We start from the raw sequence: 229074 nt of genomic DNA on the forward strand, positions 1-229074 counted from the left end.
CCAGCGCGGGCACGGGGTTGGTGGGGCCCCAGACGGGGAGTTCCCAGGTGGGTGTGACGCCGGGTGTGACGCCGGGTGTGACGCCGGGTGTGACGCGGGTCGTCACGCTGGTCAGCGCCCTGCCGGTGTCCTTCCCGGACCGGGTGCTCTCCAGCGTCGACCAAGCCCGGGCGAGGGTGGTGGCGGTCTGTGCCTGGACGCGTGCGACGCGCGCCCCCGCCTGCGTCACAGCCGCCAGCCGCGTCTCCTCCGTCCCCGCCTCGGCCCGCAGCCGAGCGCGGGCTACGGCGGCTTCGTCGCGGGCTTCCTGCTGAATGCCCTGGATCGCCTCCAGCGCGGACCCGGTCAACGCGGTCCGCTCCCACAACCCGTGCACCAACCACAAGGCCTTCGCCGCCAGGGGCAGCCAGGCGACCGCGAGCCACGCGCCGGCGCTCGCGTCGGCAGTGGCGGCGTGGGCGATCAGGACGCCGGTGGCGACCAAGCCGAAGAACCAGCCCACGGCGGTGACGGGGGTGGAGTGGTCGCCCTGGGCGGCGAGGCGGCGTTCGTAGGCGAGGGTGGCGAGCCACCCTCCGTCGATCCCCAGCCCGACCACCAGCGCGATCAGCCACGGCATCGCGGTGCCGAGCCACATCACGACCACGGCCAGCGTGAGGACCATGGACACCGCCGTCATCGCGACGGCCGGCAAAACCGTCTTCGCGGTCGTGGCACTCATGCCGCACCGCCGTTCCCGTACAGGAAGCGGAACAATGTCAGCTTGAGTTCCACCCAGTCCGGGCCGGAAGCGGGCCGGGGGTAGCCGTGCCGGGTGAGTACGTCGGCCACGTCCAGGGCCAGACCTGCGGTGAACCGGGCGTCGTCCTCGGGCCGGGAGGTGATCGGGTAGGCCCGTTCGGCGGGGGCCGGACTGCTGTCCGGCGTCATCGGCTCACTCACGCCGCACCGCCAGGGGCGGCCACGGCGGCGGCGCGGTTGGCGAGGTCCCGGCGGGCGGCCAGCATCCGGCGCCGTGCCCGGCGGATGCGCTGCTGGTCCACCTCGGTCGGGATGCGGTCGATGGTCATGATCTGCGCGTCCAGCAGGACGACGTCCGCCAGAATCAGCGGCATCTCCGTCTCGATCGCGTCCAGCTCGGCGTTCGACGGCTCACCGTCGAACGGGGTGGCCGTAACAACGGCCTGAAGTGCTGCGATGCTCTTCATGAGTCGTGTTCTCCCTAGCAGGTGGTGCGGCTCGAACAGCGGCCCCGGTGTTCCTGCACCGGGGCCGCGCTGTGTCGTGAAAGGGGTGGAGCGTCAGGCGGTGGCGGCGGCGCGGACGAGGTCGTCGGCGGCCTCGATCGCGGACCGGCGGTAGAAGTCGAGAAGCTCCCGGTTCTCCGCACCCCGCAGCGCGTACGTCGCATCCGCCGCAGCATGGGCAGCCACGGCGAGGTCGGGGGCCAGGATCGCCAGCGTGGTCAGCGGGGCGGTCAGGGCGGAACGGGTGTTGTGACTGGCCGCACGGGCGGCCTGGTAGTCGACGTCCGAAGCACCGGACAGCCGTAAGTCCTCGCGGACCCACATCGCCCGGCGGTGATCGGCCAGCGCCGCCGTCGCAGCGGTGACGGCCGCGATCCGGTCCCGCCGCTCCTCACGCCGGCGGACATCCGCACGGTCCGTACGGGCGGTGCGCTGCTGGAGCAGGTAAGCGGTCACCGACCCCAGCAGGGTTCCCAGTACCGCGATCACGCTTCCCCACATCGTGGGCCCCTCTCGTTGGATGAAACCGGTGATCCGGCTCCCCTCGGCCCCGCCCGTACAGCGCCGCGTGAAGCGGACTGGACGGGCGGTGGAGGCAACCGGCCGCAGCGTGAGCTGCGGAGTAGTTGAGCGCGCGAGACGGTGTCCCGTGCTGCCGCCTGCTTGTGGCACAGGAGAGGCGACAAATCCTTGGCACGCTGTTCAGTTCTCAAGGAACGACCAGCTCAGGGCCCGCAGCGCGCGGCCGAAGCCGCCTTCAGGCGAGCAATCCCGAACCAGCTAGAGCAGCCCAATGAAGGGCCTCGCCCCTCCGAGCCGACCAACTTGGCTAGCCCGGTTGAGCTGCCCTCAACGTAGCCATCATGGCTAGCCATGTCAACATCTGGCTAGCCTGGCTGCCCTGATCGCTGTTCCGGGGCGTAGCATCGAGGCATGACTTTCACGCCTGAACCGCTGGACCCGGACGACAGCCGTCCGCCCTACGAGCAGGTCGCGAGCAGCCTTGCCGCAGCCATTCGGACGAGGAGGCTCGCCCCCGGCGACAAGCTGCCGTCGCACAAGAACCTCACCGACCTCTATGGGTTCGCCCGGGCGACGATTCAGCGCGCTCTGCGGGACCTGGAGGATGAGGGGCTGGTCGTCTCACGCAAGGGAAGTGGCGTGTACGTCCGGAACCGGACCGAACGGCCAGCCGGTCTCCGGCCCTACGTCGAGCAGGCTTTCGCCAGCCCGACCGTCTCAATCGACTTCGCTGGCTTCTCCAGTGAGACGCTGCATGGGGCTCTACAAGAGCCGATCGACAAGATCCGGGTCGGCCGGCTGACACCGACCAGCATCAGCATCCGCATCCTGGTGCCGGACATGGCCGTCCCGCAGGCCGCCCCGGTGCGTCGGAGTGACGGCGCCGACGATCCCCGCCTCCGAGCCCGGATGCACGACATGATGGTCGGCTTCACTCGAAGCATCACCAACGCCGTGGGGGAGCTCCAGCACCTCGGCTTGGTCCAAGAGGCCACAGTCAACGTGCGGGTTCACAGCGGGACGCAGTTCTTCAAGCTCTACGTCATCAACGAGGGAGACGTGTTCTTCGGGTACTACCCCATCCGTCCGAACAAGGTGTCCGCAGGAGGGGAAGCACTCGACATCTACGACCTGGTGGGCGCGGACGCCGCTCTGTTCCACTACTCCACCAATGAAGGAGACGCGACCAGCGGCGCGCAGCAGGTCGAACAGGCCCGTCTGTGGTTCGAGAGCGTCTGGACCACCATTGGAAGGGACTTCGACCCCTATGGCGCATGAGAATCTGACTGCGATCGTCGCTGCTACCGGCGGAGTCCTCTTCGACTTCGACGGGCCTGTCTGCGACGTGTTCGCCGGGCACCCCGCCCCTGCCGTCGCGAGCAAGTTGGCTGCCATCCTCGCTCAGATCGACGCGCCGACTGGCAATCAGGCCCTCGAAACGGACGATCCGATGGAAGTGCTGCGCTTGGCGCCGCGCGCCGGCGAGGATGCCATGTGCCGAATCGAAGAAGCGCTCACGGCGGCAGAAGTCTTGGCCGTCAAGGCTGCGGGCGTCCCTGTTCCGGGGGCTATGGGGTCCCTTCGTGCTGCCCATGAGTCCGGCCGAAGAGTCGCGATCGTCAGCAACAACTCGGCAGCGTGCGTGCGGGAGTTTCTGGTGCTCCACGACCTTGCTCGATTCGTTGACCAAGTGGTCGGGCGCTACCCGAACCGCCCCGACCTCATGAAGCCCTCGCCCTACTCTCTTGAAATAGCCGCCAAAGAGCTTGGGGTCAGAGTGAGCACGTGCACTCTGATTGGCGATTCAACTACGGACATCGAGGCCGCCGCGCGAGCTGGCTCCATGGCGATCGGCTTTGCCAACAAGCCAGGCAAAGAGGCAAGTCTCGCTGAGGCTGGGGCTAGGGCAATCATTACGACCATGGTCTCCGTAGCTGAGGCTCTCCTGATGCCGCCCGTTGTTCGTTGACCCTCTCCCTCCGGGGCCAAACGGGGGGCACCGCACCGCACCCAGCCGCAGGTGAACGAGCTCGGACATCCTGACAGCAGGGCCGCCCGCTCGGCGGTCACCAGGATGCCGAGCGCGTCAGCCACGACCTTCTCTGGGCCACAGCCGCAGGCCAAGCCGGGTCGCTTGCCTCGCCCGTTCCGCCTGGCCGCCGAGTTGAATGTGAGCCCCGATCCGTCGCCCTTCGTCTCCTCAAAGATGAGGTGGCTGGCAGTGATGGGGCCCCTCCACTAGTGGGGCCCCATAAACGTGCTAGACGGCACGAAGCCGGTTCGATTTCGACCGAGCAACCAATTCTGCAAGCTCGTTAATGCGTTTCTGTGCCGCCGAGATACTCTCACGCAGATCGTCATCAGCCACCGCGACCAGGTCGTCCGGATCGATCGACTCAATGCTTTTCACGGTACTACTGAGTGCCTTATGGAACTTGCTTCGCTGTTCGCGTGTTTGGATCTCAGGATCTGCCACAACCGCTTCCGCGATCATGGCTTGCACAGCTTCATAGGCGTTCTCGACCGCGTCCGGATCTGACGCTGGATCGATTACGACGGCCAAGTGTTCCGATGCCTTCTCTCTGGACAGCTCGGACAGTTCGATGAGCTGACCAGCTTGTGTCCTCACCTTGCCCTGCTCTGCTGCATGGCGAACGTAGCCCACTCGCTCCGCTCTGCGCGTCTCGCTGGCGAGCGCCTTCTTCAAATCTGGCTCTTGGGCCAACGTCTTGGCCATAGTGAGCTGAAGCTCTGGGTCATCCTGCATCCGGTCGACAAGTGCGACCCGAGCTGCTTCTGCCGTCTTGGCATCACCAAGGATTGCTGTCCGCAAGGCCCCGGGCCGTTCCGCAACCTTGAGCGCTTCCGCATAGCTGCTGCCAGTAATTTCCGCCTGCTGCGCGATGCCTTCTCGCCGGTCGCCATTCCGCTCGTAGGTAATGAAGTACTCGGCCCAGAGTTCCGGATCTGGCAGATCTATGGGCATCCCAGGAGTCAAGCTCTCGAATCCAGGTACGACACCAGCCTGCGCCGCCCTCTCCCATGCCTTGTAGAAGCGCATGACACGAGGAACTCCCGTTCCTGCCATCATCGCGAACTTCGCCGCAGTGACTTTCCGAGGCCCGTCCGTTTCAGTACGGGGCTCGTTGGCCGACGCTCGGACATTCCCTGGCTTCACACTCCGCGCAACCATGAGCCCAAAGATCCAATTACCGGCGCGCGCATGTGCACCGAATTTTTCGGCATCGTGAGCTACAGCGTCGAGTGCGTCCGGGGAATTTCCAGGTGAATAAAGATCTTTAACCCGAACATCAAGCGCTTCAGCGAGTAGACGCAGCACGTCAGCCTCGCCGCTGATGATGCGCACGATTTCGTCTATTGTCTTACCGATCCCACGAGTGGGCGCCTCGGTCACGAACGACTCGAAACTTTCGTGCTCAACATGCTCGCCGCGCGGAGTTGTGAAACTACGCCAGGACCCTTCTTCCAGCACTCGCCGAATCAGTGCGGGAGCCGTTTCCATGCCGTTCAGAGTGGAACGAACGGAAGAGCTAAGGGCGTTAACCAAGACGGCGTTGCCATCAGACGTACTCATCTATACCTCCTTGAGCCAGCGATCCAACAGCTCAATGCGCTTAAGCAACGAATCCAAGGTAGCGGTCTTGGAATTGTCGCCGAAGTGCCGATTCATCTCGCCGTGAATAAACTGATGGGGCTTGTCCGTAGCGATGGAGTATCGCCCGACCTTACGCTTTAGCAGCTTTTTCACTTCATACTTCTGGTCTGCCAACGGCGGCGCCTCAGCCGGAGCCGGCCTCTGAGTCGGAACGGCTGATGTCACGCCTGCAGTTCGCAAGATGAGTGCAACGTACTCGGTCGACATGCCACGCGGCGCCGAACCCGCCCTGCTCATCACGGTCTTGGCGTAGGTCATCTCCTCTGGGGTGATGGACTCGCCACTCGCGATCGTCGTGTGATGGACCGCTGCCGAGGAGCCGACGGTCTCGAAGGCTGCCAGCAGGGACGGCGGCTCGTCGGGATCGTTGCCGTCACCTTCTTGGATCTCCCGAACCCGCTTCTCCTCATCCGCAAGCACCGCGTCTACCGTCTTTTCGATGGCCTGCGCGTAGCTCAGGAGTGGCTGGATGGACGGGATGAACAGCCGAGCCGTGGTCTCGTCCTCCTCACCACGCATGCGGACAAACCGTCCAACTACCTGGATAAAGAACATCTGGGTACGAACACGAGTGGCGTACACACCGACTGCAAGACGGGGAATGTCAACGCCTTCAGCCACCATCTGAACAGCCACAATCCAGCGGCTGTCGTCGTCCTTGAACTTCTCGATGATCTTCGACGAGTCCGGCTCATCGGACACCGCGATGGCTGGACGCTCTCCTGTGATGCGTTCCAGGATCGATGCGTACGCTCGGGCAGCGTTCTGGTCGAACGCGACAACCAGACCGCCAGCGTCAGGGGTGTCGATCCGTGCCTGAGTCAAGGCGGCATCAGCCTCTTGGAGTACAGACGGGATCCACTCCCCGTTCGGGTCGAGGGCGGCCTTGAGGGCTGGCGGCACCGTCTTCTCGTCCGTATCGGCTAGCGCGACGGTCGTGACGGGCATCCTTCCCGCGCGTCGCCACTTCGCTTCGCCGTCCATCGCCGGGAACACTGCGGGACGGACTACACCACCGTCCGCCAGGGCCATACCGTAGTCGTAGTTGTAGCCGGGCACCGCTCGCTTGTCCTCGTACTCCACGAAGGGGATGGGCGTCCCATCGGTGCGGAAAGGAGTTCCAGAGAGCAGGAGCCTGCGTGTCGCAACATCGAACGCTGATTTAAGTGCCAGGCCCCACCGCTGATCATCGCCCTCGCCGGCATGGTGAATCTCATCGAAGATCACCAATGTTCGCCGAACAGAGCACAACTTCCGCCAGAGCTGAGGCTCCGACGTCACGGTCTGATACGTGACCACGGCACCGTCGAAGTCACGACCGATGACACCGTTGGCGTTGACGAATCGGTGATCAAGCTGCACACCGTTCCTGCTGGCGGCGCCTGACCACTGGCGTCGCAGGTGTGCCGTCGGGACGATGACCACGATCTTGTCGATCACACCCTGATCAATCAAGTCCCGGGCGATTGTTAGGGCGAAAGTGGTTTTTCCAGCCCCCGGAGTGGCCACCACCAGGAAGCTGCCGCCGGTGCCGCCGTCTCGACCGTGGTACCGCTCGCGAGCTTCCTGCTGCCACTCACGCAGCCCGAACACATCCGCCATGGACCCTTGCCCCTTCTTCAGGTTGCACTCGGGGCAGAGCGCCTGCCCATTGGTTACCTCCGTTGGCCCGCCGGCGGACCACGGTTGCATGTGATCTCCGTGCCAGCCCGGGTCCAGCTCTTGTCGACAAGCGGTGCACCGCCCGTCAGCGGCGAGGAACAGCGCGACGCGCTCCGCGCTGTTGAAGGCGCGGCGCCGGTCGCGAGACGCTTCAGAGGCTTCTGCCATAACCCCGAAGCGTATAGAGGGGGACTGACAACGGCACCCGCTTCAGGCTTGTATGACTAACGATCAGCTCTGCGCAGGGGGTCTGGCACCCCCGGTGAAGCTGTATAGCCAGACGGCCCGGGGGCCAAACAGGGGGCCAAACAAGGCAGCCTCACCGAGACTGTCCCGGACGGTAGTGGACGGTCTCGGTGCCGAACGAGCGGCGCCGACGGCTTAGTTGCAACGTCACGAGGGCCCCTAACCGCGTTCGGGGCGAAGCGGTCTCAGTCCCGGTCTCGATGGGTGCTACGTCCGCAGTCGTCCACCCTCGTCTGCGCAGGTCTGCGCGGCTGCCTGGCCAGGCGGTTCGTCATTCTGGCGGATGCCGACGGACGTCCCTGGAGCAAGATCGGACAACTCGTAATGCGTAGGTCTCGGGTTCGAATCCCGAAGGCGGCTCAGTAAAGGCCCAGGACAGATAGCCTCTGACCTGGGCCTTTGTGCTTTTCATGATCGATCCGGAGGGGTGACGCGGCCCGCTCGGGGCGCCATGATCGTCGCCGGTGGCTGACCGGTGGCCGAACGTGCACATGGCCCCCGTCAGTCCACTTCCAGGGTGTCCAGGGCCAGCGTGTGGGCGATGGCGAGGCGGCGGTCGATGTCGGGTGCGAGGATCTCCAGTACGTACCGGGTGTGCAGCCCCAGCTTCTTGGTGACGGTCATCAGCGGCTTGCCGCTCTCGGTGTACTGGAAGCGGTACGGCCAGATGAACGGCACGTACTCGAGATACGGCACGAACTCCCAGACGAACCGGACGAAGGCCACCACCCGGCTGCGCTCGCGGCCGGTCAGCTTGATCGTCCCCGGCTGCCGCACCTGCCATGTCCTGCGGAGGAAGGACGCGCCCGCGTCCTCGTAGAACGACCCGAAGGGCTGGCCCGAGGCGTCCCGTACGTCGTACATGTAGCCCACTTCGTGGTCGCGGCCCTTGAAGGCGGCGAGCACGGACTTCCTGGACGCGTCCGTGTAGACGGTCACCTGCCCCCTCAGCGACAGCCGCTTCTCGCGTGCGTATGCGACGGGCTCGCCCTCGGAGCCGTCCGGCCGGGCCACGCTCACCACGTACTCGCCGGCCGTGAGGCTCAGCTTCTTCTTGATGACGAAGGTGTCGTGGGACTGGATGTCCGGTGCTGCCGCGGCGGTGGGGGCCGGGGGTGCGGCGGGGGTGGCCTTGGTGAGGCCGGCGGCGGCCTTGTCCTTCTCCGCGCCCGTTCCCGTACTCGACTTCGTGCCCGTGCTGTCCATGTGGCATCTCCCGTAGTCCCCGTGTCCCCGTTCCGGTCCGCTCATCGTCGGCCGCACGACCGGCCCGGCGCAGTCCCCGGAAGTCGCGATCCCGGGCGACGAAAGGTGTCGACTTTCGTCGTACGGTGGCACGACGCTCGGCCGATGCGCGCGTTCTTCCGGGGGTCCTACCGTCGGTCCGGTGTATGCGGACAGGGGAGTGGATGTGGATGTGAGGGCGGGAACGCGTGGGGGAGATCGACGGGTACGTTCCGCCGGGCTCGCCGTTCGGGGCCTCCGGCGGCGGTTGGCCGGCGGTGTGGTCTGGAGCCCCGCCCGTATCGTCGGGGAGGCGGTGCTCGCCGTCACCCTTGCCGGGCTCGCCATGGGCATCGGCGCGTGGGTGGACACGTTCGGGGCGTGGACCGTCCTCCTCGCCGGGGCCATGGCCCTGCTGGCGCCCGCGCGCCATGCGCTGCCCGCGACCGTCCTGATCCTCTCCGCCCCACTGGCCGGGGGGTGGAACGTGATGGCCTCCGTGCTGCTGGTCTGCGCCGCCTGGTCGGCGGGGCGGCGGATCACGGAACCCTGGCGGGTGGCCGCCGCGTTCGGGGCCGCGTGTGTGCTCCACATCGTTCCGGACCTGTACCGGGACATCGCCTCGGGGGCCGCGCCTGTGCTGCCCGTCACCCTTGGGTTGAACGTTGTGGCATTCCTCAGCCTGGCCGTGGTGCCGGCCCTCATCGGCCGCTATCGGGACCAACGGCGGCGGCTGCTCGACGCGTTGTGGCAGAACAACCAGCAACTCAAGCGCGAGCAGGTGATGGTGGCCCGTGAGGCGCGGTTGCTGGAGCGCAACCGCATCGCCCACGACATGCACGACAGCCTCGGCCATCAGCTCGCCCTGATCTCCGTGCACGCGGGCGCCCTCCAGGTCGACCCGGCACTGACCGGGAACCAGCGGGAGGCCGTGGGGATCCTCCGCGGTGCCTCCGTCACCGCGATGGCCGAGCTGCGGGCGGCGGTGGGGGTGCTCCACGACGAGACGGAGTATCGGGGGCAACAGAACGAGCATCAGTACCAGGGGTATCAGCGGCAGTCGGTGGGCGACGGTGTCCCGGTGTCTTACGCGCCCCGTACCACCGCCGCCATCGACGGCCTGGTCGAGTCCTCCCGGGGCGCGGGCACGGCGGTGTCGCTGGACCGGAGCGGTGTCCGGCGGTCGTTGGCGCCCGCCGCCGACCACGAGGCGTACCGCATCGTCCAGGAGGGGCTGACCAACGCCCACAAGCACGCGCCGGGCGCCCCGATACGCCTTGCCCTGCGGTACGAACCGGACAGCCTGGTCGTGGAGGTCACCAACGGGCCAGTGCCGGACGGAGCGCCCGAGGTGCCGCCGGAGATCAGCGGCGGCCAGGGGTTGAAGGGGCTGCGCGAGCGGGTCGGCCGGGTCGGCGGCATGGTGCACACCGGGCCCACCGAGGACGGCGGCTTCCGGATCGCGGGGATGCTGCCGTACGGGGAGGAGAGCGCGGCGGGAAGCGGGGCGGAGGGCCGGTCGGGGAACCTCGGGGGACACGGGGCGGGGAACGGTGTCCGGGGCGCGGGCCCGTACGGCGCGACCTCCGTCGTACCGGCTCGCGACGTTCGGGGGCAGTGGCGTCCGGGGGCGGTGGGCGACGGTGGAACGGTCATCGACGGGGCCGATCCACAGAGGGAGTTCACCACCACCATGAGTACCAGGAAGAACGTCGCCATCGGCTGCGCCGTCACCGCCGTCGTCCTCGTCGCGGGCGTCATCGGCCTGGGCGTCTGGGGGATCGGCGTCCTGACGGAAGAGGTGAAGAAGGCGGACATCTCCCCGAGCGTCTACGAGGAGGCGAAGGTCGGGGACGCCGAGGCGGACATCCGGGCCAGGCTCCCCAAGGAGGACTCGTGGCTCACCTCGGACCTCGCGGACCAGGGGCCCAGGCTGCCCGAGGGAGCGACGTGCCGACACTTCACCTCCAAGGACGACCAGGGGGTCGACGAACTCACCGTCTTCCGGTTCTGCTTCCAGGACGGGAAGTTGGTCTCCAAGGTGACGTACAAGGCGAAGTGATGCCGGGCTCCGCTCGGCGGGCCTGCCGGTACAGGGCATGATGGCGGGGCCACTCCGTCCGTTCTCCTTGACAACGTCATGATCGACACCGCGCAGGAGGCTGTGTGATCCGGGTCCTCGTCGCCGACGACGAGCCGCTCATCAGGGCCGGCATCAGAGCGATCCTCACCTCGGCCGACGACATCGACGTGGTCGCCGAGGCCGGGGACGGCCGAGAGGCGGTGGAGAAGGCCCGGGGCGGCGGGGTCGACGTGGCGCTGCTGGACATCCAGATGCCCGTGATGGACGGGCTGACGGCGCTGGTCGAGCTCGGCCGCGCCGCGCCGAAGGTAAGGGTCCTGATCCTCACCACCTTCGGAGAGCGGGACAACGTACTGCGGACGCTCGGCCACGGCGGTGCGGGGTTCCTGCTGAAGGACTCCGCGCCCGGCGAGCTGATCCAGGCGGTGCGGGCCGCGGCGGCGGGCAACGCGTATCTCTCACCCGCGGCCACCCGGCATGTGGCGGACGCGCTCTCCGCCACCGGGGCCACCACGCGCGGGGAGGCCGCGCGGCGCCGGCTCGACGGGCTCACCACCCGGGAGGGCGAGGTGCTGGCGCTGCTCGGGGAGGGGCTCTCCAACGCGGACGCGGGGCGGCGGCTGCATATGAGCGAGGCCACGGTGAAAACGTACGTCAGCCGCATCCTCACCAAGCTCGACTGCGACAACCGGGTCCAGGCCGCCCTCCTCGCTCGCGACGCAGGGCTCCAGCCGGGGGGACTCCAGCCGGGGGGACTTCAGCCGGGCGGGCACTGACCGGACCGAGCTGCCCAGCCCGTCGACCAGCAGTGGACGCCGTACGGTTCTGGGCCGAAGGGGGAGCCTCCTGCTGCTTCTCGGCTTCGGAGAACAGGAGGGTGGGCTCGGCGAGGATGTCGCGGCTGGACTCGCTCCTGTCGATCTCGTCGACGTCGAAGGTGCGGTGGATGCTGGGCGGATGCCTCCGCACCCGCACCCGGACCCGTGCACGCACCCGGCCCGTACGCGTGAAGTATCTGTGAATACCCTGTGGAAATGGGGTCCCCGAGCCCCCTTATGCTGCACCCGAAGATCACGCGGGACCAGGGGAGGGCGCGGCATGCTCGGTAAGTTGTTCGGCAGGGGTGGGGAGAGACCGGCGGAGGATCCGTACGTTCTGCCCGCCGCGCGTCAGCGGAAGAACGGGACCCACACGCTCCGGGCGCTGGGGGACCGGCGGGTGCTCGCGCTGGTGGAGGCGGCTGACGCCGGGGAGTGGGAGGGCGTCAAGGCCGCGCTCGGGTCCTTCGACATCGGGCGGGACCATCGCGTGCTCGCCGAGCTGGCCGAGGTGGACGGGGTGGAGGAGTGGATCGGGCGGGCCGTGGAGGAGGAGGGCGGCGGCGGGCATCGGGCTGCCGCTCTGCTGATATCCGGGGCGCGGTATGTCAGCTGGGGGTGGGAGGCGCGTACTTCCGCCCGGGCCGTCGATGTCACCCAGGAGCAGTGGCGGGTCTTCAAGGAACGGCTCGCGCTGGCGGAGGAACAGCTGCTGGCGGCGGCGGAGTTGGAGCCATCGTGGGTCACCCCGTGGCGCCGGCTCCTCACCTCCGGGCGGGGGCTGTCCTTGGGGGAGGACGTCAACCGGGCCCGGTTCGACGCCGCTCTGCGCCGTGATCCGCTGGACCTGGAGGTCCACATCGACTGGGTGTCGCAGTTGCAGCCCCGGTGGGGCGGCGAGCCGGGGGAGGCGCTGGCCTTCGCCCGGGAGGCGCTCGGGCGGGCTCCGCAGGGACATCCGCTCGGCTGCGTGATCGCCATGGCCGCCATCGAGGAGTGGGTGGAGTCTGACGACCCGGACATCCTCGGAACCGACGAGATCCGGGCGGAGTTGCGCGACGCGGCCGACCACAGCGTCCTCCACCCCGCCTACGTACGGCGTCCGGGGTGGCAGCACGACTTCAGCATGTTCGCCATGGCCCTGTCGATCGCCGACGAGCGCCACACGATCCGGCGTGTCTTCCGCGCGCTCGACGGCGCCTACACCGGCTGGCCCTGGACCTATTTCGATGATCCGGAGGGGCAGTTCGCCCATCGGCATCGCCACAACCTCGCCTGAGCGGGGAGTTTCGGCCCCTCTCCGTAGCCCGTACCTCCCGTACCTCCCCCTCCCGTACCTTCGTGCGTCCCTGCCTCCGTACGCCGCTTGCGGCTCTCTTTCTTGGATCGTCCGATGACTCTCCCCCTTCCCGCGTCCCCGGACGGCGCCGACCGCGCCTTCCAGGTGGATCTGCGCGGCCTCGTCGATCTTCTCTCCCACCACCTCTACTCCAGCCCCCGCGTCTATCTGCGCGAGCTCCTCCAGAACGCGGTCGACGCCCTGACCGCCCGGCGCGGCCTCGAACCGGACGCGCCCGACGGAGCCTTCGGCATCCGGCTGTTCGCCGACGGGTCCGTGGTCCGCGTCGAGGACGACGGCGTCGGGCTCAGCGAGGCGGACGTCCACACCTTCCTTGCCACGATCGGGCGCAGCAGCAAGCGTGCCGACGGGATCGCCGAGCAACGCGGCGACTTCATCGGGCAGTTCGGGATCGGGCTGCTGTCGTGTTTCCTCGTCGCGGATGAGATCCATGTGCTCAGCCGCTCCGCCCGGACCCCCGACGCACCCGCCGTGGAGTGGCGTGGACACGGGGACGGCAGCTACAGCGTCCGGACCCTGCCCGCCTCCGCCCGGCCTCGGCCCGGGACCACCGTCACACTCACGCCGCGCAGGGATACGGGGGAGTGGACCCGGCCCGATCAAGTGCACGCGCTGGGGCGGCACTTCGGGTCCCTGCTGCGGCATCCGGTTTCCTTCAGCGACGGTTCGGCGGGGGCGCCGACGGTCTCCGTCAACCCTGAGCCCGCGCCCTGGGCACGTACGTACCCGACCCCGGGCTCCCGGTCCCGTGCGCTGGCCGCGTACGGCGAAGACGTCTTCGGGTTCGCCCCGCTGGACACCATCGAGCTGGACCTGCCGGCCGTCGGGCTGAAGGGCATCGCCTGCGTGCTGCCCGAAGCGGTGCCCGCCGGGCGGCGTCACGGCCACCGGGTGCACGTCAAGGGGATGCTGCTCTCCGAGCAGGCCGACGAGATCCTGCCGGAGTGGGCCTTCTTCGTCCGCTGCGTCATCGACGCCGAGAGCCTGCGCCCGACCGCGTCGCGCGAGTCCCTGTACGAGGACGACACGCTCGCCGCCGTACGCGACGCCCTCGCCGAGCGGCTGCGGGAGTGGATCGCGCGGGCCGCCGCCAGTGATCCGGAGCTGCTCGGGCGGTTCCTCCAGGCCCACCACCTGGCCGTGAAGTCGCTTGCCGTGCACGACGACGAGATCCTGCGGCTGCTGCTGCCCTGGCTGCCGTTCGAGACGACCGACGGGCACACCACCCTCGACGAGTTCGCGCGCACCCACCGCACGGTGCTCGTCACGTCGAGCGTGGAGGAGTTCCGGCAGGTCGCGGCGATCGCCTCGGCCGCCGGGCTCGGCGTCGTCAACGGCGGCTACACCTACGACCGCGAACTGGTCCACCGGCTGCCCGAGATCAGGCCCGAGGCGAGCGTCGCCGACCTCGATCCGGCCACCCTCACCGCCCACCTCGACCCCGTCGACCGCGAGACCGAACTGGCCGCCTCGGCCTACCTCGCGCTGGCCCGCGACGCCCTCGCCGTCTTCGACTGCGATGTCGCGCTGCGTACGTTCCACCCCGCGTCCGCGCCCGCCCTGCTCGTCGACAGCCGCGAGGCCCGGCACGAGCGCACCCGCTCCCAGCTCGCCCGGGAGCAGGAGGGCGGGCTGTGGGGCGACATCCTCGGCGCGCTGCGCCAGGAGGCCCCGCGCGCCCAGCTGATCCTCAACCAGCTCAACCCGCTGGTGCGCACCGCCGTGGCCATCGACGAGCCCGAGCTGGCCCGTACGAGTGCCGAAGCCCTCTACGGGCAGGCCGCGCTGCTCTCCCGGCGCCCGCTCCGGCCCGCCGAGTCGAGCCTGATCAACCGCTCCTTCCTCGACCTTCTCGCCCACGCCCTCCGCAAGGACAGCTGACGATGGCTACCGCACCTCACCCCCAGAGCACCGACGAGCTGTTCCACGCGCTCCGGGAGAACCACCAGCTCCCCTACGGCCGCACGCGGACCGTCACCGCCGAGGAACTCGTCGACGCCGCCGAGCGGTTCGCCGAACCCGTACCCCTCATCCACGCCCTCCTCGAACTCCAGGAGGCGTACACCTACGGCTCCGACCCCCGGAAGTCGCCCGTCGTCTTCGCCCGCCTGCTCACCCTCTTCGACGAGCAGCCCGACGCCTTCGACGAGCGCCTGCGGGCTCAGCTGTTCTGGCGGTTCAAGTGGGTGGCCAACGCCCTGCGCGCGCTGCCCGAGATACCGCTGGCCAGCCTGCGCCAGTGGCTGACCGAGATGCGCGACCGGTACGAGAAGGAGGGCCTGGGCCTCCAGCCCTACTACGGGCAGGCCTACCAGCTCGCCGTCCACGTCGGTGAGGACACCACCCTCGCGTACGAGCTGTGGGCGGGGCGCCGCCGGACCCCGCACAGCGACTGCGAGGCCTGCGAGATCTGCGAGCGCGCCCTGTACCGCGTCGCCGCGGGCGACGACGAGCGCGCGCTGGAGGTCTGGGCTCCGGTCCTGGCCGGGAAGGAGTCCTGCCAGGAGGAGCCGGCCCGCTCCGTCTCGCACGCGCTGCTGCCCCTGCTGCGCACCGGCCACGCCGACCGGGCCCGGGAGCTGCACCTCGCCGGGTACCGTGCCTGCCGCCGCAATCCGTCGATGGCCGGGGAGGTCGGCCGGCACCTGGAGTTCTGTGCGCTGACCGGCAACGAGGCGCGCGGGCTCGAACTGCTCGCGGAGAACCGGAACCTCTTCGACGAGGTGGATTCGCCGCTGGACCAGCTCGATTTCCTGACCGGTGTGGAGGTGCTGCTGCGCCGGGTGGAGGGCCTCGGCCACGGCGAACTGCCGGTGGCCGGGTACGCGGGCCGGGCCTGGACCGTGACCGGCCTGTGTGCCGAGGTACGGGGCCGGGGCGACGGCCTCGCCGCCCGGTTCGACACCCGTAACGGAACGAGCGCCCAGTCCGGCCGCCGCACGGTCCGGCTCGACCGGGCCCCGCTCGTGGACGCGCTGGAACTGGCCCTGCGCACGCGGGGCTTGGATGAGCTGGTGCCGGGCGATGCTGCGGGTGCTGCGGGCGCTCGGGGTGCCGGTGTTGCCGTGTCCGTCTCGCGTGCCGTCTCGGCCTTGCCCGAGGAGCTGCCCGAACTCATCCGCCGGGCACGGAAGATGGATGAGGAGGGGCATCCGGACGCGCGGGCCTGCTGGGCGCGGTTGCGTGGCCTGGTCGCCGCCCGCGGCTACAGCCACCCCGAGGACCCGGCCGTCGGCCCGTACGGCCGGCTCTGCGCGGACCTGCTGTCCGACGAGGCGTACCGGGCGGCCGAGCGCGGCGATTACGCCTCCGCCGTCGATCTCCACGAGGAGGCTGCCGGGCTGTACGAGGACGCCGGAGCGCCGGATGACGTGGTGCTGGCCCGGGCCTGCGCCCTGCTCGCCGCCGCCGAGGCCGCCGGGGAGGACGGGGAGGGCGGCGAGGACGAGGCCGAGGTGAAGGCCGCCGGTCTGGCCGACGCCCATGCTGCCGTGGTCCGGCTGCACGAGGAGGCGACCGGCCTCGCCCCGTACGTCGAGGGGCGCCTGCTGAGGCTGCGGGCCTCCGCGCTCGGCGTGCGCCTCCAGACGTCGGGGGACCCGGCGCACGCCGCCGTCGTCTTCGCCGAGGCGGATCTGCTCCAGGAGTTCGCCACCCGGCACGGCCTCACCACGCAGGTCTCGGGTGCGATGCTGCTGCGGGCCGGTACGTACGCGCTCTCCGGCGATCTGCCGGCGGCGGTCGCCGAGATCGACGCCCTCCGCGACCGGCTGGCGTCGGACGGTCCCGCCTGGCAGCTGCCGCGCGCGCTCGGCCTGCGCGGCCGGCTCCAGCTCGGCCTCCGGGACGCGGCCGCCGCGCACGCGGACCTGGCGGAGGGGCTGCGGCTGGCCGCCGCGTGGCCGGCCGACGCGGTCGACACCTCCCGTCTGCACGCCGATCTGGCCCAGACGTACCTGCACCTCGGCCGCCCCGACGAGGCGCTGACCCATCTCACCCGGTCGGCGGGGGTGGATCTGCGGGACGGCAAGCGGGTGGACGCGTTCTGCACGTACAGCAACGCCGCCCAGCTCTGTCTCGACCTCGGCCGGATCGAGGACTCCATCGCGCTGCTCGACTCGCTGCTCGGCGAACCGGACGTGACCGGGGGTGAGTTGGACGACCGGCTGGTCGCCCAGCTGCGACTTCTGCGTGCCCGGTCCCTGCACGCGGGCGATGATCTCAAGGCCGCCACGGCGGAGTTCGTCGCCCTCGCGGCCGAGTCGGCCGGCTGGGACGACGACCCGGGGAGCCACGCCATGATCGCCGCGGAGACGGCGATGATCCTCGCCGAGGCGGGCGAGTTCGACCGGGCCGGCGAGGTCGCGGACCGGGCGCTCGCCGCCCATGCGCTGTCTCCGCGCTACGAGTTGATCAGCAACTGCCTGCGGGAGCTCGCCCGCCTCCGGGCCCAGCGGCAGGGCCCCGACGGCCTGGCCGCCGCCCTCGCCCACCTGGACGAGGCCGGGCGGGTCGCGGAGGCGGCCCGCGCCGCCGGGTTCCAGCCGGTGGGGCGCTCCCTGGAGACCGCCCTCGCCTATGAGCACGGGCGGGTCCATGCCTACGTCGGCGCGTACGAGGACGCCCTCGCCGCCCTGGAGAAGGCGCTGGCCCTGCTCGGTGAGCCGGGGGCGGAGGAGGGCGGTGCGGGCGAGTGGGCGGAGTGCGTCCGTCTGGCGGGCGCGGTGGAGGGGATCTACCTGGAGCGCCCAGCGCCCGCGCTCGTCCGGCTCGACGCGGCGGTCGCCCGGCTGACGGCGCTCGGCCACCTGGAGGAGTGCGAGCCGCTGGCCTCCCTGGCGGCCCAGTTGCGCGACGAGGGGTGAGGGGGAGGGAGGGGAGCGAGGGTTGAGGGGTGAGGGGGCGGCGGTGTTGGGCGCGGCGCCGCGCTGTGTCCTCCCGCCGCGTGGCCGGCGCGGTGTCCCGCTGTGCCCTTCCCGCCGCCCGCCTCCCCTGGTCCCGGGGCGCCCGTCCGGTGCCCGTGTCCGCGAGGTGGGGGTCCTCTTGCCTGACCCATTGGTCTAGTCCAAACTGATCCGCGACGAAGCCTCCGGAGAGTCGGCCGCGCACGGCCCGCAAAGCCGCCGCAGGCCGTGATCGGCAAGGGGCGGTCATCGGACGAGGGGGATGCCATGTCAGAGAGGACGTCGGCCGCGGAGCTGTCCCGGGGAGGTCCGGCGGGCGAGCACGGTGCCTTCGGCCTCCGGCTCCAGGCGTTCCGCAGACGGGCCGGACTGAGCCAGGAGGCGGCCGCGTTACGGGCCGGGATCAGCACCCGGGCCCTCCGTGACATCGAGCGCGGCCGGGTCCAGCGGCCGCAGGCGCGCACCCTCCAACACCTGGCGGAAGTACTGGAGTTGACCGGCAGCGAGCTGGCGGACCTGCTGGCCGTCACCCGTACCGGACCACCGCGCGGCGCCGCCCGCCCGCGCCTGCTGATCCTCGGCCCGCTCGCCCTCCAGCGCGGCCGGGCGCCCGTCCCCGTCACCAGCCCCATGCTGCGCCGGCTCCTCGGCCTGCTCGCGCTCAAGCACCCCGAGCCCTCCACCCAGCGCGAGATCACCGACACCCTCTGGCCGTCCGGGCCGCCCAGCTCCCACCAGAGCCTGATCCACACCTACGTCAGCCAGGTCCGCCGCCTCCTCGACCCCGGCGGCCCCCGCACCGCCCCCGCCCCCACCGTCGTCCGCACGCCCACCGGCTACCTGCTCCAGGCGTCCCGGAGCCAGACCGACCTCGGCCACTTCGACGAGCTGCTGGCCCAGGCGGAGCGTCTGCACCGCGCGCCCGACCCGGGGGCCGCGTACGAGTCGCTGACGCAGGCGCTGCGGTGGTGGCGGGGCCCCGTACTCGCGGACGCCGACCCGGTGTTGCGCCAGCATCCGGCCGCCGTCGTCGTCAACGAGCGGCGGGTCAAGGCGGTCCTGCTGTACGCCGACACCGCCCTGCTGCTCCGCCGGCCCGAGGAGGCCGTCCCGGTCCTCTGGTCCATGGTCAACACCGAGCCCCTCCACGAGGGCCTGCACGCCCGGCTGATCCTCACCCTCGGCAGCTGCGGGGAGCAGGCCGCCGCGCTCAACGTCTTCAGCCGGCTGCGCGACCGGCTCGACAAGGAGCTGGGCATCGCGCCCAGCGCCGAGGTCCGCGACGCCCACCTGCGGGTGCTGCGCCAGCAACTACCCCGCGCCCAGCACCCGGCCCGCCCCGCGTCCACCGGCCGCGCCGCCCCCGCCGGGCCGCTCCCGGCCCAGTTGCCCGCCATGGCCGGCTCGTACGTCGGACGGCTGGGGCAGATGCGGGACCTGGACGCCCTCGTCTCGCCCGACCCGGCCCGCCGCTCCCATGTGATGGCGGTGGTCGGCGCGCCCGGCGTCGGCAAGACCGCCCTCGCCAAGCACTGGGCGCACGCCCGGCGCGAACACTTCGCGGACGGGCAGCTCTTCGTCGACCTGCGCGGCCACTCCCCGCTGCCGGCACTGCGGCCCGGCGACGTCCTGGCGCAGTTCCTCCGGGCCCTGGGCGCGACGCCCGGCCGGCTGCCCGCCGACGAGGACGAGGCCGCGGCGCTGTACCGCACCCTGCTCGCCGACCGGCAGATGCTGATCGTGCTCGACAACGCGCGCGACGCCGAGCAGGTCAGGCCACTCATCCCGGGCGCCCGGGGCTGCGCGGTGGTGATCACCAGCCGCAGCCGGCTCGCGGGACTCGTCGCGAGCGACGGCGCCCGCCAGCTCGCCCTTGACGTCCTCGACCCCGACGAGGCCCGCCGGCTGCTGGGCAGCATCGTCGGCGAGTGCGTCGCCTCCGCCGAGGAGGAGGCGGCCCGCCGGCTCGTACGCCTCTGCGGCGGGCTGCCGCTCGCCATCCGGATCGCCGGCGCCAATCTGGTGGCCCGCGACACGGGCATCGCCGGCTACTGCGCCGAGCTGGCGGGCGGCGACCTGCTCAGCCGGCTGCGCGTCGAAGGGGACCGGCGCTCGACCGTGCGCGCCGCCTTCGACCTCTCCTACCTCGCGCTCCCGGCGGGGGCCCGGCGGATGTTCCGGCTCCTGGGCCTCATGCCGGGCCCGGACGTCTCGGTGAACGGCGCGGCGGCCCTGGCGGACACCACATCGGCCGCCGCCGCCGAGCTGCTGGTGACGCTGACGGACGCCCATCTGGTACGGGAACGGGCCGCCGGCCGCTTCGGGCTGCACGACCTCGTACGCTCGTACGCCCGTGAGCTGGCCGGCCCCGAGGAGGCGCACGCCGCACGGCAACGGCTCTTCGAGTGGTACCTCTACCACGCCGACGCGGCGGCCCGGCTGCTCTACCCGGTGGAGCCCGCGCCGGGCCCGTGCGCCGGGGCGGCGCCCTCGGCCGCGCTGGTCTTCTCGGACCACGGTGAGGCCTCGGAGTGGCTCGACGGCGAGCGGGAGAACCTGTCGGGGGCCGTCCCGCAGGCGGCCGGTGCGGGCTTCACCACCCTCGCCTGGCGGCTGGCGGAGAGCCTGCACGGCTTCCTCTCGGTGGGGATGTACACGGGCGAGTGCCTCAAGGTCGCGACCGTCGGCCTGTTCGCCGCCGTCGCGGACGGGGAGCCGCGCGCCCAGGCCGCCGCCCAGTTGCGGCGCGCCGAATGCCACTGGCAGCTGGCGGACCGGGCGCAGGCCCTGGAGCTGCTCGGCAGCGCGCTGGAGCTCGCGCGGCAGGCCGGCTGGGCCGACGGCCAGGCGCTGGCGCTGCGCCGCATCGGGGCGGCCCACCGGGAGCCTGATCTGCTGAAGGCCGCGCCCGTATCCGGGCGCTGAGCCGCGCCCCTCTCCGGGCGACGAGCCGCGCCCGTATCCGGGCGACTGGCTCTGCCCCTCTACGGGCGACGAGCCCTGCCCGTCCCCGGCGGCAGGACAACTACTCCGGCAGTTGGACCGGTTCTGCCGGTTGACGTGAACCCGTCGGCGGCGACCGGCAGAACGCCAGCTCAGCGCCCCCGTGCCGGGCCGGAACCGGACCTCCGGGCGTTCCCCGGTCTCTGGTCCGGCTGTAGGAGACCGACCAGCCCAGGACCGTACTGTGGCGGCACCGAACCGCACCGCACCCGTACTGAACCGCACCGCCGAACCGCACCGCACCCGTACTGAACCGCACCGCAAGGCCAGTCCCCGTGCCGACTCATGAGGTGACGCGTTGCCACAGCTCACGGTGGCCTCGCCACCGCCCGTGCGAGGCGCGTTCCGGGCCCCTCTCCTTCGGCCAGGCCACCATCATCCGCGCGCTGAGAATGAGGTAACGATGCACTCCGTGGCACAGGCCCCGCAGCAAGGAGCTCAATGGGCGGCAGAGCTCGACGAGTTCGCCGTCGCGTTCTACGAACGTGCCATCGTCAGAGGTGAGTTCGACCCGCAACGGATCGCCGAGGAGCTGGGCGCCCCGCCGCGGTACGCCGAGCACGCGGTCGGCGTGCTGCGCGAACTGCGGCTGGTCAAGCCGGCGGAGAGCAGGGCGGACCGGCTGGTGGCCGTCAGCCCGGAGGCGGCCCAGATGGAGCTGCTGGTCCCCCTGGAGCGGGAGATCCTCGACAGTCGTCACCGGCTCGCCGGATTCAAGGGGCAGTTGAGCGCCTTCGCGGCGGCGTTCGAGAGACAGTCCCGAACCCGCGCCGAACCGGTGGTGATCACCGGCGACCAGGACGAGATCGAGCTACGGCTGCTGGAGGCCGCCCAGAGCTGCACCACCGAGGTGTTGGTCATGCAGCCCTGCGTGGCCCGCGAGACCCGCGAACTGCGGCTGGCCCGCCCGCTGGTGCTGGAGGCGCTGCGGCGCGGCGCGCACGGGCGGATCCTCTACCCCCACACCGCCCGCGGCGACTCCGGCACCCGCGCCCACCTCGGCGAACTCCTGCCCGCGGGCGGTCTGGTGCGCACCACCAAGGAGGTGAGCGACCGCTTCCTCGTCTTCGACCGGAAGACCGCCTTCATCCCGTCCGGGGCCGACGGCGAGGACGGTGAGATCGCCGTCGTCTACGACAGTACGGTCGCGGCCTTCCTGGCCGGGCTGCACGCCCGTATCTGGGAGTCCGCCGTCGACTTCGACTCCGGTGCGGCCGGTTACGCCGGGACCATGGAGGAGCTGAAGGCCACCCTGCTCTCCCTGCTGGCCTCCGGCGCCAAGGACGAGGTCATCGCGCGCCGGGTCGGCATGTCCGAGCGGACGCTGCGCCGCCATGTCGCCACGATCATGCAGGACCTGTCCGCCAGCAGCCGCTTCCAGGCCGGCGTGCTGGCCGCCCGTACCGGCCTGGTCGACCTGGCCCTGAGGAGTGCCGTATGAGCCGCTTCAACCAACTCGCGCAGACCACGACGGTCCGTCAGGTGCAGCAGGAGATGGGCAGTGCCACGGCGGCCGGGCGGCGGCTGCGGGAGCAGGTGGAGGAGCCCGATCCGCTGGACGCGCGGTCGGCCGACTTCATCCGGAGCCTCGACGGCTTCCTGTTCGCCAGCGTGGGCGAGACCGGCTGGCCGTACATCCAGTTCAAGGGCGGGCCGCAGGGGTTCGTCCATGTGCTGGACCCGTACACGCTCGCCTTCCTGGACGTCCGGGGCAACCGGCAGTACGTCACCACCGGCAATGTGCGCGGCGACGACCGGGTCGCGCTCTTCTTCATCGACCATGCCCGGCAGGCCCGCCTCAAGGTGTTCGGCCACGCCACCGCCGTACCGGTCGACGAGAACCTCGCGCTCGCCGAGCGGCTGGAGTCGCCGCGTACCGAGGGCCGGGTCGAACAGATCATGACCGTCCGGGTCGAGGCGTACGCCTGGAACTGCCCCAACCACATCACGCCGCGCTTCAGCCAGCAGGAGGTCTCCGAGGCGCTGGCCCCGCTCCACGAGCGCCTCGCGCGGCTGGAGGAGGAGAACGCCGCCCTGCGCGCGGAACTCGCCGGCCGGCCGTAGCCGCCGCCTTTCGTCGGCTGTCCGGAAACGGCAGCCGGATCCGGCCATCCAGCACCTCCGCGAGGGAAATCCCTGACCAGAACCGAACGGCCCACTGGCCGAAATCGGCAGCCGGTTCCGGGCATTGAGGAACTCCTGCCGGGATTCCTAATCTGGATTCAGCAACGAGCCCTCGAAGCGAACGGAGGAATCACTCGATGGTCAGCGAAGTGATCGACCGGAACGACCGGTTTCGGGGAATCCTGGACCGGCTCGCCACCAAGTCGATCGATGACTACTACAACCCCTACCGGCTCTTCGAGTGGCCGGAACAGCTCCCCGAGGACATGTGGTGGATGAGCCCCGAGCTCACCACCACCTACGGGACGGAATGGGCCGAGAAGCTCACTCCCGAGCAGCTCCACACGCTTTCCAAGCACGAGAGCATCAATTTCTACAGCCTCAATGTCCACGGTATCCGGGAACTGCTCGTCGAGGTGGTCAACCGGATCCACACCGCCGGTTTCGAAACGCCGTCGGAGTTCTTCCACCATTTCATCGGTGAGGAGAACGAGCACATGTGGTTCTTCGCCGAATTCTGCCTCCGCTACGGCAAGAAGATCTACCGGCAGCCCGCCGGCGGCGCGGAGACGGCCGCACCCTCGGACAAGGTCCAGAGTCTGCTGGTCTTCGCTCGCATCCTGATCTTCGAGGAGCTCGTCGACCACTTCAACTCGGCGATGGCCGAGGACGAGCGGCTGCACGAGACGATCCGCGGCATCAACCGGATCCACCACCAGGACGAGTCCCGGCACATCGCCTTCGGCCGCGAACTGGTCAACCTGCTGCACCAGGACCTGAAGCGGACCGCCACCGAGCAGGAGCTGGACGAGGTCTCCACGTACCTCCGCCGCTACATGCGGCACAGCTTCGAATCCCTCTACCACCCCCAGGTCTACCGCGACGCCGGCATCGAGCGCCCGCACGAGCTGCGCCGGGCCCTGCTGGAATCGCCCGCCCGCGCCGAGGCCGAGCAGCGCACCTTCCGTAAGACCGCCAAGTTCCTGGAGAAGACGGGGCTCATCCGATGACGGTGACCGGAGCGACGCGACCGGCGATACCGGACCGACCGACGCGACCGACGCGGCTGACCGGCAGTGACGGTGAGCAGGCCCTCGCCATCCTGGGGCCGCAGGCCACCGCGCTCGTCAAGGAGCTCGACCGGATCTTCACCGGCTGGGGCCTGGCGGACGGCGCCGAGGAGATCAGCGCCCCGCCGCTCTTCCCGGTGACCGACCTGGAGAAGTTCGACGTCTACACCAACTTCCCCCACCTCGCCTGGGTGGCCGGTTCGCTGGAGCTGACGAATGATCAGTTCAAGCCGGTGGAGGGGAAGTTCGGCCCTGGGGCCGTCACCGAGGCGCGGTACGGGCTGCCGCACGCCACCTGCTACGGCGCGTACCTCTTCCACGAGGGCGGCCAGGTCGCCGACGACTCCCTGGTGACCCTGGTCAACCGCTGCTTCCGCAACGAGGACCACTACAGCGGGCTGCGCCGCCTCGCCAGCTTCCAGATGCGCGAGATCGTCGCGCTCGGCAGCTTCGACCACACCCAGGAGGTGCTGGCCCGCTTCACTGGACGCATCCAGGCCTTCGCCACCGCGCTCGGCATCGAGCTGGGCCGGGAGGCGGCCGGCGACCCGTTCTTCCAGAACGACAGCGGACGGGCCCTGATGCAGAAGCTCAGCCCGGTGAAGTACGAGTTCCAGTACGGCGACCTGGCGATCGCCTCGGTCAACACCCACCGCAACTTCTTCGGTGAGCGGTGCTCGATCCGGCTGGACTCCGGCGAGCACGCCTACACCTCCTGTGTCGCCTTCGGCCTGGAGCGCTGGCTCGCCGTGCTGACCGAGCACTTCGACGCGGACCTCGACGCCGCGCTCGACGCCGTACGCACGGCTGCACAGGGCACGCAGGCACCCGCCGCCGCAGAACCGTCGTGAGCCAGCCCCTGATCGGCGTCGACCTGGTACCGCTCGCCCGGGTCGGCGAGCTGCTGGACCCCGGCGCCGGGCCGGTGCTCGGACGGTTCCTCTCCGCCGGTGAACTGGCCGCCTCCCGGACCCCCGACGGGGAGCCGGACCGGGCCGGGATCGCCGGACGGCTGGCCGCCAAGGAGGCCGTCTTCAAGCTCCTCGGGGCCGTCGGGCGGCCGGTTCCCTGGCAGGGCATCGAGGTCCTGCGCGGGCCCGGCGGCCGCCCGGGGGTTCGGCTGTCGGGTACGGCGGCCGAGTTGGCGCAGCACGCCGGACTCGGCCCGATCGACATCAGCATCAGCCACGACGGCGGCTTCGCGATCGCCGTCGCGGCGGCCACCACCTCGCGAACACCCGGCGACCACCTCGCGAACACCACCGCTCGACCATCTCATCCCGCTGGATCAGTGACTTCGAAGGGAATGCCATGAGTTCCGCAGGTATCGACAAGGTCCGGGACTGGATCCTCGGCCGTCACCCCGAGCGCACCGAACTCGCCGCCGACGTCGACCTCATCGAGAGCCGGCTGGTCGACTCGCTCGCCTTCGTCGAGCTCGTCTACACCATCGAGGACGCGGCGGGCGTCGAGATCGACTTCGACACCATCGACATCGAGGACTTCCAGACCCTCGCCACCATCGAGAAGGCGTTCTTCGCCTGATCCCCAGGGTTCTTCCGATCCCGAGGAGGGGTCTTCACCATGGATGCAGTCTCGTACACCGCCCAGTGGATGGCCGCGGCCCGTGCACAGGAGTCCGAGCGGGAGGACCCGCTCTTCGTCGACCCGCTCGCCCGTGACCTGGCCGCACCCCGGGGCTTCGAACTGATCGAGCGGTACGTCGGTGGCGGCGTGCTCCCCTTCATCTCCATCCGGACCCGGTTCCTGGACGACGCCATCAAGGAGATCGTCGCGGGGAGCGGGATCCAGCAGGTGGTGCTGATCGCGGCGGGCATGGACACCCGCGCGTTCCGGCTCGACTGGCCGGACGGCACCGAGCTCTACGAGGTCGACCACGCCCCGCTGATCGCCGAGAAGCGCCGCCGCCTCGACGCCCTGGGCGCCGAGCCGCGCACCGACCGGCGCGAGGTCTCCGCCGACCTGACGAAGGAGTGGCTGCCCGCTCTGGAGGCCGCCGGGTTCGACCGCGGCCGGCCGACCCTGTGGGTCGCCGAGGGGCTCACCTTCTTCCTCACCGAGGAGCAGGCCGGCGGACTGCTGGAGCTGCTCGCCTCGGCCTCCGCACCCGGCAGCCACCTGGCCTTCGACATCCTCGGGCGCGCCATGCTGCGCAGCCCGTTCTCCAAGCGCTTCCTGGACGCCCTCGCCGCCGACGGCACCCCGTGGGTCTTCGGCACCGACGAGCCCGAGGAGTTCCTGACCGCGCACGGCTGGAAGACCACCGACCTGCGCGAGCCGGGGCAGCCCGGAGCGGGCGAGGGCCGCTGGCCGTACGAGGTCCAGCCGCGGGGGCGTCGCGGCGCCAACCGGCTGTGGCTGATCCGCGCCGAGGTCGTGACGGGCTGATGGGGCACGCGACCATCGACGGGCGGTCGAGCGACGGCCGCCGGATCACGTTGGAGCGGATCGAGTCGTACGTGCCCGAGCGCAGCGTACGGATCGAGGAGCTGGGCGAGCGGCTGGGCCTGCACCGGGCCCAGCTCGGGGTGTTCCGCAAGTTCTACGGCCTGGACACCCTCCGCTTCGACCCCGAGCTCCCGCTGCTCGACCTGCTGCGGCCCGCCGCCCGCTCCGCCCTGGCCGCCCTGCCCGAGGGCGGCCGGGTCGGCTACCTGGCGTACGCGCACACCACCCAGGCGGTGGCCCCGCCCGACGTGGACATCGCCCAGGTGGTCGGGGAGGACCTCGGTCTCCCCGACGCCGAGGCCTTCGGCTTCAGCCACCAGGCGTGCGTCAGCAGTCTGGGCGCCATCGAGGTGCTCGGTGAACTGCTGCGCGCGGAGGGGGAGGAGGGCGCGTACGCCCTGATGGTCACCGGCGAACAGGCGTACTCGCCGATGGTCCAGCACATCCCCAACACCTCGATCATGGCGGATGCCGCGGCCTCCTGCCTGATCACCCTGGACGGCGAGGGCGACGAGGTGCGGTCCTTCGCCATCCGGACGCTCGGCGAGTACGCGCAGTGGCTGGAGCTCACCCCCGAGCAGAACACCGAGTTCGGGGAGCAGTACGGCCGGCGGATCGCCGACGTCATCCACGAGGCCCTGAAGGAAGCCGGGTTGAGCCTCGACGAGGTCGACCTGGTGATCCCGCACAACGTCAACAAGCTGGCCTGGCGGCAGACCATCAAGGAGCTGGAGGTGGAGCCGGAGAAGGTCTTCCTGGACAACGTCCCGCGCTTCAGCCACACCTACGCCTCCGACGTCTTCGTCAACTACACCACCCTGCGGGACGCGGGCCGCCTGGTCGACGGCGCCCACTATCTGCTGGTCTCCGTCGGCCTGGGCGCCACCTTCGGCGCGATGGTGATCACCCACCGTGCGGGAGGCGGTGCCTGATGGAACGTCAGGAACTTGTGCTGACCATCGAGAAGGCGCTCAGCGAGGTGCTGGAGCGGCCGGTCAGCGGGCTCACGGAGGAGACCGCGCTCTTCGACGAGCTCCAGCTCACCTCCCTCGCCGTGTTGGGGATGCTGATGAGCGTCGAGGAGGCGACCGGGATCTCGGTCGACCCGGAGGGGCTCGACATCGACGACCTGCGGACGCTGGGGTCCTTCGCCGACTACGTCGAGGCCGCGATCCGCAAGGAAGAGACTCGCGAAGAAGAGGGGGCGTCATGAGCGGGCTCGCCGTCCGCGCCGCCGCATCGGTGCGCTCACCGCAGGGCCGGGCACCGGAAGGGATCCCGGCCGCGCTCGACTACTTCCGCGATCTGCTCACCCCCTTCGGCGAGAAGCCGGACGAGGAGCTGCTGAGCCGGGGACCGCAGGTCCACCACCGCGACCTCGTGGACCTGCTCGTCGCCGACGAGGGCGTCGGCGGCAGCAGGCCGGAGCTGGCGATCGTCGCCCACGCCCTCCCGGACGTGGTGCCGTTCACCGCCGTCGCCCCGCACCTGACGGAGCAACTCGGCGGCCGGGCGGTCAACTTCGCGATCGGCCAGCAAGGTCTGGCCGCGCCCTTCACCGCGCTGCGGATCGCCTCGGCGTACCACCGCTCGGGGCGGGCGGCGGAGGTGGTGATCGCGGTGCTGGAGCAGACGACCCTGCCCACCGCCTTCCCGCTGGTCCAGGAGAACCCGCTGATCGATTCGGCCGCGGCCGTCGTCCTCGGCACCTCCGCCGGGGACGGGCTGCGGTTCGTCCGGGCGCACTCGGCCGGTTCCGCGGCCACGGCCCTGGACCGGGAGCTCGGGGAGGACGGGACGCTGCTGGTCCTCGGCCCCTGGGTCACCCAGGACGTCCCGGACCACGGGGCGGTGCACCGGGTGGCCCCGGGCAGCTACTGCACCAGCCTCTGGCTGGAGCTGGCCGACCACTGGCAGGAGTGGCAGCGGGACTTCCGGCGGATCGTGCTCTGCGACACGGACCCGCGCTCCGGCCGCAGCCATGTGGCGCTCTTCGCCGCCACAGACACGCCCTAGCCGGACACGCCCTAAGCCGGACACGGCCTAGGGCGCCCGAAGACCGCAGAGAGCACTGCGGAAAGAACCACACACATCGGACCGAGCAAGGGAAGGGAAGGCGGGAACACGATGACGACGGCCGAGGACCGGACCATCAGGCTGGACTCCGCGAGAGCCGGGAGCGGTCCGGCGACCTGGGGGCAGCGGGCGATCTGGGGGGTCGTCTCCCGGCTCGGCGACGACGCCCCCCGGTACAACCTGCCGGTCGCGCTCCCGGTCTCCCCGCCCCGCCCGGTCCCTCGCGTGCTCGCTGACCTGAAGGAGCTGCTCCTGCTCCACGACAGCCTGCACACCCGTTTCCTTCCCCAGGGGGAGGACGGTCTGGAGCAGGTGGTGGACGGCAGCGGTGAGCTGCCCGTCGATCTCCGTACGAGCGCGCCCGAGCAGGTCCAGGAGGTGGGCGCCGCCCTGCTCGCGGAGCTGGGCGGGCGCGCCTTCGACCACACGCGGGAGTGGCCCCTGCGGGTCGGCCTGGTGGAGAGCGGGGGCCTGGTCCACCGGCTGGTGCTGGTCGGCGCGCACACCGGGATGGACTACTGGGGCCTGGGCCGGCTGCTCCGCGACCTGGAGTCGGTCCAGGCCGGGGCGACCGCCGCGTCCCTCCGTGACTCCCGCTCCGCCCTCCAGCCCCTGGAGGCCGCGGAGGTCCAGGCGTCCCCGCTCGGCCGCCGCCGGGACGAGGCGGCCCGCCGCTACTGGACCGAGCAGCTGACGGCCGGCCCCCGGCAGATCTTCCTCAACCCCGCCGCTCCCGAGCTCGCGGACGACCCCACCCGCCGCTTCCCGGGCGCCCTGCTGCGCTCGCCCGCGCTGGCCGTGGCCGTCGGGCGGGTGGCCGAGGAGCTGGGGGTGAGCGATGCCGCCGTGCTGCTGGGCGCGGTCTCCCACCAGCTGGCCCTGTCGTCGGGGAGTAGCGATGTGCTCTTCCAGGTGGTGGTGGGCAACCGGTTCCAGCCGGCCGCCGCCGCGGTGGTCTCCACGGTGGCGCAGGAGGCCCTGTTCCGGCTCACCGACGCGGGCCGGGACTTCGAGGACGCGGTGCGGCGGACGCGGTCGGTCGCGTTCAGCGCCTTCCGCCACGCCGCGTACGACAAGTGGGCGCTGGACCGTGAGGTGGCGGGGCTGGTCGAGAAGGAGGCGGCCGCCGACCACTCGTACTGGTGGAACGACACCCGCGACCCGGCCGCCACCCCGTTCGACACCGTGGAGCGGCCGGACGTCCCGCTGAGCGAGCTGGCCGGCCGGACCGAGCTGAGCTGGCCGACCGAGTTCCTGCCCCGCAGGAACGTCTCGATCGCGGTGGACGCGCTGACCGCCCCGGGCGCCCTGGACCTGGCGATGACCGCCGACCCGGCCGTCATCAGCCGTGCGGGGATGGAGCAGTTCCTCCGGGGGGCCGAGCGGCACATCGTCGACAGGGCGATCGCGTTGGAGGGCCGATGAGCAAGCGGTACGCGGGGATCGCCTGGACGGCGGCGGGCTACCGGGTCGAGGTCCTGGACGACGCGGGGCACCGGGTGGCCGAGCCGAGCAGCTGGAGCGGCGACCGGGTCGCCGAACTCATCGGCTGGCTGGAGGACTTCGGCGACGGTGAGGTTCCGGCCGTCGTCCTGGACAGCACCAACGGGCTGCTCGACGGCCCGATGACGGCGGCGGGCCTGGAGGTGTACCGGGCGGACCCCTGGCTGCTGCCGCCGCGCCCGGACTTCGGCTCCGTCACCGCCGTACAGCTCGCGGAGCAGGCCCGGACCGCGCCCGGTGCGCTGGCCCGGCTGACCGCGGAGACCGGCACGCTGGCCGGCCGCGCCGACGAGTACTTCGAGGGTGTCGAGCGCGGCGAGCCGGCCCGGGCGGCGCTGACGGCGGCCGGACGCTGCTTCGACCACGGCCGGCGGGACGACCCGCGGGTGGCGCTCACCTTCGACGACGGGCCCGACCCGGTGTTCACCCGCCAGGTGGTGGAGATCCTGGGGCGGTACGGGGCCCGCGCGACGTTCTTCTGTGTCGGCCACCATGTCGCGGCGCTGCCCGACGAGGTGCGCCGGATCGCCGCGGCCGGGCACGAGCTGGGCAACCACTCGTGGTCGCACCCGTTCCTGCCCGACCTGACGCCGGAGCAGTTGCGCGAGCAGCTCGACCGTACGGGGGAGGAGCTGGCCCGGGTGACGGGCGCGGCCCCGGTGTGGTTCCGGCCGCCGTACGGGTCCCTGACCCCCGAGGTGCTGGCCGCCCTGGACGGCTATCCGACCACCCTGACCATGTGGGACGTGGATGCCCGCGACTGGTCGAGGCCGGGGCCCGAGCAGATCGCCGCGACCGTCCTGGAGGGCGCCGGGCCGGGCTCGGTGGTGCTGATGCACGAGGGCGCCGGCGACCGAGCCCAGACCGTACAGGCCCTCCCGTCGATCATCGAGGGCCTGCTGGAGCGCGGCCTGGAGCTGGTCCCGGTGGGGGAGTTGGCGGCGACGCCCGACGCAACGTGAACAGCCCCCATGAAGTCACCGATCAACGACCGAAGGATCTGAACGGCTATGGAAGAGCGCTTGGCAGAGCACGCCGCGGCGGAATCACCCCCGCCCTCGTCGCCGCCACCACCGCCGAAGGACGGCCCGAGCGGTTCCGGCGGCGGCCCCTCGGCGGGGGAACCGGCGATCTGGTCCCGTAACTTCAAGTTCTACTTCGTCGGCCGCAGTGCGGGCCTCCTCAGCTGGGCCATGCTGCCGGTCGCCGTCGCCGCCGGTCTGCTCATCGACGGGTACGGCCTGGAGACCGCGGGCTACTCGATGGCCTTCCTGGTCGCCCCGTTCGCCGGCCTGGTGCTGTTCGGCGGGGTGCTGGCCGACCGGTTCACCGCCCGCCGGATGATGATCCTCGCCGACCTGGCCAACCTGGTCGCCCACGTCCTGCTCGCCCTCCTGTTCATCCATGGCATCGACCACCTCTGGCAGCTGTACTCGCTGCTGGTGGTCGCCGGTACCGCCAACGCGCTCTTCCAGCCCGGTGCCGCCTCCACCGTCCCGCTGGTCTCGCGGGACGTACAGGGCGCCAACGGCATCCTGCGCACCTCGGAGGCGATCACCGGTCTCGGCGGCCCGGCGCTGGCCGGAACCCTGGTCGGGTTCGGGTCCACCGGCTGGGTGATGGTGATCTCCGCCGTCGCCTACGGGACCAGCGCGCTGTGCCTCTTCGTGCTCAAGCTCGGCGTGGTACCCGCCCCGCCGGCCGGTGAGTCGATGTGGCACAACCTGGCGGTCGGCTGGCGGGAGTTCTGGTCCCGCAGCTGGCTCTGGGGCGTCATCGTGATCTGGATGTTCTACGCGGTGCTCGCCTGGGGCCCCCAACTCTCCCTGGCCGCAGGGGTCATCGTCCCCGAGCACGGCGCGCGCGCCTTCGGCCTGGTCAACGCCGCGCTGGGCGCCGGAACCATCATCGGCGGCCTGCTGGCCATCCGCTACAAGCCCGAACGGCCGCTCGCCGCAGGGGCCGTGGCGATGATGGCGTACCCGCTGTACCCGCTCGGCATCGTGCTCGGCTGGCCGGTCTGGATGCTCATCGCCGCCCAGGTCGCGGTCGGGACCGGCATCGGCATCTGGGGCGTCATGTGGTCGACCAGCGTGCAGACCCAGGTGCCCGGCGAGATGCTCAACCGCATCCACGCGTACGAGGTCGCGGGCTCCGTCGGCATGTACCCCATCGGCAGCGCGCTGGCCGGCCCGGCGGTCGGCCTGTTCTCCACGAAGACGGTGCTCATGGTGGGCGTCGTCGTCTCCTTCCTCACCGCCTCCGCGCTCCTCGTCGCCCGCCCGATCCGCGAGCTGCGCCGGGTGCCGGACCGGCTCTGAACACCGTCGGACCCGCGCCACTCCGCCGGCGTACGGCTGCTGAAGGCGTCCACTACATGGTCGGCCGGAGCGAGGAGGTGCTGGCCGCGCTGCCCGTCGCGGAGAGGGACCGGGCGGCGGCATCGCGGCTGCCGCCGTGGCGTGCGCAGGAGTACGCCGCCGCGCGGACGCTGCTGCGCGCCCTGTTGCGGGAGATCGGCGAGGACGTGGCGGGCGGGCCGGTCGCCGCCGACCCGAGCGGCCGGCCGTACCTGCCTGGCCGGCCGGATCTGGGCGTGAGCCTCTCGCACTCCTCCGGCCGGGTCGCGGCGGCGGTCGGCCGGGGCTGTGCGGTCGGCGTCGACGTGCAGACCCCTTCTTACGTGTCCGACCGGCTGCTGGGACTGTGCTGTTCGCCGGCCGACGCGGAGGCGCTCGCGGGCATGCCGGAGGCCCGGCGCAGAGCTGAGTTCGCCTGGATCTTCACGGTCCAGGAGGCGTGTGTGAAGGCCGTCGGGCGGGGACTCTCCGGCCGCCCGTGGAACGTGCCGGTGAACCTCGGCCAACAGGCGGGTGACTGGGGGCGGGTGAGCTGGTGCGCCCCGCGCGACGGGGAGCCGGTCCCGGTCGGCTGCGCCTGGAACGCGAGTCTGCCGACGACCAGTTGAGCCGTGCTGCCACCTGCCCCGGCCGCGCTGCCCGGCAGACAGGGCTTCTATCCTGAGCCGAGCGCGGGCGACCGCAGAGGTACGGGCCAGCGGGGGATCGGGTCAGCAATGAGCGGCGGCAGGGAACAGCACGACGGCGAGCGCTACACGGCCATGGAAGGCATACGCCCCCTCGTGGCCGGTGATCCGGAACGGATCGGGCCCTATCCGCTGCTCGGCCGGCTGGGGGCGGGCGGCATGGGCCGGGTCTATCTGGCCCGGTCGGCGGGGGGCCGTACGGTCGCGGTGAAGGTCGTCCACGAGGAGCACATCTCCAACGGGGAGTTCCGGGCCCGCTTCCGCCGCGAGATCGAGGCGGCCCGCCGCGTCGGCGGCCGCTACACCGCCCCCGTGCTGGACGCCGACGCCGATGCCGACCACCCGTGGGTGGCCACCGGCTATGTGCCCGGACCCTCCCTGGAACAGGCCGTACGGGAACACGGCCCGCTCCCCGCCGAGTCCGTACACGCCCTGGCCGAGGGGCTGTTGCGGGCGCTGCGCGGCATCCACGCCGCCGGAATCGTGCACCGCGACCTGAAGCCGTCCAACGTCCTGCTCACCGTCGACGGCCCCCGCGTCATCGACTTCGGCATCGCCCGCGCGCTCCAGGTCTCGGTCGAGTCGCTGCTCACCAGCACCGGGATGGTCATCGGCTCGCCCGGTTTCATGGCGCCCGAGCAGATCCTCGGTGAGGAGACCGGTACGGGGGCGGACGTCTTCGCGCTCGGCTGCGTCCTGATGTACGCGGCCACGGGGCAGCTGCCGTTCGGGAACGGGGCGAGCAACCAGCACGCCGTGATGTACCGCATCGTCGAGTCCGCGCCCGACCTCAGCCAGGTGGGGGACGCGGCATTGCGGGAGCTGATCGGGCGCTGCCTCACCAAGAAGCCCGCCGAACGGCCGGGCGTGGAAGCGCTGTTGGCGGGCGCCGGTACGTCGGAGAGCCCGGGCGCCGCCCTGCGCGGCGGGGCGTGGCTGCCGCCGCAGCTCCTGGCCCGGTTGGCGCGGCAGGCGGCGGTGCTGCTGGACGCGGATGTGCCGAGGGCGGCTGAGGCTGTGCCGGTACCGGGGGCTGAAGCGGGGCCCGTACGCGTACCCGTGACGGAGGCGGATGCGGAGGCGGAACCGGCACCCGAAGCGACTCCCGCACCCGCACCGGACCCCGCGCCCGCACCGGACCCCCTTCCCGCTCCCACTCCCGCACCGGAACCGACACCCGCGCCGGGAGCCACGCCCCCGCCCGCCCTCGTCGTCTCGGCAGGCGAGCCCGGCGGAAGGGCCCCGCGCCGGCGTCGGCGTACCTGGGTCGTGGCGGCGGCGGTCCTCGCCGTGCTGGCCACCGGCTCCACCGTCGCCTTCCTCCAGCACGGCCCGGGCGCCCCCACGGACGCCCGCGACAGCGACGCGGCCGCGCCCTCCAGGACCGGCGACGGCCCTTCCACCGCGCCCTCCGCAGGCCCCACCGGCAAGGACGGGAACGAGGCGAAGCCGAAGGACAAGGGCAAGGACGGCAAGGACGGCAAGGGCCAGGAGGAGGAGAAGGGCAAGGGCGGCGACGCAGGCGCAGGCGAGGCAGCTGGCTCCGGCTCCGGCGGAGCCGCCGTCCCCGGGGGCAGCGTCTCCGGATCGGGGTCCTCCTCGTCCAGCGGCGGCGGCGATGGCGGCACCCAGCCCGGCTCCGGCTCCTCCGACAACGGCGGCTCCGGTACGGGCTCCAACTCCGGATCCAGCTCGGGCTCCAGCTCCGGCTCCGGGACCGACCCGAAGCCGCCCGCCCCGGACCCCGACCCCCCGGCCGCGGACAACCGCGTACCGCAGCACTTCGTCGGGACCTGGTCCATCGCGTCGCAGTACGCTCTCCAGCCCCACACCGTGGTCATCCGCAGGGTCTCCCCGGGACAGGTCGCGGTGACCCTCGTCGCCGACGTACAGGGCACGGGGCACTGCGAGTACGCGGCGACGCTCTCCTCCGTGTCCAACGGCGGGCAGCGGATCAACGTGGGTACCGCCACGGTGGACAAGGCACGTTCCACCGGGATGTGCCGCGACACCGACCCCTCGTTCTTCGCCGTCGACGGGTCCGGCATCCTGCACGACGTCGGCCCCGCCCACGGCAGCGGCTACCGCTACAACCGGGCCTGACACCGACCAGGCCGAAGGGCGCCTCAGCCCGCCGCCTCGCCCGGGTACGCGGTCTCGAAGGCCGAGTGGAACAGGGCCGTCACGTCCTGGCCCGTGAGCCCTTCCGTGCGGGCCTGGTCCATCCACGCGGCCAGGGACGCGCGGAGCGGCGAGTCGGGGCCGGACTGGGGCTGGGCGAGGGAACGGGTGATGAACGTGCCCGCCCCCTGCCGCACCTCGGCCAGACCCGCCCGCTCCAGCTCGCGGTAGGCCTTGAGCGTGGTGTTCGGGTTGACCTTGGTCGTGGCGGCGACCTGGGCCGCGGTGGGCAGCCGGTCACCCTCCTCCAGGGCTCCCATGCGCAGCGCCTGCTCGACCTGGCGCACGATCTGGAGGTACGTCGCCACCCCGCTGCGCCGGTCGATGCGGAACACGACCACGGACTTCACCTTCCGCTCGATTGCCGACACTTTACGTAGGGGATGCGTACGGCCCCTACAGCGGGCGGCGCGAGACCCGCCACAGGACGAACCCCGTGAGGAGCGCCGTCCCGGTGAGCAGAAGGCCTGCCGCGGTCCACTGCATCGTCGCCATCTGGTCGTAGTCGAGGTACTCGATGACGTCGTTGATGATGCCGTGCTTCTCGATGCACGCGTTCTGCGCCTTGTCGGTGGCCTCGGCGCAGGTGCCCCAGCCGAAGAGCTCGCCCTGCGCGTTGCCGACCCAGCGGTCGACCTCGTACGCCTCGTCGAAGCGGGCCGGGAGGTCGGTGTCCTTCGGGTACGTGAACATCTGGGTGGAGCCGAGCCGGATCCGGATCTCGTCCCAGACGTACGAGGAGACGGCGGTGAAGCCGAGCGCCACCGCCATGGCGGGCACCAGGCGGCGCAGCAGGACGCCGATGGTGATGCCCGCGGCGGTCATGAAGAGCAGCAGCGCGGGCAGGACCGGCCCCGTGTTGTCGAAGATCGGACCCTCGACCCACTTGGTGAAGAAGAGGGAACGGTGCGGCTGCCACCACCAGGTGAACGCGGCCGAGAGCATCAGGCCGCAGACCAGGGCGAGGGTGTAGGCGAAGCCCAGCTTGGAGATCAGCCACTGGCGGCGGGTCACGGACTGGGTGGTGACCAGCTGCGCGGTGCCGTTCTCCCGGTCGCCCGCGATCAGCGGGGCGCCGACGAAGACGGCGAGGATCAGCGGGAGGCCCGAGAGGAGGGAGGAGATGTAGCCGTAGCCCCGGCTGTCGTCGACCGCGTACCGGACCTCCTTCTCCGGCCAGCCGCGCGCGTCGAGGAGCTGGACCATCTCGTACCGCTGGTACACGATCCAGAGCGTGCCGAGCACGGCGATGCCGAGGACACAGGCCAGCGCGGTGCGGTGCTGGCGCACGACGAGCCAGGGCAGGCCGCGCAGCAGGCGGCGCCGGGGCCGGCGTCCGGTGGGGGTCTCGGTGAGGGTGGTGGTGCTCATGCGGCCTGGGTCCCTTCGGCGTCGACGCGGGCGCCCTGGGTGTAGAGCGAGGGTGCGTCCGGGGAGCGGAGATGGGCGAGCAGGACTTCCTCCAGGGAGGGCTCGACGCTCTCCCAGTCGGCGGACAGCGGCCCCTTCGGCCGGATCATCGCCTGGAACTGCCGTCCCTGGAGGCGGGATTCGACCACGGTGTGCCGGTCCAGCTCGGCCGGCAGGGCGCCGTCCCGGGTCACGCCCGTCACCAGGGTGTGGGCGGGTACGAGCGCGTCGGCGTCCCCGGCCATCCGGATCCGGCCCTCCGCGACGACCAGGAGGTAGTCGCACATGTCCTCCAGCTCGGTCAGCATGTGGGAGGACATCACCACCGTGGTGCCGCGCTCGACGGCCTCCGCCATCAGCAGCGTGCTCATCTCGTCCCGGGCCAGCGGGTCGAGGTCCGACATCGGCTCGTCGAGGAGCAGCAGGTCGGGGCGCTTGCCGAAGGCGAGCGCGAAGGCGACGCGAGTGCGCTGGCCGCCGGAGAGCGTGCCGATCCGGGCGTGCATCGGCACGTTGCCCGAGCGCACGATCCGCTCGGCCGCCGCCGCGTCCCAGCCGGGGTTGAGCTCGGCGCCCATGCGCAGGGTGTCGGCCACGGTGAACCGCTTGAACAGCGGCTTCTCCTGGCCGAGGAAGGCGAACCTCGGCATCACGGCGGGGTCGTCGACGGGGATGCCGAAGATCCGCAACTCGCCGTTGGTCGGCTGCACCTGACGGGTCGCCAGCCCGAGGAGAGTGCTCTTTCCGGCGCCGTTCGGTCCGACCAGCCCGCAGATGCGTCCGGCCGGGATGCGGAAGGAGCAGTCGCGCAGCGCCCAGCCGCGGAAGTAGCGCTTGCCCAGTCCGCGGGCCTCCAGGGCCCAGCTGCCCGCAGTTCCGTTCGGAGTGCTCGTGTCTGCCACGCGCCTCGCCTCGATTCCATTAGTCAATTAATGGAATCATGGTGTTCTGAGGGAATGCCTGTCAAGCGCACGCCGCTGCGCGTGCGCACGGGGAAGGGGTTTCTCAGCCGCCGAGGGTGGAGGGGGCTCAGCCGCGCAGGTACGCCAGGACAGCCAGCACCCGGCGGTTGGTGTCGTCGGAGACGGAGAGGTCGAGCTTGGTGAGGATCGAGCCGAAGTGCTTGCTGACCGTGCCCTCGCCCACGGACAGGGCGGCGGCGACGGCCGCGTTGGACCGGCCCTCCGCCATCAGGGCCAGCACCTCCTGCTCGCGGGCCGTCAGCCGGGCCAGGGGGTCGCGGCGGTGCCGGATCAGCTGCCGTACGACCTCGGGGTCCACCACCGTGTCCCCGCGCGCGACCCGGTCCAGCGCGCCGACGAACTCCTCGACATGGCCGATGCGCTCCTTGAGCAGGTAGCCCACCCCCGTACCGTCGCAGGAGTCGAGCAGGTCCTCGGCGTAGGCGCGCTGGACGTACTGGCTGAGCACCAGGACCGGCAGCCCGGGCAGCCGTTCGCGCAGCTCGACCGCGGCCCGCAGGCCCTCGTCGGAGAAGCCCGGGGGCATCCGGACGTCGGTCACCACGATGTCCGGGCGGTGCTCCAGGACCGCCGCCGTCAGCTCGCCCGCAGTGCCCACCCCGGCGACGACGTGGTGGCCGAACCGCTCCAGGAGGCCGATGAGGCCCTCGCGCAGAAGCACGCTGTCCTCGGCCAGTACGACGCGCAGCATCAGGTCCTCGATCGGGCGGGCGGGCAGGGGACCTCCAGCCGGAACACCGTCGGCCCTCCGGGCGGACTGGACAGTAGCAGGGAGCCGCCGAGCACCGAGAGACGGTCGGCCACCCCTTGAAGGCCTGTACCGACGCGGGCCCCGCCGACTGTGCCTGTACCGCTACCGGTCCTGCCGTCCGCCGCCCCGGCCTCCCCGCCGTCCGCCGCCAGCCGCGCGCCCCCCTGCCCGTCGTCCTCGACCTCCACCACCAGCCGCCCCGAGACGACGCCGCCCCGCACGCTCGCCCGGGTCGCACCACTGTGCTTCGCTACGTTCGCCAAGGCCTCGCTGACCGCGAAGTAGACCCCGCTCTCGACCGCTTCGAGCAGCCGCCCCGGCACGTCGAGCCGGACGTCCACGGGTATGGGGGAGCGGTCCGCGATGTCCTCGACCGCCGCCGGGAGCCCCCGGTCGGTGAGGACCTGGGGGTGGATGCCCCGGATCAGCTCCCGTATCTCCACCAGCGCGACATCCGCCTCCCCCTGCGCTTTGGCCAGCAGCCCGCCCAATGGCTCGGCGGGGCCCTCCAGCCGGGCCAGGCCCAGCGTCATGGAGAGCGCGACCAACCGCTGCTGCGCCCCGTCGTGCAGGTCCCGCTCGATCCGCCGCCGCTCCGCCTCGAACGCGTCCACCAGCCGCATCCGGGACCGGTCCAGCTCCTGGAGACGGGAGTCGGCCCCGGACTCCGGTACGGAGAGGAGCTGCCGGGTCAGCACGGCGCGCCCCGCGGCCAGCGCGCCCAGCGGGTACGCCAGCACCGGCAGCAGCAGCACCCCGGCCGCCAGCACGGCGAACGCCTCCGGGTAGGAGTCGGCGATCCAGAGCTTGAGGACCTTCGCCTCCCCGTCGCCGCCCGCCGCCATCACGGCCGGCGTCGCCATCAGTCCGCCGCAGACCAGGAGCATCGCCCCGACGGCCAGGGCCTCCAGCGGCCACAGGACCGTCGCGAAGAGGAGCGCGTACCCCAACTCCCGCCAGGTGGAACGCTCCTGGAGACGGGTGCGCAGCCAGGCGGTGAGCCCCGTGCCCGGCGGTTCGCGGTGCGGGTCCGTGAGCGGGGTGCTGTCGACCAGCCGCAGCCTGCGCCGCTCCAGCGAGGCCAGCGGTATACCGGAGAGGACCAGGACGAGCAGCAGCGGCAGCCCGACCAGGACCACCGCGAGCGCGCTGCCCGCGACGGCCAGCAGCACCAGCGTGAGCAGCGTGGCGGCACCGAGCGGCACACTGGTCAGCAGATACAGCGCGGCGCGCCACGGGCGGGCGCTGATCACGTAGTCACGCCGCCGGAGCGGTTGCCAGAGGCCGGATGAGTGCATGCCCGATGGGTGCGTGCCCGATGGGTGCATGCCGGATGAGTACATGCCGGAAACGCTACGAGACGCCACCGCCCGCCGACCATCCCCTCCACCCCCCTTCTGACCTGCCGGTATCCGTAGGCCGGGGGTGGAGGTAGCTCCACCATCAAGACTCCAGCCCGCTGCGATGTGCCGTGCGCCCGGCCCGAGTTGACTGGACGGCATGAACGAATCAGCCGTCCGGCTCCGCTCCGTCACCCGCTCCTACGGCCGCGCAGGCGGCGAGGTGAAAGCCCTCGACCAGGTCGATCTGGACATTCCCCGGTCCACCTTCACCGCCGTCATGGGGCCCTCCGGCTCCGGTAAGTCGACCCTCCTCCACTGCACGGCGGGGCTCGACCGGCCCACCGCCGGCCAGGTGTTCCTGGGCGACACCGAGCTGACCGGGCTGAGCGAGAAGCGGCTGACCCGGCTGCGCAGGGGGCGGATCGGCTTCGTCTTCCAGGCCTTCAACCTGCTGCCCTCCCTGACCGCCGCACAGAACGTGGCCCTGCCGCTGCGACTGGCGGGCCGCAGACCGGACCGGGCCCAGGTGCTGGAGGCGCTGGAGCAGGTGGGGCTGCGGGAGAGGGCCCGGCACCGGCCCGGCGAACTCTCCGGCGGCCAGCAGCAACGGGTGGCCCTGGCCCGCGCCCTGGTGACCCGGCCCGAGGTGCTCTTCGGCGACGAGCCGACCGGCGCCCTGGACTCCACGACCGGGCGCGGGGTGCTCGGGCTGCTCCGCTCGATGGTGGACGACGGCCGGACCGTGATCATGGTGACGCACGACCCGGTCGCCGCTTCCTTCGCCGACCGGGTGCTGGTCCTGGCGGACGGCCGGATCGTCGACGAGCTGTACGCGCCGTCGGCGGAGCAGGTGGCCGCCCGGATGGCGCGCGCCGACCGGACCGTACAGGCATCGCCCGCTCCGGCGCGTGCGGAGGCTGCGGCGGGTACGGAGGCTCCGCTGCGTGCGGAGGTGGCCCCGTGCTGATGCTCGCCCTGCACGGCGTACGGACCCGGTGGGTCACCTTCGTCGGCTCCTTCGTGGCCCTCGCCCTGGGCGTCGGCCTGATCGCCGCCACCGGACTGGCCCTCGCGGCCACCTTCAGCGCCCCGGACAAGGGCCCCGAACGGTTCGCCGCCGCCCCCGTCGTGGTCCGGGCCGACGACCAGCTGCGCGTCCGCACGGCGAACGGTGTCCGCACCCGGCCGCTCGCCCGGACCGCCCCGGTGCCGCCCGCGCTCGTCACCGAACTGGCCGCCCTCGGCAGGACGGTGGAGGACCGGACCTTCCCGGTGGACCTGGCCGCCACCGGCCGGGACGGCGATCCGAGGGCTCAGGGCAGTGATCTGCGGACTCAGGGCAGCGCGTCGAGGGCTCAGAGCAGCGGGCCGAGAGCCCAGGGCAGCGATCCGAGAGCCCAGGGCATCGAGCCGAGGACCGGCCACCCGTGGTCGGTCGCCGCGGCCGCCCCGTACCGGCTGACGAGCGGTCGCTCCCCGGCCGCCCCGGGCGAGGCCGTCGTCACCGCGGGGCCGGGCAGCCACCTCCGTACCGGCGACCGGGTCCGGGCCACCACGCCCGCGGGCGCCACCACCCTGACCGTGGTCGGCACCGTGGCGGACCGGGGCTTCGAGAGCGCCGTGTTCCTCGGCGACGAGGAGGCGGCCAGGATCTCCCCGGCCGTCGACGCCCTGGTGGTGCACGCCGACGCCACCGCCGTACGGGACGTGGTGGTCCGTGCGGGCGGCGGCATGGACGTCCTCACCGGCGACGGGAGACGCCGCGCCGACCCGGGCCCGGACCGCGACGCGGAGGCCCTCGTCTCGGTCAACGCCCTGCTGGGGACCGCGGCGGGCATCACGCTGTTCGTCTCGGTCTCCGTGGTGGCCTCGACGTTCGCGTTCGCCGTCGCCCAGCGCAGGCGCGAGTTCGGGCTGCTGCGCACGGCGGGCGCCACGCCCGGCCAGATCCGGCGGACCGTCGTCGCCGAAGCGGCGGTCGTCGGCGTTCTCGCCTCGGCCGCGGGGTGGTGGCTGGGGGCCACCGGGGCTCCCATGCTGGCCGCCCGGCTGGTCGAAGCGGGCCTGGCACCGGCGTGGTTCGCGATCGGAGAGCAGACCTGGCCGCTGCACACCGCGTTCTGGACCGGGGTGGGCGTCGCGACGGCCGGGGCGCTCGCCGCCTCCTTCCGGGCCGGGCGGACCGCCCCGACGGAGGTGCTGCGCGAGGCGGCCGTCGACAGCCGGACCATGCCGGTGAGCCGCTGGATCCTGGCCGCCCTCGTGCTGCTGACCGGCGCGGGGCTGCTGGTCACGGCGTTGGCCCTCGACCCCGGCGACGTCCTGGGGCGCAAGGCCTACATCACCCGGCCGCTGCTGCTCATCGTCGGTGTCGCCCTCCTCGCGCCGGTGCTCGCCGGGCCGTTGGTCCGGGCGCTGACCTGGCTGCCCGCCCGGCTGCCCGGCGCCACCGGCGTACTCGCCCGGGAGAACGCCTCCGCCGGGGTGCGCCGGACCGCCGCCGTCGCCGCCCCCGTCGTCATCACCGTCGCCCTCACCGTCTCGCTGCTGGGCACGGTGGCCACCCTCGCCGAGGCGAAGGCCACCGAGGTGCGCACCGCCACGACCGCCGACCTTGTGGTCGTCCCGGGAGCCGAGGGCCGCACGCTCCCGCCGTCCTTCGTCGAGCGGGTCCGGGCCGTCGAGGGCGCGGTGGCCAGCGTCTCGCGGTCCACCGCCGTCACCGTGCTCGAAGAGGGCACCGCTCTGGTCACCTCCGAGGCCCGCGCGGTGGACCCCGCCCGCCTCACCGCCGTCTCCGCGCCGCCCGTGGTGGCCGGACGCCTCACCGACCTCGACGACGACAGCATCGTCGTCAACGAGGAGTGGCTGACCACCACGGTCGGCGAACGGGTCACCGTCTGGCTCGGCGACGGCCGCCAGGTCTCCCTGCGCATCGCCGCCGTCCTCGCCACCGGCACCGGCAGCAACGGCGTCTACGTCACCGCCCGCAACGCCGGAGGGGCCGGGGCCGACCGTGTCGACGTGGCGGTCGCGGAGGCCGCCGACCCCGGCGCGGTCGCCGCCGCGCTGCGTACGGCCGCCGAGGCGGAGGGCACCGGCATACGGGTGCTGACCGGGGCGGAGTGGGCCGCGGCTGCCGCCCCCGGGATGAGCGACAGCACCCGCGCCGGACTGTGGCTCATCCTCTCCATGGCCCTCCTCTGTACGGGGATCGCCCTGGCCAACACGCTGGTGACGGCCACCACCGACCGGGTCCGCGACCTCGCGGTGCTCCGCCTCACCGGGGCCTCCGTCCCTCAGGTGCTGCGGCTCGTCGCGGTGGAGGCCGTGGCCGTGGTGACCGTCGGGGCGGTGATCGGCGCGGGGGTCGCCGCAGTGAACCTGGCGGGGGTGTGGAGCGCGCTGGCGCTGCTGGGCGACCGGTCGGGGGTCGTCGTGCCGTGGGGGACGACCGGAGCCGTCATCGCGGCCGCGGCCGTCGTGGCAGCCGTGTCCGCCGTGGTGCCCGCCGCGTTCGCACTGCGCACCCGGCCGGTCGAACTGGCGGGTATGCGCGAGTAGTTCCCCGTACGGGAACCGGCCCCTCCTACGGCGAAGGCGCGCGGCCCAACAGGGTCTACCGCGAAGGCGCGCAGCCCAGCACCATCTTCACCGCCGCGTCCAGGCAGCCGCGTTCGGGTGCCGTCAGGAACGGGTTCTCCCGCTGGCGGGCCCGGGCGCGGGCCAGGTCGGCGGCGTCGGTGCCGCCCTCGCCGGCCAGCTCCGCCAGCAGGGAAGTCAGCAGCGTACGGGCCCCGGCCTCCGGCGCCGGGAACTCCGGGTCGAGCGCCACCCGGGCCAGGGTCAGCGCCGACATCGCCCGGTCGAGGCCGGGCGGGCCCTCCGTGGCGGTGGACCAGTCGATCACCACAGGGCCCCGGTCCGTCATCATCACGTTCTCCGGGTGCAGGTCGAGGTGGAGGATGCAGTCCTGCGGATCGGCCGAGACGCGGGGCGGGATCGCGTGCAGTTCGCGCAGCAGCCGGGCCAGCAGCACGCCCCCCTCGGCGGCGCTCAGAGTCCCCGCCAGCAGGGCCTCGGACATGGTCGGGCCGGTCAGCCGCTGGAGCACCAGATCCGTGGGGCGGGCCGCGTCGGCGGGCGGGCCGATGCGCGGCACCGGGTACCCGAAGGCGCGGACGTACGACATCACGGCCAGCTCCTCCGTGGTGTCGGAGCGGTCGCGGTAGCGGCGAAGGACCCAGGAGCCGTCGAGTTCGTACACGTCGGCGGTGCGTCCCGAGCCCAGAAGTTGCCCTGTGTGCATGGGGCCGAACCTACCCGGGCGTACCGGTGAAGGGGAGACGCCGGGCGGCTTCGGGAGCCTTCGGGCGAGCAAGGAGGCGCCTTTGTTCCCGCGGCCCCCATAACGCGGGAGGAGGGGGTGAACGGGATCTCCTGTGCCCGGTCCGCGCGCGGCTACGGTGTCGGCAATTCCTTGGTCCGGACCAACCCCCCACCGGGCCGGGACACCCCCTGAAGCAAGGAGAGTTACGTGGAGAACACCAAGCTCCGCAGACGCGTGCTCGCCACCGCAACCGCCACGGTGGCCGTGGGCGCGCTCGCCCTCGCGGGACTGACCGGAGTGGCGTCCGCAGGCCCGCCGGGAACCACCGCCCCGGCCGTCTCCGCCGACAGCCTCTCGCCCGGCCTGCTGGCCGCCCTGGAACGCGACCTCGGGCTCGACGCGGACGCCGCCAGAACCCGGATAGCGGGCGAGTACCGCGCTGCCGCCATCGCCGCCGGCCTGGAGAAGTCCCTTGGCACGAGCTTCGCCGGGGCCCGGGTCAGCGGGGACAAGGCGGACCTCACCGTCTCCACGACCGACGCGTCCGAGGCCGCCCTCATCACGAAGGCGGGCGCCAGGGCCGAGGTCGTCGGCCACAGCCTGGACCGCCTCGAAGCGGTCAAGGACGCCCTCGACAAGGCGGCGCTGAGCAAGGCCCCGAAGAACGTGCCCGTCTGGTACGTCGACGTCGCGGCCAACCGGGTCGTCGTGAACGCCGCGAGCACCTCGGCCGGCGAGGCGTTCGTCAAGGCCGCCGGGGTCGGCGACCAGCTCGTCACCGTCGCCCGCTCCACCGAACAGCCCCGCGCCCTCGCGGACATCCGCGGCGGCGACGCGTACTACATGGGCGGCGGCGGCCGCTGTTCCGTCGGCTTCTCCGTGACGCGCGGCGGTACCCAGAACGGCTTCGTCACCGCCGGCCACTGCGGCCGGGTGGGCACCACCACCAACGGCGTCAACCAGCAGGCCCAGGGCAGCTTCCAGGGCTCGACCTTCCCCGGCCGTGACTACGCCTGGGTCGCCACCAACGCCAACTGGGTGCCGAAGCCCCTGGTCAACGGCTACGGCCGCGGCGATGTGACCGTCACCGGCTCCACCCCGTCCGTCGTCGGCGCCTCGGTCTGCCGCTCCGGCTCCACCACCGGCTGGCACTGCGGCACGATCCAGCAGCTCAACACCAGCGTCACCTACCCGGAGGGCACCATCTCCGGCGTGACCCGCACCAGCGTCTGCGCCGAACCGGGTGACTCCGGCGGCGCGTACATCTCCGGCAGCCAGGCGCAGGGTGTCACCTCCGGCGGCTCCGGCAACTGCTCCTCCGGCGGTACGACGTACTTCCAGCCGCTGCTCCCGGCCCTGCAGGCGTACGGGCTGACGCTCGTCACCAGCGGCTCCACCCCGCCGACCACCCCGCCCACCACCCCGCCGCCCACCGACCAGCCGGGCGGCACCTGGGCGGCGGGCACGACCTACGCCGTCGGCGCCACCGTGACGTACGGCGGAGCGACCTACCGCTGCCTCCAGGGACACACGGCCCAGGCCGGCTGGACCCCGGCGGCCGTCCCGGCCCTCTGGCAGCGCATCTGACCGCCGTTCCGGCGGCCTTCACCCCACCTGCCCGGCGTCACCGAACCTCCTGAACCTCTCCGCCTCCCCGCACCGAGGACTCCGAGGAATCTGTCATGACCCCACAAATGGACAACGCAACCCCCCACGAGCCGAACGCTTCCGACGAGGCGAACACCTCTGACGCGGCGTCGGCCGACCCGCGGCGCATCAGCCGCAAAGGTCTCCTGAAGGCCGCGATCGTCGCGAGCGCGGCTCCTCTGCTCGCCGGAGGAGGCGTCGCGCTCGCCCGGGACGCCGCATCGTCGGGCGGGGGCGCTCTCCTGGCCCCCACCCCGCAGTGCGACGACGGCGACGACACGACACCGCCGCAGATGGAGGGCCCGTACTTCAAGCCCAACTCCCCGCGGCGCACCAGTCTGGTGACGTCCGGCACCCCGGGCGTACCGCTCACCGTGAGCGGCTACGTCTTCGGCCGGGCCTGCCGGCCCATCTCCGGCGCCCTGCTCGACTTCTGGCAGGCCGACACCAACGGGTCGTACGACATGGCCCAGTACGCCTTCCGGGGGCACCAGTTCACCGGTGCCGACGGGGCGTTCAGCCTCACCACGATCGTGCCGGGCCTCTACCCGGGGCGCACCCGCCACATCCATGTGAAGGCGCAGGCACCCGGGGGCCGCATCCTCACCACGCAGCTCTACTTCCCGAACGAGCCGCGCAACAACACCGACGCCCTGTTCGACCCGGAGCTGCTGATGAACGTCCGCAGCGTCGGCAACGGTCGCCAGGGCACCTTCGACTTCGTGCTGGACGTCGCCCAGACGCCCGGCCCGAGCGATCCGCCGACCCAGCCGCCCACCGATCCGCCGGGTGGCACCTGGGCACCCGGAACCTCCTACCGCGCGGGAGACCGCGTCACCTACGGCGGGGTCGCCTACCGCTGCCGGCAGGCACACCAATCCATGACGGGCTGGGAGCCGCCGAACGTCCCCGCGCTGTGGGAACGCGGGTAGACGCGACAGCAGCGCAGGCGCACCACCGCCCCGCGCCCCGTTCACGCCGTCCGGCGCGTGAACGGGGCGCTTCCGCGTGCGGTCCCCGCCCCGGGGTCCGGCGGAATTCTCGTGGGGCCTGAAACATTTGCCGGGCACTGGCGCGTCGATCAGGTGAAGGGGCGGAACGGAGGACGTACGAAGATGGACGGGGGAAGGCATGAGGACATCGCGTGCCGAGGAGTTCAAGGAGTTCGCCGCCATGCGGGCGAGCCATCTGTATCGCTCGGCCTGCCTGCTGACCAGCGGTGACGTTCACCTCGCCGAGGACCTGGTGCAGGAGACGCTGGGCCGGATGTACGTCCACTGGGGCCGGGCCCGGCGGATCGACAACCCGGCGGGGGCGACCAGCCCGGAGTGGCTGAAGCTCCAGCAGAAGTAGGGAGCTCCCGGCGGGAGTGCAGTGTGCGGGGCCCGACGTGACCGCACCGCACACCGACGACGGTCCCGCTCACTTCGCGTCGGAGTACCGCTCGACGACCGCCGTGGTGAACGGGAACCGCACCGGGGTCTCCCCGAAGGCGATCCGTCCGGCCAGCTCGCCGGCCGCCCGGATCGCCTCGGTCACGGCGTCGGTCTCCTCGGCCGGGCAGTGCACGATCACCTCGTCGTGCTGGAAGAAGACCAGCTCGGCGCGGAGCCTCTGTTCGTGGAGGGTGCGGCGCAGCCCGGCCAGGAGGAGCAGGGCCCAGTCGGCGGCGCTGCCCTGGACCACGAAATTCCGGGTGAAGCGGCCTCTGGCCCGGGCCAGACCGCCGTCGGAGACGGCCTCGCCGCCCTCCTGCGGGATGCCCGCCTCCTCGTCCTGGCCGGCCAGTGCGACCGGCGGGCTGGTGCGGCCCAGCCAGGTCCGCACCGTCCGCCCCTCCTCGCCCGCCCGCGCCGCGTCGTCGACGTAGGCGACGGCGAGCGGGAAGCGGCGGCGCAGGGCGGCCAGGTTCTTCAGCCCGTCCCCGGAGGTCTGGCCGTAGACCGCGCCGAGCAGCGCCAGCTTGGCGTGCTCGCGGTCGCCGTGGAACGCCCGGTCGGACAGGGCCTTGTAGAGGTCGCCGTCATGACCGGCCACATCCATCAGGCCCCGGTCGCGGGAGATCGCGGCCAGCACCCGCGGCTCCATCTGGTCGGCGTCCGCGACGACCAGCCGCCAGCCCTCGTCGGCGACTACGGCCTGCCGGATGACCTTGGGGATCTGGAGGGCCCCGCCGCCGTTGGTGGTCCAGCGCCCGCTGACCGTGCCGCCCGGCTGGTATTCAGGGCGGAAACGGCCCTCGCGCACCCAGTCCTGGAGCCAGCTCCACCCGTGGGCCGTCCAGATCCGGTAGAGCTTCTTGTACGCGATCAGCGGCTCGACCGCCGGGTGGTCCAGCTCCGCCAGCTCCCACCGCCGGGTCGACTTCACGGAGATCCCGGCCTGCGAGAACGCCTTCACCACATCGGCGGGCAGGTCGGGGCGGACCCGTCTGCCGAAGGCCGCCGACACCTCGTCCGCCAGCTCGGCGAGCCGGCGGGGCTCGCCACCGCCCGCGTACCGCTCGCCCAGCAGCCCGTGCAGCACGTCCCGGTGCACATCGGCCCGCCAGGGCAGCCCCGCCCGGTGCATCTCGGCGGCGACGAGCATCCCCGCCGACTCCGAGGCGGTCAGCAGCCGCATCCGGTCCGGGTGCTCGGCCGTGTCGTGGCGGCGCACCTGGTCCGCGTAGACCCGCAGCAGCCCCTCGAAGGGGACCTCGGGGCCGGAGGGCGGCTCGAAGAGGGAGGACTGGGAGCCGGGTTCGGCGGACCGGGCGGGCGGGTCCGGCGGCACGGGCGCGTTCTCCAGCCGGGCCAGCGCGGCGGCCGCGGACCGGGGCTCACCGAGCCGCCCCGCGTGCCCGAGCAGCAGGAGCTCGGCGCACTCGATGTCGTAACACCGCTCGACCCGGACCCCGGCGGCGAGCAGCCGGGGGTAGAGCTCGGCGGTGGACCGCCACACCCAGCGGGCCACCTCGGGCCGGGAGCGTACGGCCGCGACGAGATCGGGCTCGGCCAGGACCGGCCCGGCGGGCGCGCCGTCCCCCGCGAGCGGCACGAGCAGCGCCCCGCCCCCGTCCGCAGCAGCCACCGCCCACCGTTCCCGTCCGGTCATGGTGCGAGTCTGGCACCCACCACTGACACCACCCCGGAACGCCGGCCCGCCCCGGAACGGCAACCCGCGCCGGAGCGGGTGCCCGCGCCGGAACGGCCGACCACCCCGGAACCGGCGCCCGTCGGCCACCCCGGCGCCCCGCCTACCCTGGTCGGATGGAAGCGGTGATCGACCAGGCATGCGCGGCGGCGCTGTACGCGGAGGGCGACGCGGCCCTGGACACCGGGGCCTCCCTGCTCGCCGCCGCCCCCGACGCGGACGATGACCTGCACCGGCGCGGCGAGGAGTTCGTGACCCGGGCCTGGGGGAGGGGCTGGCACCCCGCCGACCTGGTCCGGTTCGTCCGGCTGGAGCTCGACGAGCGGCGGGCGGTGCTGGCGGCCACGCTGATCGCCGCCGAGACCGCCCGGTACGGGGAGCTGCCGCCCCGCTGGCGCGCCCAGCTCGCCGAACTGCCCGGACCCGTACCCGTACCGCGCAACAAGCCCGACCGGTTCAGCTACGCCTCCGACCTCCTGGAGCTGTACCGGCTGCTGCTCCGGCTCCCCGCGATCGAGCCCGTCGGCCCGGCGCCCGGCACCGCCGCCGACCACCTCCACCGGCCGCCCGCCCCCGACGAGCCCCGCATGCTCACCCGGATCCGGGCCCTGCTGGCCAAGGCGGAGGCGACGGGCTTCCCGGAGGAGGCCGAGGCGCTGACGGCCAAGGCGCAGGAGCTGATGGCCCGGCACAGCATCGACGAGGCCCTCATCGCCGCCCGCAGCCACAGCGCCGAGACCCCCGGCGCCTGCCGGATCGGGGTGGAGCCGCCGTACGAGAGCGCGAAGGCGATCCTGCTCGACGCCGTCGCCTCCGCCAACCGCTGCCAGGCCGTGTGGAACGGCGACCTCGGCTTCAGCACGGTCGTCGGCTTCGAGCCGGACCTGGAGGCCGTCGAGCTGCTCTTCACCTCCCTCCTCGTCCAGGGCACGGCCGCGATGACCCGGGCGGAGGCCGGGCAGCGGGCCTCCGGCCGTAAGCGGACCAAGACATTCCGGCAGTCGTTCCTGATGGCGTACGCGCAGCGCCTCGGCTCCCGGCTCGCCGACACCACCGAACGGGCCACGGCGGCTGCTGATACGGAGACGGGCGGGGGCACGTCTGAAGGCCCCGCCGACCTGCTCCCCGTCCTCGCCGCCCGGGACGTCGCCGTCACCGAGACCGCCGAGCGGATGTTCCCCCGGACCACCACCACCCGCGTCCGCGGGGCCACCGACCTCGACGGCTGGAACCACGGCACCGAGGCCGCCGACCGGGCCCGCGTAGGAGGCTCCCGCAGCGATCGCACGTCCCCTGGACGCGACGGCGAAATCATGGCGTAAGTCCGACTTGCCCACGATCCGGGCTAGGCTCGGCCCATGAGCTGGCTCCGGGCGCTGAAGGAGACCGCCCGCTCGGGGCTGGAGATCGAGCGGCAGAGACTCGAACCGCTCATCGCCTTCCGCGGGGCGGCCGGGCTGGCCCTCGTGGTCGGGACGAGCCTGGTGCTCTTCGGGCCCGAGATCGCGGCGAGTTCGGCGTTCGGCGCCTTCCAGGCGGCCATCGCCACCTTCCAGCGCAGCTGGCGCCCGCGCCCCGTGCTGGCCCTCGTCTCCGGTGCCAGCCTCGCCGTGTCCACGTTCCTCGGCTATGTCACCGCCTCACATCCCGTGCTCTTCCTCTGCCTGCTCGGCGCCTGGACGTTCCTCGCCGGTCTGGCCTGGGCGGCGGGCCCGACGGGCGGGATCATCGCCTCGTCCAACGTCGCGATCATGCTGGTGACGATCACCCTGCCGACCTCCGTCGTGGACGCCGCAGCCCACGCCGGGATGATCCTGGTCGGCGGGGTGGTGCAGGCGGCGCTGATCGTCCTGTTCCCGGTACGGAGATGGGGCGCCCAGCGCGACGCGCTCGCCGACGCGCTGGCCGCCGAGGCCGACTACGCCCGCCGCCTGCGCCACGACCCGGTCGCCCCCTTCGACCCGCTGCCCCTGATGACCGCCCGCAGCGCCGCCGCCGTCACCCCGCGCCAGGCCCGCCGCCGCCCCGCCGAGCTCCACGGCGCCCGGGGCATCGCGGAACGGCTGCGCCCCGTCCTCGCCTCGCTGGCCGACCCGGCGATGGGCGTGCCCGGCGACGGCCTGGAGCGGGCCTGGGTGAACGAGCTGCTCGGCGCCGCCGGGTCGGTGCTCGACGCCGCCGCGCGGGCCGTGCGGTACGGGGAGCCCGTCCACCTCTCCGCCACCGACCTGGGCGTCCTGAAGACCCCCGACAACGACGTGATCCTCGTCGGCCCCGCCCTCCGCGCCGCCGACCGCCTCGCCGCCCTGCTGGACGACGTCCTGGAGATCGCGGAGGGTACGGGCACCGACAGCGGGGTCCCCGAACACCTCGCCCCCGACACCCGCCACCGCCCCACCCTGCTGCGGCTGGTCCCGGTCGTCCTGAAGGCGGTGCGCCGGGAGCTGCACCCGGGCTCGCCGATCCTGCGCCACGCGATCCGGGTCGCCGTGGTCGCCGTGGTGGGCTACTTCGTCGGCGCCGCCCTCCCGCTCGGGCACGGCTACTGGGCGCCGATGACCGCCGTCATGGTGATGCGCCCGGAGTTCTCGCAGACGTACGGCCGCTCCGTGGCCCGCTTCGGCGGCACCCTGATCGGCGTCGGGCTCGCCACCGCCATCGTGCAGACCGCGAGCCCCGACGCCCGGCTCTCCGCGCTCCTGGCGGTGGTCTGCGCCGGGCTGATGTACCTGCTGATGCGGACCGGGTACGCGGTCAGCCAGGTCTGCGTCTCCGCCTATGTGGTCTTCCTGCTCGGCATGGCCGGCGACGACTGGTCCCAGACCGTCACCGAACGCATCGTGCTCACGCTGGTCGGCGGTCTCCTCGCGATGGTCGCCTACGCGCTCTACCCGGCCTGGGAGACGCCGCGGCTGCGCAACCGGCTGGCGGAGTGGCTGGTGGCGGACGGGCGGTACGCGGCGACGGTGGTCGACCGGTACGCGGATCCGGCCCACCGCGACCTGGAGGAGGTACGGGACGCCCTGATCGCGACCCGCGAGGCCAGGGTCGCCTGGCAGGAGGCGCTGGCGACCGCCCAGCACGAACCCGTACGCCACCGGGGCATCTCCCGCGCCGCCGCCACCGACGCCCAGCACGCCCTGGCCCAGCTCGGCCGGTCCGCGATGGTGCTGGAGGCCCACCTTCCGGCCCGCTCGGCCGACCCGGTGCCGGGCGCCGCCCAGCTGGCGGAGGCGTTGCGCAGGGCCACCGAGAAGGGAGCGAAGGCGGTACGGGAGCGGCGGCTGCCGGACTGGCAGCCGGTGGTGGACGCGGTGGCCCACTGGGATGTGCCGACGCCGACGGAGGACGGGACGACCCCGGTCGGCGACCCGGTGGTGCGCCGGGGCGCCGCGCTGCTTCTGGACGCGCTGGAGGAGTTCACCCGGGCCCTGGACGAGCGCGGCGGCTCGACCCGGGTGAGCAGCACCCTCGCGGAGAGTTGAGCGAGAAGCCGAGAAGCCGAGAAGCCGAGAAACAGAGAGGCCGGGGCCTCAGGACGCCGACGGCACCTCGGGCATCGACGCCGACGGCACCTCGGGCATCTACGGCAGCGACGGCAGGTCCGACGGCAGACCCGAAGGCAGGTCCGACGGAAGGTCCGAGGGCAGCGACGGCAGATCCGTCGGCAGCTTGCCCGGGGCGGCCTTCGTCAGGGTGTCCTTCACCCCGCCGTCCCAGGAGAGGACCAGCTGTTTGCCGTCGTTGGACTCGATCGCGCCCATGGTGCGGTCATCGGCTTCGCCGGTGCACTTCAGCGCGAGCATCACCTCGCCCATGTCCTTCACATCGCCCTGGCAGACGGCCTGGTCGGCGACGAGGGCGACCTTGCCCGCGGTGATGGAGACGGTGACGTTCTTGCCGCCGGTCAGCCCCACCCAGGTGCCCTCCAGCGCCGCGGCGTCCGTACCGGCGCCGCCGCCCGACCCCTGGCCGTCGCCGGGCGTCGCGCTCGAACCGGCATCGGGGCCGGAACCCTTGCCCGCGTCGTCGTCGCTGCCGCATGCGGTCAGCGCCCATGAGGCGGCCAGAGCGGCGACCACGACACCTCCGGTGCGTACGAACCTGGTCACGTGGAGTTCCCCCTTGCTGATTTCCGGTCGAAAGACCGCGCCACGTTACCAAGGTTCTTCCGGCCAACTCCGTTAAGTGGGAGCCAAATAGGCGTGCCGTTCGTCTCTCCTCCGGGGTCTCCTTCAGGATCTCTCCAAGGTCTTCTCCGGGAAGGGAAAACCTGTAATCGCAGCAACACCCCGCGTGCACGTGCATCTGCTCATGCATCGGCATATGAACAGAGCTATGATCCGATCTAGTTGACACTTGCACTTTGCAACTCGGGGAGCGTCCTGTGCACCACGTGTACAACGGCATGGCGGCCACAGAGCTTCGCGGAGTCGTCTGGCAGAAGAGCAGACACAGCAACTCCCAGGGATCCTGCGTGGAGTTCGCGAAACTGCCCGGAGGTGATGTGGCGATGCGGAACTCGCGCCACCCCGACGGGCCCGCGCTCGTCTATACACCGGCCGAGATCGAGGCGCTGCTGCTCGGCGTCAAGGACGGCGAGTTCGACCACCTGGCCATCTGAGGCCTACGACCGAAGCGCACCGGACGACCGAAGGCCGGCAGACGGCCGGAGGCTGAAACCGGCGGCCGGGCGGCCCTGGGTGACGCGGTGCGGATCCAGCGGCGCGAATCCGGTGGATCTATTCGTTCTTCGCGCAGTCCGAGAGCCGGAACAGCGCCCAGACCACCTTGCCGTACACGGGTACTGACGGCAGCTCACCGGCAGGCGCGGGCGACGGGTGCCACCCCCAGCTGTCGCTGACGCACTCCACCAGGAACAGACCGCGCCCCGACTCCGCGGAATCCGCCGCCTCGCCCGCCACCGGGCTCTCCCGGCTGGGATCGCGCACCGCGCAGACCAGCCGCGAGCTCCACCGCATCAGATGCAGCCGCACCGGCGGGTCCTGGAACTCCCGGGGCGGGTCGCTCGGCAGCGCGTGGCGCAGGGCGTTGGTGACGAGCTCGGACACCACCAGGGCGACATCGTCGAAACGGTCGCTCAGCTCCCACCGCTCCAGGGTGGACCTGGTGAACTGCCGTGCTCCGCCGACCGCTTCGTAACGTGCGGGCAGAGCGCAGGAGGCCGAGCCGGCGACCCCTGAGGGGTCGGTCGGGGGAAGCCCCTGCCGTAACGGCTCGAGCATCGTCGATCCATTCGTCCCCATACGAGGCACTCCCGGGATTCGCGGCTGTAGCGGCACTGCCTGTCAGCGGTACTGCGGGGGGTACAGCGGCACAACACGAGCACGCAGGTGCGCAGGGGTCATGCTTCCCAATGCGCACAGCAGATGCAAGGGCAGATGCACGTGCACGCGCCGGACCTGCCCGGTACCGTGGTGATTCCGGGGCATTTCTTCCGTCGGGCAGTTTCGGAGCTTTCCGGACGTCTTCCCATTTCCGTAACCGAATGAGTACGGGCTGAAGCGTTTTGGTGGCAGAATCCGTGGCTTCGGGGTCGAGGGGTTCTGGGGGCGCCCCGAGTGCCCGGTAGGCGATGGGGAGGGTCGGACCAGTGTCGGCAGGCGAGTCGAGTGGATCGGTGGTGCGACGCATCCTGCTGGGCTCTCAGCTCAGAAGGCTGCGGGAGTCGCGCGGTATCACCCGTGAGGCGGCCGGCTACTCCATCCGGGCCTCCGAATCGAAGATCAGCCGCATGGAGTTGGGACGGGTGAGCTTCAAGGCCAGGGACGTCGAGGATCTGCTCACGCTCTACGGTGTCGCGGATGTCGCGGAGCGCGAAGCGCTCCTCGGTCTGGCGCGCGAGGCCAATGTGGCGGGCTGGTGGCACAGTTACGGCAATGCGCTGCCCGGCTGGTTCCAGACCTATGTGGGCCTGGAGGGAGCGGCCTCCCTCATCCGTATCTATGAAGTCCAGTTCGTGCACGGCCTGTTGCAGACCGAGGCCTATGCCCACGCCGTCGTCGCCCGCGGAATGCGCGGCGCCCCGGCCGCCGACATCGAGCGCCGTGTCGCCCTGCGCCTGGAGCGCCAGAAGGTGCTCGTCTCCGAACGGGCCCCGGTCTTCCACGCCGTCCTGGACGAAGCCGCGCTCCGCCGCCCGTACGGTGAACGCGACGTGATGCGTGCCCAATTGCGCCACCTGATCGACATGTCGGAGCAGCCGAACATCACCCTCCAGGTGATGCCCTTCAGTTACGGAGGGCATGCGGGTGAGAGCGGTTCGTTCACGATGCTGCGATTCCCGGAATCCGATCTGTCGGACATTGTCTATTTGGAGCAGCTGACAAGTGCGCTCTATCTGGACAAGGCCGAGGAAGTCGCGCAGTACGAAAAGGCCATGGGGTGCCTGCGGAAGGACAGTCCCGGTCCCGAGGAGAGCCGTGATCTCCTGCGAGGACTCCTCCAACTGACGTGATTTGTCGTTACGATGACGTCACATCAGGAGTCTGCGAACGCCTGCAGTAAGGGATTGCATGTCCTTCTTCCATGAACTGGCCCACCAGTACATCGATGGCGAGTGGCGCACGGGCAGCGGCTCATGGGACATCATCGATTTCAATCCCTACAACGGTGAGAAACTCGCCGCCGTCACCGTGGCGACCGCGCTGGAGGTCGACCAGGCCTACCGGGCGGCCGAGCGGGCGCAGCAGGAGTGGGCCGCCACCAACCCGTACGAGCGGCGGGTCGTCCTGGAGCGCGCCCTGCGCATCACCGGGGAGCGCGCCGACGAGATCGCCGAGGCGATCATCGACGAACTGGGCGGCACCCGGCTGCGCGCCGCGTACGAGGTGCGCGGCGCGAGCGAGGTCCTGCGCGAGGCGGTCCGCCAGTCGCTGCGGCCCACCGGCCGTCTGCTGCCCGCGGTCTCCGACGGCCGGGAGAACCGCCTGTACCGGCTCCCCGTCGGCGTCATAGGCGTGATCAGCGCCTTCAACTTCCCTTTCCTGGTGGGGATGAAGTCGATCGCACCCGCCCTGGCGCTCGGCAACGCGGTCGTCGTGAAGCCCCACCAGAGCGCCCCCGTCGTCGGCGGCGGACTGATCGCGAAGATATTCGAGGACGCCGGGCTGCCGGCCGGGCTGCTCAACGTCCTGATCACCGACAGCGCCGAGATCGGCGACGCGTTCATCGAGCACCCCGTGCCCAAGGTGATCTCGTTCAGCGGCTCCGACCGGGTCGGCCGCCACATAGCCGGTACCGCCGCCGGGCACCTCAAGCGGACCATCCTCGAACTCAGCGGCAACAGCGCCTTGGTGGTGCTGGAGGACGCCGACATCGACTACGCGGTCCGGGCGGCGGTCTTCAGCCGCTTCCTCTACCAGGGCCAGGTCAGCATGGCGGCCAACCGCATCCTGGTGGACCGTTCGGTGGCCGCCGAGTTCACCGAGCGCTTCACCGCCGAGGTGGCCGCGCTGAAGTCCGGCGACCCGAGGGAACCGGAGACCCGGATCGGCCCGGTCTTCAACGCCTTCCAGGCCGACGCGCTGACCGCACTGGTCGACCGCGCGGTCGCGGACGGGGCGACGGCGCTCGTACGGGGCCGGACCCGCGGCAACGTCGTGGAGCCGACCGTCCTGACCGACCTCCCCGACGGCTCCCCGCTGCTGACGCAGGAGATCCTCGGCCCGGTGGCCCTGCTGATGACGTTCGACGGCGAGGACGAGGCCGTGACGATCGTGAACGACAGCCCCTACGGGCTCAGCGGCGCCGTGCACACGGGCGACGTGGAGCGCGGGGTGCGGTTCGCGCAGCGGATCGTCAGCGGGATGTTCCACGTCAACGACTCCACCGTCCAGGACGACCCGCTGGTGGCGTTCGGCGGCGAGAAGACGTCCGGCGTGGGGCGGCTGAACGGCGAGGCGGTCGTGGAGGCGTTCACGACGCAGAAGTGGATGTCGATCCAGCACGGACGCTCGGTCTTCCCGTTCTGACGGCACGCCTCTTGACAGCGCGCCTCCTCACCGGGCCGCCTCACCGGGCCTCCTCACTGGGCCGCCTCACCGGGCCGGTGGCCCGCGGAACGTCGTACGGTAGGCGCTCGGCGAGACGCCCAGCGCCTCCTGGAAGTGGCGCCGCAGATTGGCCGCCGACCCGAGCCCGGTCCGCTCGGCCACCTGCTCTACGGCCAGGTCGGACTCCTCCAGCAACTCCCGGGCCAGCTCGACGCGTTGCTGGTTCAGCCAGGTCATCGGCGTGGTGCCGACCTCCTCACGGAAGCGCCGGTTGAAGTTCCGTACGCTCATGGCCTCCCGGGCCGCCAACTGCCCGAGTGTGATCGGGTCCTGGAGCCGCCGCAGGGCCCATGCGCGGGCGGCAGAGGTGCCGGACGCAGCAGGTGCGGGGACGGGCCGCCGGATGTACTGGACCTGCCCGCCCTCGCGATGAGGCGGTACGACGGTCCGCCGCGCCACATCGTTGGCGACGGCCGTCCCGTGGTCGCGCCGGATCATGTGCAGGCAGAGATCGATGCCGGCCGCGCACCCCGCCGAGGTCAGGACGCTGCCCCCGTCCGTGTAGAGCACGTCCGGATCCAGCTCGATCCGCGGGAACAGCCGGGCGAAGAGGTCCGTGTACCGCCAGTGCGTGGTCGCGGTGTGCCCGTCGAGCAGTCCGGCGGAGGCCAGGACGAAGGCTCCGGTGCAGATGGAGGCGGTCCGGGTGCCGGGCCGGATGAGGGCGAAGGCCTCGGCGAGGGGAGCCGTGAGCGCCGGGGTGTCCTGCGCATAGTCCTCGTACGACGACAGCACGACCACCGTGTCGGCCTCGGCCAGCGCCTCGGGCCCGTGCCGGACCGCCACCGTGAAGTCCCCGTCCGTGCCCACGTCCCCCGCCGCCAGGGAGCAGGTGGCGACCTCGTACAGCGGCTCCCCGTCCACCGCGCCACCCGCTCTGGCCTGGCCGAACAGCTGATGCACGATCCCCAGCTCGATGGGGAGCAGGACAGCGCGCGCGAGGACGGCGACGCGGTGCCGCCCGGGGTGGGTGAAGACCGTGGGCATGGCCATATTCTTGCGCACCTGGTCCATCTGGACACTCGCAGCGGCGGGCCACCGGTCGCCAGGCTGGCTCCATGGCCTTTTCGACCACGGAACAGAGCAAGGACGGGACCACAGACCACCCCACCGCACCGGCCCCCCGACTCCGCCTCCACCGACTCCGCCGACCCCGCTTCCACCGCGCCTGGCTGATCGCCGCCGTCGCGGGCGCGGCCATCGTCACCGCCGGGGCGTTCACGACCGTGCCCGGGCTGCTGGTGACGCCCCTGGGTGAGGAGTTCGCCTGGAACCGGGGCCAGGTCGCGCTGGCCGCCTCCGTCAACATGGTCCTGTTCGGCCTCACCGCCCCCTTCGCGGCCGCCCTGATGGACCGGGTGGGTGCCCGCCGGGTGGTCGGCGGCGCGCTGCTGCTGGTCTCGGCGGGCGCCGTGCTCACCGCCTTCATGACCCGCCCCTGGCAACTGGTCGCGTACTGGGGCGTGTTGATCGGCCTCGGTAGCGGCTGCCTGACCATGACGTTCGCGGCGGGCATCACCGCCCGCTGGTTCGACCGGCGCCGTGGTCTGGTGACCGGGGCGCTCAGCTCCTCCAGCCACCTGGGCCAGTTGCTCTTCCTGCCGCTGCTCGCGGGGTCTGTGGAGCGCCACGGCTGGCGGCCCCCGGTGGTGACCCTGGCGCTGGTGGCGCTCGCCGTCGCCGCCCTGGTGTTCCTGGCGCTGCGCGACCACCCGGCCGATATCGGAGTAAAGCCTTATGGGGCAAGGGATTTCACCCCCGCGCCGCCCCCGTCTCCCGGTGCTGCGACCCGTACGCTGAAGGTGCTGGCCGGCGCCCTGCGCACCCGCCCGTTCTGGCTGCTGGCCGGGATGTTCGTGCTCTGCGGAGCGTCCACCAACGGCATCATGTGGTCCAACTGGGCCCCGGCGGCGCACGATCACGGTATGCGGGTGACGGCGGCGGCCTCGCTGCTCTCCCTGATCGGCGTCTTCTCCGCCCTCGGCGCGCTCCTCTCCGGCTGGCTGACCGACCGCTTCGACCCGCGTCGTCTGCTGACCGTCTGCTTCGCGCTCCGGGCGCTCACCCTGCTGGCTCTGCCCGCGCTGTTCTCCTCCGCGGTGACGGCCCCGATGCTCCTCTTCGTGTTCGTCTACGGCCTGGTCGACGTGGCGACCGTGCCGCCGGTCATCGAACTCTGCCGCCGCGTGTACGGGACCGACGGCCCCATCGTCTTCGGCTGGGCCAACGCCGCCCACCAACTGGGTGCGGGGGCCTCGGCCTTCCTCGGCGCGACGGCACGGGACGTGTTCGGTACGTACGACGTGGTGTGGGCGGCGCTGAGCGCGGGGTGCCTGGTGGCGGCGCTGCTGGCCACGGCCGTACGGGCTACCCTAGTCAAAGTTGAATAGGAGCCCCGGGAGCGGTCGGCCCCCGGGGCGGGATGGATGGGTGCCATGTCCGCGATCCGGCTGCTGGTCCTCGGCGCTGTGCGCATGCACGGCCGCGCGCACGGCTATCAGGTCCGCAACGACCTGGAGTACTGGGGCGCCCACGAGTGGTCCAACGCCAAGCCCGGGTCGATCTACCACGCCCTGAAGCAGATGGCGAAGCAGGGGCTGCTCCTCGCCCATGAGACGGCCCCCTCCACCGCCGGCGGTCCGCCGCGTACCGAGTACGAGGTCACGGAGGAGGGGCTCGCGGAGTACCGCACCCTGTTGCGCGACGCCATCCGCTCCTACGACCAGAACCTCGACGTCCTCTCGGCGGCGATCGGGTTCATCGTCGACCTGCCCCGGGAGGAGGCGGTGGCGCTGCTCAAGGAGCGGGTGGAGGGGATGAAGGAGTGGCGGGCCTCGGTCACCGAGTACTACACGCCCGAGGAGGGCCCCGAGTCCCTCGGCCACATCGGCGAGATCATGAACCTGTGGGTGCACTCCGCCGACGCGGGCGCGGAGTGGACCCGGGGGCTGATCGAGCGCATCGAGCGTGGCGCGTACACCTTCGCGGGCGAGGGTGACCCGTTCGTCGGCGTACTCGCCGAGGGCGAGGAGAACCCGTACGCGACGGGCGTCCCCGACCCCGGGGACAACGACTAATCAAGTTTGACGAATGGCGGAACCGGGTTTACCTTCGAACTGCTAGTCAAGTTTGACTACAAGGCGGCAACCGAAGGATGGCGGGGAACGTGACCGAAGCGATCGTCCTGGACGGCGTGCACAAGAGGTACGGGGAGAAACGCGCCCTCGACGGGCTGGACCTCACGGTCGGAGCCGGCACCGTCCACGCGGTGCTCGGCCCCAACGGGGCGGGCAAGACCACCGCCGTACGGATCATGTCGACGCTGCTGCGCCCCGACGCGGGCCGGGTCATCGTGGCCGGGCTCGACGTCCGCGAGCGGGCCTCCGGCGTACGGCGGCGGATCGGGCTGCTCGGGCAGCACGCGGCGGTGGACGAGCAGCTCGGCGGCCGGCAGAACCTGGAGATGTTCGGGCGGCTGTACCACCTGGGCGCACGCCGGGCGGGCACCCGGGCCGACGAACTCCTGGAGCGGTTCGGCCTCGCGGACACCGGGCGCAAGGCGGTCAAGCAGTACAGCGGCGGGATGCGCAGGCGGCTCGACCTGGCCGCCTCGCTGATCACCGAACCGGCCGTGCTCTTCCTGGACGAGCCCACGACCGGCCTGGACCCGCGCGGCCGGGCCGAGGTCTGGGACGCCGTACGGTCCCTGGTCGGCGGCGGCACCACCGTCCTGCTGACCACGCAGTATCTGGAGGAGGCGGACCAGCTGGCCGACCGGATCTCCCTCATCGACGAGGGCAGGGTCGCCGCCGAAGGCACGTCCGACCAGCTCAAGGCGCTTGTCGGCGGCGACCGGATCGACGTCGTCCTGCGCGACGCGGCCCGCCTGGCGGAGGCGGCCGCGCTGCTGGGCTCCCCGGACGCCCTCCGCGACCCGGACCGCCGCCTCATCAGCGCCCCCGCCCCGGACCGGATGGCGGCCCTGACGAGTGCGGTCCGGGCGCTTCAGGAGGCGGGCATCGAGGCGGAGGACATCGCGGTGCGCCGCCCGACGCTGGACGAGGTGTTCCTGTCGCTGACGGGGCGGCCCGCCGGGGCCGCAGGGCCCGTGGGCGAACAGGCGGTACGCGAGACGGAGGCGGCGGCATGACCACGACCACACTCACGGAACACGGCACCGGCACCGGCACCGAAGACGGCACCGGCCCCTCCCGCCTCACCTGGGCCCTGACCGACTCCTGGACGATGACCCGCCGCGAACTCGCCCACTGGGCCCGGCAGCCCGTCGCGGTGGTCGTGGGCCTGGCCTTCCCGGTGATGCTGCTCCTGATGTTCACGTACCTGGTCGGCGGCGGCCGGGGCGTGGCGGGCGACCCCACCGAGTACCTGGTCCCCGGGATGCTCGCGCTGACCATGGCCTTCGGCCTGGAGAGCACGATGCTCGCGGTCACCCAGGACCTCGGCAAGGGCGTCATCGACCGGTTCCGCTCGCTGCCGATGGTCCCGGGCGCGGTCCTGGTCGGCCGCAGCGCCGCCGACATGCTCCAGTCCGTGGCGGCTCTCGCCGTGATGGCCGGGGTCGGCTACGCGGTCGGCTGGCGCTGGCACAACGGGGCGGCGGCCGCGCTCGGTGCGGTGGGGCTGCTGCTCCTGCTCCGGTTCGCGATGCTCTGGGTCGGCATCCACCTGGCCATGGTGGCGGGGCGGCCCGAGCTGGTGCAGGCGGTCCAGATCCTGGTCTGGCCGGTCGGCTTCCTCTCCAACGTGTTCGCCTCCCCGGCGTCGATGCCGGGCTGGCTGGGCACGGTGGTCGAGTGGAACCCGATGTCCGCCACCGCCACCGCCGTACGGGAGCTGTTCGGCAACCCGGGCGGCGCCACCGGCTCCTGGGCCGCCGAGCACGCCCAACTCCTCGCGATCCTCTGGCCGGTGGCGATCATCGCGGTGTTCTTCCCGCTGGCGGTGGGGAAGTTCGCGCGGCTGAGCCGCTAGAAGTCCCTAGTGGTGGAACGCCGTCGCGGCTCCCCGGTCGTGACTCAACGGATGCTTCTGTGCCCGCAGTTCGGGGAGCAGCAGCTTCAGGTCCTCGATCAGCAGCGCGGCGAGGTCGGAGGAGAAGCCGTTGCGGCACACCACCCGCAGCACCGACAGGTCCTGCCGGTTGGCGGGGAAGGTGTAGGCCGGGACCAGCCAGCCGTGCTCCCGCAGCCGGCGGGAGACGTCGAACACGTCGTACGCGTGGACGTCCGGGTTGGTCGTGAAGGCGAAGACCGGCAACTCGTCGCCCCGGGTGAGGAGTCGGAAGTCGCCCAGCTCCTCCACCTCCCGGGCCAGTCCGCAGGCCACGTCCCGGGAGGCCTGCTGGACCGCCCGGTAGCCGTCGTGCCCGAGGCGCAGGAACGTGTAGTACTGCGCGACCACCTGCGCCCCGGGCCGGGAGAAGTTCAGCGCGAAGGTCGGCATGTCGCCGCCCAGGTAGTTGACCCGGAAGACCAGCTCCTCCGGCAGGTCGTCCGCCGTACGCCACAGCGCCCACCCGACCCCGGGGTAGACCAGTCCGTACTTGTGGCCCGAGGTGTTGATCGAGGACACCCTCGGCAGCCGGAAGTCCCACACCAGGTCCGGGTCGAGGAAGGGCGCCACCATCGCGCCGGACGCGCCGTCGACATGGACGGGGATATCGAGGCCGGTGCGCTCCTGGAGGGCGTCCAGGGCCGCGCAGAGGTCGGCGATGGGCTCGTAGGACCCGTCAAAGGTGGAGCCGAGGATGCCGACGACCCCGATCGTGTTCTCGTCGCAGAGTTCGGCGGCGGCCTGCGGGTCGAGGTGGAAGCGCTCGCCGTCCATCGGAACCTGCCGGGCCTCCACCTCCCAGAAATTGCAGAACTTCTCCCAGCAGACCTGCACGTTGACGCCCATCACCAGATTGGGCCGGGCGGTCGCCGGATAGCGGTCCGCGTTCCGCTGGGACCAGCGCCGCTTCAGGGCGAGCCCGGCCAGCATGCACGCCTCGCTCGACCCGGTGGTCGAACACCCCACGGTGGTCGAGGGATCGGGAGCGTTCCACAGGTCGGCGAGCATCGCCACACAGCGCCGCTCCAGCTCGGCGGTGCGCGGGTACTCGTCCTTGTCGATCATGTTCTTGTCCTGGCACTCGCCCATCAGCACCCCGGCCTGCGGCTCCATCCAGGTGGTGACGAAGGTGGCCAGGTTGAGCCGGGAGTTGCCGTCGAGCATCAGCTCGTCATGGACCAGCCGGTACGCCGTCAGCGGCGGCAGCGGCCCGTCGGGGAGCTTGTGCCGGGGCGGCGCGGTGTTCATCGCCGCCGTCGGATCGGCCTCGCCGTAGAAGGGGTTGAGGGCGAGCCTGAGCCGCTCCTCGGAGTGGTCGTCCCGCTGCGGGTGGGCGCCTCGGTGGAGCGGCATGGGGGAGTCCTCTTCCTCAGCTCTCGGCTTCTGGGGCTGTCGGTCTCTCAGCTCTCGGCCTCTGCGGCTCGTGGGTCTCTCAGCTCTCGGCGGCGAGACCGGCCTTCAGCGCCCGGGTGAACTTCACGACCCGCTCGGCCTGCACCCGGGCGGCGGTCAGCGTGACCTCGCCGATCGGCAGGTCGCCCTGCCCGGACACGTGCGAGGTGCCGTACGGGTTGCCGTCGACGAACTTCGACGGGTCGGTGTACCCGGGGGTGACGAGGATGCCGCCGAAGTGGTGGATCGTGTTGTAGAGCGCGAGCAGCGTGGACTCCTGGCCGCCGTGGGCGGTGGCGCTGGCGGTGAAGCCGCTGTAGACCTTGTCGGCCAGCTGCCCGGACTGCCAGAGCCCGCCCAGGGTGTCGATGAACTGCTTGAGCTGCGCGGTGATGTTCCCGTACCGGGTCGGCGAACCGAAGATCACCGCGTCCGCCCACACCATGTCGTCCGGCGAGACCTCGGGGATGTCGGCCGTCGCCTCGATGTTGGCGGCCCACGCCGGGTTGGAGTCGATGGCGGACTGCGGGGCGAGTTCGGCCGCCCGGCGCAGCCGCACCTGCGCGCCGGCCCGCTCCGCGTCCTCGGCGATGGCCCGGGCGAGGGTGGTGATCGTGCCGGTGGACGAGTAGTAGATGACGGCGACGTTGACGGGCGTGGACATGCGGGGACCTCCGTCGGGACAGCATCAGGACGAACCGGTGCATAGACTTACCAAGCTGACGATACGGATATCCGACGCACCCGGCGCGCCGGACGCCTCCGCCCCCCGCCCCTGGGCTTCCCCCTCACCGCAGCGCCTTGCCCTCCCCGTCCAGCTGCATCTGCGCCCGCCCGGTCACCAGCAGCCAGGCGGGCAGGGTGGCGGCGCAGAGCAGCGGCAGTACGGACGCGTCGCTGACCAGCACCGCCGCCGTGAACAGGCTCACCCACCCCTGCCGGGTGACGGCGAGCAGCACGCCCAGCACCGCGCAGGAGACCGCGAGCGCCGGCGGCACGGCGCCGACCAGGGCATGGGCGCAGAGGCCGAGCGACACCCCCGCGAAGACCGCCGGGAAGATCCGCCCGCCCCGGAAGCCGCACGTCGCCGCGATCACCAGGGCGGCCATCTTCACCACCGCCATCACCGCGAACTCCCCGGCCGACCACCCGTCCGGGTCCGCGGCGATCTCCTTCACCTCGTCCAGCCCCTTGAAGAGGGTCAGATGGCCGCCCAGCGCCCCGAGCAGCCCCAGCACCAGCCCACCGGCGGTCAGGGCGAGCACCGGGTACCGCAACGCGTGGAAGGCCCGGTGCGCCACCGGGAACGCGTACACCGCCACCATGCCGAGGAGCGCGCCCGCCGAGGCGATGAGGAGGGCGGAGAGCAGGTCGCCCCAGTGCGGTCCGGCGTACGCGGGGAGCGAGAGGTCGAAGCTGGGCTCCGCGATCAGCGACATGGTCAGCGCCCCCGCCGTACCGGCCGCGAGCGGCGCGAACAGCCGGTCCCAGAACGCCCCGGGCCCCGGCTGCGAGGCCAGCGACTCGGAGAGGATCAGCGCGGCGGCGATCGGGGTGCCGAAGAGGGCGCCGATCGTCCCGGCGGCGGCGAGCGCCACCCAGAGCTCGGCCGGCGCACCCGGCGCGGCGCGGCGGCCCAGCCAGTAGGCGAGGGCGATGTTGGCCGCGGTGATCGGGTTCTCCGGCCCGAGGCTCACCCCGCCCGCCAGCGCCAGCACGGTCACCAGGAGCAGCCCGGGGACGACGCCCGGCCGCATCGGGGCGTCGACCAGCCCGGTGGTGGCCGGGTCGGGCCCGCCGTGACCGGGCACGGTCCGCAGGACCACGCCCACCGCGAGGCCGGTCGCGGTGAGCATGACGATCATCCAGAGCGAGGAGAACCGCCCCACGCCGAGCGCGTCGGGCAGGGTCTCCCAGAGCACGTCCTGGAGCTGTTCCGCCAGGAGGCTGACCCCGAGCAGGATCAGCGCGCAGACGATGCCGACGGCGATCGCGGGCAGCACGAGCGGCAGGAGCCGCCGGGCGGGGGCGGCCGGGGGGTGGGGATGCGGAGGCGCGGGGGATTCGGGGGCCACCGGCACACCCTAGGGCGAATAGCCACCTAAAGCGCCCCAATTCGGGCAACGGTGGAATCGCGCCTCACCGCTCCGACGGAACCAACGCCCCACCGCTCCCGCCGGCACCGCGCCTCACCGCTCCGGCAGAACTGCACCGCCCCTCATGTCACACCTTGCTGATCACCGCCGCCGTCCCGTACGCGCAGACCTCCGTCCCCACATCCGCCGCCTCCGACACGTCGAACCGCATCATCAGGACCGCGTTGGCGCCCCGCGCCCGGGCCTGCTCCACCAGCCGCTCCATCGCCTGGTTGCGCGTCTCGACCAGGGTCTTGGTCAGCCCCTTCAGCTCGCCGCCGATCATCGACTTCAGCCCCGCGCCGATCTGGCTGCCGAGGTGGCGCGACCTTACGGTCAGCCCGAAAACCTCGCCGATGACCTGCGTCACCTGATACCCCGGCACGTCATTGGTGGTGACGACCAGCACATCCGCCTGGGCGGTCTGACCGCCGCCGAAATCCTCAATGCCCATGTCTGTGGCACCTCCTGTGTCCAGCCTCACCCTGCTCCGTAAGATGCGCATTCCCGCCGTCCGCCACTGGAACCAAGGGCGTTCACCGGGCGTTGATAGCTTGGGGCGGCCTACAGAGCCCCCATCGCACACATCCTGGAGCCCGGACCCTTGAATACGCTTGCGCTCGGCCCGAGCTGGCTGGACCCGGACTATCTGCTCAATACGTTCGGCCTCCCCGGCCTTCTTCTCATCGTCTTCGCCGAGTCCGGACTCCTGATCGGCTTCTTCCTGCCCGGCGACTCCCTGCTGTTCACCACAGGGCTGCTGGTGACCACGGGACAGTTGAAGTACCCGCTCTGGCTCGTCTGCACGCTGGTCGCCGTCGCCGCGATCGTCGGCGACCAGGTGGGCTATCTCTTCGGCCGCAAGGTCGGCCCGGCCCTCTTCAAGCGCCCGGACTCCCGCCTCTTCAAGCAGGAGAACGTCGAGAAGGCCCACGAATTCTTCGAGAAGCACGGCCCGAAGTCGCTGGTCCTGGCCCGGTTCGTGCCCATCGTGCGGACGTTCACGCCGATCATCGCGGGCGTCAGCCGGATGAACTACCGCCTGTTCGTCATCTACAACGTCGTCGGCGCGCTCCTGTGGGGCGTGGGCGTCACCGTGCTCGGCGCGCTGCTCGGCAAGATCGACTTCGTGCACGAGCACATCGAGATGATCCTCATCCTGATCGTGCTCTGCTCCGTGGTGCCGATCGTGATCGAGGTCCTGCGCGCCCGCAGCCAGGGCAAGAAGGCCGCCGCAGCCGAGGCGCTCGGCACCCCCGACGGCCCGCCGGCCCGCCCGGCCACCGGCCGCGGCCGCCACGCCAAGCGCTGACCCTTTCCCGTACGTCCGCCCCTGTCCCGTACGTACGCGTACGAAAGCGCCCCTCCCCCGAACCCGCGGGGAGGGGCGCTTTCCGTGTGCGCACGCCAGGGCTAGAACCCCCTGGTCCGCTTCGCCGCCCGGCGGCTCGCCCCGCCGACCGCGCCCGGCACCCCCATGAACAGCCGCGAGATCTCGCTCCCCAGGTTCACCCCGATCGCGATGGCCAGCGCCGTCGCGACCGCCGTGGACAGCGAGGCGAGCCCGGTGTCCAGCTCGTTCTGCGCCACGCCCAGCAGACCGAAGTACGTCGCCGAACCGGGCAGCAGCGGCCCGATCGCCGCCGTGATGTACGGCAGCGAGGAGGTGAACCGGTAGCGCGAGAACAGCTGGCCGAACAACCCCACCAGACCGGCCGCCACCGCCGTCGCGGCGACCGGCGAGATGCCCCCGGTCCGGGCCATCGCCGCGAAGATGATCCAGGCGACACCACCGTTCAGGGTGACCGCCAGCACGGTCGACCGCTCCTGCTGGAGCAGCACCGCGAAGGCCAGGCTCAACGCCATCGAGGCCAGGATCTGCACCACCGGCTCGTCGTACGCCACGAACCGGGCCTCGGGATTGAGCTGCGCCCCCAACTGGAGCCCCAGGTACAGCACGATCAGGACGCCCGCGACGATCCCGATGAAGAAGTACATGACTTCGAGCAGCCGGGCCGAGGCGGTGATGTAGTAACCGGTCAGCCCGTCCTGCACGCCCGCCACCAGCGCCCGCCCCGGCAGCAGCGCGAACAGCCCACCGGTGATCACCGCGGACGGCCGGATGTCCGTCGAATGGGTCAGGGTCAGCGCCACCCCCATCGCGGCGGGCGGCATCGCGGCCACCGTGAACTGGTAGAACTCCGGCAGCCCGCGCCCGGCGCACAGCCACGCCAGCCGGTCGCCGAGCATCGCGCCCGCAGCCGCCACCAGGAACACCAGCACCCCACCGCCGACCAGCACGGAGGCCGACCCGGCCAGCAGCCCGGCGGCCGCCGTCAGCACCCAGCCCGGGTACGGGTGCCGGTTACGCCGGATCTCCGCGAGCCGCCGGTAGGCCTCCTCCAGGGAGACGTCGGCGTCCTCGCTGGTGATGTCGTCGACCAGCCGGAAGACCGCCGCCAGCCGGGTGTAGTCGGTACCTCGGCGGCGTACGGTACGGCTCGCCGTCACCGGGTCGTCGACCAGCGACGGCTGGTGCGAGATGGACAGCAGCGTGAACGTCACCGTTGGCTCGCTGCGGTCCAGGCCGTAGGACCGGGTCACCGCGAACATCGCCGCCTCGACGTCCTCGGCGCCCTCGCCGCCCGCCAGCAGCAGCTCCCCGATACGCAGCGTCAGGTCGAGCACACGCGGTACGGCGGGCCCCGTGTCGTCGTCGGTGCGCTGGATGGACTCCGGGGCCGGACGCTCGGTCACCGGCATCCGGAGCATCGTGCGCATCCGGTCCTGCCAGGGCGCCTCCTTGGTCAGCCGGACCATCGGAATGCCCGTCGCCGGGGTGAACGCGGGGGGCGCCTGCTGGGCGTTGTACGTGCTCGGCGGGGTGAAAGCGGAACTCAGCGTGTCCGAGTTCGGGCCACCGGTGAAGCCGCCGCCGGAACCGCCCGAGCCGCTCGCCTCGGGGTGCACCCCGGTCGGGATCGCGAACTCCGACGTCGGATGGTCGTCCTCGGGCGGCGACACCGGCTGCATCGTCCCGGCAGGCGGCACGAAAGCGCTCCGTGCCTCGTCGGACTGGGGCTTCTGGTCCTCAGGACCGCCCGATTCCGCCACCACTCGACCTCGCTCCTCCTCGGCTGATCTTCCGGGCGCACGTGTGCCCAGTATGGCCACGGACATGACCCCCGCATGACGAGGCGGTGCGCACAGCGGAACGGGCGGCACACCCGTGAAGGTGTACCGCCCGTTCGCGTACGGCCGTCCGGCTCACAAACGGAACCGGAAGAGGTACGTCAGTGCTTGCCGCCCTGCGCCTCAAGGCGCTTGTACGAGGCCTCGATCTCGGCCTCCGCCTCGGTACGGCCGACCCAGTCGGCGCCCTCGACGGACTTGCCCGGCTCCAGGTCCTTGTAGACCTCGAAGAAGTGCTGGATCTCCAGGCGGTCGAACTCCGACACGTGGTGGATGTCGCGCAGGTGCTCCACCCGCGGGTCCGAGGCCGGGACACACAGCAGCTTGTCGTCGCCGCCGGCCTCGTCCGTCATCCGGAACATGCCGATGGCACGGCACTTGATGAGGCAGCCGGGGAAGGTCGGCTCGTCCAGGATGACCAGCGCGTCCAGCGGGTCGCCGTCCTCGCCGAGGGTGTTCTCGACGAAGCCGTAGTCGGCCGGGTAGCTGGTCGAGGTGAAGAGTCGACGGTCCAGGCGGATCCGACCGGTCTCGTGGTCCACCTCGTACTTGTTCCGCGAACCCTTCGGGATCTCGATGGTGACGTCGAACTCCACGGGTGGCTCCTCCATGATCAACACATACGACTGGTGGTTAAGTGTCCCCCACGCAGAAGAGTGCTCGCGAAAGGGGCTGGTCAACGGTGGCCGAGCCGGTGGAAGAACCGTCGAACCGCCCGTCGGACCCGTGGGGCCGGATCAAGAACCTGAAGAGCAAGCGCAACGGGTCCAACACCTGGCAGGTCGTCGCAGGCTCCGCCGTGCTCGGCCTGGTCGTGGCCACCGGCGCCGTCCTCGCCGCCGGTCCCTGGGACAACGGTCAGCGTAAGGCCGAGCGGCAGCTCGCAGCCGCCGCGGCCCCCACAGGTGGCGCACATCACGGCCGCAGGCTCCCCGGCGCCCCCGAACCCGCCCCCAGCGCCCCCGCCGTCCTCGGCGCCCTCGACACCGTCACCCGTTCCGCCCCTCAGGACCCCGCGAGTCTGCGTACCGCCCTCGCCCCGCTCATCGCCGCACCCGAACTCGGCACCCAGGTCGCCGCCTCCGTCGTCGACACCGCCACCGGCAAGCAGCTGTACGGGCGCGGCGCGGCCACTCCGATGACCCCGGCCTCCACCGTCAAGATCGCCACCGCCGCCGCCGCGCTCTCCGCCCTCGGCCCCGACCACCGCATCGCCACCACCGTCCGGCTCTCCGAGGACCACCGCACCCTCACCCTCGTCGGCGGCGGAGACCCCACCCTGACCCCGGCGGCCCTGAAGTCCCTGGCCACCTCCGCGGCGCGCGGGGTCGAGAAGGCCGACGCCACCGGCGTACGGCTCACCTACGACACCTCCCGCTACACCGGCCCGGAGCGCCACCCCATCGGCAAGAACCCCAACCTCGCGCCCGTCACCGCCCTGATGGTCGACGAGGGCCGGCTCGACGACACCGACCGCGGCCCCGCCACCCGCAGCGATGACCCGGCCGGCGACGCCGCCCGCGACTTCGCGACCCAGCTGAAGAAGGCGGGCGTCCAGGTCACCGGCGCGCCCCGCGAGGCCCGCGCGCCCGGCAAGGCCCGTACCGTCGCCACCCACCGCTCCGCCCCGCTCGCCGCCCTCGTCGAGCGCACCCTGACCAACAGCGACAACGACATCGCCGAGGCCCTCGCCCGGCAGACCGCCATCACCAAGGGCGAGAGCGCCGACTTCGCGGGCGCCCGCCGCGCCGTCACCACCGAACTGAAGAAGCTCCAGGTGCCCACCGCCGGAGCCCGCCTCGCGGACGGCAGCGGACTCGACCGCGAGGGCCGGGTCACCCCGGCCCTCCTCACCACGCTCCTCGCCCGCGCCGCCGACCCCGAGCGGCCCGGACTGCGCCCCGTCCTCACCGGCCTCCCCGTCGCCGGTTTCACCGGCACCCTCAGCACCCGCTACCAGGACGGCACCGACACCACCGGTGCCACCGGCCTGATCCGCGCCAAGACCGGCACCCTCAGCGGCGTCAACGCCCTCTCCGGAACCGTCGTCGACCCCCAGGGCCGGCTCCTCGCCTTCGCCTTCCTCGCCGCCGGCTCCACCGCGCCCGGCGACGCCGAAGCCGCCCTCGACACCCTGGCCGCCGCCCTCACGGGACCGGCCGGCTGAGCCCCGACCGGCCCTGAACCCCACCACCGGGCGAAGGCCTCACGTACGGTTGACGCATGACGAGCATCGGTGGTGCAGAGATGGTCGACTGGAACCTCGCGGTCGCGACCGCGACCCGACTGGTGCGGCCCGGGCCGGAGATCAGCCGCGAGGAGGCCCGCGCCGTCGTCGCGGAGCTCCGGCGGCACGCCAAGGCCTCCGAGGAGCACGTCCGGGCCTTCACCCGGATGATCCCGGAAGGGACCGAACCGGAGGACACCCCCGTCCTGGTCGTCGACCGGGCCGGCTGGATCAGGGCCAACGTCGCGGGCTTCCGCGAACTGCTGCGCCCGCTGCTCGCCAAGATGGAGAGCCGCCGCTCCGGCGGACCCGGCGGCGCCGTGCTCGGCGCGGTCGGCGGCAAGGTCACCGGCGTCGAGCTGGGCATGCTGCTGTCGTTCCTGGCCTCCCGGATCCTCGGCCAGTACGAGACGTTCGCCCCCGCCACCCGCGAGCTCCCCGGCTCCGCCGACGGCGGCGGACGGCTGCTCCTGGTCGCGCCCAACATCGTCCACGTCGAGCGGGAACTCGAGGTCGACCCGCACGACTTCCGGCTCTGGGTCGCCCTCCACGAGGAGACCCACCGCACCCAGTTCACCGGCGTCCCCTGGCTCCGCGACCACCTCCAGGGCGAGATCCAGACATTCCTGGACGAGACCGACGTCGACCCGATGACCTTCCTGGAGCGGCTCCGCGAGGCCGCCCAGTCCCTCTCCGGCGCCGGCCGCCCCGAGGGCGAACGCGGCGACGACAGCGGACGCAGCCTCGTCGACGTCGTCCAGACCCCCGCCCAGCGCGAGGTCCTCGGCCGCCTCACCGCCGTGATGTCCCTCCTCGAAGGCCACGCGGACTACGTGATGGACGGCGTCGGCCCCGAGGTCGTCGGCTCCGTCGCCGAGATCCGCGAGAAGTTCCAGAAGCGCCGCGCCCAGGGCGCCGGCCGGCTCGACCAGGCGCTGCGCAAACTGCTCGGCCTGGACGCCAAGCTGCGGCAGTACAAGGACGGCGAGAAGTTCGTACGATCGGTCGTCGAAGAGGTCGGCATGGACGGCTTCAACCGCGTCTGGACCTCGCCCAACACCCTCCCGACCAAGGCGGAGATCGCCAAACCCGCGGAGTGGGTCGCGCGGGTGCACCGCACGGCGGAATCGTGACCCTTCCCGGCCCAGGGCCGGGAAACTGCCCTTCTATCACCCATCCGAGGGACCATGAGGGCATGGGAAGGCGTGCAATGCTCGATGAACAGCTTGCCTCTGTCACCATCGACGCACTCTGAGTGACGGGACTCACGCGTTCCGGCGCTCGACGCTCCTCCCGAACCTCCATGAAGGGCACCGGACATGGGTCCCCATCCTGCGGTCGCGGCGATACGCCTGGCGGTCCGCCGCGTACTCCACGACGTCCTCACCGAATTCCACCGTCACGGCGGCCCCGGCGGCCTCGACCGCCCCGCCCACGAGGCCGGGCGCCCGACGCCCGCCGCCTCCCGCTACGCCGAGGCCGGCCCGGCGGGAAGCACGCTGCTCCCCGAACGCCCCGCCCTCCCCGACCGGCCCGCCGCCCCCCTCGTCCTCGTCGCCTGCTCCGGCGGCGCCGACTCCATGGCGCTCGCCTCGGCCCTCGCCTTCGAGGCCCGCAAGCTCGACGTCCGGGCCGGCGGCATCACCGTCGACCACAACCTCCAGCCGGGATCCGGCCTCCGCGCCGCCGAGGTCGTCACCCGGCTCGCCGCCATGGACCTCGACCCCGTCGAGGCCGTCGCCGTGCACGTCGGACGCGAGGGCGGCCCCGAGGCCGCCGCCCGCGACGCCCGCTACGCCGCGCTGGACGCCGCCGCCGAACGCCACGGCGCCGCCGCCGTGCTCCTCGGCCACACCCGCGACGACCAGGCCGAGACCGTCCTCCTCGGCCTCGCCCGCGGCTCCGGCATCCGCTCGCTCTCCGGCATGGCCGCCGCCTCCGGACCGGCCGGCCGCTACCGCCGCCCCTTCCTCCAGCTCGACCGGCAGACCGCCCGCAAGGCCTGCCTGGTCCAGTCGATCCCCGTCTGGGACGACCCGCACAACATCGACCCCGCCTACACCCGCTCCCGGCTCCGCCACGAGGGCCTGCCCGCGCTGGAGAAGGCCCTCGGCAAGGGCGTCGTCGAAGCCCTCGCCCGGACGGCCCAGCTCTCCCGCGACGACGCCGACGCCCTGGACACCTGGGCCGCCGAGGCCGAGCTCGCCGTACGCGACGAGACCGGCGGCCTGGAGTGCGCCAAGCTCTACGTCCTGCCCCCCGCCGTACGCCGCCGGGTGCTGCGCCGGGCCGTCATCGAGGCCGGGGCGCCGGCCGGCTCCCTCTTCGCTCGCCACCTCGAAGAAGTCGACCGCCTGATCACCGGCTGGCGCGGCCAGCGGGCCATCAACCTGCCCGGCCGCGTCGAGGCCCGACGGCAGGGTGGCAGACTGGTCATTCGGCAGAGCTGACGCGCGAGCGGCCAGCCGCAGGCGAACAGCCGGGCCGGGCCCGGGGCACACCCCCGGGCCCTGCAGGCGAGAAAGAGACGCGGGTGAACGAGAAGGACATGGGCAGCGACCTCCAGTCGGTGCTCCTCACCAAGGAAGAGATCGACGCGAAGCTCGTCGAGCTGGCCGCGAAGATCGACGCGGAGTACGCGGGCAAGGACCTGCTCATCGTCGGCGTCCTCAAGGGCGCGGTGATGGTCATGGCGGACCTGGCGCGCGCGCTGTCCACCCCCGTCACGATGGACTGGATGGCGGTCTCCTCGTACGGGGCGGGCACCCAGTCCTCCGGTGTCGTGCGGATCCTCAAGGACCTGGACACCGACATCAAGGGCAAGCACGTCCTGATCGTCGAGGACATCATCGACTCCGGTCTGACGCTGTCCTGGCTGCTGTCCAACCTGGGCTCCCGGGAGCCGGCATCGCTGGAGGTCTGCACCCTGCTGCGCAAGCCGGACGCCGCGAAGGTCGCGATCGACGTGAAGTGGATCGGCTTCGACATCCCCAACGAGTTCGTCGTCGGCTACGGGCTGGACTACGCGGAGAAGTACCGCAACCTCCCGTTCGTCGGCACGCTCGCCCCGCACGTCTACGGCGGCTGACCCCCGGGGAACCCTGGCCGCCCGCGGGCCGTTGAAGCTTCGAAAGCGGGTTTCTCCGCCGCACGCAGCGGTCGCGGGCCTCCTTGCTGGGGTACCGTCCGAAGAGCACTCTTTTCCAACAGAGCTTTCAAACACAGCAGCATTTACCTACGGGCAGGAGGGACGGGGCGTCTTCGCTCCGTATGGATGGACGTGAAGCGATACTTCCGTGGGCCGGTCATGTGGATCGTGCTGGCCGTCCTCGCCGTGGTCGTGTTGATGCAGGTCGTCGGCTCGTCGGGCGGCTACAAGACGGTGGACACCGCCAAGGTGATCCAGGCGATCAGCAAGGACCAGGTGGAGCAGGCCAAGCTGACCACCGGTGACGAGCAAATTCTCAAGATCGAACTTAAGGACGGCCAGAAGCTTGCCGGCGAGTCCGGCACCAAGTTCCAGGCGAGCTACATCGGCAACCAGGGCGTCGAGCTCGCCGACACGCTCCAGCAGAAGTTCGAAGCGGGTGACATCGAGAAGGGTTACACCGTCTCGCCGTCGAAGCAGTCCCCGTTCGTCTCGATCCTTCTCTCGCTGCTGCCCTTCGTCCTGATCGTCGTCGTCTTCCTGTTTCTGATGAACCAGATGCAGGGCGGCGGCTCCAAGGTCATGCAGTTCGGCAAGTCCAAGGCCAAGCTGATCACCAAGGACACCCCGAAGACGACCTTCGCCGATGTGGCGGGGTCCGACGAGGCGGTCGAGGAGCTCCACGAGATCAAGGAGTTCCTCCAGGAGCCGGCCAAGTTCCAGGCCGTCGGCGCCAAGATCCCCAAGGGCGTCCTGCTCTACGGGCCGCCCGGTACGGGCAAGACGCTGCTCGCTCGCGCCGTCGCCGGCGAAGCGGGCGTGCCGTTCTACTCGATCTCCGGCTCCGACTTCGTCGAGATGTTCGTCGGTGTCGGTGCCTCCCGGGTGCGTGACCTCTTCGAGCAGGCCAAGGCGAACGCCCCGGCGATCGTCTTCGTCGACGAGATCGACGCCGTCGGCCGGCACCGCGGTGCGGGCATGGGCGGCGGGCACGACGAGCGCGAGCAGACGCTCAACCAGCTGCTCGTCGAGATGGACGGGTTCGACGTGAAGGGCGGGGTCATCCTGATCGCCGCCACGAACCGCCCGGACATCCTCGACCCGGCCCTCCTGCGCCCGGGACGCTTCGACCGGCAGATCGCGGTCGACCGCCCCGACATGCTGGGCCGGCTGGAGATCCTCAAGGTCCACCAGAAGGGCAAGCCGGTCGCGAAGGACGTCGATCTCGGCGCTGTCGCCCGCCGGACGCCCGGCTTCACCGGTGCCGACCTGTCGAACGTGCTGAACGAGGCCGCGCTCCTGACGGCGCGCAGCGACAAGAAGCTCATCGACAACGAGAGTCTCGACGAGGCCATCGACCGCGTCGTGGCGGGCCCGCAGAAGCGGACCCGGATCATGTCCGAGAAGGAAAAGAAGATCACCGCGTACCACGAGGGCGGACACGCCCTGGTCGCGGCGGCCTCCCCCCAGTCGGACCCGGTCCACAAGATCACGATCCTCTCCCGCGGCCGCGCCCTCGGTTACACGATGGTGCTCCCGGAGGAGGACAAGTACTCCACGACGCGCAACGAGATGCTCGACCAGCTGGCGTACATGCTGGGCGGGCGCGCGGCCGAGGAGCTGGTCTTCCACGACCCGACCACCGGCGCGGCGAACGACATCGAGAAGGCCACGGCGACGGCCCGCGCGATGGTCACGCAGTACGGCATGACGGAGCGGCTCGGCGCCATCAAGTTCGGCGGCGACAACTCGGAGCCCTTCCTGGGCCGCGAGATGGGCCACCAGCGCGACTACTCGGAAGAGGTCGCGGCGCTGGTCGACGAAGAGGTCAAGAAGCTCATCGAGACCGCCCACAACGACGCGTGGGAGATTCTCGTCGAGAACCGCGACATCCTCGACGCCCTCGTGCTCGAACTCCTGGAGAAGGAGACGCTCGGCAAGGACGAGATCGCGGAGATCTTCGCCCCGATCGTCAAGCGTCCCGCCCGCCCGGCGTGGACCGGCTCCGCCCGGCGCACCCCGTCGACGCGGCCTCCGGTGCTTTCCCCGAAGGAGCTGGCCCTCACCAACGGCGCCTCCACCGCCAACGGCTCGGCCACTCCGCCGGAGATCGCCCCGGCGACGGACCTCTCCAAGGACATCGCCCCCTCCACGGAGGCGATCCCCGAGGACCGTCCCGAGAGCTAGACCCGCACCGCATCCCGGTGAGACCTCCGTCACGGGGGTCTCACCAGGTCCGGAATGGATGCCGCGCCCCCCAGGTTTTAGCCTGTGGGGGCGCGGCTTTTCCGTATGCCTGCGATGTCCACGTGCGATCCGCGCACGGGGCAGCCATGAGGAACGAGGCACAGATGACCGACCCGGTGACGCTGGACGGCCAGGGATCGATCGGCGAATTCGACGAGAAGCGGGCCGAGGCGGCCGTACGCGAACTGCTCATCGCCGTCGGAGAGGACCCGGACCGCGAGGGCCTCAGGGAGACGCCGGGGCGGGTGGCGCGGGCGTACAAGGAGATCTTCGCGGGCCTGTACCAGCAGCCCGAGGACGTCCTGACGACCACGTTCGACCTGGGTCACGACGAGATGGTGCTGGTCAAGGACATCGAGGTGTTCAGCACCTGTGAGCATCATCTGGTGCCGTTCAGGGGCGTTGCGCACGTCGGCTACATCCCGGCGGCCACCGGAAAGATCACCGGTCTCTCCAAGCTGGCCCGGCTGGTGGACGTCTACGCCCGCCGCCCGCAGGTCCAGGAGCGGCTGACGACCCAGATCGCCGAGTCCCTCATGGCGATCCTGGAGCCGCGCGGAGTCATCGTCGTCGTCGAGTGCGAGCACATGTGCATGTCCATGCGGGGGATCCGCAAGCCCGGCGCGAAGACCCTCACCTCCGCGGTGCGCGGCCAGCTCCGCGACCCCGCGACGCGCGCCGAGGCGATGAGCCTCATCATGGCGCGCTGACACGGCCTGACGGCCGACTCCGCGAACCCGACGGCACGGGCCCGGCGCCGCTCTAGGCGGTTGCCGTGCCTGTGCCGTCGTGGTTGTTCTCGCCGTCCTCGGGGAGGCGGCAGACGCGTTCCAGGAAGAAGGCGGCCGCGATGACGCCGATGCCCGCCACCACCGCCGCGCCGGCGTAGATGGCCTGGTCGCGGCGGGGTGGGACGTCGAGGAAGCTGAGCAGGAAGACGCCCGTGCCGCCGTACATCCCGGCGACCAGGGCGGTGACCAGGGCGCTCGCCTGGCCGAAGACGACCGCCCGGGCCGCCATCAGGGGTTCGACGCCCTTGGCGCCGGGGCGGCGCTCCCGCTGGGCGCGGAGGCGGGTGCGGATGGAGAGGGCGGTGGCCAGGAGGATCACCGCGATCACGGCGAGCACGATCGAGGCGGCCAGCGGGACGCTCGGGAGGGTGCCGAGGGAGTCCCAGAGGCGGGCGCCGCCCCAGGAGAGGACGCCGGCGGCGGCGAAGAGGCCCGCCAGTACCCCGAGCCGTAGTTGCTTCACCGCGTGAGCCGCCCTTCGTCGCCTGTGTCCCGAGCCCGCCTGCTGTTCCTGAGCTCGTGCCCGTCGAGCCTAACGATTACTCCGGCAGGCGCAGTTCCAGGTCGGCGCGGGGCAGGACGCCTTCGCGGCCGACCCCGGCGAGCAACTCGGCGACCGGGCCGGCGCCGGGGAGCTGGGCCTCGGGGTCCACGTCGTGCCAGGGGGCGAGGACGAAGGCCCGCTCGTGGGCGCGGGGGTGGGGGAGGGTGAGCACCGGGTCGTCGGAGAGGACGTCGGCGTACGCCACGATGTCGACGTCGATGGTGCGCGGGCCCCACCGCTCCTCGCGGACCCGGTCGAAGGCCTCCTCGACGGCCTGGCCGCGCTCCAGCAGGGAGGCAGGCGGCAGCGTCGTCTTCACGAGGATGACCGCGTTGAAGTAGGAGGGCTGGCTGTCGGCCGCGACGCCCCAGGGCTCCGTCTCGTAGACCGGGGAGACGGCTTTGACCCGCAGGCCCGGGGTGTCCTCCAGCGCGTCGACGGCGCCCTGGAGGGTCTCCAGCCGGTTGCCCAGGTTGGAGCCCAGGGCGATCACGGCCATCTTGGGGTTGGAGAGGGTGACGTCGGCGGCGTCCACCTGCTTGACGACGGCGGCGGGCACCGGCTGTACGGTCGGGTCGCTCTGCCCCTCGGTGGAAAACGCAGTCATGCTCGGCTCCGAATGATGGTGATGGTCACGTCGTCGAAGGGGACGGTGATCGGTGCGTCCGGCTTGTGCACCACGACCTCGACCTCCTGGACACCTTCGTGCTTCAGGCACTGCTGGGCGATGCGCTCGGCGAGCGTCTCGATCAGGTCGACCGGCTCGCCCGTCACCACCTCGACGACCTCCTCGGCCACCACGCCGTAGTGCACGGTGCGGGCCAGGTCGTCGGTGGCTGCCGCGGGGCGGGTGTCGAGGCCGAGCACCAGGTCGACGATGAAGGTCTGGCCCTCTTCCCGTTCCTTGGGGAAGACGCCGTGGTGCCCACGGGCCTTGAGGCCGCGCAGCGCGACACGATCCACGCGAATCACTCCTGCTGTCGTTGGTCCAAGAGGCACCCGGCCGCGTGCGGGCGGCAAGGTGCCTTCTTTCGAATCTACCTGCGAGCACCGACCGTGCTCGCCCGTGGGGGCCATGGGCAGCGCCTCACGGGGCTGGTAGCCGCCCATACCCCGCGGTCGTGGACTCCAACCCCTGCCGGACCCCTGCCCACTCGGGAGAGTGGCGAGTGGCTGCCCGTCGCGTCAGGAGGGCGGTTCCTCGTCGTCGTCCTCGTCGGTCTCCGCCAGGACGGGCGAGCCGTGGTGGGACCAGAGCTTCCAGCCCTCGGGCGTGCGCCGGAACACGTTCGTGGCGACGACCAGCTGGCCCACTAGGGGTCCCAGGGCGTTGCCCTCCTCGGCCGGGCCGCCGCTGAGGATGTTCTCGGTGCAGGTGACCAGGGCGGTGTCGCCGGTCATCGCGACGTTGACGTCGGTGAGGAAGAACTGGATGTACTCGGTGTTCGCCATGATCAGCGCGTAGCTGCGGAGCACGTCGCCCCGCCCCGTGAGCACCGGCCACCCCGGGTGGACGCAGGAGACGGTGAGGTCCTCGCCCGGCAGCCAGAGGCCGGCGAGGACCTCGTGGTCGCCGCGTTCCAGGGCTTCGTAGAAGGCGGTGTTGGCCGTCTCGACCTCCGCGATGTCGGCGGCGGCCGACGCGTGGTCCTCGTTCACGCGGCTCCCTCGACGGCGCGGGCGACCCGTACGGCGTCGGCGGTGGCCCCCACCTCGTGGACGCGGACCGCCCAGGCCCCGGCCCGGGCGGCGAGGGCGGAGACCGCCGCGGTCGCCGCGTCACGTTCGCGGGCGGGCGGCAGGGTGGCGCCGGGGCCGGCCAGCACATGGCCGAGGAAGCGTTTGCGGGAGGCGGCCACCAGCAGCGGGCGGCCCAGTGCGTGGAGCTCGTCGAGGTGCGCGACGAGGGCCAGGTCGTGGGGGGCGTTCTTCGCGAAGCCGAGGCCGGGGTCGATCACGACGCGTTCCGGGGCCACGCCGCCCGCCACCACCGCGTCCATCCGCTGCCGCAGCTCGTGGAGGACTTCGGCGACCACGTCCTCGTACGCCGCGCGGCTGTTCATCGACTCGCTGAAGCCGCGCCAGTGCATCACGACGAACGGGACCCCGGCGGCGGCGACGGCCGGGATCATCTCCGGGTCCGCGAGGCCGCCGCTCACGTCGTTGACCAGGACGGCCCCGGCGGCGACGGCCTTCTCGGCGACGCGCGCGCGCATGGTGTCCACGGAGACGGTGACGCCCTCGGAGGCCAGCCCCTTCACGACGGGGATCACCCGCCGCAGCTCCTCCGACTCGTCCACCCGGCTGGCACCGGGGCGGGTCGACTCGCCGCCGACGTCGACCAGGTCGGCGCCCTCGGACACCAGGTCGAGGCCGTGCTTGACCGCGGCCGTGGTGTCGAACCAGCGGCCGCCGTCGGAGAAGGAGTCGGGCGTCACGTTGACGACCCCCATGACCGCACAGCGGTCCCACTGAGGCAGTCCCTGTACCGTGCCGCGCTCGCGCAACGTACTCATACGACCAGCCTAGGCCCCGCAGGGCCGCCCCCTACGCCGCACGTACCTCGTGCTCCTGGGCCGTACGCAGTGTGTGGCCGCAGGGGCGCCGGCCGCGGGAGCGGAACGGGCGGGGCAGCGAGACGTTCACGAACCCCTCCGCCTGCATCGCCGCGATCCCGATGCGCGGCAGCTCGCGGCTGGTGCGGAAGACCACGAAGCGGGGCTCCCAGCGGGGCTTGAACTTGGCGTTGAACTTGTACAGCGACTCGATCTGGAACCAGCGGGAGAGGAAGATCAGCAGCCCCCGCCAGCAGCGCAGCACCGGCCCGGCGCCGAGCCGCTCACCTCGGGCCAGCGCCGAGCGGAACATCGCGAAGTTCAGCGAGACCCGGGCGACGCCCAGCTTCCCGGCGGCCTGGAGCGAGGCGACGATCAGCAGCTCGTTCATGCCGGGGTCGGCCGAGCGGTCGCGGCGCATCAACTCCAGGGACATCCCGTCGCGCCCCCACGGGACGAAGTGGAGGACGGCCTTCAGGTCGCCGTGCGGTCCGTCATCGGTGCCGGGCAGGTGCGCGGTGGCGATCACGCAGTCACCGTCGGCGGGGTCGCCGATCCGGCCCAGCGCCATGGAGAAGCCGCGCTCGGTGTCCGTGCCGCGCCAGTCGGCGGCGGCCCGGCGGATGCGCTCCAGCTCGGTGGGGCCGATGTCACGTGCTCGCCGGACCCGGGTCTCGTAGCCGTTGCGTTCGATACGCCCCACCATCTGGCGTACGTTCCGCATGGCCCGCCCGGCGAGGGAGAAATCCGCGACATCGACCACCGCCTCGTCGCCCAGCTCCAGGGCGGTGAGTCCGGTCTCGCGGGTCCAGACCTCGCCGCCGCGCTCGCTGCACCCCATCACGGCCGGGGTCCAGGAGTGCGCCTTCGCCTCGTCCATGAAGCGTTCGATGGCGCCGGGCCAGGCCTCCACGTCGCCGATGGGGTCGCCGCCGGCCAGCATCACCCCGGAGACGACCCGGTAGCAGACGGCGGCCTTGCCGCTGGGGGAGAAGACGACGGCCTTGTCGCGGCGGAGCGCGAAGTGGCCGAGCGAGTCGCGGCCGCCGTGCGTCGCCAGCAGCGCCCGCAGCCGGCTCTCGTCGTCCTCGGTGAGCCGGGCGGCCGGGTGTTCGGGGCGGAAGGCGAGGTAGATGGTGGTGACGGCGGTCAGCAGGCCGAGCGCGCCGAGCGAGTACGCCACGGTCCAGCTGGTCCGCCCGGCGTAGTCGACCGGGCCCTCGACGCCGAACAGGCCGTACAGCACGTGCTGGAGCCGGTCCGCGATGGACGGGTCGCCGACGACGCGGCCGGGGTGGACGGAGACGATGACCAGCCCGAGCGCCAGCGAAGAGGCCCCGAGCAGTACGAAGTTGGCCAGCGCCCGCCAGCGGCTGCGCGGGTCGGGCAGGGCGCGGAACTGGTTCCGGTGCCGGACGAGCAGGTAGCAGAGCGTCAGGGAGACCAGCACACCGACGATCGAGTGCCGGTACGCGAACTGCGCCACGGCCCCCGCCGGAAGCAGCACCACCGCAGCCCGCCAGGCCCGCCGCTTGTGCCGCTTCAGCCCGTGCGCGAGCAGGAGCAGCAGCACGCCGGCGCTCAGCGAGAGCGCGGCGGCGAACGGGCCGAGCGCCCCGGGGAGCACCTCGGCGAGGGTGTGCATCCGGCTGTGCCGGAAGCGGGGGAAGACACCGGCCGCGACGTCGATCAGTCCGACGACGGTGCAGGCGGTGCCGACGACGACCGGGACGGATTCGGGGCGGGGGCCGCGCAGAAGCCGCCTCATACGCTGCGGAACCGACACCGATTTATCCCCATCTACCGTGACAGACATCGCTTCCGTGGCTCCAGATGAGATTGCGGATTCCGTGAGTCCGTCGGCGGTGGCCGTTCCGGACGATGTGCTCCCTCTAGGACGGGGGCCGGGTGGAGAGGGTTCATCCACATTCCGGAAATTTCCGCTCGGAAGCGTGGCGGATAAGTAGCGAAAACGCAGAGAAAGCTCACTCATGGGTCTCACCAGCAAGGTAGTTCTGGCGGTCGTGGCCGCCTCGGCCGTGGCGTTGTTCGCCGCCACGGTCTGGCTCTGGCCACGCCTGGCCCGGCGGAGCGCCGCCGCCGTGACGGGCCGGGTCGGGCTGCTGCTGGCGACCCAGCTGACGCTGTTCGCCTCGGTCGGCCTGGCGGCGAACAACGCGTTCCTCTTCTACGGCTCCTGGGCCGATCTCTTCGGCCAGAAGCAGGAGCTGGGCGTGGTCAGCGACCACACGGACGGAGGGCCCGGCTCACGGAACATGACGCGGATCGGCACCCAGCGCCCGGACGTGCCGGGCGGCGGGGTGCCGTCGGCGGGCGGGCGGATCGACAAGGTGGTGGTCTCGGGGCGGCTGTCGGGGATCGAGTCACCGGCGTACGTCTATCTGCCGCCGGAGTACTTCCGCAGCGAGTACGCGAAGAGGACGTTCCCGGCGGTGGTGGTGCTGACCGGATACCCGGGGACGGCGGAGAACCTTCTCAAGGGCCTGCGTTATCCCCGGACGGCGCACGAACGCGTGAAGGCGGGCAAGGCGCAGCCGATGATCCTGGTGATGCTGCGGCCGACGGTGGCGCCGCCCCGGGACACCGAGTGCGTGGACGTTCCTAAGGGGCCGCAGACGGAGACGTTCTTCGCGAAGGACCTCCCGGAGGCGATCAGCCAGTCGTACCGGGTCGGGAAGCAGGCCCGTAACTGGGGCATCATCGGCAACTCGACCGGCGGCTACTGCGCGTTGAAGATCGGGCTGCACCACCCGGACCGGTACGCGGCGAGCGCCGGGCTCTCCGCGTACTACAAGGCGGCCGAGGACCCGACGACCGGGGACCTGTTCCACGGGAAGCAGGAGCTGCGCGACCGTGCGGACCTGATGTGGACGCTGGAGAACCGGCCGCCGTCGGGCGGTTCGTTCCTGGTGACGACGTCACGGCAGGGCGAGGGGAACCTGCGGAGCACGATGAGGTTCATCGACAAGGTGAAGGCGCCCGCCCAGGTGTCCTCGATCGTGCTGGACAGCGGCGGGCACAACTTCACGACCTGGCGGCGGGAGATCCCGCCGGCGCTGGATTGGCTGAGCGGGCGCCTCAGCGCGCAGTGAGGGGCCGGGTCATGCGCTGGCGACCGTCTCCACCGCCACCTCCGCGCGCGGTACGGCCTGCGCGTCGGCGTCGATCGAGCGGCGCAGCGCCTCGTGCAGCCGGGCGGGGGTCAGCACGCCGAGGAAGCGGCCCTCGCTCTCCTTGTCGATGACCGCGATCCAGCCCGCGTCGTGCTGGAGCATGGTGGCGAACGCCTGCTTGAGCGGGGCGCCGAGCGGGAGCCAGGCCTCCATCCGGCGGGCGTGCTCGCGGACGGTGCCCTTCGCCGCGGTGGCCGCCTCGGCGGGGATCCAGCCGTGCAGGTTGTCCCGGCCGTCCAGGACGACCGCCCACCGCGCGCCTTCGGAGCGGAGGCGTGCGGTGGCCTCGGCGAGGGAGTCGTCGAGGTGGACGACCGGGGGCTGGTCGAGGTCGCTCTCCTCGATCGGGGTCACCGAGAGTCGCTTGAGCCCGCGGTCGGCGCCGACGAAGTCGGCCACATACGGGGTGGCGGGGGCGCCGAGGACGGTGGCGGGGGAGTCGAACTGCTCGATGCGGCCACTCCCGTAGACGGCGATCCGGTCGCCGAGGCGGACGGCCTCCTCGATGTCGTGGGTGACGAAGAGGACGGTTTTGCGGACCTGGGCCTGGAGTTTCAGGAATTCGTTCTGGAGCCGTTCGCGGACCACCGGGTCGACCGCGCCGAACGGCTCGTCCATCAGCAGGACGGGCGGGTCGGCGGCCAGGGCGCGGGCCACCCCGACGCGCTGGCGCTGTCCGCCGGAGAGCTGTTCCGGATAGCGGTCGCCGTAGACGGAAGGGTCGAGTCCGACGAGGTCGAGGAGTTCGGCGGCGCGTTCGCGTCCCTTTCCGCGCTTCCAGCCCAGGAGGTGGGGGACGGTCGCGGTGTTCTCCAGCACCGTCTTGTGCGGGAAGAGGCCCACCTGCTGGATCACATAGCCGATGCGGCGGCGGAGTTCGACGGGGTCGACGGCGGATATGTCCTCCCCGTCGAGGAATATCGTGCCCTCGGTCGGTTCGATCAGCCGGTTCACCATCTTCATGGTGGTCGTCTTGCCGCAGCCGGAAGGTCCGACGAGCGTGACCAGTTCACCCTCGGCGACCTCGAACGAAAGGTCGTCGACGGCGGTGGTGCCGTCCGCGTACCGCTTGGTGACGTGCTCGAAACGGATCATGATTCCCCATTGTGGAGGGCGTTCTGTGAAGGGCGTGTTGCCGGAATGCGACAGCCCTCCGCGATTGTCAGTGGTCGAGGATAGGCTCGCCAGTCATCAGTTCGATCCGGGGAGATCCGGGCAGACGAGGGAAAGCAGGAGGTGGGGGCCGGATGGCCGCAGGAAACTGCCTGGCGACGAACGACTGGATCTGCGGCGAGTATCTGCGCTCCCGCAGCCAGGAGTTGACCGACGCCACCGTGCAGCACATCGGGATCACGGTCGTCTCGGTGCTCATCGGGCTCGCGGTCGCCTTTCCGCTGGCGCTGCTCGCCCGCCGGGGCCGCGGCTTCGCCGGACCGGTGCTCGGGCTGACGACGATTCTCTACACCGTGCCCTCGCTGGCGATGTTCTCGCTGCTGCTGCCCCTGTTCGGGCTCTCCGCCGCGCTCGTCGTCACGGGCCTGGTGCTCTATTCGCTCACCATCCTCGTACGGAACATCCTCGCCGGCCTCGAAGCCGTCCCCGAGGAGGCCAAGGAGGCCGCCCGGGGCATGGGGTACGGGCCGGGCCGGCTGCTGTGGGAGGTGGAGCTCCCGCTCGCGCTGCCCGCGCTGATGGCGGGGCTGCGCATAGCCACCGTGTCGACGGTCGCGCTGACCACGGTCGGCTCGCTCGTCGGCAAGGGCGGCCTCGGCAACCTCATCGAGGACGCGCTGCCGAGCTTCTTCAAGGCCCAGGTGCTCGCCGCCTCCGTGCTGTGCGTGCTGCTCGCGGTCACCGCCGATCTGCTGCTGCTGGGCCTCCAGCGGCTGCTGACGCCCTGGACGCGTATCCGGGCGGCGACGGGGGATACGGGTACGGGTGCGGGCGGCGCGGACGGTTCCGGCGGCCCGGGCGGTGCCACGGAAGGATCCGGCGGCTCCGGCGGTCCGGCGGGCATACCCGCCCCGGCGAAGGTGGAGGCGGGCTGACCCGTGGGAGTCATCGGCGAAGCCTGGACCTGGCTCACCACCGGGGCCAACTGGTCGGGCGACGGCGGAGCCGCGCACCGGCTCGGCGAGCATCTGTACGTCAGCGGGGTCGCCCTCGCGATGGCCTGCGCCATCGCCCTGCCGCTCGCCCTCTACCTGGGCCACATCGGCAGGGGCGGCGCGCTCGCGGTCAACATCTCCAACGTGGGGCGGGCCATCCCGGTCTTCGCGGTGCTGGCCCTCTTCATGCTCACGCCCCTGCGCAACTCCGGCTACTGGCCCACGATCATCGCGCTGGTGCTGTTCGCCATGCCGCCGCTGCTGACCAACGCCTATGTAGGGATGCGGGAGGTGGACCGGTCCGTGGTGGAGGCCGCCCGGGGCATGGGGATGTCCGGCGGGCAGCTCTTCGTCCGGGTCGAGCTGCCGCTCGCCTACCCGATGATCATGACCGGGCTGCGCTCCGCCGCCGTCCAGGTCGTGGCCACCGCCTCGATCGCCGCCATGGTCGGTCTCGGCGGTCTCGGCCGGATCATCACCGCCGGGTTCAACACCTACGACACCGCTCAGGTCTTCGCGGGCGCGATCCTGGTCGCCGCCCTGGCCCTGCTGGTGGAAGGGGTCCTGGTGGCGCTGGACCGGGTGCTGTCACCGCTGCGCCACCGCCGGACCGCGTGAGCCACCCGGCGCCCCCCTCACCCCCCCTTTTTCGGTCACCTTTTTCAGTTCGGACGGAGAACAGACATGAGCAGGACCTCGCGGATAGCCGGAGCGGTCATCGGCATCGTGGCGCTGACAGGGTCGCTCGCGGCCTGCGGCGGCGACAGCCTGGAAAAGGAGAAGGGCGGCGGCTCCGGCTCCTCCGGCGGCGACAGCAAGAAGGGCTCGCTCGTCGTCGGCTCGGCCGCCTTCACCGAGTCCAAGGTGCTCGCCGAGCTGTACGCGCAGATCCTGGGCGACGCCGGGTACAGCACCTCGATCACCACGGTGAAGAACCGTGAGCTGTACGAGCCCTCGCTGGAGAAGGGCGAGATCGACGTCGTACCCGAATACGCCGCCACGATCACCGAATTCCTCAACGCCAAGGTGAACGGGGCGGAGAAGGCCCAGAACGCCCCCCTCGCCTCCGGGGACGCCGCCGCCACGGTCGCCGCCCTGGAGAAGCTCGCGGAACCGCTGGGCCTCAAGGTGCTCCCGGCCGGGAAGGCCGTCGACCAGAACGCCTTCGCGGTCTCCAAGGAATTCGCCGAGAAGAACAAGCTCAAGACCCTTTCCGATCTCGGAAAGTCGAAGCTCAAGGTCAAGATCGCGGCGGGCGACGAGTGCGAGGTGCGGCCCTTCTGCGCACCGGGTCTGAAGAAGACGTACGGCATCGACGTCACGGGGATCGACCCCAAGGGCGTCGGCACCCCGCAGTCCAAGCAGGCCGTGCGTGACGGCAAGGTCGAGCTGGTCCTGACGACGACCACGGACGCGGTGCTGGACGGGCTGGTGTTCCTGGAGGACGACAAGAAGCTCCAGAACGCCGACAACGTCCTGCCGGTCCTCAATGCCAAGGACGCGGGCGCCCCGGAGATCGCCGCCGCGCTCGGAAAGCTCACCGACACCCTCACCACGGAAGACCTCGCCGAGCTGAACCGCAAGGTCGACGCCGAGCGGGCGAAGCCCACCGACGTGGCGAAGGAGTATCTGGAGTCGAAGGGCCTCCTCAAGAAGTAGGCGCCGTCAAGAAGTAGGCACCCTCGGGAAGTAGGCACCCTCGGGAAGTGGGCGCCTCAGGAATCAGCGCCTGATCGAGGGGTGTTCTTGATCAAAAAGCAGGGTGCTTCGGGGGCCGTCAGGTAACCGGCGGGGAAAGATTGCCGGGCGGCCCCCCAAGTAGCGCGCACACACGGTAAATTTCAGGCCATGCCACGTGGACGCCACCGCCATTCGCCACCCCTTCACAGAATCCTGCCGCCCTCCGTGGTGGCGGGAGTGTCGGTCGTCGGTGCTTCCGGCGCCTGGTTCCTCGCCGAACCCCTCGCCCTGCGCGGCCTGGTGGCCGCCGTGGCCGCCGCCGCCCTGACCGGCGCGTATCTGATGCGCAGCTGGGACCGGGCCGCGGGGTTGCAGGTCGCCGAGCTGACGCGGGCCCGCACCCGTGACGAGTGGCGGGCCGAGGAGCGGATAGCCGAGCTGGAGCAGGATCTGGAGGAGTCGCGCGAGCTGCGCACCCGTCTGGAGACCAAGCTCCGCCGCAAGCGTGTGGAGCTCGCCGGACTGCGCGGCGAGCACGCGGGCCTGCTGCGCCGGTACGCCAACGCCGAGACCGAGCGGGCCAGTGCGCTGGAGGGCCGTCGGCAGCTCGCCATCGAGGCCGCCGCCACCCCCGCCGAGCTGCCCGCCGGACGGTCCACGCCGACCCCGGAGGCGTACCGCCGTGCGGACGAGGCCCTGCTGAACCTCACCCGCAACGCCGCACTCCAGGAAGCGCGCCGCGCGGAAGCGACCGCCCGTGCCATCGCCGGTGACCAGGGCGTGGACGGGGAAGGCCCGCAGGGGAAGGACGCGGCGGCCCCCGGGGCGGGCGAGCACCACCAGCACCGCCGCCCGTCGACCACCCCGCCCGCCCCGGCCGCGCAGTCCCCGGCCGACGCGGAGTCAACGGCCGACACGGAGTCCCCGGACGCGCCGGCTTCGAGCTCCCCGGCTCCGGACGCCCCGGCGGCCGGTCCCGAGGCCATCGGCGTACCGGCGATGAAGGCCCCGGCCCCCGCAGCCCCGGCCCCTCTCACGCCGGCCTCCCAGGCCGCCAAGCCCCAGGCCCTCGGCGCCCGGCCCCAGCCCCCGGCTCTCGCCGCCCGCCCCCCGGCCTCCACCGCGCCCGTGCACGTACCGCGTACGGTCCCCGCCGCCTCGGCCGTCGTGCCGTATGCCGCGGCCCGCCGCCATCTGGTCCCCCAGGGCAGCTTCGACTTCTTCGGCACCCAGAACGCCCAGAAGGCGAACGCCGCGATCGAGTCCGTGCAGAACGAGGACCTCGCGGACGTCGTCGGCGAGGAGGCGCTCGCCGTCCACCGCACGGGAGCCGTGCAGAACCGGGCCGTGGGCAAGGTCATCGACCTCACCGCGCACGACGAGACCGAGCAGATCGACGTGGCGGAGCTGCGCGGCGCGGTCTCCTAGGAGCTCGCGCGTTCCTATAGCCGCTCGCGCGTTCCTGTAGGAGCCCGCGCGTTCCTACAGGTGCGCGCGCTCTCCTACTTGTCGATGTCCCCGACCACGAAGAAGAGCGACCCCAGGATCGCCACCATGTCGGAGACCAGCGTCCCCGGCAGCAGCTCGGTGAGCGCCTGGATGTTGTTGAAGGAGGCGGAGCGCAGCTTCAGCCGGTACGGGGTCTTCTCGCCCTTGGAGACCAGGTAGTAGCCGTTGAGGCCGAGCGGGTTCTCCGTCCAGGCGTACGTGTGCCCCTCGGGCGCCTTCAGCACCTTGGGCAGCCGCTGGTTGACCGGCCCCGGCGCCAGGCCGGCCATCCGGTCCAGGCACGCGTCCGCCAGGTCCAGGGAGTTGAGGGTCTGCTCCAGCAGGCACTCGAAGCGGGCCAGGCAGTCGCCCTCGGTCCGGGTGACCACCTTCAGGGTGTCCTGGAGCTCCCCGTACGCGAGGTACGGCTCGTCGCGCCGCAGGTCGAAGTCGACGCCCGAGGCGCGCGCGATCGGCCCCGACACCCCGTACGCGTGCACGGCTTCGGCGGAGAGCACGCCGACATCGCGCGTACGGGCCCGGAAGATCTCGTTGCCGAGGACCAGGTTCTCGTAGATGTCCATGCGGGAGCGGACCGAGGCGACGGCGTCCCGCACCCGCCCCGACCAGCCCGCCGGGACGTCCTCCTTGAGGCCGCCGACCCGGTTGAACATGTAGTGCATCCGGCCGCCGGAGACCTCCTCCATCACCGCCTGGAGCTCCTCGCGCTCCCGGAAGGCGTGGAAGACCGGGGTGATGCCGCCGAGTTCGAGCGGGTAGGAGCCGAGGAACATCAGGTGGTTGAGGACCCGGTTCAGCTCGGCGAGCAGTGTCCGCGTCCAGACGGCACGCTCGGGGACCTCCATGCCGAGCATGCGCTCGACGGCCATCACGACGCCCAGCTCGTTCGAGAACGCGGAGAGCCAGTCGTGGCGGTTGGCGAGCATGATGATCTGCCGGTAGTCGCGCGCCTCGAAGAGCTTCTCCGCGCCCCGGTGCATGTAGCCGATGACCGGTTCGGCGTGCTGGATGCGTTCTCCGTCCAGGACGATCCGCAGCCGGAGCACCCCGTGGGTGGAGGGGTGTTGCGGGCCGATGTTCAGCACCATGTCGGTGCTCTCGGCCGCGCCGCCGATGCCGATGGTCGTCTCCGTCATGGGCGCCAGTATCCCCCGACCGGGCCCCGCCGCACCGGCGGTCAGCTCAGCTCCGCCCCCACCCGGTGCAGCAGCCACCCGAAGTCGCCGAGCCCGCCGCGCGCGGTCAGCTCCGCCGCCTCGCCCGCCGCCGCCAGCGCGGTGACGTACGCCGCCGGATCGGTGGCGGCCAGGCTCAGCGGAGGGCGCTCCCCGGAGACCCCCAGCCGCCCGAGCGCCGCCCGCTGGCCGGTGAGTTCGGCGGCCCCCCGGTCCACGGCCGCCGCACATGCGTCCAGCGCCACATGCGCGGTCAGGTCGCAGGACCCGTCCGGCACCGGGAGCACCTCCCGCCCGCCCCGGAACCCGGTCAGCGTCCCGAAGGGCGGCCGGGCGCCCCGTACATGCGCGTAGTCCACCGCCACCGCGAGCCCGGCCTCCAGCGACCCCACCGCCCGCGCCCAGGCGAGGTCCCGGGGCAGCCCGATCTCGGCCCGCTCACCCGGTACGGACAGCGGCCACCACCGCTCCAGCCACGCCGCGTCCGCCCCGGTCACCGGCGGCCCGAGGCGCTCGCCGCCGTCCGGGATCCGCACCTGGACGTACCGGGCGACGCCCTCCCCGTCCACCTCCGCCACGTCCACCGGCACGTTGTCCAGCCACTCGTTGGCGAACAGCAGCCCGCGCACACCCCGAGGCGGCTCGGCGCACCAGACGATCCGGGGATCCAGCCCCGGCGGGCGGGCGGCGACCTCCACCCCGTACGGGACCACCTCCAGCCACTCGGGGGCGGCGGCGAGCACCCCGGTCAGCAGCTCACCGCGCCCGGCCCCCACATCGACCAGGGCCACCGTGCCGATCCCCAGCTCCTGTGCGGTCCGGGCCAGCAGCCCGGCCACGGCCCGCGCGAACAGGGGCGATGCGTGGACCGACGTACGGAAGTGGCCGGCCGGCCCGTCCGGGCTCCGGTAGAAGCCCCCGTCCCCGTACAAAGCGGTCTCAGCCGCCTCCCGCCACCCCTGCCACTCCTCCGTCATATGGGCCAGTCTCCACCTTGGGGAGTACGGTCCCAGGATCTGGATCGACCCTCCGGTTGACCCGGGCACCTATCCGCTGTCCTTACGCTGGGCTACGTGCAGCGCCTTTACGATTTTCTCCGCAGGCACCCGCTGGGCGTCGACGTCTTCTGGGCGGTCTTCCTCCTCGGGCTCTCCGGCATGTCGCTGGTGTCGGGGATGTTCGACGCCGGGCGGGAGGAGATCCTCGCGGTTCCGGTTGCGCTCGGCCTCTCCACGGTCGTGGCGCTGCGCCGGCGCCTCCCCGAGAAGATGCTGCTGCTCGCCATCGCGGTGGGGTTGCTCCAGCTGGTCGGCGACGTCCGGCCGAACATCGGCAACTTCGCGATGCTGGTGATCACCTTCACGGTGGCCACGATCGGGGAGCGCTGGGCCTCCCGCCTCGCCCTGATCTGCAGCCTGAGCGCGGCCACCCTCTCGCAGGTGCGCTGGGAGGCCGAGCCGGGCGGCTCCTGGCCCCAGCAGATCTTCGTGACGGTGATCATGACGGTGCCGTTCGTGCTGGCCTGGGTGATGGGCGACTCGCTGCGGACCCGGCGGGCCTACTTCAGCCAGCTGGAGGAGCGCGCCGCCCGGCTGGAGCGGGAGCGCGAGGCCCAGTCCAAGGTGGCGGTCGCCGCCGAGCGGGCCCGGATCGCCCGGGAACTGCACGATGTCGTCGCGCACAACGTGTCCGTGATGGTGGTCCAGGCCGACGGCGCCGCGTATGTGATGGACGCGGCGCCCGACCAGGCCCGGCAGGCGCTGGAGACGATCTCCTCCACCGGCCGGCAGGCGCTGGCCGAGATGCGGCGGCTGCTCGGGGTGCTGCGGACAGGTGACGCGCCGGAGAGCGGGGAGTACGTCCCGCAGCCCGACGTGGAGCAGATCGAGGACCTGGTCGACCAGGTGCGCCGGACCGGCCTGGCGGTGGACTTCAAGGTGGAGGGCACCGCCCGCCCGCTGCCGAGCGGCGTGGAGCTGACCGCGTACCGCATCGTGCAGGAGGCGCTCACCAACACCCGCAAGCACGGCGGCCCCGACGCCGGGGCCAGCGTCCGGCTGGTCTACTTCGACGACGGCCTCGGGCTGCTGGTCGAGGACGACGGCCGGGGCGCGGCGCACGAGCTGTACGAGGACGGCGGCGCGGACGGCGCCGGGCACGGGATGATCGGGATGCGGGAGCGGGTCGGCATGGTCGGCGGCACGCTGGACGCGGGGCCGCGGCCCGGCGGCGGCTTCCGGATCAGCGCGCTGCTGCCGCTGAAGCCCGCCGACTGACGCCGACGCCCTCGGAGCAACCCCCTACCACCCATACAGGACAGGACAGACCCCATGGCCATCCGCGTGATGCTCGTCGACGACCAGGTGCTGCTGCGCACGGGCTTCCGGATGGTCCTGGCCGCCCAGCCCGACATGGAGGTGGTGGCGGAGGCCGGGGACGGCGCGGAGGCGATCGAGATCCTGCGCTCCACCGCCGTCGACGTGGTCCTGATGGACGTCCGTATGCCCCGCCTGGACGGGGTCGAGGCGACCCGCCGGATCTGCGCGCAGCCGAATCCGCCGAAGGTGCTGATCCTGACGACGTTCGACCTGGACGAGTACGCGTTCTCCGGGCTCAAGGCGGGCGCCAGCGGCTTCATGCTCAAGGACGTGCCGCCGGCCGAGCTGCTCTCCGCGATCCGCTCGGTGCACAGCGGCGACGCGGTCGTCGCCCCGTCCACCACCCGCCGCCTGCTCGACCGCTTCTCCCCGATGCTGCCCAGCAGCGAGAAGGAGCCGAAGAACAAGCACATCCAGAAGCTCACCGAACGCGAACGCGAGGTGATGCTCCTGGTCGCCCAGGGCCTCTCCAACGGCGAGATCGCCGCCCGCCTCGTCCTCTCCGAGGCGACGGTCAAGACCCACGTCGGCCGCATCCTCACCAAGCTGAGCCTGCGCGACCGGGTCCAGGTCGTCGTCCTCGCCTACGAGACGGGCCTGGTGCGCGCGGGCGGCGGGGCGGGCTGAGGGGCTCCCGACAAGCGGGCTGAGAAGCTCCCGGCAACAGGCCCTACCGCTGACCACCGGCCCTACCGCAGCACGCCCTCCAGGAAGTCGCTGCCGATGCGGGCGACGACCGTCAGGTCCAGCTGGTGCAGGACGTAGCGGCCGCGGCGGCGGGTCGTGATCAGGCCCGCCTTCTTGAGCACCGACAGATGCCGGGAGACCTCGGGCGCGGTGATCCGGTGGGAGTCGGCCAGTTCGCCGGTGGTGTACGCGGAGCGGGCCAGGTTGCGGCACAGGCGCATGCGCATCGGGTGGGCCAGGGCCTCCATCCGGAGCTGGAGCAGCTCGACGGAGGCGGGGGCCGGCAGGTCGGGGAGGCGGACCGGGTACTGGATCACCGGCCGCCAGCCCGGTGCGTACACCACCATCAGGTGCGGCCAGCCGAAGCTGCTGGGCATCAGTGCGAGGCCGGTGCCGACGTCCGGGTCGACGGCGGTGGTCCGGGCCTCGGACAGCTTGTCGACGGAGAGCGTGCCCGCCTCCTCGTCCAGGGTCAGGGCGGCGGAGACCGCGCCGAGCGCCTCCCGGACGCCCTTGTGCCGCAGCACCTCCGTCTTGTACCGGGCGTCGGCGGCCAGCTGGACGGAGACCCGGCGCCAGGTGTCCGCGAAGAACGCCTGGTCGCAGTCCTCGAAGAGGCGCCGAATCCAGCGGCGTACGGGGGCGGGGTCGGCCAGCAGCCGCTGGGTGAACCTCACCTGCCGGGGGCCGCGCGCTGCCGCCAGATCCAGGGCGCGGTCCCGCATCGCCGGGTCCGACAGCGGGGAGGCGGCGCCGTCCCCGTACAGACCGGCGCAGGTGAACTCCAGCGCCGTCGTCACGAACCGCTCGTCGTCCAGCCGGTCCAGGATGTCCAGGTCCTCGGCGAGGGTCGCCCCGGGCCTGCCGTCGCCCCCGGGGATTCCGGCGAACGGCATGAAGACGTCGGAGAAGCTGTGCCGCCAGAGGAACTCCGCCTCCAGCAGCCGGTCGGCGAGATCGGGCTCCAGCGCCGACGAGGTCGCGGTGGCCCAGCCGTGCAGGCCGGGGTGGTGGCCGGGCTCGGAGAGCGCGTGCAGCGCGTTCCCCAGCTCCGCGAGCGGGGAGACCGCGAAAACGATGCGGTTGGCGGGCAGGCCGACGATGTCTATGTTCACGCTCACGCGTCCCATGGTGCGGGGTACGGGGACGGGGCGTCGCCCCATTTGACGGCGGCCGTCAATCAACGCGCGGACCTGCGGTGACGGGCGGACGCTGGATACATGGACGCCATCCAGCAGCACATGCTCGACACCTACCGCGCGGCCCGCCTGGGCGAGCCGGCCCCGCCCCCGCCGGGCCGCCACGACCGCAGAACCCTGCGCGACCTCTACCACCACTGGCTGACGCACCCGCCGACGCGTCACCAGCCCGTCCGGCGTTTGAGGACGGAACCCTGAAGCCGGAGGGCCCGCCCTCAACAAGGCTCCTGCACCAGGAGCTACTTAAGCAGCCCCACGAACACCCCCACCGCCTCCCGCACATCCTCCGCCGACCATTCAAGCCCGGCCCCCGCCACCGTCACCTCGGTCACCGAAACCCCCGGCGGCAACCCGGCCGCCCCCGCGGCCCCCGCCCCCCACCGCCGGAACAGCGTCACCCCCGTCTCCTCCGCCTGCCGCACCGACGCCTCGTCCAGCACCTCGGCGTCGTACGGCAGCCACACCTGGAACTGATGCGTGTGCGGCGGCTCCGGATGCACCCGGAACCACGGCACCCCCGCCGCAGCGAACCCCTCCGCCATCGCCCCGGCGACCACCTTCGCGTGCGCCACGTACGACGGCAGCCGGGGCAGCTCCTTCTCCAGCCCGATCAGGGCGGAGAGCACCGCCGGGTACTGCTGGAAGAGCTGGCCCCCGTACCGGTGGCGCCACACCCGCGCCTCCTCGACCAGCACGTCAGGCCCCGCGAGCACCGCCCCCGACAGCCCGTCCAGCGACTTGTAGAAGGACACGTACACACTGTCCGCGAGCGCCGCGATCTCCTCAAGGCCCCGCCCGAAGTGCGGCCCGCACTCCCAGAGCCGCGCCCCGTCCAGGTGCACGACCGCGTCCCGCTCCCGGGCCGCCGCCACGACGGCCTCCAGCTCGTCCCAGGTGGGCAGCACGAACCCGGCGTCCCGCAGCGGCAGCTCCAGCATCAGCGTCCCGAACGGCTCCGGGTGGTCCCGTACCTCCTCCGCGCTCGGCATCCGGGCCGCCGACGTCAGGTGCACCGTCCGCAGCCCGCTCACCGCCCCCAGCGACCCCTCCTCGTGCAGCTCCGGGTGGGCCAGCGGATGCAGCGCCACCGTGGCGTTGCCCGTACGCCCAGCCCAGCACCGCAGCGCGACCTGCTGGGCCATGGTCCCGGTCGGGAAGAACGCCGCCGCCTCCGTCCCCAGCAGCCCGGCCACCCGCCGCTCCAGATCGGCGACGACCCCGCCCCCGTACACATCCACCGCGTCATCCGGATCGTGTACGAAACCGGAACCGGCCGCAGATCCGGAACCGCCCCCGACCCCGGCCTCAGAACCGCCCCCGACCCCGGAACCGGCCCCGACCGCGGCCGCCAGCGCCGCCAGCCCCTCCGCCACCGTGCCGTCCGTGGACCGGCGGGCCAGCACCCGGTGGGACCCGCGCCAGGCGGCCAGTCGGCGCCGCCGCTGCTCCTGCTCATCCATGGCTGTCATGGGACGATCATCCCCCGGACGACGGACGGCACGCCCCCACGATTCCCGCCCGCTCCGCAGAGTTGTCCAGAGTTATCCACAGGCTGTGGGCGGCGGGCGGGCTTCGCCGAAACGCTGGCGTAGCATGCAGAGAAATCGTCCGGTACCCCCCGCGGACTGGAACGGAAGGCCATCGCCGCGTGAATACGACAGTTCCGAAGGAACCCCTCGACGCGAGGGACCGCCCCGCCCGCCTCACCGTCGGCGTCGTGGGAGCGGGCCGTGTCGGCCCCGCCCTCGCCGCCGCGCTCCAGCTCGCCGGCCACCGCCCGGTGGCCGTCTCGGGCGTCTCCGACGCGTCCCGGCGCCGCGCGGCCGCCCTGCTCCCCGACGTCCCCGTGGTGACGCCCGCCGAGGTCCTCGCCCGCGCCGAGCTGGTCCTGCTGACCGTCCCCGACGACGCGCTCCCGCGCCTGGTCGAGGGGCTCGCCGAGACCGGTGCCGTACGGCCGGGACAGCTGCTCGTCCACACCTCGGGGCGGTACGGGGCCCGGGTCCTGGACCCCGCGCTGCGGGCCGGGGCCCTGCCGCTCGCGCTGCACCCGGCGATGACGTTCACCGGGTCCTCCGTCGACGTCCAGCGGCTCGCGGGCTGCTCGTTCGGGGTCACCGCCCCCGAGGAGCTGCGGCTGGCCGCCGAGGCGCTGGTCATCGAGATGGGCGGCGAGCCGGAGTGGATCGCCGAGGAGTCCCGCCCGCTCTACCACGCGGCCCTCGCCCTCGGCGCGAACCACCTGGTCACCCTGGTCGCCGAGTCGATGGAGCTGCTGGCCAAGGCCGGGGTCACCGCCCCGGACCGGATGCTCGGCCCGCTCCTCGGCGCCGCCCTGGACAACGCCCTGCGGTCCGGCGACGGAGCGCTGACCGGCCCGGTGGCCCGGGGCGACGCGGGCACGGTCGCCGCCCATGTGGGCGAGCTGCGCGCGCACGCCCCCCAGATGGTCGGGGGCTACCTCGCGATGGCCCGCGCCACGGCCGACCGGGCCCTGGCCCACGGCCTGCTCAAGCCGGAGCTGGCGGAGGACCTGCTCGTCGCCCTGGCCGACCAGGAGAGCCGCCCGGGCTCCACCGGACCGGGGGAGACCCGATGACCACGACCGGACACCCCGCCCCGACCGGAAACACCGGAAACACCGGCACGACAGCCCCCACCCCCGCCCTCCTCCGCACCGCCGCCGAGCTCGACGCGCTCCCCCGCCCCGCCGGGGCCGAGCGGGCCGTCGTCATGACCATGGGCGCGCTCCACGAGGGCCACGCCACCCTGATTCGTACGGCTCGCGAGGCAGCGGGCCCGGACGGCCAGGTGGTGGTCACCGTCTTCGTGAACCCGCTCCAGTTCGGCGAGGCCGCCGACCTCGACCGCTATCCGCGCACCCTGGACGCCGACCTGGAGACCGCCGCGGCCGCCGGCGCCGACGCGGTCTTCGCCCCCGGCGTGGACGAGGTCTACCCCGGTGGCGAGCCCCAGGTCCGGATCACCGCGGGCCCCATGGGGGAGCGGCTCGAAGGGGCCTCCCGCCCCGGCCACTTCGACGGCATGCTGACCGTCGTCGCCAAGCTCCTCCACCTCACCCGCCCCGACGAGGCGTTCTACGGGCAGAAGGACGCCCAGCAGCTCGCCCTGATCACCCGCATGGTCCGCGACCTGAACTTCGGCGTCCGGATCACCGGCGTGCCCACCGTCCGCGACCCCGACGGCCTCGCGCTCTCCAGCCGCAACCGGTTCCTGTCCCCGCAGGAGCGGCACACCGCCCTCGCCCTGCCCCGCGCCCTGTTCGCGGCGCAGGACCGGCTCGCCGCCCAGCAGGCCCTGCACGAGCGCGCCAAGGCCACCGCCCCCGGCGGCGACCGGGCCGCCGGGCTCAACAAGCTCGGCGAGGCCCGGGCCGCCGCCGACGCCCAGGCCGTGGCGCTGGCCCGGCCCAACGGGGCGCCCGCCGCCGTACGGGCCACCGCGCGCGCGATCCTGGAAGAGGCCGCCGCCCGGGACCGGCACCCGCTCGTCCTGGACTACCTGGCCCTGGTCGACCCGGCGGACTTCACCGAGATCCCCGACGACCGCGAGAGCGGGGATGCGATCCTCGCCGTCGCCGCCCGGGTCGGGGAGACCCGCCTCATCGACAACATCCCCCTCACCTTCGGAGCCCTGACGTGACCGGAATACGGCTGACCGCCCCCGCCCCCGGCTGGGCCATCGACGCGGACGTCGTGGTGGTCGGCTCCGGCGTCGCCGGTCTCACCACCGCCCTGCGCTGCGCGGCGGCCGGCCTGGACACCGTGGTCGTCACCAAGGCCCGGCTCGACGACGGCTCGACCCGCTGGGCCCAGGGCGGCATCGCCGCGGCCCTCGGCGAGGGCGACACCCCCGAGCAGCACCTCGACGACACCCTGGTCGCAGGCGCGGGCCTCTGCGACGAGGAAGCCGTCCGGACCCTGGTCACCGAGGGCCCCGACGCCGTACGCCGTCTGATCACCACCGGCGCCACCTTCGACACCACCGACAGCGGCGACATAGCGCTCACCCGCGAGGGCGGCCACCACCGCCGCCGCATCGCCCACGCGGGCGGCGACGCGACCGGCGCGGAGATCTCCCGGGCCCTGGTCGAGGCGGTCCGCTCGGCCGCCCTGCACACCATCGAGAACGCGCTCGTCCTGGACCTGCTCACCGACGCCGAAGGCCGTACGGCGGGGGTCTCGCTGCACGTCATGGGCGAGGGCCAGCACGACGGCGTCGGCGCGGTCCGGGCCCCTTCGGTCGTCCTCGCGACCGGCGGCATGGGCCAGGTCTTCTCCGCCACCACCAACCCCTCGGTCTCCACCGGGGACGGCGTGGCGCTGGCGCTGCGGGCCGGGGCGGAGGTCTCCGACCTGGAGTTCGTCCAGTTCCACCCGACGGTCCTCTTCCTCGGCGCCGACTCCGAGGGCCAGCAGCCGCTGGTCTCCGAGGCGGTGCGCGGCGAGGGCGCCCACCTCGTCGACGCCACCGGCACCCGCTTCATGCTCGGGCAGCACGAGCTGGCCGAGCTGGCCCCCCGCGACATCGTCGCCAAGGCCATCACCCGCCAGATGCACGAGCACTCCACCGAGCACATGTATCTGGACGCCCGGCACTTCGGCGCCCCGATGTGGGAGCAGCGCTTCCCCACCATCCTGGCCGCCTGCCGCGCCCACGGCATCGACCCGGTCACCGAGCCGATCCCGGTCGCCCCGGCCGCGCACTACGCCTCCGGCGGCATCCGCACCGACCTGCGCGGCCGGACGACCGTCCCCGGCCTGTACGCCTGCGGCGAGGTCGCCTGTACGGGCGTGCACGGCGCCAACCGGCTGGCGTCGAACTCCCTCCTGGAGGGCCTGGTCTTCGCCGAGCGCATCGCCGCCGACATCGCCGAGACCCGGCCGCCGCGCACCGAACCGGCCAAGAGCACGGGTGGCGAGCCGGTCGCGCTGCTCGCCCCCGAGACCCGTACGGCGATCCAGCGCATCATGACCCGGGGCGCCGGAGTCCTCCGCTCCGCCGCGTCCCTGGCCGCCGCGGCCGAGGGGCTGGAGGCCCTGCACCGCAGCGCCGCCGCCGACGTGGACGCCGCCGACCCGAAGGACGCGGTCCCCGGGGTCGACGCCTGGGAGGTCACCAACCTGCTGCTGGTCTCCCGGGTCCTGGTCGCCGCCGCCCGGGAGCGCGAGGAGACCCGCGGCTGCCACTGGCGCGAGGACCGGCCCGACCGCGACGACGCCCACTGGCGCGCCCACCTGGTCGTCCGTATCGCCGCCGACCGCACACCGGTCGTCCACCGTACGGAGACCGCCGCATTCCCGCCCGTACGCGCGGCGGATTGACCAGACTGCTGAGAGCAGCGGCGCGAGCCGCACCCGCACAGCGACAGCGGCCGCCCCCGAACAGCGGCCGCACCCGAACAGAGAAGCACCGCACCACCCGCCACCAGAGAAGCACCGCACCACCCGCCACGCCCCGAGGAGCCGCAACCGTGTCCACGCCCGAAGAGAATCCGCGCCCCACACCTGTGGACGTACCGCTGATCCGGGTCGGCGCGCCCGCACCCGCCGCGTCCTCCGGGGGCTGCGGCGACGACTGCGGCTGCGGTGACGGCTTCGACCCCGACGCCCTGGAGTGCGGGCTCGACCCCGCGCTCGCCCTGCTCCTGGCCGAGGCGGGGCTCGACCCCGTGCAGGTCGAGGACGTCGCCCATGTCGCGATCGAGGAGGACCTCGACGGCGGGGTGGACGTCACGACCGTGGCGACCGTTCCCGAGGACGCCGTGATCACCGGTGACTTCACCGCGCGCGAGGCGGGGGTCGTGGCCGGTCTCCGGGTCGCCGAGGCGGTCCTGTCGATCGTCTGCACCGAGGAGTTCGAGGTCGAGCGGCACGTCGAGGACGGCGAGCGGGTCGCCCCCGGCCAGAAGCTGCTCACCGTCTCCACCCGCACCCGCGACCTGCTGACCGGCGAGCGCAGCGCGCTGAACCTGCTCTGCCGCCTCTCCGGCATCGCCACCGCCACCCGCGCCTGGGCGGACGTGCTGGAGGGCTCCAAGGCCCAGGTCCGCGACACCCGCAAGACGACGGCGGGGCTGCGCGCGCTGGAGAAGTACGCCGTACGCTGCGGCGGCGGCGTCAACCACCGGATGTCGCTCTCCGACGCGGCCCTGGTCAAGGACAACCACGTCATCGCGGCGGGCGGGGTGGCCGAGGCGTTCAAGCGGGTCCGCGCCGAGTTCCCCGACCTGCCCGTCGAGGTCGAGGTCGACACGCTGGAGCAGGTCCGCGAGGTGCTGGACGCGGGCGTCGACCTGATCCTGCTGGACAACTTCACCCCGGCGGAGACGGCCGAGGCGGTGGCCCTGGTCGACGGCCGCGCGATCCTCGAATCCTCCGGCCGCCTCACGCTCGACTCGGCCCGCGCCTACGCGGACGCGGGCGTGGACTACCTGGCCGTCGGCGCGCTCACCCACTCCTCGCCGATCCTCGACATCGGCCTGGACTTCCGCGACGCGGACGCAGCCACGGACACCGCCGAAACCGACACCGACGGGGCCGACGCCTGATGCTGCTCACCATCGACGTCGGCAACACGCACACGGTCCTCGGCCTCTTCGACGGCGAGGAGATCGTCGAGCACTGGCGGATCTCCACCGACGCCCGCCGCACCGCCGACGAGCTGGCGGTGCTGCTCCAGGGCCTGATGGGCATGCACCCGCTGCTCGGCATGGAGCTGGGCGACGGCATCGAGGGCATCGCGATCTGCGCGACCGTCCCGTCCGTCCTGCACGAGCTGCGCGAGGTCACCCGCCGCTACTACGGCGACGTGCCCGCCGTCCTGGTGGAGCCCGGCGTCAAGACCGGCGTCCCGGTCCTGATGGACAACCCCAAGGAGGTCGGCGCGGACCGCATCATCAACGCGGTCGCCGCCGTCGAGCTGTACGGGGGCCCGGCGATCGTCGTCGACTTCGGCACGGCCACCACCTTCGACGCGGTCTCCGCACGCGGGGAGTACACGGGCGGGGTCATCGCACCCGGCATCGAGATCTCCGTGGAGGCGCTCGGCGTCAAGGGCGCCCAGCTCCGCAAGATCGAGCTGGCCCGGCCGCGCAGCGTGATCGGCAAGAACACCGTCGAGGCCATGCAGTCCGGCATCGTCTACGGCTTCGCGGGCCAGGTCGACGGGGTGGTGGCCCGGATGAAGAAGGAGCTGACCGCCGACCCGGACGACGTCACGGTCATCGCGACGGGCGGCCTTGCTCCGATGGTGTTGGGGGAGTCCTCCGTCATCGACGAGCACGAGCCGTGGCTGACGCTGATCGGGCTGCGCCTGGTCTACGAGCGGAACGCGTCGCGTTCGTAACCGATCCGGCCGCACGGGCGCGGCGTACCAGCGGGAACGGCTGTGGGCGACGGCCCGGCACACCGTGCGCGGACGCCGCGCCACCGACGACCAGTTAAACGGATTTTGTCCATTTAGCACGTATTGTCGCGTCATGCCCACGCCCTACGGTTCACGAGGCGGCATGGCGTTCAGCGCGGACGAGCTGCGGGTGCTCCGACGTGCCCTTGCCATCGCCCTCCACCCCATGCCCCTGTCCGACGAGGATGTACAGGACTGCCTGCGGCTCGCGGGCTCCGTGGACGAGGCGGTCGGGGAGGCGGGCCGGCTGCGAGCGTTCCTCCTCGCCGACCTCGCCCGCTACCGCGCCGCCCTCCCCGGCTCCGTCGCCGGCTACCTGGAGCTCCTCCAGGACGCCCTGGCGGCCGGTTACGACCCCCGCCCGGACGATCTGGCGGCCCTGCGCGCCCTGCGTGGGAAACCGCTCGCGGCGGCCCTCCTGGAGCGCTGCCAGATCCTCGCCGAGCGCTCCGTACGTGCCCGGCTCGCGGGCCGCTCCGCCGCCCTGTCGGCCCCCGGCCCCCGCAGCCGCCTGCTCGCCCTCCCCGGCGGCCGGGCGGCCGACCGCGAGCCGGACCGTCCCAAGGCCCCGGCCGCCCCCGTACCGGGCCGCCCACCGGCCCCCGGCTCCCGCCCGGCGCCCAAGCCGTCCGAGGTCTTCCCGCCCCGGCGCCGCCCCACCCCGCCCCCGTCGGAGGAGGAGCGGGCGGCGGGCTGACCCCGCACCGCCCACGGACGCGGCGGCCTCTACCGGGAGGTCGCCGCGTCCCGTCGTGCGGGGCTCGCTACTCTGGACGGCATGGACTACGTATCCGCGCTCGTGCCCCCCGTGGTGATGGCCGTCTTCTTCATCGGCCTGGTCGTGACGATCGTCAAGAGCCAGGGCGGTCCGAACAAGGCCAAGGAGGACGACGCGGTCGACGCCGCGATCGCCCGCGCGGAATCCGTAAAGCAGACCGCTCGTCCGGAGAATGCCTGACCGCACGGTCCGCACCCGCGCATCCCTGGAGCGCACGGCTCATGAGAGCCGTGCGCTCTTTTGGCTCTGTAAATAACCAGCCATTCAGGACATCTGGCACTAAAGTGATCCTGTGCCCCGCCAATTGGGAGAGCTGGAAGACGCCGTGATGACCCGCGTCTGGCAATGGAACCGTCCGGTCACGGTGCGGGAAGTCCTTGAGGACCTCCAGCAGGAACGGTCCATCGCCTACACGACGGTGATGACGGTAATGGACAATCTCCATCAGAAGGGCTGGGTCCGCAGGGAAGTGGACGGCCGGGCATATCGATATACGGCCGTCTCCACCAGGGCCGCCTACTCGGCCGCACTGATGAACGAAGCCTGGTCGCAGAGCGACAACCCCGCAGCCGCCCTTGTCGCGTTCTTCGGCATGATGTCGCCGGAGCAGCGCGAAGCACTTCAGGACGCAGTTCGCATGGTTTCCCCGAACCCGGTGGACAACTCCGCCGACAATCCGCTGAGCGGCCCGGCCGGCAATCCGGCAGGCGGCCCGGTGGCCAATCCGGAGGACGGCCCGCCGGAACCGACCGCCGCAGCCGCCGAAGGCTCCGCCCCGGCCGATGGCGCGGAGCCCGGGAGCGGGCGATAGCGTCGGGGCATGTCCCCAGAGCAGCCGCAAACCGAACCGGATACCGACTTTCATACCGACCCGTCGGTAAATAAGCCCGCCATCACCGTCCGCCGGGCCAGGACGAGTGATGTGTCATCCGTACGCCGGCTCCTCGACGGGTACGTGTCCGGCGGCATCCTGCTCGACAAAGCCACCGTCACCCTTTATGAGGACATCCAGGAGTTCTGGGTCGCGGAACGCGACGAGGATGCCCGGGTCGTCGGCTGCGGTGCTCTCCATGTGATGTGGGAAGACCTCGCGGAAGTCCGGACTCTCGCCGTCGACCCCCGCATCAAGGGCGCGGGGGTAGGGCATCACGTACTGGAGAAGCTTCTGCAGACCGCCCGCTGGCTCGGGGTGCGGAGGGTTTTCTGCCTCACCTTCGAAGTGGACTTCTTCGCGAAGCACGGGTTCGTCGAGATCGGAGAGACTCCGGTCGACACCGATGTCTACAGTGAGCTGCTGCGTTCCTACGACGAGGGTGTCGCCGAGTTCCTCGGTCTCGAACGAGTGAAGCCGAACACCTTGGGCAACAGCCGGATGCTTCTGCACCTGTGATGCACGGATGATGCGCGGAAGCCGGGCATCCCTATGTCCGAATCGCGCACGTTTCCCGTGTTCTCGCGCTCCTGAACCTCTCCCGGGGGTTTGTGTTTTCCCGAGAAAAGCGGTTTCCTTTCCGCGTACTCCATTTTCGATGAAAGGAAATCCCGTGGCACAGAAGGTTCAGGTCCTTCTTGTCGACGACCTCGACGGTGTCGAGGCGGACGAGACCGTGACGTTCGCGCTCGACGGCAAGACGTACGAGATCGACCTCACCACGGCCAATGCGGACAAGCTTCGCGGCCTTCTCGAGCCCTACACCAAGGGTGGCCGCCGCACCGGTGGCCGTGCCGCGACGGGCCGTGGCAAGGGCCGCGCCGTGGCCGGTGGCAACAAGGACACCGCGGAAATCCGCCGGTGGGCCCGGGAGAACGGCCACAACGTGAATGACCGTGGCCGCGTTCCCGCCGAGATCCGCGAGGCTTACGAGAAGGCCAACGGCTGATCTGCCGGACTGCCCTTACGCAGCCCGGCCCGGGCACGCGACAACCGGACCCGATGGCATTCCGTCGCCGCGGCGTCCACCAGGCGTACGAGATCGGGGGCATCCCCACCGCTGCTCCCGAAGCCCGCGAGAGCGGGAAGCGCCGGCCCGGGCCCATGCCTCGGCTCGGGGGGCCGCAGCCATACGGCGGCCCCCGGCGAGCCCGCACCACCACCCCGGGGTGACGGAGCCGTGATCCGGCCCCCCGCCCCCACGGCGGTCAGATCGAGCGCGATCGGGCCCCACTCCAGCCAGTCGAGCAGCCCCGGCAGCTCATCGGCGCCGCCCGCGGCGACCAGCAGCCCCATCCGTCCACCGCTCAGCAGCACCGGCCCGGTCCGCACCGGGCGGCGCAGCAGGGCGTGACCGGCCTCGGCGGGAAGTTCCAGCACGTCGAAGCGGATCCCGGTGAGCAGCCGCACCGGAGCGCGCCCCTCGGTCGCCCAGCCGAGCCTCCGCTCGTACCACCGGGCGAGAGCGGCGGGGCCGGGAGCGACCGGACCCGGACCGGCACGGCCGGGACCGGCATCGGGTGACGATCGGGGCGGCGGGACGATGAAGGCCATGTCCGATGAACCGCTGAACCGACGGTGAAGTTACGCAGGGTTCCCGGACGATCACTTTGCGTCCGGCCCTGGAGGGCGCGCAGGAGCGTGAAGCGGCGCAAGGTTGTTCGCCCGTAGCGGAGGGAACCGGGGCGCGCCGCATGGACTGTCAGTGATTGCGGGTAAGACTTTCCTAGTGGGAAGGGGCGACACGCTGGCCGAGGCGTCTCACGTTCGCCATCGGCGTACTGGCGAAAGGGGTATCTGCCTGGCCTGCGGGAACATCGTCTCGCACCATCGGGTTGGAGCAGTTGTCAGCTGTTCGGCAGTAAGAATCCCCGCCCGGTGCGGGGTGATCCGGACGGATGTCGGCAGTTGGAATGAGCTGTCCCGTCCTGCGGGACTAGCATGCGGAAGGACTGGGAGGGGACCGACCCCTCACTGACCGACCGCTCTGAGGAGCGATTAACGATGTTCGAGAGGTTCACCGACCGCGCGCGGCGGGTTGTCGTCCTGGCTCAGGAAGAAGCCCGGATGCTCAACCACAACTACATCGGCACCGAGCACATCCTCCTGGGCCTGATCCATGAGGGTGAGGGTGTCGCCGCTAAGGCCCTGGAGAGCCTCGGGATTTCGCTCGAGGCGGTCCGCCAGCAGGTGGAGGAGATCATCGGGCAGGGCCAGCAGGCTCCGTCCGGGCACATCCCCTTCACCCCGCGAGCCAAGAAGGTCCTGGAGCTGTCGCTCCGCGAGGCCCTTCAGCTGGGCCACAACTACATCGGCACCGAGCACATCCTGCTCGGCCTGATCCGCGAGGGCGAGGGCGTCGCCGCCCAGGTTCTCGTGAAGCTGGGCGCCGACCTGAACCGGGTCCGGCAGCAGGTCATCCAGCTGCTTTCGGGCTACTCGGGCGGCAAGGAGACGGCGGCCGCGGGCGGCCCCGCGGAGGGCACGCCCTCCACCTCCCTGGTGCTCGACCAGTTCGGCCGGAACCTCACCCAGGCCGCTCGTGAATCCAAGCTCGACCCGGTCATCGGGCGCGAGAAGGAGATCGAGCGGGTCATGCAGGTGCTGTCCCGCCGGACCAAGAACAACCCGGTCCTCATCGGCGAGCCCGGCGTCGGCAAGACGGCGGTCGTCGAGGGCCTGGCCCAGGCGATCGTCAAGGGCGAGGTGCCCGAGACCCTCAAGGACAAGCACCTCTACACCCTGGACCTCGGCGCCCTGGTCGCCGGTTCGCGGTACCGGGGTGACTTCGAGGAGCGCCTGAAGAAGGTCCTCAAGGAGATCCGCACCCGCGGCGACATCATCCTGTTCATCGACGAGCTCCACACGCTCGTGGGTGCGGGTGCCGCCGAGGGCGCCATCGACGCGGCTTCGATCCTGAAGCCCATGCTGGCCCGCGGTGAGCTCCAGACCATCGGTGCCACCACGCTCGACGAGTACCGCAAGCACCTGGAGAAGGACGCGGCCCTCGAGCGCCGCTTCCAGCCCATCCAGGTCGCGGAACCGTCGCTGCCGCACACCATCGAGATCCTGAAGGGCCTGCGCGACCGTTACGAGGCCCACCACCGGGTCTCCATCACGGACGAGGCCCTCGTCCAGGCCGCGACCCTGGCCGACCGGTACATCTCGGACCGCTTCCTGCCGGACAAGGCCATCGACCTGATCGACGAGGCCGGCTCCCGGATGCGCATCCGCCGGATGACCGCGCCGCCGGACCTCCGCGAGTTCGACGAGAAGATCGCGGGCGTGCGTCGCGACAAGGAGTCGGCCATCGACTCCCAGGACTTCGAGAAGGCGGCTTCCCTCCGCGACAAGGAGAAGCAGCTGCTGGCGGCGAAGGCCAAGCGCGAGAAGGAGTGGAAGGCCGGCGACATGGACGTCGTCGCCGAGGTCGACGGCGAGCTCATCGCCGAAGTCCTGGCCACGGCCACCGGTATCCCGGTCTTCAAGCTGACGGAGGAGGAGTCCTCTCGTCTGCTGCGCATGGAGGACGAGCTCCACAAGCGCGTCATCGGCCAGAAGGACGCCATCAAGGCCCTCTCGCAGGCGATCCGCCGTACGCGAGCCGGTCTGAAGGACCCCAAGCGCCCCGGTGGCTCGTTCATCTTCGCCGGCCCGTCCGGTGTCGGTAAGACGGAGCTCTCCAAGACGCTCGCCGAATTCCTCTTCGGCGACGAGGACGCGCTGATCTCCCTCGACATGTCGGAGTTCAGCGAGAAGCACACGGTTTCCCGCCTCTTCGGTTCGCCCCCCGGTTACGTGGGCTACGAAGAGGGCGGCCAGCTCACCGAGAAGGTGCGCCGCAAGCCGTTCTCCGTCGTCCTCTTCGACGAGGTCGAGAAGGCCCACCCCGATATCTTCAATTCCCTGCTCCAGATCCTGGAGGACGGTCGCCTGACCGACTCCCAGGGCCGGGTCGTGGACTTCAAGAACACGGTCATCATCATGACGACCAACCTCGGGACCCGGGACATCTCCAAGGGCTTCAACCTGGGCTTCGCCGCCCAGGGCGACGTCAAGACGAACTACGAGCGGATGAAGGTCAAGGTCAACGAAGAGCTCAAGCAGCACTTCCGGCCGGAATTCCTCAACCGTGTCGACGACACGGTCGTCTTCCACCAGCTGACCGAGGAAGACATCATCCAGATCGTCGACCTCATGCTCGCCAAGGTGGACGAGCGGCTCAAGGACCGCGACATGGGCATCGAGCTCAGTGGCGAGGCCAAGACGCTGCTCGCGAAGAAGGGCTACGACCCGGTGATGGGCGCCCGGCCGCTGCGCCGGACGATCCAGCGCCAGATCGAGGACGTCCTCTCCGAGAAGATCCTCTTCGGCGAACTGCGCCCCGGCCACATCGTGGTCGTCGGCACGGAGGGCGAGGGGGACGACAAGACGTTCACCTTCCGCGGCGAGGAGAAGTCGGCTCTGCCCGACGTCCCCCCGATCGAGCAGGCGGCAGGCGGCGCCGGCCCGAATCTGACGAAGGACGCGTGACACCCGTATAGGGCGTCACTGAAGGGGCTGCCCCGGAATCGGCTTCACGGCCGGGTCCGGGGCAGCCCCTTTTTCCGTGCGTCAGCCGGGAGGGGCATGGAGCCGGTCGCCCAGCTCCGGCGCGCCGATCAGACGCTGCCCGGGCAACCCGGTGACCAGCACTCGCAGGCCCGGCCAGGAGTGCAGCGGCGTGAGATCCAGTACGCGCAGGGCGGAGGCGTCCAGTCTGAGACGGGTGACCCCGGGGAAGAGCGGTCGCAGCATCCCGAGGTCACCGGCGTGGTCAGGGGCCGGTACGAACAGCTCCTCAACGGTGGGAGCGGACACGGGGCGGGTCGGCCGGTGTGCCCAGGGGAAGGCGGTGAGGCGGAGGTCGGTGATCCGGGAATGCTCCCGCAGCGCGTCGAGTGCGTCGTCGAACGCGGCGAGTTCCGAGACCTCCAGCTCCCTGAGCGACTTCCAGGCACCGAGTCCGTCCAGGGCCAGTGGACGCCGGTTGGTCACCGTCAGGCTCGTGACACCGGGGTTGGCCGCTATCTCGCTCAACCGGTCCGCCTCAAGGTGCCGCAGCCCGAGGTGGGACAGGGCGGGCAGATCCGCCAGCGGAGCCAGGTCGGCCGGGAGCGTCCCCTGGGTGTTCAGAACCAGTCCTCTCAGCCGGTGGAGCCCGGCGAGAGGCGTGAAGTCCCGGAGCGTCGGGCACCATCCGAGGTCCAATTCCGACAGGGAGCCCGCGAAGGCGCTCAGGAACGAGAGCCCGGCGAGGCGTTCGGCCCTCCTCAGGAACAACACTCCGAGCCGGATCCCCATCAGAGCCGTACCGATCTCCGCATCCGTCAGATCCAGGCGCAGGGACAGCGTCGGAACATACGGAAGGTGACGCAGCGCCCTCAACTGCCGCCGGTCACTCACCGCGAGGACCGTGTCCCGGAGGTCGCAGTGCGTCAGTACCTCGGTGGCGTACTCCTCGGGCGGAAAACGTTCCCACGCGCCCGCGAAGAACCGGCCCAGCTCCGGGCGCGCCAGCGCCCAGGCGCGGGCATGGGGGATCGCGGAGGCTCCCCCGATGCCGGTGATCAAGGTGGCCACGAGCCGGGGATCCGGCTCGGTCTCGGGCATCGCGCGCGGATCGGGTACAAAGGCCAGCGCTGCCGGACCGAGCCGGGCCAGGGCGGTCACCTGGTCGTCGCTGACCGGCGGGAAGAGCGCCGCCGTACTCACCCGGACGCCCGCCCGTACCGCGTCGTCCAGCCAGGTCGCGTGCTGGGCACACAGGGCGGCCAGAACGTGGACGGTGGTACGCGCCGCCGATCGGTCCCGACGCCGCAGACCCGCGTCGAGCAGACCGCGTACGAGCAGGGCGAGTTCCCGCCGCCCGCAGTGTCCCGCGGCCAACAGGATCACGTCCTGCCAGGTCTCCTCCTCCGCGTGGCGCAGCAGTTCGTTGAGGTGGTCGTCCTCGATGAACTCCTTGGCCGCCAGGTAGTCCTGGAAGGTGCGGTGGATGAACTGGTAGGTGTCATCGGTGCGTTCCTGGAGCAGACCGCTGCGGTTGAGCAGGTGCGTGAGGATCTTCCCGGGCGGGCCCTGGGCGCTCACCCGCTCCATCCCCGTCAGCGCCCGGCCGAGCTGGCGCAGCGCTTGCTCCCGCGTGAACTCCGACTGGCCCTCGCGGACCAGCCAGACAGCGATGCGCTGGAGGAGCTGGGTGTGCTCCTCGACGCTCAGGTCGATGCCCTCGGGGTCGCCGATCCGGCGGCGGCGGTCACGGTGGCCGAGGAGCATCTCCAGCGCCGAGCGGTACAGACTCCACCGGGTCTCCGGGAGGAAGCCGTCGCGGCGGCGGTGCAGGGCGCAGATCACCGCGCAGAGCAGGGGCGTACGGGCCAGGTCACGGAGCGTGGGGTTCTGGTCGAACTGGAGGGCGAGGTCGCGTTCCAGCTCGTCCAGGCGGTCGGCGTCGTCCTCCTCGGACAGCCGGGCGGCCCGGTGCCAGGAGGCCACGAAGGCCTGGATGTCCTCGTTCCGCATCGGCAGCAGGCGTAACTCCGCGAAGCCTTCCGAGCGCAGCCAGTCCGGTTCCACGGCCAGCGGCCGTACGGTCGCCACGCACCGGGTCTGCGGGTAGCGCCGCAGCAGTTGCGACAGCCAGTCGTGCGCCTGTTCCCGGTCCTCCGGCGGCACCTCGTCCAGCCCGTCCACCAGCAGCAGCGCCCGCCCGGACTCCAGAACGCGCCCCGCCCACCCCTCCGGCGCCGCGTCGACCACCAGTCCCGCCGCGCCGGCCAGCTGCGCCGGACCCGGGAACCCGCCGCCGCGTGCCCGCAGGGTGCGCAGCGGCACCACGAACGGGACCAGGCCGTTCAGCGGGGCCAGGTCGTCGTCCAGGGTGCGGGCGGACGCGTGGGCGGCCAGCCACCACAGCAGGGTCGTCTTGCCCGCGCCCGCCTCGCCGCGCAGCAGGACCCGGGGGCGGTCGGCGAGGAGGGTGTCGATGCGCTGGGGGAGGGGCGGAGCTTGTGCGGACCGGTCCTGTGCCTGCGCCTGGGCCTCCAGGCTGAGGTAGGCCGTGTCCAGGTCCCATTCGGAGTCGTGCCGGCTCAGTTCGTCCAAGCCGAAGATCTTCGTACGGCGGTACGCGACGCCCAGCGCCTGCGCGTACTCCGCTTCGTATCGCAGGTCTTCGGGGAAGCTGCCATGGACGCGTTCGAGGCGCAGCTCGATGCCGGCCCTGTCCAGCACCCGTGCGCAGAGGTCCGAGGCGCGGGCCGGGGAGAGCGGCACGCACTCGATGCGGCGGTCCGCGCCCTGCTGCGGAACCTGCCGGGCGACGCCCAGGAGCACGCCCCCGGCGAAGACCGGTCCACCGGAGAGTCCGAACAGTGCTGCGGGTTTGCCGTCAGGGCGGGCGGGTGGCGGGCTGTCCAGGTCGCAGACCAGCAGGTCACGCACCCGGCCGGCCATGGGCAGGACCGTCGCCGTGTACTGGTCCGCCTCCAGCCGCTGGTCGGGGCCGTAGCGCTGCCTGCGCGGGAAGCCGATGATCTCGCACCCGGGGATCACCTGGCGGGTGTCCACCGCGCCGAGCCGTATCGGGGGCACCTGCTGCACCGGTTCGCGGGCCTCCAGCAGTGCCACGTCCAGCTGGGTGTCGGCCCAGGCGACGGTGGCCCGTACTTTGTCCGGGCGCGCGGGGTGGGCGATGAGGACAGACCCGGATGCGACCACATGGGCGCACGTCAGAACCAGCTGGTCGGTGAGCAGGACGCCGCTGCCCTGGCGGTCGGCGGAGGAGACGACCACCGTACGGTCGGCCGGGGACAGGGAGCGCGTGTACGGGCGGCCCCCGGCGTTCACGGCGTCCCCGCCCCGCCACCGAACCCCGCCGTGGACCCGTCGTCCTCCGTCCCGATCGCCCACGCCTCCCCGGTCACCGCGTTCCGCGGGCTCAGCGTGAAGGCCACCTTGTGCGTGCGGCCCGTCGCCCGGGACGCGTCCGCGCCCGCCTCGACCACCCAGGCCTTCACCTTGCCGCCCGCCTTGGCCTCCTTGCGGAGTTCGAGGGTGAACTCCATCTGGATGTCCCCGACCGCGAAGGCCAGCGGCCGGCCCACGGCCCGGGCCGCCGCCTCCTCCAGCTGGTTGCGGACGGATTCGACGGCATCGGCGAGCTCGATGCCGTCCAGGTCATGGGTGTTCTCGGCCGTCATGGTGGTCCCCCCGGGGCGTGGATCCGCTTTCCCGTCAGCGTAGTGATGTAGCAGGCCGAAGGTCCCGAATCGGAAGGACTTAGGTCCCACCGGCGGTGACAAGGCGCACAGGCCGAAACAGGCCTACTACCCGTACTAGGAGATGGCGCCAGGAGCGGTGGAGGGACCTTCGGCCCGGCAGGGGGAGTTCCCGTCCACTCGATGGGCGATACAGCCCGTTCGCGGCGCCATGTCCGGAAAAGTGCCCCCAGAACAGCGTTTAAACCCCCTTCGAGTGAGGGATTTCGTCGCCCGGTCCCGGCTCCCGAAGTGGGGCAACCGCGACGAATTCCCGGCCCCCCTTCTACGGCTTTTCTTCGTAGATGGGGTGTTTGAGCATCGGCTGGGGTGCGGGTTACCAAGGTTGAGCAAGCCCGGACAGCACGCCGGGTCCACTCACCTTCGGAGGACTTCACCGTATGAAGCGCGCAACGAACCAGCACACCATCCGCCCGTCCGCCTCCCGCGTCCGTGGCGCCGTCCTGGCCGCCGGCCTGGGAGCGTCCGTGGTGCTGGGTGCAGGCTCGGCGTTCGCGGCCGGCAACGCCGACGCTGCCGCCGCTCCCCTCGCCGCGGGCACCACCGCCCAGTCGGTCGCCCAGCAGGCGACCGCGCAGAGCAAGGCTGCCGAGACGGCCAAGAAGACGGCGGCGCAGAAGGCCGCGGACGCGAAGAAGAAGGCCGAGGACAAGAAGAAGGCGGCCAAGAAGAACGCCGCCTCCTGGAAGGCCCCGGTCAAGAAGTACACGCTGACCGCCAGCTACGGCACCGGTGGCGCCCGCTGGGCCGCCAAGCACTCCGGCCAGGACTTCGCCGTGCCGATCGGCACCCCGGTCACCGCCGCCCACACCGGCACCGTCGTGAAGGCCGGCCCGAACGGCGCCGGTGACGGCCCCGCGTACGGCAACGCCATCGTGATCAAGCACTCCAACGGCAAGTACTCGCAGTACGCGCACCTGTCGAAGGTCAACGTGAAGATCGGCGAGAAGGTCACCACGGGCGAGAAGATCGCCCTGTCCGGCAACACCGGCAACTCCAGCGGCCCGCACCTGCACTTCGAGATCCGCACCAGCCCGAACTACGGCTCGGCGCTGAACCCGGCCCAGTTCCTCCGCTCGGTGCACGTCTCCATCTGATCCGGCCGGCGTAACCGCGCGGACCTGCCGGGGAGACCCGGCGGCCGCGCAGCACAACCGAAGAGAGTTCAGTGGACCCGTTACACCCCGGTACCCGGGGCGTGCGCCCGGGTCACCCGATCGACGGCGACGTCGAGGACAGCCTCACGGCTCACTCCTCGGGGTCGCCGTCGGCGTTCCCCCGAAGACCGGCAAGCAGCCTCAGCCCTGCGGCTGCCGCTCGTCCGCCGTCCGCAGCATCGGGAAGCTCCCCGTCGCCGTCGGCGCGTGCTCCGGCAGCCACAGCACCGCGATCGCCCCGCCCGTGCCCTCCGCCGCCCCCACGGGCGCCGCGTTCCGGAAGGTCAGCCGGGCCCCCAGCACCCTCGCCTGGCCCGCCGCGATCGTCAGGCCCAGACCGTGTCCGTGCCCGGCCCGGTCCATGGAGCCCGTACGGAACCGGCTCGGCCCGTCCCGCAGCAGCTCCTCCGGGAACCCCGGACCGTGGTCCCGGACCCGTACCACCCGGCCCTCGACCGTGACCTCCACCGGGGTGGAGCCGTGCTTGGCGGCGTTGCCGAGGAGATTGCCGAGGATCCGCTCCAGGCGGCGGGGGTCGGTGGAGACCCAGGACTCGTGCACCACCTGCACGGTCACATCCGGGTCCAGCAGCCCGATCCGCCGGCTGACGAACTCGCCGAGCGGCAGCTCCTGGAGTTCGGCCCGCTCCGACGCGCTGTCCAGCCGGGCCACCTCCAGCACGTCCTCGACCAGCGTCCGCATCGCCTGGGCCCGGTCCCGTACCAGCTCGGTCGGGCGGCCCGGCGGCAGCAGCTCGGCGGCCGTGAGCAGCCCGGTCACCGGCGTACGCAGCTCGTGGGCGATGTCCGCGGTGACCCGGCGCTCCGCCTCGATCCGCTCGTTCAGCGCGTCGGTCAGCGCGTCGACCGCCCGCGCCAGCTCGTCCGTCTCGTCCCGGACGACCCCGCCGACGGCCTCCCGGACCCGTACGTCGGTGTGGCCCTCGGCGACCCGGCCCGCCGCGGCCGCTGCCTTGCGCAGCCGGCGCGAGAGCTGGCCGCCGATGAGGACGCCGAGCGCGCAGCCGCCGAAGACGACCGAGACCGAGCCGATGATCAGCGCCCGGTCCAGATCGTCCATGATCGTCGCGGACCGGTCCGCGAACCGGGTGTGCAGCGAGAGCACGTCCCCGTTGGCCAGCGGAACGGCCGCCCAGACATCGGGCACCCCGTCGGAGGTCTCCGCCACATGGGTGGCCCGCCGGTTCTTGCGGACCTCGTCGCGCAGGCTCGGCGGGATCGCCGGGTCGTTCAGCTTCGCCCCGAACTTGGGCCCGCCCTTCTGCATGCTCGTCGCCTCGTAGAACCGCTGCGCGCCCAGCAGCCGCTCCAGCTGCACCTCGCGGGCGTTCTCGATCATCGAGACCCGGGCCGCGTTGTGCACGACGAGGCTCAGCGCCACCGCGATGAGCGCGCCGACCGCGGCGATGGCGATGCTGATCTTCCAGCGGACCCCGGTCCGCAGCGCCAGTCGCTTCATGGTCGTGTCACCGGCCGTCCCGCCCCCGACCGCCTCATCCGCGCAGCTTGTAGCCGAAGCCGCGGACCGTCTCGATCCGGTCCTGGCCGATCTTGGTGCGCAGCCGCTGGACGTGGACGTCCACGACCCGGGTGTCGCCGCCCCAGCCGTAGTCCCAGACCCGCTCCAGGAGCTTGTCGCGGGAGAGTACGGTGCCGGGCGCGGAGGAGAACTCCAGCAGCAGCCGCATCTCCGTGGGCGTCAGCGCCACCTGCTCACCGCCGCGCCGCACCTCCATGCCGTCCGTGTCGACCTCCAGGTCGCCGAAGGCCAGCACCCCGCCGAGCCCCTCGGCCTCCCCCTCCGTACCGCCCTGGCCCGTGCCTTCAGGGCCGGCCGCGTGGCCGAAGCGGCGCAGGACGGCCCGGATGCGGGCGACCAGGACGGCGCCGTCGAAGGGCTTGGTGACGTAGTCGTCCGCGCCGGCCTCCAGGCCGAGTACCACGTCGATCGAGTCGGCCCGCGCGGAGAGCATGATCACGGGCACGGTCGACTCGTCCCGGATGCGGCGGCACAGGCTCACCCCGTCGAGCCCCGGCACCATCACGTCGAGCAGCGCGATGTCCGGCCGGTCGGCCCGGAAGGCCTCCAGGCCGGAGAGGCCGTCAGGCATCGCGGTGACGGTGAAGCCGACCCGCTCCAGGGCGAGCTGGGTGGCCTCGCGGATGACATCGTCGTCCTCGACGAAGAGGACGTGGGTCTCGGCCATGGAGGTCGTCTCTCGCTTTCAGTTCCCGCTCGGATCGGCCGGTTCCACCGGTTCCGCCTGCGTGGGGGCCTCGATGTCGCCGCCGTCGACGGCACGGCTGAAGTCGTTGTGCACCCGGTCGTGCTCGGTGAAGCGCCCGTCGGCCCAACGGTAGGTGACCACCTCGGAGCCGGACGGATAGGCCAGCGGGTCCTTCGATCCGTAGACCTGGGTCGTCACCACGAGGTCGCCCCGGTCGATGGTTCCGTAGACGGCGGGGACCTCGGCCATGAAGACGTTCTCGTACGAGCCGTCCTCGCGGGCCCGGTAGACGTACGTCCCCATCCCCACCGAGTCGGCGCAGCTCATCACGTTGACCACGACATCGGCGGACGGGCCGCCGGTCATGGAGCCGTAGGAGGTGTCGACCGGGTAGGCCTTCCCTGCACAGGGCCGGAGCCCCTCCCGGACCCGCTCGCTCACGGTCGGGTCGCCCTTGAGCAGGGCCACGGCGTTGACGCGCCGGGTGGGCGGGGTCGTGCCGGAGATGGTGGGCTGCGGGGAGACCTGGACGACCGGCTGCGTGCCGGCGGGGCCCTCGTCGCGGGTGCCGGTGCCGCCGGTGGCGCAGCCGACGCAGAACAGGCCGAAGGCGGCGAGTCCGGCCAGGGCCGTACCACTCGCCGCCATACCTGCCCGGAACCCGCGGTTCCGGCGGGGTCTCCCGGAGGGGGCACCGTCGTCGGTGCCCGTCTGAGAACCCCGGCCCCGGCTTCCGCCCGGGCTCTCGCCGCCGTTCCCGCCCCGGCTTCCGTCGCCGTTCCGGCTGCCGTTCCCGTTGCCGTCGCTGCTGGCTGTCAGGCCGCGCACCGCTCCCGCCCCCGCTCGTCGTGACGCCCGTCGTGCCGCGCCGCTGTGTGTCCCCGCGCCGCCGTGACGGAGGTGACCTTCGCCGGGGCGGCGGCCCTCGTCCGCTGGGCCGGGACCCGGCCGGTGGCCGCGGGCGCCGCGCTGCGGACACTCCCGGCCGACTGCCGTCCCCCGGTCTCCCGGACGCCTTCGGCCGACCGCCGGCTCCCGGTCTCCCGGACGCCTTCGGTCTGCCGGTGGTTCCCGGTCTCGCGGGCGCTTCCGGCCGGCCGCTGTCCCCCGGTCTCCCGGGCGACCGCCTCGCGGCTCGTCAGCTCCCGGCTCTCCAGCTCCTGCCGCAGCCGCGCCAGCGCCCGGTGCAGCGTGCTCTTGACCGTACCGGCCGACATGCCGAGCGCCGCGGCCGTCTCCTCCGTGCTCATCTGCTCCCAGTGTCGCAGCACGACGACGCTGCGCTGCTTCGGAGCCAGGATCCCGAGGATGTCCATCAGCAGGGCCCGGTCCGCGCGCTGCTCACTGCCGTCGTCCACGCTCGCGTCGGGCAGCTGCTCGGTGGGCACCTCTTCGAGCTTGCGCGCCCGCCACCACTCCGTACGGGTGTTGATCATGACGCGGCGCAGATAGGCGTCGGCGAGGGACTTGTCGGCGATGCCGTCCCAGCGCCCGTACGTCCGCACCAGCGCGGTCTGGAGAAGGTCCTGGGCGTCGACGGGGTCGGGGACCAGGCGCCGTGCGCTGCGCAGCAGCGCCTCCTGCCGTGTGCGTACGTAGTCCTCGAATGCGAGCACCTCGCCCTGCGCCATGACAACCGCCTCCGTCCCCGTGAATCCCCGTGTACTGCTGTCGGAGACGCTACGGAGGCGTTGTCACGAGGTTGTGCGGAGCAGCCGTACGCCGACGCACGGCTGCCCATCGGTTGTGTAACAGCGCCGGGCGAGGTGCCGAGAGCCGCTTACGTCAGCGGCAGCCGGTACCGGCCGTCCGCCAGCGGTTCGACGAGCCCGTCGGCCACCAGCCCGTCCAGCGCCCGGGCCCGCTGCACCGGCTCCTCCCACACCGCGTCCAGAGCGGCTTGCGGTACGGGAGTGAGCGCGTCCCGCAACACCGCGAGCAGCCGGCCCCGCACCTGCCGGTCGGTCCCCGCGTACGTCTGCCCCTTGCGCGGCGGCCCCTCGTGCGCGGGCTTCCCGGCCAGCCGCCACGCGCACTGCGAGGCGATCGGGCAGCGCTCACAGCTCTCGTTGCGCGCGGTGCACACGAGCGCGCCCAGCTCCATCGTGGCCGCCGCCCACCGGGCCGCGCGCTCGTCCTCGTCCGGCAGCAGGGCGCGGGCGAGCTTGCGCTCGGCGGCGGTGGTCGCGTTCGGCGGGTACTGGATGCCGTTCGCGGCGCGGGCGAACACCCGGCGGACGTTCGTGTCGAGCACCGCGTGCCGCTGTCCGTACGCGAACGAGGCCACGGCTGCCGCCGTGTACTCGCCGATCCCGGGGAGCGCCAGCAGCTGGCCGTGCTCGCTCGGTACGTCGCCGCCGTGCCGTTCCGTTATCGCCTGCGCGGCCCCGTGCAGCCGCAGCGCGCGGCGGGGGTAGCCGAGCCGGCCCCAGGCGCGGACCGCTTCCCCGGGCGCCTCGGCGGCCAGGTCGGCGGGGCGGGGCCAGCGGGCGAGCCACTGCTCGTACACCGGGAGGACCCGGCTCACCGGGGTCTGCTGGAGCATGAACTCGCTGACCATCACCCCCCAGGCGCCCGCTTCGGGGCGGCGCCAGGGGAGATCGCGGGCGTGCTGCTCGAACCACCCGATGACGGGGGTGTGGAGGGAGGCGGCGGTGGGGGGCGTCTGGGGGGAAGTCGAAGTCATGGCAGTCATGGCACTGACGATCCTGGCACGGAAGGCGGGAGCGGTGTCACGGGTGCGGGGGTGTCGGCCCGCGCGGCGGCCCCGGCGGGTGCGAACGCCACCCGTTCTGTCCCCTGTGACCGGGTCCGGCGACCCGCCTCCGTGATGATCATCGGCAAAACTTGATGATGATCGGCAAAACTTGTGACCGGAGCGGCGGGTGGGGCCTGAGACGGCCCGGATCTCTCGTACAGTTTGGCCCGTGGGATCTATGCGCAATCCGGTCGGTCCGCTTCCCTCCAGCATCTACTGGCGCCGAAGGGCGGTAGCGGGGCTTCTGGTTGCGCTGCTCGCGGTGCTGATCGCCTGGGCGGTCACCACCACCGGCTCCAACGGGACCAAGGACGACGGCAAGCCCGGCGGCTCCGACCCGGTCGAGTCGATCACCCCGGGCCCGGGCAGCTCCGGCCCGGCGATCAGCCAACAGCCGGGCGGCCGCGACGAGTCGGACGGCGGATCCGACGGTTCGGGCGGTTCGGGTGGCTCCGACGGCTCGAACGGCGAGAGCGGCTCCGGCGGCGACACGGGCGCGGGCTCGGGCGGCGGTTCGGAATCCGACGGTACGTCAACAGGCGGCGCAGACACGGCCGGTACGGGCGGCGGAGGCACGGGCTCCGGCGGCTCGACGGCGGGCCGGCAGGTCCCGGCGAACTCCCCGCTCCCCGCATGCAAGCCCGGCGCACTGGAGTTGACCCTGCGCACGAAGGTCAGTTACGGCCCCGACGACCGGCCCGAGTTCGAGATCATCGCCCGGAACACCTCGTCGGCGACCTGCAAGGCGGACCTCGGACCGAAGAACGTGGTGCTGACGGTCACCGAGGCGAGCGCGGAGAGCGACGACGCGATCTGGTCCTCGAAGGACTGCCCCTCGACTGAGGGCCCGCTCTTCCTCCAGATCCCGGCGGGCGCGACGATCGTGCACACGGTGGACTGGAACCGCGCCCGCTCGGCCCCGAACTGCGCGACCCCGCCGCCCGGCAAGGCCGCCCCCGGCACGTACCTGCTGGAGGCCAAAGCCCCCGACACCCCGATCCGCCGAGCCTCCTTCGTCCTGAAGAAGGACTAGCCCTTTTCAGCCCGTCCGGCGCCCCTTCCAGCCCGTCCGGCGTCACCCACTAAGCCCGTCCGGCGTTTGAGGACGGAACCCTGGGCGGGGTGGGCGGTACGCAAAGAAGGTCACCCGGGCGCGTGAGTGCGACGCCCGTCCACGGAAACGGTTCCGTCCTCAAACGCCGGACGGGCTGGAATGGCGCGGCCCCAACTCAGACGTACCGCTCCAGGATCGACGACTCCGCCAGCCGCGACAGCCCCTCCCGCACGCTCCGCGCCCGGGCCTCGCCCACCCCGTCCACCGTCTGGAGATCGTCCACGCTCGCAGCAAGAAGCTTCTGCAGGCCCCCGAAGTGCTCCACCAGCCGCTCGATGATCGCCCCCGGCAGCCTCGGCACCTTCGCCAGCAGCCGGAAGCCCCGCGGCGAGACCGCCGAGTCCAGCGTCTCCGGCGAGCCGCTGTACCCCAGCGCCCGCGCCACCACCGGCAGCTCCAGCAGCTCCGTGTGGCTCAGCGCGTCCAGCTCCGTCAGCGCCTCCGCCACCGTGCGTGACCGTTTCGCCGTCGGCTCGGGCACATAGTCCCGGACCACCAGCTCCCGCTCCGGCTCCACGCCCGCGATCAGCTCGTCCAGCTGGAGCGACAGGAGCCGTCCGTCGGTGCCGAGCTCGACCACGTACTCCGCGATCTCGGTCGCGATCCGCCGCACCATCTCCAGACGCTGCGCCACCGCCGTCACGTCCCGGACGGTGACCAGGTCCTCGATCTCCAGCGCGGAGAGCGTGCCGGCCACCTCGTCCAGGCGGAGCTTGTACCGCTCCAGCGTGGCGAGCGCCTGGTTGGCCCGGGACAGGATCGCGGAGGACTCCTCCAGGACCCGCCGCTCCCCGTCCACGTACAGCGCGATCAGGCGCATGGACTGGGAGACCGAGACGACGGGGAAGCCGCACGCCTTGGAGACCCGGTCCGCCGTGCGGTGCCGGGTCCCCGTCTCCTCCGTGTGGATCGAGGCGTCCGGGACCAGCTGCACGCCGGCCCGCAGGATCTTGGTCATGTCCTTGTCGAGGATCAGAGCCCCGTCGAGCTTGCACAGCTCGCGCAGTCGGGTCGCGGTGAACTCCACGTCCAGCACGAACCCGCCGGTACACATCGATTCGACGGTCTTGTCCATGCCCAGGACGATCAGCCCGCCGGTGTTGCCCCGGAGAATGCGCTCCAGGCCGTCCCGCAGGGCCATTCCGGGCGCGACCGCGCTCAGCGAGGCGCGCATCAGCGCCTCGTTACCGGTGCCTTGGCCGGACTTTCCGGGCGTCGTCGCCCGGTCGTTGGCTGCCACTGCACTCCTCCGGTCGACAGGTTTGCGGTGCCCTGGCCGTCCCCCGTGCCGTGTCCACGGGCGGGCGAGACCAGGGCAAAGTCTACCGGCGCGCGTTCTCTTCCTGACGAGGCTGCGGCGCCTCTTGGCGAGACCGGCGCGGGAGGACCCGCAGAGCATCCCCCATGTCGGCGACTTCTGTGACCTTCATACCCGAAGGAACCCTGCCCGGGTCGGTCGGTACCAAGGCGTGGGTGAAGCCGAGACGGTGTGCCTCGGCCAGTCTCCGCTGGACCCCGGTGACCCTTCTGACCTCGCCCGCGAGCCCCACCTCACCGATCGCGACCAGGTTCTTCGGGAGCGGGGTGTCGCTGGCGGCACTGGCCAGCGCGAGCGCGATCGCGAGGTCGGCCGCCGGCTCGGTGAGCTTCACGCCGCCGACCGTCGCGCTGTAGATGTCCCGCTTGCCGAGCGCGCTGATCCGGCCGCGCTGCTCCAGCACGGCGAGCATCATCGAGACCCGGGAGGTCTCCAGACCGGAGGTGGTGCGCCGGGGTGAAGGGATCTGGGAGTCGACCGTGAGCGCCTGCACCTCCGCGACCAGGGGCCGCTTGCCCTCCAGCGTCACCGTCAGGCAGGTGCCCGGGACGGCGACGTCGCGCCGGGTCAGGAAGAGCCCCGAGGGGTCGGCGAGGCCGGTGATGCCCTCGTCGTGCAGCTCGAAGCAGCCGACCTCGTCGGTCGCCCCGTAACGGTTCTTGACGCCGCGCACCAGGCGGAGCCGGGCGTGGCGGTCGCCCTCGAAGGAGAGCACCACGTCGACCAGGTGCTCCAGCAGCCGGGGCCCGGCGATCGCGCCGTCCTTCGTGACGTGGCCGACGAGCAGCGTGGCCATCCCGCGCTCCTTGGAGGCCCGGATCAGCGCCCCGGCGACCTCCCGGACCTGGGCCATCCCGCCGGGCGCGCCGTCGATCTCCGGCGAGGCGACGGTCTGCACCGAGTCCAGGATCAGTAGGGACGGCTTGACCGCGTCCAGATGCCCGAGCACCGCCGACAGGTCGGTCTCCGCCGCGAGGTAGAGGTGGTCGTTGATCGCCTTGATCCGGTCGGCCCGGAGCCGGACCTGGCTCGCGGACTCCTCGGCGGTCACATAGAGCGTGCGGTGGTCGTCGCTCGCCGCCTTGGCCGCCACGTCCAGCAGCAGCGTCGACTTGCCGACGCCCGGCTCGCCCGCCAGCAGCACGACGGCCCCGGGCACGAGCCCGCCGCCCAGCACCCGGTCCAGCTCACCGACGCCGGTCGAGCGCGCGGTGGCCTGGCGGCTGTCGACCTGGCCGATCGGCAGCGCGGCGGTGGAGACCCGGCCGGCCGCGGTGGTGCGCACGGCGGGGGCGCCGCCGAACTCCTCGACCGTCCCCCACGCCTGGCACTCGGGGCAACGGCCGAGCCATTTGGCGGTGGTCCAGCCGCATTCGGTACAGCGGTAGGACGGCCGGTCCTTCGCGGATTTCGTACGGGCAGCCATGGCGTCACCGTATAGGTGGGGTCTGACAGCGCCGCCCGCGCAGGGGGCGCGGGGAGCCCTTCCGCACAGAGGGCGCACGGAAGCACGACGCACGGATCCCGTGATCCCCGGCCACGGAATCCATGATTTCGAGGGATACGTTCACCCGTAAGGATTAAATGTGCTCAAGGGGCGCCAAGGGGACGTACTCCTCTGCCTACGGTCGCCGGGTGACGAGCAGCAGGATGCAGGCCCCCACGCACACCACCGGCGCACACCGGGCGCACCGGCGAGCACCTCACGCCTCGGCCCACCGACCGGCCGCACGTTACGAGCCGCACCTCGACGGACTCTTCACCTACTGCCTCTCCGTGCTCTGCGACCACGACGCCGCGACCGAGGCGCTCGGTGAGGTCCTGGCGATCGCGGACCGGCACGGAGCCCGGTGCCCCGAGGCCGAGGAGGAACGTCAATCCTGGCTCTACGCCCTGGCCCGCTGGACCTGCCTGCGTACGCTCACCGAGCGCAGACGCGGCCGCCAGGCCCACCGCAGGACCGCTCCGGCGCCGACCACCTCCCAGGACCGGCCGACCGCCTCCCAGGGCCAGGAGAACGCGCCCGGCGAGGGCGCGCACCTCACCCCGGAGGACGCCACCACCCCCGCCCCCGCCGAGTCCCCGGCCGCCGAGGCCCGCAGGCGGGAGCTCGCCACCCTCGCCTGGCCGGAGGCCGCCGGCACCACCCCGGAGCAGCGCGAAGCGCTCGAACTGGCCGTACGCCACCGGCTCACCCCCCGCGCCGTCGCCTCCGTGCTCGGCCTGGAGCCGGTCACCGCCCGAGAGCTGCTCGCGGCCGCGGCCTGCGAGGTCGAGCGCACCCGCGCCGCGCTCGCCGTCGTGGAGACCGCCGGATGCCCCACCGTCGCCCGGCTCACCGGCGACCACCAGGTGCTCCTCTCCGCCGCCCTCCGCCGCGAGCTGGTCCGCCACGTCGACGACTGCCCGCGCTGTCGCCGCGCCGCCGAACGGGTCGACGCGGCCGGACCCTGGCCCGGCGCCACCGTCGCCCCGGCCACCGCCCGCCTGCCGCTCGTCGAGGCCCCCCGCCCCTCCGTGCACGTCGCCCTCGCCCAGGCCCGCCGCTCCCGCTCGGGCGGCCCGCGCTTCGGCCGCACCGGCTACCCGCTGGACCCCAAGGACCACGCCGCCCGCCGGGACCGGCTGCGCGCCCGGGTCGTGACGACGACGGTGGTCGCCACCGTGGTCGCCGCCCCGGTGATCGCCCTGTGGGCGGCGTACCGGGGAGCCCCGCTCACCGGCGAAGGCCACGACGGCTCCAAGGTCACCGCCACCGAGATCGAGGGTGCGGGCGAGCGGACCGACGACCCCGGGACCGAGTACGAGAAGGCGGGCAACACCCGCGCCGGCGACCGGCGCGGCGTCCACCCCCCGGACATCACGGCCGAGGTCGTCCCCAGCGGCGGCGACCGGGAGGGCGCGGGCCGCCTGACGGTCGCCGTCCGGACCTCCGGCGCGCTCACGGCGATCACGCTGACCGCCTCCGCCCGGGGCCCGGTCGACTGGACGGCCACCACGGACGCGCGGTGGCTGCGCCTGAGCCGTACGGCGGGCACCCTCGCGGCCGGGAAGTCCGCCACCGTCACGGTCGCGGTGAACCACGCGGCGGCCCCGCGCTCCCCGTGGCGCGCCCGGATCGCGCTGGACCCGTCGGGCTCCGCCGTGATCATCGACGGGCGCGGCGCCACCGCCCCGCCCACAGGGAACGCCCCCGGCCCGACGCGCCCGGCCCCCGGCTCACCGGACCCCACGGACGGGACCGGCCCGCGCCCGACCGATCCGGGGCCGACCAATCCGGGCCCAGGCCCGAGCCCCACCGATCCCGGCCCGAGCGACCCGGGCCCGACCGATCCGGGCCCCGGCCCCACCGACCCGGGCCCCACGGAACCGACCCCCACCGACCCGGCCCCGACCGACCCCACGGACCCGCCGGACCCGGACCCCACGGACCCGCCCCCGACCGACCCCGCACCGAGCGACCCGACCCCGACGGAGTGAAGGCCCCCGAGAGCTACTTACCGGCCGCCGGCGGGGGCCGCCGTCAGACCTGCGGGTCCGCCGGATGCGGCGCCATCGGCAGCAGCGAGGACAGCCGCTCCTCGCACAGCTCGACCAGCCGGTCGTAGCCCTCCTTGCCCATCAGCTCGATCAGCTCCGGCCGATAGGTCACGTACACCGGGTCTCCGGCCCCGTGCGCGGACGTCGCCGAGGTGCACCACCAGTGCAGGTCATGGCCGCCCGGGCCCCACCCCCGGCGGTCGTACTCACCGATCGTCACCTGGAGCACCCGGGTGTCGTCGGGCCGGTCGATCCAGTCGTACGTACGCCGTACCGGCAGCTGCCAGCACACGTCCGGCTTGGTCTCCAGCGGCTCCTTGCCCTCGCGCAGCGCCAGGATGTGCAGCGAGCAGCCCGCCCCGGCGGCGAACCCCGGCCGGTTCTGGAAGATGCAGGACCCCTCCCAGCGGCGCGTCTGCCGCTCGCCGTCCTCGTCGAGGCCGACCCAGCCCGTCTCCGTACCGACGTCGTGGAACTGCCACAGCTCAGGGGTGAGCCGCGCCACGTTCTCGGCGACCCGCTTCTCGTCGTCCTCGTCGGAGAAGTGCGCGCCCAGCGTGCAGCAGCCGTCGTCGGCGCGGCCCGCCTGGATGCCCTGGCAGCCGCTGCCGAAGATGCAGGTCCAGCGGGAGGTCAGCCAGGTCAGATCGCAGCGGAAGACCTGCTCGTCATCGCCGGGGTCGGGGAACTCCACCCAGGCCCGCGCGAAGTCGATGCCCTTCTCGTCGGACGGGTCCGGTCCGTTCGCCTCCGGACGTGACGTCTGCTTGTTCGACTTCGGCTTCTTCGTGGCTTTGTCCTGCTTAGCCTTTTTCGTCTTTGGCACGCGCCCAGAGTAAGTCCGATGGAGCAGTAGCGTTCCCGTATGAGACTCGGAGTCCTCGACGTGGGATCGAACACGGTGCACCTGCTGGTGGTCGACGCCCACCCCGGCGCCCGCCCGCTGCCCGCGCACTCGCACAAGGCGGAGCTTCGCCTCGCCGAACTGCTCGACGGGACCGGTGCGATCGGCCCGCTCGGCGTGGACCGGCTGGTGGCGACGATCGCCGGGGCGGTCCAGGCGGCCGAGGACAAGGGGTGCGAGGACGTGCTGCCGTTCGCCACCTCAGCGGTGCGCGAGGCGACCAACGCGGACGAGGTCCTGGAGCGCGTACGGGTCGAGACCGGTGTCGACCTCGCCGTCCTCAGCGGCGCGGAGGAGGCCCGGCTGACCTTCCTGGCCGCCCGCCGCTGGTTCGGTTGGTCGGCCGGGAAGCTGCTGATGCTGGACATCGGCGGGGGCTCGCTGGAGATCGCCTTCGGGATCGACGAGGAGCCGGACACCGCCGTCTCCCTGCCGCTCGGCGCGGGCCGCCTCACCGGCGCCTGGCTCACGGAGGACCCGGCCGACCCGGAGCAGGTGCGGGCGCTACGCCGCCATGTGCGGGCCAGCATCGCGCGGACGGTGGGCGAGTTCAGCCGGGCCGGCCGCCCGGACCACGTCGTCGCCACCTCCAAGACGTTCAAGCAGCTCGCCCGGATCGCCGGCGCCGCCCGCTCCACCGAGGGCCTCTACGTCCAGCGCTGCCTCAGCCGCAGCGCCCTGGAGGAGTGGGTCCCCAAGCTCGCGTCGATGACCGTCGAGGAGCGCGGCCGCCTCCCCGGCGTCTCCGAGGGCCGGGCCGCCCAGCTGCTCGCCGGGGCGCTGGTGGCGGAGGGCGCAATGGACCTGTTCGGCGTGGAGGAGCTGGAGATCTGTCCCTGGGCGCTCCGCGAGGGCGTCATCCTGCGCCGCCTGGACCACCTCCCGGTGGAGCGGGCCGCGCTGCCGGGGTGACGGACGACGGAAGGGGTGGTGACGTACGGTCACCGGCCCATGGCCCTGATCACTTTCCGCCAGGGCCCCTCGGCGCCGCGCACCACTGCCCGTACGCTGTCCAGGTGGCAGAACCAGTGGTGCGCATCCCCGATGCGAAGGTCGCCCTGTCAACGGCCTCGGTCTACCCCGAGTCCACCGCGACGGCCTTCGAGATCGCCGCGCGTCTGGGGTACGACGGCGTCGAGGTCATGGTCTGGACCGACCCCGTCAGCCAGGACATCGAGGCCCTGCGGCGGCTCTCCGACTACCACCAGGTCCCGATCCTGGCGGTCCACGCGCCCTGCCTCCTGATCACCCAGCGCGTCTGGTCCACCGACCCGTGGGTCAAGCTCCAGCGGGCGAAGGCCGCCGCCGAGAAGCTGGGCGCCTCCACCGTCGTGGTGCACCCGCCGTTCCGGTGGCAGCGCAACTATGCCAAGGACTTCGTGACCGGGATCTGGCGGATGGCCGACGAGACGGATGTCCGGTTCGCCGTCGAGAACATGTACCCGTGGCGCTACCGGGACCGCGAGATGCTCGCGTACGCCCCCGACTGGGACGTCACCAACGACGACTACCGGCACTTCACGGTCGACCTCTCGCACACCGCGACCGCCCGCACCGACAGCCTCGCCATGGTGGACCGGATGGGCGACCGGCTCGCCCACGTCCACCTGGCCGACGGCAAGGGCTCGGCGAAGGACGAGCACCTGGTGCCCGGCCGGGGCGACCAGCCGTGCGCGGAGCTGCTGGAGCGCCTCGCCCGAACGTCGTTCGACGGCCATGTCGTCATCGAGGTCAACACCCGCCGCGCGATGTCCTCCGCCGAACGCGAGGCCGACCTCGCCGAGGCCCTGGCCTTCACCCGCCTCCACCTCGCCTCGGCCCCCACGGGCCCCGCCACCACGGACCCGGCCCCTGAGGCACGCCGCCCGTGACCGAGGACGCGCCCGCCCCCCGGCGCCGGGGCCGCCCCTCCCGCCAGGCCGCCGCCGAAGGCCCCGACGCCCGTACGCGGATCCTCCAGGCGGCCCGTACCGAGTTCGCCGAGCGCGGCTACGACAAGACCTCGATCCGCCAGGTCGCCAAGGCAGCCGGGGTCGACGCGGCCCTCGTCCACCACTACTTCGGTACGAAGGACGAGGTCTTCGCGGCCGCCGTCGAGCTCTCCTTCGAACCGGCTCTCGTCATCCCCGCGGTCCTCGGCGGCCCCCCGGAGGGCCTGGGGGAGCGGCTGGCCCGCTACTTCCTCTCCGTATGGGAGAACCCGGCCACCCGCGCCCCGCTCCTGGCGGTCCTGCGCTCGGCGCTCACCCACGAGGCGGCGGCGAAGGTGCTGCGCGGCTTCGTCCTGCGGCGGCTGCTGGAACGGATCGCGGCCGACCTCGACGTCCCCGACGCCACCTTCCGCGCGGAGCTCGCCGCCTCGCACATGATCGGCATCGCGATGCTGCGGTACGTGATCCGCGCCGAGCCGCTCGCCTCGGCCGACCCGGAGGACATCGTCGCGATGGTCGCTCCGACGCTCCAGAGATACTTGACGGAGAGCTGACGGCACACGGCGCGGCACGGCGTGGCACGCGGCGCATCACACGGTGCCTGCCCACGTACCGACCACCACATCCCGCATTCCGGACAGCCTGTCCAGATCTTGGATTCGGGGCGTACGCTCGAAGACAGTCTTCCTGTAACTGTCGGAGGCAGCACCCCTGCCGAAGGAGCGAGCGACGATGCCCCAGCTGAGGTCCCGCACGGTCACCCACGGACGCAACATGGCGGGCGCGCGCGCCCTTATGCGCGCGTCGGGCGTAGCGAGCGCGGACATCGGCAAGCCGATCATCGCGGTCGCCAACTCGTTCACCGAGTTCGTCCCCGGCCACACCCACCTCGCCCCGGTCGGCCGGATCGTCTCCGAGGCGATCCTGGCGGCGGGCGCGGTCCCGCGTGAGTTCAACACCATCGCCGTGGACGACGGCATCGCGATGGGCCACGGCGGCATGCTCTACAGCCTGCCCTCGCGCGACCTGATCGCCGACTCCGTCGAGTACATGGTCGAGGCGCACTGCGCGGACGCGCTGATCTGCATCTCCAACTGCGACAAGATCACCCCGGGCATGCTGATGGCCGCGATGCGCCTCAACATCCCGACCGTCTTCGTCTCCGGCGGCCCGATGGAGGCCGGCAAGGCGACGCTCGTCGACGGCACGGTGCGAAAACTCGACCTGGTCAACGCGATCAGCGACGCGGTCGACGAGTCGATCTCGGACGAGGACATCCTCCGTATCGAGGAGAACGCCTGCCCCACCTGCGGCAGCTGTTCCGGCATGTTCACCGCCAACTCCATGAACTGCCTGACCGAGGTCCTCGGCCTCTCCCTCCCCGGCAACGGCTCGGTCCTCGCCACGCACACCGCCCGCAGGGCGCTGTACGAGGACGCCGGCCGCACGGTCGTCGAGATCACCAAGCGGTACTACGAGCAGGACGACGAGACGGTCCTGCCGCGCTCCATCGGCACCCGCGCCGCGTTCGACAACGCCATGGCGCTGGACATCGCGATGGGCGGCTCGACCAACACGATCCTCCACCTGCTGGCCGCCGCCGAGGAGGCGCAGCTGGCGTACAACCTGGACGACATCAACGAGGTCTCGCGCCGGGTCCCGTGCCTGTCCAAGGTCGCCCCGAACGTGGCCCCCGGCGGTACGTACTACATGGAGGACGTCCACCGCGCCGGCGGTATCCCCGCCCTCCTCGGCGAGCTGCACCGAGGCGGACTGCTCAACGAGGACGTGCACTCGGTCCACTCCGACACCCTCGCCGAGTGGCTGAAGAACTGGGACGTGCGCGGCGGCTCCCCGTCCCCCGAGGCCGTCGAGCTGTGGCACGCCGCCCCCGGCTGCGTCCGCTCCGCGACCGCCTTCTCCCAGTCGGAGCGGTGGGACACCCTCGACCTGGACGCGGCGGGCGGCTGCATCCGCGATGTCGAGCACGCCTACTCCAAGGACGGCGGCCTCGCCGTCCTCAAGGGCAACCTCGCCGTGGACGGCTGCGTCGTGAAGACGGCCGGCGTCGACGAGTCGATCTGGACCTTCGAGGGCCCGGCCGTCGTCTGCGAGTCCCAGGAGGAGGCCGTCGACAAGATCCTCCGCAAGGAGATCAAGGCGGGCGACGTCGTCGTCATCCGCTACGAGGGCCCGCGCGGCGGCCCCGGCATGCAGGAGATGCTCTACCCCACGTCCTTCCTCAAGGGCCGGGGCCTGGGCAAGGTCTGCGCCCTGGTCACCGACGGCCGCTTCTCCGGCGGCACATCGGGCCTCTCCATCGGCCACGCCTCACCCGAGGCGGCCTCCGGCGGCACGATCGCCCTCGTCGAGGACGGCGACCGCATCCGCATCGACATCCCGAACCGCTCGATCGAGCTGCTGGTGGACGACGCCGAACTGGCGGTTCGCCGGGAGGCCCTGAACGGCGTGTACGCGCCCAAGAACCGCGAACGCAAGGTCTCGGCAGCCCTGCGCGCCTACGCGGCGATGGCGACGAGCGCGGACAGGGGCGCAGTCAGGGACGTCTCGAAGCTGAGCTGACCCTTCTCCAGCCCCTCCGGCGTTTGAGGAGCGGGGTTCGGGGCGGAGCCCCGGGTGCTCCCGAGCCCTCGGCCATGCCACCGTCACCTGCCCCGCTCCCGCGTCTCGGGCTGACCCTTTCCAGCCCCTCCGGCGCTTGAGGAGCGGGGCACGGGGCGGAGCCCCGGGTGGACCCGCCCCCCTCACCAACCCCCCGGCTCCAGCCCGTCCACCGCGAACACCGACCCGTCCGGCGCCGTCCCCACAACCACCCGCCCCGCCGCCACCGGCGCCGGCAGGTCGGACGCGTACGTCAGCTTCCCTCCGCTCAGCCGCGCCCGCGTCGCCCCCACCAGCGCCCCCCGCCCCGTGTCGACGGCCAGCAGCCGCCCGTCCGCAGCCGAGAAGTACAGGTGCCCGCCCTCCCCGAGCACCGGCGCGGACCCCCTCCCCACCCCGGTCTCCAGCCGCCACAGCTCGGCCTTCCCGCCGCCCGCGGCCGAGGCCGGGGCCCCGGTGTCCACCGCCAGCAACGACCCGCCCCGCCCCAGCAGGTACGCGGCGTCGCCGCCCATCACCACCTCCGGCTCGTCCAGCCGGAACGGCAGCGCGATCCGTACGGCCGAGCGCTTCTGGGGCGCGTACCGGACCAGCCCGACCGTCTGCATGTCCGCGTTCATCTCCGTCAGGACGAGCTCCCCGCCCCCGGCGGTGGCGACCGGCGTGAGGATCCCGTCCAGCCGCCGCTGCCACGCGGCCCGGCCGCTCCCCGAGTCCACGGCGGTGACCAGGGTCGAGGCCCCGTCCGCCGCGTGCTCGACGGCGTACGCGAGACCGGACGCCTCGTCGTACAGCCCGAAGTCCGGCCGAGTGTGCCCCGTCAGCGGCCGCTCCCACCGCTCCACCCCGCTCGCACCGTCCAGCGCCATGACCGTGCCGCCGTCCGCGACGGTCAGCAGGGTCGACCCGGCGGGAAACGTGGAGCCGGGGCTCGCGGAGAGGCCGGTCTCCCGGACCGGGACGCCCTTCACCGGGTCGTACGCGCGCAGCTTCCCGTCCGGCCCCGCAGAGAGCACCACCCCGCCCGAGACGATGGGCGCCGAGGCCTCGCGGAGCGCGGTGTTCCGGTCCGACCAGACCACCCGCCCGTCCGCCGGGTCGATCCGCGCGGTCCCGGTCCCGGCCACCGCGCAGTACAGGGCAGCGCCCGCCCCGGCGGAGGAACAGACAGGGGTGGCGCGGCCACCGGTCCGCAGCGAGGTGCTCCACGGCGAGAAGGCGGCGCCGTCCGCCCCCGCCCCCTTCCCCTCCGGCGTACGCTCCGAAGCCGCCACCGGCCCGCCACCACCCCCACCCCACAGCGCGAACCCCCCGGCACCCGCCCCCGCGATAAGCAGAAGCAGCGCGGCCGCGAGAACCAACCGCCCACGCGTCGGCCGCCACCGCCGATGAGGGACCGCCCCGCGCACATGAGTGGCGTCCTCGGCCCCCTCCCGCTCACCGGCCTCCACGGCGACCGCCGCAGGCCGCCGCTGAGCCGGTATGAACGCGGCAGCCTCGTACGAAGGCGGCCGCAACTCCGCCATCACCTCATCGGGAGTCGGCCGCTGAGCCGGGTCCTTGGCCAGGCACCGCCCGACCAGCTCAGCGAGATCCTCCGGGACCCCGCTGAGGTCCGCCTCGTCGTGCACCACCTGGTACGCCACGATGTACGGGCTGTCCGAGTCGAACGGCCCCCGCCCCGTCGCCGCGTGGACGAGCACCGCCCCCAGCGCGAACACATCGGCGGCCGGCCCGACCTCACGCGGCCGCTGGAACTGCTCGGGCGCCATATAGGGCGGCGAGCCGATCAGCTTGCCGGTCTCGGTGCGCAGATCACTGTCGTACGGGCGCGAGATCCCGAAGTCGATGACCTTCGGGCCCGCGTCGGAGAGCAGCACGTTGCTCGGCTTGAGGTCACGGTGGATGACACCGGCCCGGTGGATGTCCCGCAGCGCCTCGGCCAGTCCGGCGGTCAGCCTGCGCAGCTCGGCGGGGGCCAGCGGCCCGTTCCGCTTGACCTGGTCGGCGAGGGTCGGCCCGGGCACGTACAGGGTGGCCATCCAGGGTCGTACGGCCTCCGGATCGGCGTCCACGACGGGCGCGGTGAACGCCCCGCTGACCCGCCGCGCGGCCGCCACCTCCTGCCGGAACCGGGCCCTGAACTCGGGGTCCGCCGCGTACGGCCGGTGCACCACCTTCACCGCGAGCTGGAGCCCGGAGGCGGAGCGGGCCAGGTGGACGACGCCCATGCCGCCCGAGCCGAGACATGCCTCAAGGCGGTAGGTACCCGCATATTCCGGAAACTCCGCTTCCGGATGCGCTCCGGCCCCTGGCAGCGGCGGCATCGCCCACCCCCGTGTGTTGATGCGCAAGCGCGACGCACGGAGCCTAGTCGATGGTGCGTGCGAGTGGCGTGGGGCTTGTTAGCCTGCGCGTCGTACGGCTTCGTACACATCGTTTTTCAACGGGGGAGGCCCCTCATGGGCGTTGACGAACAGACCATCGACCCGGCGGACGGAGCGGCGGAAGCCGCCGAGTCCACCACGACCGCGGCGGCGGCACCGGCCTCGGCACACCGCTACCCGATCGCCCCCGGCTACCGGGTCAACGTCCGCACCGGCCCGGGCACCAGCTACCGGATCGTGCGGACGCTCCCGCTCGGGATGAGGGTGCCGATCTACTGCCAGAAGCCGGGGGAGCGGGTCACCGGCCCGTACGGCACCTCGAACCTCTGGTGCAACATCGCCAACGGCGAGTTCATCTCGGACACCTACGTCCTCACGGGCAGCGACGGCTACGTGGCCCCGCGCTGCGACTGACCGGACCGCCGAGCCGCTCGCTCACGGGGCACGACCCCCGTCCGGGATAATCGACCCCGTGAGCGAGAAGAACGGCAACAGCGAAGCACCCGGCACCCCGGGTACACCCCCCGGCCCGCAGCCCGAACCGATCCGCTTCTTCGGCACGACGTGGGTCGACCACGACGGCGGTTACGGGCTCCGCCGCGCCGGCGTCGCGATCGGCTCGCTGGCCGCCGCCGTGGCCGCCTGCTTCGTCCTGCGCTTCGCCTTCCAGGGCCTGGAGATCGCGGAGGTCGGCAGCCTCGTCGGGATGCTGGTGATCGCGATGTTCGCGATCTGCAGCGCCGTCGCCTTCCGCAAGACCTGGGAGGGCTTCGGCTCCCGCCCCAAGGACCCGGCCCGCGAGGACGCCCTGCGCGGCCTGAAGTCGATCGGCTTCATCGGCTCGCTGCTCGCCTACTTCTTCCGCTCGCTCATCGAGGCCCCGGGCGAGAAGCTGCGCCGGACGGAGTACGAGAGCGCCCGCGCCCAGTTCGAGAAGCGCCGCTCGACCCGTACGGGCAACCCGGCGGCCCGCAAGCGCCCGAAGCGCCGCTGACCCCGCCGGCTCGGCCGCGCAGGCATGGTCGGTGTGCCGCAGCCCGCTCAGCTCCAGCTCCACCTTCCGGTCGACCGACAGGGCGTCCGGCGCGTCCAGCAGCAGCCCACCAGCAGCCCCTCGAAGAGGCTGGTCGCCACCACCGTCACCCCCAGCACGACGGCCTCCCCGCGATGCCCGCACCACAGGGGCACCAGCACCCGCAGCGGTACGAGCTTGAACCCGGCGTGCACCAGCACCCCGGCCAGCGCCGCCACCGGGATCACCCCGAGCGCCCCGCACACGGTGTTGCCCGCGCTTTGGGCGATCAGCGCCTTGTCGTAGTCGGTACGCCACCCCTGGTGCATCCGGTCCACGGCCGCCGCGCTGAACAGCGACTCCGCCGAGGCGATCAGCGCGAAGGCCAGCACTCCCCGCCCTCTTGACGACGACACGCATCCAGGTCTGTAATTCATCACATGATGAATAATGAGCGTGGCGAACCCAGTGCCCCCGGAAGAGACCGCCCACCCCCAGCGGTCCAGGCGGTCCAGGCCCGCGACCTCACCGTCGTACGAGGCGACCGCACAGTCCTGACCACCCTCGACTTCACCATCCGCCCCGGCACGATCACGGGCCTCCTCGGCCCCTCAGGCTGCGGAAAGACGACCCTGATGCGCGCGATCGCCGGCACCCAGGCCAAGGTGACGGGCACCCTCGACGTCCTCGGCCACCCCGCCGGCGCCCCGGCCCTGCGCCCCCGCATCGGCTACGTCACCCAGGCGCCCTCCGTCTACACGGACCTCACCGTCCGCCAGAACCTGGACTACTTCGCCGCCGTCCTGCACCCCGGCCGCACCCACCGGGACAAGCGCCGGTCCGCGGTCAACCGGGCCATCGAGGAGGTGGCCCTCACCACCCACGCCGACGTACTGGCCGCCGCCCTCTCCGGCGGCCAGCGCAGCCGCGTCTCCCTGGCCGTCGCCCTGCTCTCCACCCCCGACCTGCTGGTCCTGGACGAACCGACGGTCGGCCTGGACCCCGTACTCCGCCGCGACCTGTGGGACCTCTTCCACCGCCTGGCCGCCGACCGGGGCGCCACCCTCCTCATCTCGTCCCACGTCATGGACGAGGCCGAACGCTGCCACCGCCTCCTCCTGATGCGCGAGGGCCGCATCCTCGCCGAGGACACCCCCGAGGCACTCCGCACCCGCACCGGCACGGCGACGGTGGAGGAGGCCTTCCTCCACCTGGTCGACGAGGCGGCCGCACGAGGCACCCACCCCGAGGAGCCCACGCCATGACCACGCGAACAGCACCCCTCGCCCCCACCGGCCGAGCCCTGACCCCGTCCCGCACGGCGGCCACGGCGGCCAGGGTCCTGCGCCAGCTCCACCACGACCCGCGCACGATCGCCCTGCTCCTGATCGTCCCGGTCGCGATGATCACGCTGCTCCGCTACGTCTTCGACGGCGCCCCCGACACCTTCGACGCGATCGGGGCCTCGCTCCTCGGCATCTTCCCGCTGATCACGATGTTCCTGGTGACCTCGATCGCCACCCTGCGCGAACGCACCTCGGGCACCCTCGAACGCCTCCTCGCCCTCCCCCTCGGCAAGGGCGACCTGATCGCCGGGTACGCCTTCGCGTTCGGCGCGATCGCGGTCGTCCAGTCCGCCCTGGCCACCGCCGTCTCCGTCTGGCTGCTCGGCCTGGACGTGACGGGCTCCCCGTGGCTGCTGCTCCTGGTGGCCCTGCTCGACGCCTTGCTCGGCACGGCGCTCGGCCTCTTCGTCTCGGCGTTCGCCGCGTCCGAGTTCCAGGCCGTCCAGTTCATGCCGGCGGTGATCTTCCCCCAGCTCCTGCTCTGCGGCCTGTTCATCCCCCGCGACCAGATGCACCCGGTCCTGGAGGCGGTCTCGAACGTCCTGCCCATGTCGTACGCCGTCGACGGCATGAACCAGGTCCTCCACCACGCCACCCCCACCGGCGCCTTCCTCCGGGACATCGCGGTCGTGGCGGGCAGCGCGCTCCTGGTCCTCTGCCTGGGCGCGATCACCCTGCGCCGCCGCACGCCCTGAGACACCACCGCACGCTCCGGGACCCCGGTGCGAGGATGACGGAGAGACGACGGGCTACGCATCCGCCGCACCCCGACCCCAGCACCGCCCGGAGGGTGAACACATGACCCAGACAGTCGCAGTCCTCGGCACCGGCAAGATCGGCGAGGCCCTCCTCAGCGGCATGATCCGGGCGGGCTGGCGACCGGCCGACCTCCTGGTGACCGCCCGCCGCAGCGAGCGGGCCGAGGAACTGCACACGCGGTACGGAGTCGAGTCGGTCAGCAACGCCGAAGCGGCAAAGGCGGCGGACATCCTCATCCTGGCCGTCAAGCCGCAGGACATGGGCAAGCTCCTCGACGAACTGGCCCCTCACGTCACCACCGACCGCCTGGTCATCAGCGCGGCCGCCGGCATCACCACCACCTTCATCGAGGACCGCCTCACCGCGGGCACCCCGGTCGTGAGGGTCATGCCCAACACCCCGGTCCTGGTCGACGAGGGCATGTCCGTCATCTCGGCGGGCGGCCACGCCACCGGCGCGCACCTCACCACCACCGAGGAGATCTTCGGCGGCGTCGGCAAGACCCTGCGCGTCCCGGAGTCCCAGCAGGACGCGGCCACCGCCCTCTCCGGCTCGGGCCCCGCCTACTTCTACTTCCTGGTCGAGGCCATGACCGACGCGGGCATCCTGCTCGGCCTGCCCCGCGCCCAGGCCCACGACCTCATCGTCCAGGCCGCCATCGGCGCCGCCGTGATGCTCCGGGACAGCGGCGAACACCCGGTCAAGCTCCGCGAGGCCGTCACCAGCCCCGCCGGCACCACGATCAGCGCCATCCGCGAGCTGGAGAACCACGGCGTACGCGCCGCCCTCATCGCCGCCCTGGAAGCCGCCCGCGACCGCAGCCGCGAACTGGCCTCCGGCAACGGCTGACCAGCCCCGAGCGGCCGCCCCGCCCCCCCGCCCCCGGCCGCCGCACCCCGCGGCCGGGGGTTGACACACCCGAACCGGAACCGTAATGTGCTCCGAGTTGTCCGACGTGAGCGCCGACCCCGGTCGGTCCCCGGACAGCCATTCCGCAGTGACCACGACCAGCAGCGACCTCGTGTCGCGTGCTTTTTCGTGCGCATTCGCGAAATGAGGAATCCGCGTTCGAAGGGACGCACCCCGATTAGCGTCGGGGGCCAGGAATCCGCTAATGTCTCACTCGTCGGAACGGCCCAACAGCCGGGAAGACAAGCCCCGCTGACTGGGGGTCAGGCCCGAAAGGATCTGATAGAGTCGGACTCGCAGGAAAGGGAAAACGCGAAAGCGAAGAACCTGGAAAGCGAAACTGCACGGCCCGCTTCGACCGGGAATCGGACACGAAAGAGTCTGATAGAGTCGGAAACGCAGGACAGCAAGACAAAGAAACACGAAGGGAAGCGCCCGGAGGGCCCCGGTGAAACGGGACCGAAGGAAGCGTCCGTTCCTTGAGAACTCAACAGCGTGCCAAAAGTCAACGCCAGATATGTTGATACCCCGGCCTGCACCTGGTGCAGGTTGGTGGTTCCTTTGAAAAGTCCTACCGGCTCACTTCGGTGACGGTAGGCGATACACAGCGAGGACGCTGTGAACAGCGGGTCTTATTCCGACCGGTTGTTCCGCTCTCGTGATGTGTGCACCCGATTACGGGTAAACATTCACGGAGAGTTTGATCCTGGCTCAGGACGAACGCTGGCGGCGTGCTTAACACATGCAAGTCGAACGATGAAGCCTTTCGGGGTGGATTAGTGGCGAACGGGTGAGTAACACGTGGGCAATCTGCCCTTCACTCTGGGACAAGCCCTGGAAACGGGGTCTAATACCGGATAACACTCTGTCCCGCATGGGACGGGGTTAAAAGCTCCGGCGGTGAAGGATGAGCCCGCGGCCTATCAGCTTGTTGGTGGGGTAATGGCCTACCAAGGCGACGACGGGTAGCCGGCCTGAGAGGGCGACCGGCCACACTGGGACTGAGACACGGCCCAGACTCCTACGGGAGGCAGCAGTGGGGAATATTGCACAATGGGCGAAAGCCTGATGCAGCGACGCCGCGTGAGGGATGACGGCCTTCGGGTTGTAAACCTCTTTCAGCAGGGAAGAAGCGAAAGTGACGGTACCTGCAGAAGAAGCGCCGGCTAACTACGTGCCAGCAGCCGCGGTAATACGTAGGGCGCAAGCGTTGTCCGGAATTATTGGGCGTAAAGAGCTCGTAGGCGGCTTGTCACGTCGGATGTGAAAGCCCGGGGCTTAACCCCGGGTCTGCATTCGATACGGGCTAGCTAGAGTGTGGTAGGGGAGATCGGAATTCCTGGTGTAGCGGTGAAATGCGCAGATATCAGGAGGAACACCGGTGGCGAAGGCGGATCTCTGGGCCATTACTGACGCTGAGGAGCGAAAGCGTGGGGAGCGAACAGGATTAGATACCCTGGTAGTCCACGCCGTAAACGTTGGGAACTAGGTGTTGGCGACATTCCACGTCGTCGGTGCCGCAGCTAACGCATTAAGTTCCCCGCCTGGGGAGTACGGCCGCAAGGCTAAAACTCAAAGGAATTGACGGGGGCCCGCACAAGCAGCGGAGCATGTGGCTTAATTCGACGCAACGCGAAGAACCTTACCAAGGCTTGACATATACCGGAAAGCATCAGAGATGGTGCCCCCCTTGTGGTCGGTATACAGGTGGTGCATGGCTGTCGTCAGCTCGTGTCGTGAGATGTTGGGTTAAGTCCCGCAACGAGCGCAACCCTTGTTCTGTGTTGCCAGCATGCCCTTCGGGGTGATGGGGACTCACAGGAGACTGCCGGGGTCAACTCGGAGGAAGGTGGGGACGACGTCAAGTCATCATGCCCCTTATGTCTTGGGCTGCACACGTGCTACAATGGCCGGTACAATGAGCTGCGATGCCGCGAGGCGGAGCGAATCTCAAAAAGCCGGTCTCAGTTCGGATTGGGGTCTGCAACTCGACCCCATGAAGTCGGAGTTGCTAGTAATCGCAGATCAGCATTGCTGCGGTGAATACGTTCCCGGGCCTTGTACACACCGCCCGTCACGTCACGAAAGTCGGTAACACCCGAAGCCGGTGGCCCAACCCCTTGTGGGAGGGAGCTGTCGAAGGTGGGACTGGCGATTGGGACGAAGTCGTAACAAGGTAGCCGTACCGGAAGGTGCGGCTGGATCACCTCCTTTCTAAGGAGCACTTCTTACCAAGCCTCGGTTTGGTCAGAGGCCAGTACACCGGCGAATGTTCGGTGCTGGTTGCTCATGGGTGGAACGTTGACTATTCGGCACGATGGTTTGTTGGTCACTAGTACTGCTTCGGCGTGGAACGTGGTGAACAGGGCATCGGGCCGGGCACGTTGTTGGGTATCTGAGGGTACGGCCGTAAGGCAGCCTTCTGATCCGGTCCCAGTGAACTCGCCTGTACAGGGTGGGGTGGTGGGTGGCTGGTCGTTGTTTGAGAACTGCACAGTGGACGCGAGCATCTGTGGCCAAGTTTTTAAGGGCGCACGGTGGATGCCTTGGCACCAGGAACCGATGAAGGACGTGGGAGGCCACGATAGTCCCCGGGGAGCTGTCAACCAAGCTTTGATCCGGGGGTTTCCGAATGGGGAAACCCGGCAGTCGTCATGGGCTGTCACCCGCTGCTGAACACATAGGCAGTGTGGAGGGAACGAGGGGAAGTGAAACATCTCAGTACCCTCAGGAAGAGAAAACAACCGTGATTCCGGGAGTAGTGGCGAGCGAAACTGGATGAGGCCAAACCGTATGCGTGTGATACCCGGCAGGGGTTGCGCATGCGGGGTTGTGGGAGTTCTCTTTCATAGTCTGCCGGCTGTGAGACGAGTCAGAAACCGTTGGTGTAGGCGAAGGACATGCGAAAGGTCCGGCGTAGAGGGTAAGACCCCCGTAGCTGAAACATCAACGGCTCGTTTGAGAATCACCCAAGTAGCACGGGGCCCGAGAAATCCCGTGTGAATCTGGCGGGACCACCCGCTAAGCCTAAATATTCCCTGGTGACCGATAGCGGATAGTACCGTGAGGGAATGGTGAAAAGTACCGCGGGAGCGGAGTGAAATAGTACCTGAAACCGTGTGCCTACAAGCCGTGGGAGCGTCGCTGTATGTGCTTGCACATGCAGTCGTGACTGCGTGCCTTTTGAAGAATGAGCCTGCGAGTTAGCGGTGTGTAGCGAGGTTAACCCGTGTGGGGAAGCCGTAGCGAAAGCGAGTCCGAACAGGGCGAACTAGTTGCACGCTCTAGACCCGAAGCGGAGTGATCTAGCCATGGGCAGGTTGAAGCGGAGGTAAGACTTCGTGGAGGACCGAACCCACCAGGGTTGAAAACCTGGGGGATGACCTGTGGTTAGGGGTGAAAGGCCAATCAAACTCCGTGATAGCTGGTTCTCCCCGAAATGCATTTAGGTGCAGCGTCGTGTGTTTCTTGCCGGAGGTAGAGCACTGGATAGGCGATGGGCCCTACCGGGTTACTGACCTTAGCCAAACTCCGAATGCCGGTAAGTGAGAGCGCGGCAGTGAGACTGTGGGGGATAAGCTCCATGGTCGAGAGGGAAACAGCCCAGAGCATCGACTAAGGCCCCTAAGCGTACGCTAAGTGGGAAAGGATGTGGAGTCGCAGAGACAACCAGGAGGTTGGCTTAGAAGCAGCCACCCTTGAAAGAGTGCGTAATAGCTCACTGGTCAAGTGATTCCGCGCCGACAATGTAGCGGGGCTCAAGCGTACCGCCGAAGTCGTGTCATTCATACACATATCCCCAACGGGAGTATGGATGGGTAGGGGAGCGTCGTGTGCCGGGTGAAGCAGCCGCGGAAGCGAGTTGTGGACGGTTCACGAGTGAGAATGCAGGCATGAGTAGCGATACACACGTGAGAAACGTGTGCGCCGATTGACTAAGGGTTCCTGGGTCAAGCTGATCTGCCCAGGGTAAGTCGGGACCTAAGGCGAGGCCGACAGGCGTAGTCGATGGACAACCGGTTGATATTCCGGTACCCGCTTTGAAACGCCCAGTACTGAATCAGGCGATGCTAAGTCCGTGAAGCTGGCCCGATCTCTTCGGAGTTGAGGGTAGTGGTGGAGCCGATGAACCAGACTTGTAGTAGGTAAGCGATGGGGTGACGCAGGAAGGTAGTCCAGCCCGGGCGGTGGTTGTCCCGGGGTAAGGGTGTAGGACGCACGGTAGGCAAATCCGTCGTGCATATAAGTCTGAGACCTGATGCCGAGCCGATTGTGGTGAAGTGGATGATCCTATGCTGTCGAGAAAAGCCTCTAGCGAGTTTCATGGCGGCCCGTACCCTAAACCGACTCAGGTGGTCAGGTAGAGAATACCGAGGCGTTCGGGTGAACTATGGTTAAGGAACTCGGCAAAATGCCCCCGTAACTTCGGGAGAAGGGGGGCCATCACTGGTGATCCGATTTACTCGGTGAGCTGGGGGTGGCCGCAGAGACCAGCGAGAAGCGACTGTTTACTAAAAACACAGGTCCGTGCGAAGCCGTAAGGCGATGTATACGGACTGACGCCTGCCCGGTGCTGGAACGTTAAGGGGACCGGTTAGTGCACTTTCGGGTGTGCGAAGCTGAGAACTTAAGCGCCAGTAAACGGCGGTGGTAACTATAACCATCCTAAGGTAGCGAAATTCCTTGTCGGGTAAGTTCCGACCTGCACGAATGGCGTAACGACTTCTCGACTGTCTCAACCATAGGCCCGGTGAAATTGCACTACGAGTAAAGATGCTCGTTTCGCGCAGCAGGACGGAAAGACCCCGGGACCTTTACTATAGTTTGATATTGGTGTTCGGTTCGGCTTGTGTAGGATAGGTGGGAGACTTTGAAGCGGCCACGCCAGTGGTTGTGGAGTCGTCGTTGAAATACCACTCTGGTCGTGCTGGATGTCTAACCTGGGTCCGTGATCCGGATCAGGGACAGTGTCTGATGGGTAGTTTAACTGGGGCGGTTGCCTCCTAAAGAGTAACGGAGGCGCCCAAAGGTTCCCTCAGCCTGGTTGGCAATCAGGTGTTGAGTGTAAGTGCACAAGGGAGCTTGACTGTGAGACCGACGGGTCGAGCAGGGACGAAAGTCGGGACTAGTGATCCGGCAGTGGCTTGTGGAAGCGCTGTCGCTCAACGGATAAAAGGTACCCCGGGGATAACAGGCTGATCTTCCCCAAGAGTCCATATCGACGGGATGGTTTGGCACCTCGATGTCGGCTCGTCGCATCCTGGGGCTGGAGTCGGTCCCAAGGGTTGGGCTGTTCGCCCATTAAAGCGGTACGCGAGCTGGGTTTAGAACGTCGTGAGACAGTTCGGTCCCTATCCGCTGCGCGCGTAGGAATATTGAGAAGGGCTGTCCCTAGTACGAGAGGACCGGGACGGACGAACCTCTGGTGTGCCAGTTGTCCTGCCAAGGGCATGGCTGGTTGGCTACGTTCGGAAAGGATAACCGCTGAAAGCATCTAAGCGGGAAGCCTGCTTCGAGATGAGTATTCCCACCAACTTGATTGGTTAAGGCTCCCAGTAGACGACTGGGTTGATAGGCCAGATGTGGAAGCCCTGTAAGGGGTGGAGCTGACTGGTACTAATAGGCCGAGGGCTTGTCCTCAGTTGCTCGCGTCCACTGTGTTAGTTCTGAAATAACGAACAGCTGTGATTGCACCGGTTGTTCAGAATTTCATAGTGTTTCGGTGGTCATTGCGTTAGGGAAACGCCCGGTTACATTCCGAACCCGGAAGCTAAGCCTTTCAGCGCCGATGGTACTGCAGGGGGGACCCTGTGGGAGAGTAGGACGCCGCCGAACAATTTTTGTGGGAAAGCCCCGCACCGTATGGTGCGGGGCTTTTCTGCGTTCTGAGCGTCTAGGGTCGAACCATGCGCTACGAACTGGTCATCTTCGACAACGATGGTGTGCTCGTCGACAGTGAGCCGATCTCCAACACCATCCTCGCCGGCTACCTCACCGAACTCGGTCACCCCACCTCGTACGAGGAGTCGCTCCGCGACTACATGGGGGCCGCCGTGCACCGGGTGCACGACCTCGTCGAGGAGCGGGGTGGCGAAAAGCTCCCCGCGGACTTCGAGGCGACCCTCTACGCCCGCACCTTTGCTGCTTTCCAGCAGGAGCTGGTGGCGGTGGACGGGGTCCAGGATCTGCTCGGCAAGCTCGTCGCCGACGGGGTCGACTACTGCGTCGCCTCGTCCGGGAGCCACGAGAAGATCCGGGTCGGGCACCGCAAGACCGGGATCGACCAGTGGTTCGAGGAGGAGTGGATCTTCAGCTCGGAGGACGTCGGGCGGGGGAAGCCGGCGCCGGACCTGTTCCTGCACGCCGCCGAGCGGATGGGCGTCGCGCCGGAGCGGTGCGTGGTCATCGAGGACAGCCCGCTCGGCGTCGAGGCGGCCCGGGCTGCGGGGATGGACGTGTACGGGTTCACGTCGATGATGCCCGCCGACCGGCTGGCCGGAGTGACCGGGTACTTCTCGGACATGGCCCAACTCCCGGAACTGCTCGCCTGATCCATCTACCCATGGGTAGATCCTGGGCTTACGCTCGCGGCCATGACAGACGCGGGCATGACACGTCCGGGCGCGGTCGACCCCGGTTGGCGGCGCGGCAGGGTCTCCCTGGCGCTGAGCTTCGGTGTCCAGGGTGTGGCGTTCGCGCTCCTCGTGACGCGTATCCCCGCCCTCCAGGACCAGTACGGGATATCCGACGGGCTGCTGCCCGTCTTCCTCGCCGCTGTGCCGATCCTGGCGGGCGTCGGCAGCGTACTGACCGAGAAGGTGGTCGCGCGGGTGCGGCCCGGTGTCGTCCTGCGCTGGGCGCAGCCCCTCGTGCTGCTGTCCCTGCTCGGGGTGGGGGCCGGCCGTCAGCTCTGGCACATCGCCATGGCGCTCGGGGTCTTCGGGCTGGCGGTCGGGGCGCTGGACGCCTCGATGAACATGATGGGCGTCAGCCTCCAGCGGGCGTACGGGCGCTCCATCATGCTCGGGTTCCATGCCGCGTACAGCCTCGGGGGGATCGCCGGGGCGTCGCTGGCGTGGGTCGGGGCGCGGTGGGATCTGTCGCTGTTCGTGTCCTACCTGCCCGTCGTGGCCGTGCTGCTGCCCGCCGCCCTGGTGGGCAGCCGGTGGTACACGGAGGGGCGGAGTCCGGAGGAGGCGGCCGGCGGAGGGGCGCCGAAGGCAGCCGGGGGGTCCCTGTCGTTCAAGCTGCTGCTGCCGCTCTGCCTGGTGATGTGTTTCGCGTACATCGGTGACTCGACCGTCTCCAACTGGAGCGCCAAGTACCTCCAGGACGTGCTCGGCAGCTCGGAGCAGATGTCGACGCTTCCCTACAACGTCTACATGGTGACGACGCTGCTGGGGCGGGCCGTCGGGGACCTCGGGGTGCGGCGGTTCGGGGCGGTGGCCGTGGTGCGGGGCGGGAGTCTGCTGGCGGCCGGCGGGTTCGCTGTGGTGGCCGGGGCGCCGGGCGCGTGGGTGGGGATGCTCGGGTTCACCATGCTGGGGCTCGGGCTCTGTGTGATCGTGCCGCAGACCTTCGCGGCGGCCGGGCGGCTGTTCCCGGGGAACAGTGACGCCGCCGTGGCCCGGCTCAATATCTTCAACTATGTGGGGTTCCTGGTGGGTTCGCCGCTGGTGGGGGTTCTGGGCGATGCGTGGAGCTATCGGGGCGCCATGCTCGTACCGATGGTTCTGGTGCTGGCGACGCTGGTGTATGCCCGCTCGTTCGCTCCGAGTCCCGCCCGATACGGTGGCGGGCATGAGCGGCCGCACACAGCTGATGTGGGATGACGCAGTTACGGGATACGACTTCGGGGAGAGCCACCCCATGGACCCGGTCCGTCTCGCCCTGACGATGGGGCTGGTGCGGGCGTTCGGGCTCGATGAGGCGGTGGATCTGCGGGCGGCGAAGCCGGTGGGGGACTCGACCCTGCGGCTTGTGCACCGGCAGGACTACGTGTCCGCCGTGCGGGCCGCATCCGCGAACCCTCGGGCCGCCGACCAGGAGTACGGGCTGGGTACGGTGGATGATCCGGCGTTCGCGGGGATGCATGAGGCGTCCGCGCTGATCGCCGGGCTGTCCGTCGGGGCCGCCGAGTCCGTGTGGCGGGGGGAGACCACGCACGCGGTGAACTTCACCGGGGGGCTGCACCACGCCATGCCGGGCGCGGCCGCCGGGTTCTGCATCTACAACGACCCGGCCCTCGCCATCGCCCGGCTGCTGGAGCTCGGCGCCGAGCGGGTCGCGTACGTCGATGTGGACGTCCACCACGGGGACGGGGTGCAAGCCGCGTTCTGGGAGGACCCGCGCGTTCTGACGATCTCCTTGCACGAGCACCCGAGGACCCTGTTCCCGCAGACCGGGTGGCCCGAGGAGACCGGGGCGGGGGACGGTGAAGGGTCCGCGGTGAATCTGGCGTTGCCCGCCGGGACCGGCGACGCCGGGTGGCTGCGGGCGTTCCACGCCGTGGTGCCCGAGCTGCTGGCCGATTTCCGGCCCCAGGTGCTCGTCACGCAGCACGGGGCCGACACGCACTTCGAGGACCCGCTCGCCCATCTAGCCGTCTCCCTGGACGCGCAGCGGGCGGTCATGGAGTCCTGTCACGAGCTGGCGCACCAGTACGCGGAGGGCGGGCGGTGGGTGGCGCTCGGCGGGGGCGGGTACGCGGTGGTGGATGTCGTACCGCGGTCGTGGACGCATCTGGTGGGGATCGCCGCGCATGCTCCCGTGGACCCGGAGTCGGTGGTTCCGCCGTCGTGGCGGGATCTTGTCTACGCCCGTACGCGGCAGTTGGGCCCTGGCCGGATGACGGATGGGCGTACGCCCTCCTGGCAGTCCTGGGAGGACGGGTACGACCCGGCGGACCGGCTGGACCAGGCGGTCATCGCGACCCGTAAGGCGGCGTTCCCGCTGCGGGGGCTCCTCGCCTGATCCGTGGCGGACCGGGTGGGCATTGTGCCGTGCGGTTACGCCAACGGTGGGGCGTACCGGGAATTCGGCCCGCCCGGGTGGGCCGATGCGGCAGCATCCCGAGGGTGTTGAGCACCGGGGCGTTGCGCGCCCATCTGCTGGCGGCCCGGCTGGCCGGGCCTGTTGCCACGTCGCGCGAGAACAGTCTGCGCAGCTACCGGCTGTTCGCCGCGCGCGATCCGCGGGTGATGCTGGGGCTGACGCCCGAGCGGGCCTGGGGTGAGCCGGAGGTGCTGCGGCTGATGGCGGAGCGGTGCGGGGTCTCGGCCGATCCGGCGCATGTGTCGGGTCCGGACGCGATCGATCCGGAGCGGACGGTGGCGGCGCTGGACGCGTTCGCGGAGCGGCTGGGGCGGGTGGCGTCGCTGCGGGCTCCGGTGCTGCTGGGGACCGGGCATCCGCACCGGCTGCTGGGGTTCTACGCCGGGCTGGCAGACGCCTTGTCGGCGGTGGGGTGTCCTGTTCTCACCCCGGCGCAGGGGAGATGTATCGACATGACGACCCGGTTCGGCGTACGTACGTACCGCCTCGACTACGTACGGGGGGTCGCGCTGGTACGCGAGCCCGGGGGGCGGCCCTCGGGTGGTGAAACCGGCGCACACACGCATTCCCCGCTGCCGGTCCGGGTGGCGCTCCAGGACGCGGCGGAGCGGTACGGGGTTCTTCCGGAGCTGGTGATCGGGGATCACGGGTGGGTCTGCGGTGCAGGTCAGCTCGGTATCGAGGCGATCGGGCCGGCGGATACGGATGATCCCGCGCTCTTCGTCGGCGAGGCCGAGGGGCGGGTTTCGGTCGTCGTACCGCTGGATGACGGGGTCCGTTCGCACTACTACCGGCCACTCACGACGTATGTGCTCCACCGGGCCGGTCTGTCCTCGTAGCCGCCCGGACGTCCCTCCTCTTCCCCACTCGCACCACCCGCCCCTAACCTGGGGAGTGAGCGCACAGCGACGAAGAGTCACCGGAGGGGAAGCCGGTGCGCGTCCGGTGCGGAAGGTACAGGTGGGTCATGGCTGCTGACAACGAAAGGCCTCTCAACGAGGTCAGGTTTCTGACCGTGGCGGAAGTCGCCTCGGTCATGCGAGTGTCGAAGATGACCGTGTACCGCTTGGTGCACAGCGGTCATCTGCCGGCGATCCGGGTGGGAAGGTCCTTCCGGGTGCCGGAGCAAGCGGTTCACGCGTATCTCCGCGAGTCCTTTGTGGGGGTGGAATCAGCCTGAGGCCGCCCTCGAAACTCTGAGGAAGGCCCTCGGACGCCTGGGGTTTGCCCTCGGATTACGTCCCTCACCCGGTGGCGGGTAGGCTAGGCCGACGTAGGTCGTGTGGGCCCAGACGCCCCGCACCAGTGAAGAAGAAGTGAGCGAGGGTAGTCGTGGGCTCTGTTATCAAGAAGCGGCGCAAGCGGATGGCCAAGAAGAAGCACCGCAAGCTGCTCAAGCGCACGCGCGTTCAGCGTCGCAACAAGAAGTAAGCGAACGCAGTTCGTGAGATCCGCAGCCCTCCCGCCGTTCCGGCGGGAGGGCTGCGGTGCGTTTCGGGGCACGGGGTCGTCACAGGGAACCGTCCAAGCGCTACGGTGACGGCCAGGGAAGTTACCGCGGGAAGCAGGGGAACAGGGAAGCAGGGTTCGGCTTCCCCTGCCGACGGAAGGCGCTGGTCTTGGGGAAGGTCGTCCTCGTCACAGGAGTGGCCCGGCAGCTGGGGGGCCGCTTCGTCCGGCGCGTCCAGCGCGATCCCGGGGTGGACCGGGTGATCGCCGTGGACGCGGTCGCGCCCGCGCACCCGCTGGGGGAGGCGGAGTTCGTCCGCGCGGACATCCGGCAGTCCGCCCTGGCGCGGATCCTGGCCGAGTACGCCGTCGACACGGTCGTGCACCTGGACGTCTCCGGCAAGGCGCTCGGCACCGCCGGCCGGACGGCGATCAAGGAGACCAACGTCATCGGCACCATGCAGCTGCTCGGTGCCTGCCAGAAGTCGCCGACCGTGCGGCGGCTCGTGGTGAAGTCCAGTACGAGCGTGTACGGGTCGGCGTCCCGCGATCCGGCGGTGTTCACCGAGACGACGCCGCCCAAGTCGCTGCCGAGCGGCGGGTTCGCGAAGGACGCGGTGGAGGTCGAGGGGTACGTACGGGGCTTCGCCCGGCGGCGGCCGGACGTCGCGGTGTGCGTGCTGCGGTTCGCCAACATCCTGGGGCCGCGGCCGGACTCGCCGCTGGCGGACTATCTGTCGCTGCCGGTCCTGCCGACGGTCTTCGGCTACGACCCCCGGCTCCAGTTCGTGCACGAGGACGATGTCGTCGACGTGCTCGGTATCGCGGCGCGCGAGCCCCGGCGCGGGACGCTGAACAGCGGGACCTTCAACATCGCCGGGGAGGGCGTGCTGTTGCTCTCCCAGTGCTCGCGGCGGCTGGGGAAGCCGACCGTTCCCGTGCTGCTGCCCGCCGTCACGTGGGTCGGCTCGGCGCTCCGTACGATCGGGATGACGGACTTCTCGCCGGAGCAGATCCGGCTGCTGACCCACGGCCGGGTGGTCTCGACCGTGCAGATGCGCGAGACCCTCGGTTTCCGGCCGGAGTTCACCACGGCCGGGACGTTCGCGGAGTTCGCGCGGAGCCGGGGGCCGGGGCTGCTGCCGCCGGAGACGGTGGGCAGGGCGGTGGACCGGCTGGCGGAGCTGCCGCTGCCGGGAGGCGCCGGGCCGCGGGAGCGCGGGACCGGTGCGGTACAGACGACTCACGGCGCCAGGTAGAGGAGCGCGGCCACGATGGCGGATGCCAAGGTCATTCCGTTCGACGACGACCGTTCGCGGTCCGGTGGCGGCTCGCGTCCGGCCCGGCGCCGGACCGGGGGCGGCAGCGGTGGGCGGGGCGACGGCTCCACGGCCCCTGTGAGCGCCCTGCCGGGCGGCCGGCTCCCCGATGACCCCCTGGAGGGTGCGGCGGACCCGCAGGAGCCTCAGCGGCCCCAGGAGTCCCCCGTGCGCGAGGCGGGTGACGGTGGCTGGGACCGGCGGATCGCGGGCGGGCTGGCGTTCCTGCGGCGGCGGGTCACCGGTGACTACGAGGTCGACGAGTTCGGTTACGACAAGGAGCTCACCGACCAGGTCCTGATGTCGGCGCTGCGGCCGCTGGCGGACAAGTATTTCCGGGTCGAGGTGAAGGGCATCGAGAACATCCCGTCGGAGGGCGGAGCGCTCGTCGTGGCCAACCACTCCGGCACGCTGCCGCTGGACGGGCTGATGCTCCAGGTCGCGGTGCACGACAACCACCCGGCCGAGCGCCATCTGCGGCTGCTCGCCGCCGATCTGGTCTTCCAGTTGCCGGTCGTCAACGAGCTGGCGCGGAAGGCCGGGCACACGCTGGCCTGTGCGGAGGACGCGCAACGGCTGCTGGAGCTCGGCGAGATCGTCGGGGTGATGCCGGAGGGCTTCAAGGGGATCGGGAAGCCGTTCGGCGACCGGTACAAGCTCCAGCGGTTCGGGCGGGGCGGGTTCGTCTCGACGGCGCTGCGGGCGGGGACCCCGATCGTGCCGTGCTCGATCGTGGGGGCCGAGGAGATCTACCCGATGATCGGCAACGCGAAGACGCTGGCGCGGCTGCTGGGCTTCCCGTACTTCCCGATCACGCCGACGTTCCCGTGGCTGGGGCCGCTGGGTGCGGTGCCGCTGCCGACGAAGTGGACGATCCAGTTCGGTGACCCGATCCCGACGGACGGCTATCCGCCGGAGGCGGCCGAGGACCCGATGCTGATGTTCAACCTGACGGACCAGGTGCGGGAGCAGATCCAGCACACGCTGTACAAGCTGCTGGTGCAGCGGCGGTCGGTCTTCTTCTGAGGGCCGGGCATGCGGAGAGGGGGCCGGTGCGCGGATCGCGTACCGGCCCCCTCTTCTCGTATGTCCTACGGCTTGGGCTTGAGGTTCTCCCCGTCGATCCCGAGGCCGGGGAGGAGCCCGGGGAGCAGCGGGGGGAGGGTGACGTCCGGGGCGGGGCGGGGCGAGGTGCTGGGCTTGTCCTCCGGGGTCGGCTGGGGGAGCCCGTCCGTGGGGAGGTCGTCGAGCAGTCCGTCCGTACCGCCGCCGAGGAGGCCGTCGTCGGGGGTCGGGTCCGAGGAGCCGGGGGAATCCGACGCGTCCGACGGCTTGGGTGCGGTGCTGGAGTCGGGGCGGCCCTCGGACGGGGCCGGGGCGGCGGGGGCGGGGTCGTCGGTCCGGGGGGTTCCGGTGTCCGGCGTGGTGGTGTCGGTGCGTCCGGTGTCCTCGCTGCCGCCCGGGGGGCGGGGGAGGAGGGACTGGAGCGGGGCGACGTCGTGCTCCATGGCCTCGAAGACGGAGCTGACCTGGTCGCGGATGTCGGTGAGCTGGACGGGGAGCCGGTCGCGGAGGCTGCTCCAGGCGGAGCGGTGCGAGCGGGAGAAGGTGTCCAGGGTCTGGATGGGGCCGATGGAGCCGTCGCGCTGGTACGCGGAGTGGAGCAGGCGGTGGCCCTCGGAGGCGTCGTGGGACATGCCGTTGAGCGCGCGTCTGACGGCGCCGAGGGATTCATGGTCCAGCTCGCCGGCGCGGCCGCGCTCCATGAGTCTGCGGGCCTCGCTGAGCCGGGTGGAGGCCTGGTCGAGGTAGGCCTCGCCGCGGTCGGCGTCGCCCTTGGCCATGCCGAGGCTGATGTCCTCCATCCCGCGCTTCAGCCCGTACAGCGAGTCACCGGGGAGGGCGTCGGAGCTGGCAGCGGCCACTCCGCCGAACGCCCCGGCTGCCACACCCACGGTGAGCCCACCGGCGGTGAGCCCCTTCGCCCAGCGGGAGCGGGGACGCAGTTTGCGCAGTGGCGAGGCCCGGTGGGCCCCCTTGCCCCGTTGCACGGGCACCGTAGGGCCCGTCGATGCGCCGCCCTCGGCGAACATGGCCTCCATGGCCGCGACGAGCTGGGCTCGCTGCACCACTTTGACCTCGGGGTCCAACTGCGGCTTCGGTAGCTCACCGAGGCCGTTCGCCAGGGCCAACAGCGGTCCGCGGTCGGCCTGGTCGGCCGGCTCCTCGGGCTGTACGGCCGCCGCACCCTGGGGGGTCTGCTCCTCCAGGGCCTGGGCGAAGGCGTTCGCCCGCCGGTGTGCCGAAACGTTTGCGATCACTGGCGGCACCTCCTCTCGTCATGACGGTCGACTCCCCTGGCGGTCCGGAAGGTTGCACACCTTGAGCGTTTCCACTCGATGGAGTGAGTGGTTACGGACATGGGGTGACGACAGGGGGCCTGCAACCGGCACAACGAGCGCCTCGGCACTTGGGTTACGCACGAAAGATGATCGGACCAGTGCGTGAGGGGACGGTCACTTTCGGACAGGGGATCGCGGCGGTCCGGGGTCAGCGGGCGTCGTCCGGCAGGAGCCGGGCGAGGGTCCGTACGGCGCGGTACTGAAGGGTCTTGATCGCGCCCTCGTTCTTTCCCATCACCCGGGCCGTCTCGGCGACCGAGAGGCCTTGCAGGAAGCGCAGTGTGACGCACTCCTGCTGCTGTGGATTGAGTCGGCGCACGGCCTGGAGCAGTGCGGCGTTGGAGAGGGACTCCAGGACGGAGTCCTCGGGGGAGCGCGCCACCTCGTTGGCGTCGAGCATTTCGCCGGTGGTCACTTCCAGTCGGAACCGACTGGATTTGAAGTGGTCGGCGACCAGGTTGCGAGCGATGGTGACCAGCCAGGCGCCGAAGTCACGGCCCTGCCAGGTGAACGTGGAGATACGGCGCAGCGCGCGGAGGAAGGTCTCACTGGTGAGGTCCTCCGCGGTCGCCTTGCCGCCCACGCGGTAGTAGATGTACCGGTACACGGTGTCGCTGTACTGGTCGTACAGGCGGCCGAAGGCGTCGGCCTCGCCGGCCTGCGCGCGCTCGACGAGATCCATCATGCGCGCGCTGTCGCTGTCGGCCGTGGGACGGCGGACGGTCGACGTGGTCGAGGCGGCGCGGGTGCTGCGTCTTCCGACCGCCGCACTGCGTTCGGCCATGGCGTAGCACGGTCCGGCAGGTGCAGGGGTGGCAAAGGCGGGGACGGCGTACGCGGTGGGGACGAAGCCGCGCAGGCGGTCAATGACCGATGCACGCAGCGTAGCCAGGCCCGAGGCGTCAACCCCGACGTGTGGGTACACGGGACTCCCAGAGGCAGAGCTTCCATCACGAGCAGTTCGAAAAACGTCACTCGTCGTAGCGAGCGGCGGTCTCCGTGATGCGTCTGAGGAGAATAACGCTTCGTGCAGGCGGCGCTACACCCAGTTGTCTAAATCACCGATTACGTCGTTTCTTGTATCGCTAAGTGACGCATCGGGCAGCACATCGTGACCACTTATTGATCGGATTGCTTCGTGATCTGTCACTCTCCCGCTCGGGCGCCCGGTTGACGGGCACAGCGGGTATCGGGCGGTACGAAGGTGCGCGTGGGTCGCGGTCAGCGGCGGCGGCGGTGCAGGGCGAGGGCGGCGGCGGTGCCGCCCGCCAGTGCGCCGACCCCGGCCGCGGCGGGGATGCCGACCTTGGCCGCCTTGCGGCCCGTGCGGTAGTCGCGCAGCCGCCAGTCCAGGGACCGGGCGTGCTTGCGGAGCTTGGTGTCCGGGTTGATCGCGTAGGGGTGGCCGACCAGCGAGAGCATCGGGATGTCGTTGTGCGAGTCGCTGTAGGCGGCGCACCGCTCCAGGTCCAGGCCCTCGGCCGCCGCCAGGGCGCGTACGGCTTCGGCCTTGGCGGGGCCGTGCAGCGGCTCGCCCACCAGGCGGCCGGTGTAGACGCCGTCGACCGATTCGGCGACGGTGCCGAGCGCGCCGGTCAGGCCGAGGCGGCGGGCGATGATGGTGGCGGTCTCCACCGGGGCGGCGGTGACCAGCCAGACGCGCTGGCCGGCGTCGAGGTGGGCCTGGGCCAGGGCGCGGGTGCCGGGCCAGATGCGGTCGGCCATGTACTCGTCGTAGATCTCCTCGCCGATGGACATCAGCTCGGAGACGCGGTGGCCCTTGACGATGGAGAGCGCGCTGTCGCGGGCGTCCTGCATGTGCTCGGGGTCCTCGACGCCGGCCAGCCGGAACCAGGCCTGCTGCCAGGCGAAGCGGGTGAGTTCGCGGCGCTCGAAGAACTTCCGCTTGTACAGGCCCCGGCCGAAGTGGAAGATCGCGGCGCCCTGCATGACGGTGTTGTCGAGGTCGAAGAAGGCGGCGGCGCGGTCGTCCCCGGCGACGGGGAACGCGGGCTCCCCGGGCGTCTGGCCGGATGCCTGGTCGGGGGCTCCGGTCAGGAGGGCGGACTCGTCCTCGGCCGAGGTCTTGCGTGCGGCCTCGGCCGCGGCCTCGCCTGCCAGGACGCTCCGTGCGGTTGCGGAACGCCTACGGGGTGTGAGCCATCCAAGAGCGGCCATGCGGTGAGCATAGCCAGTCCGCCGGTACGTGCCCGACCTGCCGGGATGCGGCGGCGTGAACTCTGCGGGGCCGAATCGTTAATCGGGCGATTCCGGGCGGTCCGCCGGCGCGGTGGGCTTCCTCTCCGTACGGAGCAGAATGAGAGGCATGAGTCCTCTGCTGCGCCGTACGAAGAAGAAGCCCGCCGACCGGGTGGTCACCCTGGTGGGGAAGCCGGGATGCCATCTGTGCGAGGACGCCCGGGCGGTGGTGAGCGCGGTCTGCGAGGAGACCGGTGCGTCGTGGGTGGAGAAGGACATCACCGAGGACGAGGAGCTGTACAAGGAGTACTGGGAGCAGATTCCGGTGGTGCTCATCGATGACGAACAGCACACGTTCTGGCGGGTGGACCCGGCGAGACTGCGCAAGGCGCTGGGGGCGGACGTGAAACTCGGTTAACATCGTGGGCGTTTTGAGTGGTCTCGGGGGCGTAGACATGAGGAGTGTGTACCGCTTTGCCCCCTTCGAGGTTGCAACGGGCTGATGCGGTCCTTGGTTCCGGGATCGCGCAGGTGATGCGCGTGACCCCGGTCACTTTGACCGGACAAAACGGACACCATCTTTGTGCACGCGTTCACAAAGACATAGCCTGCATTCGACGGGGCGGTCTTGGGACATACGGCCGCCTGCAGCCCCGCTCATCCCGCAGGAGCACCGTGGCAACTGGCCGAACTCACCGACCGGCGACCCGTAGCCGAGGAATTCCCGAGGCCACCGTCGCCCGGCTTCCGCTGTATCTGCGCGCCCTCACCGCGCTCTCCGAGCGATCCGTACCCACGGTCTCCTCGGAGGAGCTGGCGACCGCGGCCGGGGTCAACTCAGCGAAGCTGCGCAAGGACTTCAGCTACCTGGGGTCCTACGGCACCCGCGGTGTCGGGTACGACGTCGAGTATCTCGTCTACCAGATCTCCCGCGAGCTCGGGCTCACCCAGGACTGGCCGGTCGCCATCGTCGGCATCGGTAACCTCGGCGCGGCCCTCGCCAACTACGGCGGCTTCGCCTCGCGCGGCTTCCGGGTCGCCGCGCTGATCGACGCCGACCCCGCCATGGCCGGTACGCCGGTGGCCGGGATCGCCGTCCAGCACACGGACGACCTGGACCGGATCATCAGCGACAACGGTGTGTCCATCGGCGTGATCACCACCCCGCCCGGCGCCGCCCAGCAGGTCTGCGACCGGCTCGTGGCCGCCGGGGTGACCTCCATCCTGAACTTCGCGCCGACCGTGCTCTCGGTCCCCGAGGGCGTCGACGTACGCAAGGTCGACCTCTCCATCGAGCTCCAGATCCTGGCCTTCCACGAGCAGCGCAAGGCCGGCGAGGACGCGCCCGCCGACGGCGAGGACCCCGAGGCGCCGCCGATGCGTGCCACGCCCGCGAGCCGGAAGGGACCCGACGGGGACATGCCCGCCGTGATGCCGGCATGAGCCTCCTCGTCGTCGGGCTGAGCCACCGCAGCGCCCCCGTCTCCGTACTGGAGCGGGCCTCCCTCGCTGCCGACACCCAGGCCAAGCTGCTCCAGGACACCCTCGCCGCGGAACCCGCGACCGAGGCCGCCGTCCTGGCCACCTGCAACCGCATCGAGCTGTACGCGGACGTGGACAAGTTCCACGCGGGCGTCGCCGAGCTCTCCACCCTGCTCGCCCAGCACAGCGGCGTCGGGCTGGACGAGCTCACTCCGTATCTCTATGTGCACTACGAGGACCGGGCCGTCCACCACCTCTTCTCGGTGGCCTGCGGGCTGGACTCGATGGTCGTCGGCGAGGGCCAGATCCTCGGCCAGATCAAGGACGCGCTCGCGCGCGGCCAGGAGCTGCACACCGCCGGACGGCTGCTCAACGACCTCTTCCAGCAGGCCCTGCGGGTCGGCAAGCGCGCCCACAGCGAGACCGGGATCGACCGGGCCGGGCAGTCGCTCGTCTCCTTCGGGCTCCAGCAGCTCGCCGCCGGGGCCGACCCGGGCCTCTGGGCCCGAGGCAAGCGCGCCCTGGTGATCGGCGCCGGATCCATGTCCTCGCTGGCCGCCGCCACCCTGGCGCGTACCGGCGTCGCCGAGATCGTCGTCGCCAACCGGACCCGCTCCCGCGCCGACCGGCTGGTGGAGATCCTCCAGCAGGGCGACGACACCACCGTGCGCGCCCACGCCGTCGAGATGTCCGCGGTCGGCGACGAACTGACACGTGCCGACGTCGTCGTCTCCTGCACCGGCTCCACCGGCCTCGTCCTCACCGCCGACGCCCTGGCCGACGCCCTCGGCGTCACCCTGGACGCCCCGGCCGAGGCGCCCGCCGTCACGGCCGTCCCGGCCCCCGCCGACGTCGACCAGCACGCCGCCTGGGTGGAGAACGGTTCCGCCACCTCCGCGCCCGAGGCCCCGCGCCGGATCACGCTGCCCGCGCAGTCCACCGGACCGGTCAGGCTGGCCCTGCTCGACCTCGCCATGCCGCGCGACATCGACGGCGCCGCCCACCGCATCGACGGTGTCCGGCTCGTCGACATCGAGTCGCTCGCCGACGCCTCCGCCGACGCCCCGATGGCCGCCGACGTGGACCAGGTCCGCACGATCGTCGCCGACGAGGTGGCCGCCTTCGGCGCCGCCCAGCGCGCCGCCCATGTCGCCCCGACCGTGGTCGCCCTGCGCACCATGGCCGCCGACGTGGTCGCCGGCGAGATCGCCCGGCTGGACGGCCGCCTCCCCGACCTGGACGAGAAGCAGCGCGCCGAGATCACCCAGACCGTGCGCCGCGTCGTCGACAAACTCCTGCACGCGCCCACCGTGCGGGTCAAGCAGCTGGCCAGCGAGCCCGGCGGCGCCGGGTACGCGGACGCGCTGCGCGAACTCTTCGACCTCGACCCGCAGACGGTGGCCGCCGTCTCCCGGGCCGACCTGAACGACCCGAATAGAGGGCGGTCATGACCGACAACTCATCGCCGGGCGCGGGCAACCCCGCGCCGCTCCGGCTGGGCACCCGGCGCTCCAAGCTCGCCATGGCCCAGTCCGGCCTCGTGGCCGAGGCGGTCCGCGAGGTGACCGGGCGCGCCGTCGAGCTCGTCGAGATCACCACGTACGGGGACACCTCCCGTGAGCACCTGGCGCAGATCGGCGGCACAGGTGTGTTCGTCGCGGCCCTGCGCGAGGCGCTGCTGCGGGGCGAGGTGGACTTCGCGGTCCACTCGCTCAAGGACCTGCCGACCGCCCAGCCCGACGACCTCGTGCTGGCCGCCGTGCCGCAGCGTGAGGACCCGCGCGACGCCCTGGTGGCCCGCGACGGGCTCACCTTCGAGCAGCTGCCCGACGGCGCCCGCATCGGCACCGGTTCGCCGCGCCGCATGGCGCAGCTCAACGCGTACGCCCGCTCCCACGGCCTGCGGATCGAGACCGTCCCCATCCGGGGCAACGTCGACACGCGGATCGGGTTCGTGCGGGACGGGGAGCTCGACGCGGTGGTTCTCGCCGCCGCCGGGCTCAGCCGTCTGGGCCGGAGTGGTGAGGTCACCGACTTCCTGCCGGTCGACACCGTTCTGCCCGCTCCCGGCCAGGGAGCACTGGCGATCGAGTGCGCTGCCACAAGCGCCGACCTCGCCGCCGCGCTCGCCGAGCTCGACGACCCGTACACCCGGGTCGCCGTGACCGCCGAACGTGCCCTGCTCGCCGCCCTGGAGGCCGGCTGCTCCGCACCTGTGGGTGCGCTGGCCGACCTCCTGGTCGACGGACAGGTTGTCAACGAACTGCGCCTGCGCGGAGTCGTCGGTTCCACCGACGGTTCCTCGCTGGTACAGCTGTCCACCACCGGTCCCGTCCCCACGTCGCACGACGACGCGGCGGCCCTCGGTCGCGAACTCGCGTCCGAGATGCTCGCCAAGGGTGCGGCCGGTCTTATGGGGGAGCGAGCACTTTGAGCCCCACCGGCCCCGCCGCATCCGACTTTCCTGCCCTGTCCCCACGAGGCCAGGTCACCTTCCTCGGCGCCGGTCCCGGCGACCCGGGACTGCTGACGCTGCGCGCCGTCGAGGCGCTTGCGAGCGCGGACGTCCTGGTCGGCGAACCGGACGTTCTCGACGTCGTCCGCGGCCATGCGCGGGCAGGCGTAAGCACGTCTGAGCTGACGGTTGTTGACGTGTCGTCAACAGCCGCCGGAGTGCCCGTTCTCAGGGACGCGGCCAATCTTGTCATGGAGGCGGCCAAGGGCGGCAGGCGGGTGGTCCGTGCCGTCGCGGGCGACCCGGGCCTGGACGGCGACGCGGGCGCGGAGATGCTCGCCTGCGCCGCCGCCGGGGTGCCCTTCGAGGTCGTCCCGGGCGTCGCGAACGCCGTCGGCGTGCCCGCGTACGCCGGGGTGCCGCTGCGGGACGCGCAGGGCGCCGACGTGCGGTTCGTCGACGCGCGTACGGCCTCCGACCGGTGCTGGAGCGAGGTCGGCGCGAGCGACGCGACCGCCGTCGTCTCCACCACGCTGGACTCGGTCGCGGCCGCCGCCGGTGAGCTGGTCTCGGCGGGCCGCAAGCCCGACACCCCGCTCACCGTGACGATCGCGGGCACCACCACCCGCCAGCGGACCTGGACGGCGACCCTCGGGACGATCGCCCAGACCCTCAAGCAGGCGAAGGTGCTGCCCTCCCCGGAGGGGCACCGGCCGGTCATAGCCGTGGTCGGTGAGCGCAGTGCCGCCGCCCAGCGCGACCAGCTCGCGTGGTTCGAGTCCAAGCCGCTGTTCGGCTGGAAGGTGCTCGTGCCGCGGACGAAGGAGCAGGCCGCGTCGCTCTCCGACCAGCTGCGTTCCTACGGTGCGGTGCCGCACGAGGTCCCGACGATCGCCGTCGAGCCGCCGCGTACGCCCCAGCAGATGGAGCGCGCGGTCAAGGGCCTGGTCACCGGGCGCTACGAGTGGATCGCCTTCACCAGCGTCAACGCGGTCAAGGCGGTGCGGGAGAAGTTCGAGGAGTACGGGCTGGATGCCCGTGCCTTCGCCGGGATCAAGGTCGCGGCGGTGGGCGAGCAGACCGCCGCCGCCCTGGTCGACTTCGGTGTGAAGCCGGACCTGGTGCCCTCCGGTGAGCAGTCCGCCGCCGGGCTGCTGGAGGACTGGCCGCCCTACGACCCGGTCTTCGACCCGATCGACCGGGTGTTCCTGCCGCGCGCCGACATCGCCACCGAGACCCTGGTGGCCGGGCTGATCGAGCTGGGCTGGGAGGTCGACGACGTCACCGCGTACCGCACAGTCCGCGCCTCGCCGCCGCCGGCCGACACCCGCGAGGCGATCAAGGGCGGCGGCTTCGACGCGGTCCTGTTCACCTCGTCCTCGACCGTCCGGAACCTGGTCGGGATCGCGGGCAAGCCGCACAACGTGACCGTCATCGCGTGTATCGGCCCGGCCACCGCGAAGACCGCCGAGGAGCACGGCCTGCGGGTGGACGTCCTGTCCCCGGAGCCGTCCGTGCACAAGCTCGCCGAGGCGCTCGCCGCCTTCGGCACGCAGCGGCGGGACGCGGCGAAGGAGGCCGGCGACCCGGTGACCCGGCCGAGCGAGCGGCGCCCGGGTGCGCGCAGGCGCCGGACGACGACCTGAGCGGTGTGACGTGAGTGGGTGGGCCCGGTCGCTTCGGCGGCCGGGCCCACTGTCGTCGCCGGGGCCGGGCCACCTGCCGTTTCCGGGGCCTGCCGGTGGTGTCTTTGCCGGTGACGGTGTCGGTAAGACCGTGCTGCGTACGGGGCTATCGTCGAAGGATGACTGCGTACGGAAACTTCCCCGGCTCCCGCCCCCGGCGGCTGCGGACGACCCCGGCGATGCGGCGGATGGTCGCCGAGACCCGGCTCGACCCGGCGAACCTGATCCTCCCCGCGTTCGTACGGGAGGGCATCGACGCCCCGGTCGCCGTCTCGGCCATGCCCGGCGTGTACCAGCACACCGTGGACACCCTGCGGAAGGCGGCCGTCGAGGCGGTGACCGCCGGGGTCTCGGGGATCATGCTCTTCGGCGTCCCGGAGGACGCGAAGAAGGACGCCCGGGGCACGGTGGGCACCGACCCGGACGGGATCCTCCAGGTCGCCCTGCGCGCGGTCCGCGAGGAGGTCGGCGACGACCTGGTGATCATGTCGGACCTGTGCCTGGACGAGTTCACCGACCACGGCCACTGCGGGGTCCTCACCGCCGACGGGCGGGTGGACAACGACGCGACCCTGGAGCGGTACGCGGAGATGGCCCAGGTCCAGGCGGACGCCGGGGCCCATGTGGTGGGCCCCAGCGGGATGATGGACGGCCAGGTCGGCGTCATTCGCGACGCCCTGGACCAGACCGGGCACGAGGACGTGTCGATCCTCGCCTACACCGTGAAGTACACCTCCGCCTTCTACGGGCCCTTCCGTGAGGCCGTCGGCTCCTCGCTGACCGGCGACCGCAAGACCTACCAGCAGGACCCGGCCAACGCCCGGGAGTCGCTGCGGGAGCTGGCGCTCGACCTGGAGGAGGGCGCCGACATGGTGATGGTGAAGCCCGCCGGACCGTATCTGGACATCCTCGCCAAGGTCGCGGAGTCCGTGCACGTGCCGGTCGCGGCGTATCAGATCAGCGGCGAGTACGCGATGATCGAGGCCGCCGCCGAGAAGGGCTGGATCGACCGGGACAAGGCGATCCTGGAGAGCCTGACCGGGATCCGGCGGGCCGGGGCGCAGATGATCCTCACCTACTGGGCGACCGAGGTCGCCCAGTGGCTCGGACGTGGCCGGGGCTGAGCCGTCGTCCTCAGGGCCCACCCGCTCCGGTCTCCTGGAGCCGGTGGGCCTCCTTGATGGAGAAGCGGGCGCTGTCCCGTACGAGCGGGTCCTGGTCCGCGCGGGCGGTGGAGTCCAGGGCCATCGCGACGAGCGGGTCCGAGGTGTAGGGCGCGAGCGACATCGCCGCGTACTGGCGGACCAGGTCCTCCTCCGGTTCCCGCAGGGCGGTGAGCAGGGCGCGGCCCGCGCGGCGGCGGAGGTCGGGGTCGTCGGGGGGCCAGACCCGCAGGACGGTGGCGCTCTCCACGCGGGCGAGGTCGTACTCCTCCGCGTCGGCGACCACCGAGACGAGGAACGGCAACGCCTGCGCGTTGGCGTCCAGTTCGGTGATGATCTCGCGCTTGCGGTCACTGCCGGGGGGCAGTGCGCGGTACTCGGCTATCAGGCGTTCGGCGGCTTCGGCCGCTGCCGCAGCTGCCGTGGTCGGGGGGTGCGTGTCGTTCATGGGGGTGGACACTTTCTGTCAGGGCCAGTCGACCAGTGCCATGAATGCTACGAAAGTGACCATCGTGGTGGCAGGTGCCGCCAGTGCCAGACCCACGCGCCGGGCCGTGTTCCGCACCTGCCAGGGCACGGTCCAGCTGGCGACCAGCACCATCACGGCCAGGACCAGACCCACGCACAGGACCGTCCACGCCGGCACGAAGCTCGCGTCGAAACGGGCGGCCGCGGTGCCGTCGCAGGAGTCGCATGCCATCGGGGTGAGCCCGCCGACGAAGAGGGCGGCGAGTCCCATCGGCAGGGTCACGAGCGTGCAGACGAGCGGGGCGATCCAGGCGCGGTGGTCGCGTGCGGTGTCGGGCATGCGTACGAGTCAACCTCGGGCGGCGGTCGCTCGCATGAGTACGGGTGCTCAGCCGTTCACGCCCGCGCGTCGAGCCAGGCGCGGGCCTCGCTCCGTTCCCCTTCCGTGAGCGGCGGGCGGACCTGGTCCGGGTGGCGCAGGACGTAGTGCTCGCTCGCCGCCTTCAGTCCGATCGCGCGGGCCCCGGCGGAGAGGCGGGGGTCGTCCGCCACTTCCCGGGCGCGCTGCCACCAGCCGCGGCTGCGCGGGTCGAGGGCGTAGTGCCAGAGCGGCTGGGCCGGGTCGGCCACGCCGATCAGGACCCGGTGCAGGACGTACTCCCGGATGCCGGGCTTTCCGATCAGCCGCTCGGCGACGTGCAGCGGATGCGTGCCGTCGAGCCGGGCGCGGAGCAGGACCCAGGTCATCAGGTGGCCGGTGTCGTGGCCGCCGGACACCACGAACTCCCAGAGCTCGGCGGCCCGGGTCTCGTCCGGCGCGCCCAGGTGGGTGAGGAGGCGGAGCGGGGCCTTCCAGAGCGGCTTGGGCCTCGCCCACCAGGCCAGCAGGTCGTCGGCGGCCGGGTAGGCGAGGTCCTGGGCGAGGCAGGTGAGGGTGACCAGGGGGTGGCGCCACTCGGTGTACGTGGTGCGGTACTGCTTGGTCAGCTCCTTCTTCCAGCGCGGCAGGAGGGCGAGCAGCTCCGTTTCGCCGGCCTCGCCGTGGGCGTGGAGGAGCTCCAGGCAGAAGGCGATGCCCTGGACGCCGGTGGCGGGGTCGGCCAGCCGGTCCCGCAGCCATCGGATGTCGGCGGGGGAGAGCGTGCGGTAGCGGTGCCAGAGGTCGCCGAGCGCGCCTTCGTAGGTGGTCAGGTCCGGGCCGGTGCCCGCGAGGAGGTCGTCGCGGGCGGCCTCGTACCGGTCGGCGGCGGCGAGCGCGTCGGCCGCCTCGGGACCGGTGAGCCGGGCTGCTTCCTCGCGTACGAGAGCGAGGCGGTCGTACGCGGCGTGCGCGGCCGCCACGCGGAGCGGGCGCGGCAGGCGGTCGTCGGTGGTGAGGCGGACGGTGGTGAGAGCGGTGAATGCCTGGGCGGTAGCGCGGTCCGTTTCCGGGTGGGTGGCGCGCCAGTGCTCGGTGACGGCGGTGCGCAGCGCGGCCAGCAGGGCGGCTTGGGCGCGTTCCCCGTCGGTGAGTTGGTCGGAGAGCGTACGGGCGGTCTGGTACGGGTCCGGTTCGTGGAGCGTGCGGTACGTGTGGAACCAGGCGGGGACGGCGCTGTCGTGACCGGCTAGCGCCATCGCGCGCAAGGTGGCCAAGGCCTGCGGCGAAGGGTGCTCGGCGAGGATCTCCGCCGCGGCCGGGCCCAGGGCGGCGGCCACGTCCCAGGCCTCCTCCCGCTCCTGACGCAGCAGTGCGTTCAGTACGGGCCACCAGCCGGACCACGCGGAGAGCCGCCCGGCGTACTCCTCCTCCCAGGCGGCCAGCAGCCGTGACGTCTCGTCCGGCGTCAGCGCCTTCCGCAGCTCCAGCGCGGCGGCGAACCCCGCGACCCGTGGCAGCCCGACCGGAGAGGCCAGCCGGTCGTGCAGCCAACGCTCCTCGGGCCCGGTGAGGGGGGCGGGGGAGCCGTGGTGGCGGGACGTGCCGATCCGGTCGAGGAACTGGCGTACCCCGGCCTCGTCCCGCGGATCGGGCAGGCCGTCGGCGTCCCGCTCCGTGACGCGGTCCAGCTGGAACGCGCCCCGCGGGCCGCCGCTGACGAGCCGGTAGCCGGGCGGACCCTCGCCGAGACCGGCGGCGACCGTGGAGTGATCGCCGCCCCAGTGCAGGTAGAGCGGGCCGGTGAGCGTGCCGGAGCGGTCGAAGGCGGAGTGGGACTGCCAGTGCCAGTACGCGAAGGAGGTGCCGGTGGCGAGGGACCGGGCCGCGAACAGCTCGGCGGCGTCCTCGTGGCCGTCGGACTGGGTGTAGCGGCTGCGGGTCGGTGGCGGCAGGGCGGCGAAGCCGTCGCCGCCCAGGCCGCGCCACCAGGCCGTGATCCGGGTGAGGTCGGAGTGGTGCTGTGCCGTCAGTCCCACCAGAACGACCACACTTCCTGGTCGAGCACGTGCTTCTCCGCGTAGGCGTCGAGGTCGTACGGCGGGGACTGGTCGATGTTGTCCGGGCAGAACGCGTAGTGCTCGGCGGCCAGCGCGCGGGCCTCCTCCGGGGTGGTCGGCGGGCGGCCCACGGAGACGATCATGGTGTCGAAGCCGAGCACCACGACCCGGGCGTCGTAGCGGTCCTCCCAGGAGCGGAGCACCGCGCAGAGCCGGGCCACGTCGTTCTCGTGGTTCACCGGTCCTGACCAGCCGATCGCCGCCGGTATGTCCGCGCTGCGACGGGCCGGGACGAGGGCCATCCGGGCGCCGCCGAGCCAGCTGTCCGGGTCGGCCGTGATGACGCCCGCGAGACCCGCGGCCGCCTCGTCCGGGTCCTCGCCGGACTCCTCCGGCGTCGGGGCCAGACCGGGCCAGGAGCCGGCGGAGCGCTCCGAATCGTCGCCGGCCTCGCCTACCTCGCCGACTTCGTCATCCGCGTAGTCCGTCCAGTACCCCGCCAGCACCTCGTCGGCGTCGTGGTCGCCCGGATACGTCGTGCTGTCCGGGCACAGGTCCCACTCCTCGGGCCACTGGCCGCGCGAGCCCCCGTTGACCAGCACCGGCAGCAGCCCGAGCCGCCGCCCGGCCGCCCGCAGGGCCGCCCAGTCACGGGGAGCGGCGGGCCCCTCCGCGTACCAGAGCAGCGGTTCGTGCCAGGGGCCGTCCAGGGTGGCGTCCACCAGGGAGCCGGGCGGGAGGTCCAGGCCCGAGGAGGCCAGGGAGGGCAGGGGATTCGGGAGCGTCGCCATGGTGGTGACTCTAGGGGGCGCCACTGACAACGCCCGGTGCGTCGGCGGGCGGTGGGCCGGGGGACGCGGGTATCGTCTCCCGACCGTCGCACCCGATCGTCGTACCGTGCGCTGTGCCCGTCCGTCGTACCCGTCCGTCGCGTGCCCCGCCCGGCCCTGTCGCCGGGCCGATCCGGCAGGAGCCTCCATGAACAAGATCGTCTCGTCCATCTCGGTCTCCCTCGACGGCTTCTTCGAGGGTCCCGACCGGGACATCGAATGGCACTCCGTCGACGAGGAGGTGCACCAGCACTTCAACGACTACCTGCGGACGGCGGGCGCGTTCGTCGAGGGGCGCGTCACCTACCAGTTGATGGAGGAGTTCTGGCCGACGGCCGACCAGGACCCCGCCAACGCCGGGCCGATGGCCGAGTTCGCGGGCATCTGGCGGGACATGCCGAAGTACGTCTACTCCCGGACGCTGGAGAGCGTGGGGCCGGGGGCGACCCTGCTGCGCGAGGTGGACAGGGACGAGGTGTGCGCGGTGCGCGACGCGGCCGCCGGGGACCTGATCGTCGGCGGGGCGGACCTGGTGGAGACGTTCCGGCGGCTGGACCTGGTGGACGAGTACCGCGTCTACATCCACCCCGTCCTCCTCGGCCGGGGCCGCCCGTTCTTCGGGGAGGCGGCGGACCTGCAGGGGCTGCGGCTCCTGGAGAGCCGGACGTTCGGCAACGGCGTGGTGCTCCTGCGGTACGAGACGGATCCGGCACCGGCCGATGCGTGAACCGTACGTACGGTTCACGCATCGGCCTCTTGGGCGTTCCGGCGTCAGTACATGAGGGCGTTCGCCCGGTCCGACTGCCAGTAGGTGACGAAGCCGTTGTCGTCCCAGTAGGTCTCCGCCGGGAGCTTCAGCTTGGCGGGAGTGTCGTACGTCGAGCCGTTCTTCTTGGCGAAGAACACCGACAGGTTCTTGCTCTTGTACAGCTTGCCCTGGCCGGGCTCCCCGCTGAGGCCGATGCCCGCGTACGCCTCCTCGCCGGGCGCCAGCGTGACCACGGCCTGCGGCTTGCTGTCCTTGAGGATCGGGAAGACGGACTGGGCGCCGTCGAAGCCGAGGTGCGGCGCGTAGTAGGCGTCGCAGAGGCCGGAGCCGGTGTTCTTGAGCGTCAGCAGCAGGTGGTTGATCGGGCGGGTCACCTTGGTGACCGTCACCGTGGTGTTCGCGGTCGTGCAGGTGGTGCGGGCGGTGGACGAGGCCTGGGTCGCCGTCTCGGTGCCGCTGTGGGTGCCCTGGTCGCCGTTGCCGCCGGCGTGCTTGCCCTGGGCGGGTGTGGAGGCGGTCCCGGCGGGCGCCTCGGCCGGCGGCGCGGTGGTCTCCGAGGTCTGCGGCGTCTGCGGAGCGGTGGACTCCGTCGTGGCGGCCGGGGCCGGGCCCGCGCTCTTCGTGCCTTCGTTCCCGCCGCAGGCGGTCAGCGAGAGGGCGGCCACGAGTGCGGTGGCGGCGAGCGCGGTGGTGCGGATGCGGTTGGTGCGCATGGCGGTGGTACTCCCCGTGTTCGGTAGGTCAGTTCGTACGTCGGTCGGTGCTGCGGTCTGGTCCGAGCTTGTGGGGTGGCTGATTCCGGCCGCAACGCCCGGCGAACCATTGGGGATGCCGGAACGTCTACGCATACGGTGACCTGCGGGAATTCCACGTCCCTGGAATGCCGTTCCGGGACGACCAGGGAGGGGAACGCCGTCGTGGCGACGCCGGAGGCCGAGCAGTTCGCGGCCCTGCTGAAGGAACTGAAGGACCGTTCGGGGCGCAGTTACGGGGTGCTGGCCGGGAGACTGCACGTCAGTACGTCGACCCTCCACCGGTACTGCAACGGTGACGCCGTGCCCAACGAGTACGCCCCCGTCGAGCGGTTCGCCCGGCTGTGCGGGGCGGTGGGCGACGAGCTGGTGGAGGTGCACCGGCGGTGGATCGTGGCGGACGCGGCCCGGCGGCGGCCTGCGGGGGCGGGGGCAGTTACGGGGGCGGCGGCTCCGGTTCCGGCCACGTCTGTGCCGACGGTCGCGGCTGAGCCCGTTGCCGCGCCTGAGCCTGTTGCCGCGCCTGAGACCGTTCCCGTGGCGGAGCCTGCCTCCGGCCGCTCCCCTTGGGCCCGGCTCTCCCGGCGTACGCGGGTGCTCCTCGCCGCCGTCGCGGTCGCCGCCCTCCTCGTGCCGGCCACCGTCGTCGCCGCCGATCTCGTCGGGGCGCGGGCCGAGGACGGCGCGGGCGCTCCAGGGCCCGGGGCCCGGGCGGACGACGACACCTTCACGCCGCCCGTCGCCACCGACCTCCAGCCCTCACGGACACCGGCCTCCCCCTCCGCGAGCGCTTCCCCGTCCGCGTCCCCGTCCTCCGGCGCGCCGTCGGCCGAGCCGTCGGCCGAGCCCGGCGCGCCCGCCGGATCGGCCGGTTCCGCCGAGGAGCAGCCCCGAGGCGGCACCCGTACCGGCCTCGGCGCGCCGCCCGCCGTCACCATCTCCTCGTACAACTGGGACGAGCCCTGCGGGCAGTTCTACCTGCTGGACCGGGGGCCGGAAGGGGTGGATCCGCCGCCCCCGCCGCAGGACCGGCGCGGCTGGGCCCGGTCGTACGGCGGAGTGGAGGGCGGGAACACGCTGCTTCAGCTGACCGCGCAGGGCACCTCGCGCGAGGCGGTCGTCCTGAAGGGCCTGTATGTGCGGGTGGTCTCCCGCAAGGCGCCGCTGCCCTGGTCGGCGTACCTGATGGGGAACGGGTGCGGCAGCAGCATCGTGCCGCAGACCTTCGCCTCCGACCTGGACACCGGGCATCCGATCATGACGCCCGTACCGGGGACGCAGGGCGACCGGACGATCCCGGCCAAGCCGTTCCCGTACAAGGTGTCGTCCGAGGACGTGGAGGTCTTCAACCTCGACATGAAGGCCGGGGGGTACGACGTGACCTGGTACCTGGAGCTGAAGTGGAGCAGCGGCGGGCGTGAGGGGATGCTGCGGATCGACGACCACGGGAAGCCGTTCCGGACGAGCGGTATGCGGGGGCGGCCGATGTACACGTACGGCAACGACGAGGTGAAGTGGGAGCCCTACCAGGCGGGTTGAGTCGGCTGAGGGAGGGGCCGGTCGCTGTCCGTGGCAGCGGCCGGCCCCCGTTCGGATGGCCCCTCAGGAGGGCGTCGCGCCCCAGCGGCGGAGGTCGAACGTCGGGTGCTGGGCGGCCGCGTTGGCGTCGCGCCAGATCCGCTGGACCGGCGCGTCGTCGTAGATCACGGCCGAACCGGACGCCTCGTACACCGCGTTGACGACCTCCCGGCACCGCGTCCCCGCGTACGCGATGTCCCGGCGCATCCGGGCCCGCTCCTCGGCCGTGCCGCCCGGCGTGGAGGAGGCGGCGAGGGTGTCCAGGTCGGCGAGGAGCATCGCGCGTGCGGTGTCGACCGTGGCGGTGAGCGCGGACACGTCGAGCCCGGAGGCGCCGCTCGGGGAGCCCGCGTAGGTGTCCAGGGCCGCCCGTGCCGCGCCCAGGAGGACGCCCGCGAGCGCCACCGTGCCGACGGCGGTGAACGCCATCCGGTACGGGGTCGTCCTCGGGCGGCCGTGGGGTGCGGGGCTGCCGGGGTCGAGGGCGCTCAGCGGGAGCACGCGGTGGTCGGGGACGAGGAGTTCGGGGACGGTGAACGAGCGGCTGCCCGTACCGCGCAGGCCGCTGGTGTGCCAGTCGTCGATGCCCACGGTCCGCTCCTGGGGGAGCAGCATGACGTGGGGTTCCGGGTCGGCTCCGGGGGCGGCCGGGGCGTTCACCCCGGCGACGATCCACTCGGCGTGGTCGATGCCGGAGCAGAAGCGGCCCCACATGCCGCGCAGCAGGTAGCCGCCCGGGACGCGCTGGGCGGGCGGGCCGCTGAGGCGGAGCTGGAGGGCGACGCGGGTGGAGGGGGCGGAGAACACCTCCTGGCGTGCCTCCACGGGGAACTGCGCGACGGTCCAGGTGTTGCCGCCCATGACCGCGCGTACCCACCCCACCGACGCGCAGCCCCGGGAGAGCTCCTCCGTGGTCAGCAGGGCGGTGGCGAAGCCGAGGCCGCCGCCGCCCCAGACGCGCGGGGTCAGGACGTCGAAGAGGCGGGCGTCGTCCAGGAGGCGTACGGCCTCCGCGGGCAGGGTGCGCAGCCGGTCGGCCTCGGCCGCGTACGCCCCGAGGCGGGGCGCGATGGCGCGGGCGGCGGCGACCGCTTCGTCGTGCGAGGTGGCGGGGCGGGGGATGTCATCGGGGTGCGGCGCGTCATCGGGGTGCCGCGCGTCGGCGAGTACGGGAGCGGTGGGCGCGGTGCGCTGTGCGCCGGTCGGTACGGAGGCGGTGGTCGGTACGGAGGCGGTGGCGGCGGTCACGAGAAGCTCCAGGGGGGTGTGGGCCGGGCGCAGCCGTCGTGGGTGAAGTACGGGGAGAGCGCGGGGTCCTGGGGGAGTGCGGCGATGTCGGTGACCACGGCGCGGGCGGGGATGCCGGCCGCGTGGAGGCGGCCCAGCCAGGCGGCGGTGGGGGCGGTGGCCAGTTCGGCCGGGGTCGTCCCGGCCCCCGCGCCGACCGCGATCAGGCCGTCGGCGGTCGGGGCGACGAGACCCGCCTCCGCGCGCTGCGTCCCCGGGGCCTCGTCCAGGCCGCGCAGCAGGGGCCGCAGCAGCACCCGGGAGGCGCCGAGCAGCGAGGAGTCGACGCGCAGGCGGCCCGTCGCCGCGCCGGACTCGCGGGCCAGCAGGGCCGCCAGGACCGATTCGGCAGCCAGGTGGCCGCCCAGCACGTCCAGCAGGGCCACCAGCGAGGGGGCCGGGGCCCCGTCGGGCGTCCGTACCGTGTCGGCGACGCCCGACCACGCCTGGACCATGGGGTCCGTCCCCGCCGGGCGCGGGCCGTCGGGTGCGCGGTCCCAGGCGGAGGCCCAGGCGTAGATCAGCCCGGGGCGGGCGCGGGCCAGGTCCTCCTCGTCGAGCCGGAGCCGGGCCGCCTCGCCCGGGGCCCAGGTGTGCAGGAAGACGTCCGCCTCCGCCACGGTCTCGGCGACCGCGCGGCGCCCCGCCGCCGTACGGATGTCGGTCTCGCGGACCTCCTTGCCCGCGTTGAGCGCCGTGAACCGGGCCGAGACCCCGCCCGCCAGCGGCGCCGCCCCGCGCGAGGGGTCGCCGCCCGGCTGCTCGATCCGGATGACGTGGGCCCCGAGCGCCTGGAGCACGGAGGTGGCCAGCGGTCCCTGGACGCCCCGGGTGGACTCGACGATGCGCAGCCCGCCGAGGGGGAGCTGGGGGAAGCCGGTGTGGGGGCGGGAGGAGGTGTACGGGGGTGCCGGGAGGCCGTCGCGCTCGTCCCGGGGGAGTTCGCGCAGCTCCCAGGGGTCGTCGTCGTACCGTACGTCGCTGTCGGCGCGCCGGTCCGCGAGCGTGCGCAGGGCGCAGAGGCCCATCCCGGTCCGCTCGGCGATCAGGAGGAGGTCTGCGTAGCGGTGGCGGGCCGCGCACTGGGCGAGCGTGGTGATCAGCGGGGCGGCGGCCCGGGTGTGGCGTGCGGCGAAGGCCCGCCAGCTGTTGGCGATGTCCTTGGCGGGGGCGCCGACCGCCTTCCAGAAGTCGCGCCAGGGCTGGACTTCGAGCGCCTCCACCTCGAAGCGGACCCCGTCGGCGGAGAGGAACGGCGGGCGGGCGGCGCGACGGTAGGGCGGGCTGGGGACCTCTTCCGGTTCGTCCCCGGCGGTGGCGGCGGCCACGTACGGGCCGAGGGAGAAGAGGGCCGCCTCGGTCACGCTGACCCGGGCCGAGCGGACCGGGGTGCCACGCAGGCCGGAGAGGGCGGCGGCCAGCAGGGCCTGGGTGGCGACGACTCCAGTGAGGGTGGAGAGGTAGTCGGTGCCGAGCGGGCGGGGGCCGCCGTTGGCCCGGCCGTGGAGGGCCATGAGGCCGGTCGCGGCCTGGGCGGTGGTCTCGTCGAAGGGGGTGGGGTCCCCGGTGGGCCAGCCCCGCAGGGTCAGGTCCGTGCCCCGGGCGTGCGGGCCGCTGAGGCCGATGACGGTCTCCGGGCCGGCCGTGGCGTACCGGTCCTGCGCCGGGGCCGCGCTCCCGTCCGGGTGCCAGGGGCCCGAACCGGGTCCGAACCGGGCGCCGAGCCGGGTGAGGTGGTCGCGGACGACCTCGGTGGCCGTGGCGAGGCCGGCGGGCGGGGCGGGCGGCAGGTGGACCAGGTGGCCGTCGAGCGGGAGGGCTTCGCTGGTGGTGAGCGGGGAGAGCGGTGGCGCGGATGTCAACGGGTCCTCCGGGGTGGTCCGGTGGTGGTGTCCGGGGGCGGGCGGCGCGGGCGGGCGGCGCGTTTCGGACGACCGGAGACGAGCTGCTAGTTAGGTTAGGCTAACCATACTCATCTTGGCTGTGGGGTGGAGGATTTCAGCCGGATCAGGCCGCGCGGCGGGGGAGTTGAGGCCAGGTGGGCCCGATGGGCGGAGCGGGGCTGAGCCCTGCCTGTACCGAGGAGTACAGTCTCCGACGCCCTGGCACGCCCGTCCCGGTGCGGCGACGCTCCGGACGGCGGGCGGCCCCACCCCCGTACCCCCAGGTGACCGATGTCCGGCATAGCCGAAGCCTCCGAACGAGCCGAGCAGGATCCGCGCGACCGCACGCAGAGCGGTGAACAGGCGGAACTCGACACGGATGTGTGCGAGCGTCGCTCCCTGCGGCTCAGACGCAGGCTGGAGCGGCTGATCGGGATCGCGGCCACCGAGGGGAACTCGCTGGTTCCGCTCCGTAACGGTGACCAGATCTTCGGTGCGATGCTGAAGGCGATCCGCGAGGCGGAGCACACCGTCGACATGATGACCTTCGTCTACTGGCGGGGCGACATCGCCCAGGAGTTCGCCGAGGCGCTCGCCGAGCGGGCCCGGGCCGGTGTCCGGGTCCGGCTGCTGCTCGACGGGTTCGGCTCGCGGCTGATCGAGAAGGGTCAGCTGGACATGATGGACGAGGCCGGGGTGACGGTGGCCTGGTTCCGGAAGCCGCTCTACCTCTCGCCGCTGAAGCAGAACCACCGCTGTCACCGCAAGGTCCTCATCACCGACGAGTCGATCGCGTTCACCGGCGGCGTCGGGATAGCCGAGGAGTGGTGCGGCGACGCGCGCAACGAACACGAGTGGCGGGACACCCATGTGCAGGTCCGCGGCCCCGCCGTCGACGGTCTGGCCGCCGCCTTCGCGCAGAACTGGGCCGAGTGCCAGGACGAGCTGTTCGACGAGCGCGACCGGTTCGTGGCGAGCGACCACCACGGTGACGCGGTCATTCAGGTCGTGCGCGGCTCGTCGTCCTTCGGCTGGCAGGACATGCAGACCCTGATGCGGGTCGTCCTGGAATCCGCCGAGGAGCGCATCCGCCTCACCACCGCCTACTTCGCACCCGACGACTACTTCACCGGGCTGCTCTGCGCCGCCGCCCGGCGCGGGGTGGAGGTCGAGATCCTGCTGCCGGGCCCGCACACCGACAAGCGGGTCTGCCAGCTCGCCGGTCAGCGCCACTACGAGGAGCTGACGGCCTGCGGGGTGAAGATCTACCAGTACCAGCCGACGATGATGCACACCAAGACCGTCACCATCGACCGGGTCGCCTCCCTCATCGGCTCCACCAACTTCAACCGGCGCTCCCTCGACCACGACGAGGAGGTCATGCTCGCGGTCATGGACCGCGAGTTCACCGACGCGCTCGACGCCCACTTCGACGAGGACCGCGAGAAGAGCGTGCTGATCGAGCGCGGGCGGTGGAAGCGGCGCGATGTCCTCCAGCGGGTGCGGGAAGCGGCCGTCGTACCGATCCGCCGCTACCTCTGAGCCGGGCGGCGGGGTGTGGGGCGGGGGCTGACCGGGCAGGCGGGGAGAGCAGCGTCCGTCCTAGCGTCCGTCTTGTGAAGGGAAGGGCCCATGAGCGTCTCAGCCGACACCTCGCCGGCACCGGCAGCCGCAGTGATCACCGAGCCCCTGCCCGACCTCCAGCTCCAGCTGCTCATCCAGCTCCTGGACGAGGATCCGCGCTCCAGCCTGCCGCTCACCCTGACCCACCCCGGCGGTCTGCTGCACGGTGACGTCATCGGCCACGAGCAGTGGAAGGCCGAGTGGTCCAGGAGCCTGCGCCAGGTCGAGGGCGAGGGCGCCAACCTGCTGGCCGAGTTCCCCGAGACCGTCGACCAGGGCGTACGGGAGCTGCACGGCCGGGAGCAGGACGCGGAGACGTCCCGGCTGCCGCGCTGGATCCACCTGCGGGATGTGACGCTGCTCGGCGGCGCCATGAGCGCGGTCTCGCTGCCGCTGTGGCGCGGACGGCTCGCGGACGTGTCGGGGTGGGCGCTGGGGCGCCCGCAGTAGGGGGACGGTCGGCCGGCTCCTAGAGTTGCGGCATGACCACCGACAACGGCTTAGCGACCGGTACCCCGGAAACGCCCGTCACCTTCATCAACGTCTTCGAGATAGCCGCCGACGAACTCGACGCGTTCGTCGAGAAGTGGGAGGAGCGGGCCCGTCTCATGCGGGACAAGCCCGGCTTCACCGACTCCCGGATGCACCGGGCCCGCTCGACGGACTCCCGCTTCCAGCTCGTCAACGTCTCCCACTGGGAGAGCCAGGAGGCGTGGGAGGCAGCCACCGCCGACCCCGACTTCGCCTCCCGGACCCGGTCCGCGCGCGAGGAGACCCGGCAGCCGGTCACACCGAACCCGGCGGTCTACGACGTCGTCGTGGAGCTCACCGCGCCCTAGGGCCTGTCGTCAAACTGCCGCCTGCCGGGCGACGCCTGGCACGCCCGCTCGCGGCGTTGCCGCAATGCCCTGGTAGCTCCGCTACAAGACCATTCCGGCGCCTTGCGATCGCACGCACCAGACGCCGCCCGGCCGCCCTCCGGGCGACGACGGCAGTTTGACGACAGGCCCTAGGCACTCCCGTACGCGCGTACGCGATCGGCCCCGGCACCTGCGGAAACAGGTGCCGGGGCCGGTCGCGTACGTACAGCAGAGAGGGTCAGAGCCGCTCGGGCGTCCGGATGCCCAGCAGCGCCATCCCCTGGTGCAGGGTCCGGGCGGTCAGCTCGACCAGGAAGAGCCGGTTCTCGACGACCTCGGGCGCGTTGTCCGGGCTGAGTACCTGGCACTGGTCGTAGAACGTGGTGAGGTGCGACGCCAGCTGGTAGAGGTACGCGGCCAGCTTGTGCGGCTCGAACCCCGACGCGACCTCGGAGAGCACCTCGCCGAACTGGTCCAGGTGCAGGCCGAGCGCGCGCTCCGCCGGGGCCAGCGCCAGCTCCGGGTGGGCGGCCGGGACCGCGTCGCCCGCCTTGCGCAGGATGGACCGGATACGCGCGTACGCGTACTGGAGGTACACCGACGTGTCGCCGTTCAGCGACACCATCTGGTCCAGGTCGAACTTGTAGTCCCGCACGGCCGAGGTCGACAGGTCCGCGTACTTCACGGCGCCGACGCCGACGTACCGGCCGTTCTCGACGATCTCCTCCTCGGACAGGCCCACCTTCTCGGCCTTCTCCCGGACGACCGCGGTGGCCCGCTCGACCGCCTCGTCGAGGAGGTCCTCCAGCCGGACCGTCTCGCCCTCACGGGTCTTGAACGGCTTGCCGTCCTTGCCGAGGACCGTGCCGAAGGCGAGCTGCACGGCCTTGACGCCGTCGCCCAGCCAGCCGGCCCGCCGGGCCGTCTCGAAGACCATCTTGAAGTGGAGCGACTGCCGGGCGTCCACCACGTAGAGCAGGGTGTCGGCCTTGAGGTCCTGGACCCGGTTGCGGATCGCGGAGAGGTCGGTGGCCGCGTAGCCGTAACCGCCGTTGGTCTTCTTCACGATGAGCGGGACCTGGTTGCCGTCCGGGCCCTTCACATCGTCGAAGAAGACGCAGAGCGCACCCTCGGAGCGGACGGCGACACCCGTCTCCTCCAGGATCCGGCAGGTCTCCTCCAGCATGTCGTTGTACCCGGACTCACCGACGATGTCGGGGTCGCGGACCTCCATGTCGAGCTTGTCGAACACCGAGTAGAAGTAGATCTTCGACTCGTCGACGAAGCCCTGCCACAGCTCCAGCGTCTCCGGGTCGCCCGCCTGGAGCGCCACCACCCGGTCCCGGGACCGGGCCTTGAACTCCTCGTCGGAGTCGAACAGGACCCGCGACTCCTTGTAGACCCGGTTCAGCGTCGACATCGCCGCCTCACCGTCCGCCGCGTCACCCTCGTGCTTCAGGGCGCCCGGGTGCTCGATCAGATACTGGATGAGCATGCCGAACTGGGTGCCCCAGTCGCCGATGTGGTGCCGCCGGACGACCTCCTCACCGGTGAACTCCAGGATCTTGACCATCGCGTCGCCGATGACCGCCGACCGCAGGTGGCCGACGTGCATCTCCTTGGCCACGTTCGGCTGGGCGTAGTCGATGACCGTGGTGCCGGCCGCCGCGTCCACCGGCACGCCGAGGCGGCCCTCGGGGTCGGCGGCCCGGGCGGCCAGCGTCTCGACGATCGCCTTGTCGGTGAGCGTGATGTTGAGGAAGCCGGGGCCGGAGACCTCGATGTCCTTGATCAGCTCACCGGCCGGGAGGGCGGCGGTGACCTGGCCCGCCAGCTCCCGCGGGTTGCCCTTGAGCTTCTTGGCGAGCGCCAGGATGCCGTTGGCCTGGAAGTCGGCCCGGTCGCTTCGGCGCAGCAGCGGGTCCGCGGTGCCGGCATCCGGCAGAGCTGCCGTCAGGGCGTCCGCCAGCTGCTGCTGGAGCGTGGAAGCGAGGGAAGGGACCGAGGCCATGTCTGGCTGCCGTTTCCGTAGGGGGTACAGGGGGTCTCCCTTGGATGACCAAGGGTTTCCTTGGAATACCAAGGGTTCTCCCGAGTATCCCACGGGGTGTAAAGCCGTTTTCGCGCTACGGGGGGTAGCTGGGAGAATGGTCGGTAACCCACTGGGACCGACAGACGAGAGAAGGACGTGCCGACCGTGGCCGAGAGTCAGACCAGCACCGAGACCGACTGGGTCTCCCGCTTCGCGGACGATGTCATCGCCGAATCGGAGCGTCGTGCGCCTGGCAAACCGGTCGTCGTCGCCTCCGGGCTCTCCCCGTCCGGCCCGATCCACCTCGGCAACCTCCGCGAGGTCATGACCCCGCACCTGGTCGCCGACGAGATCCGCCGCCGCGGGCACACCGTGCGCCACCTGATCTCCTGGGACGACTACGACCGCTACCGGAAGGTCCCCAACGGGGTTCCGGGCGTGGACGAGACCTGGGCCGAGCACATCGGCAAGCCGCTGACCTCGGTGCCCGCCCCGGCCGGCTCCGCGTACGCGAACTGGGCCGAGCACTTCAAGGCCGCCATGACGGCGGCCCTGGACGAGCTGGGCGTCGAGTACGACGGGATCAGCCAGACGGAGCAGTACACCGCGGGCGCCTACCGCGAGCAGGTGCTGCACGCGATGAAGCACCGCGCCGACATCGACGCCGTACTGGACCGCTACCGGACGAAGAAGGACCCGTCCGCCGCTGCCGCCTCTCAGAAGAAGAAGCCGCAGCAGCAGAAGAAGGTCGACGAGGCCGAGCTGGAGGCCGCCGAGGGCTCCGGAGCCGCCGACGAGGACGACGGCAGCGGCAACAGCGCCGGCTACTTCCCGTACAAGCCGTACTGCGGCAACTGCGAGAAGGACCTCACCGTCGTCACCTCCTACGACGACGACACCACCGAGCTGAACTACACCTGCTCGGCGTGCGGCTTCGCCGAAACGGTCCGGCTCAACGAGTTCAACCGCGGCAAGCTGGTGTGGAAGGTCGACTGGCCGATGCGCTGGGCGTACGAGGGCGTGATCTTCGAGCCCAGCGGCGTCGACCACTCCTCGCCCGGCTCCTCCTTCGTCGTCGGCGGCCAGATCGTCCGCGAGGTCTTCGACGGCGTGCAGCCCATCGGGCCCATGTACGCCTTCGTCGGCATCTCCGGCATGGCCAAGATGTCCAGCAGCAAGGGCGGGGTCCCCACCCCGGCCGACGCGCTGAAGATCATGGAGGCGCCGCTTCTGCGCTGGCTCTACGCCCGCCGCAAGCCCAACCAGTCGTTCAAGATCGCCTTCGACCAGGAGATCCAGCGGCTGTACGACGAGTGGGACTCGCTGGGCCGCAAGGTCGCCGACGGCACGGTGCTGCCCGCCGACGCCGCCGCGTACGCGCGGGCCGTCCGCACGGCGGCCGGGGAGCTTCCGAGCACCCCGCGCCCGCTCCCGTACCGGACGCTCGCCTCGGTCGCCGACATCACCGCCGGCGCCGAGGACCAGACCCTGCGCATCCTCAGCGAGCTCGACCCGGAGAACCCGCTGACCTCGCTGGACGAGGCGCGCCCGCGCCTGGACCGCGCCGAGAACTGGATCACCACCCAGGTCCCGGCCGAGGCCCGCACCATCGTCCGCGACCAGGCCGACAAGGAGCTCCTCGGCTCCCTCGACGACCAGGGCCGCGAGTCGCTGCGCCTGCTCCTGGAGGGGCTGGACACGCACTGGTCGCTGGACGGGCTCACCACGCTCGTCTACGGCGTGCCGAAGGTGCTGGCGGGCCTGGAGCCGGACGCCAAGCCGACACCCGAGCTGAAGGCCGCCCAGCGGTCCTTCTTCGCCCTGCTCTACCGGCTGCTCGTCAGCCGTGACACGGGGCCGCGTCTGCCCACGCTGCTGCTCGCGGTGGGGGCGGAGCGGGTGCGCAGGCTGCTGGGCGCGTAGCACCGCCGTAGGTACGAGAAGGGCCGCCGCCCGGGAACTCCTCCCGGGCGGCGGCCCTTTCGTCTTCCGTACGTACGCTGCGTGTCAGGCGCTCTGGTCGGCCGTGGCTCGCTGCATGTAGAGGTTCTTGAACTGCGGCATCAGGTCCAGGAGCAGCGCGGTCGAGCGCGGGTGGTGGACGTCGCGCCGGTCGGCCAGGTGGATGTCGAGGGTCTCGACGTTCGGGAACTCACCCACCTCGTCCGTGTACGCGCTGAACTCCTCGTACGCGCGGTCGGCGAAGTCGTTGTCCTCCTGGGACCACTCCTCCAGCTGCGGCGCGTCCTCGGGACCGGGCGCGGGCACGGCGGGCGGCTCCTCGTCGGCGGCCTGCTGCACGGGCGGTACGGGCTGCGCCTGCGGTACGGGCTCCGGCGTCTGCTGGGGCTCTTCGCGGCGGGGGTGCGGGACCGCGCCGATCGTGCCGACGTTGCCCAGGGGGCGGGTGCGTCCGGGGCCCAGGGGGACGGCGGCGGGCGTGGGCTCCAGGCCCTCGGCGTGGAGCGGGTCGTACGCGCTCGCGTGCGGGCCCTCGGGGAGCTTCTGCGCGGCGAACCAGGGGCTGTCGTGGGTGGGCGGGACCTGCGGGGTCTCCACCGCCTGGTGCTGCGGGTGTTGGAGCTGCTGCTGGGGTCCCTGCTTCTGGAGCGACATCGGCTGTTGCTGTTGCGGGTGGGGCTGGGCCTGCTCCTGCTGCGGCGCCTGTTCCTCGCGCCCCTGCCCCTGCTCATACCCGTGCTCCTGGCTCTGCTCCAGGCCCGACACCCGCTCCTGCTCCCGCCGCGGCTCATAGGGCAGTTCGGCCTTCGGGGCGGGCGGCAGCAGGGCCGGCTCGATACCGGCGGCGGCGAGCCCGGCCGGGGCGGTCTCGGCGAGCGGGACGCCGTACTTCGCCAGCCGCAGCGGCATCATCGACTCGACCGGCGCCTTGCGGCGCCAGTTGCGGCCGAACCGGGCCTGGAGGCGGGCCTGGTAGATCAGCCGCTCCTGTTCGAGCTTGATGACCTGCTCGTAACTGCGCAGCTCCCACAGCTTCATGCGCCGCCACAGCTTGAACGTCGGTATGGGGGAGAGCAGCCAGCGGGTGAGGCGCACGCCCTCCATGTGCTTGTCGGCCGTGATGTCCGCGATCCGGCCCACCGCGTGCCGGGCGGCCTCCACGGAGACGACGAACAGGACCGGGATCACCGCGTGCATCGCGGTGCCGAGCGGGTCGGGCCAGGAGGCGGCGCCGTTGAACGCGATGGTCGCGGCGGTCAGCAGCCACGCCGTCTGGCGCAGCAGCGGGAACGGGATCCGCATCCACGTCAGCAGCAGGTCCAGGGCGAGCAGGACACAGATGCCCGCGTCGATGCCGATGGGGAAGACCAGGGAGAACTGGCCGAACCCCTTGGCCTCGGCCAGCTCGCGCACGGCCGCGTAGGAGCCCGCGAACCCGATCGCGGCGATGATCACCGCACCGGCGACGACGATCCCGATGAGTATCCGGTGTGTGCGTGTCAGCGGTATGGCGGCCACCGGCGCTCCCCTCCCCGACTTCTGCTCTCCGTCCGGCATCCACGTCCGGCGCTGGCACAGCCTGGCACATGTGTGCGAGTCGCGTTGCGCGGGGAGGGGCGAAGCCCGGCCCTCGGTGGAGGGCCGGGCTCCGGAAAACGGTGTGCGGCCTGGGAGTTCGGGGCTCCGGGCCGGCTCAGGTCACGACTTGGGCGTGGCCTCCGACGAGGGCTTCTCGGAGCCCTTCTCGTCGCCGTTCTTGTCGTCCTTCTTCTCTTCCTTCGTGTCGTCCTTCTTGGCGTCCCCGGCCGACGGGGAGGCCTCGGCGCTGCCGGCACCGGCGGTGGCGTCGACCTTGCCGACCGCTTCCTTCGCCGCCTTCTGGGCGCCCTTGAGGATGTCCGCCGCGGAGGGGGTCTTCGCCCCCGCGTAACCGGCGCCGTTGTACGTCAGGGTGACGACGACATTGCCCGTACGGGCCACGACCGTGGCGTACTCGAAGTCCTCGTCCGTCTTGTTGAGCTTGTACGTGATCGCCGTGGCCTCGTCGCCGATGCCGGGGGCGGCGGCCGCGGCGGCCTTCTGCGCGCCCTCGCTCGCCTTCTCCTTGGCCACCTGCTTCGTGTAGTCCTCGGTGGCGCGCGCGGCGCCGCTGCCCAGCGACTGGTCCGAGTCGAAGCGGGTGAAGGCGACGGACAGCCAGCGGTACTGGGAGCCCTTGACGCCTTTGTCGTCCAGGCCGTTCCACGAGCAGCTGCCGCGCACCGCGAGATCGCTGGAGCGGCCGGCGGTGCCGCCCTTCTTCTTGGCGTCGGGCACCAGGTCCTTGACCGTGTTCTTCGCGATCGAGGTGCAGGCGTCGGGCAGGTCGGTGAACTTCGCCGGCTCGACCGCGGGCTTCGTCGGCTCGGCCCCGGCGGAGTCGGACGACGAGGAGGAGCCCGCCTTCTTCTCGGCGTCGGAGCCGGAGCCGGAGTCCGACGAGCAGCCGACGGCTACGAGCATCACCGGAACGGCGGCGCAGGCGAGTATGCGGGACAGTCGCGGAGCTGATCGGTGCATGGTTCCTTCACTCGGACGGCACGGAGGTCTCGTTCGTGGTGCCACGTTACGACGGGCGGCGCCCCCGCGGCGCCCTCGTCCCGGCCCCGGGCGGCCCGCGGGCGGGCAGCCCGCAGGGCCCGTACGCGCCCCTACTCGCTGATCACCTCGGCCAGCTTCCGGGCCAGTGCCTGGGCCTTGTCCTGCAGTTCCTTGCTGTCGGGCACCTTGGTGACGAGGGCCGGCTGCTCGCCGTACCGGACGGTGACGATCACGTTCGATGTGCGGAATACCACGCTCACGGTGCGGTGCTGTGCGGTGGAACCTGCCCGTGTGAGGAGATCGTCCAGAAACGCCGCATCTCCGAGTCCGTCGACCACGCGGGGCCGCAGATCCTCGCCGCCGCCCGGCGTTCCCGGGGTACCGGAGGAGGGGTCGGCGGAGGCGGAGGGTGAGGGATCCGCCGAGCCCGTGCCGTCACCGGCCTTCCCGGTCTCCTTCTCCTGACCCTTCTCGCCTCCCCCCGCGCTGGTCGGCGCGCCCTTCTCCGGGGCTGTGCCGGGCGCGGAGCTCCCCGGCAGCTCGGCCGCGTTCTCCTTCTTCACGTACAGGGAGCGGGCGCGGTCGTCGTCGCTCACGAGGGGGTCGTACGACACGACACGTTCGAAGTCGATCGAGAGGTTCCGGGTGGAGTCCGGGGCGTCGGCCTTCCAGCTGCAGCCGACCTTGCGGTCGGTGTCGTACGTGATGGTCGGCGACCCCCGCAACGCCTTCTCCTGCTGCTGCCGGGGCAGCTCCGCGACGCCCGGGAGCAGGTCCTTGAGCGTGGGGCCCGGTACGGCGCGGCAGGGCGCGGGCAGGGTCCGGTACTTGCCCGGGGGCGCGGTGGTGACGGTGGGGCCGCCCGGCTTGCTGTCGGCGTCGGTGGCGCTGCCGTCGGAGCCGGCACTGCAGCCGACGGCGAGCGCTGCGAGGAGCGCGACGCCGGGTACGTACGCCATGTGTCGCACCGTCCCAGGCTCCCTTCGGTACGGAAAACATGTTGCCGCTCGGAGGCGGCCGATGGACACAATGTGTATCGCACGCGCCGCTGTGAATGCCGGTCGGCCGACTTGTTTGCCGACCTTGGGCCCGGTTTTGCGCTTTCAGTCTTTTCGGGGGAATCTCGGGGGAATCGAGGAGTTATGTCGTACGTAGAGGTGCCGGGGGCGAAGGTCTCCATCCGGATGTGGACCGATCCGGCGTCGGTCGAGGACGTGGCGATGCAGCAGCTGCGGAACGTGTCCACGCTGCCGTGGATCAAGGGTCTCGCCGTCATGCCGGACGTCCACTTCGGCAAGGGGGCCACGGTCGGTTCGGTGATCGCGATGCAGGGTGCGGTCTGCCCGGCCGCGGTGGGGGTCGACATCGGCTGCGGGATGTCCGCGGTCCGGACGTCCCTGACGGCGAACGATCTTCCCGGCGACCTGTCACGGCTGCGCTCCAAGATCGAGCAGGCCATTCCGGTGGGCCGCGGGATGCACGACGGCGCGGTGGACCCGGGGAGGCTGCACGGGTTCCCGACGTCCGGGTGGGACGACTTCTGGGGGCGGTTCGACGGGATCGCCGAAGCGGTCAAATTCCGTCAGGAACGTGCCACGAAGCAGATGGGAACGCTCGGATCGGGCAACCACATGATCGAGTTCTGCCTGGACAGTGACGGGAGCGTGTGGCTGATGCTGCACTCCGGCTCCCGGAACATCGGCAAGGAGCTGGCCGAGCACCACATAGGGATCGCGCAGAAGCTGCCGCACAACCAGGGCATCGTCGACCGGGACCTGGCGGTGTTCATCTCGGACACTCCGCAGATGGCCGCCTACCGGAACGATCTGTACTGGGCGCAGGAGTACGCCAAGTACAACCGCGCGATCATGATGGCGCTCTTCAAGGACGTGGTCCGCAAGGAGTTCAAGAAGGCGAAGCCGGTCTTCGAGCAGGAGATCTCCTGTCACCACAACTACGTGGCGGAGGAGCGGTACGACGGGGCGGACCTGCTGGTCACCCGCAAGGGCGCGATCCGCGCGGGCTCCGGTGAGTACGGGATCATCCCCGGCTCGATGGGCACCAGCTCGTACATCGTGAAGGGTCTCGGCAACGAGAAGGCGTTCAACTCGGCCTCCCACGGAGCCGGTCGCCGGATGAGCCGGAACGCGGCCAAGCGGCGCTTCACGGTGCGTGACCTGGAGGAGCAGACGCGCGGTGTGGAGTGCCGCAAGGACTCCGGCGTTTTGGACGAGATCCCGGCCGCGTACAAGCCGATCGAGCAGGTCATGGAGCAGCAGCGCGATTTGGTCGAGGTCGTCGCGAAGCTCAAGCAGGTCATCTGTATCAAGGGCTGAGGTGAGGGGCGCCGTCGCCGGTGGCGGCGCGCCCCTCACCTGTGCTCGCGGCGTCTACGTGCCGGGTGGAACGTCCTCGGGGCGCGGGACCTGCCCGGTCTTCAGCCGCCAGAGGCGTACCGAACAGGAGGCCTTACTGCGGCCCAGCTCGGCGGCTGACGCGGTGTCGTCGTCCAGAGCCAGCAGGACGCGGTCCTCCCACGGCTTCCAGCGGCGGCCGGGCGGACGCACGGGCATCGTCGCCGGGCGCTCCCAGGAGGCCAGCGACGTGGCCGCCGTCCGTTTGCGCGCGAGGGACAGACAGCCCGGGTAGTAGAGGTGCTCGGCCAGCTGGACCGCCGCTTCCTTCGTGTAGACGACGTTGTAGACCCCGTCACGGGCGTTGCGCCCGATCTGCCGGGCGGCTCCCGTGACGACCTTGGCGTACCGGCACAGGTAGGCGCCGACGGCCGCGCTCGCGGTGGTCAGCGAGACGAAGGGCAGCCCTTGTCCCGTGTAGCCGATGGAGCCGTCGGCGTCGATGATTCCGCGCAGATAGTCGCGGCGGGAGAACTCCACCCGGGGCGGGGTGATCCGCTTCGACTTCCGGCCGTAGGGAAGGCCCAGGCCGTTGATTCTCGTCCGGGCCTCCAGGTCGCAGAGGGTCCAGGTGGCCGAATGGTGCTGTTCGGCGAAGTTCGTGGATCGCACGCGCTCGGTGATGCTGCTGTTGTACGGGGTCAGCTGCTGGAACTCGCGGAGGATCGCGATGTCCCGCACGCTGATCTCCACCGACAGCCGGCCCTTCCGGCCGGTGCCGGGTGCCAGGTGGCCGTCGGCCTGCAGGAAGCCGAACATGTAGGCATAGCGGGGATCTTCAAGATCCATGAAGCTCGAAGTGGCACGTGTGGTGGATGGTGCGGGTGCGAGAGCGCCGATCTCGAAGAGTGCGGGCGCGCTAGGGTCGTGTTCAGCCACGGGAAGCCCTACTTCCTTGGTGGTGAGGCCCTCGGCCGGGACGCCAATCCTGACCGGGGGCTGCTGCGTTCTGGTGCGAACGACCCTAGGCAGCGCATGCGGCGACCGGGCGGGTGATCGGCGTTGATCACCCGTACGAGTGGTCGACGGGAGGCGGGGGCCTCAGAGCACGCGGTGGACCTTCGTGTTGGAGGCCTGGGCGCGGGGGCGGACCACCAGGAGGTCGATGTTGACGTGGCTGGGGCGGGTGACGGCCCAGCCGATGGTGTCGGCCACGTCCTCGGCGGTGAGGGGGGCGTCCACGCCCGCGTAGACCTTGGCGGCCTTCTCGGTGTCGCCGCGGAAGCGGGTGGTGGCGAACTCGTCGGTCTTGACCATGCCGGGGGCCACCTCGATGACGCGGACCGGGGTGCCGACGATCTCCAGGCGCAGGGTCTCGGCGAGGACATGTTCGCCGTGCTTGGCGGCCACGTAGCCGCCGCCGCCCTCGTAGGAGGAGAGGGCGGCGGTGGAGGAGAGGATCACGATGGTGCCGTCGCCGCTCGCGGTGAGGGCGGGGAGCAGGGCCTGGGTGACGTTGAGGGTGCCGATCACGTTCGTCTCGTACATCTGGCGCCAGTCGGCGGGGTCGCCGGTCGCGACCGGGTCGGCGCCCAGCGCGCCGCCCGCGTTGTTGACGAGGAGGGCGAGGGAGCGGAAAGCGGTGGCGAACTCGTCGACGGCCGTGCGGTCGGTCACGTCCAGGGCGTAGGCCGTCGCCTCGTGGCCGGCCTCGGTGATCTCGGCGGCGAGCGCCTCGATCCGGTCCTTGCGGCGCGCGGTGAGCACGACCCGGTATCCGGCGGCGGCCAGGGTGCGGGCGGTCGCGGCGCCGATGCCGCTGCTCGCGCCGGTGACGACGGCGATGGGGGTGGCGGTCATGGCGATCTCCTCGGGCAGTTGATCGGTAACGGGAAAAGGATAGGCAGCCGTTGCCCGCCTGGTCCGGGTGTCCCAGGTTCGCGATACGTGACCTACATGACCCGCGTGACGCGCATGACGCACGTGGGCTGTGCGGGTGGGTAAAAGCGCGTCGAGTTCGTCCTTTCATCGGGTTATCGGGTGGTATCCGTATCTTTCGGGCATGGGACTGACGCGTAGAGGACTGTTGATGCCGCTGTCCGCCGCCGTGGCGATGGCGGCGACGACCGTACTGGTGGCGGGCGCCGCCGCGGCGCCCGCCGATGGGGCGCATGCTCCTGGAGCCTCCGCCCCCGCGCCCCGGGCGGACCTCGCCCATCACGGGCACGTCTCCCTCTGGGGCGACCACATCGCGATCCGGATCCGGTCCGAGAACCGGGGGCCCTCCGATGTGACCGCCTCGACCGTACGGCTGCGCTTCTCCGCGCCGCTCGCCGCCGGCCAGGAGTTGCCGTACGGCTGCCTCCGGGGCGGCAAGGCGACCGTGCTCTGCGAGACGGGCGGGCTGCGTTCCGCCGGCGGGGCCCGGCAGACCGCGCTCGACCTGACGCTGGCGGGCCGCCCCGACGAGGTCGTCGTACGGCTCGACACCGTCTGGAGCGGCGGGGTGCGGGACACGGACCGTACGAACGACGGGCACGAGGTGCTCGCGCCCGCGACGGGGGACGCGTACGCCTTCTGAGCCGGTCCGGTCCGGTGGGGCCCGTAGCTACGCCGCCGCGCCCCCGAACTCCCGTACCGCGTCGGCCACGATCGTCTCCAGGTGCCCGTGGTGCGCGCCCCGCCAGTACACCCGGGCGCACTCCGTGCACTGTGCGAACACGTCGTACGCCTGCTGGGTGCCGTGCTCCAGCAGATCGCTCACCGCGTCCTTGTCCGCCCCCGCCAGCGTCCCGTTGCAGGCGGTGCAGCGGGTCCACGGGGCGAGGGCCGGGGCGAAGCGGCCGAGGATGTCGCGGAGCTGCTCCTGGGGGCGGTCGCTGTAGACGTACGCCCCCGCCCAGATCTCCCGGCGGCGCAGCAGCCCGCGGTCCCGGGAGAGCAGGACGCGCCGCTCCCGCGCGGAGAGGGCGGCGAGTGCGGGGTCGCCGATGTCCTCGCTCTCGTACGCCGCGTCCACGCCGAGCAGCCGCAACCGGCGGGCCAGCGTGCCGAGATGGACGTCGAGGAGGAAGCGCAGGGGTGCACCGGGGACCTGCTGGGGGCGCTCGACGGCCTGGACGGCGATGTGTTCGCCCGGCCCGGGGATGTGGGAGCGGTGGGCCGGGGCGCCGTTCACCAGGAGTTCCCCGGCCTCGGTGAGCGGGACGCCGAGGGACTCGATGACATGGCCGAGGGTGGAGGCGCCGTCGGTGGTGAGCCGCGTGGCGCCTTGGCGTCGGTCGTGCGGGACGAAGAGCCGCAGCTCAGGGGCTACTTCGAGGGTGATCTCGGGTCCGTTCACCCGGTCAGGATGCCACCGGGGCGGGGCGGGCTGCCAGGGAATTGGGGGCTTACGGAGGTGGCGCGGCGTACGCCGTCGGGGGCACGCCCACCGTGGCGGTGAAGTCCCGTACCAGGTGGGCCTGGTCGCTGTAGCCGAGGTCCGCCGCCAGCCGCGCCCAGTCCACCGCCGGGTCGGACTCCGCGCGCTCCAGCGCCTCGTGGATGCGGTAGCGGAGGATGACCCACTTCGGGCCCACCCCGACGTACGCGGAGAAGAGCCGTTGCAGGGAGCGCGGGGTCAGGCCCGCGTCCCGGGCGAGCTGGCCGGTCCGGCACACCGAGCGGTCCGTACGCACCCGGTCGGCCAGCTCCATCGCCAGCGCGGCCTGCGGGTCGGGGCGGGGCTCCAGGGCGAGCAGGCAGGCGTCCAGCGCGGCGACCCGGGCGTCCTCGTCGGCCGGGTCCAGGACCGCGCCGACGGACGGCGGCGTACGCAGCACCTCGGCGGCGTCGACCCGGCACCCGGTCAGGTCGCTCAGGGCGTGCTCCGGCGCGAACGGGCGGAAGCCGCCGGGCCGGAACTGCACCCCGCAGACCCGGCCGCGCCCGGTCAGCTTCCGGGTGAAGAGGCCGAGGCCGATGCCCGCCACCTCGGCGTACCCGGCCCGTTCGCGGGTGCTCTCCCCGGCCTCGTACCGCTGGACGACGAGGTTCACCGACGGGTGCGGGACGACGTGGGCGGCGTACGGCTGGTCGAGGTCCCAGTCGATGAGCCAGTAGTGCTCCAGGTAGGGGCGGAGCGCGGGGGCGGGCTCGCGGCGGCGGAAGTGGACGTGCGTGAACAGGTCCGGGGCGTCCACGATGCCCCGGGTGTCGCGGCGAGGTCCGGCGGCGCCCATGACATCGATCCTAGGCCGCGCAGGCTGCGGGGGCTGTCGCGTTTCTTCAAGACGGGGGCGGGTCCCGAAGGGGAGCGTGGGAGCCATGACACAGACGATCGGTGCATTGCTGGAAGCCGCCGCGGGCCGGGCCCTGCCCGTCGTGCGGGGGATCGACGACGGGCAGCTGGGCCGCCGTACGCCGTGCGAGGAGTACGACGTACGGGCGCTGCTGAACCACCTGTTCCTGGTGGTCGTGAACTTCCAGGCCCTCGCGGCCCGGGAGGAGGTGGATTTCGGCCATCAGCCGGAGTTCGTGACGGGTGACTGGCGGGCCAGGTTCGGTGCGGAGACCGCCCGGCTGGTGGAGGCGTGGAGCGTGCCGGGTGCCGAGGAGGGCACGACCGGGCAGATGGGGCTGCCGGCCCGGACGGTGGGGCTGATGGTGCTGGGCGATCTGACCGTGCACGCGTGGGACCTGGCGCGGGCGACGGGCACGGAGTTCGTCCCGGATCCGGGCGTGGTCGAGGAGGTGGGGCCGGGGCTGGCGGCCCTGGCGCCGCAGGCCCGGGAGATGAAGGTGTTCGGTGAGCCGTTCCCGGTGGGGGCGGGGGCCACGGCTTTCGAGCGGGTGCTGGCGGTGACGGGGCGCGATCCGGGGTGGAGCGGTCCGGCCGGGGGCTGAGTGCCGCGTACGCGTTCCGGGCAGGTCGGCCGAAGATCGGACTTCAGCCATTTATTTGGCGTGATCCGACAGAATCGGTGCAGGTGGGGCCGGTCCGGGGCGGGCGTTCAGGCGGGCGGCTCCGCCGCGGGCAGCTGCCCCGTGCGTACGGCGTCGACGAGCGCCCGGTGGTCGCGCTCGTTCTGGTCGGCGTACGCCTCCGCGAAGGTGGCGAGCGCGCGGTCGAACGTGTCGCCGCCGCCCAGGTACGCGGCGATCGCGATGCGGTCGCCGGACCGTGCGTGGGCGCGGGCCAGCGTGGCCCCGCACAGCTCGCCGAAGGCCCGCATGTCCTTGGGCCGCATCTTCTCCGGCACGGCGATGCCCTTCCAGTCCCGCAGCTGGCGGATGTAGAAGTCGCGCCGCTTGCCGTCGATGCCGTCCACCCGTTCCCAGCCGAGGAAGATGTCGCTCGTGGCCTGCATCAGCCGCTGTCCCGTGACCACCCGCTCGCCCTGGTTGCGGTACCGGCTCGGGCCGGTGTGCGCGGCGAGTACCGAGGTGTCGGCCTCCTTGGCCTGGAGGAGGAGCGGGTCCCGGTCGTCCCGGCCGAGGAGGAGGAAGATCCAGCACCGGGTGCCGACGCTGCCCACGCCGACGACCTTGCGGGCGACGTCGGCCAGGCGGTAGTCGGCCAGGAGGTGGCGCCGGTCGGAGGCGAGGGTGCGGCCGTACCGCTGGAGCAGGCCGCGGAAGCGGTCCTCCAGGGCGCTGCGTTCGAGGTCGGGCAGCAGGTCGGCGGCCGGGACGAGCAGCGGCGGGTCGGGGGCGATCCTGGGGCGGCCGTCGACCGTCCGGGTGAGCTTGTCGAAGGCCTGGAGGCTGTCGCGGGTACGGGCCTTCGCCATCGCCCGGACCAGGTTCCGGCGACCGTGCTTCGTCCCGCGGCGCCCGGCGGCCAGGGACTCCAGGAGGCCCGCGTCGATCTTCGCGTACCAGACGCCGAGGTTGCCCGTCTCCGCGAAGCGGATCATCGCGGTGCGGTACGAGCGGACCGTGGCGCGCACGACACGGGCGCGCTCGGTGTCGTCGAAGCCGTTGGCCCGGCCCGCGATGACGAGGCTCGCCGCGAGCCGTTTGACGTCCCACTCCCAGGGCCCGGGCAGGGTCTCGTCGAAGTCGTTGATGTCGAACATCAGCTGCCTCTCCGGCGAGGCGAGCAGGCGGAAGTTCAGCAGGTGCGCGTCGCCGCAGAGCTGGGCCGTGATCCCCGAGACCGGGCTGCCGGCCAGGTCCGACGCCATGATCGCGGCGGCGCCCCGGTAGAAGCGGAACGGGGACTCCGTCATCCGGCTGTAGCGGATCGGTACGAGCTCGGGCACCCGGGCCGCGGACTGCTCCTCCAGGACCGCCAGCGGGTCGGGGCGGCCGGGGGCCGGCTCGTACACGGCGTGGCCCGACCGGGGCGAGCGGCGCCGTGCCTCCTTGCCGAGCGCCGCACGCTCGGCGGGCGTGAGGCGGGGCGCGGCCCGCATGGCGGTGGCGGTTGCGGTGGTGGTGGTGTCGTGGGACATGGGCGGCCCTCCTGCCTGGTCCCACCGTAGGACCGGCCGGGGCCTCGCGCAGGGCGTGCCTGAACCGGCGGTGTCCGCCTCAGGCGGCCGTAGGGCCGGATCAGCCGCTTTGCTTCCGGCTCACGGCCACATCAGGCAGTGGCTCAGGGCCAGACCAGGCAGTACGCCTGGTGCCCGGCGTCGTGCAGCCGGTGCGAGAAGTCCTGCCACTCGTGGAGCAGCTGGTAGACGTTGAAGGCGTCACGCGGGCCGCCGCGGTCGGGGACCGTGGACCAGATGAAGGCCGCCGCGCCGACGGACTCCTCGCCGACGCCGCGCAGGGGGTCGACGACGGTCATCGGGAGCTTGACCACCGCGTAGTCGGGGTGGAGGACGACCAGTTCCAGCGGGGGGACCTTGTGCAGGGGTATGCCCTGGATGCCGGTCAGCACCATGGCGGCCACCGTCTCCGGCTTGATCTTGGTGAACATGCCGCCCATGCCCAGCTCGTCGCCGCCCAGCTCCTCCGGGCGCATCGAAATGGGCACCCGTGCGGCGGTCGCCCCGTCCGGGGCGCCGAAATACTTGTAGGTCACCCCCATCCCGCCACTGCTCCTGATCCCGGGGGGCGGTGTGCTCTCCGCGCCCCTGCCCTGGGCGTGCTCGGCCCGTCGCCGGTGCCGCCCTCGCCGGGCAGGCTCGGGCCCCAGGTCGTCGGTCCCTTCGCCCACTCCGCCACCGCGATGCATATCTCATCCACCCGACTACTTCTTAGGAGACACAGCCCCCGCCGCGCAACCCGATCATCGTGTCAGTGACCTCCCCCACGGGCGTGCGGTGAAACACCTGTCCGCAAGACCGTCCGTGCCTCTGACACCATGGCATGTGTGAGCTTTCCCTATGTCGCCCCAGTTTCGCAGACGTGAGGGTGCCGACGCTCTTCCGTGATACGAGGGGAGCGCGCTGACTGCTCACCGGTGGCCGGGATTACCTTGGATTCTCCGGCCCGGCCTCCCGATACCCGAATCGCAGATCAGGACCAAAGTGGCGTATTCATACGAAGCTCCAGTTTCGCAGTCGCTGTTCGACCGGGCGTCCGTCGTGACGCCCGGCGGCGTGAACTCACCCGTGCGTGCCTTCCGGGCCGTGGGCGGTACGCCCCGGTTCATGGTGTCCGGCACCGGTCCGTACCTCACCGACGCCGACGGCCGCGAGTACGTCGACCTCGTCTGCTCGTGGGGGCCGATGATTCTCGGCCACTCCCACCCCGAGGTCATCGCCGCCGTCCAGGAAGCGGTCTCCCGGGGCACCTCCTTCGGTACGCCTGGTGAGGGCGAGGTCGCGCTGGCCGAGGAGATCGTGGCGCGGATCGAACCGGTCGAGCAGGTCCGCCTGGTCTCTTCCGGCACCGAGGCGACGATGTCGGCGATCCGGCTGGCCCGCGGCTTCACCGGCCGCGCCAAGGTCGTGAAGTTCGCCGGCTGCTACCACGGTCATGTGGACGCCCTCCTCGCCGCCGCCGGCTCCGGCCTCGCCACCTTCGGCCTGCCCGACACCCCCGGTGTCACGGGCGCCACGGCCGGGGACACCGTCGTGCTGCCGTACAACGACCTGGACGCCGTGCGGGCCGCCTTCGCCGCGCACCCCGGCGAGATCGCCTGCGTGATCACCGAGGCCTCGCCCGGCAACATGGGCGTCGTCCCGCCCGCCGAGGGCTTCAACGCCGGCCTCAAGGAGCTGTGCGCCGCCGACGGCGCCCTGTACATCTCCGACGAGGTCATGACGGGCTTCCGTACGTCCAAGGCCGGCTGGTACGGCATCGACGGCGTCCGCCCCGACCTGATGACCTTCGGCAAGGTCATGGGCGGCGGCTTCCCCGCCGCGGCCTTCGGCGGCCGCGCCGACGTGATGGCGCACCTCGCCCCGGCCGGCCCGGTCTACCAGGCGGGCACCCTCTCCGGGAACCCGGTCGCCACGGCCGCCGGCCTCGCGCAGCTGCGGCTGCTCGACGACGCGGCGTACGCGAAGATCGACGCGGTCTCCGCCGAACTGCGCTCCCTGGTGGGTGACGCGTTCGCCAAGGAAGGCGTCGCGCACACCGTCTCCTCGGCGAGCAACATGTTCTCGGTCTTCTTCACGGACGAGCCGGTGCGGAACTACGACGACGCCAAGAAGCAGGAAGCCTTCCGCTTCACCGCCTTCTTCCACTCGATGCTGGAGCAGGGCGTCTACCTGCCGCCCTCCGCCTTCGAGTCCTGGTTCGTCTCCACCGCCCACGACGAGCGGGCGGTCGAGCGGATCGCCGCCGCCCTGCCCGCCGCCGCCCGTGCCGCATCGGAGGCCACCGCATGAGCACCGAGAACGCCGGGGGCACCGAGAGCGCCGGGAGCGGGGGCGCCCGCAAGGACATCACCGTGGTGCACCTGATGCGCCACGGCGAGGTGCACAACCCGGACGGTGTGCTGTACGGGCGGCGCGCCGGGTTCAGCCTCTCCGAGCTGGGCCGGCAGATGGCCGACCGGGTCGCCGAGCACCTGGAGAAGCGCGACATCACCCATGTCGTCGCCTCCCCGCTGGAGCGCGCCCAGGAGACGGCCGCGCCCATCGCCAAGTCGCACAGTCTGGCCACGGCCACCGACGAGCGGCTCATCGAGGCCGCCAACGTCTTCGAGGGCAAGACCTTCGGCGTCGGCGACGGGGCGCTGCGGAAGCCGGAGAACTGGAAGCACCTCACCAACCCGTTCAAGCCGTCCTGGGGTGAGCCGTACATCGAGCAGGTCGTCCGCATGATGAGCGCGCTGGACGCGGCCAAGGACGCGGCGCGCGGGCACGAGGCGGTCTGCGTCAGCCACCAGCTGCCGATCTGGATCGTCCGCTCGTTCGTGGAGCGCCGCCGGCTCTGGCACGACCCGCGCAAGCGCCAGTGCACGCTGGCCTCGCTGACCAGCTTCACGTACCAGGGCGACCGGATCGTCTCGGTGGGCTACTCGGAGCCGGCCCGGGACCTGGTGCCTGCGCACCTGCTGGCCGGGGCGAAGCCGGTGAAGGGGAAGTCGAAGGCCTTCGGCGCGTAATCCCCGTACGCACGCGCCGTGAACATACGGGACCGACCGCCACTGCGGTCGGTCCCGTTCTTCGTCAGAGGTGTCGGTGCGTTAGATTAGGTTAGCCTAAGCTAAGTTGCCTCTGGTGAGAACGGCTCTGACGAGAACGGTGGAGCGATGACGCACCCTGCCCCGACCACCCTCCCCGACCCGAGACGGGCGCCGCGGTGCGGCCCGGTGAGGCGGTCCGCAGATGAGTGACTGTACGGACGTGGACGCCGCCCCCCGGCCGGTCACCGGCCCCCGCATCGCCCGGCTCGCCCGGCAGCTCGAAGCGGCCGGGACCGCCGAGGCCCGGGACGCCCTCACCGAGGCCTTCTGGGCCGAGGCCGCCCGCACCGGCACCCCCCTCGTCGAGGAGCTCGACGACGCCCCCGGCCACCGGGCCGTCACCTTCCTGTGGCGCGGCCACCGCGCCACCCGCCGGGTCCTGCTGATGGCCCCGGGCATCACCGACCCCGAGCGGCTCGCCGACTCGCTCCTGCACCACCTGCCGGGCACCGACATCTGGTACCTCGGCCACCGGCTGCGCGCCGACCACCGCGGCTCCTACCGGATGGTGGCCGACATCTCCGCCGGGCCCGCTCCCGCCGATCCCGCCCTGCTCCAGCGGCGGCTGCTGGCGCTGCGGGCGCACGGCGGGGCCGACCCGCTCAACCCGGCCCGGATACCGGTCCGGTGGCGGGACGCGCAGGACTCCGTCTTCGCCCTGCCCGACGCCCCGCCCCAGCCCTGGGCCGCCCGGCGGCCCGACGTCGCGCGCGGCGGTGTCGAGCGGCACGCCGTCGCGGCCGGTGTCCTGGGCGCCGTGCGGGACGTGTGGGTCTACCTGCCGCCGGACGCCGTCCCGTACCGGCCGGCGTACGAGCCGGGGGAGCAGGGCCGGCTGCCCCTGCTGGTGCTCTGCGACGGGGACATGTGGTTCGACCGGCTCGGCCTCCAGGACGCGCTGGACGCGCTGATCGCCGACGGGGTCCTCCCACCGCTCGCCGTCCTCGCCCCTGACGCCGTGGGCACCGCCACGCGCCGGCTGGAGCTGGGCGGGCGGGAGGGCTATGTCTCCTTCCTGGCCGACGAGGTGGTGCCCTGGGCGAGCGCCCGGTGGCCGCTGACCGCGCGGCCGGACCGGACGGTGGTGGCCGGGCAGGGGCTCGGCGGGATGACCGCGCTGTACGCGGGCCTCACCCGGCCCGAGCGGTTCGGCGCGGTCGTCGCGCAGTCCCCGTCGCTGTGGTGGCGGCCGGGCCTGGAGCCCGGGGCCGTGGCGCCGGACGCGGTCGGGACCCCCTGGCTGGCCACGCTCGCCGCCGGACTCCGCGACGGGCCGCCGGGCGGGGTGCGCGGGGCCGCTGTCCACTTCGACGTCGGCCTGCACGAGGGGGCCCTGGCGGAACACACCGAGGCCCTCCAGGCGGTGCTGCGCGCCCGGGGGCACCGGGTCACCCGCAACCTCCACAACGGCGGCCACGACTACGCCTGCTGGCACGGGTTCCTGGCGGACGCCCTGGTGGAGCTGGTGGGCACCGGCCTTGACGTGAACGCGGCAGAGTCGCAGGGTGGGACGGGCCCGGCCGGCCGCTCGGCCGTGTGCTCCGCAGGGCTGCCCGGACGCCCCGCCGCCAGGTAAAGCGTAAAGAAAGTCCCCAATTGCACGGAACCGTCGCGTCGCTCGAGGCCTCTCACTGTCCAGCAGTTTGTATGGCCTTGAGATAAAACGACCGCAGATGGGGACGACATGCGCGACATCAATCGAAGGGGACTGCTCGGCGCGGGGCTCGGCACGGCGGCGGCGATCGGGCTCGCCGGCTGCGGTTTCTCCGGTTCCTCCGGTTCTTCGGAGGGTGGCAGTGACAAGGGCGACACCGGGACCGGCGGCAAGGGTGACACCGGCAGCGGCGGCAACAACGGAAACGGTTCGCCGAAGGACAAGGTCCGGCTGATCGGCGACGGCTCTACCGCCGACACCGGGAAGCAGCCCCGTCAGCCCGCCGCCCCCGTCCCGCTCGAACCCGGCCAGACGCCGCCGCAGTTCGTGATCTTTTCCTGGGACGGGGCGGGCGAGGTCGGCAACGGCCTCTTCCCGCGCTTTCTGGAACTGGCCAAGGACCATGATGCGGCGATGACCTTCTTCCTCTCCGGGCTGTATCTGCTGCCCGAGTCGAAGAAATCCCTCTACCGTCCCCCGAACAACCCCCGCGGCGCCTCCGACATCGGCTATCTCACCGACGGCCATGTGAAGGACACGCTGAAGTACGTACGCCAGGCCTGGCTGGACGGCCATGAGATCGGCACGCACTTCAACGGGCACTTCTGCGGCGGTTCCGGATCCGTCGAACGCTGGACCCCCGCGCAATGGCGGAGCGAGATCGATCAGGCTGTGTCGTTCGTCACGGAATGGCGGACCAATACCGGCTGGAGCGACGAGGACCCGCTGCCGTTCGACTACCGGAAGGAGTTGATCGGCGGCCGCACCCCCTGTCTGCTCGGCCAGGACAATCTCCTGCCGACCGCGAGCAAACTGGGATGGCGTTACGACGCCAGCTCGCCCGGCGGCCGCCAGATGTGGCCCGTCAAGCGCGGCGGCGTCTGGGATCTGCCGCTCCAGGCCATGCCGTTCCCCGGCCACTCCTTCGAGGTCCTCTCGATGGACTACAACATCCTCGCCAATCAGTCGCAGAATTCGACCAAGGGGATGCCCTCGCGTTATCCGGGCTGGCGCAAGCAGGCCACCGGTGCGTATCTGAACGGTTTCGAGCGCGCCTACACGACGAATCGCGCGCCCTTCTTCATCGGCAATCACTTCGAGGAGTGGAACGGCGGCATCTATATGGATGCCGTGGAAGAAGTGATCAAGAAGACCGCCGGTAAGAAGGATGTGCGCCTCGTCTCCTTCCGGCAGTTCGTCGACTGGCTCGACGTGCAGGATCCCGCGGTCCTCGCCAAGCTCCGCACCCTGGAGGTCGGACAGGCGCCCGCAGGTGGCTGGAACTCCTTCTTTAAACAGGCCTGACAAGGGGCTTTACGGGCACCGAGGGGGGTGCGGGAGATCCCCGGAACTGCCATGCGAAACTTTTCACATGAGCTTTGGCCGCCCGTCCCGACGCCGCTTCACCCTGCTCGCCGCCACCGCCGTCGCCGGTGCCCTGACGCTGACCGCGTGTGGGGACGGCAACACGGCCCAGGGCGGCGGCAACACCAACTTCGTCACCGGCAAGGGGGGCATCTCCCGGGTCGCGAAGGCGGAACGCCCGGACGCGCCGAAGCTCCAGGGCGAGAGCCTGGACGGCAAGCCGCTCGACCTCGCCGACTACAAGGGCAAGGTCGTCGTGCTCAACGTCTGGGGCTCCTGGTGCGGGCCCTGCCGTTTGGAGGCGAAGTACTTCGCCAAGGTCTCCGAGGAGACCGCCGACCAGGGCGTGCAGTTCATCGGCATCAACACCCGGGACGCGCAGAAGGACCCCGCGATCAACTTCGAGAAGGACTACGGGATCACCTACCCGAGCTTCTTCGACCCGATCGGCAAGCTCATCCTCCGCTTCCCCAAGGGCACCGTGAACCCGAAGGCCATCCCGTCCACCGTGGTGGTCGACCGGGAGGGGAAGATCGCGGCCCGCACGCTCCAGCCGCTGGACGCCGAGCAGCTGCGCGAGATGATCGACCCGATCATCGCGGAGAAGTGATCCGGTGATCCCGCTCGCCGCGTACAACGACACCGTCGCGCTGGCCGCGTACAGCGACACCGTCGTCGGCGGTGCCCTGCTGCTGGCCGTGCCCATCGCCCTGCTGGCCGGGCTCGTCTCCTTCTTCTCGCCCTGCGTCCTGCCGCTCGTCCCCGGCTATCTGAGTTACGTCACCGGGGTCAGCGGCACCGACCTGGCCGACGCCCGGCGCGGCCGGGTGGTGGCGGGTGCCTCGCTCTTCGTCCTCGGCTTCACCGCCGTGTTCGCCTCCACCGGGGCGCTCTTCGGCTACTTCGGCGACGAGCTCCAGATGCACTCCGAGGTGCTCAACAAGGTCCTCGGCGGGCTGATGATCCTCATGGGGATCTTCTTCATGGGGCTGCTGCCGGGGGTGACGCAGCGCGAGTTCCGCTTCCACAAGCGGCCGGTGACCGGTCTGGCCGGAGCACCGCTGCTCGGCGCCCTGTTCGGGATCGGCTGGACCCCGTGCATCGGCCCGACGCTCTCCTCCGTGCTGGCGCTCTCGGCCCAGAGCGCCACCGCCGGACGTGGCGCGATACTGACCGTCGCGTACTGTCTCGGACTCGGCGTCCCGTTCATCCTGGCCGCGGTCGCCTTCCGTAAGGCGCTCGGCGCGTTCGGCTGGGTCAAGCGCCACTACGCCTGGGTCATGCGGATCGGCGGCGGCATGATGATCGTGACCGGACTCCTGCTGCTGACGGGCGTGTGGGCGACGCTCATGCAGCAGATGCAGGGCTGGTCCAGCGGCTTCGTTGTGGGGATCTGAGTTCATGAGCAAGGCGAACAGCAGCACGGACACCGGCGCCCGTACGGCGGAGGCGGCGGCGGCCGAGCGCGAGCAGGAGCGCGTCGACCACGCGGCCGGCGAGCGGCTCTCCACCGCGCCCCGCGAAGAGCGCCCCGAGACCGAGTCCGGGTCCGGGAGCGGCGTCCCCGCCATGGGTGTGGTCGGCTGGATCCGCTGGTTCTGGCGCCAGCTGACCTCGATGCGGGTCGCGCTGATCCTGCTCTTCCTGCTCTCCCTCGGCGCCATCCCCGGCTCGCTGATCCCGCAGACCAGCGTCGACGACCTGAAGGTCCAGAACTTCAAGGACCAGCACACCACCCTCACGCCGATCTACGAGAAGCTCCAGCTCTTCGACGTCTACAGCTCGGTGTGGTTCTCCGCGATCTACATCCTGCTGTTCGTCTCGCTCATCGGCTGCATCGTGCCGCGCACCGGCCAGTTCGTCGGCCAGCTCCGCAGCCGCCCGCCGGGCGCCCCGAAGCGGCTGACCCGGCTGCCCGCGTACACCACCTGGCGCACGGAGGCCGAGCCCGAGGCGGTCCGCGAGGCGGCCCTCGGCGTGCTGGGCAAGCGGCGCTTCCGGGCCCACCCGGTGGGTGACGCGGTCGCCGCCGAGAAGGGCTACCTCCGCGAGGCCGGGAACCTCGTCTTCCACATCGCGCTGATCGTGATGCTGGTGGCCTTCGCCGCCGGGCAGCTCTTCAAGTCCGAGGGCGGCAAGCTGGTCGTGGAGGGCGACGGCTTCGCCAACACGCTCACCCAGTACGACGACTTCAAGTCCGGCTCGCTCTACGACTCCGACTCGCTGGCTCCCTTCAGCTTCGTCCTGGACGACTTCGTCGGTACGTACGAGGAGAGCGGCCCGCAGCGCGGCACGCCCCGTACCTTCGAGGCCCGGGTGAAGTACACCGAGGGCGCGGACGGCCCCGAGCGCAAGAGCGTCATCCGCGTCAACGAACCGCTCGTCGTGGACGGCACCAAGGTCTACCTCATCGCCCACGGTTACGCCCCGGTCGTCACCGTCCGGGACGGCAAGGGCAAGGTCGTCCTGCGGAGCTCCGTACCGCTGCTGCCGATCGACAACAACATCACCTCGACCGGCGCGATCAAGGTGATGGACGGCTACCGCGACAAGAACGGCGCCAAGACGCAGCTCGGCTTCAAGGCCTTCTTCGTGCCGACCTTCGCTGGCCACGGCAAGGGCCAGATGTTCTCGCAGTTCCCCGGCGCGGAGTTCCCGGTGCTGGCGCTGAGCGCCTACCGGGGCTCCCTCGGGGTGGACTCCGGCCTGCCGCAGAACGTGTACCAGCTCGACACGTCCAAGATGAAGGAGTTCAAGAACGAGGACGGCGAGCTGCTCAAGAAGATGCTGCGCCCCGGCGAGAAGCTGGACCTGGCCGACGGCGAGGGCTCCATCACCTTCGACGGCATCGAGGAGTGGGCGAGTTTCCAGATCTCGCAGCAGCCGGGCAACGGCTGGGCGCTCGGCGGCGCCATCGCGGCCATCGCCGGGCTCGCCGGATCGCTGTTCATCCAGCGCCGCCGGGTCTGGGTCCGGGCGGTCCGCGGCGAGGACGGGGTGACCGTCGTGGAGATGGCGGGCCTCGGCCGCAGCGAGTCCGCGAAGCTGCCGGAGGAGCTGGGCGACCTCGCGGCCGCCCTGATCACGACGGCGCCGGTCGCGCCGGAGAAACCTGACGCGCCGGAGAAACCTGACGCGAACGAGGCCGGGAGCCGGCCCGTACACCCTGCTGACGCACCTGCCGAAGGGGCTGAGAAGTGAATCTCGCCGCCGCTACCAACGAGAGCCTGGCGCAGACCAGCAATGTGCTGATCTATTCGTCGATGGCCGTCTACACCCTGGCCTTCTTCGCGCACATCGCGGAGTGGGTCCTCGGCAGCCGCAGCAAGGTCGGCCGCACGGCCGCCGCGCTGTCCGGCTCCGCGGCCGGCGCCTCCACTCCGGTGGTCGTCGCCCAGGGCGGCTCCACCGCCGTGCTGGAGCGGCCGAAGGTCGTCACCCGCGCCGCCGCCGGGACCCGGGACGTGCCGGACGGGCCCGGCGCCGCGGGCGGCACGTTCAAGGGCGACCTGTGGGGCCGGATCGCGGTCTCGCTGACCGTGGTGGCCTTCGCCGTGGAGGCGGGCGGGGTCATCACCCGCGCCCTGTCGGTGCAGCGGGCCCCCTGGGCCAACATGTACGAGTTCTCGATCACCTTCTCCACCGTGGCGGTCGGCTCCTACCTGGTGCTGCTCGCGCTGAAGAAGAACGTCCGCTGGATCGGCCTCCCGCTGGTCACCACGGTCCTCCTGGACCTCGGCATCGCGGTCACGACGCTCTACACCGACAGCGACCAGCTGGTGCCCGCGCTGCACTCGTACTGGCTGTGGATCCACGTCTCGACCGCGATCATCTGCGGCGCCGTCTTCTACCTCGGCGCGGTCGGCACGGTGCTCTACCTCTTCCGCGACAGCTACGAGAACAAGCTCGCGGGCGGCGGTACGCCGGGCAAGTTCGCCTCCTCCGTCATGGAGCGGCTGCCCTCCGCGTCGTCGCTGGACAAGTTCTCGTACCGGATCAACGCGGCGGTCTTCCCGCTCTGGACGTTCACGATCATCGCGGGCGCGATCTGGGCGGGCGACGCCTGGGGCCGGTACTGGGGCTGGGACCCCAAGGAGGTCTGGTCCTTCATCACCTGGGTCGCCTACGCCGCCTATCTGCACGCCCGCGCCACGGCCGGCTGGAAGGGCCGCAAGGCCGCCTACCTGGCGCTGGTCGCCTTCGCCTGCTGGCTGTTCAACTACTACGGCGTGAACATCTTCGTCACCGGTCTGCACTCGTACGCCGGGGTCTGAGACCACCCACGTGCGAAGGCGCCCCGGACGGAATCCGAAACCGTCCGGGGCGCCTTCGCACGTGTCCTCAGCTCAACGGCGTGTCCAGGACCGCCTTGCGGTGGCTGAACGTCTCCAGCGAGTACCGGCCGTGGTAGCTGCCCATGCCGCTCTCGCCGACCCCGCCGAACGGCAGGTCCGATACGGTCAGATGGGCCAGCGGCAGCCCGATGCCGACCCCGCCCGACGAGGTCTCGGCCAGCAGCCGGTCCCGCACGGCGGGGGAGTCGGTGAACGCGTACAGCGCCAGCGGCTTGTCCCGGTCGTTGATGAAGCCGATCGCCTCGTCCAGGCCGTCCACCGTGACCAGGGGCAGGATCGGGCCGAAGATCTCCTCGCCCATCACGGGCGCGTCCGGCGCGACATCGGCCAGCACGGTCGGCGCGATGTACTTGGTGTCCCGGTCGTGGGCGCCGCCGGTCACCGTACGGCCGGAGTCCAGCAGGCCGGTCAGCCGGTCGAAGTGACGCTCGTTCACGATCCGCCCGTACTCCGGGTGCTCCGCCGGGTCCGCCCCGAACAGCCCCTCCACGGCCTCCGCCAGCGCGTCCGCGAGGGCCGGGGCGGTCTCCGGGTCGGTCAGTACGTAGTCGGGGGCGACGCAGGTCTGCCCGGCGTTGAGGAACTTGCCCGAGGCGAGGCGGCCCGCCACGGCCGTCAGGTCCGTACCCCGGTCGACGAAGACCGGCGACTTGCCGCCGAGCTCCAGGGTGACCGGGGTGAGGTTCTTCGCGGCGGCGGCCATGACGATCCGGCCGACCGTGCCGTTGCCGGTGTAGAAGATGTGGTCGAAGTGCTGCTCCAGCAGGGCGGTGGTCTCCTCCACCGCGCCTTCCACGACCCCGACCGCCTCCGTGTCCAGGTACTCCGGCAGCAGCCGGGCCACGGCGGCGGAGGTCGCGGGCGCCAGCTCGCTGGGCTTGACCACCACACAGTTCCCGGACGCCAGGGCGCCCACGACCGGGGCGAGCAGCAGCTGCACCGGGTAGTTCCAGGGCGCGATGACCAGGACGACCCCGAGCGGGTCCAGCACGGTGTGCGCGGTGGCCCCGGTGGGGGCGAGATGCGGCGGTACGGGGGCGGGCTCGGGCCGCAGCCAGTCGGCGAGGTGCTCCAGGGTGTGGTCGATCTCCCGGACCGTGAAGTCGATCTCGGTCCGGTACGCCTCCTTGCGGCTCTTGCCCAGGTCGGCGCGGAGGGCGGCCGCGAGGTCGTCGCCGTGCTCGGTGAGGAGGGCGCGCAGCCGCTCCAGCTGACCGGTGCGCCAGGTGAGGTCCTTGGTGCGGCCGGTGCGGAAGGTGGCGCGGAGGCGGGCGACGAGCTCGGCGGGGGTCTCTGTGGGCGTCGCGGTGGGGGTGGCGGGCATGTGGGGGCTCCTCAAGAGGGTCACGCGTGACCGTAAAAGAAGGACGCGCGCTGCGTTACCCCTTCGAGGATGGCCGACGCCACCCCGCCGACGCGCCCACCGCGCCGGTCGGAAACATCACCCCCGCCAGGAGGAATAGCCCGTCAGGAAGTGGGCGGGGTCTTGTCGTCGGGGCCCGTACCGCCCTCGCGGCGTCCCCGCTCCTCCTCCTCGGCGGCAGCCCGCTCGGCCGCCCTGTCGTCCTTGTCGTCCTTGAGGGACTTCAGGAAGTCCGGGTTGTCGTCCGGGGCCACCCACTGCTGCCGCCTGCCGCCCGGCTGCCAGGAGGAGAACCCCGCGCCTCCGGCCGAGGAGTGACGCACCTTGCCCGCGAAGAGCCAGCCGATCGAGCCGACGACCCAGAACAGCAGGATGATGAAGACCCAGGCGATCTTGGGCAGATGCTTGGTGTCCTCCTCCGAGGTGTTCAGGCAGTCGATGAAGGCGTAGATCATCAGCGCCAGCGGCAGGATGAACATCAGGGCTCTCATGGCGCGTCCCCCAGTGGAGCGGGCGGCGGGGCTCGGTGTTCCCCGGTGTCGCGGCCAGGGTACCGGCTGACCGCCGTGAATCCGGGGCCAGGAGCCGGGGGAGCCCCGGCGGGGGCGCGGAGGCGGGGATGACAAACTGGACCGCATGGCTTACGACGATCTCCGCTCCCTGCTCCGGGCTCTTGAACGCGATGGTGATCTCAAGCGCGTCAAGGCCGAGGTCGATCCTCACCTGGAGGTCGGCGAGATCGTCGACCGGGTGAACAAGGCGGGCGGCCCCGCCCTCCTCTTCGAGAACGTCAAGGGCTCCTCGATGCCCCTGGCCATGAACGTCTTCGGCACCGACCGGCGGCTGCTCAAGGCGCTCGGGCTGAAGTCCTACAACGACATCAGCGACAAGATCGGCGGGCTGCTCAAGCCGGAGCTGCCGCAGGGCTTCGTCGGCGTCCGGGAGGCCTTCGGAAAGCTCGGCTCGATGGTCCACGTACCGCCGAAGAAGGTGAAGTCGGACGACGCGCCGGTCCAGGAAGTCGTGCTGAAGGGCGACGACGTCGACCTGGACCAGCTGCCCGCGCTCTTCACCTGGCCCGGCGACGGCGGCTCCTTCTTCAACCTGGGCCTCACCCACACCAAGCACCCCGAGACCGGCATCCGGAACCTGGGACTCTACCGGCTCCAGCGCCACGACAAGCGCACCATCGGGATGCACTGGCAGATCCACAAGGACTCCGCCAACCACTACCAGGTCGCCGCCCGGCGCGGGGAGCGGCTGCCCGTCGCCATCGCCTTCGGCTGCCCGCCCGCCGTGACGTACGCCTCCACCGCACCGCTGCCCGGGGACATCGACGAGTACCTCTTCGCCGGGTTCGTCCAGGGCAAGCGGATCGAGATGGTCGACTGCAAGACCGTGCCGCTCCAGGTCCCCGCGCAGGCCGAGGTCGTCATCGAGGGCTGGCTGGAGCCGGGCGAGATGCTGCCGGAGGGCCCGTTCGGGGACCACACCGGCTTCTACACCCCGCAGGAACCGTTCCCCGCACTGACCATCGACTGCGTGACCATGCGGAAGCGGCCGTTGCTCCAGTCCATCGTGGTGGGCCGGCCGCCGACCGAGGACGGGCCGCTGGGCCGGGCCACGGAGCGGTTCTTCCTGCCGCTGCTGAAGATCATCGTGCCGGACATCGTGGACTACCACCTGCCCGAGGCGGGCGGCTTCCACAACTGCGCGATCGTCTCCATCGACAAGAAGTACCCGAAGCACGCGCAGAAGGTGATGAGCGCGATCTGGGGCGCGCACATGATGTCGCTGACCAAGCTGATCGTGGTCGTCGACTCCGACTGCGACGTCCACGATCTGCACGAGGTCGCCTGGCGGGCGCTCGGCAACACCGACTACGCCCGCGACCTCACGGTCACCGAGGGTCCGGTCGACCACCTTGACCACGCCTCGTACCAGCAGTTCTGGGGCGGCAAGGCGGGCATCGACGCCACCCGGAAGCTGCCCACCGAGGGCTACACCCGGGACGGGGGCTGGCCGGAGATGGTCGAGTCCGACCCGGAGACGGCGGCGAAGGTCGACCGCCGCTGGAAGGAGTACGGGCTGTGAGCAGCGCGGCGGAGGCGGCGTCCGTCCAGGGCCCCGCACCTTCCAGCAGCAAGGTGAAGTCCTTCCTGCGGCTGGTGATGATCGAGCACTCGGTCTTCGCGCTGCCCTTCGCGTACATCGCCGCGCTGACCGCGATGTTCCAGCTGGACGGCACGATCCACTGGGGCGTCCTGCTGCTCGTCACCCTCGCGATGGTGGGGCTGCGGACGTTCGCGATGGCCGCCAACCGGATCATCGACCGGGAGATCGACGCCCGTAACCCGCGCACCGCGGGCCGTGAGCTGGTCACCGGCGCGGTGTCGGTGAGGTCGGCGTGGACCGGGGCGCTCGTCGCCCTCGCCGTCTTCCTGGGCGCCGCGGCCCTGCTCAACCCGCTCTGCCTGATGCTGGCGCCGCTGGCCGTCGTGCCGATGGTGGTCTACCCGTACGGCAAGCGGTTCACGAACTTCCCGCACGCCATCCTGGGGCTCGCGCAGGCCATCGGCCCGATCGGCGCCTGGCTCGCGGTGACCGGCAGCTGGTCGTGGGACGCGGTGATCCTGGGGCTGGCCGTCGGCATCTGGATCGGCGGCTTCGACCTGATCTTCGCCTGCCAGGACGTCCAGGCCGACCGGGCCCACGGGGTGCTCTCCTTCCCGGCGCGCTTCGGCATCCCGGCGGCGCTCTGGGGTGCGCGGGTCTGTCATGCGGTGACGACGGGGCTGCTGGTCTGGTTCGGCCTGGCGACGGACGCCGAGGTCTTCTACTGGATCGGCATGGTGATCGTCGCGGTGGCGTTCGTCTACGAGCACCGCGTGGTGCGGCCGCACGACCTGTCCCGGCTGAACCGCGCCTTCTTCTCGGTCAACGGCTTCATCGGCATGGCGCTCTTCGCCTGCGCGCTGCTGGACCTGCTGGTGCGCGGCCTGACGCCGTAAGGCCCGGCGGTCATTACGCCTAATAGCCGTGGCTCAGACCGTGACCAGGTTGTCCGGGCCCCGGCGCGCGGGCGGGCGGCGGAAGAAGAAGGCCGCCGCCACTCCGCCTATGAGCCCGAAGAGGTGGCCCTGCCAGCTGACGCCCGAGTCGGTGGGCAGGACGCCCCAGAGCAGCGAGCCGTAGACCACGGCGACGCCGATGCCTATGAGGACGTCCCAGGGCCGGCGGTCCACGAAGCCGCGGACCAGCAGGTAGCCCAGCAGCCCGAAGACCACGCCGGAGGCGCCGAGCGTCACCGTGAACGCGGGGGCGGTCAGCCAGACGCCTATGCCGCTGATCAGGATGATCGTCACGACGACGGCGGCGAATCTGCGCAGCCCGCCGAGGGCGGCGATGAAGCCGAGGACCAGCAGCGGGACGCTGTTGGACGCGACGTGCTCCCAGCCGCTGTGCAGGAACGCGGCGGGGATGACGTCACGCAGCTCGGCGATCTCGCGCGGGCTGATGCCGTAGGTGTCGAGTGCGTGTCCGGTCGCCACGTCGATCCCTTCGAGGATCCACAGCAGCGCGACCCAGCCCACCATGAGGATCCCGGCCGTGAGCGCCCGCGCGCTGCCGGTCGTGGTGGAGCCGCTGTTCCGGTCGGTGGTCCAGTAATCGCCCATGGTCTGCCCCTGCCCCCGGGTTGCCGTCATCTGTGGAACGTCCCGCGCCGCCGCCCGGTTCCGGGTGCGGGGTGCCAGGGGGCGCCGGATAGGCTCGCAGATGTGGAATCCGGGACTTCAGTGACTCATCAGCAGCGGCGGCCTTGGATTGTCGGGGTATCCGGTGCTTCGGGTACCCCCTTCGCGGCCGCTGTCCTGCGCGGGCTGCTCGCGGGGGGCGAGAGCGTGGACCTGGTGGTGAGCCGGGCCTCGCGGCTCACCCTGCTGGACGAGACCGGCATCGCGTTCCGGGACGCGCACTGGCGTGAGGACCTGCGCTGTTGGCTGGAACGCGGCGCCGACGGGAAGCCGGACACCTTCACGGTGGGCGATGCGGAGCTGGAGCGCGTACGCCACTGGGCGGCCGGTGATCTGGCCGCCGGGCCGTCCTCCGGGTCGTACCCGGCGAAGGGGATGCTCATCGTGCCGGCCTCGACGGCCTGTGTGGCCGGAGTGGCGCTCGGTCTGTCGAAGGATCTGCTCCAGCGGGCCGCGAGCGTGACGCTCAAGGAGCGCCGGCCGCTTGTCGTCGCGGTGCGCGAGACCCCGCTGAGCGGCCAGACGCTGAAGCAGATGGTGGCCCTGGACGAGGCGGGCGCGGTCGTGCTGCCCGCCTCTCCGGCGTTCTACGCGGGCGCGACGCACATCCAGGACCTGGTGGACTTCGTCGCGGGGCGGGTGCTGGACGCGGCCGGGGTGGAACACCGGCTGTACCGCCGCTGGGAGGGAGAGCTCGGTGGCGGCTCCCGCAGCCCGGCTGAGTGAGGGGCGCGGGTCAGCGCTTCTTGGTGGTGCGCGGGGTGCGGGTCTTGTCCACGCGGTGCGCGGCGGCGGGCTGGTGGGCACGCGAGCGGTTGGCCAGGTCCTGCAGCTCGCGCATCCGGGCGTAGGCCATCTCGATCGTGTACACGGTGAAGTTCACTCCTGAAGATTCGAAAGCGTTTCTTGGATGTTCTAGAAGATTTGCAGGGTGTGAGCCCTGCATGCCTTAGATTCTACACGTAGACTCGCGGTACTGCTGAACAATGGAAGGTTTCAGTCATATGGACGCGGTGGACAGGCAGCTCATCCAGGCCCTCAGAGAGAACGGCAGGGCCTCGTACGCCGAGCTGGGCAGGCTCGTGGGGCTCTCCGGGCCCAGCGTCACCGACCGCATCAACCGGCTGGAAACCGCCGGTGTCATCACCGGCTACCGCGCCACCGTCGACTCGGCCTCGCTCGGCCTCGGCGTCACCGCGTTGATCGGGATCTCGCTCTCGGACGCCGCCGACCACGAGGACGTGGCGCGCCGGCTGAAGGACCTCGCGGAGATCGAGGACTGCTGGTTCATCGCGGGCGACGACTCGTACATGCTCAAGGTCCGGGTCGGTGACGTGGACGGCCTGGAGAAGACGATCCGGCGCCTGAGCGGGACGAAGGGCGTCTCCCGGACCCGTACGACGATCGTGCTCTCCACCAAGTGGGAGAACCGGGTCGGGGAACTTCCGGAGGAGTCCTAGGCGTACGGTTGGTGCGGTCTGTTGTACGGAGGAATGGGAGGCGGCCAGGTGGACGCGGGACTCAAGCGCGAGCTGGAGCAGAAGGTCCGGGCCGGCGAGCGGCTGACCCGCGAGGACGGGATCGCGCTCTACGCGTCCGACGACCTGGCGTGGCTCGGCGGGCTGGCGCACGAGGTGCGCACCCGTAAGAACGGTGACGTGGTGCACTTCAACGTCAACCGCCACCTCAACATGACCAACGTGTGCACCGCCTCGTGCGCGTACTGCTCGTTCCAGCGCAAGCCGGGCGAGAAGGACGCGTACACGATGCGGATCGAGGAGGCCGTCAGCCTGGCCAAGGCGATGGAGGGCGAGAACCTCACCGAGCTGCACATCGTCAACGGGCTGCACCCCAACCTCCCGTGGCGCTACTACCCGCGCTCGCTCAGCGCGCTGAAGGAAGCCCTGCCGAACGTGGCGCTCAAGGCGTTCACGGCGACGGAGATCCACCACTTCGAGACGATCTCCGGCCTCAGCGCCTCCGAGATCCTCGACGAGCTGATCGAGGCCGGTCTGGAGTCGCTGACCGGCGGCGGCGCGGAGATCTTCGACTGGGAGGTCCGCCAGCACATCGTCGACCACCGCACCCACTGGGAGGACTGGTCGCGCATCCACCGTCTCGCGCACGAGAAGGGGCTCAAGACCCCGGCGACGATGCTGTACGGGCACATCGAGGAGCCCCGTCACCGCGTCGACCACGTGCTGCGGCTGCGGGAGATGCAGGACGAGACCGGCGGCTTCCAGGTCTTCATCCCGCTGCGCTACCAGCACGACTTCGTGGACATGAAGGACGGCAAGGTCCGCAACAAGCTCCAGGCGCGTACGACGATGGCGACCGGCGCCGAGGCGCTGAAGACCTTCGCCGTCTCCCGGCTGCTGTTCGACAACGTGCCGCACGTCAAGGTCTTCTGGGTGATGCACGGTGTGCAGACCGCCCAGCTCGCGCTCCAGCACGGCGCGGACGACATGGACGGCTCGGTGGTCGAGTACAAGATCACGCACGACGCCGACGACTTCGGTACGCCGAACAAGCTCGGCCGTGAGGACCTGCTGGACCTGATCCGCGACGCCGGTTTCCGGCCGGTCGAGCGGAACACGCGGTACGAGATCCTGCGCGAGTACCCGGGCCCGGAGGCGGACCGGCGCGAGTCGCCGCAGCCGATGCGGGTCTGACCCCCCCCTCCTGATGTACGAGAGCCCCGGTCCCCGGCCGGGGCTTTCTCGCGTTCCGGACAGAGTTGAGCCGACGGTTGGGTAATGGTTAGTCTGGCTCTATGCCACTTACCTTCGAGCTGGATCCCGCGTTCTCGCCCGCCCTGCGCGACGGCATCACCGCCCTGTGGGCCGACGTCAGCAACGCGGGCGGCGCCGTGGGCTTCGTCCCGCCGGTCACGGCTGAGGAGATCCGGCCCGAGCTGCTCAAGCACCTCGTCGCCATCGAGGAGGGCCGCACCCGGCTGCTGGTGGGCCGCGACGAGGACGGGGCCGTCGCCGCCACCGCCTTCCTCACGCTCAACACCCACCGGCTGATGACGCACTGGCTCTGGCTCTACACCGTCATGGTCCACCCCCGCCACCAGGGCCAGGGGTGCGGTCGCGACCTCATGGCCGCCACCGCCGGCGCGGCCCGCTCCATCGAGGGCATCGAGGCGATCCGCCTCACCTGCCGCGGCGGCACCGGCGCCGACCGCTTCTACGCCGCCTGCGGCTACAAGGAGGTCGGCCGCGTCCCAGGCGGCATCCGGGTCGCCCCGGGCGACGACCGCGACGACATCGTCATGCTGCTCCCGCTGGGCCCGGCGGGAGTCTGAGCCGGTGGGGGCCGGTGGGGGGCCGTGGGGCCGTAGGGGCCCGTGGGGACCCTCGGGAGCCTGCCCCGGGAACCCCCTGAACCCTGAGAATTCGGGTCATGCTTCACTGGACGGGCAGGAGTGTGTCGAGAGTTCCGACCGTTGATGGGAAGAGAGGGCCTGCCGTGTCCGCTGCCAAGCCGAGCGCGATGATCCGGTACACGGCGTTGCGCCTGTTGATCTTCGTGGGCTGCTTCTTCATCGCCGGTGTCGCCGTCCACTTCGGGCTGGTGCCCTCCGGCCTCGGCGGCTCCAACGTCGTCTGGGTCATGCTGCTCGGCCTCGTCCTCTCCGCCCCGCTCAGCTTCGTGCTGCTGCGCAAGCAGCGCGACGAGATGTCCGAGCAGATCGTCACCAAGGTCGACCGGACGAAGGCCCGCCTCGACGCCAACCGCACGCGCGAGGACGTCGTTCAGTAAGCTTCCTCACACACCGCGCCCGCCATCGGGCGCGCCCCGTGAACCGTCCCGCAGAGCCCCAGGCCGGAGCAGCCGCTCCCGTACTGGGGCTCTTGCCGTTTCCGGGCCACCATGAGGCGCTTTGTCCCATCTGCTGCCTGTCTCGCCCATGTCTCATGGTCAAAGAAAGGCTTTGAGGTTCCCAAAGTTCAAGTGTTAACGTGTTCGACATGAAGACAGCAGTGCGCCTCCGTCATGCCGCGAGCCCCCCGCTCGTGGCGCGCCTGCATGTCGATCTCTGCCGCTGTATGTCCGCGGTCTGTTGCCGCGAAGTCTGATACGGCATCATGCAGCGGCGCCGCCCTCGACGCGGGCGCCGCGACCCCGTCCCCGTTCCACCGCACGACCGTACGTCTGTCCTCGTACGTCCCGATGCGTCCCCACTGGAGTGTGTCCGTGTCCGCGAATTCCGCGTCCGCCGCCCCCGAGGCCGAGCAGCCGTCCACCGGCTCCGGCCCCGGTGCGCGTATACCCAAGGTCCCCTTCTGGGCCCAGATCGTCGCCGGTCTGGTCCTCGGTGTCCTGCTCGGCTGGCTGGCCCGCAGCCAGGACGTCTCCTGGCTCGTCACCACGCTCGACAAGGTCGGCTCGATCTTCGTCCAGCTGCTGAAGCTGGCCGTGGCCCCGCTGGTCTTCTTCGCGATCCTGGTGTCGATCACCAACCTGCGCAAGGTCAACAACGCGGCCCGGCTGGCGACCCGCACCCTGCTCTGGTTCATGATCACGTCGCTGATCGCGGTCGCCATCGGCCTCGTCATCGGGCTGGTGACCAACCCCGGCTCCGGCACCGGCCTGACGCCGAAGGACGGTGAGCTCCCCGAGCGCACCGGCAGCTGGATCGACTTCCTCACCGGCATCATCCCGACCGACGTGATCACGCCGTTCACCGAGCTGAACGTGCTCCAGATCGTCTTCATGGCGGCCGTCGCCGGTATCGCGGCCCTCAAGCTCGGCGACAAGGCCCAGCCGATCCTCACACTCAGCCAGTCGATCCTGGAGCTGCTGCAGAAGGCCCTGTGGTGGGTCATCCGCCTGGCCCCGCTCGGCACCGTCGGCCTCATCGGCTACGCCATCGCCACCTACGGCTGGGACCTGATCGGCAAGTACGCGACGTTCACCGCCGACGTCTACATCGGCTGCCTCCTGGTGATGTTCGGCGTCTACCCGCTGCTCCTGGCCACCGTCGCCAAGGTCAGCCCGCTCCAGTTCTTCAAGGGCGCCTGGCCCGCGATCCAGCTCGCCTTCGTCTCCCGCTCCTCGGTCGGCACCATGCCGGTCACCCAGCGGGTCACCGAGCGCCTCGGCGTTCCGAAGGAGTACGCCTCCTTCGCCGTCCCGTTCGGGGCGACCACGAAGATGGACGGCTGCGCCGCGATCTACCCGGCGCTGGCGGCGATCTTCGTCGCGCAGATCTTCGACGTCCAGCTGGGCATCGGTGACTACGTGCTCATCGCCTTCGTCTCGGTGATCGGCTCCGCCGCCACCGCCGGTCTCACCGGCGCGACGGTCATGCTGACCCTGACCCTCTCCACGCTGGGCCTCCCGCTGGAGGGCGTCGGCCTGCTGATGGCCATCGACCCGATCCTGGACATGATCCGCACCGCCGCCAACGTCACCGGCCAGGCGCTGGTCCCGGTCCTGGTCTCGGCCCGCGAGAAGATCCTCGACCACGACAAGTACAACTCGGCCTCGGCCTCCCCGATCGACGCGTTCGACGACGCCGACCGGGACGAGGACCGCGACCGTGCGTCGGCACCGAAGGACGCGGTTCCGGTCACGGCCTAGCGGCAGCGCTGCCCGTACGGCCCAGAGCGCCCCTGGTCCGCCTCCCCGCGAGGCGGACCAGGGGCGCTCGCGTGTGTGCACAGGCGCGGAGCCTCCGTACGGCGGAGGCCTGTCCGGCGCCGTACTCTTGGCCGGGGAGCAGGACCGTGGGGCGGGGAGGACGTCGGACGTGGGTGCGGTGACATGGGTGCGGTGAAGAGCAAACGGATGCCACGCGCCGTGCGCGAGCGGCAGATGATGGACGCCGCGGTGCAGACCTTCGGGCAGCGTGGCTACCGGGCCGCCTCGATGGACGAGATCGCGGAGCTGGCGGGCGTCTCCAAGCCCTTGGTCTACCTCTACCTGCACTCCAAGGAGGACCTCTTCTCCGCCTGCATCCGGCGCGAGGCGGAAGCCCTGGTGGCGGCGGTGCGGGCCGGGGTGGACCCGGAGCTGCCCGCCGACGGCCAACTCTGGTCGGGACTGCGGGCGTTCTTCACCCACACCGCGGAGAACCCGGACGGCTGGGCGGTCCTGCACCGCCAGGCGCGTTCCCACGGGGAGCCGTTCATCAGCGAGGTCGTGGTGATGCGCGACGAGATCGTCGCGTTCGTGACGGGCCTGATCGGCGCCGCCGCCCGCGAGGCGCACCGCGACCCCGCCCTCGCGGACCGGGACGTGGCGGGCCTCGCACAGGCCTTGGTGGGGGCCGCCGAGTCGCTGGCGGGCTGGGCCAACGACACCCCGGGCGTCTCGGCGAAGGAGGCCGCGGCGACGCTGATGAACTTCGCCTGGGCGGGCCTGGAGAACCTGATGCACGCCCGGCCGTGGCAGCCGCCGGTGGACGACGCGTCGTAGGAGTCCGTACGAGGGTCAGAGCGGCCGGACGCGGGTACGCAGGAGGCAGAAGACGTTGCCCTCCGGATCGGCCAGGACGTGCCAGCTCTCGTTCCCGGTCTGCCCGACGTCGGCGGGCCGGGCGCCGAGGGCGAGGAGCCGCTCCAGCTCGGCGTCCTGGTCGCGGTCGGTGGCGCTGACGTCGATGTGGAGCCGCACCTTCCCGGGCCGGGGCTCGCTGTTGGGGCTCAGGACGAGGGTGGGCTGCGGGCCGCCGAAGCCGGTGCCGGGCGGCCCGATCTCGATGGACCCGTCGCTCTCCCGGCCGATCTCGGCATAGCCGAGGACCTCGCTCCAGAACGCGGCGAGCCGCTCGGCGTCGGCGGCTTCGATGACCAGTTCACTGATGCGGCATGCCATGGCGGCCAGTGTAGGAACCCGGGGGCGCGAAATGGCCTGCCTCAGGAGGTGCGGGCCGGCCTGCCTCAGAGCGCTCGCGTCACCGTCCCGGTGAGGTGGACGCGTCCGCTCGCGCTGCGCAGGGCGAAGGCGTTCCCGGCCGGGTCGGCGGCGTACGTCACGGTGGCGGGGAGCAGGACGGGGGCCCTGAACTCGGCTCGTACGGTACGGAGTTCACCGGCCTGCTTGTCCGCCTCGGCCAGGCAGCGGGCCACCGTCCACATGCCGTGCGCGATGGCCCGGGGGAAGCCGAAGGGGCGGGCGGTGAGCGGGTGGAGGTGGATCGGATTACGGTCGCCGGAGACGGCTCCGTACCGCCGCCCGAGATCGCCGGGCAGCCGCCACTCGGCGATGGCGGGGAGTTCGGGGGCTTCCTCCCCGACTCTTGCGGCCGCCGTCTCGGCCTTCGGCGCGTGCCGTGAGAGATAGCCGCTGCGCGACTCCCAGACCAGCTCCCCGCCCACCCGCGCCTCGGTCACCATCGTGACCTCGGTGCCGCGCCGGTGAGCCGTCAACTCGGCTGCGTACACCGTCGGTTCGAGCGCTTCCCCCGGCTGCACGGGCCGGTGACTGCTGATCTCGATCCAGGTGTGGACGAGCCCGACGACCGGCAGCGGGAAGTCCCGCCCGGTCATCAGCCGCATGGCGAGCGGAAAGGCCAGGACATGTGGGTATGTGAGCGGGAGCGGGCCGGATTCCGGTGCCGGAAAGCCGCAGATCCTTCGGTACGCGGCCAGGGGGCCGGGTGCGGCGGGAGCAGCCGGGAGGGTGAGGCGGTCGGTGGGCAGGGTCGCGCCCGGTCGGCCGGGGTGCTTGAACGGTGAGGTGACGGCCCCGCGGACGAGGGAGGCGCTGAGGGAGGTCATCGCGCTCACGCTCCCAGGAGGCTCTGGCCGCAGACCCGCAGCACCTGGCCGTTGACGGCGGTGGAGTCGGGCTGGGCGAACCAGGCGACGGCCTCGGCGACATCGACCGGAAGGCCGCCCTGGGAAAGGGAGTTCATACGGCGGCCCGCCTCGCGGATGAAGAGCGGTACGGCGGCCGTCATCTTCGTCTCGATGAAGCCGGGCGCGACCGCGTTGACGGTGACGCCGTGGTCGGCGGCGGCGCGCGGCCCGAGCGAGCGGACCAGGCCTATGATCCCGGCCTTGCTCGCGGCGTAGTTGGTCTGCCCGGTGTTGCCGGCGATGCCCGCGATGGAGGCGGTGGCGACGATCCGGCCGCCGCGCGTGATGGTGCCCGCCTTGAGCAGCTCGTCGGTGGTGCGGAGCACGCTGTCCAGGTTGACCTCGATCACCGACGCCCAGCGGTCGGCCGGCATGTTGGCGAGGCGGCGGTCGCGGGTGATGCCCGCGTTGTGGACGAGGACGCCGAGCCCGTCGGGTGCGGCCGCGGCGATGCGGTCGGCGGCGTCGGGTGCGGTGATGTCCAGGGGGAGGGCGGTGGCGCCGAGCCGGTCGGCGGTACGTTCCAGCTCCTCGCGGGCTCCCGGTACGTCCAGGGCGATGACCCGGGCCCCGTCGCGGGCGAGCACCGAGGCGACGGCCGCGCCGATGCCCCGGGCGGCCCCGGTGACCAGGGCGGTGCGGCCGGTGAGGGGTGCGGCCGGGTCGGTGATCGGGGCGGGGGCGGAGCCGGAGTCGGGGGCGGCGGAGGTCAGCTCGATGACCTGGCCGCTGACGTAGGCGGAGCGGGGCGAGAGCAGGAAGCGGAGGGTGGACCCGGCGGCGTGGGCGCTCGCCCCGCCCGGAATCCGTGCGACCGGAATCCGTACGAGCTGCACGGTGGAGCCCCGCCCGATCTCCTTGCCCAGCGACCGGACGAACCCTTCCAACGCCTGCTGGGTGGCGGCCTGGTGGTGGTCGTCGGGCGACGGCACCGTACCGAGGACGACGATCCGCCCGCCCGGCGCGAGGGAGCGGACGACGGGGTGCAGGGCGGCGTGGACGTCCCCGAGCCCGGCGGCGGTGGCGACCCCGGTGGCGTCGAGGACGATCGCGGCGGGGCGGTCGGCGCGCTCGGTGACGGTGAGCCCTGAAGTCCTCAGGGCCTCCGCCACCCCCGTGACCGCCGACGCCCCCGCCGTCAGGTGCAGCAGCGACCCGTCCAGGTGCGGGGTCTCCAGGGTCCAGCGGCGCAGCGGGGCGGGCTGCGGGAGGCCGAGGCGGCGGGTGAGGAAGCGGCCGGGTGCTGTGCCGGTGAGGTGCAGATAGCGATCGGCCATTGTCCTGACTCCCTGCTCGGTCGTAGATTTACTCCAGAGTAAGGTTACTCAAGAGTCAGGAGCTGGTCGAGATGAACGATCCCGGACGGGCGCTTCCCGGACGGACGATCCCCGTGGGAACGGCTTCCGGACGGACGATCCCCGTGGGAACGGCTTCCGTACGGACGACTCCCGTACGCACGGCCCCCGGACGGACTCCATGAACATCCCCGCCCCCCGCCGCGTCGCGGTCATCGGCGGCAGCCGTACTCCCTTTGCCCGCTCGGACGGCCCGTACGCGACCGCCTCCAACCAGGACCTGCTGACGGCCGCGCTCGGCGGCCTGGTCGAGCGGTACGGCCTGGCCGGGGAGCGGGTGGGGGAGTTCGTGGCGGGCGCGGTCCTCAAGCACAGCCGCGACTTCAACCTGGCCCGCGAGACCGTCCTCGGCTCCGCGCTGGACCCGCGCACACCGGCGTACGACATCCAGCAGGCGTGCGGTACGGGCCTCCAGGCCGTGATCGCCGCCGCCAACAAGATCGCCCTGGGTGCCGTGGACTCGGCCGTCGCGGGCGGCTCCGACACCACGAGCGACGCCCCGCTCGGCGTCAACGACGACCTGCGCCGCATCCTGCTCGCCGCCCGCCGCGCGAGGACGACGCCCGCCCGCCTCAAGGCCCTGTCCGCCGTACGCCCCCGCCACCTGGTCCCCGACATCCCGCGCAACGCCGAGCCGCGCACCGGCCTGTCCATGGGCGAGCACGCGGCCCGTACCGCCCGCCGCTGGGCGGTGAGCCGCGAGGACCAGGACCGGCTGGCCGCCACGAGCCACCAGCGCCTGGCGGCGGCGTACGAACGCGGCTTCCTGGACGACCTCGTCGTCCCGTACCGGGGCCTGACCCGCGACCAGAACCTCCGCCCCACCTCCACACCCGAGCAACTCGCCAAGCTGAAGCCGGTGTTCGGCACATCCGGGGACAACCCCACCATGACAGCCGGCAACTCCACCCCCCTCACGGACGGCGCGGCGACGGTCCTCCTGGCGAGCGAGGAGTGGGCGCGGGAGCGCGGCTTCGAGCCCCTGGCCTACCTCACCCTCTACGAGACGGCGGCGGTGGACTACGTCGACGGCGACGACGGCCTCCTCATGGCCCCGGCGTACGCGGTGCCGCGCCTGCTGGAGCGGGCGGGCCTGGGCATCGAGGACTTCGACCTGTACGAGATCCATGAGGCGTTCGCCTCCCAGGTGCTGGCCACCCTCGCCGCCTGGGAGAAGCAGGGCCTGTCCCCGCTGGACCGGACCCGCCTGAACGTGGCCGGGTCCTCGCTGGCGACGGGCCACCCGTTCGCCGCCACGGGGGCACGGATCGTCGCAACGCTGGCCAAGCTGCTCGCGGAACGGGAGGCCCCGGGACGGGGGCTGATCTCGGTCTGCGCGGCGGGCGGCCAGGGCGTGACGGCCATCCTGGAACGCCCGTAAGGACTTTGGTGATCTGCCGGACGGACGACCCGGCGACGAAGACCCGCCCGACCCCCCGCCACTGAGGAGCCGCACGTGTCAACGCCTTCACCCGCCCCGACATCCGCCCCCACGCCCACGTTGGTGGAACCGACGAAGAAGAGGGGCCCGGACGGCCGGGTCCAGGAGGTCTCCGTACCGGCGTTCGCGCCCCCGGTCCTGCGGGGTTCGCTGGCAGAGATCCCGTTCGACAACGCCCGTGAGGCCCCGGCGGAGGCGGTGCTGAGCCGCAAGGACGCCGACTCCACCTGGCACGACGTGACGGCGGCCGAGTTCGCCGCCGAGGTGCTGGCGGTGGCGAAGGGCCTGATGGCGGAGGGGCTGCGAGCGGGGGACCGGGTCGCGATCATGGCCCGTACGACGTACGAGTGGACGCTGCTGGACTTCGCGGCCTGGGCGGCCGGCCTGGTGACGGTCCCCATCTACCCCACCTCCTCCGCCTTCCAGGCCCGCTGGATCCTCCAGGACTCGGGCGCGGTGGCGTGCGCGGTGGAGACGAAGGAGCAGGGCCGCCTGATCAGCCAGGAGCGCAAGCAGCTGGGCGATCTGGCGCACCTGTGGCAGTTCGACACGGGGGCGATCGGCCACCTGAAGTCGCTGGGGAAGGACATCCCCGACGAGGCGGTGTCGGCGCGCCGCGCAACGTTGGAACCGGAGTCCCCCGCCACGCTCATCTACACCTCGGGCACGACGGGCCGCCCGAAGGGCTGCGTCCTCACCCACGGCAACTTCTTCGCCGAGGTGGACAACGCGATCGAGCTTCTCCACCCGGTCTTCAAGTCGGTCTCGAAGGACCCGGCCTCCACGCTCCTCTTCCTCCCCCTCTCCCACGTCTTCGGGAGGATGGTGGCGATCGGCTGCATGAGGGCGCGAGTCCGCCTGGGCCACGCCCCCTCCATCCAGACGGAGGACCTCCTGGCCGACCTGGCGGGCTTCCGTCCCACCTTCCTCCTGGCCATCCCGTACGTACTGGAGAAGGTCTACAACACGGGCCGGGCGACGGCCGAGAAGATGGGCCGGGCGTCGTCGTTCGACCGCGCGGCCCGTATCGCGCAGCGCTACGGCAAGGCGGTCGAGGCCGCCGAACACGGCACGGGCCCCGGCCCTGGCCTCGGCCTGCGCGCGGCCCGCGCCCTGTACGACCCCCTGGTCTACCGCCGGATCCGGGCGGCGCTGGGCGGCAAGGTCCGGTACGTGATCTGCGGCGGCTCCCCGCTGGGCCGCCGGCTCGCCTCCTTTTACGAGGGCGCCGGCATCGGCATCTTCGAGGGGTACGGCCTGACGGAGACGACGGCGGCCCACACGGTGACCCCACCCCTCAAACCCCGCCTGGGGACGGTGGGTTGGCCGCTGCCCGGTACGTCGGTACGCATCGCGGACGACGGCGAGGTGCTGCTGCGGGGCGGCCAGGTGTTCCGGGGCTACTGGGACACGGAGCGCGCGGAGCCGGTCCCGTACCTCCTGGACGGCGACTGGTTCCCGACGGGCGACCTCGGCACGCTGGACGAGGACGGCTACCTGACGATCACGGGCCGCAAGAAGGACATCATCATCACGTCGGGCGGCAAGAACGTCACCCCCGCCCCCTTGGAGGACTGGCTCCGCGCGCACCCCCTGGTCAGCCAGTGCATGGTGGTCGGCGACAACCGCTCGTACATCACGGCCCTGATCACCCTGGAGCCGGACGGCCTCCAGCACTGGCGCCAGATGGTGAAGAAACAGGACGTGCCGCTAAGGGAGTTGGTCGACGACGAGGAGCTGCGCACGTCGCTCCAGAAGGCGGTGGACGAGGCGAACCGCCTGGTGTCGAGGGCGGAGTCGATCCGCAAGTTCGTGGTCCTGCCGGTGGACTTCACGGAGGAGCGGGGGCACTTGACGCCGTCGCTGAAGCTGAAGCGGGACGCGATCGCGCGGGACTTCGCGGGGGAGATCGAGGGGCTGTACCGGCGGCGGTGAGGGGTCGAGGTGCCTTGATCGTGAGCCAGGCGCGCTGATCACGAGCGGTGGTCGTTTGGCTGCCGCGTCCATCGCTTCACGCATGCTTGAAGCCCTGCGCCCGCATCGTGCGGTCGAGGTGCCAGAACGTCTTGTCGATGGCGTGGCGCGGAAAGGTGAGGGTGTGGGGGGTGATGGCTGCGGGGATGAACTCGCAGCCCTCCTCGGCCAGTACCAGGACGCGATCGAAGCCGCAGCGCCCCTGGAAGAGTCCGATCTCATGAATGACGTTCTGGCGTGCGACGCGGTGTCCTTCGCTGGTGGCGTCCTCGGCGGTCAGCACGCAGATGGCGAAGTCGCACCGCTGAAGGTAGTCGCTGAGTGCCTCGGTGACCGGGCGGCTGCCCCAGGCGTCCGACTCGAAGGAGTAGACCGGTACGCCGAAGCGCTGCTCGACAAATGCCTTCACCGCCAGCCATTCCGGGTTTCTGCCGTGAGCGACGAACACGCCGCCGGGGAGCGCGGCGGTGCGCCGGGCCGCGTCCACCGAACGGATGAAGTCGGCTGTCACTTCGGCCAGTTGAGCGTGCCCGTGGCTACCGACGTAACGCAGTTTGTGACGGGCCAGGGTCATACCGAGGATGGCTCCCAGCTCGATCTGCAGGCGGTCACCGGTGAGGACGGCGAGCAGCCCCGCCGCGAAGACGTCGCCTGCCCCGGTGGCGTCCTCGATCTGGTCGTCGGCGAGTACGGCCTGCGGGTAGAAGCTGCCCAGGGCCTTGCCCATTTCCCGGCGCCAGGTCTGGATACCGGTGCGGCGCTTGACCACGATCACGCTGCGGTCACCGGCCACATGTTCCAGCAACCGTGCGGCGATGTCCTCGTCGGAGTCCGCGGGTGCCCGTTGGCCCAGTTCACGGAACTCGCGGTGATTCAGGAGCAGATAGTCGGCCAGAGCCACCATGCCCCGTACCTCGGGTGTCGGCGAGAGGCTCCACACGTGACCAGGGTCGAAGCTGATCCGCGTCGAGGGGTTGACCCTCTTCACCTCATGGAGCAGGGCCAGCAGCGTCCCGGGGGTGCGCTCGTCGAGGAAGGAGGTGACATGGACGACCCGCGCGGAGGCCAGATAGCGGACGAGGTCGTCGAAGGAGCGCTCAAGGTGGTCCGCCATCGCGGCGTTCGCACCCGCATGGGTGAGCAGGGTGCGCTCACCGTCCTCGGTGAAGGAGAAACACACTCCGCACAGGCGCGTGTCGTCGGGGAAGACCATCTGGTGATCGACGCCCATGGCCTCCAGATGTGCGAGAGCTGACAGGCCTGGGCCTGGGACCCGGCCGGCGACTCCCACATAGCCCAGACGCAGGTCGAGCTGGAGTTGCGCGAGGGTGTTGATCGCGTTGAACGCGGAACCGCCCAGAGCAGTTTGGAGCGACGCGGCATCCGTCGCCTCCAAGGCCGCGTACACGATGTGCTCGTCCACCGCGGTCTCGGTTCCCCACTCGGGCACCGGCCGGCCCTCGTCCAGGAGGCCGACGATGCGGGTGCTCAAAGCGGCCCCGGAGCCGGCTTCCTGCGCGGCGGCGCGGGAGGCGGTGGTGATGTAGTCGAGGTTGAGCGCACCGATCCCGACCACATCCAGAGCGAAATCGGAGGCGGGCTTTTCCGGCCGATCCGCGCTCAGATCAATGGTCATATCGGCCACCACCGCGCACAAAACCTTCCCTCACGAGCATTCTCTCCAACTCCCAGAAAGTGGCGTCCATGCGACCGGGTGCGAAGTCGAGGCGAATCAGTCCGGCAATGTTCGACGGCGCTTCACAGCCTTCCTCGGCCAGGATCGCCACGCGTCCGAAGCCGTAGTATCCCTGGAAGATGCCGACTTGGTGAACGATGTCCTCGCTGGCCCTACGGCCTCCGCCCGCCATCAGCCGCGAGGCCGACAGCACGCACACGGCGAATCCGCACCGCCCGAGCCGCTGACGCATCAACCGGGCGTACTCGTCTCCGCCCGACGCGTCTCGCGCCAAAGCGTGCACGGGCAGGTGGCAGTCCTCTTGCAGGAACCGACGCAGCGACCCCAGATCGGCGCCGTCGTCGTGCGCGACCAGTACACCCGGGGGCCGGGTGCCCGGGCCGGTCAGCTTCTCGGTGGATTGCAGAAAGCCTTGGTCCAGACGCGGAGAACCCACCTCCGGCGCATGCTGATGGTGCAGGCGGTGTCGGGCGAGGGTCAGCCCGATGTAGGACCCCAATTCCACCTGTATGCGTCGTGACAGCAATGCGGTGAGCACTGCGGCGGCAAACACGTCCCCGGCGCCGGTCGCGTCCTCGATCGCCGTCTCATGACCGGGCCGCTGTAGCTGGAAACGCTGCGCCAGCACCCCGGCCGCCGAGGAACGGAAGACCTCGACCAGGTCGTAACGTTTGGTGACGAATACGGTGCAGTCCGCACCGCACAGGTCCAGAACTCGGCCGGCCAGAATATCGTCGGATTCCCCCGGTTCGTAATCTCCCAGTGCTTTGAGTTCCCGGTGGTTCATGAACAGGAGATCGCTCAGAGCCAGGATTCCGTCGATGCTGTCGGTGCGATGTTCCGCCCAGTCGTAACCCGGGTCGAAACTGATCCGCAGGTGGGGATTGAGCCGTCGTGCCGCGGTGAGTACCTCCAGCATGAGCGGAGGCGTCACTCTGTCCAGGAACGAGGTGACGTGCACGACCTGGGCGCGCGCCAGATAGGCCGCAATGGCCTCCCCGTTGTCGCGCAGATGCTCGGCCATGGTGAAGTTCGCTCCGGGATGAGTCAGCATGACCCGCTCGACATCATCGAGGAAGGAGAGGCACATGCCGCTCAACCGGTCACTTCGACGTGCCACCCACCGCCGGTCTATCCCCAGAAGATCCATCTGCCGGATGAAGGACAACCCGGGCGTCTCGATCCGCCCAGCGACTCCTACATAGCCGAGGCGGATATCCACACGCATCTGTGCGAGTGCGAAAATGGTGATCCACGCGGAACCGCCCAACGAGGCGTCCAATGAGGATGCGCCCAGCCGCTCGATGGCCTTCGTGATGACGGCCTCATCGACGGGTCCCTCGATGTTCCACTCGAACCGGGCTGTCGATTCGGAGATCTGCTCGGCCATCTTCTGCGACAGCCGCGAGGCACTGGCGATCAGGTCCACGTTCAACGCCCCGAATCCCACAATTTCCGGACTGCGCTCCGGGCACACGCCGTTGTCGTCCGGCCCCACGGCCGCCCCCTCACCAGTGCACCAGCCAACGGGTCCGTTCCAGGTGCGCTATACCCGGACGGCGAGGCGAACTACCCTCGGCGCCGCGCGGGCTGGAGGGGCGTGCTGCAGGGTCCGCGCCCGGGCTCGGGCTTCGGGCTTCGAGCTTCGGGATTTCGGGGTTCGAGTTTCAGAGGCCGGTCGGTTCGCTCTTTCGGGGGTACGTGGGCGGGGTCCGGCCCGAAGCTCGGGCCCCGGGACGCGGGCGTCGGGATGCGAGCTTCGGGATTCGAGCGCCTTCTTTAACTGGCGGGTGAGATTGGGGGTTAGGGGAAACCTCCCCTACCTCCCTGACCCCGTAACGGCGAGCAAGTATGACTAATCGTGACAGCTTGCGGCGGAGCGTCACGAGTGCTTACGGTTCGAGAACTAAACGACCCCGACACGGTGTGTCACCACCAGGCCGGGGTCTGACCGCAAGATCGATCCCGCGAAAGGCGATCCCGTGGCTACACAGCACACTAGCTCCGCCCTGCCCGCCCCCGCACGCTCCGCCCCGTACCCGATGGCCAAGCCCGGCTACGGCAAACGTTCCGCACCCGGCCAACCTGAGCGCACGCCGCGCGACTTCAGCCTTCTCCCTGTGCGCGAGCGGTACGTCGCCGCGTACGTCGACCACCTCCCCGAGGGCGCGGCGATGAGCGTGAAGGAGCTGGCCAAGCAGCTCCCGCTCTACGGGCAGCAAGCCATCAGCAGCGCCCTGACGGCTCTGTCGGTGGCCGGGCACCTGCGGCGCGTACGGTGTGCGGTCGGCGCGGGTGACGAGATGCGGTGGGTCTTCCGCACCTTCTGGTCCCGCACCGCCCACGACAACGAGTGGTGGACCGCCTACCTCACCACCGAGAAGGCCACCCACGCCGTGAGCCCCGCACCGGATGCCCCGGCCCCCGACACGCCTCCGCCGCCGCCCTGGGTCCCGGACGAGGAACCACCGCCCGCGCCGGAGGGCGCTGGTGCGGAAGGGGCCCCCGAGGGCAACGTCGTACCGCGTCAACGCACTCAGGCTGAGGCACAGGCACAGGCACAGGCGCAGGCGCCGGACGCGGAGCCAGCCGCCCCGGACGCGGCTCCCGCTCAGGCCCCGGCGACCCCTCACTCCTCCGAAGCCGCCCCTTCCCCTGCGTACCTCGCCCTGGCCCGCCTCGGCCACGAGGACCGGCGCCTGCCCCTCTCCGCCGGCGACTGCGCAGCACTGGAGCCCCTGGCGGCGGAGTGGCTCGCCCGGGGTGTCAGCGTGGACTACCTGATCAGCGCCCTCACCGCAGGACTCCCCGCCCAGGTCGACAGCCCCCTCGGCTTCATCCGCAAACGCCTCACCGACAAGATCCCGCCCCGAATCCCCACCGCAGACAGCACCTCACCCGGCACCCCCGGCCCTGCACCAGCCCGCCGCATCCTCATCGAATGCACCGACTGCGGCCGCCCCGGCCAACCAGAAGCCCTCCCCGACGGCCTCTGCCGCCCCTGCCGCACCACCCACCAACCCAACACCGACAACACCGACCAAGCCCCCGTCGACCCCACCGAGGCCACCGACATCGAGGCCCGCATGGCCAACCTCCGCGACCTGCTCAGAACCGTCTGAGGCCGACGGGCGGCGGATTCCCCCCTTGCCAACTCGGAGAATTGGGAGCCCCTTTGTGGTCGGCGAGGGCAGAATTGCTTCCGACATACACAGCACCGAGCACAGCCTGCTCGCACCTCGGGGGAGATGTGTCCGTTTCTCAAGAAGTGAGTAAAGGCGAGCCTCCGCCCGCGTAAACCCGCAGGTCACGAACTGTGGTCCCCGCCCACGCGGGGGACGGGGGACCATGGTGGTGCAACCGGCCGCCGAGAGACAGAGGTAGGGCAACGATGGTCGCGTTCCACGCACCCGCACTCGACGGACTCGCCCGCAACCCGGCGCTCCCGACACCGCTGCTGCTGCGCCTGCTCGCGTTCGACGGAGGCGGTGACGGCCCGCCCCGGTACGCCATGCACCGGCCTGGACTCCCCGAGTCGGCCGTCGCGGTGATCCTGGCTCACCCGAACATCTGGGTCCGGATCGACTACGCGAAGAGCAAGTTGGCCGAGCCCGGGCAGCGGGCCCGGCTCGTGGACGACCCGTCCCCCAAGGTGCGGGCCACTCTCGCGTACGGACCCGAATGGGGCGACCCGCGTGCGACGGTCGTGCCGCTGCCGGACGACGTGTGCGCCCGCCTGCTCGACGACCATGACCCTTCCGTACGGGCGGCCCTGCTGGAATCACCCCATCTCGCGCCGTCGTTCGTGGCATCTTTGGCCACGCACCGCGATCCGGCAGCGCGCCTAAGCGCGGCCCGCGTGTGGGAGAAGCTGTCGCCGGAGGAGCAGTCGGCGCTGCTGGCCGACCCCGACCCCGAGGTACGGCGGGCCGCCGCACTGGGGGAGTGCCGCCGGGACGCGCACCTCACCGCCAACTTCTCCGCGACCCTAAATCCGCCGCCGAGGCGCTACGCCACGGGCTTCTCCACCGTGCCGACGCCGAACGGTGCCTCGCCGAGCGGACGTACCTGGCCGCCCTCGCCGAGAACCCGTCGCTGCCCGCCGACCTCGTGGAGCGGCTCGCCGTCGACCCCGACGAGGACGTACGGCTCGCGGTCTCCGTCAGGCCCGAGCTGGACGAGACGCGGCGCATGGCGATCGACTTCACGGTGGGGTACCTCGACAGGGGCGAGGGCGTGCAGTGGGTACGGGACGGGCTCGCCGACCCCGACGTACTGCGACGGGCCGCGACCTCCGCCCACCCGCTGCTCCGCCGCACCGCCGCCCGGAGCCCCCACCTACCGCCCGACCTGCTGCTCCTGCTCGCACGCGTCGAGGACCCGGTGGTGGAGGACTGCCTGGGCATCCACCACCCCGACACCCCGGAGGAGGTCCTGATGCGGGTGTACGCACGGCTCGGCTCCACCTTCTCCGCCTGGATGGCGGAGACGCACCCCCGCTTCCCCCGCGAGGGCCTCGCCGCGCGTTACGCGGACCACCCGGACGGCCACTACCGACGGCTGGCCGTCCGGGACCCGGCCGCCACCCCCACGCTGATCGAACGGCTCAGCCATGACCCCACGGTCTGGACACGCCAGGAGGCGGCCGGCGACCCGCGTCTCCCGCTCCACCGGCTCCGCGAGGCACTCCATGTCCCCGAACTCGCCTCCAGCGCGGCGGCCAACCCGGCGCTCCCCGAGGACGAGATGGCCGCTGTACTGGACCGGGCAGGCGTTCCCGCGTGACCACCCGTCAGCGGAACCTCCCCGGTCTCCACCGCGTCACCGTAGGCGCGCTGTCACGACATGGACCTTCATTCCGCACGGCACGAGCCCGTCCGGCATCTCCAGAGCGAGTGCCAGCGCCTCCGCCCGGGCGAGGAACGTCTCACGCAGTGATGTGACGGTACGCGGGTCGAGCGGGCCCACGTCGTAGACGCCGGACAGGGCGGCCCACACCTGCTCCGGGCGGCCGCTCAGGTCGATGGCCACCGTCTCCCAGTCGACCGGCGTGAACCCCGCAGGGCCGAGGAGGCTGTCGAGACCCTCTCGGCTCCGTGTTCGCCTGTCACCCAGCGCGGGCACCCGCTGCGCGGCAGGCGCGTCCTTGATCGCCGCCCTCAGCAGCCCGAGGAACAGCTCGTACGCCTCGCCGCCCACCGCCCCGCCCCCGATCACGCAGGCCAGCGTGGCCCCGGGAGCCAGCACGCGGGCCACCTCCGCGATGACCTGTTCGACGTCCCCCATCAGCATCAGCGCCATGTGGGACACGCAGGCATCGAAGCTGTCGTCGGCGAAGGGAAGGTCCTGGGCCCGCCCCTCCAGCACGGTCGCGCCGCCCAACCCCGGTCGGCGTCGCGCGAGCGCCAGGGCTTCGGGTGACAGGTCCACGCCCGCGAGCCGACGGCCCTCGGTCCGGGCCAGCAACTCCAGCAACAGGCCGTCACCGCAGCCGAGATCCAGCACCCGCCCGCTTTCGGCGACCCGGTCGCACAGGATCTCGTAGCTGGACCGTCCGTCCGCCGCCCGGGCGTCGCCGAAGGCATCCGCTGTCACGGCCGGGGACGCGGCGTGGAAGGCCCGCAGGAAGGACTCTTGCGTCGAGGTCGTCATGAGCGCGAACCTACGCGGCCCCGCCCCGTCCCCGCCTCCCGCCCCCGCTTCGCCCGGCGCAGATCCCGCCTTCGGGCTCGGAGACGCCGAGACGCTCCGTACCATGCGCACGTGATCTCTTGGATAGCCGCCGACAGCCGTCGACTCTTTCTCATCGTCTGCGCCATTGCGGCCCTTGGCCTGTTCAGCGCCCAGACCGTGCGGCCGAGCTGCTTCTACGCGGTGGCCTCGTTCGGGGGCGAGGCGCAACAGAAGGAGGCCGCCGAGCGCGGTTACCAGGAAGCCATCGCCGCCGGCCACTGCGCGCCGCCCCACGCCCGCTGGCAGTTCTGGCGCGGCTGACAGGGGAGGGCGACAAGCCCTCTCCCCGGCCCGCGTGACCACTACGCTGGCCGCGTGACCAGCCACGACAACGCCAGCCCCAGCGTCAGCGCCGGTGCCAGCCCCCGTAACGACGCCGACGCCCCCGCCACCGCCTCCGCCGTCAGCACCGACGCCATGCTCGAAGACCTCCGTACGCTCGTCGAGATCGAGTCCCCGTCCCGCGATCTCGACGCCCTGGCCGCGTCCGCCGAAGCCGTCGCCACCGTCATCGAGAACCGCCTCGGCGGGCAGGCCGTGCTCAACGTGAACGCGGGCGGCACCCACGTCCACTGGGTCGCCGGTGGTGAGCCCCGTGTCCTGGTCCTCGGCCACCACGACACGGTGTTCCCGCTCGGCACCCTCGCGCGTCGGCCGTTCGCCGTCGCGGACGGGCGCGCGACCGGGCCCGGTGTCTTCGACATGCTCGGCGGTCTCGTGCAGGCCGTTCACGGGCTGGCGACGCTCGACGAGCGGGACCGGTCCGGCGTGGAGATCCTCGTGACCGCCGACGAGGAGGTCGGCTCCTTCTCCTCCCGGGCTTTCATCGAGGAGCGGGCCCGCGCCTGCGGTGCCGTACTCGTCTTCGAGGGGGCCGCCGACGGGGGAGCCCTGAAGACCGCGCGCAAGGGGTGCGGCGCGTTCCAGGTCTCCATCGCGGGCCGGGCCTCGCACGCCGGGCTGGAGCCGGAAGCCGGGGTCAACGCCCTCGTCGAGGCCGCGCACCAGGTGCTGGACATCGCCGCCCTCAGCCGGCCCGAGCTCGGGACGACGGTCACCCCGACTGTCGCGTCCGCCGGGACCTTGGAGAACGTCGTACCCGCCGAGGCGACCGTGGTCGTGGACGTCCGGGTCGAGTCGGACGAGGAGAAGGAGCGCGTGGAAGCCGCCTTCGCCGCCCTGACCTCCCATGTGGAGGGGGCGCGGATCACCGTCGAGGGGTCCATCGCGCGACCGCCCATGCCCGAGTCCGCTGCGGCCGAACTACTCTCCCTCGCCCAGCAGTTGATGCCCGGCATCGAGGCCACGGCCGTCGGTGGCGGCAGCGACGGCAACCTCACCGCCGCCGTGGGCGTGCCGACGCTCGACGGTCTGGGAGCGGTCGGCGGCGGCGCCCACGCGGACCACGAGTACGTCGTCATCGACGCCATGGCCGAGCGCGCCCACCTGGCGGCCGGGCTGGTGAAGGCCATCCAGCACGCGCCCCGGGCGTAGCAGCCACACCTGCGCCTACCCGCCCAGCGTGTCGGCGGAAATTCGCTACCGTACCGGCCGCGCAGGGCGGAGACTCGCCCCATGGCTGACATGGAGGCGTTCCGCGAGGCGGTCACCGCATGGGCGGCGGGCGGGCCCGGCGAGGCCGCCCGTGACCTGGCCGAACAGCTCCCCGTACGGACCGCCGTCCTCCTCGAAGGCCCGAGCGACGCCGCCGCCGTCAACGCGCTGGCCGAGAGCCGTGGCCGGGACCTCGCCGCCGAGGGGGTCTGCGTCCTCCCCATGGGCGGCGCGATGAGCGTCGCCCGCTTCGCCGGTCTCCTCGGGCCCTCCGGGCTGGGTGTACGCCTCACGGGGCTGTGCGACGAGCGGGAGCGCGGCTTCTACGAGCGGGGGTGGGAGCGGGCCGGGGCGGGGGCGGAGCAGGAGTTCTTCGTCTGCGCGGCCGATCTGGAAGAGGAGCTGATCCGCGCCCTCGGCGTGCCGCGCGTGGAGCAGCTCGTCCAGGCGGAGGGCGACCTGCGCGCGCTCCGGATCTTCCTGCGGCAGCCCGCCCAGCAAGGCCGTTCCCCGCAACAGCAGTTGAGGCGGTTCCTCGGTACGAAGAAGGGGCGCAAGATTCACTACGGCCGCGTCCTCGTCGAAGCCCTCGACGCCGACCAGGTCCCCGCCCCGCTCGACGACCTGTTCGCCGCCCTCTGACGCGAGACGGCCAGGTCGCGGGGTCTGTCGGCCGGGCACAACTTACGGCACTCTGGTGTCCGATCAACTCGCGTAGATTCCACGGCACTTCGCACACCTCGCACCCCACTGCACGGTTGTCGACCCGGAGGATTCCCCGCCCATGCGACGCTCTCCCCGAACACACGCCCGTACGCGTACGAGCCTCCTCGCCCTGCTGGCACTCCTCGGCGGACTGCTCACCGTCACCGCCGCCGCGTCCCCCGCAGCCGCCGCGCCCAACTTCAAGGCGCCGTATGCCTGCGGCCAGCAGTGGACCTACAGCCACCACTCCGCCGAGGTCAGACGGGCGCTCGACTTCGTCCGTACCGACGGCGGCGCCACCGCCGGCTCCCCGGTCCTCGCCTCCGCCCCCGGCACGGCCTACCGCCACTCCCAGCCCAGCGGCGCGGGCAACTACATCTCCATCGACCACGGCGGCGGCTGGCAGACCTACTACTTCCATCTCAACGCCTTCTCCGTCGCCAACGGGGCGCGCGTCGGCCAGGGCCAGCAGATCGGCACCACCGGGTCCACCGGCAACAGCTCCGGCGCCCACATCCACTACGAGCAGCTCCTCAACGGAGTCGGCCAGAACATCGTCATCAACGGCCAGTCTCTGAGCCCCTACCCGGGCTCGTACTATGCCAAGTACCTGACCAGCGACAACGGTTGCGGGGGCGGTGGAGGCGGCAAGTACTGGGTCGACACCTTCGCCAACGCCACCGGCTACGCGGCCCCCAACACGGCCGATGCGCAGGGCATCCTCAACGCCGGTACGAACTACGTCTATTGCAAGGTGTGGGGTGCCCGCGTCGGTACGGCGACGCAGTTCAACCACTGGTGGCTGCGCACCGACCTGGACAGCGTCTACGCGGGCAAGAACGGCCGCAACGCCTACGTCTCCGCGTACTACCTCTCCCGCTGGGGCAACGACGAGGCCCGCGACAACAACGGCACCGTGATCCCCAACTGCTGATCGCACCACCACCCCCATGACCCCGTGCACGGGAGGGCCGCGGCGGCTTCCTTCCCGTGCACGGCCTGCGGGGCTCCTCGGGCGCATCTGCGAGCCCTCAGAACCGCAGCGCCCCGATCAGCCGCCGGGCCGCGCGGGCGTCGAGAGCGCCCAACTCCGCCACATCTGAGCCAACTGCAGCGTGTGAGTTGGTCGTTCGTGAAGGCGAGGTAAGTGGATGGGCCGTAGGGGTCCTCGGCGACCCGATCGACGAGGCGTTTCAGGGTCCGGCGATCATCGGGCGGGAGGTAGTCGCGGAGCCGGGCCGTCCGCTCGGTGAACTCAGCACGGCGCTTCATGATGGCCGGAGTGTAGATCGCCGCGCACGATGGGGTCATCGGATTTTTCGAGCGAGCGTGGGGATGGGTGCAGGAAGTCGGACGTGCCGACGCCCCGACGGTGGTGTTCGCCAGGCGCATGGATGGCACTTTCCGTGCGGACATCGAGGCCAGGCCAGATCACCAAGGAGTGGCCGGACACAGCTGCAAGACGCGCGTGCACCAAGTCCGGCCAGGCTCGCCGCCGCATACTCAAGCCGGGTGGCCCTCTTGCCGAGATGACTCCGGCCCTGGCAGTGGAGAAATCCCTCCCTGTAGACCCGCACGGCGATCATGAACCATTACCTGTGTCTGAGCTATCGCTCAAGCCTCACTTCGCCGCGACGCTGACCTGGAGTGCAGAGAAGTACGATTTCTGCATCGTTGCAGGTCAATAGCCCAAAGGTTCGAATCGAAGGTCATTTCTTGCGTTCACGGAGCACCCGCCTGGTCCCCGGCGTCCGCTACACGCCTGGCCTGATGTAGGCGTTTGACCGGGAGCGCAGCCCTCCGTAGATGCCGGCAAGCCGCGTGTGTGCAAAAATCGCACACATGGAAGCAGTGCAGGGCTGGGATGAAGTGGGCGAGCGGATCGCTGAGGCGCGCCTGGCTGCGGATATGAGTCAGGGCAGCCTGGCTTCCGCGGTAGGTCTCGATCGGACGGCCATGGTGCGCATCGAAGCCGGGGACCGCCGTGTTTCCGCTCTGGAACTTTCGCGTCTGGCCCAAGCGCTGGGCGTCCCCCTAGCGCACTTCCTCTCTCGCCCCCCGGCCCCTCTCGTATCCCGCCGAGCCGCGCTGGAGGACGTGTCGGACGAGGCAACTCGTGCGAGCTACCGGCTCGATGCCTGGCTCGAGCAGCACGCTCGCAATGCTCATTGGCTCATCGCGGAGGGTTTTCTCATGCCTCCGCAGTTGGGCCCTTGTGTGCAGCGGGCAGAAGGCCCGGTCGACCCGGTCGCGCTGGCAGCGGCAGCCCGTAGCGTCCTGGACAGACCCTCGGGCCCGCTCGGGCCGATGGCGGACGTCGTGGAGCAGTTGGGTCTCTTCCTGACAGTCGTGGACGAGTCGGCCGAGGGAGCTTCACTTCTGCAGGATGGGTATGGCGTAGCTGTCATTAGTGGACAAGCACAGCCCGGAAGGCGGCGGTGGACGGCTGCTCACGAGCTTGGCCATCACCTTCTGCAGGACGAATATCACAGCGATGCTGGGGTGGCGGCCGGCCGCGATGAGCGTGAGCAACAGATTGACCGGTTTGTCGAGTGGTTCATGCTTCCCGCCCAGGATGTGCAGAGGGTTTGGCAGGACGTTACGGAGGCCACAAAAGTTAGGCCAGCCCTGCTTGCCATGGCGGCCGGCTACAGGGTGTCCTGGAGTGCAGTCGTCAATCGGGTGCGCAACCTGGAGCTGATCGACAGCGGGGAAGCCAGGCGTCAGAAGGCGAACTCGCCCACGCGTGGAGATTTCCTAGCCGTACTCGGCGAACAGCCGATCCCTGATCTTGAACCAGGCGCCACTGGCAAAATGTGGCGCAAGGCAGTGCTGAGCGCCTGGGAAACAGGTGCCATCACAGCTCCACGCGCCGTCGAGCTTCTCTATGGTGCACTCACGGTGGATGAACTGCCCACACGCGCTCTGGAGGAGCCGCTGCCGTGAGCGCCGCCTATACCGCCGCAAGCCTGCCCGCCACCTTACTTGCCTGGGATGCATCTCCTCTCTTTCACGCAATCAAAGCCGGAAAAATCGATGTCCTCGGCGATATCGCCCAGACCTGGCAAGGCGTGAGGCGGCGGAACGTAACCACCCAGACCGTGGTGGACGAACTCGGTACGTACGGGCTGAGTCTGGCGAGTGCTGATTGGCTGGAGATCGTGCATGTCGACCACCTGAATGAGCTCACGGCACTCGTGAAGTGGATGGATCTGGTTTCGGGCAGCAAGTCGAACCAAGGCGAAGCTACTGTCCTTGCGTGGGCCGAGGTCAACGGTGCCATTGCTGTGATCGATGACGGAGACGCTCGGAGGATCGCCGGCAGAAACTCCCTTCCTGTCTGGGGATCCCTACGCGTCATAGCGACTGCAGTCAGCGAGGGGCACGCAACGGAATACGTAGCGGGTGCCCTGGTTGACGCATTGATCGATACTGGTGCCCGATATCCTTGCGCTCGCGGCCAATTCATGAGCTGGGCCAGGAAGAATGGTTTGTTGTAGCGGCCATGCGCAGCGTTTGCCTGCCGTCGTGTGTCTGGAGGACTTGTGCGACGTGGCGAAGTCTGGTGGGTCCAGTTCGACGTGCGGAGGCTGGTCGTGCTGCTGTCGGGAGACGAGACGTCCGGGTTCCGGGTGATGCAGGTCGTCGCTCCGGCGGGCGTCGATCTCAGGGGTCTGGGCGTCGAAGTGACGGTCGGTGCCGGTGAAGGGCTGCCGTTCGAAGGCGTGCTGCGGGTCGCGTTGCCGCGTCCGGGCTTCACCCCGTGTACGTGGCTGACCACGGTGTCCCGGGACGACCTGATCGAGCGGGCGGCCGTTCTGTCCTCCGTGAAGCTCAGCGAGATCGACGTCGCCCTCCGGCTTGCTGAACAAGCGCAGGAGCGGACCCCGGCCACGACCGCGAAGCTCAGCGAGATGAGGGATGTCCTCCGTCTCGGTGAAGTCGGGTAGACGGAGAAGGTGCCGACGCCCGCGACGGCGTGGGCGATCTCGGACGAAATCATCGACGAATCGATCAGTGCCGTTCGAAGGCACCTCGGCCGGTCTGCCAGGGCCGGAGGTGGACCGATTTCCACCCTGCATCATTCACCCGGCCGGGGCTTACGGTGCCTGCCGCGCCCCGCCCGCAAGGCATGAGGCCGCGGGGCCGTCACCGTCGGCGGTTTCTCCTCGCGTGGGTGCAGCAGGCGTCGGGTCTCGGCCAGGTTGGCCGCTGTCCCGTGCGGCTCCCAGGTGTAGCCGTTCCAGCGTTGGATGGCGCGGGGTGCGTCCGGGTTGAGGTGTGAGGCCTTCGGGCCGTCGCCGGGCACGAGTGGCACGGCTCGGAGCCGGCCGATCTTCGCGTCGCGGCGCTTCGCCCAGTCCGACAGAGATTCGTCGTCCATCGTGCTGCTTTCCTCGTTCCGGCGGCTCCTGGCCCAGCAGCGTAGTGTCCCGCTGTCGACAGCGACCTTGCCTCAGAGGAAGAGCCTCCGAACGTGTGCCGCAGGAACCCGCCCGGAAACCCGCCCCTGGACCCGTCCGGTGCCCTCATCCGCTCCGTCGCCC

The 229074-nt window shown here is 71.3% G+C and carries 202 protein-coding genes, 3 rRNA genes and 3 pseudogenes (1 of these 208 running past the window's edge); 129 read left to right on the top strand and 79 right to left on the bottom strand.

The window, feature by feature from the left end:
- The 4 genes from R2B67_RS19880 to R2B67_RS19895 all read right to left on the bottom strand — a co-directional run.
- Positions 1–721, bottom strand: partial view of a protein spdB gene (locus tag R2B67_RS19880; protein ID WP_317819927.1) — the 5' portion only. 173 nt of this gene lie to the left of the window's left edge; 721 of the gene's 894 nt are visible here — the first part of the coding sequence; it begins with the start codon at positions 719–721; its stop codon lies off the left edge, out of view.
- A complete protein-coding gene (locus R2B67_RS19885) occupies positions 718–942 on the bottom strand; it encodes a hypothetical protein (protein WP_317819929.1) in 225 nt (74 codons plus the stop codon). Before R2B67_RS19885 ends, R2B67_RS19880 begins: the two co-directional genes overlap by 4 nt.
- Entirely contained in the window at positions 939–1208 is a 270-nt protein-coding gene (locus R2B67_RS19890) for a DUF6284 family protein (RefSeq protein WP_317819931.1), read from the bottom strand. The genes R2B67_RS19885 and R2B67_RS19890 overlap by 4 nt, the downstream gene beginning before the upstream one ends.
- A 93-nt stretch (positions 1209–1301) precedes the next feature.
- Complete coding sequence (locus tag R2B67_RS19895) at positions 1302–1748, bottom strand: plasmid transfer protein KilB (protein WP_317819933.1); 447 nt, start codon at positions 1746–1748, stop codon at positions 1302–1304.
- Positions 1749–2180: 432 nt separating this feature from the next.
- Here R2B67_RS19895 and R2B67_RS19900 point away from each other — a divergent pair, with 432 nt between their 5' ends.
- Together R2B67_RS19900 and R2B67_RS19905 are read left to right on the top strand one after the other, a co-directional pair.
- Positions 2181–3047, top strand: a complete 867-nt coding sequence (locus R2B67_RS19900) for a GntR family transcriptional regulator (RefSeq protein WP_317819934.1) — start codon at positions 2181–2183, stop codon at positions 3045–3047.
- Positions 3037–3738 carry an HAD family hydrolase gene (locus R2B67_RS19905; RefSeq protein ID WP_317819935.1) on the top strand — a complete coding sequence of 234 codons (702 nt, stop codon included), beginning with the start codon at positions 3037–3039 and terminating at the stop codon, positions 3736–3738. The genes R2B67_RS19900 and R2B67_RS19905 overlap by 11 nt, the downstream gene beginning before the upstream one ends.
- Positions 3739–3791: 53 nt before the next feature.
- Here the strand turns inward: R2B67_RS19905 and R2B67_RS19910 are convergent.
- The 4 genes and pseudogenes from R2B67_RS19910 to R2B67_RS19925 all read right to left on the bottom strand — a co-directional run.
- Positions 3792–4007: pseudogene (locus R2B67_RS19910) on the bottom strand (LacI family transcriptional regulator); the annotation flags it as partial.
- Between the two features lie 22 nt (positions 4008–4029).
- A complete protein-coding gene (locus R2B67_RS19915) occupies positions 4030–5364 on the bottom strand; it encodes a hypothetical protein (RefSeq protein ID WP_317819937.1) in 1335 nt (444 codons plus the stop codon).
- Entirely contained in the window at positions 5365–7275 is a 1911-nt protein-coding gene (locus R2B67_RS19920) for a DEAD/DEAH box helicase family protein (RefSeq protein ID WP_317819939.1), read from the bottom strand.
- A 579-nt stretch (positions 7276–7854) separates the two neighbouring features.
- On the bottom strand, positions 7855–8559 hold the full coding sequence (locus tag R2B67_RS19925; RefSeq protein ID WP_317819941.1) for an LURP-one-related family protein: 705 nt from the start codon (positions 8557–8559) through the stop codon (positions 7855–7857).
- A gap of 298 nt (positions 8560–8857) precedes the next feature.
- Here R2B67_RS19925 and R2B67_RS19930 point away from each other — a divergent pair, with 298 nt between their 5' ends.
- The 21 genes from R2B67_RS19930 (at position 8858) to R2B67_RS20030 (ending at position 35136) form a co-directional block, all read left to right on the top strand.
- Entirely contained in the window at positions 8858–10639 is a 1782-nt protein-coding gene (locus R2B67_RS19930) for a sensor histidine kinase (RefSeq protein ID WP_317819942.1), read from the top strand.
- A 104-nt stretch (positions 10640–10743) separates the two neighbouring features.
- The gene (locus R2B67_RS19935) at positions 10744–11436 is read left to right on the top strand and encodes a response regulator transcription factor (protein WP_018514253.1); all 693 of its coding nucleotides are present in this window, start codon (positions 10744–10746) and stop codon (positions 11434–11436) included.
- Between the two features lie 322 nt (positions 11437–11758).
- A complete protein-coding gene (locus tag R2B67_RS19940) occupies positions 11759–12757 on the top strand; it encodes a hypothetical protein (protein WP_317819945.1) in 999 nt (332 codons plus the stop codon).
- A 114-nt stretch (positions 12758–12871) separates the two neighbouring features.
- Positions 12872–14719, top strand: a complete 1848-nt coding sequence (locus R2B67_RS19945; protein WP_317819946.1) for an HSP90 family protein — start codon at positions 12872–12874, stop codon at positions 14717–14719.
- 2 nt (positions 14720–14721) lie between these two features.
- Positions 14722–17703, top strand: coding sequence for a hypothetical protein (locus R2B67_RS19950; protein ID WP_317819947.1), 2982 nt, complete (start codon positions 14722–14724; stop codon positions 17701–17703).
- Positions 17704–18009: 306 nt separating this feature from the next.
- Positions 18010–20667 (top strand): BTAD domain-containing putative transcriptional regulator, encoded by a 2658-nt coding sequence (locus tag R2B67_RS19955; protein ID WP_317819948.1) that lies wholly within the window; start codon positions 18010–18012, stop codon positions 20665–20667.
- Between the two features lie 481 nt (positions 20668–21148).
- On the top strand, positions 21149–22186 hold the full coding sequence (locus R2B67_RS19960; protein ID WP_317819949.1) for a LuxR C-terminal-related transcriptional regulator: 1038 nt from the start codon (positions 21149–21151) through the stop codon (positions 22184–22186).
- The gene (locus R2B67_RS19965; RefSeq protein WP_030564954.1) at positions 22183–22809 is read left to right on the top strand and encodes a pyridoxamine 5'-phosphate oxidase family protein; all 627 of its coding nucleotides are present in this window, start codon (positions 22183–22185) and stop codon (positions 22807–22809) included. The genes R2B67_RS19960 and R2B67_RS19965 overlap by 4 nt, the downstream gene beginning before the upstream one ends.
- A 197-nt stretch (positions 22810–23006) precedes the next feature.
- A complete protein-coding gene (locus R2B67_RS19970) occupies positions 23007–23879 on the top strand; it encodes a diiron oxygenase (RefSeq protein ID WP_317819950.1) in 873 nt (290 codons plus the stop codon).
- Positions 23876–24790: a class-II aminoacyl-tRNA synthetase family protein gene (locus R2B67_RS19975; RefSeq protein ID WP_317819951.1), complete on the top strand. Its 915-nt coding sequence runs from the start codon at positions 23876–23878 to the stop codon at positions 24788–24790. The genes R2B67_RS19970 and R2B67_RS19975 overlap by 4 nt, the downstream gene beginning before the upstream one ends.
- Entirely contained in the window at positions 24787–25254 is a 468-nt protein-coding gene (locus tag R2B67_RS19980) for a holo-ACP synthase (RefSeq protein ID WP_317819952.1), read from the top strand. The genes R2B67_RS19975 and R2B67_RS19980 overlap by 4 nt, the downstream gene beginning before the upstream one ends.
- Entirely contained in the window at positions 25251–25484 is a 234-nt protein-coding gene (locus R2B67_RS19985) for a phosphopantetheine-binding protein (RefSeq protein ID WP_018514263.1), read from the top strand. The genes R2B67_RS19980 and R2B67_RS19985 overlap by 4 nt, the downstream gene beginning before the upstream one ends.
- Before the next feature lie 39 nt (positions 25485–25523).
- Positions 25524–26348, top strand: a complete 825-nt coding sequence (locus R2B67_RS19990; protein ID WP_317819953.1) for a class I SAM-dependent methyltransferase — start codon at positions 25524–25526, stop codon at positions 26346–26348.
- A complete protein-coding gene (locus R2B67_RS19995) occupies positions 26348–27340 on the top strand; it encodes a 3-oxoacyl-[acyl-carrier-protein] synthase III C-terminal domain-containing protein (RefSeq protein WP_109978352.1) in 993 nt (330 codons plus the stop codon). The genes R2B67_RS19990 and R2B67_RS19995 overlap by 1 nt, the downstream gene beginning before the upstream one ends.
- Entirely contained in the window at positions 27340–27621 is a 282-nt protein-coding gene (locus R2B67_RS20000) for an acyl carrier protein (protein WP_317819954.1), read from the top strand. The genes R2B67_RS19995 and R2B67_RS20000 overlap by 1 nt, the downstream gene beginning before the upstream one ends.
- Positions 27618–28424 carry a hypothetical protein gene (locus R2B67_RS20005; protein ID WP_317819955.1) on the top strand — a complete coding sequence of 269 codons (807 nt, stop codon included), beginning with the start codon at positions 27618–27620 and terminating at the stop codon, positions 28422–28424. Before R2B67_RS20000 ends, R2B67_RS20005 begins: the two co-directional genes overlap by 4 nt.
- Before the next feature lie 111 nt (positions 28425–28535).
- The gene (locus R2B67_RS20010; RefSeq protein ID WP_317819956.1) at positions 28536–29909 is read left to right on the top strand and encodes a condensation domain-containing protein; all 1374 of its coding nucleotides are present in this window, start codon (positions 28536–28538) and stop codon (positions 29907–29909) included.
- A complete protein-coding gene (locus R2B67_RS20015; protein WP_317819957.1) occupies positions 29906–30949 on the top strand; it encodes a polysaccharide deacetylase family protein in 1044 nt (347 codons plus the stop codon). The genes R2B67_RS20010 and R2B67_RS20015 overlap by 4 nt, the downstream gene beginning before the upstream one ends.
- Before the next feature lie 48 nt (positions 30950–30997).
- Positions 30998–32308: an MFS transporter gene (locus tag R2B67_RS20020; RefSeq protein ID WP_317819959.1), complete on the top strand. Its 1311-nt coding sequence runs from the start codon at positions 30998–31000 to the stop codon at positions 32306–32308.
- A 56-nt stretch (positions 32309–32364) separates the two neighbouring features.
- A complete protein-coding gene (locus tag R2B67_RS20025) occupies positions 32365–32955 on the top strand; it encodes a 4'-phosphopantetheinyl transferase family protein (RefSeq protein WP_317819960.1) in 591 nt (196 codons plus the stop codon).
- Positions 32956–33063: 108 nt separating this feature from the next.
- A complete protein-coding gene (locus R2B67_RS20030; RefSeq protein ID WP_317819962.1) occupies positions 33064–35136 on the top strand; it encodes a serine/threonine-protein kinase in 2073 nt (690 codons plus the stop codon).
- 23 nt (positions 35137–35159) lie between these two features.
- On the opposite strand, the gene R2B67_RS20035 is transcribed toward R2B67_RS20030, so the two are convergent.
- The 5 genes from R2B67_RS20035 to R2B67_RS20055 form a co-directional block, all read right to left on the bottom strand.
- A complete protein-coding gene (locus tag R2B67_RS20035; RefSeq protein WP_018514273.1) occupies positions 35160–35564 on the bottom strand; it encodes a GntR family transcriptional regulator in 405 nt (134 codons plus the stop codon).
- A gap of 46 nt (positions 35565–35610) precedes the next feature.
- A complete protein-coding gene (locus R2B67_RS20040; RefSeq protein ID WP_317819964.1) occupies positions 35611–36585 on the bottom strand; it encodes an ABC transporter permease in 975 nt (324 codons plus the stop codon).
- Entirely contained in the window at positions 36582–37526 is a 945-nt protein-coding gene (locus R2B67_RS20045) for an ABC transporter ATP-binding protein (protein WP_317819966.1), read from the bottom strand. The genes R2B67_RS20040 and R2B67_RS20045 overlap by 4 nt, the downstream gene beginning before the upstream one ends.
- 127 nt (positions 37527–37653) lie before the next feature.
- Positions 37654–38298, bottom strand: coding sequence for a response regulator (locus R2B67_RS20050; protein ID WP_109978343.1), 645 nt, complete (start codon positions 38296–38298; stop codon positions 37654–37656).
- Positions 38298–39656: a sensor histidine kinase gene (locus tag R2B67_RS20055; RefSeq protein WP_317819968.1), complete on the bottom strand. Its 1359-nt coding sequence runs from the start codon at positions 39654–39656 to the stop codon at positions 38298–38300. The genes R2B67_RS20050 and R2B67_RS20055 overlap by 1 nt, the downstream gene beginning before the upstream one ends.
- Before the next feature lie 202 nt (positions 39657–39858).
- On the opposite strand from R2B67_RS20055, the gene R2B67_RS20060 reads away from it, so the two are divergent.
- Positions 39859–40668 (top strand): ABC transporter ATP-binding protein, encoded by an 810-nt coding sequence (locus R2B67_RS20060; protein WP_317819970.1) that lies wholly within the window; start codon positions 39859–39861, stop codon positions 40666–40668.
- Positions 40662–43265, top strand: a complete 2604-nt coding sequence (locus R2B67_RS20065; protein ID WP_317819971.1) for an FtsX-like permease family protein — start codon at positions 40662–40664, stop codon at positions 43263–43265. The genes R2B67_RS20060 and R2B67_RS20065 overlap by 7 nt, the downstream gene beginning before the upstream one ends.
- Before the next feature lie 55 nt (positions 43266–43320).
- Here the strand turns inward: R2B67_RS20065 and R2B67_RS20070 are convergent, their stop codons facing one another.
- Positions 43321–44010 (bottom strand): phosphotransferase, encoded by a 690-nt coding sequence (locus R2B67_RS20070; protein WP_317819972.1) that lies wholly within the window; start codon positions 44008–44010, stop codon positions 43321–43323.
- A gap of 228 nt (positions 44011–44238) precedes the next feature.
- Here R2B67_RS20070 and R2B67_RS20075 point away from each other — a divergent pair, with 228 nt between their 5' ends.
- The 3 genes and pseudogenes from R2B67_RS20075 to R2B67_RS20085 form a co-directional block, all read left to right on the top strand.
- The gene (locus R2B67_RS20075; protein ID WP_317819974.1) at positions 44239–45618 is read left to right on the top strand and encodes a carbohydrate-binding protein; all 1380 of its coding nucleotides are present in this window, start codon (positions 44239–44241) and stop codon (positions 45616–45618) included.
- A gap of 107 nt (positions 45619–45725) precedes the next feature.
- Positions 45726–46610, top strand: coding sequence for a dioxygenase family protein (locus tag R2B67_RS20080; protein WP_317819975.1), 885 nt, complete (start codon positions 45726–45728; stop codon positions 46608–46610).
- A 199-nt stretch (positions 46611–46809) separates the two neighbouring features.
- Positions 46810–46989 (top strand): annotated as a pseudogene (locus R2B67_RS20085) (SigE family RNA polymerase sigma factor); the annotation flags it as partial.
- Positions 46990–47100: 111 nt separating this feature from the next.
- Here R2B67_RS20085 and R2B67_RS20090 read toward each other — a convergent pair.
- Positions 47101–48774 (bottom strand): bifunctional 3'-5' exonuclease/DNA polymerase, encoded by a 1674-nt coding sequence (locus R2B67_RS20090; RefSeq protein WP_317819977.1) that lies wholly within the window; start codon positions 48772–48774, stop codon positions 47101–47103.
- A 155-nt stretch (positions 48775–48929) separates the two neighbouring features.
- Here R2B67_RS20090 and R2B67_RS20095 point away from each other — a divergent pair, with 155 nt between their 5' ends.
- Entirely contained in the window at positions 48930–50135 is a 1206-nt protein-coding gene (locus R2B67_RS20095) for a DUF2786 domain-containing protein (RefSeq protein WP_317819978.1), read from the top strand.
- A 36-nt stretch (positions 50136–50171) separates the two neighbouring features.
- Positions 50172–52298: an FUSC family protein gene (locus R2B67_RS20100; protein ID WP_317819979.1), complete on the top strand. Its 2127-nt coding sequence runs from the start codon at positions 50172–50174 to the stop codon at positions 52296–52298.
- A 99-nt stretch (positions 52299–52397) separates the two neighbouring features.
- Here R2B67_RS20100 and R2B67_RS20105 read toward each other — a convergent pair whose 3' ends face one another.
- Complete coding sequence (locus R2B67_RS20105; protein WP_317819980.1) at positions 52398–52925, bottom strand: hypothetical protein; 528 nt, start codon at positions 52923–52925, stop codon at positions 52398–52400.
- A 275-nt stretch (positions 52926–53200) separates the two neighbouring features.
- Between R2B67_RS20105 and R2B67_RS20110 the strand changes: the two genes are divergently transcribed.
- The gene (locus tag R2B67_RS20110) at positions 53201–53437 is read left to right on the top strand and encodes a DUF397 domain-containing protein (protein WP_018514287.1); all 237 of its coding nucleotides are present in this window, start codon (positions 53201–53203) and stop codon (positions 53435–53437) included.
- A gap of 118 nt (positions 53438–53555) precedes the next feature.
- Here R2B67_RS20110 and R2B67_RS20115 read toward each other — a convergent pair whose 3' ends face one another.
- The gene (locus tag R2B67_RS20115; protein WP_018514288.1) at positions 53556–54059 is read right to left on the bottom strand and encodes an ATP-binding protein; all 504 of its coding nucleotides are present in this window, start codon (positions 54057–54059) and stop codon (positions 53556–53558) included.
- A 350-nt stretch (positions 54060–54409) separates the two neighbouring features.
- Between R2B67_RS20115 and R2B67_RS20120 the strand changes: the two genes are divergently transcribed.
- A complete protein-coding gene (locus tag R2B67_RS20120; protein ID WP_204164148.1) occupies positions 54410–55291 on the top strand; it encodes a Sco1979 family transcriptional regulator in 882 nt (293 codons plus the stop codon).
- 58 nt (positions 55292–55349) lie between these two features.
- Complete coding sequence (locus R2B67_RS20125; RefSeq protein WP_317819982.1) at positions 55350–56807, top strand: aldehyde dehydrogenase family protein; 1458 nt, start codon at positions 55350–55352, stop codon at positions 56805–56807.
- A 66-nt stretch (positions 56808–56873) separates the two neighbouring features.
- Here R2B67_RS20125 and R2B67_RS20130 read toward each other — a convergent pair whose 3' ends face one another.
- Positions 56874–57881: a GlxA family transcriptional regulator gene (locus tag R2B67_RS20130; protein WP_317819984.1), complete on the bottom strand. Its 1008-nt coding sequence runs from the start codon at positions 57879–57881 to the stop codon at positions 56874–56876.
- A 65-nt stretch (positions 57882–57946) separates the two neighbouring features.
- Here R2B67_RS20130 and R2B67_RS20135 point away from each other — a divergent pair, with 65 nt between their 5' ends.
- The 4 genes from R2B67_RS20135 (at position 57947) to R2B67_RS20150 (ending at position 61880) form a co-directional block, all read left to right on the top strand.
- Positions 57947–59278 carry an MFS transporter gene (locus tag R2B67_RS20135; RefSeq protein ID WP_317819985.1) on the top strand — a complete coding sequence of 444 codons (1332 nt, stop codon included), beginning with the start codon at positions 57947–57949 and terminating at the stop codon, positions 59276–59278.
- Between the two features lie 45 nt (positions 59279–59323).
- Entirely contained in the window at positions 59324–59965 is a 642-nt protein-coding gene (locus R2B67_RS20140; protein ID WP_317819988.1) for a PadR family transcriptional regulator, read from the top strand.
- A gap of 89 nt (positions 59966–60054) precedes the next feature.
- Positions 60055–61038 (top strand): efflux ABC transporter ATPase subunit, DrrA-related, encoded by a 984-nt coding sequence (locus tag R2B67_RS20145; protein WP_317819989.1) that lies wholly within the window; start codon positions 60055–60057, stop codon positions 61036–61038.
- The gene (locus R2B67_RS20150; protein WP_381074593.1) at positions 61035–61880 is read left to right on the top strand and encodes an ABC transporter permease; all 846 of its coding nucleotides are present in this window, start codon (positions 61035–61037) and stop codon (positions 61878–61880) included. The genes R2B67_RS20145 and R2B67_RS20150 overlap by 4 nt, the downstream gene beginning before the upstream one ends.
- Positions 61881–61886: 6 nt before the next feature.
- Here R2B67_RS20150 and R2B67_RS20155 read toward each other — a convergent pair whose 3' ends face one another.
- From R2B67_RS20155 to R2B67_RS20170, 4 genes are all read right to left on the bottom strand, one after another.
- The gene (locus R2B67_RS20155; RefSeq protein WP_317819991.1) at positions 61887–63314 is read right to left on the bottom strand and encodes a glutamate decarboxylase; all 1428 of its coding nucleotides are present in this window, start codon (positions 63312–63314) and stop codon (positions 61887–61889) included.
- A gap of 79 nt (positions 63315–63393) precedes the next feature.
- Positions 63394–64017 carry an NAD(P)H:quinone oxidoreductase gene (gene wrbA, locus R2B67_RS20160; RefSeq protein WP_018514297.1) on the bottom strand — a complete coding sequence of 208 codons (624 nt, stop codon included), beginning with the start codon at positions 64015–64017 and terminating at the stop codon, positions 63394–63396.
- A gap of 124 nt (positions 64018–64141) precedes the next feature.
- Positions 64142–65428, bottom strand: a complete 1287-nt coding sequence (locus R2B67_RS20165; protein WP_317819992.1) for an ion channel protein — start codon at positions 65426–65428, stop codon at positions 64142–64144.
- A gap of 148 nt (positions 65429–65576) precedes the next feature.
- Positions 65577–65942 carry a YbjQ family protein gene (locus R2B67_RS20170; protein WP_018514299.1) on the bottom strand — a complete coding sequence of 122 codons (366 nt, stop codon included), beginning with the start codon at positions 65940–65942 and terminating at the stop codon, positions 65577–65579.
- Between the two features lie 150 nt (positions 65943–66092).
- Here R2B67_RS20170 and R2B67_RS20175 point away from each other — a divergent pair, with 150 nt between their 5' ends.
- On the top strand, positions 66093–66800 hold the full coding sequence (locus R2B67_RS20175) for a DedA family protein (protein WP_109978327.1): 708 nt from the start codon (positions 66093–66095) through the stop codon (positions 66798–66800).
- A gap of 101 nt (positions 66801–66901) precedes the next feature.
- On the opposite strand, the gene R2B67_RS20180 is transcribed toward R2B67_RS20175, so the two are convergent.
- Both R2B67_RS20180 and R2B67_RS20185 read right to left on the bottom strand, forming a co-directional pair.
- Entirely contained in the window at positions 66902–68605 is a 1704-nt protein-coding gene (locus R2B67_RS20180; RefSeq protein WP_317819993.1) for a threonine/serine exporter family protein, read from the bottom strand.
- A gap of 176 nt (positions 68606–68781) precedes the next feature.
- Positions 68782–69276: an inorganic diphosphatase gene (locus R2B67_RS20185; RefSeq protein WP_018514302.1), complete on the bottom strand. Its 495-nt coding sequence runs from the start codon at positions 69274–69276 to the stop codon at positions 68782–68784.
- 86 nt (positions 69277–69362) lie between these two features.
- Between R2B67_RS20185 and dacB the strand changes: the two genes are divergently transcribed.
- The 6 genes from dacB to folE all read left to right on the top strand — a co-directional run bounded on the left by dacB (position 69363) and on the right by folE (position 77012).
- Positions 69363–70847 (top strand): D-alanyl-D-alanine carboxypeptidase/D-alanyl-D-alanine endopeptidase, encoded by a 1485-nt coding sequence (dacB, locus tag R2B67_RS20190; protein WP_317819995.1) that lies wholly within the window; start codon positions 69363–69365, stop codon positions 70845–70847.
- Positions 70848–70903: 56 nt separating this feature from the next.
- Positions 70904–72040, top strand: coding sequence for an Rv3626c family coenzyme F420 biosynthesis-associated protein (locus R2B67_RS20195; RefSeq protein WP_317819997.1), 1137 nt, complete (start codon positions 70904–70906; stop codon positions 72038–72040).
- Positions 72041–72226: 186 nt separating this feature from the next.
- The gene (tilS, locus tag R2B67_RS20200; RefSeq protein ID WP_317819999.1) at positions 72227–73357 is read left to right on the top strand and encodes a tRNA lysidine(34) synthetase TilS; all 1131 of its coding nucleotides are present in this window, start codon (positions 72227–72229) and stop codon (positions 73355–73357) included.
- Between the two features lie 98 nt (positions 73358–73455).
- On the top strand, positions 73456–73995 hold the full coding sequence (gene hpt / locus R2B67_RS20205) for a hypoxanthine phosphoribosyltransferase (protein WP_032754715.1): 540 nt from the start codon (positions 73456–73458) through the stop codon (positions 73993–73995).
- Between the two features lie 186 nt (positions 73996–74181).
- Positions 74182–76242, top strand: coding sequence for an ATP-dependent zinc metalloprotease FtsH (ftsH, locus tag R2B67_RS20210; RefSeq protein WP_317820001.1), 2061 nt, complete (start codon positions 74182–74184; stop codon positions 76240–76242).
- A gap of 164 nt (positions 76243–76406) precedes the next feature.
- Positions 76407–77012, top strand: coding sequence for a GTP cyclohydrolase I FolE (folE, locus tag R2B67_RS20215; protein WP_317824913.1), 606 nt, complete (start codon positions 76407–76409; stop codon positions 77010–77012).
- 52 nt (positions 77013–77064) lie between these two features.
- Here the strand turns inward: folE and R2B67_RS20220 are convergent, their stop codons facing one another.
- The 6 genes from R2B67_RS20220 to R2B67_RS20245 form a co-directional block, all read right to left on the bottom strand.
- Positions 77065–77556, bottom strand: coding sequence for a DUF3180 domain-containing protein (locus R2B67_RS20220; protein WP_128848571.1), 492 nt, complete (start codon positions 77554–77556; stop codon positions 77065–77067).
- 76 nt (positions 77557–77632) lie between these two features.
- Positions 77633–78244, bottom strand: a complete 612-nt coding sequence (gene folK / locus R2B67_RS20225) for a 2-amino-4-hydroxy-6-hydroxymethyldihydropteridine diphosphokinase (protein WP_076967067.1) — start codon at positions 78242–78244, stop codon at positions 77633–77635.
- Positions 78241–78600 carry a dihydroneopterin aldolase gene (gene folB, locus R2B67_RS20230; protein ID WP_018514312.1) on the bottom strand — a complete coding sequence of 120 codons (360 nt, stop codon included), beginning with the start codon at positions 78598–78600 and terminating at the stop codon, positions 78241–78243. Before folB ends, folK begins: the two co-directional genes overlap by 4 nt.
- 222 nt (positions 78601–78822) lie before the next feature.
- Positions 78823–79296, bottom strand: a complete 474-nt coding sequence (locus R2B67_RS20235) for a nuclear transport factor 2 family protein (protein ID WP_317820006.1) — start codon at positions 79294–79296, stop codon at positions 78823–78825.
- Positions 79293–80153, bottom strand: a complete 861-nt coding sequence (gene folP / locus R2B67_RS20240) for a dihydropteroate synthase (protein WP_455679974.1) — start codon at positions 80151–80153, stop codon at positions 79293–79295. Before folP ends, R2B67_RS20235 begins: the two co-directional genes overlap by 4 nt.
- 31 nt (positions 80154–80184) lie before the next feature.
- Positions 80185–82008, bottom strand: a complete 1824-nt coding sequence (locus R2B67_RS20245; protein ID WP_317820008.1) for a phosphatidylglycerol lysyltransferase domain-containing protein — start codon at positions 82006–82008, stop codon at positions 80185–80187.
- Between the two features lie 175 nt (positions 82009–82183).
- Between R2B67_RS20245 and R2B67_RS20250 the strand changes: the two genes are divergently transcribed.
- A complete protein-coding gene (locus tag R2B67_RS20250; RefSeq protein ID WP_317820009.1) occupies positions 82184–83305 on the top strand; it encodes an alpha/beta hydrolase in 1122 nt (373 codons plus the stop codon).
- A 9-nt stretch (positions 83306–83314) separates the two neighbouring features.
- On the opposite strand, the gene R2B67_RS20255 is transcribed toward R2B67_RS20250, so the two are convergent.
- Complete coding sequence (locus R2B67_RS20255; RefSeq protein WP_164237637.1) at positions 83315–84481, bottom strand: betaine/proline/choline family ABC transporter ATP-binding protein; 1167 nt, start codon at positions 84479–84481, stop codon at positions 83315–83317.
- A gap of 152 nt (positions 84482–84633) precedes the next feature.
- On the opposite strand from R2B67_RS20255, the gene R2B67_RS20260 reads away from it, so the two are divergent.
- The 4 genes from R2B67_RS20260 to R2B67_RS20275 all read left to right on the top strand — a co-directional run bounded on the left by R2B67_RS20260 (position 84634) and on the right by R2B67_RS20275 (position 88602).
- Positions 84634–85434 (top strand): ABC transporter permease, encoded by an 801-nt coding sequence (locus R2B67_RS20260; RefSeq protein WP_109978316.1) that lies wholly within the window; start codon positions 84634–84636, stop codon positions 85432–85434.
- A 3-nt stretch (positions 85435–85437) separates the two neighbouring features.
- Positions 85438–86112: an ABC transporter permease gene (locus tag R2B67_RS20265; protein WP_317820011.1), complete on the top strand. Its 675-nt coding sequence runs from the start codon at positions 85438–85440 to the stop codon at positions 86110–86112.
- Between the two features lie 66 nt (positions 86113–86178).
- Positions 86179–87153 (top strand): ABC transporter substrate-binding protein, encoded by a 975-nt coding sequence (locus R2B67_RS20270; RefSeq protein WP_317820013.1) that lies wholly within the window; start codon positions 86179–86181, stop codon positions 87151–87153.
- Positions 87154–87411: 258 nt separating this feature from the next.
- The gene (locus R2B67_RS20275; RefSeq protein ID WP_317824915.1) at positions 87412–88602 is read left to right on the top strand and encodes a hypothetical protein; all 1191 of its coding nucleotides are present in this window, start codon (positions 87412–87414) and stop codon (positions 88600–88602) included.
- A gap of 74 nt (positions 88603–88676) precedes the next feature.
- On the opposite strand, the gene R2B67_RS20280 is transcribed toward R2B67_RS20275, so the two are convergent.
- Both R2B67_RS20280 and R2B67_RS20285 read right to left on the bottom strand, forming a co-directional pair.
- The gene (locus R2B67_RS20280; RefSeq protein WP_317820014.1) at positions 88677–89819 is read right to left on the bottom strand and encodes an NADH-quinone oxidoreductase subunit D; all 1143 of its coding nucleotides are present in this window, start codon (positions 89817–89819) and stop codon (positions 88677–88679) included.
- A gap of 41 nt (positions 89820–89860) precedes the next feature.
- A complete protein-coding gene (locus tag R2B67_RS20285; protein ID WP_317820016.1) occupies positions 89861–90835 on the bottom strand; it encodes an SAM-dependent methyltransferase in 975 nt (324 codons plus the stop codon).
- 96 nt (positions 90836–90931) lie between these two features.
- Between R2B67_RS20285 and R2B67_RS20290 the strand changes: the two genes are divergently transcribed.
- Both R2B67_RS20290 and R2B67_RS20295 read left to right on the top strand, forming a co-directional pair.
- On the top strand, positions 90932–92134 hold the full coding sequence (locus R2B67_RS20290; protein WP_317820017.1) for a sensor histidine kinase: 1203 nt from the start codon (positions 90932–90934) through the stop codon (positions 92132–92134).
- A gap of 54 nt (positions 92135–92188) precedes the next feature.
- Positions 92189–92863, top strand: a complete 675-nt coding sequence (locus tag R2B67_RS20295) for a response regulator transcription factor (RefSeq protein ID WP_018514325.1) — start codon at positions 92189–92191, stop codon at positions 92861–92863.
- Positions 92864–92925: 62 nt separating this feature from the next.
- Here R2B67_RS20295 and R2B67_RS20300 read toward each other — a convergent pair whose 3' ends face one another.
- Positions 92926–94038, bottom strand: a complete 1113-nt coding sequence (locus tag R2B67_RS20300; protein ID WP_317824916.1) for a DUF5937 family protein — start codon at positions 94036–94038, stop codon at positions 92926–92928.
- 105 nt (positions 94039–94143) lie between these two features.
- On the opposite strand from R2B67_RS20300, the gene R2B67_RS20305 reads away from it, so the two are divergent.
- Complete coding sequence (locus tag R2B67_RS20305) at positions 94144–94320, top strand: hypothetical protein (protein WP_317820019.1); 177 nt, start codon at positions 94144–94146, stop codon at positions 94318–94320.
- A 41-nt stretch (positions 94321–94361) separates the two neighbouring features.
- Here R2B67_RS20305 and R2B67_RS20310 read toward each other — a convergent pair whose 3' ends face one another.
- Positions 94362–95591, bottom strand: a complete 1230-nt coding sequence (locus tag R2B67_RS20310) for a threonine aldolase family protein (RefSeq protein WP_317820021.1) — start codon at positions 95589–95591, stop codon at positions 94362–94364.
- Between the two features lie 179 nt (positions 95592–95770).
- On the opposite strand from R2B67_RS20310, the gene R2B67_RS20315 reads away from it, so the two are divergent.
- From R2B67_RS20315 to R2B67_RS20360, 10 genes are all read left to right on the top strand, one after another.
- On the top strand, positions 95771–96721 hold the full coding sequence (locus tag R2B67_RS20315) for a Rossmann-like and DUF2520 domain-containing protein (RefSeq protein ID WP_317820022.1): 951 nt from the start codon (positions 95771–95773) through the stop codon (positions 96719–96721).
- Positions 96718–97785, top strand: a complete 1068-nt coding sequence (gene panC / locus R2B67_RS20320) for a pantoate--beta-alanine ligase (protein ID WP_317820023.1) — start codon at positions 96718–96720, stop codon at positions 97783–97785. The genes R2B67_RS20315 and panC overlap by 4 nt, the downstream gene beginning before the upstream one ends.
- Positions 97782–99467, top strand: coding sequence for an L-aspartate oxidase (locus tag R2B67_RS20325; RefSeq protein WP_317820025.1), 1686 nt, complete (start codon positions 97782–97784; stop codon positions 99465–99467). Before panC ends, R2B67_RS20325 begins: the two co-directional genes overlap by 4 nt.
- A 185-nt stretch (positions 99468–99652) precedes the next feature.
- A complete protein-coding gene (nadC, locus tag R2B67_RS20330; RefSeq protein WP_317824917.1) occupies positions 99653–100693 on the top strand; it encodes a carboxylating nicotinate-nucleotide diphosphorylase in 1041 nt (346 codons plus the stop codon).
- Complete coding sequence (locus tag R2B67_RS20335) at positions 100693–101490, top strand: type III pantothenate kinase (protein ID WP_018514334.1); 798 nt, start codon at positions 100693–100695, stop codon at positions 101488–101490. The genes nadC and R2B67_RS20335 overlap by 1 nt, the downstream gene beginning before the upstream one ends.
- A gap of 163 nt (positions 101491–101653) precedes the next feature.
- Positions 101654–102247 (top strand): hypothetical protein, encoded by a 594-nt coding sequence (locus R2B67_RS20340; RefSeq protein ID WP_317824918.1) that lies wholly within the window; start codon positions 101654–101656, stop codon positions 102245–102247.
- 81 nt (positions 102248–102328) lie between these two features.
- A complete protein-coding gene (locus R2B67_RS20345) occupies positions 102329–102508 on the top strand; it encodes a hypothetical protein (protein ID WP_018514336.1) in 180 nt (59 codons plus the stop codon).
- 148 nt (positions 102509–102656) lie between these two features.
- A complete protein-coding gene (locus R2B67_RS20350) occupies positions 102657–103139 on the top strand; it encodes a BlaI/MecI/CopY family transcriptional regulator (protein ID WP_018514337.1) in 483 nt (160 codons plus the stop codon).
- A gap of 9 nt (positions 103140–103148) precedes the next feature.
- The gene (locus R2B67_RS20355; RefSeq protein WP_317820027.1) at positions 103149–103718 is read left to right on the top strand and encodes an amino-acid N-acetyltransferase; all 570 of its coding nucleotides are present in this window, start codon (positions 103149–103151) and stop codon (positions 103716–103718) included.
- Between the two features lie 154 nt (positions 103719–103872).
- Positions 103873–104208: a histone-like nucleoid-structuring protein Lsr2 gene (locus R2B67_RS20360; RefSeq protein ID WP_003968298.1), complete on the top strand. Its 336-nt coding sequence runs from the start codon at positions 103873–103875 to the stop codon at positions 104206–104208.
- Here R2B67_RS20360 and R2B67_RS20365 read toward each other — a convergent pair.
- Complete coding sequence (locus R2B67_RS20365) at positions 104187–104813, bottom strand: SCO3374 family protein (protein WP_317820031.1); 627 nt, start codon at positions 104811–104813, stop codon at positions 104187–104189. The genes R2B67_RS20360 and R2B67_RS20365 overlap by 22 nt on opposite strands.
- A 450-nt stretch (positions 104814–105263) precedes the next feature.
- On the opposite strand from R2B67_RS20365, the gene R2B67_RS20370 reads away from it, so the two are divergent.
- Positions 105264–107792: an ATP-dependent Clp protease ATP-binding subunit gene (locus R2B67_RS20370; protein WP_006125502.1), complete on the top strand. Its 2529-nt coding sequence runs from the start codon at positions 105264–105266 to the stop codon at positions 107790–107792.
- A gap of 81 nt (positions 107793–107873) precedes the next feature.
- Here the strand turns inward: R2B67_RS20370 and R2B67_RS20375 are convergent, their stop codons facing one another.
- Entirely contained in the window at positions 107874–111149 is a 3276-nt protein-coding gene (locus tag R2B67_RS20375) for an NACHT domain-containing protein (protein ID WP_317820034.1), read from the bottom strand.
- Positions 111146–111502: a trypco2 family protein gene (locus tag R2B67_RS20380; protein ID WP_317820035.1), complete on the bottom strand. Its 357-nt coding sequence runs from the start codon at positions 111500–111502 to the stop codon at positions 111146–111148. Before R2B67_RS20380 ends, R2B67_RS20375 begins: the two co-directional genes overlap by 4 nt.
- A 458-nt stretch (positions 111503–111960) precedes the next feature.
- On the opposite strand from R2B67_RS20380, the gene R2B67_RS20385 reads away from it, so the two are divergent.
- Positions 111961–112677 (top strand): M23 family metallopeptidase, encoded by a 717-nt coding sequence (locus R2B67_RS20385; RefSeq protein WP_237326525.1) that lies wholly within the window; start codon positions 111961–111963, stop codon positions 112675–112677.
- Positions 112678–112878: 201 nt separating this feature from the next.
- Here R2B67_RS20385 and cseC read toward each other — a convergent pair whose 3' ends face one another.
- The 5 genes from cseC to R2B67_RS20410 form a co-directional block, all read right to left on the bottom strand.
- Positions 112879–114216 (bottom strand): two-component system sensor histidine kinase CseC, encoded by a 1338-nt coding sequence (gene cseC / locus R2B67_RS20390; RefSeq protein ID WP_018514343.1) that lies wholly within the window; start codon positions 114214–114216, stop codon positions 112879–112881.
- Between the two features lie 34 nt (positions 114217–114250).
- Entirely contained in the window at positions 114251–114964 is a 714-nt protein-coding gene (cseB, locus tag R2B67_RS20395) for a two-component system response regulator CseB (protein ID WP_018514344.1), read from the bottom strand.
- A gap of 18 nt (positions 114965–114982) precedes the next feature.
- Positions 114983–115633 (bottom strand): hypothetical protein, encoded by a 651-nt coding sequence (locus R2B67_RS20400; RefSeq protein WP_317820038.1) that lies wholly within the window; start codon positions 115631–115633, stop codon positions 114983–114985.
- 167 nt (positions 115634–115800) lie between these two features.
- Positions 115801–116616 (bottom strand): SigE family RNA polymerase sigma factor, encoded by an 816-nt coding sequence (locus R2B67_RS20405; protein WP_317820040.1) that lies wholly within the window; start codon positions 116614–116616, stop codon positions 115801–115803.
- Between the two features lie 149 nt (positions 116617–116765).
- A complete protein-coding gene (locus R2B67_RS20410; RefSeq protein WP_317820041.1) occupies positions 116766–117680 on the bottom strand; it encodes an iron-sulfur binding domain-containing protein in 915 nt (304 codons plus the stop codon).
- Positions 117681–118005: 325 nt separating this feature from the next.
- Between R2B67_RS20410 and R2B67_RS20415 the strand changes: the two genes are divergently transcribed.
- Positions 118006–118776 carry a hypothetical protein gene (locus R2B67_RS20415; protein ID WP_317824919.1) on the top strand — a complete coding sequence of 257 codons (771 nt, stop codon included), beginning with the start codon at positions 118006–118008 and terminating at the stop codon, positions 118774–118776.
- A 196-nt stretch (positions 118777–118972) separates the two neighbouring features.
- On the opposite strand, the gene disA is transcribed toward R2B67_RS20415, so the two are convergent.
- Together disA and radA are read right to left on the bottom strand one after the other, a co-directional pair.
- A complete protein-coding gene (gene disA / locus R2B67_RS20420) occupies positions 118973–120097 on the bottom strand; it encodes a DNA integrity scanning diadenylate cyclase DisA (RefSeq protein WP_003968311.1) in 1125 nt (374 codons plus the stop codon).
- 82 nt (positions 120098–120179) lie between these two features.
- A complete protein-coding gene (gene radA / locus R2B67_RS20425) occupies positions 120180–121601 on the bottom strand; it encodes a DNA repair protein RadA (protein ID WP_317820043.1) in 1422 nt (473 codons plus the stop codon).
- A gap of 209 nt (positions 121602–121810) precedes the next feature.
- Between radA and R2B67_RS20430 the strand changes: the two genes are divergently transcribed.
- Positions 121811–123655, top strand: coding sequence for an RNA polymerase sigma factor (locus R2B67_RS20430; protein ID WP_455679975.1), 1845 nt, complete (start codon positions 121811–121813; stop codon positions 123653–123655).
- A gap of 43 nt (positions 123656–123698) precedes the next feature.
- On the opposite strand, the gene R2B67_RS20435 is transcribed toward R2B67_RS20430, so the two are convergent.
- Positions 123699–124541: a DUF3109 family protein gene (locus R2B67_RS20435; protein ID WP_317820046.1), complete on the bottom strand. Its 843-nt coding sequence runs from the start codon at positions 124539–124541 to the stop codon at positions 123699–123701.
- A 39-nt stretch (positions 124542–124580) separates the two neighbouring features.
- On the opposite strand from R2B67_RS20435, the gene R2B67_RS20440 reads away from it, so the two are divergent.
- The 4 genes from R2B67_RS20440 to ilvD all read left to right on the top strand — a co-directional run bounded on the left by R2B67_RS20440 (position 124581) and on the right by ilvD (position 129133).
- The gene (locus R2B67_RS20440) at positions 124581–125531 is read left to right on the top strand and encodes a Ppx/GppA family phosphatase (protein WP_317820047.1); all 951 of its coding nucleotides are present in this window, start codon (positions 124581–124583) and stop codon (positions 125529–125531) included.
- A gap of 116 nt (positions 125532–125647) precedes the next feature.
- Entirely contained in the window at positions 125648–126490 is an 843-nt protein-coding gene (locus R2B67_RS20445; protein ID WP_018514353.1) for a sugar phosphate isomerase/epimerase family protein, read from the top strand.
- Positions 126487–127104 carry a TetR/AcrR family transcriptional regulator gene (locus R2B67_RS20450; RefSeq protein ID WP_073874325.1) on the top strand — a complete coding sequence of 206 codons (618 nt, stop codon included), beginning with the start codon at positions 126487–126489 and terminating at the stop codon, positions 127102–127104. The genes R2B67_RS20445 and R2B67_RS20450 overlap by 4 nt, the downstream gene beginning before the upstream one ends.
- Before the next feature lie 178 nt (positions 127105–127282).
- Positions 127283–129133, top strand: a complete 1851-nt coding sequence (gene ilvD / locus R2B67_RS20455) for a dihydroxy-acid dehydratase (RefSeq protein ID WP_317820048.1) — start codon at positions 127283–127285, stop codon at positions 129131–129133.
- Positions 129134–129315: 182 nt separating this feature from the next.
- Here ilvD and R2B67_RS20460 read toward each other — a convergent pair whose 3' ends face one another.
- A complete protein-coding gene (locus R2B67_RS20460) occupies positions 129316–131499 on the bottom strand; it encodes a protein kinase domain-containing protein (RefSeq protein WP_317824920.1) in 2184 nt (727 codons plus the stop codon).
- Positions 131500–131634: 135 nt separating this feature from the next.
- Between R2B67_RS20460 and R2B67_RS20465 the strand changes: the two genes are divergently transcribed.
- Both R2B67_RS20465 and R2B67_RS20470 read left to right on the top strand, forming a co-directional pair.
- The gene (locus R2B67_RS20465) at positions 131635–131973 is read left to right on the top strand and encodes an SH3 domain-containing protein (RefSeq protein WP_317820050.1); all 339 of its coding nucleotides are present in this window, start codon (positions 131635–131637) and stop codon (positions 131971–131973) included.
- Between the two features lie 58 nt (positions 131974–132031).
- Positions 132032–132553, top strand: coding sequence for a hypothetical protein (locus tag R2B67_RS20470; protein ID WP_317820052.1), 522 nt, complete (start codon positions 132032–132034; stop codon positions 132551–132553).
- Between the two features lie 12 nt (positions 132554–132565).
- Here R2B67_RS20470 and R2B67_RS20475 read toward each other — a convergent pair.
- A pseudogene (locus R2B67_RS20475) lies at positions 132566–132963 on the bottom strand (SulP family inorganic anion transporter); the annotation flags it as partial.
- A gap of 48 nt (positions 132964–133011) precedes the next feature.
- Between R2B67_RS20475 and R2B67_RS20480 the strand changes: the two are divergent.
- From R2B67_RS20480 to R2B67_RS20545, 14 genes are all read left to right on the top strand, one after another.
- A complete protein-coding gene (locus R2B67_RS20480) occupies positions 133012–133836 on the top strand; it encodes an ABC transporter ATP-binding protein (RefSeq protein WP_317820054.1) in 825 nt (274 codons plus the stop codon).
- On the top strand, positions 133833–134612 hold the full coding sequence (locus R2B67_RS20485; protein WP_317820056.1) for an ABC transporter permease: 780 nt from the start codon (positions 133833–133835) through the stop codon (positions 134610–134612). The genes R2B67_RS20480 and R2B67_RS20485 overlap by 4 nt, the downstream gene beginning before the upstream one ends.
- A gap of 103 nt (positions 134613–134715) precedes the next feature.
- Positions 134716–135525 carry a pyrroline-5-carboxylate reductase gene (proC, locus tag R2B67_RS20490; RefSeq protein WP_317820057.1) on the top strand — a complete coding sequence of 270 codons (810 nt, stop codon included), beginning with the start codon at positions 134716–134718 and terminating at the stop codon, positions 135523–135525.
- A 748-nt stretch (positions 135526–136273) separates the two neighbouring features.
- Positions 136274–137799, top strand: a 16S ribosomal RNA gene (locus R2B67_RS20495).
- 300 nt (positions 137800–138099) lie between these two features.
- Positions 138100–141225 (top strand): 23S ribosomal RNA (locus R2B67_RS20500).
- 78 nt (positions 141226–141303) lie between these two features.
- Positions 141304–141420: ribosomal RNA gene (gene rrf, locus R2B67_RS20505) — 5S ribosomal RNA — on the top strand.
- Together the 16S, 23S and 5S rRNA genes form the textbook arrangement of a ribosomal RNA operon.
- Before the next feature lie 71 nt (positions 141421–141491).
- Entirely contained in the window at positions 141492–142136 is a 645-nt protein-coding gene (locus R2B67_RS20510) for an HAD family hydrolase (RefSeq protein ID WP_018512642.1), read from the top strand.
- A gap of 42 nt (positions 142137–142178) precedes the next feature.
- Complete coding sequence (locus R2B67_RS20515) at positions 142179–143417, top strand: MFS transporter (protein WP_317820059.1); 1239 nt, start codon at positions 142179–142181, stop codon at positions 143415–143417.
- On the top strand, positions 143386–144558 hold the full coding sequence (locus R2B67_RS20520) for an acetoin utilization protein AcuC (protein ID WP_317820061.1): 1173 nt from the start codon (positions 143386–143388) through the stop codon (positions 144556–144558). Before R2B67_RS20515 ends, R2B67_RS20520 begins: the two co-directional genes overlap by 32 nt.
- Positions 144559–144662: 104 nt before the next feature.
- On the top strand, positions 144663–145478 hold the full coding sequence (locus tag R2B67_RS20525) for a phosphatase (protein WP_317820062.1): 816 nt from the start codon (positions 144663–144665) through the stop codon (positions 145476–145478).
- A gap of 128 nt (positions 145479–145606) precedes the next feature.
- Entirely contained in the window at positions 145607–145819 is a 213-nt protein-coding gene (locus R2B67_RS20530; RefSeq protein WP_015609302.1) for a helix-turn-helix domain-containing protein, read from the top strand.
- Positions 145820–145971: 152 nt separating this feature from the next.
- Entirely contained in the window at positions 145972–146070 is a 99-nt protein-coding gene (locus R2B67_RS20535) for a 30S ribosomal protein bS22 (RefSeq protein ID WP_003948845.1), read from the top strand.
- A gap of 188 nt (positions 146071–146258) precedes the next feature.
- Positions 146259–147347 carry an NAD-dependent epimerase/dehydratase family protein gene (locus R2B67_RS20540; protein WP_018512647.1) on the top strand — a complete coding sequence of 363 codons (1089 nt, stop codon included), beginning with the start codon at positions 146259–146261 and terminating at the stop codon, positions 147345–147347.
- 15 nt (positions 147348–147362) lie between these two features.
- Positions 147363–148433 carry a lysophospholipid acyltransferase family protein gene (locus R2B67_RS20545; RefSeq protein WP_317820063.1) on the top strand — a complete coding sequence of 357 codons (1071 nt, stop codon included), beginning with the start codon at positions 147363–147365 and terminating at the stop codon, positions 148431–148433.
- 65 nt (positions 148434–148498) lie between these two features.
- On the opposite strand, the gene R2B67_RS20550 is transcribed toward R2B67_RS20545, so the two are convergent.
- From R2B67_RS20550 to R2B67_RS20560, 3 genes are all read right to left on the bottom strand, one after another.
- Positions 148499–149728 (bottom strand): DUF5667 domain-containing protein, encoded by a 1230-nt coding sequence (locus R2B67_RS20550; RefSeq protein ID WP_317820064.1) that lies wholly within the window; start codon positions 149726–149728, stop codon positions 148499–148501.
- Between the two features lie 229 nt (positions 149729–149957).
- Complete coding sequence (locus tag R2B67_RS20555; RefSeq protein WP_026241604.1) at positions 149958–150734, bottom strand: ECF subfamily RNA polymerase sigma factor, BldN family; 777 nt, start codon at positions 150732–150734, stop codon at positions 149958–149960.
- 296 nt (positions 150735–151030) lie between these two features.
- Positions 151031–151987: an HAD family hydrolase gene (locus R2B67_RS20560; protein ID WP_317820066.1), complete on the bottom strand. Its 957-nt coding sequence runs from the start codon at positions 151985–151987 to the stop codon at positions 151031–151033.
- A 148-nt stretch (positions 151988–152135) separates the two neighbouring features.
- Between R2B67_RS20560 and R2B67_RS20565 the strand changes: the two genes are divergently transcribed.
- The 6 genes from R2B67_RS20565 (at position 152136) to hemB (ending at position 158754) form a co-directional block, all read left to right on the top strand.
- Complete coding sequence (locus R2B67_RS20565) at positions 152136–152426, top strand: glutaredoxin family protein (protein ID WP_018512652.1); 291 nt, start codon at positions 152136–152138, stop codon at positions 152424–152426.
- A gap of 257 nt (positions 152427–152683) precedes the next feature.
- Positions 152684–153451, top strand: a complete 768-nt coding sequence (locus R2B67_RS20570; RefSeq protein WP_018512653.1) for a redox-sensing transcriptional repressor Rex — start codon at positions 152684–152686, stop codon at positions 153449–153451.
- Positions 153448–154941 (top strand): glutamyl-tRNA reductase, encoded by a 1494-nt coding sequence (locus tag R2B67_RS20575; protein ID WP_317820068.1) that lies wholly within the window; start codon positions 153448–153450, stop codon positions 154939–154941. The genes R2B67_RS20570 and R2B67_RS20575 overlap by 4 nt, the downstream gene beginning before the upstream one ends.
- Positions 154938–155924: a hydroxymethylbilane synthase gene (gene hemC / locus R2B67_RS20580; RefSeq protein ID WP_237326503.1), complete on the top strand. Its 987-nt coding sequence runs from the start codon at positions 154938–154940 to the stop codon at positions 155922–155924. The genes R2B67_RS20575 and hemC overlap by 4 nt, the downstream gene beginning before the upstream one ends.
- On the top strand, positions 155921–157591 hold the full coding sequence (locus R2B67_RS20585) for a bifunctional uroporphyrinogen-III C-methyltransferase/uroporphyrinogen-III synthase (RefSeq protein ID WP_317820070.1): 1671 nt from the start codon (positions 155921–155923) through the stop codon (positions 157589–157591). The genes hemC and R2B67_RS20585 overlap by 4 nt, the downstream gene beginning before the upstream one ends.
- Positions 157592–157749: 158 nt before the next feature.
- Positions 157750–158754, top strand: a complete 1005-nt coding sequence (gene hemB, locus R2B67_RS20590; protein ID WP_317820071.1) for a porphobilinogen synthase — start codon at positions 157750–157752, stop codon at positions 158752–158754.
- 10 nt (positions 158755–158764) lie between these two features.
- On the opposite strand, the gene R2B67_RS20595 is transcribed toward hemB, so the two are convergent.
- The 4 genes from R2B67_RS20595 to R2B67_RS20610 are packed head-to-tail and all read right to left on the bottom strand — an operon-like array spanning position 158765 to position 162470.
- Positions 158765–159241 (bottom strand): hypothetical protein, encoded by a 477-nt coding sequence (locus R2B67_RS20595; RefSeq protein WP_030573753.1) that lies wholly within the window; start codon positions 159239–159241, stop codon positions 158765–158767.
- 18 nt (positions 159242–159259) lie between these two features.
- Positions 159260–159601, bottom strand: coding sequence for a hypothetical protein (locus R2B67_RS20600; protein ID WP_018512659.1), 342 nt, complete (start codon positions 159599–159601; stop codon positions 159260–159262).
- Positions 159602–159657: 56 nt separating this feature from the next.
- Positions 159658–161670: a hypothetical protein gene (locus R2B67_RS20605; RefSeq protein ID WP_317820075.1), complete on the bottom strand. Its 2013-nt coding sequence runs from the start codon at positions 161668–161670 to the stop codon at positions 159658–159660.
- Positions 161649–162470 (bottom strand): DUF4253 domain-containing protein, encoded by an 822-nt coding sequence (locus R2B67_RS20610; RefSeq protein WP_317820077.1) that lies wholly within the window; start codon positions 162468–162470, stop codon positions 161649–161651. The genes R2B67_RS20605 and R2B67_RS20610 overlap by 22 nt, the downstream gene beginning before the upstream one ends.
- A 187-nt stretch (positions 162471–162657) precedes the next feature.
- Between R2B67_RS20610 and R2B67_RS20615 the strand changes: the two genes are divergently transcribed.
- The gene (locus R2B67_RS20615; protein ID WP_237326498.1) at positions 162658–163236 is read left to right on the top strand and encodes a dihydrofolate reductase family protein; all 579 of its coding nucleotides are present in this window, start codon (positions 162658–162660) and stop codon (positions 163234–163236) included.
- A 44-nt stretch (positions 163237–163280) separates the two neighbouring features.
- Here R2B67_RS20615 and R2B67_RS20620 read toward each other — a convergent pair whose 3' ends face one another.
- A complete protein-coding gene (locus R2B67_RS20620) occupies positions 163281–163991 on the bottom strand; it encodes a DUF4232 domain-containing protein (protein ID WP_317820080.1) in 711 nt (236 codons plus the stop codon).
- A 204-nt stretch (positions 163992–164195) separates the two neighbouring features.
- Here R2B67_RS20620 and R2B67_RS20625 point away from each other — a divergent pair, with 204 nt between their 5' ends.
- Positions 164196–165569 carry a helix-turn-helix domain-containing protein gene (locus R2B67_RS20625; protein ID WP_317820082.1) on the top strand — a complete coding sequence of 458 codons (1374 nt, stop codon included), beginning with the start codon at positions 164196–164198 and terminating at the stop codon, positions 165567–165569.
- Positions 165570–165632: 63 nt separating this feature from the next.
- Here R2B67_RS20625 and R2B67_RS20630 read toward each other — a convergent pair whose 3' ends face one another.
- On the bottom strand, positions 165633–166856 hold the full coding sequence (locus tag R2B67_RS20630; protein ID WP_381075346.1) for an acyl-CoA dehydrogenase family protein: 1224 nt from the start codon (positions 166854–166856) through the stop codon (positions 165633–165635).
- Positions 166853–168757 carry a CoA transferase gene (locus R2B67_RS20635; RefSeq protein ID WP_317820084.1) on the bottom strand — a complete coding sequence of 635 codons (1905 nt, stop codon included), beginning with the start codon at positions 168755–168757 and terminating at the stop codon, positions 166853–166855. Before R2B67_RS20635 ends, R2B67_RS20630 begins: the two co-directional genes overlap by 4 nt.
- A gap of 312 nt (positions 168758–169069) precedes the next feature.
- On the opposite strand from R2B67_RS20635, the gene R2B67_RS20640 reads away from it, so the two are divergent.
- The 3 genes from R2B67_RS20640 to R2B67_RS20650 all read left to right on the top strand — a co-directional run bounded on the left by R2B67_RS20640 (position 169070) and on the right by R2B67_RS20650 (position 171240).
- A complete protein-coding gene (locus R2B67_RS20640) occupies positions 169070–170320 on the top strand; it encodes a phospholipase D-like domain-containing protein (protein ID WP_317820086.1) in 1251 nt (416 codons plus the stop codon).
- A gap of 90 nt (positions 170321–170410) precedes the next feature.
- Positions 170411–170851 carry a GvpU-like protein gene (locus R2B67_RS20645; protein WP_030573783.1) on the top strand — a complete coding sequence of 147 codons (441 nt, stop codon included), beginning with the start codon at positions 170411–170413 and terminating at the stop codon, positions 170849–170851.
- Positions 170852–170883: 32 nt separating this feature from the next.
- A complete protein-coding gene (locus R2B67_RS20650) occupies positions 170884–171240 on the top strand; it encodes an antibiotic biosynthesis monooxygenase family protein (protein WP_317820089.1) in 357 nt (118 codons plus the stop codon).
- A 259-nt stretch (positions 171241–171499) separates the two neighbouring features.
- Here R2B67_RS20650 and argS read toward each other — a convergent pair whose 3' ends face one another.
- Complete coding sequence (gene argS / locus R2B67_RS20655; protein ID WP_317820091.1) at positions 171500–173272, bottom strand: arginine--tRNA ligase; 1773 nt, start codon at positions 173270–173272, stop codon at positions 171500–171502.
- A gap of 177 nt (positions 173273–173449) precedes the next feature.
- On the opposite strand from argS, the gene lysS reads away from it, so the two are divergent.
- A complete protein-coding gene (gene lysS / locus R2B67_RS20660; RefSeq protein ID WP_317820093.1) occupies positions 173450–175216 on the top strand; it encodes a lysine--tRNA ligase in 1767 nt (588 codons plus the stop codon).
- Positions 175217–175300: 84 nt separating this feature from the next.
- Here the strand turns inward: lysS and R2B67_RS20665 are convergent, their stop codons facing one another.
- The 3 genes from R2B67_RS20665 to R2B67_RS20675 form a co-directional block, all read right to left on the bottom strand.
- Entirely contained in the window at positions 175301–176773 is a 1473-nt protein-coding gene (locus tag R2B67_RS20665; protein ID WP_317820095.1) for a DUF2637 domain-containing protein, read from the bottom strand.
- 180 nt (positions 176774–176953) lie between these two features.
- Entirely contained in the window at positions 176954–177814 is an 861-nt protein-coding gene (locus R2B67_RS20670) for a DUF3558 domain-containing protein (RefSeq protein ID WP_317820097.1), read from the bottom strand.
- Between the two features lie 131 nt (positions 177815–177945).
- Positions 177946–178794, bottom strand: a complete 849-nt coding sequence (locus tag R2B67_RS20675; RefSeq protein WP_317820099.1) for a DUF3558 domain-containing protein — start codon at positions 178792–178794, stop codon at positions 177946–177948.
- A 183-nt stretch (positions 178795–178977) separates the two neighbouring features.
- Between R2B67_RS20675 and R2B67_RS20680 the strand changes: the two genes are divergently transcribed.
- Positions 178978–180171 (top strand): RtcB family protein, encoded by a 1194-nt coding sequence (locus tag R2B67_RS20680; RefSeq protein ID WP_317820100.1) that lies wholly within the window; start codon positions 178978–178980, stop codon positions 180169–180171.
- 54 nt (positions 180172–180225) lie between these two features.
- On the opposite strand, the gene R2B67_RS20685 is transcribed toward R2B67_RS20680, so the two are convergent.
- On the bottom strand, positions 180226–181128 hold the full coding sequence (locus R2B67_RS20685) for a hypothetical protein (RefSeq protein ID WP_317820102.1): 903 nt from the start codon (positions 181126–181128) through the stop codon (positions 180226–180228).
- Between the two features lie 162 nt (positions 181129–181290).
- Positions 181291–182049, bottom strand: a complete 759-nt coding sequence (locus R2B67_RS20690; RefSeq protein WP_018512680.1) for an SDR family NAD(P)-dependent oxidoreductase — start codon at positions 182047–182049, stop codon at positions 181291–181293.
- 229 nt (positions 182050–182278) lie between these two features.
- Here R2B67_RS20690 and R2B67_RS20695 point away from each other — a divergent pair, with 229 nt between their 5' ends.
- Positions 182279–182770, top strand: a complete 492-nt coding sequence (locus R2B67_RS20695) for a hypothetical protein (protein WP_317824922.1) — start codon at positions 182279–182281, stop codon at positions 182768–182770.
- Positions 182771–182797: 27 nt separating this feature from the next.
- Here the strand turns inward: R2B67_RS20695 and R2B67_RS20700 are convergent, their stop codons facing one another.
- Positions 182798–183532, bottom strand: a complete 735-nt coding sequence (locus R2B67_RS20700; RefSeq protein ID WP_317820105.1) for a Mut7-C RNAse domain-containing protein — start codon at positions 183530–183532, stop codon at positions 182798–182800.
- 49 nt (positions 183533–183581) lie between these two features.
- Positions 183582–184412, bottom strand: a complete 831-nt coding sequence (locus R2B67_RS20705) for an AraC family transcriptional regulator (RefSeq protein WP_317820107.1) — start codon at positions 184410–184412, stop codon at positions 183582–183584.
- A gap of 85 nt (positions 184413–184497) precedes the next feature.
- Between R2B67_RS20705 and R2B67_RS20710 the strand changes: the two genes are divergently transcribed.
- On the top strand, positions 184498–185076 hold the full coding sequence (locus tag R2B67_RS20710) for a TIGR03086 family metal-binding protein (RefSeq protein WP_317820109.1): 579 nt from the start codon (positions 184498–184500) through the stop codon (positions 185074–185076).
- Between the two features lie 107 nt (positions 185077–185183).
- Here the strand turns inward: R2B67_RS20710 and R2B67_RS20715 are convergent, their stop codons facing one another.
- Positions 185184–186629, bottom strand: coding sequence for a DUF2252 domain-containing protein (locus tag R2B67_RS20715; protein WP_317820111.1), 1446 nt, complete (start codon positions 186627–186629; stop codon positions 185184–185186).
- 143 nt (positions 186630–186772) lie between these two features.
- Positions 186773–187210: a hypothetical protein gene (locus tag R2B67_RS20720; protein WP_003968390.1), complete on the bottom strand. Its 438-nt coding sequence runs from the start codon at positions 187208–187210 to the stop codon at positions 186773–186775.
- A 442-nt stretch (positions 187211–187652) separates the two neighbouring features.
- On the opposite strand from R2B67_RS20720, the gene hemL reads away from it, so the two are divergent.
- The 8 genes from hemL (at position 187653) to ccsB (ending at position 197056) form a co-directional block, all read left to right on the top strand.
- Positions 187653–188960: a glutamate-1-semialdehyde 2,1-aminomutase gene (hemL, locus tag R2B67_RS20725; RefSeq protein ID WP_317820121.1), complete on the top strand. Its 1308-nt coding sequence runs from the start codon at positions 187653–187655 to the stop codon at positions 188958–188960.
- A complete protein-coding gene (locus R2B67_RS20730; protein ID WP_317820123.1) occupies positions 188957–189682 on the top strand; it encodes a histidine phosphatase family protein in 726 nt (241 codons plus the stop codon). Before hemL ends, R2B67_RS20730 begins: the two co-directional genes overlap by 4 nt.
- Positions 189683–189905: 223 nt before the next feature.
- A complete protein-coding gene (gene fes, locus R2B67_RS20735) occupies positions 189906–191339 on the top strand; it encodes an enterochelin esterase (protein ID WP_317820125.1) in 1434 nt (477 codons plus the stop codon).
- Positions 191340–191447: 108 nt separating this feature from the next.
- Complete coding sequence (locus R2B67_RS20740; RefSeq protein ID WP_237326479.1) at positions 191448–192722, top strand: polysaccharide deacetylase family protein; 1275 nt, start codon at positions 191448–191450, stop codon at positions 192720–192722.
- A 67-nt stretch (positions 192723–192789) separates the two neighbouring features.
- Complete coding sequence (locus R2B67_RS20745) at positions 192790–193392, top strand: TlpA family protein disulfide reductase (RefSeq protein ID WP_018512690.1); 603 nt, start codon at positions 192790–192792, stop codon at positions 193390–193392.
- Between the two features lie 4 nt (positions 193393–193396).
- Complete coding sequence (locus R2B67_RS20750) at positions 193397–194179, top strand: cytochrome c biogenesis CcdA family protein (RefSeq protein WP_317820129.1); 783 nt, start codon at positions 193397–193399, stop codon at positions 194177–194179.
- Positions 194180–194183: 4 nt separating this feature from the next.
- Positions 194184–195983, top strand: coding sequence for a cytochrome c biogenesis protein ResB (gene resB, locus R2B67_RS20755; protein ID WP_317820131.1), 1800 nt, complete (start codon positions 194184–194186; stop codon positions 195981–195983).
- Entirely contained in the window at positions 195980–197056 is a 1077-nt protein-coding gene (gene ccsB / locus R2B67_RS20760; protein ID WP_317820132.1) for a c-type cytochrome biogenesis protein CcsB, read from the top strand. The genes resB and ccsB overlap by 4 nt, the downstream gene beginning before the upstream one ends.
- A 67-nt stretch (positions 197057–197123) precedes the next feature.
- Here ccsB and R2B67_RS20765 read toward each other — a convergent pair whose 3' ends face one another.
- Complete coding sequence (locus R2B67_RS20765; RefSeq protein ID WP_317820133.1) at positions 197124–198461, bottom strand: aldehyde dehydrogenase family protein; 1338 nt, start codon at positions 198459–198461, stop codon at positions 197124–197126.
- Positions 198462–198604: 143 nt separating this feature from the next.
- On the bottom strand, positions 198605–198979 hold the full coding sequence (locus R2B67_RS20770) for a PLD nuclease N-terminal domain-containing protein (RefSeq protein WP_317824923.1): 375 nt from the start codon (positions 198977–198979) through the stop codon (positions 198605–198607).
- Between the two features lie 157 nt (positions 198980–199136).
- Between R2B67_RS20770 and R2B67_RS20775 the strand changes: the two genes are divergently transcribed.
- Together R2B67_RS20775 and mqnP are read left to right on the top strand one after the other, a co-directional pair.
- A complete protein-coding gene (locus tag R2B67_RS20775) occupies positions 199137–200594 on the top strand; it encodes a menaquinone biosynthesis decarboxylase (protein WP_317820135.1) in 1458 nt (485 codons plus the stop codon).
- Positions 200591–201511: a menaquinone biosynthesis prenyltransferase MqnP gene (gene mqnP, locus R2B67_RS20780; protein ID WP_018512697.1), complete on the top strand. Its 921-nt coding sequence runs from the start codon at positions 200591–200593 to the stop codon at positions 201509–201511. Before R2B67_RS20775 ends, mqnP begins: the two co-directional genes overlap by 4 nt.
- A gap of 33 nt (positions 201512–201544) precedes the next feature.
- Here the strand turns inward: mqnP and R2B67_RS20785 are convergent, their stop codons facing one another.
- Positions 201545–202177 (bottom strand): rhomboid family intramembrane serine protease, encoded by a 633-nt coding sequence (locus tag R2B67_RS20785; protein ID WP_018512698.1) that lies wholly within the window; start codon positions 202175–202177, stop codon positions 201545–201547.
- A 120-nt stretch (positions 202178–202297) separates the two neighbouring features.
- On the opposite strand from R2B67_RS20785, the gene R2B67_RS20790 reads away from it, so the two are divergent.
- The gene (locus R2B67_RS20790) at positions 202298–202981 is read left to right on the top strand and encodes a UbiX family flavin prenyltransferase (RefSeq protein WP_237326473.1); all 684 of its coding nucleotides are present in this window, start codon (positions 202298–202300) and stop codon (positions 202979–202981) included.
- A gap of 10 nt (positions 202982–202991) precedes the next feature.
- Here R2B67_RS20790 and R2B67_RS20795 read toward each other — a convergent pair whose 3' ends face one another.
- A complete protein-coding gene (locus R2B67_RS20795) occupies positions 202992–203138 on the bottom strand; it encodes a hypothetical protein (RefSeq protein WP_317825063.1) in 147 nt (48 codons plus the stop codon).
- A 121-nt stretch (positions 203139–203259) separates the two neighbouring features.
- On the opposite strand from R2B67_RS20795, the gene R2B67_RS20800 reads away from it, so the two are divergent.
- From R2B67_RS20800 to R2B67_RS20825, 6 genes are all read left to right on the top strand, one after another.
- The gene (locus R2B67_RS20800; protein ID WP_010063935.1) at positions 203260–203715 is read left to right on the top strand and encodes an Lrp/AsnC family transcriptional regulator; all 456 of its coding nucleotides are present in this window, start codon (positions 203260–203262) and stop codon (positions 203713–203715) included.
- A 48-nt stretch (positions 203716–203763) separates the two neighbouring features.
- Positions 203764–204927 (top strand): aminofutalosine synthase MqnE, encoded by a 1164-nt coding sequence (gene mqnE, locus R2B67_RS20805; RefSeq protein ID WP_026241616.1) that lies wholly within the window; start codon positions 203764–203766, stop codon positions 204925–204927.
- 101 nt (positions 204928–205028) lie between these two features.
- On the top strand, positions 205029–205565 hold the full coding sequence (locus R2B67_RS20810) for a GNAT family N-acetyltransferase (protein WP_317820139.1): 537 nt from the start codon (positions 205029–205031) through the stop codon (positions 205563–205565).
- A 164-nt stretch (positions 205566–205729) separates the two neighbouring features.
- Positions 205730–206023: a DUF4229 domain-containing protein gene (locus R2B67_RS20815; RefSeq protein ID WP_026241617.1), complete on the top strand. Its 294-nt coding sequence runs from the start codon at positions 205730–205732 to the stop codon at positions 206021–206023.
- A gap of 435 nt (positions 206024–206458) precedes the next feature.
- The gene (locus R2B67_RS20820) at positions 206459–207847 is read left to right on the top strand and encodes a dicarboxylate/amino acid:cation symporter (protein ID WP_317820142.1); all 1389 of its coding nucleotides are present in this window, start codon (positions 206459–206461) and stop codon (positions 207845–207847) included.
- Positions 207848–208030: 183 nt separating this feature from the next.
- On the top strand, positions 208031–208684 hold the full coding sequence (locus tag R2B67_RS20825; RefSeq protein ID WP_018512705.1) for a TetR/AcrR family transcriptional regulator: 654 nt from the start codon (positions 208031–208033) through the stop codon (positions 208682–208684).
- Positions 208685–208699: 15 nt separating this feature from the next.
- Here the strand turns inward: R2B67_RS20825 and R2B67_RS20830 are convergent, their stop codons facing one another.
- From R2B67_RS20830 to R2B67_RS20840, 3 genes are all read right to left on the bottom strand, one after another.
- Positions 208700–209083, bottom strand: a complete 384-nt coding sequence (locus R2B67_RS20830; RefSeq protein WP_317820145.1) for a VOC family protein — start codon at positions 209081–209083, stop codon at positions 208700–208702.
- A 65-nt stretch (positions 209084–209148) separates the two neighbouring features.
- Positions 209149–209988: a MaoC family dehydratase gene (locus R2B67_RS20835; protein WP_317820147.1), complete on the bottom strand. Its 840-nt coding sequence runs from the start codon at positions 209986–209988 to the stop codon at positions 209149–209151.
- 5 nt (positions 209989–209993) lie between these two features.
- Positions 209994–211346 (bottom strand): 3-oxoacyl-ACP reductase, encoded by a 1353-nt coding sequence (locus R2B67_RS20840; protein WP_317820149.1) that lies wholly within the window; start codon positions 211344–211346, stop codon positions 209994–209996.
- 199 nt (positions 211347–211545) lie between these two features.
- Between R2B67_RS20840 and R2B67_RS20845 the strand changes: the two genes are divergently transcribed.
- The gene (locus R2B67_RS20845; RefSeq protein ID WP_317820151.1) at positions 211546–212805 is read left to right on the top strand and encodes an acetyl-CoA C-acetyltransferase; all 1260 of its coding nucleotides are present in this window, start codon (positions 211546–211548) and stop codon (positions 212803–212805) included.
- A gap of 75 nt (positions 212806–212880) precedes the next feature.
- Entirely contained in the window at positions 212881–214800 is a 1920-nt protein-coding gene (locus tag R2B67_RS20850; RefSeq protein ID WP_317820153.1) for an AMP-dependent synthetase/ligase, read from the top strand.
- Between the two features lie 76 nt (positions 214801–214876).
- Here the strand turns inward: R2B67_RS20850 and R2B67_RS20855 are convergent, their stop codons facing one another.
- Together R2B67_RS20855 and R2B67_RS20860 are read right to left on the bottom strand one after the other, a co-directional pair.
- A complete protein-coding gene (locus tag R2B67_RS20855; protein ID WP_317820155.1) occupies positions 214877–216475 on the bottom strand; it encodes a PfkB family carbohydrate kinase in 1599 nt (532 codons plus the stop codon).
- Positions 216465–218033: a PfkB family carbohydrate kinase gene (locus R2B67_RS20860; RefSeq protein WP_317820156.1), complete on the bottom strand. Its 1569-nt coding sequence runs from the start codon at positions 218031–218033 to the stop codon at positions 216465–216467. The genes R2B67_RS20855 and R2B67_RS20860 overlap by 11 nt, the downstream gene beginning before the upstream one ends.
- Before the next feature lie 484 nt (positions 218034–218517).
- On the opposite strand from R2B67_RS20860, the gene R2B67_RS20865 reads away from it, so the two are divergent.
- Both R2B67_RS20865 and R2B67_RS20870 read left to right on the top strand, forming a co-directional pair.
- Complete coding sequence (locus R2B67_RS20865) at positions 218518–219657, top strand: MarR family transcriptional regulator (RefSeq protein WP_317820157.1); 1140 nt, start codon at positions 218518–218520, stop codon at positions 219655–219657.
- 823 nt (positions 219658–220480) lie between these two features.
- Positions 220481–221320, top strand: a complete 840-nt coding sequence (locus R2B67_RS20870) for a hypothetical protein (protein WP_317820158.1) — start codon at positions 220481–220483, stop codon at positions 221318–221320.
- 36 nt (positions 221321–221356) lie between these two features.
- Here the strand turns inward: R2B67_RS20870 and R2B67_RS20875 are convergent, their stop codons facing one another.
- A complete protein-coding gene (locus R2B67_RS20875; RefSeq protein WP_317820159.1) occupies positions 221357–222187 on the bottom strand; it encodes a class I SAM-dependent methyltransferase in 831 nt (276 codons plus the stop codon).
- Between the two features lie 111 nt (positions 222188–222298).
- Here R2B67_RS20875 and R2B67_RS20880 point away from each other — a divergent pair, with 111 nt between their 5' ends.
- The 7 genes from R2B67_RS20880 to R2B67_RS20910 all read left to right on the top strand — a co-directional run bounded on the left by R2B67_RS20880 (position 222299) and on the right by R2B67_RS20910 (position 228477).
- Complete coding sequence (locus R2B67_RS20880) at positions 222299–222529, top strand: hypothetical protein (protein ID WP_317820160.1); 231 nt, start codon at positions 222299–222301, stop codon at positions 222527–222529.
- Positions 222530–222583: 54 nt separating this feature from the next.
- Positions 222584–223762 carry a M20 family metallopeptidase gene (locus tag R2B67_RS20885; protein ID WP_381075297.1) on the top strand — a complete coding sequence of 393 codons (1179 nt, stop codon included), beginning with the start codon at positions 222584–222586 and terminating at the stop codon, positions 223760–223762.
- Between the two features lie 81 nt (positions 223763–223843).
- Positions 223844–224464: a TOPRIM nucleotidyl transferase/hydrolase domain-containing protein gene (locus R2B67_RS20890; protein ID WP_317820162.1), complete on the top strand. Its 621-nt coding sequence runs from the start codon at positions 223844–223846 to the stop codon at positions 224462–224464.
- A 142-nt stretch (positions 224465–224606) separates the two neighbouring features.
- Positions 224607–225461, top strand: coding sequence for a M23 family metallopeptidase (locus R2B67_RS20895; protein ID WP_317820164.1), 855 nt, complete (start codon positions 224607–224609; stop codon positions 225459–225461).
- A 908-nt stretch (positions 225462–226369) separates the two neighbouring features.
- Positions 226370–227473 (top strand): helix-turn-helix domain-containing protein, encoded by a 1104-nt coding sequence (locus R2B67_RS20900; RefSeq protein WP_317820166.1) that lies wholly within the window; start codon positions 226370–226372, stop codon positions 227471–227473.
- Positions 227470–228027, top strand: a complete 558-nt coding sequence (locus R2B67_RS20905) for a PIN domain-containing protein (protein ID WP_317820167.1) — start codon at positions 227470–227472, stop codon at positions 228025–228027. The genes R2B67_RS20900 and R2B67_RS20905 overlap by 4 nt, the downstream gene beginning before the upstream one ends.
- A gap of 45 nt (positions 228028–228072) precedes the next feature.
- Complete coding sequence (locus tag R2B67_RS20910; RefSeq protein WP_317820169.1) at positions 228073–228477, top strand: type II toxin-antitoxin system PemK/MazF family toxin; 405 nt, start codon at positions 228073–228075, stop codon at positions 228475–228477.
- A gap of 131 nt (positions 228478–228608) precedes the next feature.
- Here the strand turns inward: R2B67_RS20910 and R2B67_RS20915 are convergent, their stop codons facing one another.
- Positions 228609–228911 (bottom strand): DUF6087 family protein, encoded by a 303-nt coding sequence (locus R2B67_RS20915; RefSeq protein WP_317820170.1) that lies wholly within the window; start codon positions 228909–228911, stop codon positions 228609–228611.
- Between the last annotated feature and the right edge of the window lie 163 nt (positions 228912–229074).

Source organism: Streptomyces cyaneofuscatus, from assembly GCF_033109485.1.
Classification (GTDB): domain Bacteria; phylum Actinomycetota; class Actinomycetes; order Streptomycetales; family Streptomycetaceae; genus Streptomyces; species Streptomyces cyaneofuscatus.

Bases quoted from the DNA above. Each gene is read 5' to 3' on its own strand.
- R2B67_RS20380 (WP_317820035.1), bottom strand. From the start codon at position 111,502: ATGACGGCCGAGAACACCCATGACCTGGACGGCATCGAGCTCGCCGAT.
- R2B67_RS20485 (WP_317820056.1), top strand. From the start codon at position 133,833: ATGACCACGCGAACAGCACCCCTCGCCCCCACCGGCCGAGCCCTGACC.
- R2B67_RS20690 (WP_018512680.1), bottom strand. From the start codon at position 182,049: ATGACCGCCACCCCCATCGCCGTCGTCACCGGCGCGAGCAGCGGCATC.
- R2B67_RS20305 (WP_317820019.1), top strand. From the start codon at position 94,144: ATGGACGCCATCCAGCAGCACATGCTCGACACCTACCGCGCGGCCCGC.
- R2B67_RS20770 (WP_317824923.1), bottom strand. From the start codon at position 198,979: ATGTTCATCCTGCCGCTGGCGCTGATGATCTACGCCTTCATCGACTGC.
- R2B67_RS19995 (WP_109978352.1), top strand. From the start codon at position 26,348: ATGGGGCACGCGACCATCGACGGGCGGTCGAGCGACGGCCGCCGGATC.
- folE (WP_317824913.1), top strand. From the start codon at position 76,407: ATGACCGACCCGGTGACGCTGGACGGCCAGGGATCGATCGGCGAATTC.
- fes (WP_317820125.1), top strand. From the start codon at position 189,906: ATGAGTGACTGTACGGACGTGGACGCCGCCCCCCGGCCGGTCACCGGC.
- R2B67_RS20670 (WP_317820097.1), bottom strand. From the start codon at position 177,814: ATGCACCGATCAGCTCCGCGACTGTCCCGCATACTCGCCTGCGCCGCC.
- R2B67_RS20705 (WP_317820107.1), bottom strand. From the start codon at position 184,412: ATGGGCGCCGCCGGACCTCGCCGCGACACCCGGGGCATCGTGGACGCC.
- R2B67_RS20765 (WP_317820133.1), bottom strand. From the start codon at position 198,461: ATGCCCGCCACCCCCACCGCGACGCCCACAGAGACCCCCGCCGAGCTC.
- R2B67_RS20120 (WP_204164148.1), top strand. From the start codon at position 54,410: ATGGGGAGGGTCGGACCAGTGTCGGCAGGCGAGTCGAGTGGATCGGTG.
- R2B67_RS20830 (WP_317820145.1), bottom strand. From the start codon at position 209,083: ATGGCATGCCGCATCAGTGAACTGGTCATCGAAGCCGCCGACGCCGAG.
- R2B67_RS20310 (WP_317820021.1), bottom strand. From the start codon at position 95,591: ATGACAGCCATGGATGAGCAGGAGCAGCGGCGGCGCCGACTGGCCGCC.
- hpt (WP_032754715.1), top strand. From the start codon at position 73,456: ATGGGCAGCGACCTCCAGTCGGTGCTCCTCACCAAGGAAGAGATCGAC.
- R2B67_RS20480 (WP_317820054.1), top strand. From the start codon at position 133,012: ATGATGAATAATGAGCGTGGCGAACCCAGTGCCCCCGGAAGAGACCGC.
- R2B67_RS20440 (WP_317820047.1), top strand. From the start codon at position 124,581: ATGAGACTCGGAGTCCTCGACGTGGGATCGAACACGGTGCACCTGCTG.
- R2B67_RS20030 (WP_317819962.1), top strand. From the start codon at position 33,064: ATGAGCGGCGGCAGGGAACAGCACGACGGCGAGCGCTACACGGCCATG.
- R2B67_RS19965 (WP_030564954.1), top strand. From the start codon at position 22,183: ATGAGCCGCTTCAACCAACTCGCGCAGACCACGACGGTCCGTCAGGTG.
- R2B67_RS20295 (WP_018514325.1), top strand. From the start codon at position 92,189: ATGGCCATCCGCGTGATGCTCGTCGACGACCAGGTGCTGCTGCGCACG.
- R2B67_RS20090 (WP_317819977.1), bottom strand. From the start codon at position 48,774: ATGACCGGACGGGAACGGTGGGCGGTGGCTGCTGCGGACGGGGGCGGG.
- R2B67_RS20710 (WP_317820109.1), top strand. From the start codon at position 184,498: ATGACACAGACGATCGGTGCATTGCTGGAAGCCGCCGCGGGCCGGGCC.
- proC (WP_317820057.1), top strand. From the start codon at position 134,716: ATGACCCAGACAGTCGCAGTCCTCGGCACCGGCAAGATCGGCGAGGCC.
- R2B67_RS19905 (WP_317819935.1), top strand. From the start codon at position 3,037: ATGGCGCATGAGAATCTGACTGCGATCGTCGCTGCTACCGGCGGAGTC.
- R2B67_RS19925 (WP_317819941.1), bottom strand. From the start codon at position 8,559: ATGGACAGCACGGGCACGAAGTCGAGTACGGGAACGGGCGCGGAGAAG.
- R2B67_RS20410 (WP_317820041.1), bottom strand. From the start codon at position 117,680: ATGACTGCCATGACTTCGACTTCCCCCCAGACGCCCCCCACCGCCGCC.
- R2B67_RS20170 (WP_018514299.1), bottom strand. From the start codon at position 65,942: ATGGGCATTGAGGATTTCGGCGGCGGTCAGACCGCCCAGGCGGATGTG.
- folP (WP_455679974.1), bottom strand. From the start codon at position 80,153: ATGAGTACGTTGCGCGAGCGCGGCACGGTACAGGGACTGCCTCAGTGG.
- R2B67_RS20270 (WP_317820013.1), top strand. From the start codon at position 86,179: ATGAGCAGGACCTCGCGGATAGCCGGAGCGGTCATCGGCATCGTGGCG.
- R2B67_RS20650 (WP_317820089.1), top strand. From the start codon at position 170,884: ATGACCACCGACAACGGCTTAGCGACCGGTACCCCGGAAACGCCCGTC.
- R2B67_RS19960 (WP_317819949.1), top strand. From the start codon at position 21,149: ATGCACTCCGTGGCACAGGCCCCGCAGCAAGGAGCTCAATGGGCGGCA.
- R2B67_RS20855 (WP_317820155.1), bottom strand. From the start codon at position 216,475: ATGACCATTGATCTGAGCGCGGATCGGCCGGAAAAGCCCGCCTCCGAT.
- R2B67_RS19915 (WP_317819937.1), bottom strand. From the start codon at position 5,364: ATGAGTACGTCTGATGGCAACGCCGTCTTGGTTAACGCCCTTAGCTCT.
- R2B67_RS19990 (WP_317819953.1), top strand. From the start codon at position 25,524: ATGGATGCAGTCTCGTACACCGCCCAGTGGATGGCCGCGGCCCGTGCA.
- R2B67_RS20520 (WP_317820061.1), top strand. From the start codon at position 143,386: ATGAGCGGCCGCACACAGCTGATGTGGGATGACGCAGTTACGGGATAC.
- R2B67_RS20460 (WP_317824920.1), bottom strand. From the start codon at position 131,499: ATGCCGCCGCTGCCAGGGGCCGGAGCGCATCCGGAAGCGGAGTTTCCG.
- R2B67_RS19890 (WP_317819931.1), bottom strand. From the start codon at position 1,208: ATGAAGAGCATCGCAGCACTTCAGGCCGTTGTTACGGCCACCCCGTTC.
- R2B67_RS20060 (WP_317819970.1), top strand. From the start codon at position 39,859: ATGAACGAATCAGCCGTCCGGCTCCGCTCCGTCACCCGCTCCTACGGC.
- R2B67_RS20250 (WP_317820009.1), top strand. From the start codon at position 82,184: ATGGGTCTCACCAGCAAGGTAGTTCTGGCGGTCGTGGCCGCCTCGGCC.
- R2B67_RS20020 (WP_317819959.1), top strand. From the start codon at position 30,998: ATGGAAGAGCGCTTGGCAGAGCACGCCGCGGCGGAATCACCCCCGCCC.
- R2B67_RS20640 (WP_317820086.1), top strand. From the start codon at position 169,070: ATGTCCGGCATAGCCGAAGCCTCCGAACGAGCCGAGCAGGATCCGCGC.
- R2B67_RS20800 (WP_010063935.1), top strand. From the start codon at position 203,260: ATGGACGCGGTGGACAGGCAGCTCATCCAGGCCCTCAGAGAGAACGGC.
- R2B67_RS20845 (WP_317820151.1), top strand. From the start codon at position 211,546: ATGAACATCCCCGCCCCCCGCCGCGTCGCGGTCATCGGCGGCAGCCGT.
- R2B67_RS20370 (WP_006125502.1), top strand. From the start codon at position 105,264: ATGTTCGAGAGGTTCACCGACCGCGCGCGGCGGGTTGTCGTCCTGGCT.
- R2B67_RS20740 (WP_237326479.1), top strand. From the start codon at position 191,448: ATGCGCGACATCAATCGAAGGGGACTGCTCGGCGCGGGGCTCGGCACG.
- R2B67_RS20530 (WP_015609302.1), top strand. From the start codon at position 145,607: ATGGCTGCTGACAACGAAAGGCCTCTCAACGAGGTCAGGTTTCTGACC.
- R2B67_RS20615 (WP_237326498.1), top strand. From the start codon at position 162,658: ATGAACAAGATCGTCTCGTCCATCTCGGTCTCCCTCGACGGCTTCTTC.
- R2B67_RS19900 (WP_317819934.1), top strand. From the start codon at position 2,181: ATGACTTTCACGCCTGAACCGCTGGACCCGGACGACAGCCGTCCGCCC.
- R2B67_RS20810 (WP_317820139.1), top strand. From the start codon at position 205,029: ATGCCACTTACCTTCGAGCTGGATCCCGCGTTCTCGCCCGCCCTGCGC.
- folK (WP_076967067.1), bottom strand. From the start codon at position 78,244: ATGACTGCGTTTTCCACCGAGGGGCAGAGCGACCCGACCGTACAGCCG.
- R2B67_RS20355 (WP_317820027.1), top strand. From the start codon at position 103,149: ATGTCCCCAGAGCAGCCGCAAACCGAACCGGATACCGACTTTCATACC.
- R2B67_RS20055 (WP_317819968.1), bottom strand. From the start codon at position 39,656: ATGCACTCATCCGGCCTCTGGCAACCGCTCCGGCGGCGTGACTACGTG.
- ftsH (WP_317820001.1), top strand. From the start codon at position 74,182: ATGGACGTGAAGCGATACTTCCGTGGGCCGGTCATGTGGATCGTGCTG.
- ilvD (WP_317820048.1), top strand. From the start codon at position 127,283: ATGCCCCAGCTGAGGTCCCGCACGGTCACCCACGGACGCAACATGGCG.
- R2B67_RS20260 (WP_109978316.1), top strand. From the start codon at position 84,634: ATGGCCGCAGGAAACTGCCTGGCGACGAACGACTGGATCTGCGGCGAG.
- R2B67_RS19895 (WP_317819933.1), bottom strand. From the start codon at position 1,748: ATGTGGGGAAGCGTGATCGCGGTACTGGGAACCCTGCTGGGGTCGGTG.
- R2B67_RS19955 (WP_317819948.1), top strand. From the start codon at position 18,010: ATGTCAGAGAGGACGTCGGCCGCGGAGCTGTCCCGGGGAGGTCCGGCG.
- R2B67_RS20130 (WP_317819984.1), bottom strand. From the start codon at position 57,881: ATGGCCATGCCCACGGTCTTCACCCACCCCGGGCGGCACCGCGTCGCC.
- cseB (WP_018514344.1), bottom strand. From the start codon at position 114,964: ATGGCCGAGACCCACGTCCTCTTCGTCGAGGACGACGATGTCATCCGC.
- R2B67_RS20890 (WP_317820162.1), top strand. From the start codon at position 223,844: ATGGCTGACATGGAGGCGTTCCGCGAGGCGGTCACCGCATGGGCGGCG.
- R2B67_RS20730 (WP_317820123.1), top strand. From the start codon at position 188,957: ATGAGCACCGAGAACGCCGGGGGCACCGAGAGCGCCGGGAGCGGGGGC.
- R2B67_RS20345 (WP_018514336.1), top strand. From the start codon at position 102,329: ATGGACTACGTATCCGCGCTCGTGCCCCCCGTGGTGATGGCCGTCTTC.
- hemC (WP_237326503.1), top strand. From the start codon at position 154,938: ATGACCGACAACTCATCGCCGGGCGCGGGCAACCCCGCGCCGCTCCGG.
- R2B67_RS20135 (WP_317819985.1), top strand. From the start codon at position 57,947: ATGGCCTTTTCGACCACGGAACAGAGCAAGGACGGGACCACAGACCAC.
- R2B67_RS20465 (WP_317820050.1), top strand. From the start codon at position 131,635: ATGGGCGTTGACGAACAGACCATCGACCCGGCGGACGGAGCGGCGGAA.
- R2B67_RS20575 (WP_317820068.1), top strand. From the start codon at position 153,448: ATGAGCCTCCTCGTCGTCGGGCTGAGCCACCGCAGCGCCCCCGTCTCC.
- R2B67_RS20400 (WP_317820038.1), bottom strand. From the start codon at position 115,633: ATGGCGGCGAGTGGTACGGCCCTGGCCGGACTCGCCGCCTTCGGCCTG.
- R2B67_RS20155 (WP_317819991.1), bottom strand. From the start codon at position 63,314: ATGCCGCTCCACCGAGGCGCCCACCCGCAGCGGGACGACCACTCCGAG.
- R2B67_RS20040 (WP_317819964.1), bottom strand. From the start codon at position 36,585: ATGAGCACCACCACCCTCACCGAGACCCCCACCGGACGCCGGCCCCGG.
- R2B67_RS20545 (WP_317820063.1), top strand. From the start codon at position 147,363: ATGGCGGATGCCAAGGTCATTCCGTTCGACGACGACCGTTCGCGGTCC.
- R2B67_RS19940 (WP_317819945.1), top strand. From the start codon at position 11,759: ATGCTCGGTAAGTTGTTCGGCAGGGGTGGGGAGAGACCGGCGGAGGAT.
- radA (WP_317820043.1), bottom strand. From the start codon at position 121,601: ATGGCTGCCCGTACGAAATCCGCGAAGGACCGGCCGTCCTACCGCTGT.
- R2B67_RS20335 (WP_018514334.1), top strand. From the start codon at position 100,693: ATGCTGCTCACCATCGACGTCGGCAACACGCACACGGTCCTCGGCCTC.
- R2B67_RS20565 (WP_018512652.1), top strand. From the start codon at position 152,136: ATGAGTCCTCTGCTGCGCCGTACGAAGAAGAAGCCCGCCGACCGGGTG.
- R2B67_RS20150 (WP_381074593.1), top strand. From the start codon at position 61,035: ATGACCACGACCACACTCACGGAACACGGCACCGGCACCGGCACCGAA.
- cseC (WP_018514343.1), bottom strand. From the start codon at position 114,216: ATGAAGCGACTGGCGCTGCGGACCGGGGTCCGCTGGAAGATCAGCATC.
- R2B67_RS20005 (WP_317819955.1), top strand. From the start codon at position 27,618: ATGAGCGGGCTCGCCGTCCGCGCCGCCGCATCGGTGCGCTCACCGCAG.
- R2B67_RS20025 (WP_317819960.1), top strand. From the start codon at position 32,365: ATGGTCGGCCGGAGCGAGGAGGTGCTGGCCGCGCTGCCCGTCGCGGAG.
- R2B67_RS19975 (WP_317819951.1), top strand. From the start codon at position 23,876: ATGACGGTGACCGGAGCGACGCGACCGGCGATACCGGACCGACCGACG.
- R2B67_RS19920 (WP_317819939.1), bottom strand. From the start codon at position 7,275: ATGGCAGAAGCCTCTGAAGCGTCTCGCGACCGGCGCCGCGCCTTCAAC.
- R2B67_RS20595 (WP_030573753.1), bottom strand. From the start codon at position 159,241: ATGAACGACACGCACCCCCCGACCACGGCAGCTGCGGCAGCGGCCGAA.
- resB (WP_317820131.1), top strand. From the start codon at position 194,184: ATGAGCAAGGCGAACAGCAGCACGGACACCGGCGCCCGTACGGCGGAG.
- R2B67_RS19945 (WP_317819946.1), top strand. From the start codon at position 12,872: ATGACTCTCCCCCTTCCCGCGTCCCCGGACGGCGCCGACCGCGCCTTC.
- R2B67_RS20255 (WP_164237637.1), bottom strand. From the start codon at position 84,481: ATGATCCGTTTCGAGCACGTCACCAAGCGGTACGCGGACGGCACCACC.
- R2B67_RS20365 (WP_317820031.1), bottom strand. From the start codon at position 104,813: ATGGCCTTCATCGTCCCGCCGCCCCGATCGTCACCCGATGCCGGTCCC.
- R2B67_RS20825 (WP_018512705.1), top strand. From the start codon at position 208,031: ATGGGTGCGGTGAAGAGCAAACGGATGCCACGCGCCGTGCGCGAGCGG.
- R2B67_RS20895 (WP_317820164.1), top strand. From the start codon at position 224,607: ATGCGACGCTCTCCCCGAACACACGCCCGTACGCGTACGAGCCTCCTC.
- hemB (WP_317820071.1), top strand. From the start codon at position 157,750: ATGACTGCGTACGGAAACTTCCCCGGCTCCCGCCCCCGGCGGCTGCGG.
- R2B67_RS20695 (WP_317824922.1), top strand. From the start codon at position 182,279: ATGCCGCTGTCCGCCGCCGTGGCGATGGCGGCGACGACCGTACTGGTG.
- R2B67_RS20875 (WP_317820159.1), bottom strand. From the start codon at position 222,187: ATGACGACCTCGACGCAAGAGTCCTTCCTGCGGGCCTTCCACGCCGCG.
- R2B67_RS20015 (WP_317819957.1), top strand. From the start codon at position 29,906: ATGAGCAAGCGGTACGCGGGGATCGCCTGGACGGCGGCGGGCTACCGG.
- R2B67_RS20280 (WP_317820014.1), bottom strand. From the start codon at position 89,819: ATGACGGAGACGACCATCGGCATCGGCGGCGCGGCCGAGAGCACCGAC.
- R2B67_RS19970 (WP_317819950.1), top strand. From the start codon at position 23,007: ATGGTCAGCGAAGTGATCGACCGGAACGACCGGTTTCGGGGAATCCTG.
- R2B67_RS20070 (WP_317819972.1), bottom strand. From the start codon at position 44,010: ATGCACACAGGGCAACTTCTGGGCTCGGGACGCACCGCCGACGTGTAC.
- R2B67_RS20720 (WP_003968390.1), bottom strand. From the start codon at position 187,210: ATGGGGGTGACCTACAAGTATTTCGGCGCCCCGGACGGGGCGACCGCC.
- R2B67_RS20095 (WP_317819978.1), top strand. From the start codon at position 48,930: ATGGAAGCGGTGATCGACCAGGCATGCGCGGCGGCGCTGTACGCGGAG.
- R2B67_RS20775 (WP_317820135.1), top strand. From the start codon at position 199,137: ATGGCTTACGACGATCTCCGCTCCCTGCTCCGGGCTCTTGAACGCGAT.
- tilS (WP_317819999.1), top strand. From the start codon at position 72,227: ATGGGTCCCCATCCTGCGGTCGCGGCGATACGCCTGGCGGTCCGCCGC.
- R2B67_RS20680 (WP_317820100.1), top strand. From the start codon at position 178,978: ATGTCGTACGTAGAGGTGCCGGGGGCGAAGGTCTCCATCCGGATGTGG.
- R2B67_RS20405 (WP_317820040.1), bottom strand. From the start codon at position 116,616: ATGGCGCAGGGCGAGGTGCTCGCATTCGAGGACTACGTACGCACACGG.
- R2B67_RS20915 (WP_317820170.1), bottom strand. From the start codon at position 228,911: ATGGACGACGAATCTCTGTCGGACTGGGCGAAGCGCCGCGACGCGAAG.
- R2B67_RS20285 (WP_317820016.1), bottom strand. From the start codon at position 90,835: ATGACGGAGGAGTGGCAGGGGTGGCGGGAGGCGGCTGAGACCGCTTTG.
- R2B67_RS20340 (WP_317824918.1), top strand. From the start codon at position 101,654: ATGGCGTTCAGCGCGGACGAGCTGCGGGTGCTCCGACGTGCCCTTGCC.
- R2B67_RS20245 (WP_317820008.1), bottom strand. From the start codon at position 82,008: ATGTCTGTCACGGTAGATGGGGATAAATCGGTGTCGGTTCCGCAGCGT.
- R2B67_RS20385 (WP_237326525.1), top strand. From the start codon at position 111,961: ATGAAGCGCGCAACGAACCAGCACACCATCCGCCCGTCCGCCTCCCGC.
- panC (WP_317820023.1), top strand. From the start codon at position 96,718: ATGACCACGACCGGACACCCCGCCCCGACCGGAAACACCGGAAACACC.
- R2B67_RS20835 (WP_317820147.1), bottom strand. From the start codon at position 209,988: ATGACCTCCCTCAGCGCCTCCCTCGTCCGCGGGGCCGTCACCTCACCG.
- R2B67_RS19950 (WP_317819947.1), top strand. From the start codon at position 14,722: ATGGCTACCGCACCTCACCCCCAGAGCACCGACGAGCTGTTCCACGCG.
- R2B67_RS20840 (WP_317820149.1), bottom strand. From the start codon at position 211,346: ATGGCCGATCGCTATCTGCACCTCACCGGCACAGCACCCGGCCGCTTC.
- R2B67_RS20560 (WP_317820066.1), bottom strand. From the start codon at position 151,987: ATGGCCGCTCTTGGATGGCTCACACCCCGTAGGCGTTCCGCAACCGCA.
- R2B67_RS19985 (WP_018514263.1), top strand. From the start codon at position 25,251: ATGAGTTCCGCAGGTATCGACAAGGTCCGGGACTGGATCCTCGGCCGT.
- wrbA (WP_018514297.1), bottom strand. From the start codon at position 64,017: ATGTCCACGCCCGTCAACGTCGCCGTCATCTACTACTCGTCCACCGGC.
- R2B67_RS20715 (WP_317820111.1), bottom strand. From the start codon at position 186,629: ATGTCCCACGACACCACCACCACCGCAACCGCCACCGCCATGCGGGCC.
- R2B67_RS20000 (WP_317819954.1), top strand. From the start codon at position 27,340: ATGGAACGTCAGGAACTTGTGCTGACCATCGAGAAGGCGCTCAGCGAG.
- R2B67_RS20350 (WP_018514337.1), top strand. From the start codon at position 102,657: ATGACCCGCGTCTGGCAATGGAACCGTCCGGTCACGGTGCGGGAAGTC.
- R2B67_RS20510 (WP_018512642.1), top strand. From the start codon at position 141,492: ATGCGCTACGAACTGGTCATCTTCGACAACGATGGTGTGCTCGTCGAC.
- argS (WP_317820091.1), bottom strand. From the start codon at position 173,272: ATGGCCTCGGTCCCTTCCCTCGCTTCCACGCTCCAGCAGCAGCTGGCG.
- R2B67_RS20675 (WP_317820099.1), bottom strand. From the start codon at position 178,794: ATGGCGTACGTACCCGGCGTCGCGCTCCTCGCAGCGCTCGCCGTCGGC.
- R2B67_RS20050 (WP_109978343.1), bottom strand. From the start codon at position 38,298: ATGCTGCGCGTCGTACTGGCCGAGGACAGCGTGCTTCTGCGCGAGGGC.
- R2B67_RS20195 (WP_317819997.1), top strand. From the start codon at position 70,904: ATGACGAGCATCGGTGGTGCAGAGATGGTCGACTGGAACCTCGCGGTC.
- R2B67_RS20620 (WP_317820080.1), bottom strand. From the start codon at position 163,991: ATGCGCACCAACCGCATCCGCACCACCGCGCTCGCCGCCACCGCACTC.
- R2B67_RS20115 (WP_018514288.1), bottom strand. From the start codon at position 54,059: ATGCTCGAGCCGTTACGGCAGGGGCTTCCCCCGACCGACCCCTCAGGG.
- R2B67_RS20600 (WP_018512659.1), bottom strand. From the start codon at position 159,601: ATGCCCGACACCGCACGCGACCACCGCGCCTGGATCGCCCCGCTCGTC.
- R2B67_RS20140 (WP_317819988.1), top strand. From the start codon at position 59,324: ATGTCCGCGATCCGGCTGCTGGTCCTCGGCGCTGTGCGCATGCACGGC.
- R2B67_RS20125 (WP_317819982.1), top strand. From the start codon at position 55,350: ATGTCCTTCTTCCATGAACTGGCCCACCAGTACATCGATGGCGAGTGG.
- R2B67_RS20645 (WP_030573783.1), top strand. From the start codon at position 170,411: ATGAGCGTCTCAGCCGACACCTCGCCGGCACCGGCAGCCGCAGTGATC.
- R2B67_RS20100 (WP_317819979.1), top strand. From the start codon at position 50,172: ATGAGCTGGCTCCGGGCGCTGAAGGAGACCGCCCGCTCGGGGCTGGAG.
- R2B67_RS20900 (WP_317820166.1), top strand. From the start codon at position 226,370: ATGGAAGCAGTGCAGGGCTGGGATGAAGTGGGCGAGCGGATCGCTGAG.
- R2B67_RS20785 (WP_018512698.1), bottom strand. From the start codon at position 202,177: ATGGGCGATTACTGGACCACCGACCGGAACAGCGGCTCCACCACGACC.
- R2B67_RS20080 (WP_317819975.1), top strand. From the start codon at position 45,726: ATGGACAACGCAACCCCCCACGAGCCGAACGCTTCCGACGAGGCGAAC.
- R2B67_RS20610 (WP_317820077.1), bottom strand. From the start codon at position 162,470: ATGGCGACGCTCCCGAATCCCCTGCCCTCCCTGGCCTCCTCGGGCCTG.
- R2B67_RS20515 (WP_317820059.1), top strand. From the start codon at position 142,179: ATGACAGACGCGGGCATGACACGTCCGGGCGCGGTCGACCCCGGTTGG.
- R2B67_RS20010 (WP_317819956.1), top strand. From the start codon at position 28,536: ATGACGACGGCCGAGGACCGGACCATCAGGCTGGACTCCGCGAGAGCC.
- R2B67_RS20745 (WP_018512690.1), top strand. From the start codon at position 192,790: ATGAGCTTTGGCCGCCCGTCCCGACGCCGCTTCACCCTGCTCGCCGCC.